This window comes from Nonomuraea fuscirosea (assembly GCF_003001935.1).
GTDB lineage: Bacteria > Actinomycetota > Actinomycetes > Streptosporangiales > Streptosporangiaceae > Nonomuraea > Nonomuraea fuscirosea.
Map to the genome: position 1 here is coordinate 52,266 of NZ_PVNG01000021.1, position 198,131 is coordinate 250,396.

Annotated in this window: 213 protein-coding genes and 4 pseudogenes (1 of these 217 only partly in view); 95 read left to right on the plus strand and 122 right to left on the minus strand. The window is 70.9% G+C overall.

The genetic code is table 11. The features are described from left to right. A protein-coding gene (locus B0I32_RS39645; protein WP_245956318.1) for a hypothetical protein crosses the window boundary here: on the plus strand, window positions 1-407 show its 3' portion. The gene continues 85 nt to the left of window position 1, outside the view; the window shows 407 of its 492 coding nt (coding positions 86-492); the start codon falls outside the window, past its left edge; the stop codon is at window positions 405-407. Between the two features lie 255 nt (window positions 408-662). Here the strand turns inward: B0I32_RS39645 and B0I32_RS39650 are convergent, their stop codons facing one another. Next, on the minus strand, window positions 663-1,376 hold the full coding sequence (locus B0I32_RS39650; protein WP_106248499.1) for an SDR family oxidoreductase: 714 nt from the start codon (window positions 1,374-1,376) through the stop codon (window positions 663-665). Window positions 1,377-1,517: 141 nt separating this feature from the next. Here B0I32_RS39650 and B0I32_RS39655 point away from each other — a divergent pair, with 141 nt between their 5' ends. Continuing rightward, window positions 1,518-2,060, plus strand: coding sequence for a GtrA family protein (locus B0I32_RS39655; protein ID WP_106248501.1), 543 nt, complete (start codon window positions 1,518-1,520; stop codon window positions 2,058-2,060). Window positions 2,061-2,156: 96 nt separating this feature from the next. Here the strand turns inward: B0I32_RS39655 and B0I32_RS39660 are convergent, their stop codons facing one another. Then, a complete protein-coding gene (locus B0I32_RS39660; protein ID WP_106248503.1) occupies window positions 2,157-2,726 on the minus strand; it encodes a TetR/AcrR family transcriptional regulator in 570 nt (189 codons plus the stop codon). Window positions 2,727-2,857: 131 nt separating this feature from the next. Here B0I32_RS39660 and B0I32_RS39665 point away from each other — a divergent pair, with 131 nt between their 5' ends. Beyond that, window positions 2,858-4,063 (plus strand): cytochrome P450, encoded by a 1,206-nt coding sequence (locus B0I32_RS39665; protein ID WP_106248504.1) that lies wholly within the window; start codon window positions 2,858-2,860, stop codon window positions 4,061-4,063. A 38-nt stretch (window positions 4,064-4,101) separates the two neighbouring features. Continuing rightward, a complete protein-coding gene (locus tag B0I32_RS39670) occupies window positions 4,102-4,305 on the plus strand; it encodes a ferredoxin (RefSeq protein ID WP_106248506.1) in 204 nt (67 codons plus the stop codon). A 1-nt stretch (window position 4,306) separates the two neighbouring features. Here the strand turns inward: B0I32_RS39670 and B0I32_RS39675 are convergent, their stop codons facing one another. From B0I32_RS39675 to B0I32_RS39725, 11 genes are all read right to left on the minus strand, one after another. Continuing rightward, the gene (locus B0I32_RS39675; RefSeq protein WP_106248507.1) at window positions 4,307-5,164 is read right to left on the minus strand and encodes an SCO6745 family protein; all 858 of its coding nucleotides are present in this window, start codon (window positions 5,162-5,164) and stop codon (window positions 4,307-4,309) included. Window positions 5,165-5,252: 88 nt separating this feature from the next. Next, window positions 5,253-5,879 (minus strand): nuclear transport factor 2 family protein, encoded by a 627-nt coding sequence (locus B0I32_RS39680; protein WP_219912243.1) that lies wholly within the window; start codon window positions 5,877-5,879, stop codon window positions 5,253-5,255. A gap of 13 nt (window positions 5,880-5,892) precedes the next feature. Next, on the minus strand, window positions 5,893-7,320 hold the full coding sequence (locus B0I32_RS39685; protein WP_106248509.1) for an aldehyde dehydrogenase family protein: 1,428 nt from the start codon (window positions 7,318-7,320) through the stop codon (window positions 5,893-5,895). A gap of 12 nt (window positions 7,321-7,332) precedes the next feature. After that, window positions 7,333-8,016: a 3-oxoacid CoA-transferase subunit B gene (locus B0I32_RS39690; RefSeq protein WP_106248511.1), complete on the minus strand. Its 684-nt coding sequence runs from the start codon at window positions 8,014-8,016 to the stop codon at window positions 7,333-7,335. Next, on the minus strand, window positions 8,013-8,675 hold the full coding sequence (locus B0I32_RS39695) for a 3-oxoacid CoA-transferase subunit A (RefSeq protein WP_106248513.1): 663 nt from the start codon (window positions 8,673-8,675) through the stop codon (window positions 8,013-8,015). The genes B0I32_RS39690 and B0I32_RS39695 overlap by 4 nt, the downstream gene beginning before the upstream one ends. Continuing rightward, window positions 8,672-9,865 carry a thiolase family protein gene (locus B0I32_RS39700; protein ID WP_106248515.1) on the minus strand — a complete coding sequence of 398 codons (1,194 nt, stop codon included), beginning with the start codon at window positions 9,863-9,865 and terminating at the stop codon, window positions 8,672-8,674. The genes B0I32_RS39695 and B0I32_RS39700 overlap by 4 nt, the downstream gene beginning before the upstream one ends. Window positions 9,866-9,893: 28 nt before the next feature. Then, complete coding sequence (locus B0I32_RS39705) at window positions 9,894-10,976, minus strand: ABC transporter substrate-binding protein (RefSeq protein ID WP_219912244.1); 1,083 nt, start codon at window positions 10,974-10,976, stop codon at window positions 9,894-9,896. 6 nt (window positions 10,977-10,982) lie between these two features. After that, entirely contained in the window at window positions 10,983-11,972 is a 990-nt protein-coding gene (locus tag B0I32_RS39710) for an LLM class flavin-dependent oxidoreductase (RefSeq protein ID WP_106248518.1), read from the minus strand. Next, the gene (locus B0I32_RS39715; protein WP_219912245.1) at window positions 11,973-12,935 is read right to left on the minus strand and encodes an ABC transporter substrate-binding protein; all 963 of its coding nucleotides are present in this window, start codon (window positions 12,933-12,935) and stop codon (window positions 11,973-11,975) included. It lies immediately after the preceding gene. A 147-nt stretch (window positions 12,936-13,082) separates the two neighbouring features. Next, window positions 13,083-13,949: a cupin domain-containing protein gene (locus B0I32_RS39720; RefSeq protein WP_106248521.1), complete on the minus strand. Its 867-nt coding sequence runs from the start codon at window positions 13,947-13,949 to the stop codon at window positions 13,083-13,085. Between the two features lie 35 nt (window positions 13,950-13,984). Then, window positions 13,985-14,875 (minus strand): DUF6282 family protein, encoded by an 891-nt coding sequence (locus B0I32_RS39725; protein WP_106248523.1) that lies wholly within the window; start codon window positions 14,873-14,875, stop codon window positions 13,985-13,987. 212 nt (window positions 14,876-15,087) lie between these two features. On the opposite strand from B0I32_RS39725, the gene B0I32_RS39730 reads away from it, so the two are divergent. From B0I32_RS39730 to B0I32_RS39750, 5 genes are all read left to right on the plus strand, one after another. Then, a complete protein-coding gene (locus tag B0I32_RS39730) occupies window positions 15,088-15,867 on the plus strand; it encodes an IclR family transcriptional regulator (protein ID WP_106248525.1) in 780 nt (259 codons plus the stop codon). A 65-nt stretch (window positions 15,868-15,932) separates the two neighbouring features. Then, on the plus strand, window positions 15,933-16,721 hold the full coding sequence (locus B0I32_RS39735; protein ID WP_106248527.1) for an ABC transporter ATP-binding protein: 789 nt from the start codon (window positions 15,933-15,935) through the stop codon (window positions 16,719-16,721). Between the two features lie 8 nt (window positions 16,722-16,729). Continuing rightward, window positions 16,730-17,620, plus strand: a complete 891-nt coding sequence (locus B0I32_RS39740) for an ABC transporter permease (RefSeq protein WP_106248528.1) — start codon at window positions 16,730-16,732, stop codon at window positions 17,618-17,620. Window positions 17,621-17,623: 3 nt separating this feature from the next. Continuing rightward, a complete protein-coding gene (locus B0I32_RS39745; protein WP_106248530.1) occupies window positions 17,624-18,394 on the plus strand; it encodes an HpcH/HpaI aldolase family protein in 771 nt (256 codons plus the stop codon). Continuing rightward, on the plus strand, window positions 18,391-19,149 hold the full coding sequence (locus B0I32_RS39750; protein WP_181308305.1) for an SDR family NAD(P)-dependent oxidoreductase: 759 nt from the start codon (window positions 18,391-18,393) through the stop codon (window positions 19,147-19,149). The genes B0I32_RS39745 and B0I32_RS39750 overlap by 4 nt, the downstream gene beginning before the upstream one ends. 51 nt (window positions 19,150-19,200) lie before the next feature. Here the strand turns inward: B0I32_RS39750 and B0I32_RS39755 are convergent, their stop codons facing one another. From B0I32_RS39755 to B0I32_RS39775, 5 genes are all read right to left on the minus strand, one after another. Further along, window positions 19,201-20,637, minus strand: coding sequence for an MFS transporter (locus tag B0I32_RS39755; RefSeq protein WP_106248531.1), 1,437 nt, complete (start codon window positions 20,635-20,637; stop codon window positions 19,201-19,203). Between the two features lie 115 nt (window positions 20,638-20,752). Continuing rightward, complete coding sequence (locus B0I32_RS39760) at window positions 20,753-22,060, minus strand: MFS transporter (RefSeq protein WP_106248532.1); 1,308 nt, start codon at window positions 22,058-22,060, stop codon at window positions 20,753-20,755. After that, entirely contained in the window at window positions 22,057-23,223 is a 1,167-nt protein-coding gene (locus tag B0I32_RS39765) for a M24 family metallopeptidase (RefSeq protein ID WP_106248533.1), read from the minus strand. Before B0I32_RS39765 ends, B0I32_RS39760 begins: the two co-directional genes overlap by 4 nt. Before the next feature lie 22 nt (window positions 23,224-23,245). Beyond that, the gene (locus tag B0I32_RS39770; protein ID WP_106248534.1) at window positions 23,246-24,262 is read right to left on the minus strand and encodes a glutamate cyclase domain-containing protein; all 1,017 of its coding nucleotides are present in this window, start codon (window positions 24,260-24,262) and stop codon (window positions 23,246-23,248) included. Window positions 24,263-24,287: 25 nt separating this feature from the next. Next, on the minus strand, window positions 24,288-25,616 hold the full coding sequence (locus B0I32_RS39775; protein ID WP_106248535.1) for an MFS transporter: 1,329 nt from the start codon (window positions 25,614-25,616) through the stop codon (window positions 24,288-24,290). A gap of 108 nt (window positions 25,617-25,724) precedes the next feature. Here B0I32_RS39775 and B0I32_RS39780 point away from each other — a divergent pair, with 108 nt between their 5' ends. Next, on the plus strand, window positions 25,725-26,447 hold the full coding sequence (locus B0I32_RS39780; protein ID WP_181308307.1) for a TetR/AcrR family transcriptional regulator: 723 nt from the start codon (window positions 25,725-25,727) through the stop codon (window positions 26,445-26,447). Between the two features lie 33 nt (window positions 26,448-26,480). Here the strand turns inward: B0I32_RS39780 and B0I32_RS39785 are convergent, their stop codons facing one another. Next, a complete protein-coding gene (locus B0I32_RS39785) occupies window positions 26,481-27,122 on the minus strand; it encodes a LysE family translocator (RefSeq protein ID WP_106248538.1) in 642 nt (213 codons plus the stop codon). A gap of 228 nt (window positions 27,123-27,350) precedes the next feature. On the opposite strand from B0I32_RS39785, the gene B0I32_RS39790 reads away from it, so the two are divergent. From B0I32_RS39790 to B0I32_RS59175, 5 genes are all read left to right on the plus strand, one after another. Then, entirely contained in the window at window positions 27,351-28,613 is a 1,263-nt protein-coding gene (locus B0I32_RS39790) for an MFS transporter (protein ID WP_106248539.1), read from the plus strand. 43 nt (window positions 28,614-28,656) lie between these two features. Continuing rightward, entirely contained in the window at window positions 28,657-29,493 is an 837-nt protein-coding gene (locus B0I32_RS39795; protein WP_106248541.1) for a hypothetical protein, read from the plus strand. A gap of 70 nt (window positions 29,494-29,563) precedes the next feature. After that, a complete protein-coding gene (locus tag B0I32_RS39800) occupies window positions 29,564-30,154 on the plus strand; it encodes a DinB family protein (protein WP_106248543.1) in 591 nt (196 codons plus the stop codon). Between the two features lie 158 nt (window positions 30,155-30,312). After that, entirely contained in the window at window positions 30,313-30,744 is a 432-nt protein-coding gene (locus B0I32_RS59170; protein WP_219912246.1) for an alpha/beta fold hydrolase, read from the plus strand. A 27-nt stretch (window positions 30,745-30,771) separates the two neighbouring features. Further along, entirely contained in the window at window positions 30,772-31,248 is a 477-nt protein-coding gene (locus B0I32_RS59175; protein ID WP_219912247.1) for an alpha/beta fold hydrolase, read from the plus strand. Window positions 31,249-31,277: 29 nt separating this feature from the next. Here B0I32_RS59175 and B0I32_RS39810 read toward each other — a convergent pair whose 3' ends face one another. The 7 genes from B0I32_RS39810 to speB form a co-directional block, all read right to left on the minus strand. Then, window positions 31,278-32,435 carry an alpha/beta hydrolase family protein gene (locus tag B0I32_RS39810; protein ID WP_106248544.1) on the minus strand — a complete coding sequence of 386 codons (1,158 nt, stop codon included), beginning with the start codon at window positions 32,433-32,435 and terminating at the stop codon, window positions 31,278-31,280. Window positions 32,436-32,445: 10 nt separating this feature from the next. Next, window positions 32,446-33,864 carry a S41 family peptidase gene (locus B0I32_RS39815; RefSeq protein WP_106248546.1) on the minus strand — a complete coding sequence of 473 codons (1,419 nt, stop codon included), beginning with the start codon at window positions 33,862-33,864 and terminating at the stop codon, window positions 32,446-32,448. Beyond that, entirely contained in the window at window positions 33,861-34,907 is a 1,047-nt protein-coding gene (locus B0I32_RS39820) for an ABC transporter permease (protein WP_106248547.1), read from the minus strand. Before B0I32_RS39820 ends, B0I32_RS39815 begins: the two co-directional genes overlap by 4 nt. Continuing rightward, the gene (locus B0I32_RS39825; protein ID WP_106248549.1) at window positions 34,904-35,791 is read right to left on the minus strand and encodes an ABC transporter ATP-binding protein; all 888 of its coding nucleotides are present in this window, start codon (window positions 35,789-35,791) and stop codon (window positions 34,904-34,906) included. The genes B0I32_RS39820 and B0I32_RS39825 overlap by 4 nt, the downstream gene beginning before the upstream one ends. Further along, window positions 35,788-36,180, minus strand: a complete 393-nt coding sequence (locus B0I32_RS39830; RefSeq protein ID WP_106248550.1) for a GntR family transcriptional regulator — start codon at window positions 36,178-36,180, stop codon at window positions 35,788-35,790. Before B0I32_RS39830 ends, B0I32_RS39825 begins: the two co-directional genes overlap by 4 nt. A gap of 93 nt (window positions 36,181-36,273) precedes the next feature. Beyond that, window positions 36,274-37,848 (minus strand): thiamine pyrophosphate-binding protein, encoded by a 1,575-nt coding sequence (locus B0I32_RS39835; protein WP_106248796.1) that lies wholly within the window; start codon window positions 37,846-37,848, stop codon window positions 36,274-36,276. A 67-nt stretch (window positions 37,849-37,915) separates the two neighbouring features. Next, complete coding sequence (speB, locus tag B0I32_RS39840; protein ID WP_106248552.1) at window positions 37,916-38,851, minus strand: agmatinase; 936 nt, start codon at window positions 38,849-38,851, stop codon at window positions 37,916-37,918. 71 nt (window positions 38,852-38,922) lie between these two features. On the opposite strand from speB, the gene argH reads away from it, so the two are divergent. From argH to B0I32_RS39880, 8 genes are read left to right on the plus strand one after another with little or no spacing between them, the layout of a single operon-like run. Beyond that, on the plus strand, window positions 38,923-40,377 hold the full coding sequence (argH, locus tag B0I32_RS39845; protein ID WP_106248553.1) for an argininosuccinate lyase: 1,455 nt from the start codon (window positions 38,923-38,925) through the stop codon (window positions 40,375-40,377). After that, a complete protein-coding gene (locus B0I32_RS39850) occupies window positions 40,374-40,940 on the plus strand; it encodes a helix-turn-helix domain-containing protein (RefSeq protein WP_106248555.1) in 567 nt (188 codons plus the stop codon). The genes argH and B0I32_RS39850 overlap by 4 nt, the downstream gene beginning before the upstream one ends. A 10-nt stretch (window positions 40,941-40,950) precedes the next feature. Continuing rightward, window positions 40,951-41,772, plus strand: coding sequence for an amino acid ABC transporter permease (locus B0I32_RS39855; RefSeq protein WP_106248557.1), 822 nt, complete (start codon window positions 40,951-40,953; stop codon window positions 41,770-41,772). After that, entirely contained in the window at window positions 41,769-42,521 is a 753-nt protein-coding gene (locus B0I32_RS39860) for an amino acid ABC transporter ATP-binding protein (protein WP_106248558.1), read from the plus strand. Before B0I32_RS39855 ends, B0I32_RS39860 begins: the two co-directional genes overlap by 4 nt. A gap of 8 nt (window positions 42,522-42,529) precedes the next feature. After that, window positions 42,530-43,369, plus strand: coding sequence for an ABC transporter substrate-binding protein (locus tag B0I32_RS39865; protein WP_219912249.1), 840 nt, complete (start codon window positions 42,530-42,532; stop codon window positions 43,367-43,369). A 43-nt stretch (window positions 43,370-43,412) separates the two neighbouring features. Further along, window positions 43,413-44,204, plus strand: coding sequence for a polysaccharide deacetylase family protein (locus tag B0I32_RS39870; protein ID WP_219912250.1), 792 nt, complete (start codon window positions 43,413-43,415; stop codon window positions 44,202-44,204). Next, complete coding sequence (locus B0I32_RS39875; RefSeq protein ID WP_106248560.1) at window positions 44,185-45,027, plus strand: polysaccharide deacetylase family protein; 843 nt, start codon at window positions 44,185-44,187, stop codon at window positions 45,025-45,027. The genes B0I32_RS39870 and B0I32_RS39875 overlap by 20 nt, the downstream gene beginning before the upstream one ends. Beyond that, a complete protein-coding gene (locus B0I32_RS39880; RefSeq protein WP_219912251.1) occupies window positions 45,024-46,466 on the plus strand; it encodes an MmgE/PrpD family protein in 1,443 nt (480 codons plus the stop codon). Before B0I32_RS39875 ends, B0I32_RS39880 begins: the two co-directional genes overlap by 4 nt. 415 nt (window positions 46,467-46,881) lie before the next feature. Here B0I32_RS39880 and B0I32_RS61490 read toward each other — a convergent pair. Beyond that, window positions 46,882-48,074 (minus strand): annotated as a pseudogene (locus B0I32_RS61490) (DUF4158 domain-containing protein); the annotation flags it as partial. Between the two features lie 319 nt (window positions 48,075-48,393). Between B0I32_RS61490 and B0I32_RS39895 the strand changes: the two are divergent. Together B0I32_RS39895 and B0I32_RS39900 are read left to right on the plus strand one after the other, a co-directional pair. Further along, entirely contained in the window at window positions 48,394-49,659 is a 1,266-nt protein-coding gene (locus tag B0I32_RS39895; protein ID WP_106248566.1) for a S1 family peptidase, read from the plus strand. Window positions 49,660-49,816: 157 nt separating this feature from the next. Continuing rightward, window positions 49,817-50,344, plus strand: coding sequence for a LysE family translocator (locus tag B0I32_RS39900; RefSeq protein WP_219912252.1), 528 nt, complete (start codon window positions 49,817-49,819; stop codon window positions 50,342-50,344). 51 nt (window positions 50,345-50,395) lie between these two features. On the opposite strand, the gene B0I32_RS39905 is transcribed toward B0I32_RS39900, so the two are convergent. Further along, the gene (locus B0I32_RS39905; RefSeq protein WP_219912253.1) at window positions 50,396-50,674 is read right to left on the minus strand and encodes a DUF899 family protein; all 279 of its coding nucleotides are present in this window, start codon (window positions 50,672-50,674) and stop codon (window positions 50,396-50,398) included. Between the two features lie 227 nt (window positions 50,675-50,901). Then, on the minus strand, window positions 50,902-51,999 hold the full coding sequence (locus tag B0I32_RS39910) for a GlxA family transcriptional regulator (protein ID WP_106248568.1): 1,098 nt from the start codon (window positions 51,997-51,999) through the stop codon (window positions 50,902-50,904). Between the two features lie 70 nt (window positions 52,000-52,069). Between B0I32_RS39910 and B0I32_RS39915 the strand changes: the two genes are divergently transcribed. Together B0I32_RS39915 and B0I32_RS56845 are read left to right on the plus strand one after the other, a co-directional pair. Continuing rightward, window positions 52,070-53,053 carry an NADP-dependent oxidoreductase gene (locus tag B0I32_RS39915; protein ID WP_106248570.1) on the plus strand — a complete coding sequence of 328 codons (984 nt, stop codon included), beginning with the start codon at window positions 52,070-52,072 and terminating at the stop codon, window positions 53,051-53,053. A 210-nt stretch (window positions 53,054-53,263) separates the two neighbouring features. Then, window positions 53,264-53,731: a hypothetical protein gene (locus tag B0I32_RS56845; protein ID WP_146178484.1), complete on the plus strand. Its 468-nt coding sequence runs from the start codon at window positions 53,264-53,266 to the stop codon at window positions 53,729-53,731. A 307-nt stretch (window positions 53,732-54,038) separates the two neighbouring features. On the opposite strand, the gene B0I32_RS56850 is transcribed toward B0I32_RS56845, so the two are convergent. After that, window positions 54,039-55,067, minus strand: coding sequence for a tyrosine-type recombinase/integrase (locus B0I32_RS56850; protein WP_146178485.1), 1,029 nt, complete (start codon window positions 55,065-55,067; stop codon window positions 54,039-54,041). A 327-nt stretch (window positions 55,068-55,394) separates the two neighbouring features. Between B0I32_RS56850 and B0I32_RS39925 the strand changes: the two genes are divergently transcribed. Next, entirely contained in the window at window positions 55,395-56,429 is a 1,035-nt protein-coding gene (locus B0I32_RS39925) for a coiled-coil domain-containing protein (RefSeq protein WP_106248571.1), read from the plus strand. A gap of 749 nt (window positions 56,430-57,178) precedes the next feature. Here the strand turns inward: B0I32_RS39925 and B0I32_RS59180 are convergent. Together B0I32_RS59180 and B0I32_RS39940 are read right to left on the minus strand one after the other, a co-directional pair. Then, window positions 57,179-57,349, minus strand: coding sequence for a hypothetical protein (locus B0I32_RS59180; RefSeq protein WP_219912254.1), 171 nt, complete (start codon window positions 57,347-57,349; stop codon window positions 57,179-57,181). Between the two features lie 447 nt (window positions 57,350-57,796). Beyond that, window positions 57,797-58,090 (minus strand): hypothetical protein, encoded by a 294-nt coding sequence (locus tag B0I32_RS39940; RefSeq protein WP_146178486.1) that lies wholly within the window; start codon window positions 58,088-58,090, stop codon window positions 57,797-57,799. A gap of 45 nt (window positions 58,091-58,135) precedes the next feature. Here B0I32_RS39940 and B0I32_RS39945 point away from each other — a divergent pair, with 45 nt between their 5' ends. Further along, window positions 58,136-58,492 (plus strand): hypothetical protein, encoded by a 357-nt coding sequence (locus B0I32_RS39945; RefSeq protein WP_106248576.1) that lies wholly within the window; start codon window positions 58,136-58,138, stop codon window positions 58,490-58,492. 486 nt (window positions 58,493-58,978) lie between these two features. Here B0I32_RS39945 and B0I32_RS39955 read toward each other — a convergent pair whose 3' ends face one another. The 3 genes from B0I32_RS39955 to B0I32_RS58200 are packed head-to-tail and all read right to left on the minus strand — an operon-like array spanning window position 58,979 to window position 62,150. Beyond that, window positions 58,979-59,731 carry an ABC transporter permease subunit gene (locus B0I32_RS39955; protein WP_106248577.1) on the minus strand — a complete coding sequence of 251 codons (753 nt, stop codon included), beginning with the start codon at window positions 59,729-59,731 and terminating at the stop codon, window positions 58,979-58,981. Further along, window positions 59,728-60,687 carry an ATP-binding cassette domain-containing protein gene (locus B0I32_RS39960; protein ID WP_106248579.1) on the minus strand — a complete coding sequence of 320 codons (960 nt, stop codon included), beginning with the start codon at window positions 60,685-60,687 and terminating at the stop codon, window positions 59,728-59,730. Before B0I32_RS39960 ends, B0I32_RS39955 begins: the two co-directional genes overlap by 4 nt. Further along, window positions 60,684-62,150, minus strand: coding sequence for an alpha/beta fold hydrolase (locus tag B0I32_RS58200; RefSeq protein WP_181308311.1), 1,467 nt, complete (start codon window positions 62,148-62,150; stop codon window positions 60,684-60,686). Before B0I32_RS58200 ends, B0I32_RS39960 begins: the two co-directional genes overlap by 4 nt. Window positions 62,151-62,315: 165 nt before the next feature. Between B0I32_RS58200 and B0I32_RS58205 the strand changes: the two genes are divergently transcribed. The 3 genes from B0I32_RS58205 (at window position 62,316) to B0I32_RS39975 (ending at window position 64,364) form a co-directional block, all read left to right on the plus strand. Then, on the plus strand, window positions 62,316-63,443 hold the full coding sequence (locus B0I32_RS58205; protein WP_181308313.1) for a sensor histidine kinase: 1,128 nt from the start codon (window positions 62,316-62,318) through the stop codon (window positions 63,441-63,443). Then, a complete protein-coding gene (locus tag B0I32_RS58210; RefSeq protein ID WP_181308315.1) occupies window positions 63,440-63,607 on the plus strand; it encodes a hypothetical protein in 168 nt (55 codons plus the stop codon). Before B0I32_RS58205 ends, B0I32_RS58210 begins: the two co-directional genes overlap by 4 nt. Before the next feature lie 118 nt (window positions 63,608-63,725). Next, entirely contained in the window at window positions 63,726-64,364 is a 639-nt protein-coding gene (locus B0I32_RS39975) for a response regulator (protein WP_106248584.1), read from the plus strand. A gap of 69 nt (window positions 64,365-64,433) precedes the next feature. On the opposite strand, the gene B0I32_RS39980 is transcribed toward B0I32_RS39975, so the two are convergent. Then, complete coding sequence (locus tag B0I32_RS39980; protein ID WP_106248586.1) at window positions 64,434-65,453, minus strand: aldo/keto reductase; 1,020 nt, start codon at window positions 65,451-65,453, stop codon at window positions 64,434-64,436. A gap of 120 nt (window positions 65,454-65,573) precedes the next feature. On the opposite strand from B0I32_RS39980, the gene B0I32_RS39985 reads away from it, so the two are divergent. From B0I32_RS39985 to B0I32_RS59185, 3 genes and pseudogenes are all read left to right on the plus strand, one after another. Further along, a complete protein-coding gene (locus B0I32_RS39985; protein WP_106248587.1) occupies window positions 65,574-66,329 on the plus strand; it encodes a helix-turn-helix domain-containing protein in 756 nt (251 codons plus the stop codon). Window positions 66,330-66,486: 157 nt separating this feature from the next. Continuing rightward, window positions 66,487-66,648: pseudogene (locus tag B0I32_RS61840) on the plus strand (zinc finger domain-containing protein); the annotation flags it as partial. A 100-nt stretch (window positions 66,649-66,748) separates the two neighbouring features. Next, window positions 66,749-67,150 carry a recombinase family protein gene (locus B0I32_RS59185; RefSeq protein WP_219912255.1) on the plus strand — a complete coding sequence of 134 codons (402 nt, stop codon included), beginning with the start codon at window positions 66,749-66,751 and terminating at the stop codon, window positions 67,148-67,150. A 178-nt stretch (window positions 67,151-67,328) separates the two neighbouring features. On the opposite strand, the gene B0I32_RS39995 is transcribed toward B0I32_RS59185, so the two are convergent. The 16 genes and pseudogenes from B0I32_RS39995 to B0I32_RS40075 all read right to left on the minus strand — a co-directional run bounded on the left by B0I32_RS39995 (window position 67,329) and on the right by B0I32_RS40075 (window position 79,403). Beyond that, window positions 67,329-68,006 (minus strand): VC0807 family protein, encoded by a 678-nt coding sequence (locus B0I32_RS39995; protein WP_106248589.1) that lies wholly within the window; start codon window positions 68,004-68,006, stop codon window positions 67,329-67,331. 154 nt (window positions 68,007-68,160) lie between these two features. Next, window positions 68,161-68,382 carry a hypothetical protein gene (locus B0I32_RS40000; protein ID WP_106248590.1) on the minus strand — a complete coding sequence of 74 codons (222 nt, stop codon included), beginning with the start codon at window positions 68,380-68,382 and terminating at the stop codon, window positions 68,161-68,163. Between the two features lie 96 nt (window positions 68,383-68,478). After that, window positions 68,479-69,129: pseudogene (locus tag B0I32_RS61845) on the minus strand (Mu transposase domain-containing protein); the annotation flags it as partial. Window positions 69,130-70,297: 1,168 nt separating this feature from the next. After that, window positions 70,298-71,179: a Vps62-related protein gene (locus B0I32_RS40015; protein ID WP_146178488.1), complete on the minus strand. Its 882-nt coding sequence runs from the start codon at window positions 71,177-71,179 to the stop codon at window positions 70,298-70,300. A gap of 19 nt (window positions 71,180-71,198) precedes the next feature. Next, window positions 71,199-72,032, minus strand: a complete 834-nt coding sequence (locus B0I32_RS40020; RefSeq protein WP_106248593.1) for a DUF1206 domain-containing protein — start codon at window positions 72,030-72,032, stop codon at window positions 71,199-71,201. 38 nt (window positions 72,033-72,070) lie between these two features. Further along, window positions 72,071-72,844, minus strand: coding sequence for a SigB/SigF/SigG family RNA polymerase sigma factor (locus B0I32_RS40025; RefSeq protein ID WP_106248595.1), 774 nt, complete (start codon window positions 72,842-72,844; stop codon window positions 72,071-72,073). Between the two features lie 128 nt (window positions 72,845-72,972). Next, window positions 72,973-73,452: a hypothetical protein gene (locus B0I32_RS40030; RefSeq protein WP_106248597.1), complete on the minus strand. Its 480-nt coding sequence runs from the start codon at window positions 73,450-73,452 to the stop codon at window positions 72,973-72,975. Window positions 73,453-73,458: 6 nt separating this feature from the next. After that, window positions 73,459-74,064 (minus strand): hypothetical protein, encoded by a 606-nt coding sequence (locus tag B0I32_RS40035; protein WP_106248599.1) that lies wholly within the window; start codon window positions 74,062-74,064, stop codon window positions 73,459-73,461. A 254-nt stretch (window positions 74,065-74,318) separates the two neighbouring features. Continuing rightward, window positions 74,319-74,639, minus strand: coding sequence for a hypothetical protein (locus B0I32_RS40040; protein ID WP_106248600.1), 321 nt, complete (start codon window positions 74,637-74,639; stop codon window positions 74,319-74,321). 67 nt (window positions 74,640-74,706) lie between these two features. After that, on the minus strand, window positions 74,707-75,003 hold the full coding sequence (locus tag B0I32_RS40045; RefSeq protein ID WP_106248601.1) for a GlsB/YeaQ/YmgE family stress response membrane protein: 297 nt from the start codon (window positions 75,001-75,003) through the stop codon (window positions 74,707-74,709). Window positions 75,004-75,230: 227 nt separating this feature from the next. Beyond that, window positions 75,231-76,202: a LysR family transcriptional regulator gene (locus tag B0I32_RS40050; protein ID WP_106248603.1), complete on the minus strand. Its 972-nt coding sequence runs from the start codon at window positions 76,200-76,202 to the stop codon at window positions 75,231-75,233. A gap of 88 nt (window positions 76,203-76,290) precedes the next feature. Continuing rightward, window positions 76,291-76,488, minus strand: coding sequence for a hypothetical protein (locus B0I32_RS40055; protein ID WP_106248604.1), 198 nt, complete (start codon window positions 76,486-76,488; stop codon window positions 76,291-76,293). Between the two features lie 156 nt (window positions 76,489-76,644). Further along, window positions 76,645-76,818 carry a CsbD family protein gene (locus tag B0I32_RS40060; RefSeq protein WP_106248606.1) on the minus strand — a complete coding sequence of 58 codons (174 nt, stop codon included), beginning with the start codon at window positions 76,816-76,818 and terminating at the stop codon, window positions 76,645-76,647. A 253-nt stretch (window positions 76,819-77,071) separates the two neighbouring features. Further along, window positions 77,072-78,067 (minus strand): TerC/Alx family metal homeostasis membrane protein, encoded by a 996-nt coding sequence (locus tag B0I32_RS40065; RefSeq protein ID WP_106248608.1) that lies wholly within the window; start codon window positions 78,065-78,067, stop codon window positions 77,072-77,074. A 3-nt stretch (window positions 78,068-78,070) separates the two neighbouring features. Beyond that, the gene (locus B0I32_RS40070; RefSeq protein WP_106248610.1) at window positions 78,071-79,072 is read right to left on the minus strand and encodes an acyl-CoA desaturase; all 1,002 of its coding nucleotides are present in this window, start codon (window positions 79,070-79,072) and stop codon (window positions 78,071-78,073) included. A gap of 19 nt (window positions 79,073-79,091) precedes the next feature. After that, entirely contained in the window at window positions 79,092-79,403 is a 312-nt protein-coding gene (locus B0I32_RS40075; protein WP_245956320.1) for a UBP-type zinc finger domain-containing protein, read from the minus strand. Window positions 79,404-80,125: 722 nt separating this feature from the next. Between B0I32_RS40075 and B0I32_RS40085 the strand changes: the two genes are divergently transcribed. From B0I32_RS40085 to B0I32_RS40120, 9 genes and pseudogenes are all read left to right on the plus strand, one after another. Beyond that, on the plus strand, window positions 80,126-80,419 hold the full coding sequence (locus B0I32_RS40085; RefSeq protein WP_106248613.1) for a hypothetical protein: 294 nt from the start codon (window positions 80,126-80,128) through the stop codon (window positions 80,417-80,419). A 345-nt stretch (window positions 80,420-80,764) separates the two neighbouring features. Beyond that, window positions 80,765-81,100, plus strand: coding sequence for a LapA family protein (locus tag B0I32_RS40090; RefSeq protein WP_181308318.1), 336 nt, complete (start codon window positions 80,765-80,767; stop codon window positions 81,098-81,100). A gap of 159 nt (window positions 81,101-81,259) precedes the next feature. Next, window positions 81,260-82,222 (plus strand): acyl-CoA desaturase, encoded by a 963-nt coding sequence (locus B0I32_RS40095; protein ID WP_106248616.1) that lies wholly within the window; start codon window positions 81,260-81,262, stop codon window positions 82,220-82,222. Continuing rightward, a pseudogene (locus tag B0I32_RS61850) lies at window positions 82,219-82,368 on the plus strand (DUF5994 family protein); the annotation flags it as partial. The gene B0I32_RS40095 and the pseudogene B0I32_RS61850, both read left to right, overlap by 4 nt. Before the next feature lie 22 nt (window positions 82,369-82,390). After that, window positions 82,391-82,762 (plus strand): DUF5994 family protein, encoded by a 372-nt coding sequence (locus B0I32_RS59190; protein ID WP_281262653.1) that lies wholly within the window; start codon window positions 82,391-82,393, stop codon window positions 82,760-82,762. Window positions 82,763-82,843: 81 nt separating this feature from the next. Continuing rightward, on the plus strand, window positions 82,844-83,335 hold the full coding sequence (locus B0I32_RS61145; protein ID WP_281262654.1) for an ATP-binding protein: 492 nt from the start codon (window positions 82,844-82,846) through the stop codon (window positions 83,333-83,335). A gap of 410 nt (window positions 83,336-83,745) precedes the next feature. Further along, window positions 83,746-84,195 (plus strand): STAS domain-containing protein, encoded by a 450-nt coding sequence (locus tag B0I32_RS40110; RefSeq protein ID WP_106248621.1) that lies wholly within the window; start codon window positions 83,746-83,748, stop codon window positions 84,193-84,195. Window positions 84,196-84,348: 153 nt separating this feature from the next. Next, complete coding sequence (locus B0I32_RS40115; RefSeq protein WP_106248623.1) at window positions 84,349-84,744, plus strand: STAS domain-containing protein; 396 nt, start codon at window positions 84,349-84,351, stop codon at window positions 84,742-84,744. 14 nt (window positions 84,745-84,758) lie between these two features. After that, window positions 84,759-85,958 (plus strand): protein kinase domain-containing protein, encoded by a 1,200-nt coding sequence (locus B0I32_RS40120; protein WP_106248625.1) that lies wholly within the window; start codon window positions 84,759-84,761, stop codon window positions 85,956-85,958. An 82-nt stretch (window positions 85,959-86,040) separates the two neighbouring features. On the opposite strand, the gene B0I32_RS40125 is transcribed toward B0I32_RS40120, so the two are convergent. The 3 genes from B0I32_RS40125 to B0I32_RS40135 all read right to left on the minus strand — a co-directional run bounded on the left by B0I32_RS40125 (window position 86,041) and on the right by B0I32_RS40135 (window position 87,601). Beyond that, the gene (locus tag B0I32_RS40125; protein WP_106248807.1) at window positions 86,041-86,259 is read right to left on the minus strand and encodes a three-helix bundle dimerization domain-containing protein; all 219 of its coding nucleotides are present in this window, start codon (window positions 86,257-86,259) and stop codon (window positions 86,041-86,043) included. 68 nt (window positions 86,260-86,327) lie between these two features. Beyond that, complete coding sequence (locus tag B0I32_RS40130; protein ID WP_219912258.1) at window positions 86,328-86,897, minus strand: DUF6328 family protein; 570 nt, start codon at window positions 86,895-86,897, stop codon at window positions 86,328-86,330. 92 nt (window positions 86,898-86,989) lie between these two features. Beyond that, a complete protein-coding gene (locus B0I32_RS40135) occupies window positions 86,990-87,601 on the minus strand; it encodes a hypothetical protein (RefSeq protein WP_219912259.1) in 612 nt (203 codons plus the stop codon). 620 nt (window positions 87,602-88,221) lie between these two features. Here B0I32_RS40135 and B0I32_RS40140 point away from each other — a divergent pair. Beyond that, a complete protein-coding gene (locus B0I32_RS40140) occupies window positions 88,222-88,743 on the plus strand; it encodes a hypothetical protein (RefSeq protein WP_106248627.1) in 522 nt (173 codons plus the stop codon). Between the two features lie 64 nt (window positions 88,744-88,807). Here B0I32_RS40140 and B0I32_RS40145 read toward each other — a convergent pair whose 3' ends face one another. The 7 genes from B0I32_RS40145 to B0I32_RS40175 form a co-directional block, all read right to left on the minus strand. Further along, the gene (locus tag B0I32_RS40145; RefSeq protein ID WP_245956338.1) at window positions 88,808-89,221 is read right to left on the minus strand and encodes a transposase; all 414 of its coding nucleotides are present in this window, start codon (window positions 89,219-89,221) and stop codon (window positions 88,808-88,810) included. Beyond that, window positions 89,131-89,556 (minus strand): transposase, encoded by a 426-nt coding sequence (locus tag B0I32_RS60410; RefSeq protein ID WP_245956322.1) that lies wholly within the window; start codon window positions 89,554-89,556, stop codon window positions 89,131-89,133. Before B0I32_RS60410 ends, B0I32_RS40145 begins: the two co-directional genes overlap by 91 nt. 47 nt (window positions 89,557-89,603) lie before the next feature. Beyond that, window positions 89,604-90,251, minus strand: coding sequence for a helix-turn-helix domain-containing protein (locus B0I32_RS40155; protein ID WP_106248630.1), 648 nt, complete (start codon window positions 90,249-90,251; stop codon window positions 89,604-89,606). 158 nt (window positions 90,252-90,409) lie between these two features. Continuing rightward, window positions 90,410-92,269, minus strand: coding sequence for a tyrosine-type recombinase/integrase (locus tag B0I32_RS40160; RefSeq protein ID WP_219912260.1), 1,860 nt, complete (start codon window positions 92,267-92,269; stop codon window positions 90,410-90,412). A gap of 263 nt (window positions 92,270-92,532) precedes the next feature. Continuing rightward, the gene (locus tag B0I32_RS40165; protein WP_245956339.1) at window positions 92,533-93,615 is read right to left on the minus strand and encodes a tyrosine-type recombinase/integrase; all 1,083 of its coding nucleotides are present in this window, start codon (window positions 93,613-93,615) and stop codon (window positions 92,533-92,535) included. After that, complete coding sequence (locus B0I32_RS60415; RefSeq protein ID WP_245956323.1) at window positions 93,501-94,334, minus strand: transposase; 834 nt, start codon at window positions 94,332-94,334, stop codon at window positions 93,501-93,503. The genes B0I32_RS40165 and B0I32_RS60415 overlap by 115 nt, the downstream gene beginning before the upstream one ends. 64 nt (window positions 94,335-94,398) lie before the next feature. Beyond that, the gene (locus B0I32_RS40175; protein WP_106248638.1) at window positions 94,399-95,139 is read right to left on the minus strand and encodes a hypothetical protein; all 741 of its coding nucleotides are present in this window, start codon (window positions 95,137-95,139) and stop codon (window positions 94,399-94,401) included. Between B0I32_RS40175 and B0I32_RS40180 the strand changes: the two genes are divergently transcribed. After that, on the plus strand, window positions 95,132-95,569 hold the full coding sequence (locus tag B0I32_RS40180) for an alpha/beta fold hydrolase (RefSeq protein WP_106248639.1): 438 nt from the start codon (window positions 95,132-95,134) through the stop codon (window positions 95,567-95,569). The two genes, B0I32_RS40175 and B0I32_RS40180, sit on opposite strands and share 8 nt — an antisense overlap. Before the next feature lie 10 nt (window positions 95,570-95,579). Here the strand turns inward: B0I32_RS40180 and B0I32_RS40185 are convergent, their stop codons facing one another. After that, window positions 95,580-96,482, minus strand: a complete 903-nt coding sequence (locus tag B0I32_RS40185) for a LysR family transcriptional regulator (RefSeq protein ID WP_106248641.1) — start codon at window positions 96,480-96,482, stop codon at window positions 95,580-95,582. Between the two features lie 173 nt (window positions 96,483-96,655). Here B0I32_RS40185 and B0I32_RS40190 point away from each other — a divergent pair, with 173 nt between their 5' ends. After that, window positions 96,656-96,961 (plus strand): DUF1330 domain-containing protein, encoded by a 306-nt coding sequence (locus tag B0I32_RS40190; RefSeq protein ID WP_106248643.1) that lies wholly within the window; start codon window positions 96,656-96,658, stop codon window positions 96,959-96,961. A gap of 46 nt (window positions 96,962-97,007) precedes the next feature. Here the strand turns inward: B0I32_RS40190 and B0I32_RS40195 are convergent, their stop codons facing one another. Further along, on the minus strand, window positions 97,008-97,673 hold the full coding sequence (locus B0I32_RS40195; RefSeq protein WP_106248645.1) for a response regulator: 666 nt from the start codon (window positions 97,671-97,673) through the stop codon (window positions 97,008-97,010). After that, window positions 97,670-98,821 (minus strand): sensor histidine kinase, encoded by a 1,152-nt coding sequence (locus B0I32_RS40200; protein ID WP_106248647.1) that lies wholly within the window; start codon window positions 98,819-98,821, stop codon window positions 97,670-97,672. Before B0I32_RS40200 ends, B0I32_RS40195 begins: the two co-directional genes overlap by 4 nt. Window positions 98,822-98,945: 124 nt before the next feature. Between B0I32_RS40200 and B0I32_RS58215 the strand changes: the two genes are divergently transcribed. Continuing rightward, a complete protein-coding gene (locus B0I32_RS58215) occupies window positions 98,946-99,752 on the plus strand; it encodes a CPBP family intramembrane glutamic endopeptidase (RefSeq protein WP_181308323.1) in 807 nt (268 codons plus the stop codon). A gap of 95 nt (window positions 99,753-99,847) precedes the next feature. Next, window positions 99,848-100,339 carry a nuclear transport factor 2 family protein gene (locus B0I32_RS40210; RefSeq protein ID WP_106248814.1) on the plus strand — a complete coding sequence of 164 codons (492 nt, stop codon included), beginning with the start codon at window positions 99,848-99,850 and terminating at the stop codon, window positions 100,337-100,339. A gap of 64 nt (window positions 100,340-100,403) precedes the next feature. On the opposite strand, the gene B0I32_RS40215 is transcribed toward B0I32_RS40210, so the two are convergent. From B0I32_RS40215 to B0I32_RS40230, 4 genes are all read right to left on the minus strand, one after another. After that, window positions 100,404-100,892 (minus strand): hypothetical protein, encoded by a 489-nt coding sequence (locus B0I32_RS40215; RefSeq protein WP_106248649.1) that lies wholly within the window; start codon window positions 100,890-100,892, stop codon window positions 100,404-100,406. A gap of 70 nt (window positions 100,893-100,962) precedes the next feature. Further along, a complete protein-coding gene (locus tag B0I32_RS40220; protein WP_106248650.1) occupies window positions 100,963-101,862 on the minus strand; it encodes a hypothetical protein in 900 nt (299 codons plus the stop codon). After that, complete coding sequence (locus tag B0I32_RS40225) at window positions 101,863-102,897, minus strand: CU044_5270 family protein (protein ID WP_106248652.1); 1,035 nt, start codon at window positions 102,895-102,897, stop codon at window positions 101,863-101,865. After that, on the minus strand, window positions 102,890-103,507 hold the full coding sequence (locus tag B0I32_RS40230; protein ID WP_245956324.1) for an RNA polymerase sigma factor: 618 nt from the start codon (window positions 103,505-103,507) through the stop codon (window positions 102,890-102,892). Before B0I32_RS40230 ends, B0I32_RS40225 begins: the two co-directional genes overlap by 8 nt. 280 nt (window positions 103,508-103,787) lie before the next feature. On the opposite strand from B0I32_RS40230, the gene B0I32_RS40235 reads away from it, so the two are divergent. Next, entirely contained in the window at window positions 103,788-104,534 is a 747-nt protein-coding gene (locus tag B0I32_RS40235; protein ID WP_106248654.1) for a class I SAM-dependent methyltransferase, read from the plus strand. 227 nt (window positions 104,535-104,761) lie between these two features. Here B0I32_RS40235 and B0I32_RS40240 read toward each other — a convergent pair whose 3' ends face one another. The 3 genes from B0I32_RS40240 to B0I32_RS40250 all read right to left on the minus strand — a co-directional run bounded on the left by B0I32_RS40240 (window position 104,762) and on the right by B0I32_RS40250 (window position 106,601). Beyond that, window positions 104,762-105,481, minus strand: coding sequence for a cation efflux transmembrane domain-containing protein (locus B0I32_RS40240; protein ID WP_106248655.1), 720 nt, complete (start codon window positions 105,479-105,481; stop codon window positions 104,762-104,764). After that, entirely contained in the window at window positions 105,478-105,918 is a 441-nt protein-coding gene (locus B0I32_RS40245) for an ArsR/SmtB family transcription factor (protein WP_106248657.1), read from the minus strand. Before B0I32_RS40245 ends, B0I32_RS40240 begins: the two co-directional genes overlap by 4 nt. Window positions 105,919-106,028: 110 nt before the next feature. Beyond that, window positions 106,029-106,601 (minus strand): TetR/AcrR family transcriptional regulator, encoded by a 573-nt coding sequence (locus B0I32_RS40250; RefSeq protein ID WP_106248658.1) that lies wholly within the window; start codon window positions 106,599-106,601, stop codon window positions 106,029-106,031. 74 nt (window positions 106,602-106,675) lie between these two features. Here B0I32_RS40250 and B0I32_RS40255 point away from each other — a divergent pair, with 74 nt between their 5' ends. Then, complete coding sequence (locus B0I32_RS40255) at window positions 106,676-107,755, plus strand: zinc-binding dehydrogenase (RefSeq protein ID WP_106248660.1); 1,080 nt, start codon at window positions 106,676-106,678, stop codon at window positions 107,753-107,755. Between the two features lie 10 nt (window positions 107,756-107,765). On the opposite strand, the gene B0I32_RS40260 is transcribed toward B0I32_RS40255, so the two are convergent. Further along, complete coding sequence (locus tag B0I32_RS40260; RefSeq protein WP_106248661.1) at window positions 107,766-108,548, minus strand: IclR family transcriptional regulator; 783 nt, start codon at window positions 108,546-108,548, stop codon at window positions 107,766-107,768. Between the two features lie 68 nt (window positions 108,549-108,616). Here B0I32_RS40260 and B0I32_RS40265 point away from each other — a divergent pair, with 68 nt between their 5' ends. The 5 genes from B0I32_RS40265 to B0I32_RS40285 are packed head-to-tail and all read left to right on the plus strand — an operon-like array spanning window position 108,617 to window position 113,335. Then, complete coding sequence (locus B0I32_RS40265) at window positions 108,617-109,759, plus strand: cupin domain-containing protein (protein WP_106248663.1); 1,143 nt, start codon at window positions 108,617-108,619, stop codon at window positions 109,757-109,759. Beyond that, window positions 109,759-110,589 carry a fumarylacetoacetate hydrolase family protein gene (locus B0I32_RS40270; RefSeq protein ID WP_106248665.1) on the plus strand — a complete coding sequence of 277 codons (831 nt, stop codon included), beginning with the start codon at window positions 109,759-109,761 and terminating at the stop codon, window positions 110,587-110,589. The genes B0I32_RS40265 and B0I32_RS40270 overlap by 1 nt, the downstream gene beginning before the upstream one ends. Further along, on the plus strand, window positions 110,586-111,209 hold the full coding sequence (locus B0I32_RS40275) for a maleylpyruvate isomerase family mycothiol-dependent enzyme (RefSeq protein WP_106248666.1): 624 nt from the start codon (window positions 110,586-110,588) through the stop codon (window positions 111,207-111,209). The genes B0I32_RS40270 and B0I32_RS40275 overlap by 4 nt, the downstream gene beginning before the upstream one ends. Continuing rightward, window positions 111,206-112,519: an FAD-dependent oxidoreductase gene (locus tag B0I32_RS40280; protein ID WP_245956325.1), complete on the plus strand. Its 1,314-nt coding sequence runs from the start codon at window positions 111,206-111,208 to the stop codon at window positions 112,517-112,519. Before B0I32_RS40275 ends, B0I32_RS40280 begins: the two co-directional genes overlap by 4 nt. Window positions 112,520-112,564: 45 nt before the next feature. Further along, the gene (locus B0I32_RS40285; RefSeq protein ID WP_106248668.1) at window positions 112,565-113,335 is read left to right on the plus strand and encodes an IclR family transcriptional regulator; all 771 of its coding nucleotides are present in this window, start codon (window positions 112,565-112,567) and stop codon (window positions 113,333-113,335) included. A gap of 69 nt (window positions 113,336-113,404) precedes the next feature. On the opposite strand, the gene B0I32_RS61150 is transcribed toward B0I32_RS40285, so the two are convergent. From B0I32_RS61150 to B0I32_RS40305, 4 genes are all read right to left on the minus strand, one after another. Then, complete coding sequence (locus B0I32_RS61150; RefSeq protein ID WP_106248819.1) at window positions 113,405-113,665, minus strand: zinc-binding dehydrogenase; 261 nt, start codon at window positions 113,663-113,665, stop codon at window positions 113,405-113,407. Next, a complete protein-coding gene (locus tag B0I32_RS40295; RefSeq protein WP_219912262.1) occupies window positions 113,572-114,444 on the minus strand; it encodes an SAM-dependent methyltransferase in 873 nt (290 codons plus the stop codon). The genes B0I32_RS61150 and B0I32_RS40295 overlap by 94 nt, the downstream gene beginning before the upstream one ends. A gap of 34 nt (window positions 114,445-114,478) precedes the next feature. Continuing rightward, window positions 114,479-116,104 (minus strand): FAD-dependent monooxygenase, encoded by a 1,626-nt coding sequence (locus B0I32_RS40300; RefSeq protein ID WP_146178491.1) that lies wholly within the window; start codon window positions 116,102-116,104, stop codon window positions 114,479-114,481. A gap of 79 nt (window positions 116,105-116,183) precedes the next feature. After that, window positions 116,184-116,783, minus strand: a complete 600-nt coding sequence (locus B0I32_RS40305; protein ID WP_219912263.1) for a TetR/AcrR family transcriptional regulator — start codon at window positions 116,781-116,783, stop codon at window positions 116,184-116,186. A 105-nt stretch (window positions 116,784-116,888) separates the two neighbouring features. Here B0I32_RS40305 and B0I32_RS40310 point away from each other — a divergent pair, with 105 nt between their 5' ends. From B0I32_RS40310 to B0I32_RS40335, 6 genes are all read left to right on the plus strand, one after another. Then, complete coding sequence (locus B0I32_RS40310; RefSeq protein ID WP_106248673.1) at window positions 116,889-117,257, plus strand: DoxX family protein; 369 nt, start codon at window positions 116,889-116,891, stop codon at window positions 117,255-117,257. Between the two features lie 335 nt (window positions 117,258-117,592). Beyond that, complete coding sequence (locus B0I32_RS40315) at window positions 117,593-118,975, plus strand: SLC13 family permease (RefSeq protein ID WP_106248675.1); 1,383 nt, start codon at window positions 117,593-117,595, stop codon at window positions 118,973-118,975. A 74-nt stretch (window positions 118,976-119,049) separates the two neighbouring features. Beyond that, window positions 119,050-120,840: a thiamine pyrophosphate-binding protein gene (locus B0I32_RS40320; RefSeq protein WP_106248676.1), complete on the plus strand. Its 1,791-nt coding sequence runs from the start codon at window positions 119,050-119,052 to the stop codon at window positions 120,838-120,840. Further along, window positions 120,837-121,562, plus strand: coding sequence for a class II aldolase/adducin family protein (locus B0I32_RS40325; RefSeq protein WP_106248678.1), 726 nt, complete (start codon window positions 120,837-120,839; stop codon window positions 121,560-121,562). Before B0I32_RS40320 ends, B0I32_RS40325 begins: the two co-directional genes overlap by 4 nt. Continuing rightward, complete coding sequence (locus B0I32_RS40330; RefSeq protein ID WP_106248679.1) at window positions 121,559-123,064, plus strand: aldehyde dehydrogenase family protein; 1,506 nt, start codon at window positions 121,559-121,561, stop codon at window positions 123,062-123,064. Before B0I32_RS40325 ends, B0I32_RS40330 begins: the two co-directional genes overlap by 4 nt. 210 nt (window positions 123,065-123,274) lie before the next feature. Then, complete coding sequence (locus B0I32_RS40335) at window positions 123,275-124,117, plus strand: SDR family oxidoreductase (protein WP_106248681.1); 843 nt, start codon at window positions 123,275-123,277, stop codon at window positions 124,115-124,117. Window positions 124,118-124,168: 51 nt separating this feature from the next. Here B0I32_RS40335 and B0I32_RS40340 read toward each other — a convergent pair whose 3' ends face one another. The 3 genes from B0I32_RS40340 to B0I32_RS40350 form a co-directional block, all read right to left on the minus strand. Then, complete coding sequence (locus B0I32_RS40340; protein ID WP_106248682.1) at window positions 124,169-125,422, minus strand: SGNH/GDSL hydrolase family protein; 1,254 nt, start codon at window positions 125,420-125,422, stop codon at window positions 124,169-124,171. A 90-nt stretch (window positions 125,423-125,512) separates the two neighbouring features. After that, window positions 125,513-125,707: a helix-turn-helix transcriptional regulator gene (locus B0I32_RS40345; protein WP_106248684.1), complete on the minus strand. Its 195-nt coding sequence runs from the start codon at window positions 125,705-125,707 to the stop codon at window positions 125,513-125,515. Beyond that, complete coding sequence (locus tag B0I32_RS40350; RefSeq protein WP_146178492.1) at window positions 125,704-126,063, minus strand: hypothetical protein; 360 nt, start codon at window positions 126,061-126,063, stop codon at window positions 125,704-125,706. The genes B0I32_RS40345 and B0I32_RS40350 overlap by 4 nt, the downstream gene beginning before the upstream one ends. A 323-nt stretch (window positions 126,064-126,386) precedes the next feature. Between B0I32_RS40350 and B0I32_RS40355 the strand changes: the two genes are divergently transcribed. From B0I32_RS40355 to B0I32_RS40365, 4 genes are all read left to right on the plus strand, one after another. After that, entirely contained in the window at window positions 126,387-126,845 is a 459-nt protein-coding gene (locus B0I32_RS40355; protein WP_245956326.1) for a MarR family winged helix-turn-helix transcriptional regulator, read from the plus strand. A gap of 41 nt (window positions 126,846-126,886) precedes the next feature. Further along, the gene (locus B0I32_RS40360; protein WP_219912264.1) at window positions 126,887-128,278 is read left to right on the plus strand and encodes an MFS transporter; all 1,392 of its coding nucleotides are present in this window, start codon (window positions 126,887-126,889) and stop codon (window positions 128,276-128,278) included. Between the two features lie 519 nt (window positions 128,279-128,797). Then, on the plus strand, window positions 128,798-129,070 hold the full coding sequence (locus tag B0I32_RS56855) for a hypothetical protein (protein ID WP_146178493.1): 273 nt from the start codon (window positions 128,798-128,800) through the stop codon (window positions 129,068-129,070). 112 nt (window positions 129,071-129,182) lie between these two features. Continuing rightward, entirely contained in the window at window positions 129,183-129,578 is a 396-nt protein-coding gene (locus B0I32_RS40365) for a hypothetical protein (protein WP_106248691.1), read from the plus strand. A 39-nt stretch (window positions 129,579-129,617) separates the two neighbouring features. On the opposite strand, the gene B0I32_RS40370 is transcribed toward B0I32_RS40365, so the two are convergent. Next, window positions 129,618-130,823, minus strand: a complete 1,206-nt coding sequence (locus B0I32_RS40370; protein WP_106248693.1) for an FAD-dependent monooxygenase — start codon at window positions 130,821-130,823, stop codon at window positions 129,618-129,620. Continuing rightward, window positions 130,820-132,217 carry an MFS transporter gene (locus B0I32_RS40375; RefSeq protein WP_106248695.1) on the minus strand — a complete coding sequence of 466 codons (1,398 nt, stop codon included), beginning with the start codon at window positions 132,215-132,217 and terminating at the stop codon, window positions 130,820-130,822. Before B0I32_RS40375 ends, B0I32_RS40370 begins: the two co-directional genes overlap by 4 nt. Window positions 132,218-132,382: 165 nt before the next feature. On the opposite strand from B0I32_RS40375, the gene B0I32_RS40380 reads away from it, so the two are divergent. Beyond that, the gene (locus B0I32_RS40380) at window positions 132,383-133,018 is read left to right on the plus strand and encodes a TetR/AcrR family transcriptional regulator (protein ID WP_106248697.1); all 636 of its coding nucleotides are present in this window, start codon (window positions 132,383-132,385) and stop codon (window positions 133,016-133,018) included. An 8-nt stretch (window positions 133,019-133,026) separates the two neighbouring features. Here the strand turns inward: B0I32_RS40380 and B0I32_RS40385 are convergent, their stop codons facing one another. The 13 genes from B0I32_RS40385 to B0I32_RS40445 all read right to left on the minus strand — a co-directional run bounded on the left by B0I32_RS40385 (window position 133,027) and on the right by B0I32_RS40445 (window position 146,082). Beyond that, window positions 133,027-134,550 carry an acyl-CoA synthetase gene (locus B0I32_RS40385; protein ID WP_106248699.1) on the minus strand — a complete coding sequence of 508 codons (1,524 nt, stop codon included), beginning with the start codon at window positions 134,548-134,550 and terminating at the stop codon, window positions 133,027-133,029. Between the two features lie 52 nt (window positions 134,551-134,602). Next, entirely contained in the window at window positions 134,603-135,061 is a 459-nt protein-coding gene (locus B0I32_RS40390; protein WP_106248700.1) for a MaoC family dehydratase, read from the minus strand. After that, the gene (locus B0I32_RS40395; RefSeq protein ID WP_106248823.1) at window positions 135,058-135,948 is read right to left on the minus strand and encodes an amidohydrolase family protein; all 891 of its coding nucleotides are present in this window, start codon (window positions 135,946-135,948) and stop codon (window positions 135,058-135,060) included. The genes B0I32_RS40390 and B0I32_RS40395 overlap by 4 nt, the downstream gene beginning before the upstream one ends. 10 nt (window positions 135,949-135,958) lie before the next feature. Then, on the minus strand, window positions 135,959-136,885 hold the full coding sequence (locus B0I32_RS40400) for an SDR family NAD(P)-dependent oxidoreductase (protein ID WP_106248702.1): 927 nt from the start codon (window positions 136,883-136,885) through the stop codon (window positions 135,959-135,961). Window positions 136,886-137,013: 128 nt separating this feature from the next. Further along, window positions 137,014-138,291, minus strand: coding sequence for a 2-hydroxyacyl-CoA dehydratase family protein (locus tag B0I32_RS40405; RefSeq protein ID WP_106248703.1), 1,278 nt, complete (start codon window positions 138,289-138,291; stop codon window positions 137,014-137,016). Next, entirely contained in the window at window positions 138,279-139,367 is a 1,089-nt protein-coding gene (locus tag B0I32_RS40410) for a 2-hydroxyacyl-CoA dehydratase family protein (RefSeq protein ID WP_106248705.1), read from the minus strand. The genes B0I32_RS40405 and B0I32_RS40410 overlap by 13 nt, the downstream gene beginning before the upstream one ends. 1 nt (window position 139,368) lies before the next feature. Then, window positions 139,369-140,607: a CaiB/BaiF CoA transferase family protein gene (locus B0I32_RS40415; RefSeq protein ID WP_106248706.1), complete on the minus strand. Its 1,239-nt coding sequence runs from the start codon at window positions 140,605-140,607 to the stop codon at window positions 139,369-139,371. Continuing rightward, window positions 140,600-141,721, minus strand: a complete 1,122-nt coding sequence (locus B0I32_RS40420; RefSeq protein ID WP_245956327.1) for a CapA family protein — start codon at window positions 141,719-141,721, stop codon at window positions 140,600-140,602. The genes B0I32_RS40415 and B0I32_RS40420 overlap by 8 nt, the downstream gene beginning before the upstream one ends. Next, window positions 141,718-142,524, minus strand: coding sequence for an amino acid ABC transporter ATP-binding protein (locus B0I32_RS40425; RefSeq protein WP_106248708.1), 807 nt, complete (start codon window positions 142,522-142,524; stop codon window positions 141,718-141,720). The genes B0I32_RS40420 and B0I32_RS40425 overlap by 4 nt, the downstream gene beginning before the upstream one ends. After that, window positions 142,521-143,366, minus strand: coding sequence for an amino acid ABC transporter permease (locus B0I32_RS40430; RefSeq protein ID WP_106248710.1), 846 nt, complete (start codon window positions 143,364-143,366; stop codon window positions 142,521-142,523). Before B0I32_RS40430 ends, B0I32_RS40425 begins: the two co-directional genes overlap by 4 nt. Beyond that, entirely contained in the window at window positions 143,363-144,226 is an 864-nt protein-coding gene (locus tag B0I32_RS40435) for a transporter substrate-binding domain-containing protein (RefSeq protein WP_245956328.1), read from the minus strand. Before B0I32_RS40435 ends, B0I32_RS40430 begins: the two co-directional genes overlap by 4 nt. A gap of 152 nt (window positions 144,227-144,378) precedes the next feature. Then, the gene (locus B0I32_RS40440) at window positions 144,379-145,302 is read right to left on the minus strand and encodes a PaaX family transcriptional regulator (RefSeq protein WP_245956329.1); all 924 of its coding nucleotides are present in this window, start codon (window positions 145,300-145,302) and stop codon (window positions 144,379-144,381) included. Window positions 145,303-145,620: 318 nt separating this feature from the next. Then, complete coding sequence (locus tag B0I32_RS40445; RefSeq protein WP_106248713.1) at window positions 145,621-146,082, minus strand: hypothetical protein; 462 nt, start codon at window positions 146,080-146,082, stop codon at window positions 145,621-145,623. A gap of 245 nt (window positions 146,083-146,327) precedes the next feature. On the opposite strand from B0I32_RS40445, the gene dnaE reads away from it, so the two are divergent. Then, the gene (gene dnaE / locus B0I32_RS40450) at window positions 146,328-149,960 is read left to right on the plus strand and encodes a DNA polymerase III subunit alpha (RefSeq protein ID WP_106248715.1); all 3,633 of its coding nucleotides are present in this window, start codon (window positions 146,328-146,330) and stop codon (window positions 149,958-149,960) included. A 42-nt stretch (window positions 149,961-150,002) separates the two neighbouring features. On the opposite strand, the gene B0I32_RS40455 is transcribed toward dnaE, so the two are convergent. After that, window positions 150,003-150,668 (minus strand): nitroreductase, encoded by a 666-nt coding sequence (locus tag B0I32_RS40455; protein WP_106248717.1) that lies wholly within the window; start codon window positions 150,666-150,668, stop codon window positions 150,003-150,005. 225 nt (window positions 150,669-150,893) lie between these two features. Between B0I32_RS40455 and B0I32_RS40460 the strand changes: the two genes are divergently transcribed. Continuing rightward, window positions 150,894-151,298: a MerR family transcriptional regulator gene (locus B0I32_RS40460; protein ID WP_425438136.1), complete on the plus strand. Its 405-nt coding sequence runs from the start codon at window positions 150,894-150,896 to the stop codon at window positions 151,296-151,298. Between the two features lie 106 nt (window positions 151,299-151,404). Here the strand turns inward: B0I32_RS40460 and B0I32_RS40465 are convergent, their stop codons facing one another. Then, window positions 151,405-152,175: an alpha/beta fold hydrolase gene (locus tag B0I32_RS40465; RefSeq protein WP_106248718.1), complete on the minus strand. Its 771-nt coding sequence runs from the start codon at window positions 152,173-152,175 to the stop codon at window positions 151,405-151,407. A 56-nt stretch (window positions 152,176-152,231) separates the two neighbouring features. On the opposite strand from B0I32_RS40465, the gene B0I32_RS40470 reads away from it, so the two are divergent. Next, window positions 152,232-152,906 carry a TetR/AcrR family transcriptional regulator C-terminal domain-containing protein gene (locus tag B0I32_RS40470; RefSeq protein ID WP_106248720.1) on the plus strand — a complete coding sequence of 225 codons (675 nt, stop codon included), beginning with the start codon at window positions 152,232-152,234 and terminating at the stop codon, window positions 152,904-152,906. A gap of 42 nt (window positions 152,907-152,948) precedes the next feature. Here B0I32_RS40470 and B0I32_RS40475 read toward each other — a convergent pair whose 3' ends face one another. The 3 genes from B0I32_RS40475 to B0I32_RS40485 all read right to left on the minus strand — a co-directional run bounded on the left by B0I32_RS40475 (window position 152,949) and on the right by B0I32_RS40485 (window position 155,673). Next, window positions 152,949-154,256 carry a TolB family protein gene (locus B0I32_RS40475; RefSeq protein ID WP_106248721.1) on the minus strand — a complete coding sequence of 436 codons (1,308 nt, stop codon included), beginning with the start codon at window positions 154,254-154,256 and terminating at the stop codon, window positions 152,949-152,951. Then, on the minus strand, window positions 154,253-154,753 hold the full coding sequence (locus B0I32_RS40480; RefSeq protein WP_106248723.1) for a SigE family RNA polymerase sigma factor: 501 nt from the start codon (window positions 154,751-154,753) through the stop codon (window positions 154,253-154,255). Before B0I32_RS40480 ends, B0I32_RS40475 begins: the two co-directional genes overlap by 4 nt. A 212-nt stretch (window positions 154,754-154,965) precedes the next feature. After that, a complete protein-coding gene (locus B0I32_RS40485; protein WP_106248724.1) occupies window positions 154,966-155,673 on the minus strand; it encodes a TetR/AcrR family transcriptional regulator in 708 nt (235 codons plus the stop codon). A 98-nt stretch (window positions 155,674-155,771) separates the two neighbouring features. On the opposite strand from B0I32_RS40485, the gene B0I32_RS40490 reads away from it, so the two are divergent. Next, window positions 155,772-157,400: an ABC-F family ATP-binding cassette domain-containing protein gene (locus B0I32_RS40490; protein WP_245956330.1), complete on the plus strand. Its 1,629-nt coding sequence runs from the start codon at window positions 155,772-155,774 to the stop codon at window positions 157,398-157,400. Between the two features lie 33 nt (window positions 157,401-157,433). On the opposite strand, the gene B0I32_RS40495 is transcribed toward B0I32_RS40490, so the two are convergent. Then, a complete protein-coding gene (locus B0I32_RS40495; RefSeq protein ID WP_181308325.1) occupies window positions 157,434-157,847 on the minus strand; it encodes a DUF6223 family protein in 414 nt (137 codons plus the stop codon). A gap of 253 nt (window positions 157,848-158,100) precedes the next feature. On the opposite strand from B0I32_RS40495, the gene B0I32_RS40500 reads away from it, so the two are divergent. Further along, window positions 158,101-159,306 (plus strand): histidine kinase, encoded by a 1,206-nt coding sequence (locus tag B0I32_RS40500; RefSeq protein ID WP_106248728.1) that lies wholly within the window; start codon window positions 158,101-158,103, stop codon window positions 159,304-159,306. Next, window positions 159,303-159,977 (plus strand): response regulator, encoded by a 675-nt coding sequence (locus B0I32_RS40505; RefSeq protein WP_106248729.1) that lies wholly within the window; start codon window positions 159,303-159,305, stop codon window positions 159,975-159,977. Before B0I32_RS40500 ends, B0I32_RS40505 begins: the two co-directional genes overlap by 4 nt. Here B0I32_RS40505 and B0I32_RS40510 read toward each other — a convergent pair. Next, window positions 159,961-161,202, minus strand: coding sequence for an ROK family protein (locus B0I32_RS40510; protein WP_425438137.1), 1,242 nt, complete (start codon window positions 161,200-161,202; stop codon window positions 159,961-159,963). The two genes, B0I32_RS40505 and B0I32_RS40510, sit on opposite strands and share 17 nt — an antisense overlap. Window positions 161,203-161,392: 190 nt before the next feature. Here B0I32_RS40510 and B0I32_RS40515 point away from each other — a divergent pair, with 190 nt between their 5' ends. Then, window positions 161,393-161,620, plus strand: a complete 228-nt coding sequence (locus B0I32_RS40515; RefSeq protein ID WP_106248731.1) for a tautomerase family protein — start codon at window positions 161,393-161,395, stop codon at window positions 161,618-161,620. A 1-nt stretch (window position 161,621) separates the two neighbouring features. Here B0I32_RS40515 and B0I32_RS40520 read toward each other — a convergent pair whose 3' ends face one another. Further along, window positions 161,622-163,217 (minus strand): MFS transporter, encoded by a 1,596-nt coding sequence (locus B0I32_RS40520; RefSeq protein WP_106248732.1) that lies wholly within the window; start codon window positions 163,215-163,217, stop codon window positions 161,622-161,624. Window positions 163,218-163,323: 106 nt separating this feature from the next. Here B0I32_RS40520 and B0I32_RS40525 point away from each other — a divergent pair, with 106 nt between their 5' ends. The 4 genes from B0I32_RS40525 (at window position 163,324) to B0I32_RS40540 (ending at window position 166,085) form a co-directional block, all read left to right on the plus strand. Further along, window positions 163,324-163,908, plus strand: coding sequence for a helix-turn-helix domain-containing protein (locus tag B0I32_RS40525; RefSeq protein ID WP_219912265.1), 585 nt, complete (start codon window positions 163,324-163,326; stop codon window positions 163,906-163,908). Window positions 163,909-164,005: 97 nt separating this feature from the next. Further along, window positions 164,006-164,866 carry a class I SAM-dependent methyltransferase gene (locus B0I32_RS40530; protein ID WP_106248735.1) on the plus strand — a complete coding sequence of 287 codons (861 nt, stop codon included), beginning with the start codon at window positions 164,006-164,008 and terminating at the stop codon, window positions 164,864-164,866. Continuing rightward, the gene (locus tag B0I32_RS40535) at window positions 164,863-165,681 is read left to right on the plus strand and encodes a DUF1684 domain-containing protein (protein ID WP_106248737.1); all 819 of its coding nucleotides are present in this window, start codon (window positions 164,863-164,865) and stop codon (window positions 165,679-165,681) included. Before B0I32_RS40530 ends, B0I32_RS40535 begins: the two co-directional genes overlap by 4 nt. Further along, window positions 165,678-166,085, plus strand: coding sequence for a nuclear transport factor 2 family protein (locus B0I32_RS40540; protein ID WP_106248738.1), 408 nt, complete (start codon window positions 165,678-165,680; stop codon window positions 166,083-166,085). The genes B0I32_RS40535 and B0I32_RS40540 overlap by 4 nt, the downstream gene beginning before the upstream one ends. A 240-nt stretch (window positions 166,086-166,325) precedes the next feature. Here B0I32_RS40540 and B0I32_RS40545 read toward each other — a convergent pair whose 3' ends face one another. Then, window positions 166,326-166,688: a hypothetical protein gene (locus B0I32_RS40545; protein WP_106248740.1), complete on the minus strand. Its 363-nt coding sequence runs from the start codon at window positions 166,686-166,688 to the stop codon at window positions 166,326-166,328. Window positions 166,689-166,693: 5 nt separating this feature from the next. Continuing rightward, window positions 166,694-167,236, minus strand: a complete 543-nt coding sequence (locus B0I32_RS40550; RefSeq protein WP_106248741.1) for a helix-turn-helix domain-containing protein — start codon at window positions 167,234-167,236, stop codon at window positions 166,694-166,696. 88 nt (window positions 167,237-167,324) lie between these two features. Between B0I32_RS40550 and B0I32_RS40555 the strand changes: the two genes are divergently transcribed. Continuing rightward, window positions 167,325-168,164, plus strand: a complete 840-nt coding sequence (locus B0I32_RS40555; RefSeq protein ID WP_106248743.1) for a prephenate dehydratase — start codon at window positions 167,325-167,327, stop codon at window positions 168,162-168,164. 159 nt (window positions 168,165-168,323) lie between these two features. Next, the gene (locus B0I32_RS40560; RefSeq protein ID WP_245956331.1) at window positions 168,324-169,094 is read left to right on the plus strand and encodes an enoyl-CoA hydratase-related protein; all 771 of its coding nucleotides are present in this window, start codon (window positions 168,324-168,326) and stop codon (window positions 169,092-169,094) included. A gap of 66 nt (window positions 169,095-169,160) precedes the next feature. Here B0I32_RS40560 and B0I32_RS40565 read toward each other — a convergent pair whose 3' ends face one another. Further along, window positions 169,161-170,183, minus strand: a complete 1,023-nt coding sequence (locus B0I32_RS40565; RefSeq protein ID WP_106248745.1) for an LLM class flavin-dependent oxidoreductase — start codon at window positions 170,181-170,183, stop codon at window positions 169,161-169,163. A gap of 99 nt (window positions 170,184-170,282) precedes the next feature. After that, complete coding sequence (locus tag B0I32_RS40570) at window positions 170,283-170,747, minus strand: GNAT family N-acetyltransferase (protein ID WP_106248746.1); 465 nt, start codon at window positions 170,745-170,747, stop codon at window positions 170,283-170,285. A 26-nt stretch (window positions 170,748-170,773) separates the two neighbouring features. Between B0I32_RS40570 and B0I32_RS40575 the strand changes: the two genes are divergently transcribed. Then, window positions 170,774-171,301 (plus strand): CGNR zinc finger domain-containing protein, encoded by a 528-nt coding sequence (locus tag B0I32_RS40575; protein ID WP_106248748.1) that lies wholly within the window; start codon window positions 170,774-170,776, stop codon window positions 171,299-171,301. A 103-nt stretch (window positions 171,302-171,404) separates the two neighbouring features. On the opposite strand, the gene B0I32_RS40580 is transcribed toward B0I32_RS40575, so the two are convergent. After that, a complete protein-coding gene (locus B0I32_RS40580) occupies window positions 171,405-172,328 on the minus strand; it encodes an AraC family transcriptional regulator (protein WP_106248749.1) in 924 nt (307 codons plus the stop codon). 114 nt (window positions 172,329-172,442) lie between these two features. Here B0I32_RS40580 and B0I32_RS40585 point away from each other — a divergent pair, with 114 nt between their 5' ends. Beyond that, window positions 172,443-172,997 (plus strand): NADPH-dependent FMN reductase, encoded by a 555-nt coding sequence (locus B0I32_RS40585; protein WP_106248751.1) that lies wholly within the window; start codon window positions 172,443-172,445, stop codon window positions 172,995-172,997. Window positions 172,998-173,160: 163 nt separating this feature from the next. Here the strand turns inward: B0I32_RS40585 and B0I32_RS40590 are convergent, their stop codons facing one another. Then, window positions 173,161-174,147: an aldo/keto reductase gene (locus tag B0I32_RS40590; RefSeq protein ID WP_106248753.1), complete on the minus strand. Its 987-nt coding sequence runs from the start codon at window positions 174,145-174,147 to the stop codon at window positions 173,161-173,163. Between the two features lie 149 nt (window positions 174,148-174,296). Between B0I32_RS40590 and B0I32_RS40595 the strand changes: the two genes are divergently transcribed. From B0I32_RS40595 to B0I32_RS40610, 4 genes are all read left to right on the plus strand, one after another. Then, complete coding sequence (locus tag B0I32_RS40595; protein ID WP_106248755.1) at window positions 174,297-174,911, plus strand: hypothetical protein; 615 nt, start codon at window positions 174,297-174,299, stop codon at window positions 174,909-174,911. Window positions 174,912-174,936: 25 nt separating this feature from the next. Continuing rightward, on the plus strand, window positions 174,937-175,518 hold the full coding sequence (locus B0I32_RS40600; protein WP_106248757.1) for a TetR/AcrR family transcriptional regulator: 582 nt from the start codon (window positions 174,937-174,939) through the stop codon (window positions 175,516-175,518). 111 nt (window positions 175,519-175,629) lie between these two features. After that, a complete protein-coding gene (locus B0I32_RS40605; RefSeq protein WP_245956332.1) occupies window positions 175,630-176,433 on the plus strand; it encodes a helix-turn-helix domain-containing protein in 804 nt (267 codons plus the stop codon). A 149-nt stretch (window positions 176,434-176,582) separates the two neighbouring features. Next, the gene (locus tag B0I32_RS40610) at window positions 176,583-176,978 is read left to right on the plus strand and encodes a VOC family protein (RefSeq protein ID WP_245956333.1); all 396 of its coding nucleotides are present in this window, start codon (window positions 176,583-176,585) and stop codon (window positions 176,976-176,978) included. A 54-nt stretch (window positions 176,979-177,032) separates the two neighbouring features. On the opposite strand, the gene B0I32_RS40615 is transcribed toward B0I32_RS40610, so the two are convergent. The 6 genes from B0I32_RS40615 to B0I32_RS40640 are packed head-to-tail and all read right to left on the minus strand — an operon-like array spanning window position 177,033 to window position 182,347. Beyond that, entirely contained in the window at window positions 177,033-178,244 is a 1,212-nt protein-coding gene (locus tag B0I32_RS40615) for a cytochrome P450 family protein (RefSeq protein ID WP_106248760.1), read from the minus strand. Continuing rightward, window positions 178,198-179,496 (minus strand): cytochrome P450 family protein, encoded by a 1,299-nt coding sequence (locus B0I32_RS40620; RefSeq protein WP_181308327.1) that lies wholly within the window; start codon window positions 179,494-179,496, stop codon window positions 178,198-178,200. Before B0I32_RS40620 ends, B0I32_RS40615 begins: the two co-directional genes overlap by 47 nt. Further along, window positions 179,493-180,083, minus strand: coding sequence for a GTP-binding protein (locus tag B0I32_RS40625; protein WP_219912266.1), 591 nt, complete (start codon window positions 180,081-180,083; stop codon window positions 179,493-179,495). The genes B0I32_RS40620 and B0I32_RS40625 overlap by 4 nt, the downstream gene beginning before the upstream one ends. Beyond that, on the minus strand, window positions 180,070-180,432 hold the full coding sequence (locus B0I32_RS40630; protein ID WP_219912267.1) for a DUF742 domain-containing protein: 363 nt from the start codon (window positions 180,430-180,432) through the stop codon (window positions 180,070-180,072). The genes B0I32_RS40625 and B0I32_RS40630 overlap by 14 nt, the downstream gene beginning before the upstream one ends. Continuing rightward, window positions 180,429-180,869, minus strand: a complete 441-nt coding sequence (locus B0I32_RS40635; RefSeq protein ID WP_106248765.1) for a roadblock/LC7 domain-containing protein — start codon at window positions 180,867-180,869, stop codon at window positions 180,429-180,431. Before B0I32_RS40635 ends, B0I32_RS40630 begins: the two co-directional genes overlap by 4 nt. Beyond that, window positions 180,866-182,347 carry a histidine kinase gene (locus B0I32_RS40640; protein ID WP_146178494.1) on the minus strand — a complete coding sequence of 494 codons (1,482 nt, stop codon included), beginning with the start codon at window positions 182,345-182,347 and terminating at the stop codon, window positions 180,866-180,868. The genes B0I32_RS40635 and B0I32_RS40640 overlap by 4 nt, the downstream gene beginning before the upstream one ends. Window positions 182,348-182,851: 504 nt before the next feature. Here B0I32_RS40640 and B0I32_RS40645 point away from each other — a divergent pair. Further along, window positions 182,852-183,367 (plus strand): hypothetical protein, encoded by a 516-nt coding sequence (locus B0I32_RS40645; protein WP_106248768.1) that lies wholly within the window; start codon window positions 182,852-182,854, stop codon window positions 183,365-183,367. A 49-nt stretch (window positions 183,368-183,416) separates the two neighbouring features. Here B0I32_RS40645 and B0I32_RS40650 read toward each other — a convergent pair whose 3' ends face one another. Continuing rightward, window positions 183,417-184,439: an aldo/keto reductase gene (locus B0I32_RS40650; protein WP_106248769.1), complete on the minus strand. Its 1,023-nt coding sequence runs from the start codon at window positions 184,437-184,439 to the stop codon at window positions 183,417-183,419. Between the two features lie 171 nt (window positions 184,440-184,610). Here B0I32_RS40650 and B0I32_RS40655 point away from each other — a divergent pair, with 171 nt between their 5' ends. From B0I32_RS40655 to B0I32_RS40680, 6 genes are all read left to right on the plus strand, one after another. Then, window positions 184,611-185,453, plus strand: coding sequence for a helix-turn-helix transcriptional regulator (locus tag B0I32_RS40655; protein WP_106248771.1), 843 nt, complete (start codon window positions 184,611-184,613; stop codon window positions 185,451-185,453). Window positions 185,454-185,613: 160 nt separating this feature from the next. Further along, entirely contained in the window at window positions 185,614-186,798 is a 1,185-nt protein-coding gene (locus B0I32_RS40660; RefSeq protein ID WP_106248773.1) for a L,D-transpeptidase, read from the plus strand. A 204-nt stretch (window positions 186,799-187,002) separates the two neighbouring features. Beyond that, a complete protein-coding gene (locus tag B0I32_RS40665) occupies window positions 187,003-189,636 on the plus strand; it encodes a sensor histidine kinase (protein WP_245956334.1) in 2,634 nt (877 codons plus the stop codon). Continuing rightward, window positions 189,633-190,064, plus strand: coding sequence for a roadblock/LC7 domain-containing protein (locus B0I32_RS40670; RefSeq protein WP_219912268.1), 432 nt, complete (start codon window positions 189,633-189,635; stop codon window positions 190,062-190,064). Before B0I32_RS40665 ends, B0I32_RS40670 begins: the two co-directional genes overlap by 4 nt. After that, window positions 190,061-190,456, plus strand: a complete 396-nt coding sequence (locus B0I32_RS40675; RefSeq protein WP_106248838.1) for a DUF742 domain-containing protein — start codon at window positions 190,061-190,063, stop codon at window positions 190,454-190,456. Before B0I32_RS40670 ends, B0I32_RS40675 begins: the two co-directional genes overlap by 4 nt. Continuing rightward, window positions 190,437-191,036: a GTP-binding protein gene (locus B0I32_RS40680; protein ID WP_106248774.1), complete on the plus strand. Its 600-nt coding sequence runs from the start codon at window positions 190,437-190,439 to the stop codon at window positions 191,034-191,036. Before B0I32_RS40675 ends, B0I32_RS40680 begins: the two co-directional genes overlap by 20 nt. A 37-nt stretch (window positions 191,037-191,073) precedes the next feature. On the opposite strand, the gene B0I32_RS40685 is transcribed toward B0I32_RS40680, so the two are convergent. Together B0I32_RS40685 and B0I32_RS40690 are read right to left on the minus strand one after the other, a co-directional pair. Beyond that, a complete protein-coding gene (locus B0I32_RS40685; protein ID WP_106248776.1) occupies window positions 191,074-192,054 on the minus strand; it encodes a DUF1838 family protein in 981 nt (326 codons plus the stop codon). Window positions 192,055-192,168: 114 nt separating this feature from the next. Beyond that, on the minus strand, window positions 192,169-192,765 hold the full coding sequence (locus B0I32_RS40690; RefSeq protein ID WP_106248778.1) for an NAD(P)-dependent oxidoreductase: 597 nt from the start codon (window positions 192,763-192,765) through the stop codon (window positions 192,169-192,171). A 99-nt stretch (window positions 192,766-192,864) separates the two neighbouring features. Here B0I32_RS40690 and B0I32_RS40695 point away from each other — a divergent pair, with 99 nt between their 5' ends. Beyond that, window positions 192,865-193,467 carry a PadR family transcriptional regulator gene (locus tag B0I32_RS40695; protein WP_106248780.1) on the plus strand — a complete coding sequence of 201 codons (603 nt, stop codon included), beginning with the start codon at window positions 192,865-192,867 and terminating at the stop codon, window positions 193,465-193,467. 35 nt (window positions 193,468-193,502) lie between these two features. Here B0I32_RS40695 and B0I32_RS40700 read toward each other — a convergent pair whose 3' ends face one another. From B0I32_RS40700 to B0I32_RS40715, 4 genes are all read right to left on the minus strand, one after another. Then, window positions 193,503-195,008, minus strand: coding sequence for a sensor histidine kinase (locus B0I32_RS40700; protein WP_219912269.1), 1,506 nt, complete (start codon window positions 195,006-195,008; stop codon window positions 193,503-193,505). Then, entirely contained in the window at window positions 195,005-195,688 is a 684-nt protein-coding gene (locus B0I32_RS40705; RefSeq protein ID WP_106248781.1) for a response regulator transcription factor, read from the minus strand. The genes B0I32_RS40700 and B0I32_RS40705 overlap by 4 nt, the downstream gene beginning before the upstream one ends. Then, window positions 195,685-196,440, minus strand: a complete 756-nt coding sequence (locus B0I32_RS58225) for a GerMN domain-containing protein (protein ID WP_181308330.1) — start codon at window positions 196,438-196,440, stop codon at window positions 195,685-195,687. Before B0I32_RS58225 ends, B0I32_RS40705 begins: the two co-directional genes overlap by 4 nt. A 292-nt stretch (window positions 196,441-196,732) precedes the next feature. Then, the gene (locus tag B0I32_RS40715; RefSeq protein WP_245956335.1) at window positions 196,733-197,914 is read right to left on the minus strand and encodes an acyltransferase family protein; all 1,182 of its coding nucleotides are present in this window, start codon (window positions 197,912-197,914) and stop codon (window positions 196,733-196,735) included. Window positions 197,915-197,928: 14 nt separating this feature from the next. On the opposite strand from B0I32_RS40715, the gene B0I32_RS59195 reads away from it, so the two are divergent. Further along, on the plus strand, window positions 197,929-198,131 hold a 203-nt coding region (locus B0I32_RS59195; protein WP_281262652.1), incomplete at its 3' end, for an IgG-binding virulence factor TspB family protein.

The window sequence follows — 198,131 nt, forward strand, 5'->3', positions numbered from 1 at the left end:
CGACGCTGGGGCCGTACGGTTACGGGGGCGTCAAGCTCGGGATGACCGCCAAGCAGGCCAGGGCAACCGGGGGCGTGGTCCAGAAGATGCCGGGCGGCGGGGGCTGCTCCGGCTGGGACCTGAAGAAGTTCAGGACGCCGAAGGACTCGGTGGGCGTCTACATCTCGCCCCGCGTGGGGCTGGCCGCCATCTTCGCCGCGAAGGGCATGAAGACCCCGCAGGGCATCAAGATCGGGTCCACGCTCAAGCAGGTGAAGGCGGCGTACCCGCGCATCAAGAAGGACTTCGACGGCTTCTACGTGATCACGGTCCCCGGCAACAAGAAGGCGTACTACAACTTCAGCGTCGAGCGCGGCAAGGTCACCGAGTACGGCATCGCGCTGCACAAGCAGGACTGCTTCAACTAGACCGGGCCTGACGGCGGGGGCGGATGAGGAAGCAGGCGGTTGGGACGGCGGGGGCCGGCTCACCCGCCGGCTCACCCGCCGGCCCGGCGGCGATCGGTGCGGGGGCGCGGGTGCCGCTGGTGCGGGTGAGTCCGGTAGGCGCGTCCAGGCGGCCTGCGCCGGCGATCGGATGGCGCTGGCATGTGCGTCCAGGCGGCTTACGCCGAGCGATCAGGTGGCGCTGGCATGTGCGTCCGGGCGGCTTACGCCGAGCGATCAGGCGGTGCCGGCGAGGGCGGCCGCGGCCTTGCGGTACATGACGTCGGAGTCCTCCGCGAGCCAGAGCTTCACCTGACGGCTCCACTCGTCGGCCAGGATCTCGGTCCGGTCCTCCTCGATGCCGTCGAGGGCGGTCTTGACGATCACTTCAGGGGCGGTCTTGTCGCCGGTGTACCAGGCCATCATGTCGGTGTCGGCGGCGCCCAGGTGCAGGCCGGACACCAGGGTGCGCTGGCCGGCCAGTTCCAGGCGGGCGTTGTTGGTGAGCGCCCACTCGGCGGCCTTGCCGGCGTGGTAGGCGCCCGCGCCGTCGACGGCGAGCCACGAGACCGCGGACAGCACGTTGAGGATCGCGCCGTCGGCCAGCTGGGGCGCGAAGGCGCGGATCACGTTGAGAGTGCCGAAGAAGTGGGTGTCCATCTCGCGGTGGATCACGTCCAGATCGCCGGTGATCAGGTTCGCGCCGGTGGAGATGCCGGCGTTGTTGATGACGATCTTGACGTCCGGCGCCGCTGCCGCCGCCTCGGCGATGGACGCCGGGTCGGTGATGTCGAGTCGCAGCGGGACGGCCCCCGGTACGTCGATCTGCTCCGGACGGCGGGCGGTCGCGTACACCTTGCCCGCTCCGCGCTCAAGAAGGGAAAGGGCGAACTGCCAGCCCAGGCCGCGATTGGCTCCGGTGACCAGCACATGTGCTCCGTTGATCTGCATGCTCGCCACGGTAGAACCTGACATTGACGTCAGAGGCAAGCGATGTGACGCAAGTCATGGCCCTGGGACGGTCACCGCCGTTGTGCCCGTCCAGGGCGATCGGCGGGTCATCGGAGTGTTCGACCGGTGAGAAGATCGAGGGTGCTCCGAATCGCGAAGGCCCTGCTCGCCAGATCACCGGAACCGCTGCGCGCGTTCGCGCTGAAGCACCGCGAACTGCTCAAGTTCGCCGTGGTGGGCGGAACGACCTTCTTAGTGGACAACGCGGTCTTCTACGGGCTGAAGCTGACCTTCCTGGAGCCGAAGCCGGTGACCGCGAAGATCATCGCGGTGCTCGTGGCGACGATCGTGTCCTACGTGCTCAACCGCGAATGGTCGTTCCGCACCAGGGGCGGCCGCGAGCGCCGCCACGAGGCGGCGCTGTTCTTCCTGGTCAGCGCCATCGGCCTGGTGCTCAGTTCCGCACCACTCTGGATCTCCCGGTACGTCTTCGGCCTGGACACCCCGCAGGTGAGCCTGCTGACCCAGGAGATCGCCGACTTCATGAGCGCCCAGGTCATCGGCACCCTGATCGCCATGGTCTTCCGCTTCTGGGCGCTGCGCCGGTGGGTCTTCCCCGACGAGCAGGCCCGGCCCGACCTGCGCCTGGCCCCCGTTCGCGACGCCACGCACGAGGCCGCCTGACGAGAGCGGAACCGCGCGAGCCGCCCCGCGCGTGGCGGCCGATCCACCCGTCCAGCCGCTTCCCTCTGGCGCCGACCGCCCAGCCGTCGAGCCTTGTCACCGCGGGCGGCGTAGCCCGTCCAGGACGAGGGTGATGAGGTCGTCGGCCTCGGCTCGCCAATTCGGGCGATCGTGGGCCGCGCCGATGCCGTGCAGGGCCATCATCACGGCGCCGGCGTCCACGTCGTCACGAACGGCGCCGTCCCGCGCGGCGGCGGCCACCAGGTCGGCGACGGCCTGCTCCAGCTCCCGGCTGCCCTCGGCGAGGACGCCCATGTGATCGGCCATGAGTGTGGCCAGCGTCCTGGCCAGGCCCTCGTGAGCATGAATGTGGTCGACCATCACTCGCAGAAAGGTCGCCAGAGCCTCCGCCGCGGGCAGTGTGGCCTCAAGCCGGCGGGCACGGTCGCACATCGCGGCGACCTCTCCGTGGTAGACCGCCTCGGCCAGGGCCTCGCGGGTGGGGAAATGGCGGTACAGCGTGCCGGTGCCCACCCCGGCCAGGCGGGCGAAGTCGTCGAAGCGCAGGTCGAAGAAGTCGCCGGCGTCGAAGATCTCTCGCGCCTTGGCGATCAGGACATCGCGGTTGCGCCGGGCGTCGGCCCGCAGCGGCTTGTCGGCGGTCATGCGCTCCCTCGCGTTGACAAATGGAGATGGTCTCCATATTTTGAAAGTGGAGATGATCTCCAGTTCGATCGTACCTCATGAGGTGCGGCGTGAGGATCCTCGCCTGTCCGTGACGTCGTGGAAGGAAAATCATGACCACCGCCGAGAAGTACGCGTTCCCCATGGCCCGCACGTGCCCGTTCGCGCCGCCGCCGGCGTACGAACAGATCCGTGAGGAAGAGCCGGTCACGCGGGTCAGCCTGCCCGACGGCGGCCGGGCCTGGGTGGTCAGCCGGCACGAAGACGTGCGAACCGTGCTGAACGACCGGCGGTTCAGCGCCGACCGGCAGCATCCGGACTTCCCGCAGCTGACCAAGGGCGAGGCCGCGACCCGGCGGCCGGACGAGGAGCGGGTCCTGATCGCGATGGACGCGCCCGAGCACGGGCCGGCCCGCAAGGCCGTGCTCGGCGAGTTCACGGTGCGCCGGCTGGAGGCGCTGCGGCCGCGGATCCAGGAGATCGTGGACGAACGGATCGACGCGCTGCTGACCGGGCCGCGCCCCGGTGACCTGGTGCGGTCGCTGTCACTGCCGGTCCCGTCACTGGTGATCTGCGAGATGCTGGGCGTGCCGTACGCCGACCATGAGTTCTTCCAGGACCACACGGTGAAGATGGTCAATCAGTCGACGCCGCCCGAGGAGCGGCTGGCGGCCATGGGGGCCATGTGGGGCTACATGGACGGCCTCATCGCGGAGAAGGAGGACAACCCGCCGGACGACCTGCTCGGGCGGCAGATCGTCAAGCTGCGCGCGAACGGCACATACCGGCGGACGGCACTGGCCGGCATGGGCTTCCTGCTGCTGGTGGCGGGCCACGAGACCACGGCGAACATGATCTCGCTGTCGACCGCGGCGTTCCTGCGCAACCCGGAGCAGCTCGCGATGATCAAGGCCGACCCGGGCAAGACGCTCAACGCGGTCGAGGAGATGCTGCGGTACTTCACGATCATCGACGTGGCGACCGCCCGGCTGTGCGTCGAGGACGTCGAGGTCGGCGGGCAGCTCATCAAGGCCGGCGAAGGAGTGCTGGCGCTCGGCCATGCGGCCAACCGGGACCCGCGGGCGTTCGCGAACCCGGACGAGCTCGACATCGAGCGCGGCGCGCGCCACCACGTGGCGTTCGGGTTCGGGCCGCACCAGTGCCTGGGCCAGAACCTGGCCCGGATGGAGCTGCAGATCGTGTTCGACACGCTGTTCCGCCGCGTCCCCACGCTGGAGCCGGCAATGGATCTCGACGAGCTGCCGTTCAAGGACGACGCGAACATCTACGGCCTCTACGAGCTCCCGGTGACCTGGTGACGGACGAGCTGTCATCCCCGCCTCAGGAGGAGAGGACCATGAGGATCGTCGCGGACACCGGCAGGTGCGTCGGCGCCGGACAGTGCGTGCTCACCGAGCCGGCGCTGTTCGACCAGAGCGAGGACGACGGCACGATCGTCGTGCTGAACGAGACACCGCACGGCGAGCTGGTCGAGAAGGCCCGCGAGGCGGTGCACGTGTGCCCTGCCCAGGCCCTCGCCCTGGAGGCCCTGGAGGAGTGAGTCAGCCCGTTCGCGGATGACGGGAGGCGCGGGCCGCGGCCCAGGGCATCAGCTCGGCTGCCAGCTGCATGCTCCAGGGGCGTACCAGGCTGCACAGTTCCTGGCAGCGATCGTCGCCGAGCGCGGCGTAGGGGGCCGTGGCCATCCGGTCGGTCGCCTCCTCGATCGCCTCACGTTCGCTGCGGCCCTGGTCGGTCAGGGAGCCGTCGCGGAGCCGGCCGCGATCCTCCAGCCGGCTCTCGGCGGCCGCCCAGTCGGCCTCGGTCCAGCCGCGGGTGACCCGGAGCGTCTCGGCCGGGACGGCACCGGTGGCGGCGTGGGTGACGAGGGCTTCGATCCCGGTGAGCCCGGCGGCCAGCAGGGCGGCCAGGTGGCCGTCACCGCGAAACTCGCGCAGCAGGGTCGCGGCGTGCCAGAGAACCAGATGCGGAGCGTCAGGCCAGGGCAGTGCGGTGTGCGCGGCATACAGAGGCCGCCCGCTGAGCTCGCCCGAGACCGCTTCGGCCGCCTCCCGGGCCAGCGCGGCGGCCTGCGACATCTCCGGCGAATCAATCGCGTCGCCGAGCACGCGGCGCAACGTCGTGTCGACCGCGTTCAGCCGGGCGTCCAGGATGTCGGCGGGGGAAGCCAGGCTCCATGCGGCCGGGATCGCCTTGCGTACCACCTGCGGATTGAAGTTGTAGAAGGTGGCGACCACCACCTCCGCGCGAACCGCGCCGAGCGCGGCAGCCCGGGACGCGAAATATCCCATCCGTCCGGTCAGTCCGAGCTGCCGGTAAGCGGCGTCCGCCTCCGGGGCAAAGTAGATCATGCCGTGCAACGGCTCCAGCGTCCGCCATGTGCGGCGTACCCACGTCATGCAGGCGAAGATACCGACCGGTTGGTATATCGTCCACTTTCCCGGCGCCCGACTTCACGCCATGGTGGCGGCCCAGGCTTTCGCGCGTTCATCCCGTGCCGGTGAGCCAGGCGGTCTCGCCCTTGTGGAACGCGTCGAGCTCGGCCGGCCGGTCGTCGCCGAGCAGGTCCTGGCTCACCGTCACGCCGCGGGTCGACTGGATCCAGGTGATGAAACGGTAGGACGGCCGCAGCTCAGCGAGCTGAGCCGCGTCCACCGGGAGCACCTCACCCGCGTGGACGGGGCGCAGCTCGTCGCGCTCCATCAGGACCTCGAAGCTCATCAGCTTCCACCGTCCTTCCTCCCGGACGGCACGGGAGAAGAACCGGCAGTAGGCGTGGAAGTCGACCTCCACCCCTTCCACCGTGGTCCGGTTGAAGATCTTCGCCGGGCTCTCGACGGTCGCCCGGTCGCCCTCGACCCGCGCGTAGGCGGGGAAGACCCAGTGCTTGCTGTTCCCGGTCCGCCCCATCCACGTCTTCGTCGCCTCGACGTAGGCCTCGCCGCCGTGTCCGTCGTACCAGGTGGTCCGGACGTAGGCGTCGTCGTGGAAGCAGTCACGCATCACGTCGAAGAGTCGCTGGTCGCGGGCGAAGCGTTCGCGCCGCGCCAGGTCGAAGAGCTCCTCGCGGTCCAGCAGGACCGCGAGCCGCTCGCTGTGGTCAGGGTTCACCATGTCGTCCTCTCGTTCACCGCGGATAACCGAGCACGGCCTTCACCTCGAGGTACTCCTCGAAGCCGAACCGCCCGAACTCTCGTCCGTTCCCGGACTGCTTGTAGCCGCCGAAGGGCAGGCTGCGGTCGAACGGAGCGCCGTTGAGGTAGACGCGGCCCGCACGGATGCGATTGGCGACCCTGCGGGCGTGGTCGGGATCCTTCGACTGCACGAAGCCCGCCAGCCCGAACGGCGTGTCGTTCGCGATCTCGACGGCCTCGTCCTCGCTCTCGTAGAGCAGGATCGACAGCACGGGGCCGAAGATCTCCTCGCGGGCGATCCGCATCCGCGGCGTGACGTCGCCGAACACGGTCGGGCGGACGTAGAACCCCTTGCCGAGCCCGTCGGGGCGCTCCGGGCCGCCGGCCACGAGCGTCGCGCCCTCGTCGATCCCCGACTGCACGAGCGTGGTGACCTTCTCCAGCTGAGCCTGGCTCACCAGGGGCCCCATCGTGGTCGACGGATCGAGCGGCTCGCCGAGACGGACCTCCTTGACCGCCCGTCGCGCGGCGGCGTACGCCTCGTCGCGCTGCGAGCGGTGCACGAGCATCCGCGTGGGCGACTGACAGTTCTGGCCGGCGTTGGTGTAGCACGAGTGCACCCCGGCGACGACCGCGGACTCAAGGTCCGCGTCGGGCAGGATGATGTTGGCCGACTTGCCACCGAGTTCGAGCGCGACGCGCTTCACCGTGTCGGCCGCGAGCTTGGAGACCCTGACGCCGGCGCCGGTCGAGCCGGTGAGCGAGACCATGTCGATGCCGGGGTGCGCCGCGATGGCCTCACCGACCGTGGGACCGTCACCGTTGACGAGGTTGAACACGCCGGGCGGCAGCCCGGCGTCGTGGATGACCTCGGCCAGCACCATGGCGCTGAGCGGCGCGATCTCGCTCGGCTTGAGCACCACGGTGCATCCCGTGGCGAGGGCAGGGGCCACCTTCGACGCGACCTGGTTCAGCGGCCAGTTCCACGGCGTGATGAGACCGCAGACGCCGATCGGCTCGCGCCGCACGATCCCGGCCCCCATCTCCTCCTCGAAGGGGTAGTCCGCGAGCACGCGGGCCGCCTCCTCGAAGTGGAACAGCGCCACCGTGGCCTGGCGTTCCGTCGAGAACGTGATCGGCGACCCCATCTCGCGCGTCATCGTCCTCGCGATCTCGGGCAGCCGAGCCCGGAAGCCGGAGATGATCCGTTCGAGGTACTCCAGCCGCTGCTCCACGCTGACCTGCGCGTACGTGGGGAAGGCCGCGCGCGCCGCCGCCACCGCGCGGTCGACGTCCTCGGCCGTCCCGAGGCTGATCTCCGCGAACGTCTCCTCGGTCGCGGGGTCGAGGACGCCCAAGGTGCGCGGCGTGGCCGGATCGACCCACGCACCCCCGATGTAGAACTGGTGCCTAGCGGACACTGTCCAACCTCCTCATGGTGTCGCCGCGGCGAGCGGGACGTCGAGGCGCGTGCGGAGCTCGTCGAACGAGATCCCCCACGTCTCCCGGACGAGGACCTGATCCCCTCCGGTGATCTCGAACACGGCGACGTCGGTATAGATCCGGTTCACGCAGCGCAGCGCGGTGAGCGGATACGTGCATGCGCTGACGAGCTTCGGCTCGCCCTTCCTGGTGAACAGCGACATCAGCACGAAGACCTGCTTGGCGCCCACGGCGAGGTCCATCGCCCCGCCGACCGCCGGGATCGCGTCGGGCTCGCCGGTGTGCCAGTTGGCGAGATCCCCCGATGCCGAGACCTGGTAGGCGCCGAGGACGCACAGGTCGAGATGGCCGCCTCGCATCATGGCGAACGAGTCGGCGTGGTGGAAGTACGCGGCACCGGGCAGCTCGGTCACCGGGAACTTGCCGGCGTTGATCAGATCGGGATCGATCGCGTCGCCCGTCGCCGCCGGTCCCATGCCGAGCATGCCGTTCTCGGTGTGGAAGATGACCCCCGACTCCGGGGAGAGGTGGTCGCCGACGGTCGTGGGCTGACCGATGCCGAGGTTGACGTACGCCCCGCGGGGGATGTCGCGCGCGAGCACCTGGGCCATCTCGTCCCGCCCGAGCGGGCCGCGGCCGGTGTGCTCGACGACGCTCGGAGACACCGCGCTCATGACGGCACCCGCACGATCCGGTCGACGTAGATGCCCGGGGTGACCACGGCCTCGGGATCCAGCTCTCCCGGCTCGACGACGTGCCGCACCTGCACGACGGTGGTCGTCGCGGCCGTCGCCATGACGGGATTGAAGTTGCGTGCCGTCTTGCGGTAGACGAGGTTTCCGAGGGTGTCCGCGGTGTGGGCGCTGATGAGCGCGACATCGGCGGCGATGGGCGATTCGAGGACGTACGTCCGGCCGTCGATCTCGCGGGTCTCCTTCCCCTCCGCGAGAAGGGTCCCGGCTCCGGTGCGGGTGTAGAACCCGCCGATCCCGGCTCCGGCGGCGCGCATGCGCTCGGCCAGGTTCCCCTGCGGCACGACCTCCAGCTCGATCTTCCCGCCGCGGTACAGCTCGTCGAAGACCCAGGAGTCCGTCTGCCGGGGGAACGAGCACATGATCTTGCGCACCCGCCCGGCGGCGAGCAGCGCCGCGAGCCCGGTGTCCCCGTTGCCCGCGTTGTTCGACACGACGGTGAGGTCCCGCGCTCCTTGCCGGATCAACGCGTAGATCAGCTCGAACGGCATGCCGGTCGTGCCGAAGCCGCCGACCAGCACCGTCGAGCCGTCGGCGATGCCGCTGACCGCGTCGTCGACGGAGGTGCAGAGCAGCGTCATGCGACGTTCTCCAGCACGACCGCCAGGCCTTGACCCACACCGATGCAGATGGCCGCCACGCCCCATCGTTCACCCGACTCCACGAGCCGCGCGGCGAGGGTCCCGAGAACGCGCCCGCCCGAGGCGCCCAGGGGGTGCCCGATGGCGATCGCCCCGCCCTTGGCGTTGACGAGTTCGGCGTCCCGCAGCCCGAGCTCGAGCCAGGCGTCGACGCAGGCGATCGACTGGACGGCGAACGCCTCGTTCAGCTCGACGGCGCCGACGTCGCCCCAGGTGATGCCCGCCCGCTCGAGCGCGTCGTTGGCGGCCTCGACCGGGGCGTAGCCGAACTGCTGCGGCTCCAGCGCCGACCAGCCGCGACCGGCGATCCGCGCGACCGGATCACGACCGATGGTCGCGGCCGCGCTCGCCGAGCCCAGCAGGACCGCGCTCGCGCCGTCGTTCAACGGTGAGCAGTTGCCGGCGGTGATCGTCCCGTCGGGCCGGAACGCCGGCTTCAGCTTGGCCAGCGCCTCGAGCGAGGTGCCGGCCCGGATGCTCTCGTCCTGGACCAGGTCGGCGCCGGGGACGGGCACCACGAGGTCGTCGTAGAAGCCGTCCTTCCACGCCTCCGCCGCGAGGCGGTGCGAGCGGGCACCGAACTCGTCCTGCCGCTCGCGCGAGATCGAGAACTTCTCCTGCAGCTGCTCGTTGCACTCGCCCAGCGAGACCGTCCACTCGGCGGGCATCCGCTCGTTCACCAGCCGCCAGCCCAGCGTGGTGGAGACGGCGGTGACGTCGCCCGCCGGGAACCGGCGCGACGGCTTCGGCAGGACCCACGGCGCCCGCGTCATCGACTCCACGCCGCCGGCGATCGCGACCTCCGCGTCGCCGACCTCGATCATGCGTGCAGCCATCATGGCGGCGTCCAGCGACGAGCCGCAGAGCCGGTTCACCGTGGTGGCGGTCACCGAGACGGGCATGCCCGCCAGCAGCACGGCCATCCGGCCGACGTTGCGGTTGTCCTCGCCCGCGCCGTTGGCGTTGCCCCAGAACACGTCGTCGACCAGGCCGGGATCCAGGCCCGGCGAGCGGTCGAGCAGTCCCTTCAGCGCGGTCGCGGCCAGATCGTCGGTCCTCGTGTCGGCCAGGGCTCCATTGAACCGGCCGAACGGGGTCCGGACCGACGCGTACACGAACGAGCTGCTCATTCGGGTCGTCTCCACTTCCTGCCCCATCTCAGGAGGCGTTCTTCGCTTGCTTGCGGATGTCGTCGTAGGAGAAGTCGTTGATGGCGTCGAGCAGGTCGGGCGTGTAGATCTCCGTGGCGGGGAACGCCTTGTCCACGAGCCCGGCGGACGCCATGAACTCGACCATCCCGGTGGCCGCCTTCGGATCGATCCCGCCCCACTTGCCGTCCTCGACTCCCTGGTCGGCCAGCCGGACCTTGAGGATCTTGACCTGGGACGCCATCGCGTCCTGCTCCGGTCCGTTGCCCCGGGTCTCCGGGTGCAGCTTCCACAGGTCGCGGATCGCGGCCTCGGGGTTGGCCTGGGCGAAGGCGAAGCCCTTCGCGATGGCGCGACCGAACCGCACCAGGACGTCCTTCTTCTCGTCGATCGTCTTCCGCGTCGCCGCGAACCCGCCGCCCCAGATGCTCGCGGTCTGGGGCACCGGCAGCGGGGTGAGCTTGATCCCCGCGTCCTCGACGATCGCGTACTGGGTGTCCCAGAGGGACAGCGCGTCGACCTGGCCGCTCTTGATGGCGTTGATCTGCTGGGCGCCGGCGCCGATCGGCACCAGGCCGGCGGCGTTCTCGCTCATCCCGTTGAGCTCCAACGCGGTCCGGGCGAACGTCCCGCCCGAGCTGGCCACCGCGGTCACCCCGATCTTCTTGCCCTTCAGGTCCGCGATGCTCTTCACGTTCGAGCCCTGGGGCAGTTGCAGGCTGTAGATCCAGTGCGGGTAGTACGACGCGAAGTAGACCAGGCCCAGGTTCTTGGCGTGACCGATCGCCACCGGCTCACCGGTCATCAGTCCGATGTCGGCGCCGCCGGCGGCCAGTTGCTGCGCCGACTGCGTGCCGGAGGGGAACAGCTGGACCTTGACGTCGAGCCCCTCGTCCTTGAAGTAGCCCTCGGCCTCGGGGACCACCAAGGTGGTGTAGCCGGAGTTCCAGCTGGGCGCGCTCAGGGCGAAGGTGACGGTGTCGAGGCCGTCGCCGCCCGCTGATTCGCCCCCCTCCGAACCGCAGGCGCCCAGCGTGGCCAGCACGAGGATGCCCGCGAACAGGCCGGCCACGCTCTTGAGTCGTCTCGTCATCCTCGGTCATTCCCCATCGAAGCTCGTGATCGCGTCTGAAGTCGTCGTGTCGTGCCAGTGCGGGAGGACGTGCCGCCCGACGAGGTCGAGCGTGTGGCGGGCGACCTCCGGCGGCGTGCCGAACGGGGCCACCCGTAACTGGACGGACGTTACCCCTGCTTGGACATATCGGGCGATAGTCGCGTCGATCTCGTCGGGCGTGCCCACCATGGGGAGCTCCAGCTCAGCGGGACCGTCCGCACCCATCCATGCGCCCCGCTCGGTGTAGTAGGCGGTCGCGGCCTTGAAGTGGCGCGCGGCGAGCTCGCGGGCCGTGGCGGCATCCTCGTGGACGACGCAGAACCTGGTGGTGGCGACCACTCCCCCCGCCTCGCCCGGCCGTCCGCCGCGATACGACCAGTAGGCGGCCGACTGCTTGATCAACAGGTCGTCGCAGTAGTTCGTCGCGCCGTAGAATCCGTCGGCGAGCGTCGCGGCACGACGGGCCGAGGCGGCCACCTTGCCGCCCACCAGGACCCGCGGCCCGCCGCGCCGCACCGGGGGCGGGATCGCCACCGGCGCATCGGTGTTCACGTCGGCGGACCAGGCCTCGCGCAGCAGCTTCAGCGTGGCGTCGAAGGCCGCGCCGGCCGGACCGGACGCGGGCAGCCCGGCCCGTCGGGCGACCTCCGGGCTGCCGAGCCCGAGGCCGAGGGTGAGCTTCCCGCCGCACAGCTGGTCGAGCAGCGCGGCCTCGTAGGCCAGCTTCTCCGGACTGTACGCCCGCAGGAGCAGCACCGCCGATCCCAGCGCCAGGGACGTCCGTCCGGCCAGATGTCCCAGGACCATCAGGACGGACGGGAGGTGGAACGGCTGAGCGGCCGCGTGATAGCTCTCGCCCACCCACGCGGAGTCGAAACCCTGCTGCTCCGCGCGGGCGAGCATCGTGACCGTGCGATCCACCTGCGGGCGGACCGGCTCCTGGGAGCTCAGGTCGAGCGCGATCCCCAGCCGCATTCAGCCGGCGCTCTCTGCTTGCTTGACGACGTCCTCGTGATTGAAGTCGTTGAACGCCTTGAACATCGCGTCGGTGTAGATGTCCTTCGCCGGGAACTTCTTGATCAGTCCGGCCGAGGCCATGAAGTCGAGCGAACGGGTGAACGCGGCCTCGTCGATCCGGCCCAGGGTCTTGTCGTCGAAGCCCTGCCCGTCCAGGCGGACCTGGAGGACCTTGACCCCGTCAGCCAGCGCCTTCTCCTCCGGTTCTGACCCGCGGGTCTCCGGGTGGAGTTTCCACAGGTCGCGGATCGCGGCCTCGGGGTTGGCCTTGGAGAAGACGAACGCCTTCGCCACCGCCCGGCCGAACCGTTCGAGGATGTCCTTCTTGGCCTCGAGGTTCTTCTTGGTCGCCGCGAAGCCGCCGCCCCACGCGTCCGCCGTCTCCTTGACCGGGAGCGGTGTCAGGGTGACGCCGGCGTTCTTGACGATCTGGTACTGGATGTCCCAGAGCGCCAGCACGTCGACCTGGCCGCTCTTGATGGCGTTGATCTGCTGGGCGCCGGCGCCGATCGGCACCAGGCTGGCGGCGTTCTCGCTCATGCCGTTGAGCTGGATCGCGGTCCGGGCGAACGTCGCGCCGGAGCTCGCGACCGCGGAGACGCCGATCTTCTTGCCCTTCAGGTCGGCGATGCTCTTCACGGCCGAACCGTCCGGCACCTGCAGGCTGTAGATCCACTTCGCCCAGTAGGAGCTGAAGTAGGACAGGTTCAGGTCCTTGTCGTGCCCGATGGCCACGGGCTCGACCGTCATGAGGCCGAGGTCGGCCCCGCCGCCGGCGACCTGCTGCGCCGCCTGGGTGGCCGACGGGAACAGGTTGGTCGTGACCTTCAGACCCTCCTGCTCGTAGAAGCCCTCGGCCTCCACGACGGCCATGACCGCGTAACCGGCGTTCCAGCTGGGAGACGCCATCGCGAACGTCACCGGCGTCAGCTTGCCGCCGACCTGAGCCGAGTCGCCGGATCCGCTGTCGGAACCGCACGCACTCAGCGTTACGGTCGCGCACAGGACGGCGACCGCACCACTAACGACTTTCACTGCTCGTCCGGTCTTCACGATGGAACCTGCCTCTTACTGGTTGGGGAGTGGGTAGGTGTCTTCGTTGAGCACTCGGCCCGGCTGCAGGGAGAAGTCCAGACGCGGCGGGCAGAAGATGTCGATCAGCTGGTTGGTCCCCGAGCCCACGGCCTCGCTGGTGTGCAGCATGGGCGGAGGGATCACGGCCACCGAAGGACTGCCGCACCGCAGGTGCCGGTCCTCGCGCCACTCGGTGCGGCGCTTGGACCACGGGGTCCGCAGGTGGTGGACGTACTCCCCTTCCACGGCGAGCGAGCACTGCTCGAAGTCGTCGTGGTCGTGCGGCGAGAGGGTGTTCGGGTCACGCGGGCCGATCCTGGGCGCCAGGAAGTTGATCATGAAGGTGCTGCACCGCACGATCTGGCCCGGGCGGATGGCGTCCTGCGTCACCTGCAGGTCGGCCAGCCGGTAGGCCCGGATGCGGTAACCCTCCGGCGGGTCCGGCCACGGCTCGAACGGCTTGGTGTTCGGGTGCGGGTTCGCGTACGCGTCCCGGTTGCGCGCCTTGTCCAGCAGGTCGGTGGACTCGGAGCTGAACAGCCGCACGACGGTGCAGTCGGCGACGCCGGAGATCACGCTGCCGCCCGGCGGGACCATCACCACCGCCTTGCCCGAGACCGGCTCGACCTCCCCCGGCGCGCGGACCTCGACGCTGCACTCCTCGTAGGGGAGGAGCAGGACGTACTCGTCCGGCTGATCACTCCGCTCCAGCACGTCGCCGGCGACCAGCGTCGTGTAGGCGAGCACGAAGTTGTGCCCGCGGAAGTACCACGTCGACGATCCGCCAGGGGTCGTCTCGTCGGGATCCCCCGTACCGAGGTAGGAGAACTCCGCCTCGGGCGGGGTGGCCAGGGTGGTCATCGTCTGTCCTTTCGGGTCGGCGGCAAGATGCCGGTTCAGTCGTCCAGGCCGAGCAGGAAGGCGGGGTTGTCGCAGAAGACCTGCCGCAGCGACCTCTCGTCCAGGCCGAGGTCCAGCAGCGCGGTCGCGACGCGGATGTAGGAGTCCACCGGCAGCGGCCGATCCTTCTGACCGAGGTCGGAGGAGATCACGGTGTGCTCAGGGCCGATCTTCTCGATCCAGTCCAGGAGGATCCTCGGGTCCCACTTCTTGGTCCCCTCGGGGTCGTAGAAGCCGGTCTCGTGCTCGATGAACGCTCCGTAGCCGATGAGCTCACGGCACTTCGCCTCGTCCGCGCCGATGACGTAGTCGGGATGGTTGAGCAGCATCCGGGTGACACCCTTGTCCTTGGCCGCGGCGAACAGCTGGGTGATCGACTCGGTCTCCATGTGGCCGCCGGTCACCATCGCGCCGGTCTCCTTGACCAGGTCGAGCACCTCGTAGACCTCGGGGATGAGCTCACCGTTCTCCTGGTGGACGTCGACCCGGGACGACGGCACCTCGACGCTCGCCGTGGGGAAGCCGACGCCCTCCGGATGGCAGTCGATGTGCCGGCCGGCCGAGAACGTGGGAAACCACACGGCCTTGCCCCCCATGCGCAGGCACATGGCCACCGCCTGGGGGTTGATGCCGCCGATCATGCTGTTCAGCGTGATGCCGCCGAAGACCGGGGTTTTGATCTTCGCCAGCCGGTCGCTCATCGAGAGCAGGTCCATCACAGTGTTGTGGTGGTGGGACTTCACCAGCACGCCCCTCATGCCGAGCCGCTCACCGTCCTTGCCGGCCTCGGCATGGTCGATGCGGCGAGGAAACGGGTTCGGGCCGGAATGGCAGTGCAGGTCAACGCAGCCGTTCAGCAGCTTGATGATGGCGGGCGAGTCAGTCATGAAGTCTCCGGAGTATCGACGGGGTTCACAGCACCGTTCGCATCACAGACTGGGAGTTCACTATCCGGTCTGTCAATAGGGTGCGTTCGGAAACACTTTCGCGAAACACCAGGAAAACCTTGCAGCAAGACACCGGACACGCTTACTCTCTGTCCGTACTGCGAACCGCGATAACTCTTTTTTGGGACATCAACGCGACGGGGTGGGGGCCGATGACGGAGAACCAGGACGAAAAACCGGTGGCTGCTCGCGAGCAGGACATCCAGGCGGTGAGCCGGACCGCGCAGATCCTCGGGCTGTTCGGCCCGGAGACTCCGGAGCTCTCCGTCGCGGAGGCCACCCGCCGGCTCGGCCTGAACCGGACCACGGTGCACCGCTACTTCAGCTCGATGATCAGCTCCGGGCTGCTCGAGCGCGTGGAGGACTCCGCCTTCGTCCGTCCCGGACGGTCGATCCTGCAGCTCGGCAGCTTCATGCTGGGACAGCAGCGCATCATGCAGAAGGCGCCGGCCTACATGCGCGAGCTCACGCTCGAGATCAAGATCAGCACCGTGCTGTCGCTGTGGGGCACCTCCGGCCCGGTGGTCTCGCTGGTGGAGGAGGCCGAGCATCCCACCGTGGTGACGGTGCGGGTGGGCTCGCAGCTCGCCCTGGACTCCTCGCAGGCCAAGGTCTTCCTGGCCTTCCTGCCCGACCAGTTCCACGCCGACCGGCTCACCGGCAGCCTCCCCGAGCCCCAGCGCACCGAGACGCGCCATCGTATCGAGGCGATCCGGCAGGCCGGCATGAGCAGCCACGTCAACCACCGCGGCATCTGCGTCGTCGCGGCGCCGGTGTTCGCGGCGACCGGCATCTGCGCCACGATCGCGGCCGTCGGCACCGAGCGGATGCTGCCGGACGCGCTGGACTCCCGGGAGGCCACGGCGTTGAAGGCCGTCTGCAAGCGACTGACCAAGGAGATGGGCGGCACGTGGCCCGAGGCGACCGCCTGATCGCTGCCAGCACGACAACCGAGGCGCGGGCAGCCTGCGCTTGAACCAGGTGAGGAATGACAGACATGCCGACCAGCACCGACACCGACTGCGCGATCCGCTTGGACTCGCTGTCCATGCTCTACCCGACGAAGTCCGGCGGGACCGTCCAGGCTCTCGACGACGTCTCCCTCAGCGTCCAGGCCGGTGAGTTCATCTCCATCGTCGGCCCCAGCGGCTGCGGCAAGAGCACGCTGCTGCGGATCATCATGGGCCTGTCCCGCCAGACCTCCGGGCAGGTCACCTTCGGGCCGTCGGAGGACACCCACCGCAACCAGCTCGGGATGGTCTTCCAGCAGCCGCTGCTGCTGCCCTGGCGTACGGTGCGGAAGAACCTGCTGACGTCGCCGGACCTGCACCACGCCCGGGACGCCGCGACCCATGAGAAGGCCGACGAGCTGCTGGTGATGCTCGGCCTGGAGGAGTTCGGCGACCGCTATCCGAACGAGCTGTCCGGCGGGATGCAGCAGCGGGTCGGGATCGGCCGCGCCCTGATGCACGACCCGCGCATCCTGCTCATGGACGAGCCGTTCGGCGCCCTCGACGCGATGACCCGCGACCAGATGGGACTGGACCTGCTGAAGATCTGGGACCAGGATCGCAAGACCGTGCTGTTCGTGACGCACAGCATCCCCGAGGCGGTGCTCCTCGCCGACCGCGTCGTGGTCATGACACCGCGCCCCGGCCGGTTGGCGGACGTCGTCGAGGTCGCGCTCCCCAGACCGCGGCGGCTCGAGAACATCAACACGCCGGAGTTCGGCGAGATCGTCCTGAAGATCCGCAAGCTGCTCGACTCCGAGCACAGCGCCCACTAGGAGACCTGATGTCCACCAACACCAAGCGCCAGGCAGCCGGCCGAGAGGAACGCGCCGTCCCGGACGGTGAGACCGTGCCGGTGAAGGCGCCCACGAACTCGGACACCCCGGCCCGACGCCGCCGCCGAGTACCGGAGATCACCTACAGCGTGCTGGTGTTCATCGGGCTGTTGGTGGTCTGGCAGGTCGTGGTGGAGATGTTCGACATCTCCAACATCCTCGTCCCCGCGCCCTCGGCCGTCGCCGTCTCCCTGGTCGACGGCTTCCGGGACGGCAGCCTGGTGAGCCACTCGATCGTCACCATGAAGGAGATCCTGATCGGATTCGGCATCGCGGTCGGCTCGGCGCTGGTCTCCGCGGTGCTCATCACCCAGTTCCGGACGGTGGAGCGTGTGCTCTTCCCGCTGCTCATCCTGACCCAGACCATCCCCAAGGTCGCCATGGCGCCGCTGCTGATCGTCTGGTTCGGCATCGGGATCAGCTCGAAGGTGCTGACCGTGGCGCTGATCGCGTTCTTCCCCCTCCTCATCAACGCCGTCCTGGGATTCAGGTCCGCCGCCCACGAGCAGGTCGAGATGCTCCGTTCCTTCGGCGCGTCCCGCATGCAGGTCATGCGGCACCTGCAGATCCCGTCGGCGCTTCCGCACATCTTCGCGGGACTGGAGGTCGCCGTCATCCTGTCCGTGACCGGCGCCGTGGTCGCGGAGTTCGTGGGCAGCTCGGAAGGTCTGGGCTACCTGATCCAGGCGAGCAACTTCACCCTGGACGTGGCCAGGACCTTCGCGGTGATCGTCGTGCTGTCGGCCGTCGGCATCGTCCTGCACGCGGTCGTCGTGCAGCTCGGCAAGTGGCTGGTCTTCTGGACCGCCACCCCCTCCAACGCCGCCAGCGAGGTCTGATCCATGACACGGGTACGCGACGGAATCAACGGCGGCACGCTCGGGACCTGGATCAAGCTGTCCAGCCCCGAGAGTGTCGAGATCATGGCCTACGCGGGCTTCGACTTCGTGGTCATCGACCTCGAACACACGACACTGGACCTGGCCGCCGCCTCGACCCACATCGCGATGGCCCGCGCCCTCGGGGTGGATCCGCTCGTCAGGGTGCCCGACCACGGCCCCAGCGTGATCCAGCGGGTCCTGGACGCCGGCGCGGCCGGTGTGGTCGTGCCGCACGTCGACACGGTCGAGCAGGCCCGGGCGGTCGTGCGGGCCACCTGCTTCCCGCCGCGCGGCGACCGCGGGTCCGGCGGCACCAGCCGGGCGGGTCGCTGGGGGCTGCTGCCACGGGCGGAGTACCTCGAGTACGGCAACGAGCAGGCCCTGTGCGTCGTCCAGCTCGAGAGCGAGGCGGCGATGAGGAACACGAGGGAGATCCTGGCCGTCGACGGCATCGGCGCGGCGTTCGTAGGGCCGGCCGACCTCTCGATGTCGATGGGCGTCACGGCGGGAAGCGACGAGGTGGACCGGCTCGTCACGTCCGCGCTGGAGGCCGCCGCCGCGGCAGGCGTCCCCATCGGCACCGCGTCCGCCACGAGTGACCAGGCCCGGGCCGCGCTGGCCCGGGGCTACGACTACGTGGTGGTCAGCAACGACACCTCGATCCTCGCCAGCGGAGGCCGGGCGATCGTGAACGCGGTGAAGGCGCCGGTCGCCGAGCGGGTCGCCCGATGAGCGCGCCCCGTGTCGCCATCGTGACGGGCTCGAGCTCCGGGATCGGAGAAGGGATCGCCCGCGCGCTCGCGGCCGACGGCTTCACCGTCGTGGTGAACTCGGCCACCTCGGTCGACGCCGGCGAGCGGCTCGCGGCCGAGCTTCCGGGGGCGAGCTACGTCCAGGCCGACATCGCCGATCCCTCCGACGCCGTGCGCCTGGTGGAGACGGCCGTGGCGCGGCACGGCCGTCTCGACCTGCTGGTGAACAACGCCGGGGTGGCGCGAGCCGTCCCCCACGCCGACCTGGACGCGGTCACCGCCGACGACTGGCACCGGATCCTCGGCGTCAACGTCGTCGGGACGTGGCAGGTCTCCGTCGCCGCCGTGAAGGTCATGGAGCTCGGCGGCCAGATCGTCAACATCAGCTCGGTGGGCGGCTCGCGCCCCCTCGGCAGCTCGATCCCCTACGCCGTCAGCAAGGCCGCGCTCGACCACATGACGAGGCTGCTGGCCAAGGCCGTGGGCCCGGACGTCCGGGTGAACGCGATCGCCCCGGGGCCGCTCCAGACCCGGCTGACCGCGGGCAGCCTCGCCACCCGGATGGCGCGCACCGTGGCGATGACACCGATGGGCCGGCTCGGGCAGCCGTCCGACGTCGCGGCGATGATCCTGGCGCTCGTCAAGGCCCCCTTCGTCACCGGTGAGGTGATCAACGTCGACGGCGGCATCAACCTCGTCACCCACATGGACGCGCCTCGCGAGGCCAACGCGTGATCCGTCCCGGCATCGGCCGGGTCGGCGCGGGTGAACCCGCGGGTAAGCGTCCTACCTGAGCTCAGGGCTCAGGCGGCCGCCCGTGCGGCCCGCCGCACGGGCGGTGAGAGCGCCGATCGAGCAGATGATCGCGAACCCGAACAGGACGTAGCGGGCCGCGTCGAGCATCGAGGAGCCACCCAGGTTGACCAGGGCGCCCGCGGTGGCCGTACCGAACGCGATCGACAGGCTGGTCACGGTGGCGATCGCGGCGGCCGCCCGCCCGCCCTCCTCCGGATCAGGGGTGCCGGCCATCACCGCCACCGCCAGGTGCGGGTAGGCCAGCCCGACGCCGGCCCCGGCGGCGCACAGCACCGGCACCCACAGCAGGACCAGCCAGCCGGGCGCGTCCTGGCGCTGCAGCAGCCCCTGGAGGAGGAAGCCGAATGCCAGCAGCAGCGGCCCGGCGACGCGCAGCCGGCCGATCGTGCGCTCGCCGGCGGCCGAGGAACCGACGAGCTGCGTCGCCGACCAGCCGAGGGAGACGACCGCCCCGAGGAACCCCGCCACGGCCGGCGTCAGCCCGCCCAGCCGCTGGCCGAACAGCGGCAGGAACGACTCCACCGCCACGCCGAAGGCCAGCAGCGCCAGCGTCAGGTACAGCCACTTCAGCGCCGAGCCCGGCCGGTAGGTGGCGGCCGGGAAGACCCGGCGTTCACTGCGCCGTTCATGAGCGACGAAGGCCAGCATCAGCAGCAGCGCCACCGCGATGCCGGCCGCCATGGCGGCGGCGCCGGGCAGCACCCCCGCCACGCTGACCGCGGCGGTGGCCGCCGTGACCAGCAGCAACGACAGCACCGGGACCGGCGCCCCGGCGCCACCGCGGTCGCCGCGCGGCAGCACCCGGGGCACGAGCAGGCCGCACACCCCCGCGATCACCGCCATCGTGACGAACGCCAGTCGCCAGCCGCCGAACTGGGCGAACAGCCCGCCGAGCGCGGGGCCGACGAAGTTGCCGACACCGTACATCGCCGACATGAGCGCGTTGCCCCGTGCCCACAACCGCGGCGGCAGCGCCGATCGGACGGCGGCGAAGCCCAGCCCGGACAGCAGCCCCGCGCCCAGCCCCTGGGCGCCGCGACCGGCCAGTAGTACCGGCATCTCCGGGCTCACCGCGCAGGTCAGCGAGCCCAGCAGGAAGACGCCGAAGCCGAGCAGGTAGGCGCCGACGTCACCCCACCGGGCGAGGAGGCGGCTGACCAGCATCGTCGCGATCACCATCGCGACGAGATAGATCGTCATGTTCCACGCGTAGAAGCCGGCGCCGCCGATGTCGGCCACCGCGGTCGGCAGCAGGCTAGACGCCAGGTAGATGTTGATCGCGCCGACGAGCACGCCGACGGCCGGCACGATCGCCGCCCCGGCGTGCTCAGGGCCCAGCAGCTCCCGCCACGAGCCCGGAGCGGGGTGGTCGCCGGTGGTCACTCCGGCGCTGTCAGAAGCAGTCATGCGTTCAAGCCTGTCGTTGAACGGGCTCCAGAGACTTTCGCCGGCTGCCCTGTCCCCTGCCTGGGCTCGGTGCGCGGAAAGCCTCAACGGCCGGTCGAAGCGCACCCCTGAGGGTTCAGGGCGGGGAGATCGGAGTGACGGGCTCGCGGTGGGAGGCGGACGTCGTCAGCGCGAGCAGGCCGCTCAGGATGAGGCAGACGGCCATCGCGGTGAACGGGGCCTGGTAGCCGCCGCTCAGGTCACGCAGCCAGCCCGTGAAGTAGCCGGCCGCGAAGCCGCCGAGGCTGCCGACGGTGTTGATCAGGGCCAGGCCCGCCGCGGCGGCCGCGCCCGTGAGGGACTCGCCGGCGATGCTCCAGAAGATGGGGATGGCCGCGTAGATGCCGATGGCCGTGATCGAGACGCCGAGCATGAGGAGCGGGAAGGAGTCGCCGGCGTAGGAGCAGATGAGGACGGCCAGGCCCGCGAGCACGGCGGGCGCCGCGAACCGCCAGGGGCGCAGCCCCCTTGTCCGGGAGCGCCGGCTCCACACCCAGCAGGCGATCGCGCCGAGCGTGAACGGCACGAAGGTCACGAGGCTGAGGGCGTTGGCGTTGTCGCCGCGGGGGAGGGCGGCGGTGACGAGGGGCAGGAAGAAGCTGATCGCGAACATCGGGAAGGTGAGCAGGAAGAAGATCCCGGCCAGCCGGATCGTCACCGGGCTGCGCAGGGCCGCCAGGAACGAGCGGTGCTCGCCGGCCTCCCGGGCCGGGCCGGACCGTTCGAGGGCCTCCCGCTCCTGCGGGGTCAGCCACGTCGCCTCGCGCGGTGTCGAAGGCAGGGCCCTGAGCACGACGAGTCCGAGGACGACCGCGGCCAGCCCTTCGACGGCGAACATGAAGCGCCAGCCCTCGATTCCGAACGTGCTGGTCCCGTGGTGGATGAGCCAGTTGGAGACGGGGCCGCCCAGAGCCGTCGAGAGGGGCACCGCGACGTAGTACACGCCGAGCACCGCGACGCGCTGCGGCCCGCTGAACCACAGCGTGAGGTAGAACAGGATCCCGGGCAGCAGGCCCGCCTCGGCGATGCCGAGCAGGACGCGCATCGCGGCGAACGAGCCCGCCCCGGTGACCAGGGCGTGCGCCGCGGCGGCCAGCCCCCACGTGACCGCGATCCTGGCCAGCCACCTGCGCGCGCCCACCCGGTAGAGCAGGTAGTTGCTGGGCACTTCGAGCACGACGTAGCCGACGAAGAACAGGGCGACGCCCAGCCCGTAGGCGGTGGCGGTCATGCCGAGGTCGGGGTTCATGTGGGGGGCCGCGAAGCCGACGTTGACGCGGTCGAGGTAGTTGACGAACAGCAGGGCGATGAGGATCGGCAGGAGGCGTCTGGCCGCCTTGCCGCCGGCTGTGGCGAGCAGGTCCGGGGAGGGGGTCTGGGTCATCGTGCGCTCTCGATCAGTACGCGGGTGCCGGGGGGTGTGGTCAGGTTGACGGTCTCGTCGCGGCCGACGTGGACGAAGTCCTCGATGTGGAAGCCCTGCGCGGGGTCGGTCCAGCCGAGTTCGATCTCGAGGGTCATGCCTTCGACGAGCGGCTCGTCGTACTCGACGGTCAGCTGCGGCTCCTCGTGCAGCACCAGGCCGATGCCGTGCCCGACGATGCTCCAGCGGAACTCCTCGCCCTGGCGCTCGTACGCGCGCCGGGCGAGGTGCACGAGCTCGCGGGCGGCGACACCCGGCCGGGCCGCTTCGACGATGGTGTCGTGGACGGCGCTGATGCGGTCGAAGCGGGTGCGTTGCGCCCGGCTCGCGGTGCCGACGACGGCCGTACGGGCGATGTCGGAGCAGTAGCCGTCGATGCGGACGCCCCAGTCGGTCCGGATCAGCATCCCGGCCTCCAGCGCCTGGTCGCCGGGCCACGGATGCCACTGCCCGGCGCGGCAGCCGCCGCCGAAGATCGAATGGGTCAGTTCCTGCGCTCCTTCGCGCATGAGCGCGTCGGTGACGCGCGCGGCGACGGCCCGTTCGCTCTCGCCCGCGACGATGCTCCGCAGCCCGTTCTCCAGGTGACGGGCCGTCATCCGGTTGACGTGCGTGAGGAGTGCGACCTCGGCCGGCGTCTTCACCTTGCGCATCTCGTTCAGCAGCGGCCAGGCGTCGCCGTACCGCAGCCCGGGCAGCCGGCGCCGAAGACCCTCGACGATCTTGTACGGGGTGGCGCGGTGCTCGACGCCGATCAGGCCGGAGGTGATGCCCAGGCCGGTGAGGGCCTCGGCGACCACGTCGATCATGTGGTCGTGCTCCCCCAGGTAGCCCCGGATGTCCTGGATGCGCGGGCGGCTCTCTTCGCGGGCCCAGGTGCCGGCCCCGTTCCAGGCGTCGGCGCGCGGGGCAGGGACGACGTAGACGGGCGGCGCGCCGTTCGCGGGCCACACGACGATGTGCAGCCGTTCCCAGGTGAGCCGCATGTCCGGGTGGTAGAAGCCGGACAGGTAGTGGGTGTTCTCGGGCCAGGTCGACACGATCGCGTCGAACGGGCCCGCGTCGAGCAGGCGCTGGATTCGGCCGACGTCGGCGTATCCGGTGGCAGGGGGGTTCGTCGTCATCGTGACGGCCTCTCGGGTGTGCTCAGTGCGAGGGGGAGGGCGCCCTGGTCAGGGCCTGGGTGACGGCCGTCCGGATGAGGGTGGCGGCGGCGCGCTGGGCGTCCAGCGGCACGCCGTCGTCGCTCAGCGTGGGACGGGCGTGCCAGCCGCAGACGACCCCGGCGCGCACGGCGGCGCGCAGCAGGTTCTCCACGTAGTCGGCGTCCGCGATCAGGTCGGGCCGTTCGACGAGGTAGGCGATGAGCGCGGTGACGGCGTACCCGCCCCAGTCCGAGATGGCGGCGGTGAGCACGTGATCGGTCGTCACCGCGGCGGCCATCCCGGCGCCGCAGGGGCAGCGGCATGTCCCGCCCGCGGGCTGGATGGCCGCCACCTCCGGGATGGCGCCGAAACCCGCCTCGTTGCCGGCGTCGCCGATGCCGCAGGTGAGCACGCCCTGGGCGTGTGCCCGCTCGAACAGCGCGGCGCTGTCGAAGTGCACGTCGTGCCAGGGGTTGCCGGTGGCGCCGTGGATGACGCCCGCGCGGTTCGGGGCGAGCAGTTCGATGGCCAGGACGAGGCAGGGCCGCAGGTCGTCCAGGATGGCGCGGCTGAAGTCGCGTCCGGCGTCGTCGTCCTGCGGTGAGACGTGCAGCGTGACCGTGCCCGGCCGGTGGTCGTCCTCGCCGAGCCGGACGTTGAGCTCGCCCGCGCGTACGACCTCGGCCAGCGGCCCCAGGAACCGTTCGACGGAGGCGAGGTGGACCTCGGCCCCGAGGCCCAGGGTGAGGATCCGGGCGAGGGCCACCGCGCCGAGGAGGCCGTCGATCTCGCCGGTGGGCAGGCTCGGCGGGCCGCCCGCGCCGCACAGGATGACGACGCGGTCGCCGGGTTCGACCCGGTTCACGATCGCCTGCGCCATGGCGGTGCTGAGCGGCTTGCCGGTGTGCCGGCGTACGGCCTCGTACAGCTGGTGGGCGACGCCTCTGGGCATGTTGCCGAGGGGGCGCAGCTCGGTGGTCATGATCTGGTCGACGTACTGTCCGATGATCTCTGGCAAGGGTTCGGCCTTTCGGGTGAGCGGGCTAGGCGCGCGGCGGGCCGGCGAACTCGGGCCGCCGCCTGAGCAGCAGCGCGACCACGGCTCCGAGCGCCATGACGGCGGCGACGACGAACATGGCCGGCCGGTAGCTGCCGGTCGCCCCGTACAGGCCGCCGGTCATGTACGGGGCGACGAACCCGGCCACGTTCGCCAGCCCGCCCGCCACGCCGATGCCCGCCGCCGCGGCGGCGCCGCGCAGGAAGCGCGGCGGCAACTGCCAGAAGACGGGCAGCACCGCGTAGCTGCCGGCCGCGGCGATGGAGATCGCGATCATCACGAGCGTCGTGCCGGGCAGGTAGAGGGCCACCGACACGGCGACGGCGCCCACGAGCAGCGGGACCGCGGCGTGGTAGTGGCGCTCCTGATGCCGGTCGGAGCTGCGGCCGACCAGCCACATGGCCAGCGCCGCCGCCGCGAACGGCACGGCGGTCAGCAGCGCCGTCTCCCAGATCGAGAACGGCCGGCCGGACGGCGCGGCCAGGCTCGCGATGACCTGGGGCAGGAAGAAGGACAGGGCGTAGCCGCCCATGTTCACCGAGAGCCCGATGAAGGAGACGGCGTAGATGCGCCAGTCCTTCAGCGCCGACCGGACGTCCGACGGGCCGTGCTCGGCGGCGGCGCCGGCTTCACGCTCCAGCGTGGCCCGCAGCGCGCCGCGTTCGTGCTCGCTGAGCCACGGGACGTCCTTCGGCGAGCCGGGCAGGACGAAGAACACGAGCACGCCGACGAGCACGGCGGGAACGGCCTCGGCCACGAACATGAACCGCCAGCCCTCAAGGCCCCACAGGCCGTGACCGTGCTCGATCAGCAGCGCCGACAGGGGCGCGCCCAGCACGACCGCGACGGGGATCGCGATGAGGAAGAGCGCGACCATGCGGGCCCGTACCGGCGCGGGGAACCAGAGCGTGAGCAGGTAGATGACGCCCGGCACGAACCCCGCCTCGGCGATGCCGAGCAGGACGCGCACGGCGTAGAAGCCGACCTCGGACTGCACGAACCCCATGGCCCCCGAGATCAGTCCCCAGGTCACCATGATGCGCGCGAGCCAAATCCGGGCGCCGACCCGGTGCAGGATGACGTTGGAGGGCACCTCGAACGCCACGTAGCCGATGAAGAACAGCCCCGCCCCCAGGCCGTACGCGGTGCTGGACAGCCCGAGATCGGCGTTCATGGTGGCGGCGGCGAAGCCGATGTTGACCCGGTCGAGATAGCTGATGACGTACATCAGCGCGACCAGGGGGATGAGCCGGACGGCGGCCTTACGGGTGGCTGAGCGCAGGGCGGCCGGATCGCCGGTGGTGATGTGGGTCATGACACCTCCTGGCGATACAGCGTATAGATTTCATATACGTTGTAAATAGCTGGATGAAAAGATCTTCATCCCCCGTACGACGTATCCGTCTGCGGTACGGTGGGAGACGTGACCTCCCGACCCGCCCCAGACCAAGGACGTCCCGAGCCCGGCGAGCCCCGGCGAGCCCGCCGCGGGTCACGCACCCAGGCCGTCTCCGTCACCCTGGACGACGTGGCCGACGCGGCGCTGCGGCAGGCCGGCCAGTCCGGGCTCGACGCCGTGACGATCCGCAGCGTCGCCACCGAGCTGGGCATCTCCCCCATGACGATCTACCGGTTCGTCGACTCCAAGGACGAACTGATCGACGCCATGCTCGTCCTCGCGCTCAGCAGGATGGAGGTGCCGCACAGCAGCGCCTCGGACTGGCGGCAGCGGGTCATCGACATCATGGTGGCCTGGCGGGAGCTGCTCCTCGCCCATCCCAGCGTGGTCCAGATGCTGGTGAACAGGCGCGTTCCGGCCCACTCCGAAGGTCTCGGGCGGCTGGCCGAGCACGTCCTGGCGAACCTGGAGGACGGCGGCATCACCGGTGAGGAGGCGGCGCGGACGTTCTGGCGGATCTTCTCCTTCACCTTCGGCCACATCGTGTTCGAGCGGCCGCGGCGCGACATCGACGCCGAGGCGCAGGCGGAGGCCGGGCGCGCGATGGCGGCGACCGCGCGCCTGCGCGGCTTCGAACGGGTGCGGGACCTGGCGGGCGAGCTGACCGACATCGCCGCGCGGGGCACGCTGGAGAGCTCGCTCAAGGTGCTGCTCGACGGGGTGGGCGCGCGACCGTCCGGCACCTGACGGGGCCCGCGGTGTACGCCTGGTGCAGCGCGATCAGTCGCCGAGCGCGAGCCTGATCCCGAACGCGGCGATCACGGTCCCGGCGACCCGGTCCAGCAGCCGCCTGGCCCGGCCCGTGCGGAGCCATCCGCGCAGGCCGCGGGCGAAGGCGACCAGCGCCGCCGACCAGACCAGCCCCAGCGCGACGTGCACCGAGGCGAGCAGGACTCCCATCGCCAGGTGATTGGTCTGCGCCGGGATGAACTGCGGCAGCACGGCGACGTAGAAGACGCCCACCTTGGGGTTGAGCAGGTTCGTCGTCAGACCCTGGCGGAAGCCGCGGACCATCGCGTCGGCTCCGGAGGCAAGCGGGTGCCCGTCCGGCTCCCCGTCCGCCGTCCTGCCGCGGAAGGTGCCGGCCAGCATCCGGACGCCCATCCAGACCAGGTACGCCGCCCCGGCCCAGCGCAGCACCTCGTACGCGATGTGCGAGGCGGTGAGCAGAGCCGTCACCCCGAGCGAGGTGAGCGCACCCCACATCAGGGTGCCGGTCTGGATCCCCAGCACCACACCCCACGCGCTGCGGCGGCGCCCGAGGGCCGCGGTCCGCAGGATCAGGGCGGTGTCCAGACCTGGAGTGAGGGTGAGCACACCCACGACGAGGGCGAATTGCCATAAGGAGGTGGTGACAGCCACAGCAGGCAAGCCTACTCTGCGCCTTCCGCCCTTGTCTGGAGCCGCTGAGCGGACATCCGTCCGTCTGCGCACGTCTTGGGCCCCTCACAAGCCCCAACACCCCCTTGACAGGTGCCGCGGCACGCATCATTCTGAGGCCAACCCATTGCCGACCGCTCTACGGACGATTGTCCGATGAAGTTCTGGCCGGAGGTGGGTTCACCCCCTGCGCCACAGAGGAGCCACTTGATGAGCAGCGCCACCGAGGGCGGAAGCGCCCGAACGAGCTCCGACTCCGGTTCATTGACGAAGACCTCCATCGCGATCGGCTTCGCGGTCCTGTGCACCTCGTACATGCTCAACGCGATGGACCGGCAGATCTTCTATCCCCTCCTGCCCGACATCCGGACCGAGCTCGGCTTCTCCCTCGAACAGGGCGGGCTCCTGGCCACCGGCTTCACCCTCGGCCTCGCCCTCGCCGGACCGCCGGCCGGATACCTGGCCGACCGGCTCTCCCGCAAGGCCATCGTCATCGTCAGCGTGCTCGTCTACTCGCTCGGCACCCTCGCCATACCGCTGGCCGTGGGATTCGTCGACATGAGCATCTACCGGCTGGTCTCCGGCGTCGGCGAGGGCGTCCAGGCAACCGCCCTGTACGCCGTGATCGGCGCGTTCTTCTTCCACCGCCGCGCCCTCGCCGCCGGCGTCGTCGGCGTGGCCTTCGGCCTCGGCGTCTTCCTCGGCCCGCTGTTCGGCAACGACCTCGCCGAGGGCTGGGGGACCTGGCGGGCGCCGTTCTTCCTGTTCGCCGCCGCCGGCCTGGTCATGAGCCTGATCATCGCGGCGACGGTGTCACGCAGGATGACCGAGGCGGTCACCGGCGCCGCCGCGGATCCGGCCGGGGCGTCGTACGACCACGTGCCGGCCTCCCCGTACAACCGCAACACGCTCGGCATCGGCATCGCCTGCGCCGTTTCCGGCCTGGTCTTCTACGGCTACCTCGGCCTCTACCCGACGTTCCTGCGCGAGGCGCTCGGCTTCGGGGCCGACCAGGCCGCGTTCGCCGTGTCCATGGGCGGCCTCGGCGCCATGATGGCCCTGCCGGCCGGCTGGCTCGGCGACCGGTTCAACCAGGCCCGCCTGCTGATGTTCGCCATGGTCGCCACCGGCGTCACCGCGTACCTGATGTACCAGATCGCCACCGCGGCCCCCGCCCAGTACCTGCTGTCGTTCCTGATGGGCACGTTCGCCAGCGGTTTCCTGTTCACCAACTGCAGCACGGCCATGCAGCGGGCCGTCCGCCCGCACCAGGTCGGCCGCGGCGCCGGCCTGTTCATCCTCACCTACTACGTGGCCGCCGCCTTCTCCGGGCTGCTGTTCGCCCGCCTGGTGGGCTCGCTCGGCTGGGACGGCGCCGGCCTCTGGCAGCTCACCCTGCTCCCGATCGTCGGCGTCGCCGGCCTCCTCCTGGTCGACGCGTCCAGAATGGTGCTGCCCAGAGCGGCCAAGTAGCCACGGGCATGAACCCTCCAGGCCGGTAACGCGTCCCAAAGATATGAAGAGATCATGTCTGGCCGTTCTGGCGCTGCTCGCGTCGCTGTGCGCCTGCGGCCAGACCGTAGCCGGCTCGGTACCCGGCGCGGCCGGGACCGAGACGATCGTGTTACCGAGGGCCGATCAGCCGAAACCGCATCGGCCCACCCTGGAGCGGCTCAAGCGAGAGGCGGCGGCGTCGGGCCGGCCTCTGGAGGAGGTCGTCAAACGGTACGCGGCCCGGCTGGCCGCCACCGCGTCGCCCAGGCCGACGGACTTCGACGGGTACGACCCCGCGGCGACCGAACCCGCCGTGGCGATCGACGGCATTCCCTACGCCGAGCTGGTCGACCTCGGGACCTTCGCCAGGTCGGAGGGCATCTCCTACGAGGAGGCCATCGACCGCTTCGGCTCACAGTCGTCCGACAGCCGGGTGATCGACGAACTCCATGCGGAGTTCCCTGACGAGATCTCCGGCGTCGCCTACGTCGACGACCACCAGGGGCTGCGCGTCGGCTTCAAGGGCCCCATTCCGGCTCGCGCGATCGAGCTGGCCAGGACCCTGCCCATGGAGGTCACCCTGATCGGCGGCAAGGGATTCTCGGCCGCGGAGCTCCGGCACGCCCAGGACACCGTCGTCTCCTGGCTCCGCTCCCGTCCTGAGGTGGCCACGGTGACGGCGCACGCGGATGACGAGACCGGCCGGGTCGAGGTCACCGTTCAGCCGAAGGTGATGCCGGACGACGCCGAGGAGTTCAGGCGCGGGCTTGAGCTCCCGCAACCGGACAACCCGCACATCACCCTCCAGGTCACGCTCTCCGCCGACTCGATCGCCGTCCCCCAGCAAGGGCCCCAGTGAGGAGCACGGCGAGGGCCGCGCAGGTGCGGGATTTGGACACGGCGTTCGGCCCATGGCAGGCTCGTGCCGCATGATCGATGATTGCGCGAAGGACACCCTGCACGGGAGGCTCCGGCGCGACCGCGAGGCGCTGCTGTGGAAACTCGACGGCCTGTCCGAGTACGACTCCCGCCGGCCGCTGACCGCGACCGGGACCAACCTCCTCGGCCTGGTCAAGCATGTGGCCATGGTCGAGGCCAGGTACTTCGGCGAGGTCTTCGGCCGGCCTTCACCGGAGCCGCTGCCCCGGTGGCAGGACTCCGACGGCGGCGATCACTGGGCGGCCGAGGACGAGACCCGCGATCAGATCATCGGGTTCTACCGGCGCACGTGGGAGCACTCGGACGCGACGATCGACGCGCTTCCCCTGGACGCCCCCGGCCGCGTGCCGTGGTGGCCGGAGTCGACGCCGGCCCGGCACTCGAACCTGTTCGCCATCATGCTGCACGTCCTCGGCGAGACCGTCCGGCATGCCGGGCACGCCGACATCCTGCGCGAGGGCCTCGACGGCCGGACCGGGCTGCGCCCCGAGCACGAGCAGCGGATCGACGAAGCGGCCCGCGCGGCCTACCGCGCGAAGATCGAGCGGGCCGCCGCGACGGCCGCACGGATCACGGCTTGAGCGGAGGTTGCCGGCACCCCGCTCGCGAGCCCACCTGAGGGTAAGGCGGGCGCTACGGGAAGAGCTCGCGTGCCCGCCCGACGGTAGGGCCGGCACTACCGGGAAGACGGCGGAAGCCCTCATCTTCTGCGTCCGGGTCGTCTGACAGGCTCTGACGCATGTCGATCTTGCATTCGCGCCGCGCCTTCATCGGATTGACCGCCGGCGCCGCCGCCGGTCTGGCAACCGCCGGCATCTCGGGTACGGCACGTGCCGCGGAACTGCCCCGGATCACGCCGTTGCGGATTCGCACGGCCGCCGGCACCTTCGACGCCGTCGCCGCGGGTCCGCGCCACGGCCGGAAGGTGCTCCTGTTACACGGCTTCTCCGAGGCCGGCATCGAGTGGGAGCACCAGCTACGGGCCCTCGCCGCGCGCGGTTACCAAGCGGTGGCTCCCGACCAGCGGGGTTATTCGCCAGGGGTCCGGCCGGCCGGGATCGAGGCCTATCGCCTGGACCACGCGGTTCAGGACGTCCGGGCGATGGCCGACGCCCTGGGCTGGGGCAGGTTCGACCTGGTCGGGCACGACTGGGGCGCCGCGGTCGCCTGAATCGCCGCGGCGAGGCACGCCCGCCGGGTGCGTTCGCTGACCGCCGTCTCAGTGCCGCATCTCGGCGCGTTCGCCGAGGCGCTGCGGACGGACCCCGTGCAGCAGGAGGCGTCCACGTACATGGATGTCTTCCGGCAGCCGGCACCGGGGCCCGAGAACATGATGCTCGCCTCAGGCCCGCCCAAGCTGCCGGGCGTCGATCCGGCGAAGTGCGCGGAGTACTTCCGCCGGCTCTCCCGTCCCGGCGCCTTGACCGGCGTGCTGAACTGGTACCGGGCCAACGACTTCGAGGGCTACGAGCAGCGGGTCGCGGTGCCGACGCTCTTCATCGCGAGCACGAAGGACCCGATGGTCGCGCCGTCGGGAGTGCGGGCGACGAAGAACCGGGTCACCGGACCGTATCGGCTGGAGAACCTCGACGGCCTCGGCCACTTCATCCCGGAAGAGGCCCCTGACCTCACGAGCAGGCTGCTCCTCCGGCACCTCGCCTCCGTGCCCTCGTAGTCCCGGATCACCGGCGGCGTCCTACGGCCTCAACGAGGAGCCGCGCAGGCCGCGGGGCAGAGCTTGACCTCGGGGTGGCGTGGCGACGGCTCGTCCAGGAGGGGTTGCCGCCGCGACTTCAGGTGCAGGTCGAGGAAGGCCGCCACGTACGTGCGGGTGAGCTCGGCGGCGCGCGGCGCGGGCAGGACGCCGGAGGCGAGCCGGACGCCGAGCGTGGCCGCCATCAGCGGGCCGTCGGTGAAGGACTGATGTTCTGCGCCCGTCAGCACCAGCCAGCGTTTCCACCCGGTCAGCAGTTTCCAGTCGCGCTCCCAGGAGGGGTCGCGGCCGCCGGGGACGTGCTGCGGCGTGCCCAGGAACATGAACGGCCGGGAGAACCCCTTCTTGGGGATGCGGGCGTAGGTGGTGCCGTCCATGTCGACGCCGGCTCGCACGCGGGGGTCGCGCACCATGGCCGCCACGGCACTCGCCCCGCCCATCGACTGGCCGACCATGGCGATCCTGGAGCGGTCGATCCGGTGGGAGTCGTCCCACTTCGCGGGCAGTTGGTCGAGGACGAAGGAGACGTCCGCGGCCCGGCCCGCGACCACCCCGGAGCCGAAGCCGGGGTCGGTGTCGCTGTCGCAGGCGAGGCATTCGGCGACCCGCCCGCCGGCCAGGGTCGTGGCGTAACTCTCGTAGGTGTGGTCGACGCCCGCCACGACGTAGCCGCGGCTGGCCAGGTCCTCGGCCAGGGAGGTGAGCGTGCTCACCGGGTTGGTGAAGCCCGGCGACAGCACCACCAGCGGAAGTCTCCGTCCCGCGGGTTCGGCGTCCTTGACAGCGTTCGTGCGCGTCCTGCTGAGGATGTCGTCCGGGACGCCCATGACGCCGTAGCGTCTGACGGCGAGCCGCGATTCCTGCGCCGTCATGTACGGCGCCTTCGGCCCGTCGCGCCGCGCGGCCGGATACCAGAGGGTGACCTTGAGCTCGCGCGCGCCGGCGTCGAGGTTCCAGGGATCGGGGCGGGAGGTGTCCTTCAGATACAGGACGGTGGTGCCGACCGGCCGGGCGCCGGTGGGGGCGGGCAGGGTGGCGGGCCCGGACGGCGTGGCCGAGGGAACGGCCGAGCGGGGCGGCGTGGGCGCGGAGCAGGCGGACGAGGCCAGCACGACCAGTCCCGCGGCGACGGCCAGGAGGTGTCTCATGGAGGCGTCCTCACTTGTGCAGCAGGGTCAGGGCCTTTGCCAGAGCCGGGTCGCGCCCGGCGGCCGCGTCCTCGGGGGTCAGGGGCACGTGGTGGTCGGGCGGCACGCCGATCCGGTCGACCACCTCGCGATCGGGTCCCAGGTGGTGCCTGCTGGGCAGGGCCAGCAGGGTGTTGTCGCGCAGCAGATAGCCCTGCGCAGGCCCGGAGACGGCCCCGGCGGTCCTGGTGCCGACCAGCAGGCCGGCGCGCAGGTCCTTGATCGCGGAGCTGAAGTGTTCGCACGCCGAGGCGCAGCCGCGGTCGATCAGCACCGTCAGCGGCAGGCCGACCAGGGCGACGGTGTCGTCGGTCCGCAGGGTCTCGCACCTGTCGTCCGCCGTGCACAGGTAGGCGGTGGTCCGGCCGTGGGCGAACGCGCTCACCAGCCGGATCGCCTCTCTGGGACTGCCGCCGCCGTTGCCGCGCAGGTCCAGGACGACGCCGGCCGGCGTCCGGCCGGTGCGTAGCCGGGCGATCGCCTGCAACGCCCGGTCGGCGGAGTCGGGGGCGAACCCGCGCACCCGTACGTAGACGATGTCGTCGTCCAGCAGCCGCGACCGCACCATCTGCAGGGCCGTGAGGTCCTGCTGGAACAGGCCGGGTTCGAGGGTCACGCTCCAGCGGCGGCCCGTGCTCTGCCGCAACAGCCGCAGCCGGACCGGGCGCGCCCGCGGGTAGCGCGGATAGAGGGCGGCGATCGCCGGCGTGGGCTTCCCGTCGATGAAGGGGGCCGAGCCGTCGATCGACTCGACGACGTCGCCCGGGCGCAGCCCGGCGGCCCGCGCGGCGCCGCCCTGGACGGTGGTGACGAACAGCGGCGGAACGGCGGCGCCTGGGTCGCCCTCCGCCTGCGCACCGCTGACGTTCGCGAGGAGCCCCAGGCCGTAGCCGTCGCCGTCGTAGTGATTGGGATGCCGGACGATGTCATGCGCCCAGACGGCGTGGTTGTCGCCCAGACCGGCCACCATGGCCTCAAGGGTGACGACACCCAGCCGGTCGCGCAGACCGGGGACCTGATCGGTGATCGCGCGGAAGGCGGCCTCGAACGCGGCCCAGTCGGCTGCGCGGTCCCCGGTCAGCGCCGGCATGGTGGCCCCCGGCACGTCGCGCCCGGCCCGGTTGAGCTCCTGGGTCAGCGCGGCGAAGGCGGCGCGCAGCAGCGGGCGGGTGTCCAGCGTGGCGCCGCCGTAGTAGTTGCCGAGGATGCAGAAGTACGCCTGCTCGACGACGTCGATCGTGGTGGCCGTCTCCGGGCCGGGAGGTTCCTGGGGAGCCGCGCAGACCGTCCCGGCCGCCCTGCTCGCCAGCTCGCGCGGCGGCGTCGGCGCCGTGCAGGCCGCCCCCAGCAGGAGGGCGAGGACGGCGGCCACGGTCCTGACCGCGCTCATGACAGGCGCCCGCGGATCCACCAGAACGACAGCCAGGTGAGGCCGAGGGTGAGCAGGGCGTAGATCCCGGTCTCGATCCACTGGAAGGGCCAGAAGCGCTCCAGCGGCTGGTAGGTCGCCTGCTGCCGGTAGCCGAGCCGGTTGATCTCGGCGACGCAGCCGTCCCCTGAGCCCGCCGTCGGCGCGCAGGGGCCCGAGGTCGTGGAGGTGGCGACGACGGCTCCCTCGCCGCGGTCGGGGATCATCCGTCCTGACGGGTCGAGCAGGTCGTTGGCCAGGACCCAGGCGCCCGCCTGGCCGGGTACGGCCGGCCGCAGGGAGATCCGCGGGTTCGCCCCGCCGTCCCGGGGGATGCTGATGCTGTCCACGCTGGTCTTGCTGAGCTCGAAGGTCGCGGTGATCGGGGGCATCAGGTGCGGCCGGACCAGCAGCGGCATGGCGAGCTGGATGGCGGCGAAGGCGGCCAGGGTGAGGACCATGGCCGGGAGCGTGCGGCGGACCAGCATGCCCACGCTCACGCCCAGGACGAAGGCGAAGGCCGCGTACCCCATCGGGGCGATGCCGCGCGCGCCGAACACCAGCGGGGCCATCAGGGCCAGGTTCTCGGCGGCCGATCGGTCCAGGGGGTCGGCCCACCAGGTCACCATGAGGCCGCACAGACCGGCGAGGGCCATGGCGGTCAGCCCCATGAGCCCGAGCTTGACCGCCAGCCAGCGGGCGCGGGTGATGCTCTGGTTCCACACCAGCAGGTGCGTTCCCGCCTCCAGCTCGCGGGTGATCAACGGTGCTCCCCAGAAGAGCCCGGCGAGGGCCGGCAGCAGCAGCACGACCAGGCTCAGCGCCATGAACGAGGTGTCGTGCCCGCCGAAGAAGTGGTCGTAGAAGCGGTCGCAGGTGTTGTCCTGGACGCAGGCGGCGATGCCGGCGGAGTAGTCGGCGGCCAGGCCGGGGCCGGTCAGCGCCAGGGCGGCGGCGAGGAGCACGAGCAGGGCGGCCATCGTCGCGGCCGAGCCGCGGAACTGGCGCCAGGTCAGCCAGATCACCTCTGCACCTCCAGGGCGACCCGCCGCTCGGCGGTCCGCTGGTCCATGTAGGCCAGGACGAGGTCTTCCAGGCTGAGCCGGCTGACCGTCCAGGCGGGGTCGTGGATCGGGTCGTCGGTGCGGATCACGTACGTGCTCTGCCGGTCGGTGTGCCGCGCGGAGATCACGTGCTGCCCGGCCGGCAGCCGGTCGGGATCGCGGCGCGGGCCGGTGAGCCGGTGGTGGGTGGCGAGCAGGTCGTCGACCTCTCCGGTCACCCGTACGCGGGAGTCGACGAGCACGACCAGGAAGTCGCAGACCCGTTCCAGGTCGTGGACCAGATGGGAGGAGAGCACGACGCTGAAGCGGCGCTCGGCGGTGGCCTCCATCAGGTGCTGCAGGAACTCCCGGCGGGCCAGCGGATCGAGCGAGGAGACGGGTTCGTCCAGGATGAGCAGCTCGGGCCGCTTGGCTAAGCCGAGGGTGAGGGCGAGCTGGGCGCGCTGGCCGCCCGACAGCCGGCCCGCCCGTTGCGCGGGATCGAGGCCGAGCCGCGCGATCCGTTCCCGCGCCGTGGCGGCGTCCCAGCGGGGGTTGAGCTGCTCGCCCAGCCGCAGGTGCTCGGCGACGCTCAGCCCGGCGTAGACGGGGGTGTCCTGGGCGACGAAACCGACCTTGGCCAGCTGTGCCGGGCCGCCGGCCGGCCGCCCGCCGAGCACGGTGATGTCGCCCGCCGTCGGCGTCAGCTGGCCGCCGGCCAGCTTCAGCAGCGTGGTCTTGCCGGCTCCGTTGGGGCCCACCAGCCCGACGACGTGGCCGGCCGGGATGTCAAGGGTGCACTCGCGCAGCGCCCAGCGTCTGCCGTATCTCCGGCCCAGTGCCTGGGCCCGCAGGACAGCGGTCACGCTATGTCCTCCTGAGCTGTGGTGCGAAAGGTGGACATGAACAGGGCCTCGATGCTCTCGTCGTCGAGGCCGGCCCGGCGGGCCTTGGCCAGCCAGCGCCGCAGATCCAGCCGCAGCGGGCCGTGCGCGGCCAGCGAGGCGTCGGTGAGCGTCGCCGTCACGAACGTGCCCACCCCCGGCCTGGCGGCGACCAGGCCCTCGTGCTCCAGCTCCCGATAGGCCTTCAGGACCGTGTTGGCGTTGATCGCCAGCTGCGCCACGACCTCCTTGACCGTGGGCAGCTGGTCGCCCTCGCGCAGCAGGCCGAGCCGTAGCGCGTGCCGTACCTGCTGGACCAGTTGCAGGTAGGGCGAGACGCCCGACCCGCCGTCCAGATAGAACTCGATCACCGGCGCTCCATTTATCTAGTCTCCTAGCACTTTAGAGAACTAGAGAGTAAAGGAAGCGTAAGGAGCGCCGCACCCGCCGGCGATCACCGGTGCTCAGGTCTGGGCGAACATCCGGGGACGAGCGCGCAGGACCACGACGTTCGGGCCGGGTTCGGCCAGGGAGGCGGTGAGCTGCCCGGCCAGGGAGGCGGGCGTGGCGGTCCTGGCGGGGACGCCGAACGAGGCGGCCAGATCGGCGAAGTCCGGCCTGACCAGTTCGGTGCCGGAGGGGGTGCCGAAGGCGTCCGTCATGTACTCGCGCAGGATGCCGTAACCCCCGTCGTCCACGATCAGCCAGGTGACCTCCAGGTCGTGCTGGCGCATGGTGGCGAGCTCGGCCAGGCCGTACATCGCGCCGCCGTCGCCGGAGATCGCGAGCGCGCGCCGTCCCGAGGCGGCCGCGCCCACGGCGGCGGGCAGCGCGTACCCGAGGCCGCCCGCGCCCTGCGCCGACCACATGGGGCCGGGGAAGGCCGACCACGCCCAGTAGGTCAGGATCGTCATGTCCCAGAACGACAGCACGCCGGTGGGGATGGCCTCCAGGAGCGCGAACTCCTGCTCGTGGCCGCCGAGCCGGTCACGCACCCGCCGCAGCACGCCGGCCACGGCCGCCTCCGCGCGCCCGTCGCCCTCCCTCGGCCGCACCGCCGCGGCGAGCGCGCCCAGCGTCGCCTTGGCGTCGGCGTGCACGGCGAGCGAACCGCTCGTGTTGGCCTCCAGCTTGCCGAGGTCGGCCTCGATGTGGATGACGCGGCCTTTCGGGCGCATCGTGTGGTAGTTGCTGGACAGCTCCCCCAGCCCCGTTCCCGCGACCAGCAGCACGTCCGCCTGCTCCAGGAAGTCCGTGACGTACCGGTCCTCCAGCCACGACCGCAGCGACAGCGGGTGCTCGCAGGGGAAGACGCCCTTCGCGGCGAACGTGGTGGCCACTGGCGCACGCAGCCGCTCGGCCAGGGTGAGCAGCTCCGGCCCCGCCCCGGACAGGGACGTCCCGCCGCCCGCCAGGATGACGGGGTTCGCGGCGGAGTCGAGTGCCCGCGCGGCCTGGCGTACCAGCTCGGCACGGGGAAGCGGCGTGCGCGGGCGCACGCTGAGATCGGCCGGAGGCGGGACGTCCGTGGGCGCGAGCAGAACGTCCTGCGGGATCTCCACCCAGGCGGGCCCCTGCGGCACGCTGAGCGCCGCCTCCCACGCCTGGGCCAGCGCGGAGGGGATCTGCGCGGCCGACCGCACGACCTGGACCGAGACGGCCACGCCGCGGAAGGAGGCCGCCTGGTCGGGGAGCTCGTGCAGGTAGCCCTTCCTGCGGCCGCACAGCCCGTCGGACGGGATCTGGCTGGAGATCCCGACCACGGGCGCGCAGGCCAGGCGCGACTCCATCAGGGCGGGCAGGGTGGCCAGCGCGCCGGGTCCCGTGGAGACCATGAACGGGGTCACCGTCCCGGTGGCCCGCGCGTGACCGTCGGCGGCGAAGGCGACGCCCAGTTCGGTACGGCACCCGACGTAGCGCAGCGGCGAGCGGCGCAAGGCGTCGAACAGGGCGAGCGCGTGCTGGCCCGGCTCGCCGAACACGGTCGTGGCGCCGAGCGCGGCCAGGGTCTCGACGACCAGGTCGCCGCCGGTCCTCATGCCCGCCACCCCCACGCGACCAGGCCGCCCACCGCCGTCATGCCCGCCGCTCTCACGCCCGCCGTCCTCACGCCTGTCCCCTCCTCAGTGCGAACAGGCTGATCAGGTCGTACGCGACGTGCGCGGCGGCGACCGCGGTGATCTCGGCGTGGTCGTAGGCGGGCGACACCTCCACCACGTCGGCGCCGACGAGGTTGCAGCCCGACAGCCCGCGCAGGATCTCCAGCAGCTCGCGGCTGGTCAGACCGCCCGCCTCCGGGGTGCCCGTGCCCGGGGCGTGGGCGGGGTCGAGCGCGTCGATGTCGACGGAGATGTAGAGCGGGCGCTCGCCGATCCGCTGTCGCAGGGCCTCAGCGACCTCGTCGGGGCCGCGCCGCATGACGTCGGACGCGGTGACGATGCCGAATCCGAGCCTGCGGTCCTCCTTCAGGTCGGCCTTGCCGTAGAGCGGGCCCCTGATGCCGACGTGGCTCAGCGCCTCGGTGTCGAGGACGCCCTCCTCGACCGCGCGGCGGAAGGGCGTGCCATGGGTGTACTCGGCGCCGAAGTAGGTGTCCCAGGTGTCCAGGTGGGCGTCGAAGTGCAGCAGCGCCAGCGGCCCGTGCTCGCGGGCCGCCGCCCGCAGCAGCGGCAGCGCGATGGTGTGGTCGCCGCCGATGGTGACGAGCCCGGCGTCGAACTCCCCGGCCGCCTGCTCGATCGTCTCGATGGCCTGCCCGATGTCGAACGGGTTGCAGGCGATGTCACCGGCGTCGGCGACCTGGAGATCGGCGAACGGCGAGACGTCCAGAGCGGGGTTGTAGGGCCGGATCAGCTTGCTGCCCTGACGCACCGCGGCCGGGCCGAAGCGGGCGCCCGGACGGTAGGAGACCCCGCTGTCGAACGGCACTCCCACGATCGCGACGTCGGCCCGCTCCACCTGATCGATCCGGGGCAACCGGGCGTAGGTGTCGGGCCCTGCGAAGCGTGGCACCTGCGAGGCGTCGACGGGTCCCTGCGGCATGAATCTCCCCTTGTGAACAGCATATTTCGGCTTAAAAGGCGCTATTGACACCCATGGCAACGCAGACCACTATGTCGGAAAACCTCGTTTACCGGAAGGCAACCGCGTTGTCCGATCAACTCTGGGGTGGACGCTTCCGCTCGCCTGCCGACCCGTCCCTGCTCGCCCTCTCCCGGGCGCCCGACAGCTACTTCCGCATGTCCCCGTACGACCTGGCGGGCTCGCGCTCCCACGTCCGTGAGCTGCGGCGGGCCGGGATCCTCGACGAGGGCGAGGCGGAGCGGCTGCTGGCGGCGATCGACACGCTGGACGAGGACGTCCGCGCCGGCCGCGTCGGCCCGAACGACTCCGACGAGGACGTGCACACCTTCCTGGAACGGGTGCTGGTCGAGCGGCTGGGCGAGGTCGGCGGCAAGCTGCGCGCCGGGCGCTCGCGCAACGACCAGACGGCCAACGACCTGCGGCTCTACCTGCGCGACCACGCCAGGAAGCTGGTGCTGGCGCTGGCCGGGCTGCAGGACGCGCTGGTGGCCCAGGCCCGCGCGCACGTCCGTACGGCCGCGCCCGGCTTCACCCACCTGCAGCCCGCCCAGCCGATCGTGTTCGGGCACCAGCTGCTCGCCCACGCGCAGGCGTTCGCCCGCGACGCCGACCGGCTGCGGGACTGGGACCGGCGCACCGCGCTGTCCCCGCTGGGCTCGGCCGCGCTGGCGGGATCGGCGATCGCCGTCCATCCGGAGTTGTCGGCGGTGGAGCTGGGCTACGACGGCCCGTGCGAGAACTCCATCGACGCCGTCGCCGCCCGCGACCACGTGGCCGAGTTCCTGTTCGCCGCCTCGATGCTCGGCGTCAACCTGTCGCGGCTGGCCGAGGAGGTCTGCCTCTGGGCCGCCCGCCAATTCGGCTGGGTGGAGCTGCACGACTCCTTCGCCACCGGCAGTTCGATCATGCCGCAGAAGAAGAACCCCGACATCGCGGAGCTGACCAGGGGCAAGGCGGGCCGCCTGCTCGGCAACCTCAACGGCCTGATGGCGACGCTGAAGGCGATGCCGCTGGCCTACAACAGGGACCTGGCCGAGGACAAGGCCGCCGTCTTCGACACCGTGGACACCCTGGCCATCGTGCTGCCGGCCATGGCCGGGCTGGTGCGCACGCTGTCGGTGAACGTCGACGAGCTGCGCACGCAGGCGACCGCGGGCTTCACGCTGGCCACCGAGGTGGCGGACTGGCTCTCGCGGCGCGGCGTGCCGTTCAGCCAGGCCCACGAGATCACCGGCGCGCTCGTGCGTACGTGCGAGGACAAGGGTCTGGACCTGCACGAGCTGTCGGACGCGGACCTGGCCGCGGTGGACCCGCGGCTGACACCGGACGTGCGCCCGCACCTCACGGTCGAGGCGGCGCTGGCCGCGCGCACGGGCTACGGCGCCACCGCGCCCGAGCGGGTTCTCGAGCAGATCGACCGCCTCGACGGGCTGCTGGAGCGGCAGCGCGCCTGGGCACGCGACTACGCGGGCCCTGCGACGTGATCTCGATTCCCGACACCCCCGGTCTCGGCCCGCGGGCCCGCGAGCTGCGCCGCCGGCGCCGGCTCAGCCTGACCGAGGTGGCCGAGCGGGCCGGGCTCACCAAGGGCTTCCTGTCCAGGTTCGAGCGCGGCCAGGTGTCCATCTCGGTGGCCTCCCTGCTGCGCCTGTGCTCGGCGCTCGACCTGGACGTGGCCGACCTGTTCGACGGCTCCAGCGGGCGGCTGGTCAGGGCCGGGAACCGGGGCAGGCTCGAGTTCGGCGGCACCGGCATGACCGAGTACCAGCTCACGCCGAAGGACGAGAGCAGGCTGCTGGTCCTGCTCAGCGAGATCGAGCCGGGCGGCGGGTCGGGCCACGAGCCGTACGCGCTGCCCGTCGACATCGAGTTCGTGCACGTCCTCAAGGGGCTGTTCACGATCGACGCCTCGGGCGAGCGGGTCGAGATGCGTGAGGGCGACTCGTTCCTGTTCCCCGGCGACACCCCCCACACCTTCACCAACCCCGGTGACGAGGTCACCCGAGTCCTGTGGGTGCTGGCGCCCGCGCTCACCTCCCGCTCGTGAGGAGATCCCCATGTCCCTAGATGTCGCCCATCTGCCCCGGGTGGCGCGCAAACACTACGGCCGGTACGTGGCCGCGGTCGTCGTGGTGGCCGTGCTCGTGGCGATCGTCGTCTCGTTCGCCGGCGGGCAGATCGAGTGGAGCGTGGTCGGGCAGTATCTGACCGCGCGGGCCATCCTGACCGGCGTGGTCAACACGTTCGTCATGGCGGTCTTCGCGATGATCGTCGGGTTGGCCCTGGGCGTGCTGTTCGCGGTGATGCGCATGTCGCGCAACCCGGTCACCCGCGGCGTCTCCTACCTCTACACCTGGATCTTCCGCGGCACGCCGCAACTGCTGCAGCTCTTCCTCTGGTTCAACCTGGCGCTCGTCTTCCCCTACTTCGTCATCCCCGGCATCGTCGAGGCGCGCACGGTCGACCTGATGACCCCGTTCGTCGCCGCGCTGCTCGGGCTGGGCATCTGCCAGGGCGCCTACACCTCGGAGGTGGTCCGCGGCGGCATCCTCTCGGTCGACCATGGCCAGACCGAGGCCGCGCAGGCGATCGGGATGACGCGCTTCCAGACGCTGCGCAGGATCGTGCTGCCGCAGGCGATGCGGGTCATCCTGCCGCCGATCGGCAACGAGTTCATCAGCATGGTGAAGCTCACCTCGCTGGCCAGCGCGATCCAGTACCAGGAGGTGCTGCACAGCGCCCAGAACATCTACTACGCCAACAACCGCGTCATGGAGCTGCTGTTCGTGGCGACGTTCTGGTACCTGATCGTGGTCAGCCTCCTGAGCCTGGGCCAGCTGGTCGTCGAACGCCGTTTCTCCCGAGGAGTGAAGAGATGATCAAGGCGGTCGACGTGCACAAGCGCTTCGGCGCCCACCACGTGCTCAAGGGCATCTCGCTGGAGGTGGCCGCGGGCGAGGTGCTGTGCGTCATCGGGCCGTCCGGCTCGGGCAAGAGCACGTTCCTGCGCTGCATCAACCAGCTGGAGACGATCGACGAGGGCGCCGTCTGGGTGGACGACGAACTGCTCGGGTACGTCGAGCGCGACGGGAAGCTGCACCAGCTCAGCGACGCCCAGATCGCCCGGCAGCGGCGTCCCATCGGGATGGTGTTCCAGCGGTTCAACCTGTTCCCGCACATGACCGCGCTGGAGAACGTGGTCGAGGGCCCGATCAGGGTGCTGCGCGAATCACGCGACACCGCCCACGCCCGGGGGCTGGAGCTGCTGGAGCGGGTGGGGCTGCAGGACAAGGGCGGCGCCTACCCGTCGACCCTGTCGGGCGGCCAGCAGCAGCGGGTGGCGATCGCCCGCGCCCTGGCGATGCGGCCGCGGCTGATGTTGTTCGACGAGCCCACCTCGGCGCTCGACCCCGAGCTGGTCGGCGAGGTGCTGGCGGTCATGCGCGACCTGGCCGGCTCGGGCATGACCATGATCGTCGTCACCCACGAGCTGGGGTTCGCCAAGGAGGTCGCGAACCAGGTCGTGTTCATGGACGACGGCCGCGTCGTCGAGACGGGACCGCCCGACCAGGTCCTGGTCAACCCCGCGCACGAGCGTACGAAGACCTTTCTCTCAGCAGTCCTCTAGGAGTCGCTTTGTTCCGTCCCATCGTCCTGCTCGCCTGCCTCGCCGTGGCCGCGACCGCGTGCACCGCGAAGGCGCCAGAAACCCTCAAGACCGCCTCGGACGGCGGCCTGCCGCCGAAGATCGCCGAGTCCAAGACCCTGGTGGTCGGCAACGTGCCCAACTACCCGCCGCTGGAGTTCAAGGACCCCAAGACCAACCAGCTCACCGGCTTCGACATCGACCTCGGCGACGCCGTCGGCAAGCAGCTCGGCGTCACGGTCAAGTGGCAGGAGACCTCCTTCGAGCAGTTGCAGAGCGCGGTCACCACCGGGCGGATCGACATGATCCTCTCGGGGATGAGCGACCTGCCGGAACGCCGGGAGACGCTCGACCTGGTCGGCTACATGAGCTCGGGCGCGCAGTTCTTCTCCACCTCCAAGATCGCCGACCCGAAGGACCTGTGCGGCAAGACCGTGGGCGCCAGCCGCCGCACCTCCTTCCCCAGCGAGATCAAGAAGTGGAGCGAGCAGAACTGCTCCGGCAAGCCGATCAAGATCGTCGGCACGGAGGGCTCCGCGGACGCGCGCACCCAGCTCACTCAGGGCCGGCTCGACGCGGCGGTCCAGGGCAGCGAGACCCTCCCGTACATCTCCAAGCAGGACCCCGGCAAGTTCAACGTCATCGGCGAGCCGTTCACCGAGGTCAACCAGGCCATGGGATTCGGCAAGCAGGACCCGCGCCTGCGCGACGCGGTCATCAAGGCGCTGGGCTCGCTGCAGCAGGACGGCACCTACGCGCGGCTGCTCGACAAGTGGGGCCTCAAGGGCAACGCCATCAAGCAGGTCACTCTCAACGGGGCCGCCGCGTGAGAGCCCGCTCGTGAGCCGCTGGCCGCACGGGAAGAGGTCGTGCGTGTCGCTCGCGTTCGACCTCGACGGGCCGACGGGCGGCGCGATGCTGGACGGCAGCATCTGGACCAAGCCGGAGTACTTCACGCTCGGTTCGTACGGGCCGTGGCGGGCGCTGCCCAGGATCCTCGACCTGCTGGACGCCTTCGAGCTGCCCGCCACCTTCTACGCGCCCGCCTGGATCGTGGAGACGTGGCCGGAGCGGTGCCGGGCGATCGTGGAGCGCGGGCACGAGGTGGCCCACCACGGCTACCGGCACGAGCCGTACTTCGGCAGGTCCGAGGCCGAGCAGCGCGACATCCTCACGCGCAGCCAGGCGGTCTTCAAGAACGTGCTCGGCGTCGAGGCGACCGGCTTCCGCACGCCGTCGGGCGACTGGTCGCCGGTGACGGCGCGGATCCTGACCGAGGAGGGGTTCCTCTACTCCAGCTCGATGCGCGGCGACGACCGCCCCTACCTGCACCCCGGCGGGCTGGTGGAGATCCCGGTCCGCTGGGACATGGACGACTACGCCTACCTCGCCTACACCCGCCGCCCCGACTACCCGGCCGGGCTGGACCGCATCGCGGGATACGGCTCGACACTGGACAACTTCAAGCGGGAGTTCGACGGCTACCACGCCGAGGGGTTGTGCCTGAGCACGCTGTGGCATCCCAAGGTGTCCGGCAAGCCGGGCCGGATCCTGCTGCTGGAGCGGCTGTTCGAGCACATGCGCGGGCACGACGACGTCTGGTTCGCCACCGGTCGTGACGTGGCCGCCTGGTGGAAGGAGCACCATGGCACCCTGGCCGGATGAGGCGCGCTGCGCCGTACTGATCACCGTCGACCTCGACGCCGAGCTGGCGATCCTGGCCGCCGACCCGAGCACCCGCGACCGCGTCAAAACTCTGTCCGTCGGCGGGTACGGCGCGACCCGCGGCGTCCAGCGGCTGCTCGGGGCGCTGGACGGGGTGCCGTCGACCTGGTTCGTGCCCGGCAGGAACGCGGGGCTCGTCCGCGAGGCGCACCAGGCCGGCCACGAGATCGCCAACCACGGCCACGCCCACGAGGACTTCGACCCGCTCGACCTCGCCGGGCAGCTCGACGCGGTCAGGCGCGGCCAGGACGCGCTGGCCGCGGCGACCGGCACGCTCCCGCGCGGCTTCCGCACCCCGGCCGGCGAATGGAAGCCGGGGCTCGCGGCCGGGCTGCCCGCGCTGGGCGTCGACTGGTCCTCGTCGTGGCGGGGCGACGACCTGCCCTACTTCCACCCTTCCGGCCTGGTGGAGATCCCGCTCCACCACGAGCTGGAGGACCACCCCGCCTTCATGTTCAACCTCGACCCGCCCTTCCCGGCCGGGCAGTCGCGCATCGCGCCCTACGCCGCCGTGCTGGAGAACTGGATCCAGGAGTTCGACGCCTACCATCGCTTCGGCCTCTGCTACGTGCTGCGCCTGCAGCCCGAGGTGATCGGCACACCGGGGCGCATCGGGCTGCTGCGCTCGCTGCTGGCGGTGATGCGGGAGCGGCCCGGGGTGTGGTTCGCGACCGGCAGCCAGGTGGCCGATCACTGGCGCGCCACCCGTACGGGCAACGAACCCGGCCATCCCGCCGACGTCTTCGCGGAGCTGACCTCGTGACACCCCTTCCCTCCTCCGACTCCCCCGGCCCCCATCGCTTCCCCGACCCCCTTCGTTTCCCCGGCTCCCCCGACCTCCTTGGCTCCTCCGGCTCTCCCGACTCCTCCGGCTCTCCCGACTCCTCCGGCTTTCGCGACTCCTCCGGCTTTCGCGACGCCCTCGGCGAGCTCGCCGGCCTTGTCGCCGCGCCCGTGCCGTTGCCGGCCGAGGTGATCGAGCGGGCCAAGCGGCACCTCCTCGACACCCTGGGCGCCGCCCTGGCCGGGGCCGCCACCCCGGCTCCCGGCCTGGCCGCGCCCGGGAACGCGCCCGTCTGGGGCATCGGGCTCACCGCGGCCCCCCGGGACGCTGCGCTGCTCAACGGTGTCGCGGCACACGCGCTGGAACTGGACGACACCGGCGGCTGTGATCATTCGGGAGCCGTCGTGGTGCCCGCCGCGCTGGCCTGCCTCGATCTCGCCGGCCGCCAGGTCTCCGGCTCCGAGCTGCTGGAGGCGATCGTCCTGGGGTACGAGGTGGCCCGCCGCGTACTGGAGGCGTGTGGCGGCTACGCCGCGCACAACGAGGCCGGCTGGCACTCGACGGGCACCTGCGGCACGTTCGGCGCGGCGGCGGCGAGCGCGCGGCTGCTGGGGCTGGACGGCGCGCGGACCGCCGACGCGCTGGGACTGGCGGCCGGCTTCTCCGGCGGGCTGTGGGCGTTCGTGCACGACGGCGCGCCGAGCAAGCGGCTGCACGCGGGCCGCGCCGCCGAGGGCGGTCTGACCGCCGCGCTGCTGGCGGCCTCCGGCACGAACGGCCCCGGCCGCGTCTTCGACGACGTGTGGGGCGGCTTCCTGCGCACCTACGCGGGCTCCGACGCCGACCCCGGCGCCCTGACCCGCGACCTCGGTACGGAGTGGCGGATCGCCCGCTGCTCGATCAAGCCGTACGCGTCCTGCCGCAGCACCCACTCGTCCATCGACGCGATCGGAGGCCTGGACCTGCTCCCCGACGAGATCGCCCGCATCCACGTGCGCCTGAGCCCGCTCGTGGCCGGCATGTGCGGCGGACGCGACGTCGCCACCCTCCCCCAAGCCCAGCTCAGCCTGCCGTACGCGATCGCCGCCAGAGTCCTGTACGGCGACGCCGACCTGGCCGCCTATTCCCCGGAACGACGCGCCGACCCCCGGGCCGCCGAGCTGATGGACCGCATCGACCTGGAAGTGGATCCGGAGATGGGCGGCATCGACGAGCCGGTCCTGACCGTCACCACGACCTCGGGCGCCCGCCGGCGCGCCAGGGTGCGGCACCCGCTCGGCTCCCCCGCCAACCCTCTCTCCGACGAGCGGCTCCTGGCCAAGTTCCACGGCCTCGCGCCGGGCCGGGAGCCGCTGGCCGAGCACGTCATGACCCTCGACACCCTCCCTGACGCGCGAGACCTGCTCCCTCTTCTGTGACCGCCTTCTGTGACCGCCTTCTGTGACCGCCGCAAGCTGCGGCAGGGCGTCAGGCCTGACGTCTCAGGGGTCTCAGCAGCTATCGAGCAGAATCCAACGAACCCGGCTTCGAGCTGCGTTTCCCCGTCCGCGGGAAATCGCTGACCGGCCGTGACCTGGGGAAGATCACCATGCTGCGGGTGGAGATCCCCGGCGTGACGAACGCCCGTTACCCGCATGCGGGGCCGCGGCTGGCCGGGTCGCTCAGGTTCGGAGAAGCGACCGCGTCCTTGATCGTGGGGAAATGGTCGGCGGCTTCGGGGGTAAGGAACCAGCGGACAACCGTTGGCGCTGAGAAGGATCTTGGTCGCAACGAGTGAGGTCGCTCTTGGTCGTGAAGGTTCTTCAGCGGGTTGCCCGGTCGCGGCGTCGGCGGGGCCGCCTCGGCCGCGCCGTCCTCTTCAGGGATCAGTTCCTCCACCACGTCCAGCGCAGCGCGGACGTGTTCCTTGCTGGTGCCGGCGATCTGGGCCACCGCGGTCCACATCGCTGCCACATCGGGGTCGGCGCCCTGCTGGTCGACCAGGTCGAGGTGGTCGACCAGGACGCGGCCGGCCTTGGCCACCAGCTTGGAGGCCCGCTCCAGCCGGGGCAGCATCCGCAAGCGTTCGTCGGCGGATCTGCGGCGGGCCGGGCTGATCAACCGGGTGGCCATCAGTAGCGCGAACAGATCGAGAGCGTCGTCGATCGCCTCGGCCTCCAGGCTCCGGGTGACCGCCAGCAGCGTCGCGGTCCGGCGCGGCTCGACCAGCCGGTCCAGGGCCGGCGCCTTGGTTCCCGCCCCGTACTTGGCCAGGGTCTTCATCCGCCGCACCGGCACCTTCGACACCGCAACCCGGCCCAGCCCGAAGCCGGCCAGGTTGTCCACCCGCTGCAGCGCCCGCACCATCTCGGTCCCGACGTGCGCTTCGGCGCCTGCCGCAGCTTCTCCAACTCCGAGACGCGCGATCCCTCCGGCACCACCAGCAGACCCGACAACGCGGCGGCAGACCTTGATCGGCACGGCGCACCTGCTTGGCCACCACCGCGTACAGGCGCGCGTCGGCCCGTTCCCGCACGCCGCCCACCAGCCGCTCCAGCACGGTCACCCCGGGCAGCAGCACACGATGCCGCCGCAGCCACGCCACCGGCCCCTCGGCATGCGTCCACGCCCGGCCGTGCAGGAAAGTCCGGAACTGGCGCATCAGCTGCCGGCCGCCCCAGCTGCTGGTGTCATCGAAGGCGTGGAACCATAGGTGTCCCGGATCACCCACGCGTGCTCGTACGTCGTCTTGGGCCGCTCGGCGTACTTCTTGACCTGCGACGCATCACCAATCCTGAGCTGCTCGGCCAGATGGTCCACCACCGGCCACGGCACCGCCAGCGGATCCTCCGGGAACAGCCCCTTGTACCGTACGGTCCCGATCTGGACGGCAACGCCCAGCCGGTGAGAATCGGCCCTCAACTGCGCGATCACATCCGGTCGAAGCTGTCCAGGAAGAAGAACTTCTCCAGGTCTGACAGCGATGGCACCTCGACAAACGAGGCGTAGGCCACCCGGTGCTCGGCAGACAGAAATTCCGCAGGCATAGCCCGCACGGTAGGGCCATATCAGTCGTGATCAACTCATAGTGATTGACGCGTTACAAGTGAGTATCTTTCAGTCCTAAGCGTGTCTTGATCCTTCTCAGCGCCAACGGCTGTCCGCCGGTTCCTCGACCCCGGGCTCCTTCAGCATCACTGCAAAGACAGGCGCCCCCGGCAAAGGGGCTCCGCCCGAAGTCATCTCTCGATGCCGGATAGACCGGGCGTATTCCCGACGTATTCCACGCTGCTGCCGACGCGTGGAACGATCAGCAATCCAGTCCGCCGATGATCACCATGACAGGCGGACGAGGAAGGGACGAAGATGGGGATCAGCAAGCGGGTGCCGGGAGTGCTGGCCGTACTCCTCTTATCCATGGGCGGACTACTGGCGCCGGTCCCGGTGCAGGCGGCGTCCGTCGCCGTGGTCGACGACGACCCCGGGGACCTCGACCCCGAGGCCGGTGAGACCGAGGACGGTCTCGCCGTGGACGCCGAGTCCTACGCCAAGGAGTTCGGGGTCACGACGGAGCAGGCGCGTGCCAGGCTCACGGCGCAGAACGACTTCGGCGCCCTGGTGGAGGAGATCGAAGCGGCCCATCCCGACACGTTCGCCGGATCGACGGTCGAACACGAGGGCGACTTCGGCCTGCGCGTCCGTTTCACCGGTGACACGGTCCCCGAGCAGGCCGCGCAGATCGTGAAGGGCGTGCCGGGGGTCACCCTCCAGGCGGGTGCGCGCTACAGCCTCGCCCAAGCCGAGAAGATCATCGACTCCACGGGGAACACCCTCGACACGCACGGCGCGGTCGACGGCGTCTTCTACGACTCGACCAACGAGCGATTCGTGCTGGACATGGTCGGCGCGGCCACCGGCGACCGCTCGCGGGAGGAGGTGATCACCTCGCTGCGGGCGACGCTGCCCGCCTCCCTGCCCGCGGAGATCCGCTCCGCCGAGATCAGGCTCACGCCGCAGTCCGCCGGCGACGGCCAGCGCGGCGGACTGCGGATGGACACGTGCACCAGCGGATTCTCCGTCAGGAACGGCGCAGGTGAGAAAGGCATCCTCACCGCCGGGCACTGCGGCAACACGCAGCGGTACCGCCTCTACGGTTCCAGCACCTGGGTGACGACCTCCTTCCGGAGGCAGGAACGCAACGCCACCAGCGACGTGCAGTGGCACACCCGTCCCAACATGGTCGCCTACGCGAGGTTCCATGCCGCCAGCACCGAGGCGACGCGGCCGGTCACCGGGCGCGTGGTGCGGAGCGGCCAGAACGGCGACTACGTCTGTCACCGGGGGAAGTCCACCGGCTACAGCTGTGGCCGGGTCAGCACCATCTCCTACCGCCCGACCTGGCGCAACGCCTGCGACGGCCCCACCTGCGCGGCCACCTGGATCCGGGTGTCCGGTGCCAACCTGAAGTGCTACCCGGGTGACAGCGGGGGCCCCTGGTTCAACGCCAACCGGGCCTACGGCATCTACAAGGGCCAGTCGTCCAGCGGAACCGGGACCGCCGGTTGCAACTGGGCCGTCTACATGGCGATCAACTACATCTCCACCATCGACGTCTCTCTGCTGTACGCGTGACACCGCCGGCCCCCGGGTAAGGCGCCTGCCGTGGCAGTTACCACCTCCATATGGCAATTCGCGCTCATTGTCGGGCTTCTCACCCTCACCCCGGGGCTGCACACCACCCTGATCCTCAGGACCGCGGGCCTTCGGACGCCACCACAGCGCGTGGGGCGTGGTCCTGGGGATCCAGACCGGCACCCTGATGTGGGGCGCGCTCACCTCGCTCGGCGTGACGGCCCTGCTCACCGCCTCGCACATCGCGTACGAGGTGCTGCGCTGGGCCGGGGCGGCGTACCTGGTCTGGATGGGCGTCCGGATGCTGGCCGGCACCTTCCGCAGGAAGGCGGCCGACGGAGAGCCGGCCACCCCTATGGACGGGCACCCGGTCACCTCGGGAACGGACACGATGCTCCGCGGCTTCCGGCAGGGCCTGACGACGAACCTGCTCAACCCGAAGGTGGGCGTCTTCTACGTCGCCGTGCTGCCGCAGTTCATCCCGGCACAGACCAGCCATCTGGCGATGGGGATCCTGCTCGCCTCGGTGCACGTCGCGCTGGGGCTGCTCTGGTCGACGGCCCTGGTCGCCTTCGCCCGCGGCCTGCGCGGATGGCTCCGCACGGGCCGGGCCAGGCGGCTGCTGGACCGGGTCGCCGGGACCGTGATCGCCGCCTTCGGAATCCGGCTCGTGCTCGGAGACTAGGGCCCGGGTGCTGTCTACGCGGCCGTCCCCATCTTCGTGGAGAATCCCTCGCTACCAGGTCCCGTCGCTCGCTATCGCCAACCGTGGCTGGTCGGGCCGGGGTCGGTGGCCGAGCCGCGAGCCCATCCGCCGCTTGTAGGCGTTGATCTTCTCCAGTGGCGCGCAGGGGACGCTGATGAGGGTCACGTCGCGGCTGTTGAGATGGGGCATCGCGGCGTCGAAATGGTCGGCGGTCAGTGAGCGGCTGAGGCAGCCGGCATCGGCGCCGGGATGGAACATGAAGGGCTTGACCAGCAGGTGGGACCGTCCGTCGAACAACTCGGCCTTCACGTCACCGGGATTCGAACGGTCCGCGCTTCAGACGCCGTCCTCGTCTGCGACAGCGGCACTGGCGGTGCCGGCCTTGGGCAACTGCCGATGTCCGGGCCTCGACCTCGCCAACCGGGTCGGCAACCCCATCAACGGAAGCGCTACAACCAGTACGAACGGTAGCGGCAAACATCGTCAACCGCCCCGAAGAAGGCGAGTGACCGCAGGTCAGAGGTAGATTCGTTGGATTATCCGCGATTGCCACCGGAACCCCTGCAGGCGTTGTCGGCATCGGCGCGCGGGGAGACACCCCCTTCCGCGGCCGGATCCGAGACGCGGAAGGTACGCCGGTACACCGACGGGACGACTCCCGTCTCCGCCGCCAGGTGCCGCCGCAACGAGGTGGCGGTGGCGAAGCCGACCTCGTGGGCGACCCGATCCACCGGCAGGTCGCTGGACTCCAGCAGATGCCGCGCCCGCCGCAGCCGCTGCTGGGTGAGCCAGCGGCCGGGGCTCATACCGGTCTCCTGCCGGAAGCGCCGGGCGAAGGTGCGGGTGCTCATCGCCGCGTGCGCGGCCATCCGCTCCAGCGGGAGCGGCAGTTCCAGTCGCTGCAGCGCCCAGTCGCGGGTCGGTCCTGTGCCGGTTCCGCTGGCCGGCGGCAGCGGCCGTTCGATGTACTGCGCCTGCCCGCCGTCCCGGTACGGCGGCACGACGCAGCGGCGGGCAACCTGGTTGGCGACCTCGCTGCCGTGGTCCTGGCGCACCAGGTGCAGGCAGATGTCGACACCGCTCGCCGCCCCCGCGGAGGTCAGCACGTCACCGTGGTCGACGAAGAGCACGCCGGCATCGAGCTCGACCCGGGGGAACAGCTCCTGGAAGATGCCGGTGAGCTCCCAGTGGGTGGTGGCCCGGCGTCCGTCCAGGAGACCAGCGGCGGCCAGCAGGAAGGCTCCGGTGCAGATGGACACCAGCCGGGTGCCGGGACGGATCCGGGACAGGGCGGCCAGGGCCCGCGGATCCGGGTCGGCGGCTGATTCCGGCGTGATCCCGTACGGAGGAATGATCACGGTGTCCGCCTCGGCCAGCACCTCGGGACCGTACCCGGGGGTGACGGTCAGGTCCGCGTCGGTGCGTACGGGCTGCCCGTCCACACTCGCGGACAGCACCTCGTAGCGGCCGTCGGCGGATCCCAGGACCCGGTGCGGGATGCCCAGTTCGAACGGGTAGACGCCGTCGAGGGCGAGGACGACGACCTTGTGCGCACCGGGCCGCGGCGGGGCCGGATCCAGCTCGGCCGCGCGATCAGCGAGGTCACGAACGGGTCGGGCGCGGTGGACGGACATGGCAAGAATGTATCGGAGGCTGACCTTCCTGCCATCGCCCCGGGCCTGACCGTACGGCCAGGATCGAGACATGACTCCCACGGACACCCTCGGCTCCCCGGGCCCCGCATCCCCACTCCCTGAGATGCTCGCCCTGCACCAGACGACCCTCGGCGGCCCCGACGTGCTGCGGCTGACCAAGCTCCCGCGCCCCGCGCCCGGCCCCGGGCAGATCCTCGTCGCCGTGCACGCCGCCGGACTCAACCCCACGGACTTCAAGCACCGCGCCCTGAGCATCTTCCTGCCACCCCCGCCGTTGACCCTCGGCTGGGACGTCTCCGGCACTGTGGTCGAGACCGGCCCGGGCGTCACCCTCTTCCAGCCCGGTGACGAGGTGTTCGGCATGCTGCCCTACCCGTCGGGGGCCGGCTCCCACGCCGAGTACGTGACCGGTCCCACCCGCGCCTTCGTCGCCAAGCCCACCGAAATCGACCACATCCAGGCGGCCGCCCTCCCGCTCGCCGCGCTCACCGCCTGGCAAGCCCTCGTCGACACCGCGCGCCTGCGGGCCGGGCAGCGGGTGCTGATCCACGCCGTGGCCGGCGGCGTCGGTCACCTCGCCGTACAGATCGCCAAGGAACGCGGGGCTCACGTCACCGGCACGGCGAGCACCCCCAAGCACGCCTTCCTGCGCGAACTGGGCGCGGACGCCTGCATCGACCACCGCACCGAGGACTTCACCGACACCGAGGAGCGCTACAACGTCGTCCTCGACACCCTCGGCGGGCAGACCGCCACCCGTTCCGTTGGCGTACTCCGCCCCCGCGGCATCCTCATCTCCCTGGTGCCAGGCGCCGACGACACCCCGGCCGCGGCCGAGAAGGCCCAGGTCCGCGCCGCCACCCTGATCGTCGAACACGACCAGGCCGGGATGCGCGCCATCGCCGACCTCGCCGCCCGTGGCCGCCTCCGCCCCCACATCTCCGCCACCTTCCCCCTCGCCGAAGGCGCCCAGGCCCACCGCCTTGGAGAAACGGGCCGCACCACCGGCAAACTGGTCCTCACCGTACGCTGAGCCGACCCGGCTCCCACGCAGACGCTGAACGTGTCCCGCGCCAGGTCGCAAGCGCTGCCGGATGGGTGTTGACGTCGGTCTTTCGGGCGTCAACGAAACACCCTTACCAAGTGACGGCGTCCCGCCGATCCTGGCCTTGGAAGAAAGCGTTCCCGAACCGGGGGCATCGAGAGGTGCGCATTCAGCGAACCGCCAAGGAGAAGGGGAACCATGAGTTCGATCGACAGAGTCCTGTCCCGTACGGCAGCAGCGGGAATCATCACCGCCGGCATGCTCGGAGGCATTGCCGTCGCTCCGGCGCAGGCAACCATTCAGGACTGCACCACCTACAATTTCGTCAGCATCCCTTACAACAAGTCCGGCAGCCAAAAGGACACTGTCGATTTAGGTGGCGGCAGGAGGGTGCAACTGCTGGTCTCGACCGTAAGCGGGGCTAGCGGAGATCACGGGTTCGCCAAGATCTCTGGATCGACCAAGCGAGGTGACCTGGTCTGGATGGACTGGAGCACCACCAGCGGCAATGGCCATATCCAATGCGGGCCTTTCACCGTTCAAGGTGACGGCCTGCCCAACACAAGCGCAGCCAAGAAGGTCAATTACAATGACTCCAGATACGTTTTCCGAGCCTGCGGAAGAATCGTCGGCGGGGAAACAAGGTGCACTTCACCGTGGTGGTGAGAAGTAACCCGCGATGACGCTCGATCGTCCGACCCGACCGGTCGTACAGGCCCAAAGCCGCTGTTGAGGTCGGCGCCACACGGCGGCAAGGCCCTTCTCCGCCACGGCCCCGGCTCGGTCGATCGACGTCAATACATACCTCGACGATCAGCGGGGCCACCAGAGTGGCAATCCCTAACGATCCCGATCAGGCCTAGACACACCAGCCTATATCAGCGATGGAACCGGATCGTGGCCCGCTTCGCTCGTCTTCCGGTCTCACACCGAGGACGTGAGCCACGTCGCGGGTTCCAGCGCGGGACCGCGGTCAGAGCCCGACGTTGCGCATGGCGTTGTCGCGCCAGCGGTCGACGGCGCGGATGTAGCGCAGGACGACGGGTGAGGCGGGGGCCCAGCGGCCGTGCTTGGCGATGACCGCGACGGGGACGCCCGCGGCGTAGGCGACGGTGGCGCCGCCGGCGCGCAGGCTGTGCGCGGTGACGTTCTCCGCCGAGGGAACGCCGGCGCGTACGGCGAGGGCACGGACGATGACGTTGACGGCGTCGGCGCCGAGCGAGGGTCCGATCGTGCCGTGCCGGTCGATGCGGCGCAGCAGCCGACCTGAGGTGTGCCCGGCCTGGTCGAGCACCTGGAGCCAGTCGCGCCAGGCGGCGACGGGGTCGGTCAGCGGATGGGTGCCGCGCGGGATGGCGATGGTCTCGCCGGCGGAGTCCTTGTCGGTCTTGGAGGTGCGGATGGTGACCTCCAGCCCGTCGGCGACCTCGCGTACGTCCTCTCGGGTGAGCGCGACGAGCTCGCTGCGCCGACCCATGAGGGCCAGGCCGAGCACCAGCAGGAGCCGGTCGCGGCGGCCTGCGGGGGTGCCGAGGTTGCAGGCGCTCACCATGGCGCGCAGCGCGTCGATGGTGATGGGCGGTGCCTCGCGCTGGCCGCGCCCGCCGGCTTCGGCGCGGCGGCGCTTGTAGGCGCGCAGCGCCAGGCGGGCCGATTCGGTGGCGGGTTGCCCGGTGTGGCCGGCCAGGCGGTGCATCGTGCGTACGGCGGCGATGGCCTGCTCGATACTGGCCGGGGCTTGGTCGGCCGCGCAGAGGCCGGAGGCGTACTCGGCCAGGGTGTGTGCGGTGGCGGGCAGCGCGATGCGGCCGTTTCGCGCGCACCAGGCGGTGAAGGCGGCCCATTGCCGGGTGTAGGCGCGGCGGGTGTTGGCCGGAACGCCGTCGGCGATCAGGGCCTGGGTGCGGGGGCTGAGGGTGTAGTCGGCGGCGGTGTGCGCGTCCGCGTTCTCGGGAAGCGCGTCACCCGGCCCCCGCTCCCTCGTCGCTGCAGCCGGAAGCATCCACTCACCGTCACCCACGCCTGTCCCCCTGCCTCGCTCCGGGCTCTCGATCTGACCCACGATAAGGAAGGTTATCACGGGTTAGCGTTACTTCAGCTTTCCGTTTGCGAACGTACGAAACAGCTGCGTTCGAACGATGCGAACGCTAACCTGTCTCTCGTGGCAGAAGATCAGCGCACCGCGGCCCCAGAGACCCCTGCAGAGACGACCGGCGAGACAGTTGCCGGCACGACCGGCGACGCAGCCGGTCAAACGACGACCGCCGAAAACACGACCGACCCTCTGGAAGATGCGCCGCGATGCGCCGGGCCGGGTTGCGCCAAGGCGTTGCCCGGTCGCAGCAGCCGCGCCAAGTACTGCAGTGACGCCTGCCGCGCCGCCGCCTACCGGGTGCGCACCACCGCCCACGCGGCCCCCGTCGCCAACGCCCTGCTGCGCGTCCAGGACCTGCTCGGCCCGCTGCTGTCCGCCGGTGAGCAGTGGCAGGCCGCCCAGGACGCGCTGCGTACCCAGTTGACCGAACTCAGCGCCGGTGCGCTTGCCCAGGTCGAGGCCGCCGAGCACGCCGCCGAGGAGGCAAGGGGCGCGGCCGGCGAGGCGCGGGCCGCCGCCGCGGCGGCTGAGCGGCGCGCCGCGGCCGCGATCGACACCGCCGCCAACCGGACCGCCGCCGCCGAACAGGCCAGGTCGCAGGCCGAGACCGCCCGCGACCGTGCCGAGGAACGGGAACAGGACGCCTGGCGCCAGGTCGGCGAGCACCAGAACGCGCGCACCCAGGCCGAGCGACTCGCCACCGAAGCCGCCGACCGGCAGCGTCAGGCCGAGCACGATCGTGACGCCGCCCGCCGGCGAACCGCCGAACTCACCGACCAACACGCCGCGGCGACCGCCCGCATCACCGAACTGGAGCAGCAGGCCGAGAAGGAGCGACGCGAACTCGCCAGCCTTCGCCGCCAGATGCAGGAGCAGGAAGCTCAGACCCGGAAGGCCGAGCAGGAACGCGACCAGGCTCGGGGCACGGCCGGGGCCCACGCCGAGGAGATCGACCGGCTACGCCAGGCACTCACCGCCGAACAGCAGCAGCGCGAACAGGCTGTCACCGCGGCCGCCGTGGCCGACCAGGCCCGCACCCTCGCCGACCAGGCCAGAGCCTCGTCCCTCAGCGAGACAGAACGCCTGCGGGACGAACTCGCCGGCCTCGCGAGCACGCTGAAGAACGCCCAGCGGCAACGCGAAGAGGCCGTCACGGCCGCCGCCGTCGCCCAGGCACTCCTGCACGAACAGCAGTCCCGCCGCCAATCTGATCAGCCCGAGCCCGAGACTCCTGCCGAGGGCCGGACCGAGCAAGAGAAACAAGGCTAGTCGAGCGCTGAACCGCTGGTCAGAGTGTCGGAGCCGAAGCCCTGTGGAGGGATTGTGCAGCGGTCAGCGGGCACAGCGGCGCCGATTGGCGGGGTCGTGCTCGGCGGTGATGCGGGCGAAGATCGCCTCGCCCAGGCGGGTGTGGCGGCCGAGACCGGCCAGATGCTGGTGGCGGGACTTGGAAGCCGTGGGCGGCCTTGAACTGTTCGCCGGCGGAACTGCGGGCGCCTGGGGTCAGAGGACTGGCCGCCGCGCGGGCGCGCATGCGTGGTAACTGAGGCCAGGTGGCGAAGGCGCGCAGGGCCGCAGGTGGGGGTCATCGGCGAGTTCGGCGTAGCGCTGGGCGAGCCAGGTCTCGTGGTGAAGGATCTACGTGCCGACCAAGGGCAGGGCCGCTGGCCATGAGCAGGTCGCGCAGGTGCACGATGGTTCTCCAGTTCGGAAGCAGGTGGAGGGCCAGGGTGCATCCGATGCAGAGACATAAGGCTGACCTTCGTGTCCGCAGCGGGAGCAGGAGAACGACGGGTGATGCCAGCACAATCCCGGTAGATCGCCTCGCCGTTACGCTGCGACCGGGCCGAAGACGGTCAGTCCTGCAGGCGGGGTAGGTACCGTGGGTGTTCTCGGCCTTTGCCGGCAGGTCTGGCAAATCGGCCCATCGGACCAGTTCGCGGCCTTGGCAGCGTGGCGGCCGCAGCGGGCGCAGTCGCGGATGTGATTGCGCTCGTAGCGCTCTGGCGAGAGCGGGCTCATTGGTCGGGGCGGATCCAGGCGCGCTTGGGTCTGATCGGCGCGATCCGGGCCGCCGGGCTGATGTCGCCGGTGGCAGTGCGGCGCGGTGCGGCGTTTTCGGCTTTGGTGGCGATGGGGTCGGCGGGGGTGCCGTCGGAGGTGTCGCAGAGCGCGGCGAGAACCGGCATGGAGAGCCGTCGGGGATGTGGGTGACCAGCCGCCAGATCTGGACCGAGGACAAGGTGATGCCGCGGTCGGCGAGAGGCTGGGGAGGTTGGTTGCGGTGAACATGCCATGGTCTCGTGGAGCCGCCACTGGCAGCTGACCTGGCGTTTCATCGGTGCCTAGCCGTCCTCGATGAGGTGGGTGAGGTAGGAGCGGCGGGAGGAGTGGAAATCCAGGCCTGGGTTGAGGCCAAGCGCGTCACGGTAGGTGGCGAAGCGGGTGTTGATCTAGGAGAACCCGATCCGCGAGCTGCGCTCTGAAGGCCAGAACGCCGGCGAGACGGCCGCCTGGGCGAACCCAGGCCGGACTTCGGTGACCTACTGGTCGAAGATGTCGACGTGCGGTCCATCCCGCCGACACGTCGCGGGGACCAACTGTCAGAACGCTGCGGCGCTTGGGCGGTGAATCCTTCATCGCCTTGCCCCAGCGGGCGAGCAGACGTCGAAGCCTCCGAAGATCGGCGCGTGCGAATTCGGGCTGAAGTCGACCAGGTCCAGCATCCGATCCTCGCGGCGGCGCAGCCCGTAGGCATGGGCGGTCTTGAACAACGTCGCGTCGCGGAATGCCGACAGCCAGCCCTTGCGACCCGTGCCACTGACCCGGTGGTCCTGGTCGTCGGCGTAGTCGAATAACACCCGGAGCTCATCGCGGGTGAACGCCCGCTTGCCGGGTCGGCCTAGTTGTCCTGCGAAGGGATCTTTCATCAGAAGTAATCAACGTGGCATGCGTGCAGGTGAAAGCATGATCCGGTGACCAAGAGCCTGGCCGATACGAGTGAACGTGAGTACTTCGCGAACGTCAGACGCCGGTTACCGATGTTTGTGATCGGTGGCCGACTTGACCGGCTGGAAGCGTTCCTCGACGGCTACGACCAGCACGCCCTGCGCCATGGCGGCCCAGGCCTGCGCGACTGGACGGACTGGCTCATCGCCAAGCGCGGCCAGACCTGCAATCACGGCTGGTCAGGACATGTTCGCCACATCGCCCTTCCTGACGGTTGGGATCACTGGGACCTACCCCAAGAACAAGAACGACTCGTCATCGACGTACTCTTGAACCTGCTCGACGAATATCTTGCCGAACGTGAGGCGGGCTTGGCTCGCTGACCGGCCTTGTGGCTCTGCCCGCGCCCGCGTGTCGAATGATACGAGATCGCATCAGATGCAATAGCGATCAATTGGAACCCAGGGACAACCGTTGGCGCTTAAATGATCTTGAGCGGAGCGTGGCAGCCGGCTTCCGTGTGTGATCTCCCTGCCTGGGAGTCTCTGGCCCGTGGATGACGCGATGGATGCCGAAGCGTCCGACGCTGCACTCGGCGGCCAGGTCGGCCAGAAATACCCACCCCTCTGCGTATCGGCGGCGGCTGGGAGCACCTGGCGGGTTCGGGCGGTTCGGGTTGCTTGCCCCTGAGCGTGCTGTTCTTCTCGGCTGGCGCCATGCCCTCGCGGGTGCGCAGGTTCCCGAGGCCGGCCTCGGACTCGGCCACCATGGCGAGGGGCCGCAGGAACAGCCGCCCGAAAGCGAAGCGGCGGGCGGCCATGTACGTGATAGCCGTCCTTCCACCTACATGGCCACCCATAAGGGTCCGGTCATGCGTCGCGGTGGTTGATCGCCAGGGTTGCCAGCAGCAGGGACACCACGACGTAACCCACCAGGATGACGGCGGCCGTCGAGGGACCGAAGGCTCCTGCGTCGGGTACGGCGGCCAGTTGCCTGGCCAGTGACGGAATCGTCAGGGAGCTGATCCAGTCGTTCCACGGAGCCGGGAGGAAGCGCTCGAGCACGGTCGGGGACAGCGGGAGGACGACCAGCGCGATGAGCGCTCCTGGTGTCGAACGCAGGACCGTGGCCAGACCCAGCCCCAGCACCGCGGCGACAGCGGAGCCGGCGCCGGTGGTCAGCACCTCGGCCAGGGCCGCATGTTCGGCGAACGAGGCGCCGATCGGACGTTCGGCCACCACGGCCTGTGCGGTGAAGTAGGTGGCGAAGGCCAGCACCTGGCCCGCGACAGCGGCCACCGCGGCCACCACGGCGGCCTTGGCCAGAAGGAGCGTCCACCGGCTCCGGATCGTGGTCAGCGTGAGTCTGATCATGCCGGTGGCGTACTCGCCGGAGATGGCGAACACGCCCAGCATGCCGAACAGCACAGGCGGAATGTCGGCGCTGAGGCTGAGACCCGTGCCGACGGGATCGCCTCCGGGGCCGTTGGCGTCGAAGTAGCGCGAGATCGAGTAGGCGGCGAAGCCGGTGAGCGCAAGGGCCGAGAGCGTGGAGGCCAGGACGTAGTAGGTGGCTCGGAGCGAGCGTAGCTTGAGCCATTCCGATGCGACGACGTTGCTCATCGGGTGATCTCCATGAAGGCTTCCTCCAGTGATGTCCGACGCGACACCAACTCGTGAACGCCACAGCCGTTCGCCAGGGCGATGTCGCCGACGGCGGCTGCGGTCAGGCCGGTCACCAGCAATCCCGCTCCAGCGCCGACGTCCCGTATGGGACGCACATCGACTCCAGCTTCTGCGGGCCTACCGGGCACCGGCTCCTCACCGGCGTCGGCGCCCTCAGCCGGGCGTATGGTCGCGCCGGCCGCTTCGAGCGCCCTGGACAGGCGGGCCGCGTGGGGTGATCGGACCAGTACGCCGCTCTGGAAGCGGGCCAGCAGGTCCGCCGTCGTGGTGTCCTCGATCAGTCGGCCCCGGCCGATGATGATGAGCCGGTCGGCGGTGAGGGACATCTCCGTCATCAGATGGCTCGACAGCAGGACGGTGCGCCCCTCGGCGGCCAGGGATCTGAGCAGTGTCCTGAGCCAGCGGATGCCGTCGGGGTCGAGGCCGTTGACCGGCTCGTCGAGGATGAGCACGCCCGGGTCACCGAGTAGTGCCGCCGCGATGCCGAGGCGCTGGCGCATCCCCTGGGAGAATCCGGCGATCCGCTTGCGGGCCGCGCCGGCCAGGCCGACCTCCTCCAGCACCGCCACGACCCTGCGGCGCCCGATCCCGCCCGCGTACGCCAGCGCCTGGAGGTGAGCGAACGCGCTGCGCCCGCCCTGCACCTCGGCCGCGTCGAGCATGGCGCCGACCTCGCGCATGGGGTCGCGCAGCTCCTGTTTGCGGACGCCGTTGATCAACGCCTTCCCCGCCGTGGGAGTGTGGAGGCCGAGGATCAAGCGCATGGTGGTGGATTTGCCGGCGCCGTTGTGCCCGAGGAAGCCGGTGACCTGCCCGGGCTTGACGCGGAAGGTGAGCCCGGACACCGCGCGGGTGGAGCCGTACAGCTTTGTCAGGTCTGTGACCTCGATCATTTCCCCACCTTCTGGATGATCTCGGCCGGGCAGCGCGTGCCCGGGGCAGGCAACTCCCCTATGGTCAGGTAGGCGCGGACGTGCCGCCGCAGGCAGCTGTTTCGCGCCCACGACGCGTGGCCGTCGCCGTGCCACAGGACACGCGCGGACGGGATCTGCCCGGCCACGTGCGCCTGCCCGCGATGGTTGGTGTTGTTGTCGAGCTCCCCGATCGCGAAGAGGATCGGCGGGACGTCCCGCACCCGCAAGGGATGCGGCGGCCAGGACGCGCCCCCGCTGCGCCCCCAGCACCGCCCGAGCTCGAAGCGTCCCTCGAGCCAGCCGAACCTCGGCGCGATCTCACGGAGCCTCGCCTCGATGCCCTGGAACTCCGCGAACGTCGGCAGCTTCGGCATGAAGTCGTTGCACAGGGAGTCTTGGCTCACGGATGCGCCGCCCTCATCCGGGAGCAGTTCTTCCAGGAAGTCGCCGGCGTCGCCATCGAGGGCCTTGCGGATGGCGGTGGCGAACTGGGGCCAGAATGCCGGATTCATGCCTTTGATCGCGCCGGCGTACAGCTGCCCCTCGTGCACCGTCCGTCCGGCCGACGCCGGCAGTGGCGCGCGGCGCACCCTGGCGACGAGCTCGTCCCACGCCTGGCCGGCGTCCGTACCGCGAAGGGCGCAGTCGGTGCGGCGGGCGCACCAGTCGCGAAAGCGGGTGAGATGGCGCTCCTGCGTGAGCGCGTAGTTGCGGATCCAGGGCTCGAACTCCTGCTGGGTGTGATCGGCGGTGCCGTCGAAGTACATCCGGCCGACCCGCCGCGGAAACAGCTCCAGGTATGCCTGGGCGTAGACGGTGCCGTAGGAGTTGCCCGCGTAGATGAGCTTGTCCTGGCCGAGTGCGGCGCGCAGGGCGTCGATGTCGTGCGCCACGTTCCACGCCGTCATCCCGCGCCAGGCCGATCTGGCCATGATGCGGCAGCTCGCCTGATGAGCAGCGTTCTTGGCGGCGTGGGCGTCCCAGTCCTGCTTCGTCCTGGCCAGGAGCAGTCCGTAGACGGAGGCGTCGGGTTCCGCGCAGCTCACCTTGGTGCCGCTCGCGGGCTCCGCGAGGCCGCGCGGATCGATGGCGATGACGTCGAAGCTCCGCTGCAACTCATCGAGCAGGTTGGGCAGCTCCGGCTGAGCGTCGGGCTGGCTCTTCCGCCTGAGCATCGACGTGCTGGTGCCGGGCCCGCCGAGGTTGACGATCAGCGGCCCGATGCTCTTGCCCGTCGCGGGCAGTCTGGCCACGTGCACCGAGGTTCTGGGCCCGCCGGGATCGGCCCAGTCCACGGGAACGACCAGCTCGGCGCAGCGCAGGCCGTCACCACAGTCCTTCCACACGAGGCCGTGGACCTGCGCGGAGGCCAGCGCGATACCGCCGAGCGGCACGGCGAGACAGGCCGCCAGGCACAGGGCGATGAGTCTGCGTCGGTTCATGGCGGCAACGATGCTGTACGGCGGCGGGCCGCGCATCGGAGCGGGATCCGATCTTCGGGGTCGGACCAGGGTCATACGGGACGGGCGTACGTGAGCGGAGTACGACCCTGGTCCGATGGCCCGTGCTCCGATTCGCCCCCGGCCGTTCCTCGATAACGTCGAGCTGTGAATCTGCTCGCCCGGCGGCCTCCGTCCTGGCTGCTCATCCTGACCGACACCGTGGTCGCGGTGCTGCTCGCGCTGGCGTCCACGGCGAGCGCGCCGGAGCTGAGCACGAATGCCGGGACCACCGTGCTCTGCTGGCTGCTCGCGGTGCCCGTGGCGGTGCGGCGGGTCTGGCCGGAGCCCGCCTACTACGGTGCGCTCCTGATCGGTCTTGCCGTGCTGGCGCTGCAGGCCAACCGGCTGCTGCCGACGGCCGTGGCGGCCCTGGCCCTCTACCCGGTGGCGACCGCCCGGCCGGTGCGGCGATCGGCGATCGCCCTGGTGTCGGGCCTGCTCGTCAACGGAAGCTCGCTGCTGGTCTCGATCTCGGGCGCACCACGATATGCGAACGGCTGGCCCGATCCCGTCTTCATCGTCGGCACGGCCTGGCTGGTCATGGGAACGAGCTGGAGTCTCGGCACGGCGGCGCGCACCCGCCGCGAGTTCGCCGCCGGCGAGGCCAGGAGGCGGGCCGAGCAGGCAGCGGCCGACGAGCGCTTGCGGATCGCGCGCGAGCTGCACGACGTCGTCGCCCATTCGATGAGCGTGATCACCGTCAAGGCGGGAGTGGCGGCCAAGGTCCTGGACAAACATCCGGAGGAAGGGCGCAAGGCGTTGCGGGCCATCGAGGAGATCGGGCGCGGCTCACTCGCGGAGATGCGCCACCTTCTCGGCGTGCTGCGCCAACCCGGCAGCACGCCCGGCAGCGCGCCGCTCCCCCGGCTCGCCGACCTGCCGTCCCTGGCCCGCCAGGCGGCGGAGGCCGGCGTACGGGTCGATCTGTCGGTGGACGAAACCGTGCCCGACAGCATGGCGCCGGCCGTTTACCGCATTCTCCAAGAGGCGATCACCAACGTCGTCAAGCACGCCGCTCCCGCTCACTGCCGGGCCAGCGTGGCGGTCGCCGATGGGAGGTTGCGCATCTCCGTGGTCGACGACGGGCCTGGGCAGCGGGTGCTGCCGGGGCGGCCAGGTGGGCACGGGCTGGCGGGGATGCGCGAACGGACCCTCCTGTACGGCGGCACCTTCGAGGCCGGCCCGCTCCCGGGGACGGGGTTCGGCGTGCACGCGTCCTGGGAGATCCCTTGACCTGCCTGGGCTTCGACGAAGGGACGAGGCGCAGCACCGGGGCGCGGGCGTGCACGAACGGCGGGCCGTTCGACACCGTGACGCAGTGGCGCAGGGAGGTACGTACGGCCGGCGTTCCGGGCAGCATCGACGTGGCGGGAGGGCTGGGCGCGGATCGGCCATGATGGACGGGATGACGAGGATCTTGAGCGTGAGCTGGAGAAAGCGGAGCCGGCGGCTTCGGAGAGGACGTCTGCGGACCGGGCCGGGTTCGACCGGGGTGGCTGCGGCAGGGGGAGGCTCGTGATCCGGGTGCTCATCGCCGACGATCAGGCGCTCCTGCGCGGCAGTTTCCGCTTGCTGATCGACTCGGAAGACGATCTCACCGTGGTCGGGGAGGCGGGCGACGGGCGGGAGGCGGTGGCGCTCGCACGTACGGAGTCACCCGACGTGGTGCTCATGGACGTCAGAATGCCCGAGATGGATGGCATCACCGCGACCGGGCAGATCGCCGGGGACACCCGGGTGCTCATCCTGACCACCTTCGATCTCGACGAGTATGTCTATGCGGCGCTGCGGGCGGGTGCCAGCGGGTTCCTGCTCAAGGACGCGCCTCCGGACGACCTGCTGAAGGGGATCCGGGTGGTGGCGTCGGGTGAGACGCTGCTCGCGCCGGCCGTCACCACCAGGCTGATCGCGGAGTTCGTCCGGCGGCCGGTCCAGCAGCCCTTTCACGGGCTCGACACGTTGACGGACCGGGAGCGCGAGGTGCTCACCCTCGTCGCCCACGGACTGTCCAACGCCGAGCTCAGCGCGCGGCTCCAGGTGAGTCCGGGGACCGTGAAGACGCATATCGGCCGTCTGCTGGCCAAGCTCAACGCCCGCGACCGCGCCCAGCTCGTCATCGCCGCCTACGAGGCCCGCCTGGTCACGCCGCGTTAGCCGCCCGCGCGCCGTGACCGCGGGCCGCCTCACCGCATGACCAGGCCGGCCGCCGCCTGGCCTGCGGGCTCAGGCCGCCGAGCGGAGTCCGGCGGGACGACGGCGGAGAGCGGGGTCGAGCAAGGCCGGGGGCTTGTACTCCTGGTCGAGCGCGGTGACGTCGGTGCCCGGCGGGACGATCTTGTCGATCCGGTCGAGGAGGTCGTCGGACAGCTCGACGTCGGCCCCCGCCAGAAGGTCGTCGAGGTGGCCCATGGTGCGCGGGCCGAGGAGCGCGGCGGTGACGCCCGGGTGGGCGATGGTGAAGGCCATGGCGAGGTGCGTCATGGGCAGGCCGGCCTCCTCGGCGAGCGGGACGAGCTGTTCGACGACGTCGATCCGGCGCTCGTCGGACAAATGGCGGGAGAACTGGACGCGTTTGAGGTCGTTCTCGCCGCCTTTGCGCACCCGGCCGGTGAGCAGGCCCTGGCCGAACGGGCCCCACACCATGACGCCCATGCCGTACTCCTGCGCGAGCGGCAGGACCTCCCGTTCGATGCCGCGGTTCAGGATCGAGTACGGCGGCTGCTCGGTGCGGAAGCGCTGCAGCCCGGCGCGTCCGGCTGCCCACTGGGCCTGGACGATCATCGAGGCGGGCGTGGTCGAGGAGCCGATGGCGCGCACCTTGCCGGCCCGGACGAGGTCGGTCAGGACGGAAAGGGTCTCCTCCAGGTCGGTGTCCGGGTCGGGCCGCTGGAGCTGATAGATGTCGATGTGGTCGGTCCCGAGCCGGCGCAGGGAGTTCTCGACGGCGGTGGTGATCCAGCGGCGGGAGGCGCCCTGCTGGTTGACGCCCTCGCCCATGGGCAGGCCGACCTTGGTGGCCAGGACCACCTCGTCGCGGCGGCCCTTGAGAGCTTTTCCGACGATGTCCTCGGAGTCGGCGTAGCGGTCGGCGGTGTCGATGAGGTTGATCCCGGCGTCGATCGCCTTGTGGATGATCCGGACCGATTCGTCCGGGTCGTTGCCCATCTGGCTGGCGAACATCAACGTGCCGAGTCCGTAGGGGCTGACCTTGATCCCGGTCCGCCCGAGGTTGCGATATTTCATGAACGTGCTCCTTCCGGTACGTCCACCTTCCGCGGGCCCGCGGGCATCAACCAGTACCCGCCGTAACCAGTGGAACCGCAGTACCACGACGGGACACGGCCGATTGCCCATACTGGGGTGATGACCGGATCCACGGATCTCGGCAAGGCGTTGCACGCCTGGCGGGATCGCACGAAACCGGCCGAAGCCGGCCTGCCGGACGACGGACGCCGGCGCGCCCCGGGCCTGCGCCGTGAGGAGCTCGCCCTGCTCACCGGCTTGTCCGTCGACTACATCGTGCGGCTCGAACAGAGCAGGTCGACGAATCCGTCCCCCCAGGTGCTGTCCGCGCTGGCCCGGGCGTTGCGGCTGACGACGGCGGAGCGCGAGCACCTCTTCGTGCTCGCCGGTCAGGCGGTGCCGGGCCCCGGGCAGATCTCCGACCATGTGCCGGCGGGCGTCCAGCGCCTGCTCGATCGGCTGACGGGCACACCGCTGAGCGTGTACGACGCCGCCTGGAACCTCATCACGTGGAACCGGTTGTGGGCCGCGCTGTTCGGCGACCCGCCCGCGTCACACGGCTTCGGGAGGAATGCGGTGTGGTGGTCCTTCGTGGCACCGACCGTCGGCTACCCCCAGGCGGTGAGCAGGGAGACGGGCCACCGCGCCGCCTTCGTGTCCGACCTGCGGGCGGCGTCGGCCCGCTATCCGAAGGACACCGGACTGGCCGCACTGATCGATGAGCTCCGTACCCGCAGCGGTGATTTCGCGGCGCTGTGGGACTCCGGCGTGGTGGGTGTGCACGAGTCCCTGACCAAGACGGTCCGGCACGCGAGCGTCAGTGAGCTCACCCTCGACGGCCCTCCACTCGGGTACGCGCGACTGGCCCCAAGGTAGCTCTCTGTAGTCGTGCTCACGGATCGTGTTTCAGGAGTCGTTCTAGGGTGTTTCATAGGCGAACACCTATGAAACGCCGCCACAGCCGGGACTCGTCCAGGGCGAACGCTGTTTCATAGGTCGATGCAAACAGGTAGCCGAGTGAAACACTTCCGTGGTGCGCGACGACGACTACCTCCGTGTGGAGGCCCACGACTGCCCGATGACCTCCTGCGCCGCCCCGGCTGGCTCGCCGTGCCGAACCGGCCGGGGCAAGGTGGCCGTCCAGTACCACACCGCCCGCTTCCGGCTCGTGCCCGCGCTCGCCAAGGCGCTCGCCGTGGCGACCCCGCCCGTCCGGAAGCCGGGCATGGCATGGATCGAGCTGCCCCGCCCGGCTGCGGCCGGCGCCGAGCCGGCGGGCCATGTGCGGATCGGCTATGCCCGCGCTTCCACCGTCCGCCAGTCCCTGGACACCCAGCTCGACGCGCTCAAAGGCCGCCGGCGTCACCTGTGTCTTCTCCGAGAAGATCTCCACCCGCGCCACCACCCGTCCCGAGCTCGACAAGGCCGTCGGCCTGGCCCGCGAGCTACGCTCGGCGGGGGTGGCGGTAACGCTGGTGGTGCACGAGCACAAGCGGCTCGGCCGCGGCCTCGATCTGGCCGCCCTGGCCGAGCAACTGCGCGCCGCCGGCCTGCGCGAGCAGAACCTCAGCCTGCGCGACATCGCCGCACGCCTGGTCATCACCACGGGCAAGCGGAGAGGGCGGCACCCTTCTGCGGCGACCGTCCTGCGCATGTTCCGCGACCACGACGCCGGCATCGGCGCGGCCGGCCGGTGAGTTCGCCCGTCGTCCCGGCCCCAGCAGCGGAAGATGGGACACATGCCGGAGCGAAGCGAGCCGATCCACCCGGCGTATGAGCCGGTGTATGAGGTCGTGAAGGTCGTCCGCCTGCCCGTGCCCAACGAAATCCGCGACCCGGTGTGGTGCATCCACACCGTCACGCGAGGACGCTGGGCTACCTCCAAGGACCAGGCGATCGCCGACCTACTTTACGAGCTCCCTCTTGAGCCCCGCGAATGGGCGCTGGACGGCCTGACGATCTGGGGTGAAGGTCGAGATGGCGGAGCACCCGCAGGAAGAGCGTCACCGAGCAGGTGAAGGCGAGCACACTGATGGTTGCGACGGCGATGGGGCGGACGAGCAGGTAGGTGCCGAGCGTCGCGGACAGCAGCAGCCAGATGCTCACAGTGGCGTTCGCCAGCAGGACCAGCGCCCACAACACGGTGAGGTGGACGAAGCAGCGGCGGATGCGCTCGTGCGCCATGACGGCCTGGGGCAGCCGGACGTATTCGCCGATCAGCTTGCCGACCAGCGGACGGCGCAGCCATATCGAGGCCAGGAACATCATGCTGAAGCAGATGGTGCCCAGCTCGGGTTGCAGGAAGTAGACGATGGCGCTGCCGCTCCAGGCCGCCAGCGCGACGCGGACGGTGATCGCGACCGTGGCCAGGATCATGCTCGCGGACATGGGCCGGCCGAGGAGTCGCCGCCAGGCCAGGCTGCCGTAGGCCCAGGTGAGCACAGCGGCCAAGGCGCCGTTGAGGCCGAAGGCGGCCAGCGCGGTGTAGAACAGGGTGAGCGGGATGATGACCGCCTCCAGCAGGCGGGGTATAGCCTGCCTGGCCAGTGACATCAGGCTGGTGATTTCGTTCGTGAGAAGTGACCGCGAATGTTCGTGAGTTCTGACCGCGCTCTCGGCAGGGAACCATGATCGATGTTCGTGAGAAGTGACCGCACCTGGCGTGGTCGTTCGCCGGCGCGCCGGCGAACGACAGTTGCGGCCGGTGTCAGCGCTGACTGAAGAGGTCCTCACCGTCGCTGCCTCCGAGGAGGAAGGTGAAGCGTTCCAGGTCGGCCCGGAGGGCGTCCAGGTCGTAGGCGGGGTGGCCGACGTAGGCCTGTAATGATGGCGCGAGCCTGGCAGGGTCAGTGGCGAGCCAGTCGGAGATGAACTGCAGGAGTTCGGCAAGTTCGATGGCGTCGGTGGTGTCGAGGCTGGTGACGGGCAAACTGGGCGCGGACGGTAGGCAGCCGGAGCATCCGGCAGGCGGTGTCGATGGCGGCGTCGGCGGCCTGCTCGGTCAGTCCGCGGCGGGGCTTGGAGGTCATGGCCTGGCGTTTCCTTCCTGGATGGTTCGGCTTCGGCGCAGCAGCTGGTCATAGGCGGCGACCGAGGGCAGCGGGCGGTTGTCGGGCGGCAGCTTGTTCAGACGGCGGGCGGCCAGCGACGTAACAGCGGGCGAGGCAGCGCGATCCGCGCTCTGGCCGGGCCAGGCGGATCGGCCGGGCCGGCCGGATGTCTCGTCGGCGGCCTTGTGTGCCTCCAGCGCGACCGCATCAGCGGTCAGTGCTCCGGCCCGCAGTGCGGCGGCGAGCCCGGCGACGACGTGCTCGCTGTCCATGTGCCGGTGCAGCAGCACGACCTCCAGCAGCGCCCGGGTGCCGGCGGTGTCGCCGTGGGCTTTGCGGGCGGCGGCCCACCAGGCGTCGTGGACCGGGGTGAACTTCCCGGCGGCCCGGGCCTGTTCCAGCGCGGTCGCCCCGGGCAGCGCTCCGGGCTTGCGGACCAGTACCTCCAGGTAGTGGTCCAGCTCCAGGCGGGTGCCGGACTTGCCGGGTAGCCGCTCGTGCCGGGCGACCTCGGTGCGGCCGTCGTAGATGACCAGGTCGGAGGCGTGCAGCAGGACGCGGACCCGGCGGCCGATCAGCCGGGCCGGCACCGAGTACTTGTTGGTGCGGACCGTGACCTGGGCGAACCGGTCGACGCTCGGGGGTGAACCAGCGGCCGGTCTCGAACGGCTCGGCCGGCAGCGGTCTCAGCAGCGGCCGCTCGATCGCCCAGAACTCACCGACGGTGCGGGCGCGGCTGCCGATCCGGCGGAACCCGATCACCTGTGCGACCGCGGACTTGAGGTTGTCGTAGCGGATCTTCCCGGCCGGCACTCCGCCCAGGACGCGGAAGGCGTGCTCGTGGCCCTCGAAGAACGCCTCCTGCCCACCCGATAAGGAGACCCGGTGCACCGCCTTGCCGGAGAACGACAGCCGCAGGCAGAACAGGAAGCATCCGACGTCCTGCCCGGCCAGCCGGATCACGACCTCGCCGAAGTCGACTTCGGCCTCGTCGCCGGGGCGGTGCGACTGCCGCACGAACACCTCGGCCGGGCCCCGGCCGGCCTCGGCCCGGATCTGCGGCTTGCGCTCGGCGACATAGGCCCTCACCCACGGGATAGGACACGTTCGTCATCCCGTGCTTGTCCATCAGCCGGTGCCAGATCCTCGTGACGGTGTGCCGTTGCTTGCGCGGCGCGTCCAGATCCGCCTTCAGAATCTCGTCGATCACCGGCTTGAACGGGTCCAGCTTCGACGCCCTGGGCGGCAATTGCTTGCGCGGCTCGGGCCACGCCGACGCCAGGGCCTTGACGATCGTCCGCCGGCCGACCCGGTACTTCTTCTCGATCGCACGGCCTGACATCCCCAGGCGGGCATCCCGGCGGATCGCGGCGTACAGATCGATCTTCGACGAGAGCATGAGGACGCTCCTTCAACACGAAGCGCATCCAGCGTCTCACCGTAAGCCACGCCATGCGGTCAAAACTCACGAACAACGACTTCACCGGAACGGGACCGCGGTCACACCCGACGAACAACCGCGGTCAACTCTCACGAACAAAACCAGGCTGGGGAAGGGCACCAGCGCCGAGCCCGCTGGCACCGGCTCGGCGAGACCGGCTACGGACGGGGATGAGCTGGTGCCGCCGCCGGCCTGGATGGTGGCCACTATGTCCCCCAAAGACCCGAAGAGGCCTTGGCCGGGGTGCTGCGAGCAGCCGGGCGCGCGAGCATCCATCGCGGCTCACCGCCTCAGGCCGGCGGCCGGACACCTCCCAGTCAACGCCCGTCGCCGCCGTGCGGATATGGGCGAACTCAGCAAGGCTCATCGTCGCCGCCGATCACCAACAGCCGCCCATCGGCAGCCACGGGGATTGAGCGCCGGTCAGCGCGAGGGCTGCCGCGGTTGGTCTCCAGCGCCCGCCCGACCTGGGTGCCGCCGGCGCCCGGCAACGCCAGCGGGGGCGGCATGACGGGCCATGGCCCCGGCAGCGGCGGCAACCGCAAGATCTGCGTCTCCCCGTTCATCGCCGGGGAGGGCGTGTGCGGTACGTAGGTGACGAAGCTGCCCGGCGCGATCACCGCTTTGGCCTGGCCGTCGGCGCGCGCCGGGGCGCTGATCTGGGCCATGCTCGCCTGAAACGTGCCGCCGCTGCCTTCGGTATGCCAGACGATCACGCTGGTGGAGCCGGGCGTGGTCAGGTCGGTGCGTACGCACACCACCTGGCTCGGGCCGGGCTTGTCGAAGCCGGCGACACACACGTCGCCCAGCGGTGCGTACCCGCTGGGCGGTACCGGCCGCCAGATGCTGCCGCTGGTCGCCGAACCGGTCTCGGTCGAGTCGTAGATCCACCGGTAGTCGACCGGGCCGGCCCGCGCGGCGGGCCGGTCCGCCGCCTGGCGCACGCACACGGCCACCACCTCGCCGTTGGGGTCGTCGTAGGAGGGGCACCCGAGGCTGCCCAGCGCATGGAAGCCTCGCGGCGGTAGCGGATGCCAGAACCCGCCGTCGCGATGAGCCCCGCTGTTCTCATCGCTCCACCGGAAGGTGAACGTCGTGGTGAACGCCACTTCCACATCGCCCAGCACCATCGCCATCGTGGACCCGCCTTCGCCGAGGTAGCCGAACCCCAACGTCACACCCGAGAAAGATCCTGACAACCCTGCCGGACAACTCTGCCGGCCGGCGTCGGGCATGCCCACGACGTGAGGTCGTCTATCCGGGTTCGGTCTTGCGCCAGCGTGCCTCGAAGCAGGAGTAGACGCCGAAGGTGACCAGGCCGAGCGCGACGGCGACCAGCAGCCAAGGGCCCAGGGGCGTCAGCGTGAACTTGCGAAGCGCCCCGTCCAGACCCTGCGCCTTTTCAGAGTCGAAGGTGGCGGCGGTGATGACGAGGAACACGCCGAGGACGGCGAACACGCTGCCCCGTGCGAAGATGCCGACGAACCCCAAAACCTTGACCGTGGCGCGGGTGCGCGCCCCCATATGGTTCATGTGCAGGTTGTCGGTGAACTTCCGGCGAACGGCTTCCACGATCATGCTGATGCCCACCGCCACGACGCCGAGGCCGATGAGCAGGACCAGCCACCGGCCGCCCGGATAGCTCATCAGCGTGGCGGTGGCGTCTTTGGACTGGTTGTTGCCCGAGCGCCGGCTTCCGACGCCGAGCAGGAAGACAACGATGCCGATGCACAGCGCGAGATAGACGACGGCGCGCCCCAGAGAGGCCAGCCGCTTGACGGCCGTTGCGCCGTTCGGGCTAGCCTGCCCGTAGACCACCTCGGCCAGCCGCCACAACGCCAGCCCGGCGAAACCGATGGCGACCAGCCATAAGGCGATGAATCCGCCGGGGTAGGCGACGACGGCGTGCATCGCTCCCGAGGCGTCGGCCGCCTCACCGCCGGCGCCCATGCCGATCTGTACCGCCAGTACGCCGATGAGCAGGTAATTGACGCCGCAGGCCGCGAACCCGGCCCGGGCCAGCCACTCCAGCCAGCGGCTTGAGGCCGCCTGGCGGCCCGCGGACCTGGCCCCGCTCTTCACCGTCATCACAGCCTCCAGATGCGATCAGTCGATTGGTCGGTCGGTTAGTCGGTCAGTGCGCTTCGCAGCCGGCCCAGGACGTTGCGCAGGATGCGGGAGACGTGCATCTGGGAGATTCCGAACTCGGCGGCAATCTCGGCTTGTGTGTGGTTGCCGTAGAAGCGCAGCAGCAGGATGTTCTTCTCGCGCTCGGGCAAGGCGTCGATGAGCGGCTTGACGGACTGCGTGCCGACGATGGTGTCCAATGCTTCGTCGGTACAGGGCAGGACGTCGGCCAGACTGACGGAGGTGCTGTCGTTGGTATCGAAGGGGGCATCCAGCGACATCGCGGTGTAGGCGGCCGAGGCGTCCATCGTCAGCAGGACGTCCTCCTGCGACAGGCCCATGTCGGCCGCCAGTTCGGCGACGGTCGGCGAGCGGCCCAGGGCCTGGCTGAGGTCGGCGGACAACCGGGTCAGCTGCGAGCGGCGTTCCTGGTGGACGCGGGGAACCCGGATGGCCCACGCGCGGTCCCGGAAATGGCGTTTGACCTCGCCCGCCATGGTGACGGCCGCATAGCGGCGAAAGTCGTGGCCGAGCCGGGCGTCGAACCGGTTGATGGCCTTGATCATGCCGACGTAAGCGGCCTGCAGGAGATCTTCCATGGGTTCGCCCCGGTTGCGGTAGCGGCGCGCGAGGGACTTGGCCATCCAGGCGTGCGTCTCCACCAGCCGCTCACGCAGCCGGACCTTATGTGACTCTGGGGTCTGCGGCCGGGCCATTTCGATCAGGAGCTCTTCGGCGGTCATCTGTTCCAGGGGAATGTCCAGGACGGCCATCTATTCTTTCCCTTTGCTTCCGGTGCCGTGCAGCCGCCCAGCGGCCGGGCGGTGGACGAGGACGCCAAGCCGGCGGGACGTGCAGTACCGCCGGCCTCAGCGTTCCCCCGTCGGCGTGGGTGGGGGGATTAGCGGGTCGTCTGCTCGTCGGTGAGGGGCAGCAGCCGGTGCATGACGTCGCGGTAGGAGCGCAAGGCCAGTCTCAGCTGCTCGGTGTCGTGGTCGCCGGTGTCCTTCCAGAGGTCCTGCAGCTCACGGATGCGGCTTTCCAGCGCCTGGTGGAGCGAGGCCGTCATCTCCTCCAGGAGGGAGTGGGCGCGTTGCACCGCATCGCGGGGGTCGTCGACGAAGCACGACTGAAGGTCGTGCCAGCGGTCCTGGACATCGGCCGGGTCACTGCCGAGCAGAGACACCGCTGGTGCCGGCGATGCGGATGCGGGTGGTAGCTGGGCCGTCTGGTCGAAGACGACTTGGTCAGACGGCGCCGCCGGCTGGACGTCGTCGCTGTGGTCGTCGTGCGTATCGACGGGTCTGGGCCGGGGTGACGGCGCCTCGGCGAATTCGTCGAGGCGCTCATCAAGGCGTTCGGGGTCGTTGCGGAGGTCCATGTCTAGTCACCTTTGCTGGGAGTCGTCGGTGAGTGCCGGTTCCTTCTCGCGGGCTTCAGCCGGTTGAGGGTGGTGCTCGTCGCCGTCGTCGAGAAGTTCCTCGAACAGGACGCGGTAGTGCACCATGGCCTGCCGGAGATCCTCGGTGGAGGTTTCACCCGGAGCGACGCGCTTGCTGATCTCGTGGGCTTGGCGGTAGTGGTGCAGGGTACGGCCGTGCACCACCGACAGGTCCGCCAGCTGCTGCTCGAAGTCTTCGGTGGGATATCCGCGCTCGGCCATGACGGTGATGACCAACTCGTCGGCCTCGGTGACAGCGGGACCCGGCGCGTCGACGAACCGCTCCTGGAGCTTGGCCCACTGCTGGGCATAGGCCTGCCGGGAGGCGGGGGCGAGCGGCGTGATGTCGAGGGTGGCGAAGTGTTTCTCCCGGGCACGCAGCTCCTGCTCGGCCTCGCCGCGGCTGTCTTGTTCGTTCAGGGTGCGTTCGTATTCGGGGCCGAAGCGCCGGCGCAGGCCTTGCCGGCGCCGGCGCAGCAAGACGTAGCCGATGGCCGACGCCAGGACCACCGCCACGGCGACGGCCACCCAGAGGATGGTCACGATGGACATGTCTGCCTCCTGCAGATGTCGATGCCTTCGCACGGGCCGGTGAGCACGGGGCAAAGGCGGCGGGTTGGAACGTAGGTCGGCGTCGGCGCTCGACGGCCGAAGTCGGCCGCGGCACGCCGATACCGATGCCCCGGCCGGTCCGCTGCGGACCTTCGATCGAGACCGCGTGGCGGGCCGCCGCCAGTACGCGGGCGGGCCGTCACGTGCGGCCTCAGACCGGGATGCAGTCACCGTACGGACGTGGCGCTTCCCTTTCAGAGACGACGATCATCCGGAGCCCGGCGGGTACTCTGCCTGCCGTCGTAGCCAGGAAGGTCGACCAGGGTGGGCGGTGGCCGATCGTCGATGCGGCCGTTGACGCGGTCGTCGATGACGTCCTGGCGGCTGCGGACGCTCGACCTGCTCCAGCGTTCCCCGGTGCGCAGCAGCAGGGGCAGCAGCAGCCCGGCGGCGCCGCCGAGCATCAGGATGACGCCCACGATGCGCAGGTCGAAGCCGCCCACCGAGCCGTCCGCCAAGGCAAAAGTGAGGATGGCGCCGACGACGATGACCACGATGGCCACGGCGACGGGCATCACCCATCACCCCCGCCGCGCCAGGCGCGTGAGCTCTGGGATGGGTTGCCGGGCGTGCTGGGCGGGATCATCGGCGGCCGGCCCAGCGGCCGGTTCTACGGCCGGTGCGCCGGCCGGTGATGAGGTTGTAGGCGAGCAGCAGGACGGCCGCGCCGACGATGGCGCAGAGCCAGGTGGACAGGTTGAAGAAGCCCTGGATGCCCGAGACGCCGAACACCTCGGTGGCCACGAAGCCGCCCAGCAGCGCGCCGGCGATGCCGAGTACGAGGGTGATGATCAAACCTTGCGAGTCTTTACCGGGGACCAGCATTCTGGCCAGCAGTCCGGCGACCAGTCCGAGGATGATCCAAGCGATGATGCCCATGGCCTACTCCCTGTGGCGGTGCATCGATGTCTGCGCGGGATCGGTCTTCCGGACCGGTCGAAGCAGGGGGCCGGCCGCCAATCCGATTGCCGGCGCCGACGGTCACACTTGTTCGTCTCCAGCCGACACCCGCGCGTGCCGTACCGAAACAGGCGATCCGGGAAGGATCCATCTCCAGAACCGATCACCAGGTTTTCGCGGTGCGCACAGCGGTCAGAGCGCGTGCATCAGACGGCCTCGTCGCTGTGGCCGGCGGCTGTCGGGACGTCTTCGCCGGGTGCTGGTTCGGTGGGCGGGGCGGCGGGTTCCAGCCAGCCAAGCCGCTCGGCGAGCTGTCGGGCGCTGTTGATGACGGTGGCGATGTGGGGAGAGGGATTGACGTCGTGCCACAACAGTGACCAGGGATAGTGCGTGGCAGGTTCGATCAGGGGCCGCCAGGTGGTGCCCGGCCGGTTGGAGGTGCGGAAGGAGGAGGGGACGCAGTGCACGCAGCGGTGCTGCAGGACCAGGTCGGCGGCGGCCCGGGTGCTCTCCACGGTGCCCTCATAGATGGCGGGCGCGAACCCGGCCGAGCGGCACAGCGCGATAACGAACTGGTTGAGCTCCGGCGTCTGGGATTCCTCGCCGAGCAGCAGGAGTTCGTCGGCAAGGGCGGTCACGGGCACGCCGTCGAGGTCGGCGAAGCGGTGGTCGTCGGGCACCAGCACACCGAGCGGATCGAGCCTGATCAGCTTGGAGGTCACCTCGGCCGGGGTTTGGGAGGCGTGTCCGATGGCGATGTCCAGGCGGCCGTCGGCCAGTTGCCGGTACTGCTCGGGGGTGCCCGCTTCGACCTGATGGATGGTGATGCCGGGATGGGTGTGCTGGAGTTCGCGCAGGATCTGCGGCATGGTGTCGTAGCCGGCGTCGATGATACCGACGCGCAGCGTGGGCACCGACGCGGCAGCGTTACGGGCGGTCTGCACGGCCCTGCTGACGTGGTCGAGGATCTGGCGCGCCTCGATGAGGAAGGCGGCGCCCGCGGGGGTCAGATCGACGTGGTGGGTGCTGCGATCCAGCAGCCGCACCCCCACTTCGCGTTCCAGCCGCTGGACCTGCTGGCTCAGTGCCGACTGCACGATGTGCTCACGGGCCGCAGCCCGGCCGAAATGCAACTCCTCGGCCAGGGTCACGAAATAGCGCAACTGCCGTAACTCCATGCCCGCCAACCCTCCCTAACCGGGCGGCGCCGATATGAACCGTCTTCCTGCACTGTAGACCCTCGCACGGCTTTGACTGCCCCTGCGCTTACTTGCTGGGCTGGGGAGTCTGGCAGGCGATCTTCGGGTTCATGCCGAGGTAGTTGAGCGGGCCTGCCAGGATCGTCACCGCGATGGTGGCCACCTGATTGCAGTTGTCCACCGGTCCTGTGTAGTAGTTGCGCTGGCCCGCGGCGAAGGCGCCGGCGATCAGCCACAGGATCAGCACTACTGATGCGATGCGCATCGGTCCTACCTCCATCTTCGTCATTGCGCGGGAGTGGCGGAGACGATGGGGTCGTCGGGCGGGATCGCCGGGCGGGGTGCATTGTGGAGTTCGCCGGCGTCCGGGCGGGATCCAGCTCGGGACCTGGACCCACCAGGAGGTCTGCCGAAGAGGGGATCAGCGCTTGAAGGCGTCCCTGGCCTTCCGGCCGGCCTGCTTCAGATTGCCTGCGACCCGATCGCTCTTGCCCGCGATCTGCTGGCGCCGGTTGCCGGAGACGCGGCCGAAGCGCTGCCTGGCCCAGCCCTTGAGGACCTGGACCTTGTTGCTGATTTCCCAACGCAGACTCATCGCGATTTCCCTTCACCGCTCCGCATCCCGTACGCCCGACCTGCCGGGCAGACGGTTGATCCGTATTGCCCGTCTGCCATGACTTCGTGCAGCAGGCGGATACTCCGCCGCGGTCAGGCGGCTTGGAGCTCCAGTGTCCGCCCCGGCCTGATCGGGGGAAACGAGCAATGGCGGCGCCGGTTATCACCAGAACCGATGAGCGCGGGCCGTACCAGAGCATCGAGGGGTCGCGATCTTGGAATGTCTTTCTTGCCTACGGCACGGGCTGTGCAGGTGGCTGGATGCCGGATGCCGGGCCGTCCGGGTCTCGCCTTCTCGTGCGCCGGGACGCGGCCAGGCTGGCGATCGTGGTGATGGCCAGAACCGTGACGATCACTGTCAGCGACAGCCACAGCGGGATCTGCGGCACGTTCGGGAAGCTGTCGTGGGCTGCTTGGGCGATGAGTTTGACCCCGATGAAGGCCAGGATGAGCGCCAGCCCGTGGGAGAGGTAGACCAGCCGGTCGAGCAGACCGCCGAGCAGGAAGTACAGCTGCCGCAGCCCCATCAGCGCGAAGGCGTTGGCGGTGAAGACCAGGTAAGGCTCTTGGGTCAGGCCGAAGATGGCCGGAATGGAGTCCAGAGCGAACATCACATCGCACAGCGCGATGGCCACGATGACCATCGCCATCGGGGTGAGCAGCCGCCGACCCGCCACCCGGACCGTCCATGCGCCGCCGTGATAGTCGGGGGTGGTCGGCAGGATCCGCGCGGCCAGGCGCAACACCGGATTGCGGGCGAGGTCGGGCTGAACTCCACGATGGCGGACAAGCTGCACCGCAGTGAAGATCAGAAAAGCGCCGAACACGTAGAAGGTGGCGGAGAAGCGGTCAATGGCGGCGGCTCCGGCCAGGATGAACAACCCGCGCAAGACGAGCGCGGCGGCGATGCCGATGAGCAGCACGCGGGCCTGCTGGGAGGCCGGTACGGCGAAGGATGTCATGACGACCCCGAAGACGAACAGGTTGTCGACCGACAGGCTGTATTCGGTGAGGTAGCCGGCGAAGAACTGCACAGCCAGGTCCATACCGGCGACCAGTCCCAGTCCGATGCCGAAGCCGATGGCCAGGGTGAGGTAGACGCCCACCCACACGCCGGCCTGCAGAGGGCTGGGGCGACGGCCGCGCCCGGCCACCAGGTCGGCGACGATCACCACAGCCACCGCCACACCGGTGAGCAGCCATCCCAGCGGTGACACCGCAAGAGACATCGGTCAGTCTCCGGCAAGGACGCGGGCCTGCTGGGGGTGGTCGGCTCGGCGGCGCTGGATGCGGTCGGCGTCGGGCCAGTGCACGTCGCCGGCCCAGCCCAGCCGCTCGAACAGGCGGATCACGGCGGCGGACGGGTCGAGCTGGCCTCGGTCGAGGCCGTGGCGGGCGCAGCTGGGTTCGCTGTGGTGGCCGTTGTGCCAGCTCTCGCCGAACGACAGCAAGGCCAGCGGCCACACGTTAGTGGAGCGGTCGTGGCGGCGGGTTTTGAACGGCCTGCTGCCGATGACATGGCACAGGGAATTGACGCTCCAGGTGACGTGCTGCAGCAGCGCGACGCGGATTAAGCCGGCCCATAGGAAAGCCGTCAGGCCGCCGTACAGGGTGCCGGTGATCGCCCAACCGGCCAGGAACGGCAACGCCAGCGACAGCGCACACAACGCGGGAAAAGCGCGGGCCACCCGGACCATGGTCGGATCGGCCAGCAGGTCCGGGGCATAGCGCTCGGCCGAGGTCTGGTCGTCGGTGAACAACCAGCCCAGGTGCGCATGGGCAAGCCCCCGAAGCTGCCCGCGCAGGCCGGTGCCATACCGGTAGGGCGAGTGCGGATCGCCCGGCCGATCAGTGAAGGCGTGATGGCGGCGATGCACCGCCACCCAGTCGATCACGTTGCCCTGAAAACCCATCGACCCGGCGATCGCGAGCACCACGCGCAACCATGGCCGCGCGGCGAAGGAGCCATGAGTGAGCAGCCGATGGAACCCGACCGTCACCCCCAGCCCGGTCACCACATACAAGCCCGCAGCCAGCAGCAGATCGGTGAGCGCGACTCCCTGTCCCCACGCCAGGACGATCGCGACACCGAGCGCGAAGAACGGCAGGATCACGATCGCCGCCGTCAGCCCCACCTGAGCTCTGCCGGCCGGAGGGTGCTCCTTTGCCCCGGGAAATGAGGATGCGCCGTCATAGTCCAGCCGATCTTTCACCGGCCGTTCGAAAATGGTCATGATGTCTCTTCTGTCGTGTCTATACGGTTCGCCGGTGCACATAGCACCAGCGCCAGGTCGAGCCTGGGTCCAGGACGGCGACCACCGGGTGGTCGGTCTCCCGGTAGTGGGCGCGGGCATGACTCCCGCGCGAATCGTCGCTGCAGGCCACCCACCCGCAGGTCAGGCACACCAGCAACCGCGTCCAGGTCTGGCCGAGGGCCAGACATTCCTTGCATTCGGGCAACCCGGGCTCCACGGCCGGGAGCAGGTCGATGTGATCGCAACGCGGCGCCTGACCGTTCAGACCGGCACGCGCGGTCACGTTCATTCCTTCTGCGTCCAGGGTCATCACGACCCCCTCACGGTGACAGCGACGCAAGCTGCGCCGGCTGATCAGTCCCCAGTCAAGGTGCTCAGCGAGCCGGTGGAAACGCCCAATCCCAGCAAGTCTCATCACCTGCGGCGATAGCGAGCCTGCGGGCGCGTTGCCGACGCGCCATATCTGGCACGAGCCGGCTCGATCCCGCGTTTCCGCAGACCGCCACCAAGCGATGGACCGGGATCCCGGCGTACTTCGCGGACTTCCTCCCTCTCGCGGTGAGTGAATGCCGATCAGCTGGTGCCCTCTGCCAGGGCCGAGCGCGGAACGCGGGCGAGCTGTCCAGAGCCGGCACTCAGCCGACAACGAGCTCGTAGCCGTCTTCCTCTGGATGCCTGCACACCTTCGCGCCGAGGACCGGCCGACCGTTGATGATCGCCGGCAGTCTTCCGGGGCAAACCGGGGCCCGCGCGAAGTCCTCGGCCGATGCACACGTGTCGGCGACCTTCGCCCCAGACTCGCGCAGGGCCGGCGCCATCTTCCAAGGGGGGGCCACCGGATCGTCTTGACCTGCCGGATCGCGAACTTTGAGGGCCGCCGGCCCGCAAAATCGGCCGAAGATTTCACCGGCGCGAACCTCCCACCACCTTATGCCGAGAGTGGAATTCGCTCGTTTGTGCGAAATTTCCTTGCTATTTATTTCGGATGGGTGTTGAATAAGGAATGCAAGCCAAGGAAAAGGGGAGGCTCTTATGAGCTTCGTGCAGATTCTGGAATTCGACACCAAACGCGCTGCGGAAGTCGAGTCACTCATGAACGAGTGGCGGACGCAGACCGAGGGCACGCGCTATGTAAGACGCGAGGTCGTGGCGAAGCACCGCGATCGCCCCGATCACTACGTGGCCGTCGTGGAGTTCTCCTCCCACGAGGAGGCCCAGCGTAACAGCAAGCTACCGGAAACCGACCGGTTCAACGCGCACATGGCCAAGCTGTGCGAGGGCCCGATCGAGTTCTCCAACTACGATGTGATTCGCGACAAGAGCTGATCACCAGCCGAACGTCGCAAAACTCAGCCTGTGCTGTGGCGTGTGAGAAGATTCTCGCGTCATGGCGTGGGCGCTTTTTTATGCCAGCCTTCATGCAAAGGAGTTGTCGGTGTTGTAGCTGCCCCGCAGCCGCGATTCGCACCGACACCGAGCGCGAACGGCGGCGGCCGGAGAGAATGCGGTGAGACCTTCGCATTGTGACGTAGAGTCGAGGTAACCGGAAACGACGACATCCCGCCGCTTTTGAGGTGCCTGCCGGGCCGGCTCACCGAAAGGGTTGTCATGGACCTCCTGCACCGCTTCCGTACCGGATCCGGGCCATCTGCTGAGACGGCTGAAGCCGATGTGCCCCAAGGCGAGAGCTCACCGGCGCCGGCCGGGCGCCCCGCGGACCCGGGCTCCAGCGCCGAGAACTCCAGGCCGGTGCCCGTCACCCGCACCAGCGTGGCCTGGGCGGGCGTGTGGGCCGCCGCCCTCGTGTCCGTCGCCTTCATCGTGTTCATGCTGCAGAACACCGCCGCCACGCAGGTGTCCTTCCTCGGCCTGCACGGCACGCTGCCGCTCGCGGTCGCGATGCTGATCGCCATGATCAGCGGAATCCTGCTCACCCTGGTGCTCGGCACCGCCCGCATCACCCAGCTCCGCCGACTGGCCAGCCGGCGCCGCCGCCAGAACCGCTGACTGGCGAGCGCTCCCACGCATCAGAACGTTTTCGCCATCAAATCGCCCCGAAAGTCCCAAAAACAGCGCCGGCGGAGTGTGGCCGCCGTGCGCGTGGGCAGGCGGCCTAGTTCCAAAGGGCGAAAGGACGCTGCTGCACGTGTGACGGGGGGAACTGGCATGGCTTCGACGGGTGCAGGCGTCGTCGATCGGGAGCGGGGCGGCTCGGCGCCGGTCATCGATGGGCGTAAGCCGGTCGCGGCGGTGGGCGCGTTGTGGGTGTTCGTGGTGGTGCCGTTCGCGGCGCTGGCCGCCGCCGTGCCGGTGGCCTGGGGGTGGGGGCTGAGCTGGGCCGACGTGGCGATCGCCGGCACGGCTTACGTCCTGACCGGGCTCGGCGTCACGGTGGGCTTCCACCGCTATCTCACCCACGGCGCGTTCAAGGCGGGCCGGTGGCTGCGGATCGGCCTGGCCGTGGCCGGGTCTCTGGCCGTGCAGGGCTCGGTCATCCAGTGGGTGGCCGACCACCGGCGCCATCATGCCTTCGCCGACCGCGACGGCGACCCGCACTCGCCCTGGCGTTACGGGCACAGTGTGCGTGGTCTGGCCAAGGGGCTGCTGTTCGCGCATGTCGGCTGGATGTTCGGGCGTGACGTCACCAACCGGCGGCGTTTCGCCAAGGATCTGCTCGCCGACGCCGGCATCGGCCGGGTGGACCGGCTATTCGGGCCGCTGGTCGCGGTCTCGCTGCTGCTGCCGCCCGCGATCGGACTGGTGGCCACCGGCACCTGGCAGGGCGCGCTGACCGCGTTCTTCTGGGGCTCGCTGGTGCGGATGGCGATGCTGCACCACGTCACCTGGTCGATCAACTCCGTCTGCCACGTCTTCGGTGAGCGGCCGTTGAAAACCCGTGCCGGGGACCGGGCCGCGAACTTCTGGCCGCTGGCGATCCTGTCGTTCGGCGAGAGCTGGCACAACGGCCATCACGCCGACCCCACCTGCGCCCGCCACGGCGTGCTGCCCGGCCAGATCGACATCTCCGCCCGGCTGATCCGGCTGCTGGAAAAGCTCGGCTGGATCCACGACGTACGCTGGCCGACCCCGGCACGCCTGGCCGCACGACGCCGCGAGCCTTCCTCATGACCGGCCCTGAGAAGGTACGGCTCAGCCTGGATCCCGCCCTCACATGCCGAGGCGCCGTGGGCGGGGCGTGGTGGCCCGCCACCTACGACGCCGGCGCGGAACTACCCGCCCTGATCGCCGCCATCGACCAGCGGCTGAACCGACGGGTCCTGCGCGTGGGGCCTGCACATCGACACCTGGGACAACATCCCGCACCACATCGCCGCCCCCGGCCGTCACGTCAAAGTGGGCTGGTTCCGCACCATCGACCCCCACGTGGTCAACCTGATCATCCCGGGTATCGAGCACCTCAACCTGCTCGTCATCCCACCCGACACCACAGCCGCCGCCGCTCACAAGGCGCTGGCCATGACCACCCGATGCCGGGCAGATTCCAGGGGCCCTACCCGCCCCGGCGACATCCTCGCCGCCGCCCAGAACGGTCCCGCCGACGCCACCACCGAGCAGGAGCTGAGCCTGGCCGGCTGGGACAACGAAGGCGGACAGACCCGAACGGGCAATCGCAGCAAGCCTCATCACCAGCCACGATCGCCACGTTGACCAGGCCCCAATGGCCCCGATGGACAGGAGGGCGGGAGGGCTCGCCCCCGACTCGCCCTGGATCTGATGTTTGGCTGGTCAATGCGATCACCGACATGGCAGCGCAAAGACTGGGCAAGAGGTGGGCGGTCCAGTCCTCCCCGGCGAGAGGCAGCGATTCATCATGATCTCCGAGTTTCGGTTACAGTGGCCGATCACCGGCGACCTGGCGGCGCTGCGCGAGTGTGTGCATGCCTTCGGTTTCGGAGCCGGCCTGACTGGACGCGCTTGCAGGATCTGACGTTCGTCACCAACGAGGCTGCCACCAACGTGCTGCAGCACGGCGGAGCGGGCGGCGCCCTGATCGCGTGGAGCGACGACGTTGGGGTGTGCCTGGAGGTGGTCGACGCCGCCGGTGCCCTGAGCGAAGCCGATCTGAGCCTCGAACCCGACCTCGCTGCTGGCCACGGTGTGGGCTACGGTGTCGGCCTGTGGCTGATCCGCCGCCTGTGTGACGAGGTCAGCATTGAAGGGGTCGCGGGGAGCGCTCGGCTACGCCTGCGCCTGCATCGCCAGGCACGGGCCACGGCTTGACCTTCCGGGGCGAGGAATCGTCCATCGGAGCGTGACGAAGGGCATCCTTTTCTGAACCTGAGTGACCCCTTTTCGCGTTTGTACGCGGAGAGGGTGCCTGGCGCGACTCGGTGTGCGCACGACAGTCTGTCCGGTCTGCATTCCGCGGTTCTGAGGCGTGGCGATCCGGGCCGGCGAGGACGGCATTCCTCAGAGCGAGGTTTCCCGCCCTCAGCCCTGCCGGCACCTGTCCGGTGATCGCCGGTGGTGATAAGCCTGGCTGGCATCGGTGGTTTCCGCTCCGGCGAGCCTGCTAGATGATCAGAGCACTGCACGCGCGACACCGCTCCGCTGGCACCCTCGCAACGTGTTCATGCCGCCTCAAGCCCGCGGCCCCTCTTGTCTCCCGTACTCCCCCGTAGGAGCCCGGCATGAACAGCACGCACGCCGCCAGCGCCTCCGCGCTCGTGATCGCCGCCCTGATCGAACGACTCGTGATCGTGCTCACCCCGATCACCACCGCCGACCGGCTCCTGCGCATCACCCCGCTCGCCGACTGCGCGGGCCTGCGGATCGAGGGCGAGCTCGACCACTCCACCCTGCCCACCCTAAGGCGCGCACTGGCCTCCATAAACGTCGACAGCAGCCTCTGCGTCGATCTGAGCGGCCTAACATTCATCGACACCGGCTGCCTGCGCGCCCTGGTCAGCGCCGCCACCGCTCTGCACGACGGCGGCGGCGACCGTGTTCTGACCCTGCGGTCGGTGCCTCCACAGGTGCGACGCCTGCTCGAGCTCACCGGCTGGCACCAGACGCCAGGTCTCCGCCTGCAGGCACCGGCGCGCCCCGGCCGACCCACGCCTGGCCGCCCTCACTCATGAGTCCACCGGCCCCCGGGGATTCCCCCGGTGTGGTGCCGCCGGCCACGTACGCAGCCCGCGACAGCAGCCCAGTCACCGACCACATTCGACCTCATCGCGAAGCCCTATCCCCGCGGTGCCAGCATCCAGCGATGCCCTCGATCGGAGCACCTCATGACCACCCTCCACCCCCGCCTCGGGGCAGGTCCGTGGCCCATCCCTGCCAGCGCCACCATCGTTCACCTACGCGGCGAGCTCGACCTCGCCACCCGCGAGGCTGTACGCGAACGCCTCGTGCGCGCCTTGCAACACAGCACCAGCCTGCTCATCCTCGACCTGTCCGACGTGTCATTCTGCGACGCCGCCGGACTGGGCGTCCTGATCGGCGTCCAACACCAGGCCAGAACCCTGAACATCACCCTCGGCCTGGCCGCCCCCCGCCCACACCTGGCCAAGGTGCTGCACCTCACCGATCTGAACCACAGCTTCCCGATATACGGCACCACCCCCGCCACGGGTGCGGGCAGCGTCGAGGGCAGGGCCGGGTCCGGCCCTGCGGCAGCGCGCTGAGACCCCGTGCGCCCATGTCTGTTCTCCCAGCCAGCAGCGGAACGACCGCTCGGCCTCGCCCCTATCCTCCCGCCGCGGCAACAGCCGAGCTGGACCGGCTGGCAACAGCCACGCTGGACCAGCTGCGCCATCAGGTGCTCCAAGACGCCCAGATCGAGGCCGCCGCGATCCTCGCCCAGGCCCGCTCCGACGCCGAGCAGATCATCACCTCAGCGCAGCTCATCGCCTCGGCCACGCTGCAGCGTGCGCGGAGCCAGCACCTGCCGCAGCGCAGGAGCCAGGCAGGCCAGCGCACGCAGCCAGCGCACGCACTCACCCACAGCGACGGTGACGGCCCTGCGCCGATCATGGTGCTCAACGACCGCTGGCGCATCTACGCCCCCCTGAACGCCGACCCCAGCGCCATGGCCACCCTGTACAAGGCCTACGAACTCGCCGACCCCGCCACCACCGTCGTCGCCAAGGTGTTCCACCAGGCCAACAGCGACCCCCAACGGTTTCGCACCTTCCTGCGGGAAGTACGCGGCATGCGCCTGCACCACCCGCACATCGGGCAGATCATCGACTCCGGCCAGGACCGCAGATCCCAAGCGGTCTACCTCATCTCGCCCCTCTACCAGCCGGGCAGCCTCAACCTCCACCTCCAACAGCAGGCAGGCGCCAGCGTCTCGCTGAAGTGGAGCCTGTGGGTTGTCGACCAGGTGCTGGCCGGGCTGCAGGCCGCCGCTCTGAGCAACATCATCCACCTCGACATCAAGCCGCAGAACATCGTGCTGGACGGCCTCACCAACATCAGGATCATCGACTGGGGCATGTCCCAGCTGCACCAGGCCGGCAAGAGCGTCTCCACGGTGTCCCCCGGCGGCACCAAGTGGTTCGCCAGCCCCGAGCAACTCGGCGTCACCGACGCCGCCCCCAGCGGCCTGTCCGACCTGTACGGCGTCGGCGCCCTGGCCTACTGGCTGCTGACCGGCCTAGCGCCGCTGCGACGCGAGCTCGAAACCGCCGTCGGCACCGACGCCGACCTGCTGCAGGTCTATCACCTGATGCAAGCCGGAACCCGCCCCGAACGCACCGATCATCTCACCCCGGACGTGCCCGAACAGCTGGGCCGGCTCATCGACCAGTGGCTCAGCTACACCCCTGCGGACCGCATCCCGCACGGGATGAATCCCACCTGCGCGCTCGGCTGGGCGCGCACGGCCTTCGGCTGACAACGCCCGTATCCGCATCCCGGTGGGAGGCGTTGACGGGAGGCGCCCGGCCACCCGGCCCTTCCTCGGGCGTGCAGAGACATTAATGCCAGGAGGCGGACCGGCGCAGGTCTTCTTTGGCGATCCGCTCGACGAAGATCGGAACGAAGCCGCGGATCGGCCGCCCATCGAACCGGTGGTGCGCCGCCACCACCGCAGAACGTACCCGTTCAGCCGAATGGCTGAGGGCGAAGGCTCCGGCTAACCGCACCTTCCGTTCATCCACCACCAGGGGTTCACGTCCGGCGACATCGGTATCCATGAACTCTCCCATGAGAGGTTGGACGGCGTATCTCGTCGAGCAGCCGGGGCCTGCTCACCGGCGGCCGGCTAGTCCTCTTTGTGTGTTGTCTGCGGTGGGTTGGCCGTTGCCTGGCGGCGCAGGTCGATGATCGGTTGCAGGAGCCACAGCCAGCAGGTGGCCAGCGCCGCCGCGGCGCCGAACACGATGGCCAGCCAGTTGCCGAGCACGACCTCGGCCACCAGGGCCATCGCGGCGGTGATCGCGACCGCCAAGGCTACGGCGCCGGCCAGGCCCAGCTCGTTGGCGCGATGCACGATCTTCTCCTTCAGCCCGGTACGGAACAGCAGCCGGTGCTGAACAGCGGGCGTGATGAAGCAGAGCGAGGCGGTGGCCGATCCTGTCAACGCGATGAAGAACAGCCAGCGGCCGGAGGTGTCCACCTTGGCGAAGCCGCTCTGGAACGGCATCGCCAGCAGAAAGGCGAACAGCACCTGCACCCCGGTCACCATCACCCGCAGCCCCTGCAGGAGTTCGGACAATTCACGGTCGATGCGCTCCTTGTGGCTTTCGTCGGCGCTGCTCTCCTCGGCCGTCCCTGCCGAGGAGCCGCCATCGGCGGGAAGGCGGCTTTGGCTCTCTTGATGAGGTAACGCCATCGGTCTGATACCTCCGTGAGGTTTCGTGGCACGGCCACGGGGGTGGATCCATCGCTCGTGTTCCGGCTCGCGGCCTCCTGAGCGCCTGTGGCCTACCGGCGGGGACCCGCGCCTCCGTGTGGGAGTGTCAGGGGTGGTCGAGCGGCTGCCCGGACCCGGAGGGGCCGCTGGTCGCCGCCGATGAGGTCGTCGAACAAGGCGTGATAGTGGGTCATGGCCTGCCGCAGTTCCTTGATCGACACCCAACCGCCTGCGGCGCGCCCGCTGATCTCGTGGGCTCCGCGGTAGTGCTCCAGGGTGCGGCTGTGTCGCCGCGACAGGTCGGAGGCCTGCTGCGCGAAGTCCTCAGTGCTGTATCCGCGCTTGGCCATGACGGCTCTTACCAGTAGATCGGCCTCGCTGACCGCAGGACTCGGCTCGTTCACGAAACGCTCCTGCACCGCGGCCCACCTATCGCCATAGCCGCGGCGTGCGTCGGGATCGAGCGGCTGGATGTCGAGTGGGCCTGATCGCATTCGACGGGCCCGCAGCTCACGCTCGGCCGCCCTGCGCTCGCCCGCGGCGGCAACCGTGCGCTTGTAGGCGGGGCCGAACCGCTCGCGCAGGCAACCCCGACGCCTCCGCAACAAGAAGAAACCCACGGTCGGCACCACCACCATCACCCCGACGATGACGGCCACCCACATCACGACCTCGGTAGACACGACCGCCTCCGCCCGATATTGCCAGCGCATCCCCATCCGAAGACAGGTAACCGGATACCGCCAGTCAACGCCGCCTGCCCGCAAGACGGCCAGAGGCGTTCGCAGCAAAGCTCATCGCGGGAACTGATCGCCGCTCACGACCCTCGAGAGGATGAACCACTGCCCGCCTGGTTCATCAACCACACGTTCAGCCGTCGGCGGCGCCGGTCTGCTCGGGCGGTCCAGGCTTGTGCAGGCGCAAGCGGGAGTGGCCGTCGGGATGATCGAGCAGAACCTCATCGCACAACCGGCGGACCACGTACAGGCCGAACCCGCGCGGCCTGCCAGGGGTTCCCGGTTCAGATGGTCGGCGGTCAGGGTGCCGGCGTCGCCAGGTCCTGTTCGGGGGTCAGTGCGATGGAACGGAATCCGGCGTTGACCACGTCCGGAAGACCGCAACGGCAGGGGACCACTGACCTGAGAGAACCCCGCTAACGCCGGATTCCGTTCCAAATCTCTCCAGCCAGTACTGACCCCCGCTCCGAGACCACGACGCCAGCACTGGCGCGCCGGGCGCGGCGGCCCGGTGAGTTCGCCGGTTGTCCCGGCCCGCCCACTCCCAGCAGGGAAAGATGGGACACATGCCGGAGCGAAGCGAGCCGATCCACCCGGCGTATGAGCCGGTGTACGAGGTCGTGAAGGTCGTCCGTCTGCCCGTGCCCAACGAGATCCGCGAACCGGACTGCATGATCGGCCCGAAGGTCTGGGTCAGGCGGCGGATCCGCCGCCTGGTCCCCTGGCTCGTGCCCCGCCAGGCCCCGCGTGCGTGCTGCTGGCACCACCAGGTGGACTGGCGCCAGGCCGCAGAGGCGGCCATTCGTCTGGTCCGCCAGGCCCAAGCCGCCGGCCTGCGCGGCGAACGCATCAGTGACTACGCCATCGAACGCCTTGACGATCAGGGTTTCGGCGACTGGGAACAGGACGCGGTCCTCGCCCTGGCCTGCACCGGGGGAATCGAGCCGAGCACCGAACCAGGCGCCGAATGGCGTTACTTCGAGGGGCAACACCGAGTGGCAGCCCAGCTCGACCAGGGGGTGCGGCAGACCGTTGTGCAACGGTGGGAGCCGTTCGACCCCGTCACCGGCCTGCCGATCCGGCAGTAGCGATCCGGCAGCACACGGCGGGGCTGACAGGGCTGAGCGGCGCCAGCCCTGTCAGCCCCGTGCGTCACGGGGCGCTGGGCCGCCCGAGCGGAACGCCGTCCAGCTCCAGGTGGCGACTCATGTCGAGCTCGAAGCGGCCATACAGGTTCATATGGGACCAGAACAGAGCCGTCAGCCCGCGCCGGTCGGCCGGGCTCAGCCGTTTTCGCCAGGCCGGATCGCGCAGCACGATCTGGATCAGGTGCGTGTTGAGGTAGGTGATGGCCGCGGCGACCAGGTGCAGCGCCAGCGCGGAGACCTCGACGTTCTCCCGGTCGTCGCCGGTCAGGTCACCGGCCTTGCCGTAGAACAGGTCCTTGCTGGCAGAGTTGAAGTTCTCCACCACGTTCAGGCCCTCGTTGATCTCCCTCCTGAGTCCCTCATCCGCCAGATACTCACAGATGAAGATCGTCCGGATGACGCGGCCGAGCTCCTCGATCGCCTGGTAGGTGGGTGCTTGGGGCCGCCGCGGGTGAAGCGGCGCAGCATCTGATGCGACTCGGCGGTACGCAACCGCAGCGCGGTCGCGTACTTGATCATCTGGTCGTAGTGGCGGGCTATCAGGTCCCAGTCGATGGTCTTGTTCGACAGCACCGTCTCCAGACGCGGCCACGCCTCGTCCTCGCCGGTCCCGGGCCGGTACAGCCGCGCCGAGCCGATGTTCTTCAGACGCGGCAGCAGCTTGAAGCCGAGCAGTTCGGAGAAGGCGAACCCGACGATGGAGGTTATGTGGACAAAGTCAAGCGAGGTCCATGTGTCGCATGCAAGAAGCATGCGTCACGAGGTACTGATGTGTGTGCGCCACTGTACGTGACTAACAACTACTGAGAGTCTGGGATCTGGCTGTCCCTGCAATCGCCGTCGAGGCTGGCGATCGCGTGGATATCTGCCTCCGACATGCCCAAGACTTCGGCGATCTCCTTGGCGAGAACAGGATGCGGGTTCAGTCTGCCGTTGCGAAGCATGTGGATGGTGGACATCGACCTGGCGGTTTGCCTTGCCATGTCCCTCACCGGAATCCCGCGCAGGTCCATCAGTCTGCTGAATACCGCTGAGAACGGATGTGGCTCCAGCTGCCCGGCCGGTGTGTCTGCCGGGCTGACGACCATGTGGCCGATCTTGGCTTGGAATCGGATCAGCCGATCGCTGGTAAACCTGACCTTCCCGACGAACGGCAGGCTCTCGCCGGAGCTGGCGCTGGCGGTGCCTGGCACCGACACTTCTGTGAACCTTGTCGTGGAACGGTCGTGATCGCTCTCGATCTCCAAGGGGATGCCCGGCTCAACGTCGCTGACCTTCCAGTCACGGTTCCACCAGGGCAGGTCCTGCAACACCTCGTTGAAAAAAGGAGGCAGGACGGTGAGATCCACTGGGTCCGGTGGATTCTTCTGGCCGCCGTGGATGACGCCCGGCCAGTACCTTAGCGCCGCGATCACATCTGCCGTCAGCGTGCGGTTCGCAGTCTCCATGCCGCCACTTTCCCACCAAACGAATCCGCACGCGGGTTCCCCGCTGACGACCGGAATTCAATGAACTACGCGCCGATGCTATGGATCATCCCCCCTTGGTGGAGCCCGTCTCAGGTCCCGGGCTCTTCCAGGAGAAGATCGCGGGCGTTGGGTGGGGGTCACGCTCCGATCGGGCCGGTGCACGGTCGTTGTCCTGTCGTCTCGGGGGCTTCAGGATCGGACGGTTCGCCAAGCTCGGCGAGGAGGCTTTGGAGTCGCCGGCCGATGGACGTATGCCGTTCGACCTCGCGGGTCCAGCCGCGGTCATCGGCGTCCTGGACGAGCTGCTGTTCGACCTCCAGCCGAGCGCGAAGCCTTGGCGCGTAGTCAGGGGTGGTGACGAACTTGGCGCAGGTCAGGTAGAGGTCGCACTCGCAGGGTCCCTCGGCGGGAAGGCGCAGGCAGTGGCCGAGCTCGAGTTCGGTCTTGAAGAAGTTGCTCTTAAGCCAGTGCACCGCCTCGTCGGGCAGGACGCCGTACTTCAGGTCGAGTGCGGCGGGGCCGGCGATGACGGCGCCAGGGGCCAGGACGGACGTGTAGTCGTGTAGGACCTCTTGGTCGCTAATTTGGGCGTATACGAGTGCCATGGAGACCGAGGAGTGGCCGAGGACCTTCATGATGGTGTGCAGCTTGGCGCCGCGTTCTGCGAGCTGGGTGCCGACGGTGTGCCGGAATCTGTGGGCGGAGATGGTGCCCCGGACTCCGGGACCGTCCTTTTTGCCGCCGGGGACGACGAGCCCGACCTGCATGCATGCCTGCTGGATCGGGGTGTTAAACAGGTAGTGGAGCGACAGTTGCTTGCCGTGGTCCATGAACAGGTAACGGATCTGCTCGCCGGTGCGGGGGTCGGTGAAGGGGCGGTCCGTGCCGGTCTTGCGCAGGTCGATGACCTTCTGCAGGGCGTCGGCGGCGTCCTGGTGGATGGGAACGGCGCGTTCCTTGTAGGTCTTGCGGCCGGGTAGCCGTAGCCGTGGCGTTCCGTCGAGGTAGTGGTCGAGGCAGTCGATCGGCAGGTGCCGGATCTCGTCGCGGCGGGCACCGGACCAGCGGGCGACCAGGAGCGCCGCGCGCTGGAACGGGCAGGTGATCTCGTTGATGATCGGCATTACGAGGTCGAGCTCGTGATCAGGGATGAATCGGGGGATCCGCTGCTGCGTCCGGGGCGCGTCTCGCGGGCTGATCGGCGCGAAGCCGGGGACGTCGTCGTACTCCCATGCGGCAGCGTCCCGGAACATCAGTGCCAGTGCGGAGATCCGCTGGTTGCGGCTGACCGGGCCCAGCGGCTTGCCGGTCTTCTCCGTCGGCGTCTCGGCGAGGGACTCGGCCCAGCCCAGGCAGTGATCGCGGGTGACGTCGGCGAAGGAGACGACTTCGGGGTGGTGTTCGGCGAGCCACTCGCCGAACTTGCGCAGGGCGATCTCCAGCTTCTCCACCGTCAAGGGCGCGTCGGTCAGCCGGTGGGCGGCCAGCCACTTATCGGCGACTGCCTGCATGCGGGGTGGCAGCACCAGCGGCGGCTTCCAGGACGGCATCAGCTTGCGCGGCTGGGAGGCGACCTGCCCGCGGTGGAACAGCACCACCTGCAGTTGATGCAGGTGGGTGATCCACTGCTTGGCCGCGTTGTCGCGGTAATTCTGCGCCGAAGGATAGAAGAGATGCAGGTCGTTGCGTTCGCTGAAGAGCCGGACGGCCTCCAGAGCCTGGGTGATGTGGACTTCGGTGAGCTCGCCGGCGTGCCGGATGCCGGTGTGCAGCGCGATCCGGCCGACCGTCCAACGCATGGCCTGCCGCGCGGAGTTGCCGTTGTAGCCAAGCGCGACCGCTTCCTCGATCAACTCGTCGGTGCCCAGGTCAATACCCATAGCTGCGGCGCAGTCGTCGACCCGGATCTGACCAGCTCCGAACATCCACGCGTAATCGAAGGTGACGTAGCCGCGAAGAGCGAGAAACAGCAGATAGGGCCGGGCGTGGAAGGACACCGGGAAGGAGGGGGCCTTGTGGGTCTCCCCGGGGAGCCGTCCGACCCGCTCAACCAGCGGGGCGGCGAACCAGTCACTCATCCGCGGCCATGCGTCCATGAACGCTCGATACCGGCGGATCTTCTCGTTGCGGTAGTTGGGATTGATGTCCTGGTCGGGTACGTAGGCGAGATACTCCGCCTCGCGGCAGTGCCGCCGCCTCGGCCTGCCCGTCGGGGTGACCGAGGTCGCCGCGAGAGCGGCGGCCGACACATGTCCGGCCATCAGGACCTCCCGTCCTCAAGGCCAGCACCGGCCAGGCCACCGAGCGCCCGGTTGTACTCGCTTACCACCGCCGGATCAGACACCCTGGTGTAGATCCGGGTCGACTCCGGCGAGGCGTGGCCCAGCCGCTTCTGCAGCGCCAGTTCCCGCATGCCGCCCTCCCACATCGCAGTCGCGTGCGTATGCCGGCAGGCGTGCGGTGTCACCCAGGGCGTCCGGATCCCGGCCCTGGTCGTGGCGCGGGTGAACATCTTCACCAGCCCGTCGTAGCTGAAGGCCTCTAGCCGCCTCTTGCCGCGGCCACCGATCAGGAACACCAGCGGGCTGTCGGCGTCGGCCGGGCGCTCGTCCATCACATAGGCGCTGACCGCGGCCAGGGTCTCGGGTTCGTGCAGATCGACGACACGTTCAGTGCGGGACTTGGATCGAGCACCCTTGGGATGGTCGTTGCGGTGGCGGACGACCACGCGCCGGCGGCCGTAGGCGATGTCCTCCAGGTGCAGGCCCAGCACCTCACCCGGCCGTAGTCCGCCCTGCAGCATCAGCAGCACGATCGCCCGGTCCCGCTTGCCGCGCAGCTGCTCCAGCAGCGCCTTGACCTGGGCCTCGCTCAGCGGCCGCGGCAACCGCTGCACCGTCTTGACTTTCACCGCCCGGCGGACAGGACGTTGCCGGCTGGCTCGCCCCATGAACGGCCGATGCCGCTCTGAGACGCGCGCCAGCGCCGGATCCGGCCGCTTTTCGATCGGATTCAGCCGGTCGAACATCCCGGCCAGGATCACGTACTCATAGAAGGAGGCGACGGCCGCCAGGACCCGGTTCACGGTGCTCGGGGCTAGCCTGGTGGCCGGGCCGTCGGCGTCCACCACGACCGTCAGTGCCATGCGCTGGCGAGGCCTGCGCGAGGGCACCGATCGCAGGTACTCCAGCAGCGCGATCGAGTGTCGCGGAGCGAACTCCTGCCAGGTCAGGCCATCACGAGCGAAGAATCGCCACAGGTGGCGAAGGTCGTAGGCGTAGGAGACGAGCGTATTGGGCGAGCAGTCCCGGGCCGCCAGGAATCGCAGGAACCCTGCCACCACCTCGATCGGCTCGCCGTCCTCGCCGAGCAGCTCGACGCGACGCGCGCCGTCCTCGCCGTACTGCTGCCGAACCCGCACAGACACCTCCGGACCGAACTTTCCCGATCTCCCATGAACTCGCCGCATCCTGGTGCCACTTGGGCAGATGGGGCAAGAGGTGTCCATGTAACAACAGCGCCGTGGGTATCGGTGTACTGGCGATCGATCTCCGCGTCGGTCAGGTGCCGCAGCAGGCCCTCGATCATCGAGGCCACCTCGGAGGCGGTCGTGCTGGTCACCTGGCTGTAGATGCACACCAACCGCCGTTCGACGTGCCAGTAGACCATGATCCCCGGACCGTGGTAGCGCTGATGCCACTCGGTCATGAAATTCGCCGACCACGACCCGAACTTGCGCGAATCGGACGCGCACGAGGTGCCCTCGCCCCACAGAGCGACATCGCGCGCCTTCAGGGTGGCGTTGACGATCAGGCGGATCGCCTCGCGCAGGTTGTCCCGGTTGATGAACAACCGGCGGGTCCGCCGCAGCGCCGCCTCGTTGTCGATCTGCCCGGGCGGCAGCGCGGCCGCGGCCACGCCGTCGGCCACCCGCTTGATCCCGACGTTCGTCCCCAGCCCATACAGGCAGAGCAACAGCCGTCGCTGCAGCACCGCCGGGTCGATGACGATCCGCGAGGCCACCGAGGTGAAAGATTCGGTGTAGTCGGTGACGTGGGCCACGTCCTTAGCACGTCCAGCAGGTCGATCACGCCCCACCGGCGGGAGATCTCCGCCTTCAGCGCCGTCAGGCCCGCCGGCTCCTCCTGCTTGCCCAGCGGCGGGACGCTGATCCACGGCTCGCCTTCTTCCGGGTGATCTTCACGCCGCCGGTGGTGCCTTTGCGCATCGCCTTGTCCAGCCGATCGAGGGCGGCGGTGTGGCGGCGCTGCAGGTCGGCGATGAACGCCGCCGGGTCACGGGGCTTCTTCAGTGCCTCGTAATGCACGTCCCGGTTGTCGTCGAAGTCGGCCGGCAGGTCCGCCTCGGGGTTGCGCCAGATCTTGCCGCCCTCGACCCAGATTTCCCGCGGGACCGTCTCGGCGCGGTCGTAGAAGACGGCCTCGGAGTCGGCGTAGCGATCCAGCAGCTTCAGAGCGTCCATCACCGGCTGGAAGGTGGTGTTGTTGCAGCGGAAGTCCAGCGCGCGCAGCAGCTTGGGCAGCCCCCGCCGGTAATGACGCGAGTAAGAGCCGCGCAGCTTGACCCGCACCCGGGCACGGAGCTCCTTCTCATTCGCCTTGACCTCGGCGATGATGTCGGCCAGCGTGGTCGTGCCCACCACCGGGTAGATCGCCTTGCGGACGAGCTCCTCGGGCAGGTCCAGCGCCGCCTGGGCGAGCCTGGCCAAGATGCCGTACTTGCCCTGCACCCGCCGGAACTCGCTGCTCAGCTCGTTCTCGACCTTCTTCTCGGCTCGCACGCTGATCTTGTGCACGAGCTGGATCAGCAACTCCACCAGGCCGTCGATCATCTCCGCCTTGCGCACCCAGCACAGCGCCGCCAGCAGAGTCAACCTGATCGGCTCGGGCTGGTCGTGCCGACCCGAGTGGGGGGCCTGGACGGGTGCGGACTTCGTCGCGAACCGCAAGATCCCGGCACGGTTCGGCCCGAGCGCCGCGGAGGGCTTCGACGAGGTCATGGGTGAGGCGATGCTGAAGCTCTACCGGTCGGCCAAGCAGCCGGCCATGAGCGAGCTCGGCGAACAGCTGGCCCGGGCGCCGCGCCGGCCGGGGCTGATGCTGCACACGCCGGAGGATCCGTACACGAATCCCGAGGACACGTTCGAGATGGCCGGACGTGTCGGCGCCGACGTCGCCACCCTCACCGGAGCGGCCCATTGGTGGATGTTCGGGGCTTCCGACCAGGCGGCCGACGCGCTCGTGTCCTTCTGGGCGGGACACGCGCCCGGTCGCTGATAGGTGCGCGTCAGTCCGGCAGCCAGTGCAGCTCGTGCGCCAATGTTCTGGCGACGGTACGGACGCGTCGGTGCAGCGGCGACTGCTCGCGTGGGAGGACCAGGTGGATGGTCAGGCTGGGCGCGCCCCGCAGCGGCCGCCAGGTGAGACCGGCCGGTTGCGTCGTGACCGCGGCTTCCCCGGCCGGGGCGAGGGTGACCCCGTCGCGCAGGTCGCGCTGAGACATGTCGAAAGAAACCGCGGGCGTACGGAATCGAGCCTCCGGCCGGACGTCTCGGAACAGTGCGGCCAGCTGATCGTGGATCACGGGGTTGGCCGCACGGTCCGGGAGCCGCAGCGGGTACGCGGCCGCGTCGGCGAGCTCGATCTCCGGGTGTCCGGCCAGCGGATGATGCTGCGCCAGCTGGACCCCGACGCGCATCCGCCGCAGCGGGAACCGGCGCACGCCACGGCCCGGCTGTTCACCGCGGGTGATCCCGGCGTCGACGCGGCCGTCGGCGACCGCGGGGGTGATCTCCGGTGTCGCCATCGGGACCGCGCCGACCTCGAGTCCGCTGTGGCCGCGCATCAGCCTGTCCACCAGCGCCGGTACGGTCTCGGCCCCGGCGCTGAGGCTGTAGCCGATGCGCAGCGTGCCCAGTTCGCCGGCCGCCGCGCTCCGGGCGGTGTCCCATGCCCGGTCCAGCGCCGCGAGCGCGGGCGGCGCGGCCTCCGCCAGCGCCGCACCGGCCGCGGTCAACACGACGCTGCGCGTGTTGCGGACCAGCAGGGCCGTACCGAGTTGCGCCTCCAACCGGCGCATCCGGGCGCTGAGTGCGGGCTGCGCGATACCGATCCGTGCGGCCGCGCGGGTGAAGTTCAGCTCCTGCGCCAGCACCAGGAAGTAGCGCAGGCTCACCGTGTCCGGGGCCACGTGCCCTCCCCGCCGATTGATAACGATCCGTTCTGAGTCTAGCCCGAACCGGTCTTTCCCTCGGCCGCACATCACCCTCTAACCTGCGCATATGACGCTATATCCGGCCGCACCACCGGTCGAGCCCGGATCGATCAGCCGGACGTTCGTCCGGCCCAGCACAGGAGGTTTCCATGGCCAAGGGCTACTGGGTCAGTGTCTATCCCGACATCTCCGACCCTGAGCGGCTGACCACCTACGACAAGCTGGCCGGCCTGGCCGTCCAGGCGGGGGGCGGGCGTGTCCTGTCCCGGATCCCGTCCCGTGGCGGTCGGGTGGTCGCCTATGAGGCCGGGATCACGCAACGCGTCGTCCTGATCGAGTTCGACAGCTTCGAACGGGCCGTCGCGGCGTACGAGAGCGAGGAATACCAGAAGGCGCTGGTGGCCCTCCCCGACGGCTACGAGCGCGATTTCCGCATCATCGAAGGCGTCGGCTGACAGTGATGATCGAGAGGCCACTGACGAGCCGGCAGGCCGTGCCCGGCTACGTGATGATCTCTTTGCCGGAGGCGGGCAGGCCGTGCAGGCGCAGGGCGAGGCGGGTCCGGTCGCGGACGCCGAACTTGCGCAGCAGGACGGACACGTGGTTCCGCACCGTGCCCTCACTGATGAGCAGCCGAGCCGCGATCTCCCGGTTCGTGGCACCTGCGGCCACCATCCTGGCCACCTCGTACTCCCTGCTCGACAGACGCCCGGGGTCTCGCTCCGGGCTCGGCGTGGCGGGAGCCCGCCGGAGCTCGGCGACCAGGCGTTCGGCGACGGGAGAGGCCAGCACCGTCTCTCCGCCCCCCGCCCGGTGGATGGCGTCGACCAGCTGCTCCGGGGTGCAGTCCTTGAGCAGGTAGCCGACGGCTCCGCCGCGCAGCGCACCGAAGATGTAGTCGTCCTCGTCGAAGGTGCTGAGCACGATCGCGGCGACCCCGGGGTGAAGGACCGACAGCCGTGCGATGAGCTCGACGCCGTCCATCCTGGGCATCCTCGCGTCCACCAGCGCCACGTCCGGCCGGCACTCCCCCGTCACGCGCAGAGCCTGCTCGCCGTCGGACGCCTCGCCGACCACCTCGATGCCGTCCTCGATCTCCAGCATCCTGCGCAGCCCCTGCCGGATCAGCTCCTGGTCGTCGACCAGCAGGACCCTGACCGTCCTCATGACGCCACCCCCGCCCGTACGGGGAGCTCCGCGCGTACTTCGAAGCCGCCGCCCCGCCGGTCGCCCGCGGTGAGGGTGCCGCCCACGGCGCGGGCGCGTTCGGCCAGTGAGCGCAGCCCGAAGCCGCCTGCCGCGCCGTCGTCGCGGCCCCTGCCGTCGTCGGTGATCACCAGCTGCACGTGTCCGCCGTCGAAGGCCAGCCTGCCGCGTACGTGGCGGGCGCCGGCGTGCCGGACGGCGTTGGTCAGCCCTTCTTGCAGGACGCGGTAGAGCACCAGCTCCACGTCGGGCTCCAGGGGCACCTCGCCGCCCACCACCTCGAACGACACCGCCAGCCCCGTACCGTCGAACGACGCCGCCAGCCGCTCCAGCGCCGCGCTGCCGACCCGGCCCTCCAGCGCGAGCGGGCGCAGCGCGCGGACCCATCGGCGGGCGTCGGCCAGCGCCTCCACGGTCAGCCCCTTCGCCTGTCGCACGTCGTCCCAGGCGGCCTCGGGACTGCGGGTGCGGAAACGTTCGGCGTTCTCCAGGCTCATCTTGATCACCGTCAGGTGGTGGCCGATGGAGTCGTGCATCTCCGCGCCCATCCGCGCCCGCTCCTGGGCCACCGTGAGCTCCCTGACGCGGGCCAGCAGCCGCTGCGCGTCCGCCCGCGCGCTGCGCGCCTCCAGCACCGCCGACGTCATGCCGAGCACGAACGCGGAGAACACGACGAACACGGCCGTCTGCGCGACGGCGTCGGTCACCCCGCGCCCGAACCACATCACGACGGAGACGAACAGGGCGGCGCTCGTCCACCCGATGATGAAGAAGGCGGCCCGCATGCCGTGGACGAAGGCGATGTTGGCGATGGCGATGAGCGTCAGGAGCTGGTGCACCTCCGCCGAGCCCGCGGGCCCCAGCGTGAGCGTCGCGAGCAGGAACACCACCGCCACGTGCCGCCGCCATCCGCCGTCCCGCCGCCACGGCAGCACGAGCCACAACGCGGTCACGACGGCCAGGTCGACGCCGAACGCCACGGCCATGCCGCCCGTCTCGCGGTGGGACACGTGCGCGATCGCCGTGGCCCCGAGCATCGTCCAGAACACGACGCTGAACAGGACAGGCCGGTCGGCGTCGCGCAGCCAGAGCGGGCGTGACAGCAGCATGCCTCCGAGCGTAGTGATCCGCGCCGGCGAAGGGATCCTCCTGGCGACCCATGACCCTGGTCATGCCGGAATCAATCCACGGTCCGATGCGCGGCCACCCTCGGGCTTCCTAGCGTGGGCCACCATGAGAATCACCCACCCCGTCTGGGCCGTCCTGATCGCGGTCGCCGTCATGTTCGGCCAGGTGATCGGCGGCTCCGCACCCGTGACCCTGCTGCTGGACCCCGGCCACCCCCTCTACCGGCCGCTCGGCACGGCCGGCATCACGCTGGCCTCGCTCGGGCTGATCTATCTGGTCCGCCGCTTCCTCCACCGCCGCCCGTGGCGCGATGTGGGACTCGCGCGATCGCGGCAGGCGGTGCCGCACCTTCTGGCGGGCCTCCTGGCGGGCGGGGCCGCGGTGGCCGCCTCCAGCGTGGTGTCGGTGACGCTCGGCGTGGCCACCTGGGTGCCGTGGGATCACATCGGCCCTCAACTGCCCTATCTGCCGCTCGCGATCGCCTTGGCCCTGCTCGGCCAGGCGTTCCCGGAAGAGCTGCTGTGGCGGGGGCACCTGTTCGACACGCTGGCGGACCGGCTGTCGCCGAGGGCCGTGCTGCTGGTGACGTCCGTGGTGTTCGGCGCGTTGCACATCATCTCGCAGAGCGCGGCGGACACTCTCGCCGAACGCCTGCTCTACGTGGTCCAGGCGATCGCGCTCGGCTTCGCCTGCGGGGCGGCGCGGGCACGTACGGGGACGGTGTGGATGGCGGTCGGCGTGCACGTCGGGCTCCACACCGGCAACATGCTGCTGCCCACCCAGGACATCTCCTACGGCCTCCAGCTCCTCACCCTCATCTGCACGCTCTCCGTCACCGGTCTGCTCCTGCTGAGAGGGCGCATGAGGAACGAGGTTCGCGGAGCCGATCACGCCCTCGGGGGGATGCGCTGAGCCTCACGGGGAAGCCGCTGCGCGCTGTGGGAACCCACGTTAGAGGTCTGATCGCCGCGAGTGGAGACCCGTCCCGGTCGGCGATGCTGGGCGTCATGAGCACAGCGGACATGACCGAGGATCAGGCCGGAGCGAGGGCGGATGAGCGGTCGCCGGATGACGCTTGGGCGGTGATGCGGAAGTTCTACCAGGCCGAGGCCGCGTACGTGGCCGCGGGTGGATTCGGTGCGGCGAGCTACGACCAGGTCGCTGCCTACCTGGATCCGGAGGTGGTCTTGCATCAGGCGCCCGGGCTGCCTTTCACCGGCACCGGTACCTGGCGCGGTCACGACGGCATGGAGCGATTTCTGGCCCGGTTCAGTGAGGTCTGGGAGTCGATGGAGTTCCTGGAGCAGCAGCACTGGGGTGATGAGGAGACCGTGGTCGTGCGGAACCGGGTGCGCTTTCGTGCCCGTGCCACCGGGCAGGAGGTCGACACGTTGATCGTGCAACTGATCACCGTCAGGGATGGGCGCATGCGCGAATGCCGCCCCTTCTACTGGGACCCCGGCGCCGTCGCCGACGCCTGCCGGCCACGTGACGCGTGAGCCAGTGCCGGTCGGGCCCACGGCCTCCTGAACCCGGGAAACCGTCGGCTTGTGCGTCCGGCTCTCACAGGCAGCGCGGGTCCAGCCCGCCGTTCAACGTGCCGTCCAGGTCGATGATCAGGGTACCTGGGGCAGAGTCCTCCGTGGTCTCGCCGCCGGGCTCGTCCACCAGGGCCCAGGCCGAGACCTCGTAGTCGTCGCGTTGTCCGTCGGGGTCCTCGATCTTCGCCTGGCGGTAGTGGCTCAGCACCTGCTCCACCGGCACGTCAACGTCGAGGGTGAAGCGGATGGTGTACCAGCAGTCGCCGGAATCGCCACCCCTCACCTTCACCTGCGGATCGAACTCCCCGGAGGTCGTCCCGGGCAGCCGCGGATGCTCCACGACGCGGTCCGCCATGCGGGCGAGCTCGAAGTCGTTGATCCACCCGGGCAGCTTGACCAGCGCCCAGAGCAGCACGAACGGCAGCAGCAGCCAGGCCAGGCAGCCGGCCCTGCGGGCGAGCCGCGATCGTCCGGATGAGGTTGAGGCGGGTGCTTCCGCGGGGGTGGACATGGGGCACATGATCGCCTATCGCGGCGAAGGGCCGCAGCCCCGGCGGAAAGGGCGGGGCTGCGGCGGGGGGTCAGCTCGCGCCTGGTGCGGCGGGCTTGTCGTTCGTCCAGCCGGCCTTGATCGTCTGCACGCCGGACTTGCCGAGCACCGGCTTGCCGCCGTTCCTGAGGTCGGTGTACTCGGCCAGCAGGATCATGGACTTGGTGTCCACGAGGAGCTGCTGTTCGAGCACCGATCCCTTCCTGGAGGAGACGGGCAGGGCGAACTTCTGGCCGGTGCGGCCCAGCGGGTCCTTGCTCCGGCCGAGGGCGCTGACGCCCTTGGTGGTCTTGAGCACCTGGTACGCCGCGCTCCGGACCTTGCCGGGCACCGGGACGGCGTACAGGAGCTCGACCGCCCGCGCGGCGACATAGCGGTCGAAGTTGGCCAGCCAGTCGTTCTTCGTCGCCTTGGGGGCGGTGGTCCTGGCCTCTTCCGCGGCTTCGTCGATCCAGGCGTTCACCTCGGCGGCCAGCTGCCTCCTGAGTGCCTCGGGATCCGTCGGCAGCGCCTGGAGCTGGTCATAGGTGACGTTCTTCTCGCCCAGCCGGAATCCGCGCGGCTCCTCCTGCGCGTGCAGGGAGCCCTTGCCCGGGCGGGTGGACAGGCGGATCTTCATGCCTTCCGTGCGGTAGGCCCAGGTGGACGGGGATCCGTCGGCGCGCCAGGCCGCCTCGTCCTTCCTGGTCGCGGGCCTGGCTCCCAGCTCACGCAGGCCGGAATAGCTCTTGCCCGTGGGCGACAACCAGTCGACGCTCACGTTGCTCTGAGTCAGGTGGTAGCCGCTGCCGACCGCGTGGGGGTGGATCGTGGTGAAGGTCGTCGCGACCCGCCAGTACGCCCCCCTCGGCGCGTCGGCGGACGCCGGAGCCGCGGCCACGCCGGCCAGCAGCAGCCCGGCGGTGACGGTAGCGGTGAGCGTGAGTCTCATTCATTCTCCTTCAAGAGGGTTTGCCTCCGCCCAGCGGCTGTCCTGGAGCGCGGTGTAGGTCAGGAGCAGGCCGTCGGCGGCGGAGCGGACTTCGAGGGAAAGAGGGCTGCCGGAGGCGGGGTCGATGACCAGCCGGGTCCTGGTCGGCCCCCGGTAGGTCGGTGGCGCGAACTCGGTGGAGTCGTACTCGACCGCCTGTCCGGCGCGGCCGAGCACGTCGGTGACCTGCCCGGCGGCGGTGACTCCGGGCATGGAGGCGAGCAGCCGGTACGCGGCGGCCCTGGTCCGGCTCGTCACCGGCGCGAAGAACAGCAGCCGCGCCGCGGTGTCGATGGTCGTCCGGTCGTCGGCGGCGAAGAGCGCCTTCAGCCCCTCGGGGGTGTCGGGCACCTCGTTCATCTTGGTCAGCGGCTTGCCGGCGGTGAGGATGCGGAAGTCCCAGTCCTCGGTCGACCAGGTCAGCCGCTCACGGGGCTCGGACCGTACGACTCCGGAGCGTCCGATCTCCGTGGGCTTGTCGAACGTCCAGGACGCCGGCGAGCCGTCGGCGACCCACGCCGCCTCGTCCTGGGGTGTCGCGGGCTTGATCCCGTGGGGGGTCTGGCGGTACCAGGTGAGCCCTTCGGGGTCCGCGGGGATCCAGGTCTCGACCGACTCGCTCTCCCGCAGGACGTACCGGCCGCCGGGCTCGTGGAACTGCCGGCCCTGGACCTCCGTGCTGCCCCACCACGCGCCCTCGTCGGGCACGGCGGCCACCGAGGCGGCGGCGACCAGCAGGAATCGCTTGCCGTCCGCCTGCGCGACCGCTCCATGGGGGACGGGCACGCCGGCGGGCGCGACGTTCGCGATCACGATCGCCGCGGCGGCGGCCCCGGCCAGGCCGAGCGCCAGCGCACTCCACCTGGCGGACCTGCGGCGGCGCCGTACCCGCTCCTGGGCGAAGGCGGCGGCCAGCCGGTCGCGCCCGGCCCGCTCGACCTCGGGCGGCAGCGACGGCGCGGGCAGCAGGTCCCGCACCGCCGGGTAATCATCCATCAGAGCCTCCATGCAACGGATTGACGCCGCCCAGGGCGGCACGAAGCTTTCTGCGCACCCGGTTCAGGCGGGAGCCGACGGTGCCGTACGGGATGTCGAGCGCCTGCGCCACCTCTTCATGGCTCAGCTCGCCCAGCGCGCTCAGCAGCAGCACGTCCCTGTCGCCGTCGGGCAGCGCACGCAGCCCGGCCGCGAGCCGCCCCTGCGCGCTCCCGGCGTCCACGCGGGTGACCACGCGATCCTCGTGGCCGTGCTCCCGGTCGTCGTCGGTGCCGGCGCTGCGCTGCAGCGCGGCCAGCCGCCGGGCCTCGGCCCGCCGGTGCACGGCGATGACATTGCTCGCGAAGCCGTACAGCCAGGGCCGGACCCGGCCGCGCCCGGGGTCGAACGTCTCGCGTTTCCTGAACGCGGCCAGGAACACCTCGGCGGTGAGATCGTCCGCGGCCTGCCGGTCGAGCCGCCTGCCCAGGTAGGCGTAGATCTCGCTCACGTACCGGTCGTAGATCTCACCGAACCGTTCCGGGGTCCGGCGCGACAGCTCCACCAGAGCCTCGTCGCTGATCGTCTCCCGTGGATCGGCGAGATCCGGAGCCGTCGAATTGGCAGTCACATCCCCTACTCATCCGATATGGCGTTCCTCTTTCACGCTTTTTCGTGAAAAGGGGCGGCTTGTGCGGCGGAGTACAGGTGGTCCGCCGTGAACGGCGGATCTTAGGGATGTCGGCCGGAAGAGGGACAGGAGAAGCCGATTTTTCGCTACCGGGCCCGGTTCTGGAGCAGCGTCGGCGCGTCCTTCACCGCCGAGGACGGTAAAGCTGTTGGCGCGGCCGTGGCGGACGCGCTTCAATCAGCGGACCACCACGGCTGAGTCGCGAAGGAGGTGGCGCTTGATGAGTGAGGTGTTCTACTCGCACGCCAGGCTGTACGACCTGATGTTCCCGGGCGGCGGGCCCGCGGTCGGCTTCTATCGGGCCGAAGCCGACCGGCAGGGCGGGCGCGTGCTGGAGCTCGGGTGCGGCACCGGGAACAAGCTGATCCCCATCGCGTCCGACGGGCATCCGTGCGCCGGGCTGGACCTCTCGCCGGACATGCTGGCCGAGGCCGGGCGCAAGGCGGATGAGCGCGGGGTGGCGGTGGAATGGACGCAAGGCGACATGCGGGCCTTCGATCTGGGCCGCACCTTCGACTTCGTGTTCATCGCCGCCAATTCCCTGCTGCATCTGCACGAGGCCGAGGATCTGGTGAGCTGTTTCCGGTCGGTCCGGCGACATCTGGCGCCTGGAGCGCGGTTCGTCTTCGACGTGTTCAACCCGAGCGTGCGCCTGCTGGCCGCGGCCGATGGCGTGCGGCGCAGGCGGGAGACGTTCACGGATCCCGACCGTGGCGAGGTCAACGTCGACGTCACCGATGTCTACGACGCCTCCGCGCAGGTCACCCGCGGGACGTGGCACCTGTCGACGGCCGCCGAGCCCGACTTCGTCGTCGCGCCGCTCGAGGTCAGGAGCATCTTCCCGCAGGAGCTGCCGCTGCTTTTGTCACTCGGCGGCCTGCGGCTCGTGGAGCGGTTCGGTGACTGGTCGGGGCGGCCGTTCGCGGGGGACGCGCGGCTTCAGCTCTGCGTCTGCGAGCCCGCGTGATCGAAGGCGAGCCAGGGCCTTCGCGGGCCGTGCTCGTGGTGCTGCGCCGTGATGCCGGGATCCCAGGCACCCCGGAGCCCGGCATCACGAGATCGGCGATGATCACTGCTGATCCGCATGGTGATCGTCCTGAGCGTTCGACAAGGAGTTGCGGATTCACGCTAGGAGCTCAAGCAGCGTTGAGGTCGGCTTCGGTGGCGCGTCATGACGCCACACCAGCACGCAGATCAGCTTCCGGACGGTGAGCAGCAGGAACAGCCGGGGGCGCAGGTCCCGCATCCCTCGTCCCGTCCCTCGGCAGCGGCGGAGGGAGCGGTGATCGGGGTGAGGCAGCAGGTGTCACCCCGCCACGCTTCGCGGCCTTCCTTGACCGCGACGGCGGCGATGGCCAGCGCGGCGATCGGGTCGGCCCAGGACCAGCCGAAGAGGCTGTTGAGCGCCAGGCCGGCCAGGAGCACCCCCGACAGGTAGGTGCAGAGCAGGGTCTGCCTGGAGTCGGCCACCGCCGAAGCCGAGCCGAGCTCGCGGCCGGCACGGCGCTGCGCATGCGACAGGAACGGCATGATGACCAGCGACAGCGCGGCCAGGATCAGGCCAGGGGTGGAGTGCTCGGCCTCGCCGGCGCCGAGCAGCGCGCGGACGGCGTCGAAGGTGACGTAGGCGGCCAGGGCGAAGAACGAGATCGCGATGACGCGCAGCGCGGCCCGTTCCCGCTGCTCGTGATCGGCGGCGGCGAACTGCCAGGCCACCGCCGCGGCGGAGGCCACCTCGACGATGGAGTCCAGGCCGAAGCCGATGAGCGCGGCGGAGGAGGCGGCCGTGCCGGCGGTGATGGCGACCGCGGCTTCGAGCACGTTGTAGGTGATGGTGGCCGCGACCAGCAGCCGGATCCGGCGCCGCAGCACGGCGCGCCGGTCCGGGGCGGGCGGGTTCAGCGCGGTCGTCATGTCGCCTCCCCCGCCGCGTTCCTCGTCCCGGCGGAGGCGCCGTCGAGCTGGGCGAGGTCGTGGTCGAGTCCAGGCTGTGGGGTGCGGTGGACGGGGCGCAGCACCGCGGCGTGGCCGGTGGCGGCCAGCAGGTGCTCGGCGGAGGCGAGGAGGTCCATCAGCTCGGGCCGGGTCAGCGAGTAGAAGGACTGGCGGCCCTGCGGGCGGTAGTCGACCAGGCCGCAGTCGCGCAGGCAGGCCAGGTGTTTGGAGATCGTGGACTGGGCCAGGCCCAGTTCGCCGGTCAGGTCCACCACGCGGGCCTCGCCGCGGGCCAGCCGGGCCACGATGCGCAGCCGGGTCTCGTCGGCCAGGGAGTGGAACAGGGCCGCGGCCGGGGAGACGCCGGCGGCGATGTCGGTGCTGACGCACCGGCCGCCATCAGGATCGATCGCCATATGGCGATGATAGCCCGATACGCCCATATCATCGCAAGATGGTCAGGTTGCGCCCCCGTTCACCCGCTGGGATTCCTTCCTCCAGGCCGTCTTCTTCCGTGGTTACGCGCTCAGGCCGAGGTCACGGCGGCTCGTACGAGGGCCCGCGCGAGCTCGGTGGTCTCCGTGAGGGTGTCGAAGGGGAGGGGCTGGGTCGCGAGCGCGCCCTCGTGCAGCACGAGAAGGCGGACGGCGAGCGCGGCCGGGTTCTGGCAGCCCGCCGCGCTGGCGAGTTGCTCGAAGAGGCGCAGCAGCCAGCGTTTCTGGGCCGCGGCGATGCGGTGCGCGGGGTGCTCGGGGTCCGGCAGTTCGGCCAGGGCGTTCATGAACGCGCAGCCGCGGGAATTGGTCTCGCTCCAGCTCCGCAGCGCGGCGAAGGGGGCGGTGACCGCCTCGACGGGATCGGCGCACGCCTCGACGGCCGCGGACACCAGAAAGCGCCAGCGCCGGTCGCGCCCGGCGAGGTAGGCGGCCACGAGGTCGTCCTTCGAGCCGAACTGGTTGTACAGGGTCCGTTTGGTCACGCCGGACCGCTCGGCGATCAGGTCCACCCCGACGGGGGTGATGCCCCGCTCGTAGAAGAGCTCCTCGGCCGCGGCCACGATGCGCCGACCCGCCGGGGTCAAGGTACGCGACTCGGTCATCGGCCTCCTTCACCGTTCTGTGTACTCTAGCAAGAAGTTCACAGAACGGTATATCTGAGGGAGGCGTCAGACCCATGAGCACACCCGAGACCATGCACGCCATACGGATCACCCGGCACGGCGGCCTGGAGGCTCTGGAGCGCGCCGAAGTGGCCGTACCCGTCCCGGCGGAAGGGGAAGTGCTGGTCCATGTGATGGCGGTGGCGCTGAACAACACGGATCTGTGGACCAGGGAAGGCTCCTACGGGCGGCCGGGAGATCCGGACGCCTTGTCGGGCTGGCGCGGGCCGATCGGCTTCCCCAGGATCCAGGGAGCCGACGTCGCCGGCCGGGTCACCGCCGCCGGGGCGCGCAAGGACGAGGCGCTGATCGGCCGGCGCGTCGTGGTCGACCCGGCGATCTACGACGCCGGCGGCCCGGACGCGAACCCCGTGGGCCTGATGGGCAGCGAACGTGACGGCGGCTACGCCGAGTACGTGCTCGCCCCGGTGGAGCGCGTGCACGACGTGACCGGCTCCCCCCTCACCGACGACCAGCTGGCGGCCCTGCCCACCGCGTACGGGACCGCCCTGGGGATGATCGAGCGAGGCCGCCTCGAAGCGGGGCAGACCGTCCTGGTCTCGGGCGCCTCGGGAGGGGTGGGACTGGCCGCGGTGCAGCTCGCCCGGGCCCGGGGCGCGCGGGTGCTCGCCGTCAGCAGCGCCGCCAAGCAGGACGCGGTACGCGAGGCGGGCGCGCACATCGTCCTGGACCGGGCCCGGGACCTGCCCGCCCAGATCCGCGCGGCCGCTCCGGACGGCATCGACGTCGCGCTCGACGTGGTCGCGGGCGACCTGGTGAGCCAGGGCCTGCCGCTGCTGCGCGAGGGCGGCCGGTGGGTGGTCGCCGGCGCGCTGGGCGGGCACGGCGTGCGCTTCGACGTGCGCCGCCTGTACCTGCACAACGCCCAGCTGATCGGCTCCTCGATGCACACGCCCGCGCACTTCGACCTCCTCATGGACCTGGCCCGCCGGGCGGAGATCCAGCCCGTCATCGCGGCGGCGTACCCGCTCGGCCAGGCGGCCGCGGCGCAGCGGGAGCTCGCGCTGCGGCGGCACGTCGGCAAGATCGTCCTGCACCCGCCGGCGCCCGGCTCCCGCGCCCCGGCGGCCTGACGCCCCGGCGTCAGGTGGCCGGGGCCATGGCCAGGTCCGCCTCCAGCCGGCGGGCGGCGGCCTGGAGCGTCGCCACGAGGGCGGGCAGCTCGGTGTGCTGGTAGCGGACGCTCGGCATCGAGACGGACAGGCCCGCCACCGCGACGCCCTGGTCGTCGCGCACGGGTACGCCGACGGCGACGACCCCGTGCTCGGAACGGCCCTGGTTGACCACGAACCCGGCCCGCCTGATCCGGGTCAGCTCGCCCTTGAGCCGGGTCAGGTCGGGGCGGGCGGACGGCTGCTCGGCGTACCGGCCGGGGGCGTGGACGGCCTCGACCTCGTCGGGGGTGAGCTCGGCGAGCAGCAGCAGGCCGGCCGTGGTCTGGTGGGCGGGGAAGACCATGCCCTCGCGGTTGCCGACGCGCAGCGCCTGGTCGCACTCGACGCTGGCGATGAACCGGGCCGTGTCGCCGGTGCGGATGGTGAGGTTGGCCGACTCCTTGACGGCGTCGACCAGGCGGCGCAGGTGCGGCAGGGCGGTCGCGCGCAGTTGCGAGGTGCGCGAGCGCGAGTGCTCGGCCAGCTGGAGCACGGGGCCGGCGTGATAGCGGTGCCGTTCGTCCTGCAGGGCGAAGTCGCGGTAGACGAGCATCTGCAGCAGCCGGTGCGCGGTCGAGCGGGCCACGCCGAGCCGGCCGGCCGCCTCCGAGACCGTCAGCGCCCCTTCGAGCTGCAGCATCGTCGCGATCCGCAGCGCGTGGTCGACGCTGGCGACCGCGTACGCCGGCGGAGTCTTCAGCGGCTTGTCCACCGCACCTCCCGTTCTGCACAGAAGAATGTGTTGTTCTTTGTGGCGGTATGTCCAGCACTCTCTCACACATGAGCACGACACGAACCCCGGTCCGGCTGCAGGCCGTCTCGGCCCCCGACCAGCCCGACGTCACGCCCGCCCTGCACGAGCTCTACCGCGGATTCGAGCAGGAACTGCTGGTCCCGTTGTGGACGGAGATCGGCGACCTGATGCCGGCCCACCCGCGCTCGCGCGCGGTGCCGCACCTGTGGCACTGGGACAGCCTCCTCAAGCTCGCCGCCCGCGCCGGCGAGCTCGTGCCGGTCGGCCGCGGCGGTGAGCGCCGCGCGATCGCGCTGGCCAACCCGTCGCTGGGCGGCCGCCCATTCGCCACGCCGACGTTGTGGGCCGCGATCCAGTACCTGATGCCCGGCGAGGACGCCCCCGAGCACCGCCACACCCAGCACGCCTTCCGGTTCGTGGTCGAGGGCTCGGGCGTGTGGACCGTGGTCGACGGTGACCCCGTGCCGATGAACCGGGGCGACTTCCTGCCGCAGGCGGGCTGGAACTGGCACGCCCACCACAACGCCACCACCGAGCCCATGGCCTGGCTCGACGGCCTGGACATCCCCTTCCAGTACGTCACCGAGGCGCAGTTCTTCGAGTACGGCCGCGACGAGCTGTCCGCCGCCGAACGCACCACGCCGCGGCGCAGCCGTTCCGAACGCCTGTGGGGCCACCCCGGCCTGCGTCCGCTCACGGCGACGCCGGCCCCGGCCGGGGACTCGCCGCTGCTGGCCTACAAGTGGGAGTTCACCGACGCCGCGCTCGCCGACCAGCTCGCCCTCGAGGCCGAGGGGCACGGCGGGACGGTCGAGCCGGGCCACGCCGCGGTCCGCTTCACCAACCCGGCGACGGGCGGCGACGTGCTGTCCACCATCCGCGCCGAGATGCACCGCATCACGCGCGGCGCCGAGACCGCCCCGGTCCGGGAGACCGGCTCCAGCGTCTACCAGGTGTTCAACGGCTCCGGTACGGTCACCGTCGGCGACACGACCTGGTCGGTCACCCGCGGCGACCTGTTCGTGGTGCCGTCATGGGAGTCGTTCTCCGCCAGGTCGGAGGCCGGTGCCACCGACTCGGACTCCGGCGGGCTGGACCTGTTCCGCTTCTGCGACGCGCCCGTCTTCGAGGCGCTGCGGCTCAACCGGACCCGGAGGGGGGACGCCTGATGAGGCTGGCCACCATCCGCACGCCCGGCGGCACCCGCGCCGTGAAGCTGGAGGACGGCACGCTGGTCGACCTCGGCGCGGAGGATCTCGGCGTCTTCCTGGGACACGCCGAGTGGGAGCGGGCCGCCGCCGCGGCGAGCGGCCCGGCGTACGACGCCGAGCGCGCGGACTTCGCGCCCGTGGTCCCGCGCCCGTCGAAGGTGATCTGCGTCGGCCACAACTACACCGGCCACATCAAGGAGATGGGCCGCGAGCTGCCGGCGTACCCGACGCTGTTCCCCAAGTTCGCCGACAGCCTGATCGGCGCGCGCGACGACATCGTCAAGCCGCCCGAGACCGACGCGCTCGACTGGGAGGTCGAGCTGGCCGTGGTGATCGGCCGGCCCGTGCGGCGCGCCGGCGAGCAGGAGGCCGCCGCGGCCATCGCCGGATTCACCGTCATGAACGACGTGTCGGTACGCGACTGGCAGTTCCGCACCGTCGAGTGGACCCAGGGCAAGATCTGGGACTCCTGCACCCCGGTGGGCCCGTACCTGGTGACCCCCGACGAGCTGCCCGGCGGCGTCCGCCCGGCGCTGACCGTGCGCACCACCGTCGACGGCCGTGTCATGCAGCAGGACGACACCGCCACGCTGCTCTTCGACCCCGTGCATCTCGTGCGCTACGTCTCCACCGTCGTGCGGCTCAACCCCGGCGACCTGATCGCCACCGGCACCCCCGCCGGCGTCGGCCACGCCCGCGACCCGAAGGTGTACCTCACCGGCGGGGAGAGCGTCGTGACGGAGGTCGAGGGCATCGGCGCCTGCGTCAACCGGGTGGTGCGGCCGTGAGCCGGAGTTTCGCCGACGCCCGGCGCTGGGCGGACGACGGCACGAAACTGCTGCTCGACGCCGTGGCCGGGCTGGAGCACGCGCAGTACGGGCGGCCCAGCCTGCTGCCGGGCTGGACCCGCGGGCACGTGCTCGCCCACGTCGCCGCCAACGCCGGCGCGCTCGGCAACCTCGTGCACTGGGCGGCCACCGGCGAGCGCACCCCGATGTACGCGAGCCCCGAGGAGCGTGCCGCCGGGATCGAGCGCGGGCTGCGGATGCCGGCCGCCGATCTCGAATCCTGGCTGCGCCGCTCCGCCGCCGCCCTGGCCGAGGCGTCGGCGGCGCTGACCGGGCGGCAGTGGGCGGCCGAGGTCGTCACCGCGCAGGGCCGCACCGTGCCGGCCACCGAGGTGCCGTGGCTGCGTGCCCGCGAGGTCTACGTGCACACCGTCGACCTCGGCCTCGGCGTCACCTTCGCCGACCTGCCGCCCGCCTTCCTCGAAGCGCTGTGCGCCGACGCCGCCGCCAAGCGCGGCAACGTCCCGGACGTCGAGGGCCCCCTGGCCGAACGCGCCGCCTGGCTGACCGGCCGCCCGCACCGGCTGGCCGGCGCGCCCGACCTGGGAGCGTGGCTGTGAGCGCCGGCGTGACCGGCAGCGGGGCCCGCGGCGGGACCGGCGAGGCCGGCGGCGGGGTGGACGTCCTGATCGTCGGCGGCGGCATCGGCGGGCTGTCCACGGCCTACGCCCTGACCCGCAAGGGGCTCAAGGTCCGCGTGCTGGAGCAGGCCAAGGAGTTCGGCGAGGTCGGCGCGGGCATCCAGATCGCGCCCAACTGCACCCGGATCCTGGCCGAGTACGGCCTCCTCGACGAGGCCAAGTCCCTCGGCCTGCTGCCGACGGGCATGGTCATGCGCGACGCCCTGGACGGCAGCGAGCTCACCCGGCTCGACCTGACCGACCTCGAACGCGCCTACGGCTCCCCGTACATGGTGATCCACCGCAGCGACCTGCACGGGCTGTTCCTGCGCGCCTGCCGGCGCGCCGGCGTGGAACTGCTGACCGACCACCGGGTCGCCGGCTACGCCAACACCGCCGCACCCGGCGAGGCGCAGGCCGCGCAGGTGGAGCTGGCCGACGGCCGCGTCATGCGGGCGCCGGTCGTGATCGCCGCCGACGGCCTGCACTCGGTGGCGCGCAAACTGCTCGTGGACGACGAGCCGGTCAGCTCCGCCTACGTCGCCTACCGCGCCACCGTGCCGATGAGCGAGACGCGGGGCCAGGACGTCGACCTGTCCGAGGTCGTGGTGTACGTCGGGCCCGGCTGCCACTTCGTGCGTTACGGGCTGCGCGGCGGCGACATGCTCAACCAGGTCGCCGTCTTCCGCTCCCCGAAGGCGCTGGCCGGAGAGGAGGACTGGGGCACGCCCGACGAACTGGACGCGGCGTTCGCCGCCACCTCCCCCATCGTGCGTTCCGGCATCCCGCTGATGTGGCGGGACCGCTGGTGGCGCATGTACGACCGCGACCCGATCATGACCTGGGTGCACGGCCGCATCGTGCTGCTGGGCGACGCGGCGCACCCGCCGCTGCAGTACATGGCGCAGGGCGCGATCATGGCGATCGAGGACGGCTGGGTGCTCGCCGAGCACGTCGCCCGGCAGCGGGACGGCCGGGGCGGGGTCGGCTGGGCCGCCGCGCTGGCCGCGTACGAGGCCGTACGGCCGGAGCACTGCCGCCGCGTGGTGCTCACCGCGCGCGCCTGGGGCGACCTGTGGCACCTCGACGGCGAACGGCGGCTGCGGCGCAACACGATCCTGCGCGCCCGCGACCCGCGCGACTACACCTTCACCGACTGGATCTACGGGCCGACCGCGCTCGTCCCCGGGGAGGAACCGCCGATGTACCCGGTGATCCCGCTGTCGTCCGTCGCACCCGCCCGGCGCTGAGGCACGTTTGCGCCCCTGTTCGCCGGGCCGGTAGCGTTCGTGCCCATGACGGGAGCGGACAGGGAACGGCCCGCACCGCCGTATCCCATCGCATCGGTGGACCGGACGCTCAGCCTGATCCAGATGCTCGCCGAGAGCCCGGAGGTGAAGCTCTCGGAGGTCAGGGCCCGGCTCGACGTCGGCCAGTCCACCGCCCACCGCCTGCTCGCCATGTTCGTCTACCGCGGGTTCGCGGTGCAGGATCCGCGCACCCGCAGCTACCGGGCCGGCCCGTACCTGCTCGACCTGCGCCGCGACACCGGCGTACGCTTCGACGTCGCCCGGGAGATCCGCCCGACCCTCGCCCGCCTGGCCGGGGAGAGCGGCGAGACGGCGCACTTCGCCGTCCTCGACGGCACCGACGTGCGCTACATCGACGTCGTGGAGAGCACCCGCGCGCTCAGGGTCAGCGGCCGGCGGGGCCGGACCATGCCCGCCCGCGACACCAGCATCGGCCGCGCCATGCTCGCCGCCGAAGGCGACGCGTGGGTGAGCGCCCGCTACGGCGCGCCCGCCCAGCCCGGCGACCAGGACGCCGCCGGTCTCGACACCCTCCTGCGCGAGCTGGCCAGGACGCGCAGCCGCGGCTACGCCCGCAACCGGGGCGAGGTGGAGCTGGGCGTCTGCTCGGTCGGCGTCGCCGTCGTCGACCCCGCCGGCGACCTGCTCGGCGGGCTGAGCATCGCCGCGCCGGACTCCCGGTGGAGCCCGGCCCTGGAGAAGGCCCACGTCCAGCTCCTGCACGCCGCCGCCGCCCGCCTGGCCGGACGCGAATAACGGCCTGCCGGCAAGGAAGCCGTCACCAGGCACACCCGAGTGGAGTCAGCCGGGGAGAGCGGGCCTTGTTCAGCGCTGGACGGTGACGATGATCTTGCCGGTCCGGCCGTTGGCTTCCAGGTAGCGGTGGGCCTCGGCGATGTCGCTCAGATCGAAGGTGCGGCCGATCACCAGAGCGAGCGCACCGGTACGCAGGCGGCAGGCTCGGTCTCGATGGCCGGCACGCCGAGGGCCTGTCAGCGAGGTTTCGGAAAGTGCGCCGTGGCCAGCCAGCCGCGGCCGGCGGCGGCGTGGGCGGGATCGAACGCGGGTGGAATCGGGCGTTCGCAGGCGGCCGCGGCCTCGGCGATGTCCGTCACGGCGGGCTGCCAGCCGCGGCGGGTGAGCCAGGCGTCGAGGTTCTCGGTGGGGCCGCCGCGCCACAGGCCGACGAGCTCGGCGGAGATGTCCGCGCGGGCGCTGCGGAGCAGCTCGGAGTCCTTCATGTGATCCAGGGCGAGCATGCTTGCCGGGGCGGAGAGGGTGGTGATCCGGTCGAGGAGCAGGTCGGCGGCTTCGGGCGGAAGCGCGTACAGGATGCCCTCGGCCAGCCAGGCCGCCGGCCGCCCCGGGTTGAAGCCGGCCTCCGTCAGCGCGCGCGGCCAGTCGCGGCGCAGGTCGGTGGCGACCTCGACGCGGTGGCACGCGGCGGTCGCGCCGCGGCCGCCGAGCACGGCCGCCTTGAATGCGAGCACGTCGGCGAAGTCCAGCTCGAAGACCTTGGTGCCGGGCGGCCAGGCGAGTCTGAACGCGCGCGCATCCATGCCGCACGCCAGCAGGACCACCTGCTCGCATCCTCCTTCGGCGGCATCCAGTAGCGCGCGATCGAGGAACTGGGTGCGGACGGCGACCTGCTCGGCCATGAGCTGCAGGAAACGTGCGGTCGCCGGAGAGGCCACGGCGGCCCAAGGGCTGAACACCGGATCGACGGCCTGCAGGAAGTGCCGTGCGTAAGAGTCGTCGAACAGCCGGTCCGGTCGGCTGCTCTCCTGGGCGCGCAGGAGAGCCACGCCCAAGGCGGTCGCGCCGATTCCGGCCAAGCTTGTGGGGACGGTCGGTTCTTGCGTCACGGGGTTGTCCAGCTCCTCTTCTTGACGGGCGGTGTCACGGGCGGGCGCCCAGGGCGCGGAAGTAGTCGCTCACGGGTGCGAAGTCGACGCTGTCGCCGCGGAAGCCCACGTACTTGTCCGGGCGGATCAGGTACAGGCTGGGGCGGCGCACGCCGTAACGGTTGTGCGCCTCGCTGCGCAGGTCGGCGAAGACTCCGTCCATGGGGTCGTGCGGCAGATGGCCGCGGGTGATGACATGGACCTCGCCGTGCCCGGCCATCGCCTGGTGTGCGGAGGACTGCCAGGCGGCCAGGGTGGCGGAGTCCGTCGTGTCCGCCGCGAACAGGACGAGGTGGTGGCCCGGCGTCCGGAGGATGTGACGGAGCGCCACCGGCCCTTCACGGTTCTCCACGTAGACGTCGCGGACCAGCTCGCCGGCTTCCGGTCCGGTACGGGCGACGTCGCTCCATGCCCTGGCCGGTGACCCGTGCCAGCGTTCGAAGACGAGGTCACTGTCGCGATAGTGGACGAGGTGCTCGCCGAAGGCGTTCGACAGCCGCTGCTGCACCGGATTGAGCCGGCCGAACAGGTGTAGAGCGTGCCGCCTGGCTCTGCGGGCGACCAGTGTGCTGCCGGTGGCGACCTTCGTGGTGGCCGAGGTCGCGTCGACCACGGCCTTGACGATGGGCCGGCGTTCGGCCTGGTAGCTGTCCAGGAGAGACTCCTCGGCGCGGCCGGTGACGACGAGCGCGAGTTTCCAGCCCAGGTTGTAGGCGTCCTGCATGCCCGTGTTCATGCCCTGGCCGCCCACCGGGCTGTGGCTGTGCGCGGCGTCACCGGCCAGGAGGATCCGGCCCTGGCGAAGCCGGGCGGCCAGGCTCTCGCGGGCCACGAACGACGAACTCCACTGCAGATCGCGTACGCCGGAGTCCAGGGGCGTGCGTTCGGCGACGTAGGCGGCGAAGTCGTCCAGCCCTGGCATCTGCGGCGGCCGGTCGTCCGGCGTACTGGCCAGGATGCGCCAGTAGCCCCCGACCATGGGGAAGACCGCCACGAGGCCGGACTTGCCGAAGTAGACGTGGAAGCGGTCGCGCGTGAGCGGCCAGTCCACGGCGACGTCGCCCAGGATGAATCCCCGCTTCAGGTCGGCTCTCTCCCGGGTGATGCCCGCCGTCTCACGCACGGCGCTGTGGGCGCCGTCAGCGCCGATCAGCCACCCGGTCTCGCACCGTTCGCCGCGGCCGTCCTCGTGACCGAGCTCCACGCTGACGCTGTGCTGGCCGGCCTGCTGCCCGACCAGGCGGGTGCCCCATTCGATGGAGACTCCGAGTTCCTCGGCGCGCTCGCGCAGCAACGCGACCGTCTGCCATTGCGGGATGCACAGATCCAGCGGAAACGGGGAGTCCACGGCCGTCACGTCCATCTCGGCCAGGACCGTCGTGCCCTGGTAGAAGTTCAGCGTGTGCAGCGGGACGCCTCGTTCGATGGCGGCTTGGGCCAATCCGAGATCGTCCAGCATTTCCAGCGATCTCGCCACGATCGACACCGCTCGACTCTCCCGGTGGTCCGCACGCCCGGCGTCGATGACGCGCGGGATCACCCCCCGCCGGGCGAGGTCGATGGCCAGGACCAGGCCGGTCGGGCCCGCGCCGACGATGAGAACGTCCGCTTTCGCCGTCATGAACACACCTTCTTAGAACGAATGATCGTTCTTTTTAGAAGAGCATGAACCGCCGAGCTCCGTCAAGAGCTCACGATCTCTACCGGGCGGCTTGCGCGGGTGCCGACATCAGGGCGCGCATGCCGTTCCTGAAGGCCGCCGAATCCGCGTGACCGTATACCGCGCGGCGCACCAGGAACCCGTCGACCAGGGCCATCAGGACATCGGCCACATGCTCGGCGGGGATGTCGGCGGGTAGCAGCCCGCGCTGCTGATGCCGCGCCACGAGCCCGCCGACCACGCCGCGCGCCTCTGCCATGACCTCTTTCAGCGCCGTGCACAACGACGGCGATCGCAACGCCTCCGACCAGACCTGGACCAGCAACTGAGCCGACTCCTGCGAGCCGGACAGCGGTGGGCGCTCAACTCCCAGGACGAGATCGACGATGTTGTCCAGATCTGGCGGCCGCGTGCCGTCGTCCGCCTCGAACGCGGACGCGACCTCGGCCAGAGCCTCGGCGGCGGTCGCCGCGATGATGTCGTCCTTGCTCTTGAAGTAGCGATAGACCGCCCCGGCCGACAACTCGGCCTCGGCCAGCACGTCCTGCATGGACGTGGCGTGGAAACCATTGCGAAGGAAGCAGCGCCGCGCGGCGTCCAGGATCTGGCGGCGGCGGGCTTCGAGATGCTCCTTGGGCATGCGTGCCATGGCATCACAACGTAGAACGAACATTCGTACTTGACAACTTCGCCGCCTGTCCCATACAAAACGAATGTTCGTTCTCTTTCTGCGAAAGGGCACACCATGTCGTTTGCCGCCAGCACGCTGAGCGCTCTGGTCGCTCTCGTCTTCCTGCTCGCCGGCGCCCAGAAGGTCCTGTTACGGAATCCCGTGACGGCCAACCTGCTCAGACTCGGCGTCGGCTCGACGATGACCCGATCGATCGGCACCCTGGAGATCGTCGGCGCCTTCGGGCTCGCGGCCGGCCTCCGGCTCAGGCCGCTCGCCATCACGGCCGCGGCGGGTCTCACGCTGCTGCTGATCGGCGCAGTGGGATTCCACCTCCGCGCCCGCGACTTCACGCACCGGCGCCACCGCTCCCACGCCGTGGCACCCGTGGTGCTGGCCGTGGTCACCGGAACGACCATGGCCTTGTTGCTCGCGACTTCCTGAACCAAGAGCGCGGTGACAGCACCGCTTCATCGCTTGAGGTCGCATGGAACGGCGGCTCGATCGCGGGATGTCAGCGCGGTCATCCTCGCCGGTTCGCCGCCCCGCCATCTCCTCATCACGGTGCCGCGCCCGAAATACCGCGGAAACTTTCTGCTGTGCAGAACACACAGTATCGACAGCAGACTGCACCGGCGCCTACAGTCCAGTGACCGGGCCGGACGACCGCTGGACGCGAGACATCCGCCGAGCTCACGCCGCGGGAGCGGCCCGGCCGTCGGGGGGCGAAGTCCCGAAGGCTGGAGTCCTCAACCAGCCGTGATGAACGGATTCACGTCATGCAAGTCCATCTGCTCGCCATCGCGGTGCTCGCACTCGCGTTCCTCCTCGGCGCACTGCGCGGCATCAACCTCGGCGCCGTCGCCCTCGTCGGCGGCGGGGCCATGGTCCTGCTCGTCACCGGAAAAGGCGTCGACGAGCTGTACGCCGCGTTCCCCGCCGACCTGTTCGTGCTGCTGATCGGGGTCACGTTCCTGTTCGGCATCGCGGCCGTCAACGGCACCATCGAATGGGTCGTCGACGTCCTCAGCCGCTCCGTACGCGGCCGCGCATCGGTGATGCCGTGGCTGCTGTTCCTCATCGCCGGAGTCGTCACCAGCCTGGGCGCGCTCGCCCCCGTCGTCGTCGGGCTGGTCGCCCCGATCGGCATGCGGCTGGCCAAGAAACACGGGATCAGCCCCAGGCTGGCGGGCCTGATGATCCTGCACGGCGCCTGCTGCGGCAACTTCTCACCCGTCAACCTGCTCGGCGCCACCGTCAACTCCACTCTCGAACGGGGCGGCCTCGACCCGTCCCCCATCGCGCTGTTCCTGGCCAACATCGGCTACAACGTGCTGCTCGGCGTCGTCATCTACTGCTTGTTCGGCGGCCTGAAGCTGTGGCGCGCCGAACGCGACACCCCCGCCCTCGCCTTCCCGGCCGTCGGGCAGCCGGCCGTCGCCACCGTCGGCGCGGCCGCGATCGCGACCGAGCCGGGCGGGACCCCGTCCGGGACTTCGGGCGGGCCGGCACGGACGTCCGCGGCGGGATCCGAGGCGGCCGGCCCGCCCGGCCCGCAACCTCTGGGTTTCGACCGGATCAAGGGCCTGACCCTCGCCGTCATCGTGGTCGTCGGCGTGATCGCCATGGTCGGCAAGGTCGACCTCGGCATCCTGGCCCTGTCCGCGGCGGTGATCCTCATGGTGGTCGCGCCGAAGAGCTCGGCCGGCGCCGCCAAACGCATCGCCTGGGACGTCGTCCTGCTCATCTGCGGCGTCGTCACCTACGTCGGGTTGCTGAACGAGATCGGCACCATCAAATTCGTCGGCGACGCCGCCAACAGCCTCGGCTCACCGCTCGCCACCGCGTTCCTCATCTGCCTGATCGGCGCGGTCGTCTCGGCCTTCGCCTCCAGCGCCGGCATCATCGCCGTCCTCATCCCGCTCGCGATGCCGTTCCTGCTCAGCGGCCAGATCTCGGTGACCGGGATGGCGATCGCGGTGGCGATCAGCGCCACGGTCGTCGACTCCACCCCGTTCTCGACGATCGGCGCGGTCGTGCTGTCCAACGCCGACGCCGAGGACCGCGACTACACCTACCGCGGCTTCCTGTCATGGGGCGCCCTCATGGTGGTGACCGCGCCGGTCCTGACCATGGCCTTCGTCCTTCCCGGCCTGCTCTGAAAGCTTCCCGGCCTGCTCCGAAAAGCTTCCAGGACCGCTGCGCAAGCCTCCCGGACCGATCTGAAAGGCGATCGATGACCACCACCGACGACGTACCCGCGCACCCCGCCCCACCGACCGGCCGCACCCCCCGATGGGGCAGCGACGCCGTCGTCGACCTGCTCCAGCACGCCGGCATCCCCTACATCGCCCTCAATCCGGGCGCCAGCTTCCGCGGCCTGCACGACAGCCTCGTCAACTACGCCGGCGACGCCGGCCCGCACCTGCTGCTCTGCCTGCACGAGGAGCACGCCGTCGCCATCGCCCACGGCTGGGCCAAGGTGACCGGCGAGCCGATGGCCGTGGCGCTGCACAGCAACGTCGGCCTCATGCACGCCACCATGGCGCTCTACAACGCCTGGTGCGACCGCGTCCCCATGCTCGTCATCGGCGCCACCGGCCCGCTCGACGCCGCCGAACGCCGGCCGTGGATCGACTGGATCCACACCGCCGCCGACCAGCCCGCGCTCGTCCGCAACTTCGTCAAATGGGACGACACCCCGACCTCGGTCCCCGCGTCGCTGGAATCCCTCGCCCGCGCCTGGGACATCACCCGCACCGCGCCGACCGCGCCCACGTACGTCGTCCTGGACAGCGCCGTCCAGGAGCAGCAGCTCACCCACCTGCCCGCACCACCCAGAATCACCCGCGGCCGCGCCGCCGACCAGCCGACCGCCTCGGCGGACTCGATCGCCAGAGCCGCGGCCGCCCTGGCCCGGGCCACCTCACCCGTCGTCCTCCTCGGCCCCGGCCGGCGCGACGACACCGCCTGGACAAACCGGATCAAGCTGGCGGAAGCACTCGGCGCCCGCGTCATCACCGACCTGAAAGCCGGCTCCACCTTCCCCACCCGCCACCCCGCCCACGTCCCCGGCCCCGGCTTCTTCCTCGGCGAACCCGCCCGGCAGGCCCTGCACGACGCCGACGCCATCCTGGCCCTCGGCTGGATCGACCTCGCCGGCACACTGGCGCAGGCCGAAGCGCCCGGCTCGGCCGCCGTCGTCTCCGCGACCCTGGAACCGCTGCTGGCCAACGGCTGGAGCAAGGACCACCAGGGCCGCGCCCCCACCGACGTCTGGCTCCCCGCCGAACCCGACACGGCCGTGGCCGACCTGCTCACCCACCTGCCGCCCGGCCCCCGTACCCCATGGACCCCACGTCCGGCACCCGTACCGGCCACGAAAACCGGACCCATAGACCTGCCCCGCCTCGCCGCCACCCTGCGCTCGGCACTGACCGGCGTCGACACCACCCTCATCCGCCTCCCCCTCGGATGGGACGGAGACAGCTGGGACTTCGAGCACCCGCTCGACTACCTCGGCTACGACGGCGGCGGCGGAATCGGCTCAGGACCCGGCATGACCGTCGGCGCCGCCCTCGCCCTGCGCGGCACCGGACGGCTGCCCGTCGCCGTGCTCGGCGACGGCGACTACCTCATGGGCGTCCAAGCCATCTGGACCGCCGTCAACCAGCACGTGCCCGCCCTCATCGTCGTCGCCAACAACCGCTCGTACTTCAACGACGAAGTCCACCAGGAGAAAGTGGCCCTCGTCCGCGACCGCGACGTCAGCCGCAAATGGGTCGGCCAGCGCATCGCCGACCCCGCCCCCGACCTGGCCGGGCTCGCCCGCGCCCAGGGCGCCGCCGGCTACGGCCCCATCACCGGCCAGGAACAACTCGCCGACACGCTGCGCACCGCCGTCCACGACGCCCGCGCCGGCGCCACCGTCGTCGTCGACGTGGTCGTCGAAACCGGCTACGCCCCCGCGATGGCCGCCGCACTCACCCGCGAAGACCAAGCCGACAAGGCTGAAAGGAACCGATGACCCACCCGCACCCGGCCGGCGCCGACCTGCGCGACGCACTCGCCGCCGCCAACCGCATCCTGGTCCGCGAAGGAGTCCTCGACGCCTTCGGCCACGTCAGCGCCAGAACCGCGCCCGGCGCCGGCACCTTCCTGCTGTCCCGCAACCTCGCACCGGGCTCCGTCACCCCGTCCGACCTGCTCGTCCACCACCTCGACGGGCAGATCGACGACCCCCGCCCGCCCTACCTCGAACGGTTCATCCACGCCGAGATCTACCGGCGCCGGCCGGACGTGCTCGCCGTCGTGCACAGCCACTCACCGTCGGTCATCCCGTTCGGCGTCAGCGACACCCCGCTACGGCCGGTCGTCCACATGGCCGGGTTCCTCACCGCCGAACGCACACCCGTCTACGAGATCAGCGACCACGCCGGCGACGCCACCGACCTCCTCATCACCTCACCCGAACTCGGCGCCTCCCTCGCCACCACCCTCGCCGGCGGCTCCGTCGCCCTGATGCGCGGCCACGGCTCGGTCACCGCCGGCGCCTCCCTCATGGAAGTGGTCTACCGCGCCGTCTACACCGAGGTGAACGCCCGCATCCAACTCCAGGCCCTGACCCTGGGCACCCCGCGCTACCTCAGCGCCGGCGAAGCCAAGGCCGCCGACCAGTCCGTCGGCGCGCAGGCCCGCCGCGCCTGGGACGTCTGGCGCAACCAGGTCACCCAGGACGGCGCCCGATGACCACACAACACCTCACCACAGCCCGCCAGGAACGCCGCCACGAGATCGACGACGTACTCCGGCGCCCCTTCCACCTGCTGATCGGCGGCCGCCTGACCCCCGCCTCGGGCGGAGCCACGTTCACCACCACCGACCCCTGCACCGGCGACACGCTCGCCACCGTCCCCGACGCCCGACCAGCCGACGTGGACGCCGCGACCGAAGCCGCCGAACACGCCCGCGCCGGCTGGCGCGCCACCCCGATCGCCGAACGCGCCCGCCACATCCTCGCCCTCGCCGACACCGTCGAGCACCACGCCGAGGAACTCGCCCTCCTGGACACCCTCGACGTCGGCTCCCCCATCGTCAACGCCCGCACCGACGTCCGGATCGCCGTCGAGCAGATGCGCATGTACGCCGGACTCGCCCTGGAACTGAAAGGCCAGACCATCCCGGGCTCGGGCGCCCTCCACCTGACCCTGCGCGAACCGGTCGGCGTGGTGGCGAAGATCTTCCCGTTCAACCACCCACTGATGTTCGCCTGCCGCGTCGCCGCACCCCTCATCGCCGGAAACCCGTGCGTCATCAAACCACCCGAGGCGGGACCGCTGTCGACCCTGCGGCTCGGCGAACTGGCCCGCGACCTCCTCCCACCGGGCGTGCTCAACATCGTCACCGGCGACGGGCCCGCGGTCCCCGACCGGCTCGTCCGCCACCCCGCCGTCCGCCGCATCGGATTCATCGGCTCCGAACCCACCGGCCGCGCCATCCAGCGCGCCGCCGCCGAATCCGGCGTCAAACACGTCACCCTGGAACTCGGCGGCAAGAACGCGATGATCGTCTTCGACGACGCCCCCGTCACCGAAGCCGCGCGCAGCGCCGTCGCCGGCATGAACTTCATGTGGGCCGGCCAGTCCTGCGGCTCCACCTCACGACTGCTGATCCACGACAGCGTGTACGACGAAGTCCTCGCCGAGGTCGCCCGGGCGGTCGACGAAATCCGCGTCGGCGACCCGCTCGACCCCGCCACCACCCAGGGCACCATGGTCGACCGCCGCGCCCAGGCCAAGGCCTTCGACTACATCAAGATCGCCGTCGACGACGGCGCACGTCTCGTCCGCGGCGGCACCCCACCACAACCCACCGGCCCGGCCGCGTTCGTGGCCCCGACCGTCCTGGCCGACGTCACCCCCACCTCCCGCGTCGCCCAGGAGGAGATCTTCGGACCCGTCCTGTCCGTCCTGCGCTTCCACACCGAGGAGGAGGCGATCCGGATCGCCAACGGCGTCCGCTACGGCCTCACCGGAGCCGTCTGGACCAACGACCTCGACCGCGCCTTCCGCGTCGCCGAGGCGATGGAAGCCGGCTACACCTGGGTCAACGGCTCCGGCGCCCACTTCCCCAACGTCCCGTACGGCGGCGTCAAAGCCTCCGGCGTCGGCGCCAAGGAGGAATGCCTCGAAGAACTGCTCTCCTACACCTCGGAGAAGGTCGTCAACGTCATGATCCGCCGCAACGGATGACAGCCCGCCGCTCGACGATGCTGAAGATCTCCCTCATCGGCGACAACCTCCCGGAGCCGTGACCCCCGCGCTCTTTGAACCGTTCCGCTTGAACCGTTCCGCAGCCTGTTTTCGCAGCTCAGGGCTGGTTCAGCGGAAGCCGGGCAGGAGACGGAAAGCACCGGGCCGCGACCGTCCCGGCCCGCCCGCCAGCGCGAAGGAGCTCCGCACATGTCCACCTGGTTCATCACCGGCGCCTCCCGAGGCCTCGGCCTGCACATCGCCCGCACCGCCGTCGCACACGGCGACACCGTGGTGGCGGCGATCCGCGACCCCGCCCGCCTGCCCGACGACCTCCAGCAATCCAGCCAGGTCCTCGGCGTCCGGCTCGACGTCACCCGCGACGAGCAGATCACCCAAGCCGTCCAAACCGCCGTCCAGCACTTCGGCACCATCGACGTCCTCGTCAACAACGCCGGCCGCGGCCTGCTCGGCGCCCTGGAAGAGATCACCGACACCGAGACGCGCTCCCTGTTCGACCTCAACGTCTTCGCCCTCACCAACCTCATCCGCGCCGTCCTGCCAGGCATGCGCGCCGCCGGCCACGGGAAGATCGTCAACATCGGCTCCCGGGCCGGCTTCGAGGGCGAACCAGGCGTGAGCATGTACGCCGCCTCCAAATTCGCCGTCGCCGGCCTCAGCGAAGCACTGTCGGCCGAACTGGCACCGTTCGGCATCCAATGCATGGTCGTCGAACCCGGCGTACTGCGCACCGACTTCCTCGACACCAGCTCCCTGTCCACCGCCGAACACCGCATCGACGCCTACGACGGCACCCCCGCCCACATCACCCTGGACTGGGCCGGCACCGCCAACCACACCCAGCTCGGCGACCCGGCCAAAAGCGCCGCCCTCATCTACGAGGTCACCTGCCAGGACGAACTGCCCGGACACCTCTACCTCGGACCCGACACGCTCGAACGGCTACAGGTCAAACTCGACCGGATCCACCAGGATGTGACCCCTTGGCGGGCCAAATCCGCCGCCACCGCGTACGACGACACCACCGCCTGATACCCGCGACGCGCCCGGCCCCGGACAGCCGGACGCGCAGCCGAGGAGACCTCAGGAGACGGTGAGCGAGCCGTTCGCGTTACGGGCACACGTCACGACCGACCGCGGCGCCGCCGCCACAGCGCCCGCAAGGCACTGCCCGAGCACCGAGTGACCCGCCGCATTGGGATGCCACGACTCCTGGCAGGTCTGGAAATAGGTGACACACGTGTTCGCCGCCCGCTGGATACCGATCTTGTCCCAGCCGGACAAACTCGTGATGAACGTACCGGACGGACCGTCCTGCACCCGGACCGGCGTCGCCAGCGCACCACCCGGACTGCCGGGATTCTCACACAACCTGGCCCCGTCGAAAGCCCGCTGAACATCCAGCACCCGCACGTCCGCCGCCGGACGCTCGGCCGCCAGCGTCGCCCGCGCATTCTTGACCAACGAGCCGAGACTCTCCGAGAACACCTGCCCAGGCGCCAGACTAGCCCGGTGAATCGGGCACCCCGCCGCATACCGCTCAGCGCCCAGAGCACGGAACTTGTCACGAGTGTCGGAACGGTTGTCCTCTTCGTGATACTGCGAGGCGAGTTCAGACGGCAACGGATTGGTGTACGTCTGCAGAATCACCTGATGACTGCCATCGGCGTCAACCTGGTCGAGAGTGTCCAGAATCTGCCGCAATGCCGCCGTCGTCTCAACAGTGGCGGCGGCGACCTCGGCCCCGGTGGCCAGATCCGACGCGGTGCAGGGCCGCTGCGGCACCTCACCCTTCAGATAAGCCCAGAACTCCCACCAACCCGTCCAGGCGTCCGCGATGAACCGGTTGGCACACAACGTGGCCACATCACCGAACGTGAACTGCGTGTTGTTCGAGCCGAGACCGACCAGCACGACATCGATGTCGTACGACTGCGCGACCGCCCGCAACTGATCGAGCTGCGAAGCGACGGTACGGCCCTCGGGCCGGGCACTCGCGGGAGCGGCGATGTCGGCGGGCTGAGCACCGGAACACGCCAGATTGAAACGCTGCTGAATACCCGGAAGCGACGCCGCGAACACCGAGGCGTTCGCGGAACGGTGACAGAAGTAGGCGTTGCTGTTGGCCGCCGACCAGCCGGGGAAACCCTGCGCCGTACCGGCGGCGTCGACGACGGGCTGGTAATTCCCCGCGCCCTCGCCGCTGACGAAACTGTCGCCGAGCGCGACGGCGGCGGTGGGCAGAGCCGCCTGCGCCGGCCCGCCCTGCACCACCTGGACACCCGTCGCGCTCACCAGAAGCGCGACAACCGCGGTGGCACGCTGAAATAACCGCATAACCACCTCATTTCCTACTAAATGAGTACGAAATACGCATGTGTGGATCACAACACGCCGCACCCACCCCGTCAACACACCGCCCCCGCCTCACTGATCATCGACAAAAACCTCCTCGATCCTCAGCGCGAACACCCGGGCAAGACGGAAAGCGACAGGAAGACTCGGATCGAACTTCCCCGTCTCGATGGCATTGATCGTCTGCCTCGACACACTGACCCGCTGAGCCAGCTCAGCCTGCGTCCAGCCACGCTCGGCCCGCAGCTCCGTAATGCGATTCTTCATCGATACCTGATCTTGCCCGCGACGAAGGAGACCATGTAGACGGCCCCCAGAAGCGCGGGGAACACCGCGATATCCACGTCATAGGCGACAAGCCCGGCGGCGTCCGCGACGACGTACGAGAACCCGCCGACCCACCCCACCCCCAGAGTGATCACCAGCGCATCCTGCACGATCTTCCGCTGCAGCTCATCGATCCCCCGGAAGAACCGCGCGAACGCGACGATCCATCCGACGCCGACGACCAGATTGACGGCGACCGCGGCCCAGCTCGCCACCGGCTGCCCCGAGCCCCACGCGAGCCCGGGCCCGAACTTCGACAAGGCCAGGGTCGCCGCCCAGGCGAACGTCCAGAGCACGAGCCGAACGGACACCCCGGCCGACTCCCGATAGCCCCCGGTCGCGTTGTGTGCTTGCACGAATGGCCCTCCCACCAGCGAGATGTCAAGTACACTTGACACGGTAGGAGGCGCTCGTCCCGATGTCAAGCGTGCTTTACATGGATCGAGCCGGCCCGGCATTTTGCTTGTGGTGAGCGTATGGGCGTAGCCCATGCCTTGTGGGGTGTAAGTGAGGTTTATTGCCTCGACCCAGCGCCTTTACAATGTAGATTTCTAAGCTGAGACAGAGGCCGCAGAAGGACTTCCATAAACTATAAATATAAAGATGCTATGCTTCTGGCATGAGCCGACAAGACGCCGCTCCTGGCGCGTCCGCCGCCATCGGGGCAGCCCTCTACGGCCTGGCCACCAGGGCTGTGAGACGTCTACCCCGGGACATGAGCCTGACCTCCGCCGCCACCCTGGCCACCCTGGACCGGACCGGCCCGCGCCGCATCACCGATCTGGCCGCGGCCGAGGGCGTCACCCAGCCCGCGATGACCGTCCTGGTCCGGGTGATGGAGGAGTCCGGCCTGGTCGAGCGGCGGGGCGACGCGTCCGACAAGCGGGTCACGCTGGTGTGCCTGACCGAGGCCGGCGCCTCCTATGTCCGGACGCGGCGCCAGGCGGGCGTCCAGGCGTTCGAGCGGTTGATCGGTAAGCTGAGCGGCGACGAGATCGAGGCGCTGGTGGCGGCCCTTCCGGCACTGCGGCATCTGGCGGAGCTCGAAGGCCAGGACCGCGAAGGGCCGAAGCAGTGACCGGCAGCCGGTCGGCGGAGTCGCGGGGGAAGGCGCTCCCGGTGGCGCGTTCCGAGGCGCGGCTGCTGGTCCCCGCCCTGGTGTTCATCGCTCTGGTCGTGGCGGCGGTCGCCAGCCTCGGGACGCCGCTCATCACCAGCGTGGCGACCTCGCTGCACGTCTCGCTCGGGAGCGCGCAGTGGACGCTGACCATCGCGCTGCTCAGCGGCGCCGTCGCCACGCCGGTCCTGGGCCGGCTCGGAGCAGGACCGCACCGGCGCGCCACGATCCTCATCACGCTGGCCGTCGTCGTCGCCGGCAGCGCGCTCACCGTGCTGCCGCTGCCGTTCGCGTGGCTGCTGGCGGGCAGGGCGGCCCAGGGTGTCGGGCTCGGGCTGACGGCGCTGATGATGGGCGTGGCCCGGGACCACCTCCCCGAGGAGCGCGGCTCGTCCGTGATCGCCCTGATCTCGGTGGTCTCGATCATCGGGGCCGGCGTCGGCTACCCGCTGGCCGCGCTGCTCGCCGAGCTCGGCGGGCTACGGGCCGCCTACGGGCTCGGCCTGGTCGTCACCGCCGCCGCCCTCCTGACCGCGTGGCGCTCCGTACCCGACGCTCCCGAGGGCCGTTCCGCCCGCGTGGACGTGACGGGCGCGGTCGTCCTGGCCGCTGCGCTGCTCCTGGTGTTGCTTCTCGCCGGCGAACGGGATCTGTGGAGCCGGCATCCCGCCGTGGCGGCCGGCCTCGCCGTCGTCGCGGTGGCGCTGCTCTGCGTCTGGTGCGTCATCGAGCTGCGTAGTACGGCGCCTCTGGTCGATGTGCGGGCGGTGCGGCACCCGGCGGTCGCCGGGGCGAACCTCGCCATGTTCGTCGGCGGGATCGGCATGTACCTCCTGCTCACGCTCATCACCCGGTACGCGCAGACACCGCACGGGGCCGGCTACGGCTTCGGCCTGACGACCTTCGTCGCCGGGCTGGTCCTCATCCCGTTCTCGGTGCTGGGTTTCGTCGCCGGCAAGCTCACGCCGCGGGCCAGGACGCGGATCTCCGACCCCCTGCTGCTGGCCGGCAGTGCCGTCGTGGTCGGCGGCGGATTCGCCCTGTTCGCGGTAGCCCGGTCGGACCTGGCCGAACTGTTCGCGGCGATGGGTGTGCTCGGCTTCGGCGTCGGCGGCTTCTCGGCCGCGATGCCCGGCGTCATCCTGGCCGTCACCCCCAAGAGCGAGACGTCTAGCGCCATGAGCTTCAACTACGTGGTCCGCAGCGTCGGGTACTCCCTGGGCAGCGCCTTCGGCGGCCTGATCCTCACCACGGGCACCGGCCCCGGCCACCTCTTCCCCGACGACAGCGCCTACACCACCGCGGCGCTGGCCGGCATCGGCGCGATGGCGATCACCACCCTGACAAGCCTCACTCTCGCCCGCCGACGCGACCGTCGAGACCGGGGGCGGTAGGGTCCTCGTCCGTCGCGGCGGCGAGCCCGGCGCCGAGACCTTCGAGCTGGTCACCACCGCGCTACCTGCCCTGGCCGAGAGCCAGGTGCTGGTCCGAAACACTTCCTGATCACCGAGACGTCCGGCAGCGTCGGCCGCTTCGGTGATCAGCTCTCCGCCCGCGCGGGAGCAGAGGTCGTCGCCTCCGCCGGCAGCCCCGCCTGCGCGCAGAGACTACGGGAGCTGGGCACCGCGGAGATGCCATCGGCCCGGAGAACCCGGCGGGCCGGGCGTACGGCGTGCTGGACACCGTAGGCGGGCGTCAGCTCGCGCAGGCGTTCTGTCAGTTGGAAGACGACGGCGTGGTGATGGCCATCGGACGGGCGGCCCGCGGGCCTGCGGTCATCGACTTCGAGTTGGCGGTCACACGATCGGCGCCTGGTTCGCGGAGAACACCGAGCAAGGACACACCCAGATCCGTCCTTTCCTCACCTGGGCCATTCGAAGCCGTCGCAGCTCAAGAGCACTATCCTGCCCCCGATGAAGGCCTCACGCCGCGCCACGCTGACGGAGGACGAACGCCTGGCAACCCTGCGACGCCTCCTGATCGACACCGACGCTCCCCAGCGCCTTCGGGTCGCCGGCATCATCGTGCTGCTCTACGCCCAACCCCTCACCCGGGTCGTCCGGCTCACCGTCGACGAGGTGCTCCGCGACGGAGAAGCGGTACTCCTGCGCCTCGGGGAGCCGCCGTCACCCTGTCGTCGCGGACGCCCTCGGCTACGACAAGACCACTGCCCGACTCCTCAATGAGCGTGGGAAGCATGAAGCAGATACGCCACTGGAGATCACGGCCGGCCCAACACTAGGGTGACGCCGTGATCAGTAAGCCACCAGGACCTTCCTAGGCTGGCTCCCATTACCCATGATCGTCTTGGGATTGTGGGTCGCCGTCGATGCTGATCTGCCCTTCAAGACGCGTTTCGCGCTCTCCCAAGCGAGCATGGAGCGCTTCTCCCAGAACCTCCTGGACGGCGGCGTGCAGGACGCTCCCGACTGCGCGTGGACAGGACTTTTCCCGGTATGCGGCCACATCCTCGACGAGGACGAAGGCGACCTCATTGGCGTTGAACTGCAAATCAGCGACTGGCCCATCGCGAGTTCGAGATGCTTCGTGTGGTCGCCTCCTCGTGGTCAACCCCACGCCGACGACTACGAATACAGGCTTAGGCACCTGACTGGGCCCCCGGTGGGGCTGTCGAGGCTGGGACGGTTGGTAGCCGTCTCTGGCGCAACACAGCCGACACACGTAGCCAGGTGACGGGACGGACTGCTCCGCCGCCCGTAGGCGGGCCGGTGCTCAGGTCAGGGACATGAAGTCCGGCAGCGTGAGGGCCGAGTGGGCCGACACGGCCTCCGCGCCCCGCAGGGTGGTGAGCCCGCGCAGCCGGTCGTTGCGCTGCTCCAGCGCCTCGGCGGTGGTCGGGAAGAGGGTGGCGCCGCCCTCGTCGACCAGGTCCTGGTTCTGGGTGACGAACGCGCGCGTGTCGCGTTCGTACGCGGCGAAGCCCGCGGCGTGGTCCTGGTTCGCCAGCGAACCGGCCAGCATGTACGCGCCGACGAGCGCGAGGCTGGTGCCCTGCCCGGTGAGGAACGAGGGCGCGTACGCGGCGTCGCCCACCAGCGCGACCCGCCCGCTGGACCAGCGGGGCAGCCGGATCTGGGCGACCGTGTCGAAGAACAGGTCGTCCGCCTCGCGCATGGCGGCCAGCATGCCGGGCACCTCCCAGCCGGCGTCGGCGAACACCGACGCGACCAGGTCCCGCTGCGCCTCGGGGGTGGGGAACTCGTCGAACGGCCGCCGCGGACGGGCGAAGTTCAGGAAGGCGTGCACCTGCTCGTCGTCGTCCCCGGTGGCGTAGAGCGCCGCGGCCCGGCCGGGGGTGTTCCACATGACGAGCTCGCGGGAGAGCCCGAACGTGTTGCGCATGGTGAACACGGCGAAGCAGTAGCCGAGGTACCGGTCGAACAGGTGCTCGGGGCCGAACAGCCGCTCCCGGGTGCGCGAGTGCATCCCGTCCGCGCCGAAGACCAGGTCGAACGTGCGCCGGGCGCCGCCGCGGAAGGTGACGTCGACCCCGTCGCCGGACTGGTCGAGAACGTCGATGGAGTCGCCGAACAGGAACTCCGCGTCGTGGCGGACCGTCGCGTGCAGGGCCTCGCTCAGGTCGCCGCGCCGCACTTCGAGGTCTCGTCCCTCGGTGTCGCCGGTGACGGTGCCGGGGCGGACCGAGGCCACCTGGCCGCCGCCCTCGTCCAGGAAGGTCATCCGGCGCAGGTCGACGTGCGCGTCGCGCAGGCGCGGCAGGATGCCCATGCGCTCGACCACGTCGAGCGCGGTGCCGCGCACGTCGATGGGATAGCCGCCGTTGCGGACGGTGGCCGCCTTCTCCACCACCGTGACGGCGAATCCGTGGCGGTTCAGCCAGTACGCGAGGGCGAGCCCCGCGACGCTGGCCCCCGACACCAGGACCTCGCGCTTCCGCGTGCTGTGGATGTTCGTCATTGTTCTTCTCCTCTGTTCAGGGTGCGGACGGCGAGCAGCGCCAGCGCCGTGACGGCGCTCGCGATGCCGAAGCCGATGATGAAAGCCGATTCGTCCGGGATGTTCGCCCCGGAGGGGGTCATGGCGGTGAGCAGGATGCCGCCGAGCTGCGCGCCCGCGGTGAAGCCGATCACGCGGGTCACCAGGATCAGGCTGGTGGCGGTGCCGGTGTCGCCGCCGTCGCCGGTGGTGGCGGTCTTGACGACCACCGCCGTGACGCAGATGCCGCTGGCCAGGGAGATCAGCACCTTGCCGATGACGAGGTGCCAGACCTCGCCGTGCAGCAACGCCAGGGCCGCCAGCGTGGCCACGGCGCCGGCGATGCCGGCGGCGACCGCCGTGCGCGCGCCGAACCGCCGCGCCGCGAACCCGGCGATCGGACCGCTGACCGCCGCCGCGACGGCGCTGGGCAGCAGGTAGAGGCCCATGTCGCTGGCGCTGGCGCCGAATCCGTAGGCGTCGGCGGGCACCGCGAACAGTTGCGGGACGAGGTACATGGACGCCGCGGTGCCGAGGCAGACGGCGAACGTGATCGCGTACGAGCTCCACATGCCCGGCCGCGCGAGCAGGCGCAGGTCGACCATCGGCGCGGCCGAGCGGCGTTCGACCCGGATCCAGCCGATCACGAGGCCGGCCAGGAGCAGGACGAGGGCGCCGAACTCGAGCGGCCGGCTGCCGGCCTCGGGCACCATCGGGAGCACCAGCATGAGCGTCAGCAGGGCGCCGCTCATGAGCACCAGGCCGGGCCAGTCGATCCTGGCGTCCGACCGGGCGGGCGGGTCGTCCGGGATCAGCCGGTGCACGAGCACGGTGCCCACGGCGATGACGAGCGTCGGTATCGCGAACATCCAGTGCCGCGACAGGCCTTCCGCGATGGGCCCGGCGATCATCGAGCCCACCAGGTTGCCGCCCACGAACATGCCGCTGACCACCCCGATCGCCGTGTGGGCCGATCCGGGTGGGAGGTGCTTGCGTACGAGGATGAACGAGAGCGGCAGCGCGCCCACCATCGCGCCCTGCAGGATTTGCCCGGCCAGCAGCACCGGCAGGTTGGGCGCCAGCGACGACACCAGGCCGCCGGCCAGCACCACGATCATCAGCCGGGTCATGACCCGCCTTCCGCCGTAGCGGTCGCCGAGGGTGCCCGAGACGGGCAGCAGGAGGGCGCCGCTGATGAGCAGCGCGGTGCTGAGCAGCGCCCCTTGGGCCGGGCTCAACGCCAGCTCGCGTTGCAGCAGCGGGAGCGTCGGCGTCAGCACCGACTCCAGGGCGCCGGTGGCGATGGCCAGCAGGCACAGGGCGCCGACGGCGGCCTTCCCGATGCCGACCGGTGGAGGAGCCAGAGTGGTGGTCATGGACGTCCTTTCCTGCTGACCGGGCGGCGCTCGCGGCCCAGACCTGCTGGTGGGGGACGTGCTCGGAACAGGGTGCGGCGTGGTCCGTGCCACCGCGAAAATTACACTACAACATGTACTGTAGTTAATTACAACGATCAGTGTAGTTCCGCTAGGATTCTGTCCATGCCGCCTACGAAGACGCTGCGTGAGGGATCCGCGAAGAAACGGGCCGCCATCCTCGCCGCGGCCCAGGAGCTGTTCCTCGCCAACGGCTTCGACCGGTCGAGCATCGACGCGATCGCCGCCCGGGCGAAGGTGTCGACCCGGACGGTCTACGACTACTTCGGCGACAAGCGGACCCTGCTGCGCACCGTCGTCGAGAACATCGGCCAGTCGCTGATCGCCACGATCCAGCGCACCCTCGACGAGACGCTCACCGACCTCACCGAGGCCGGCGAACTGGAGGACGCGCTCGTCACGTTCTCCATGAGGATCGCCACCGACATGCTCAACTCAGCCGACTACGCCATGCTGCAACGGCTGGGCCAGACGGAGTCCGACCACCTGCCACCCAGGGACGACCGCGCGATGGCCAACGCCCCCGACGAGGCCGTCGGGGAGCGGCTCGCCGCCCTGGCCAGGGCCGGGCTGCTCGACATCGCCGACCCGAGGCTCGCCGCCGACCACTTCATCGCGCTGACCTTCGGAGTCGCCATCAGCCGGCTCGGCTCCGCGAACGCGGCGGGGGACGCCCGGGTCCGGCCGCTCATCGTCGAGGGAGTGCGGGCGTTCCTCCGGGCGTACGGGAAGGAGCGATGAGAGGCGGCTCAGCCGGCGTCGGGGAGCGGGAGGCGGCGCAGCCGGGGTTTCTGGATCTTGCCTGAGCCCGTCTTCGGCAGGTCGTCCGTGATGTCGACGTACCTCGGGATCTTGTACGTGGCCAGGCGGGGGCGGAGGAAGGCGCGCAACTCCTCGGCGGTGAGGCTCGCGCCGGGGCGCGCGACCACGAACGCGCGGCCGGCCTCGCCCCAGGTGGCGTCGGGCACCCCGAGTACGGCGGCCTCGGCGACGGCCGGATGCTCGAAGATCACGGCCTCGACCTCGGCCGGGTAGACGTTCTCCCCGCCCGAGATGTACATGTCCTTGAGCCGGTCGATGACGTGCAGATGGCCGTCCTCGTCCAGGGCGGCGACGTCGCCGGAGCGGAACCAGCCGCCCTCGGCGAACGCGGCGGCGCTCGCCTCGGGGTCGCGCCAGTAGCCGGGGGTCACGTTCGGTCCCTGGATGAGGACCTCGCCCGGCTGTCCCGCCGCCGCTTCCGTGCCGTCGGGCCGGACGACCCGGACATCGGCGAAGAACACCGGCACACCCGCTGAGCCCGCCTTGCGCGCGCTCTGGCCGGCGTCGAGAAAGGTGGCGCCGGGAGCGGTCTCGGTGAGCCCGTACCCCTGGCAGAACACCAGGCCCCGCTCCTGGTACGCGCGGATCAGCGCGACGGGGACCGCCGCGCCCCCGGCCATGAGATGGCGCAGCGACGACAGGTCCGCCTCGGCCCAGCGGGGCGAGCGGGCGAAGGCGGCGAACATCGTGGTGACCCCGAACATCCAGGTGACCCGGTGCTCACCGATGAGGTCGTAGCACTCGTCCACGTCCCACGACGGCATGATCACCGAGCGGCCGCCCTTGAGGAAGGTCGGCAGCAGGGTCTGGTTCAGAGCCGCGACGTGGAACAGCGGCGCGCTGATCAGCGTCACCTCCTCGCTGGTGACGTCGACGCCGAGGAGCAGGTTGAAGCAGTTCCACACGAGGTTGGCGTGGGTGAGCAGCGCGCCCTTGGGCCGCCCGGTCGTTCCGGAGGTGTAGAGGATGAGCGCCGGGTCGTCCGGCCGCACGGGCGTGTCGATCGGGGTGGGGTCGCCCGCCGCGAGCCAGGTCTCGTAGTGGCTCTCCCCCGGAGCCGGGGCGCCGACGGCGACGAGGTGCGGCGGAGGGACCGGCAGGGCCCGGACCGTCTCGGCGCACTCGGGCGCGTAGATCAGCACCGTGGCGCCCGAGTGGTCCAGCATGTAGCCGATCTCGGGCGCGGCCAGGCGGAAGTTCAGCGGCACGAAGATCGCCCCGAGCAGGTGCGCGGCGAACATCGTCTCGACGAAGGCGACGTGGTTGCGGCCGAGGTAGGCGACCCGGTCACCGGCCCGCACCCCCGAAGCGCGCAGCCGCGACGCCAGCCGGGTGGTCCGCTCGTGGACCTCCGCGTAGGTGACGGACCGGTCCGCGAGAACGAACGCGGTCCGGTCCGGGGTCATCCGTGCCCGGCGGGCGGGCCAGCCGCCCAGTCCGGCGTTGCGCATCGGTGTTCGCTCTCCTGTCGGCGGGGGGACCCGGGACTCCGTACGGGCGGCGTCAGGCGTAGTGCCGCAGGAGGGCCCGGGCCACGCAGGCCGGCTTGCCCGACCCTTCGATCTCGACGGTGAAGTCGAGGTGCATCTGGACGCCGTCGCCGGGGACGTCCTCGACCGAGGCGACGACGCCGGCCAGGCGGATCCTGGCGCCCACCTTGACCGGGGCGGGGAAGCGCACCTTGTCCAGGCCGTAGTTGATGCTCATCTTCACGTCCTGGATGTCCAGCAGCTCGTTGAACAGCGGGATGACCAGGGCCAGGGTCAGGTAGCCGTGCGCGATCGTGCCGCCGAACGGCCCGGCCGCGGCTCTGCCAGGGTCGACGTGGATCCACTGGTGGTCGTCGGTGGCGTCGGCGAAGGTGTTCACCCGGTCCTGGGTGATCTCGTGCCAGCCGGTGTGGCCGAGGTCCTTGCCGCTCAGCGCCCTGATCTCATCGAGCCCTCGCGCGGTGGTGGTCATGCCGGTGCCGTCCTCTCCTGGGTGCCGAGCCCGAGCAGGCGTACGGCGTTGTCCTTCAGAATCTTCGGGCGGACCTCGGGCTTGATGTCGAGCTTGGCGAAGTCGCCGAGCCAGCGGTCCGGGGTGATCACGGGGTAGTCGGAGCCGAAGAGCACCTTGTCCTTGAGCAGCGTGTTGGCGTAGCGCACGAGCTGCGGCGGGAAGTACTTCGGCGACCAGCCCGACAGGTCGATGTACACGTACGGCTTGTGGGTGGCCACCGCGAGCGCCTCGTCCTGCCACGGGAACGACGGATGGGCCAGGATGATCCGCAGTTCGGGGAAGTCCACGGCCACGTCGTCCACCAGCATCGGGTTGCCGTACTTGAGCCGGATGCCGCCCCCACCGGGAACGCCGGCGCCGATGCCGGTCTGCCCGGTGTGGAACAGCGCCGGGACGCCCAGCTCCTCGATCGCCTCGTACAGCGGGTAGGCCACCGGGTCGTTGGGGGCGATGCCCTGGATGCTCGGGTGGAACTTGAAGCCGCGCACGCCGTGCTCGGCGACCAGCCGCCGCGCCTCGCGCGCACCAGCCCGGCCCTTCCACGGGTCGACGCTGGCGAACGGGATCAGCACGTCGGCGTGCTCGGCGCAGCTCTGCGCGACCTCCTCGTTGGAGATGCGCGGGTGCCCGGTGGCGTGCTCGGCGTCCACGGTGAACACCACCGCGGCCATGTTCCGCTCCCGGTAGTACGCGGCCATCTCCGGAATGGCCGGCTGCCGGTGCCCGTGGGCCTTGAAGTAGTTCTCGGAGGCGCCGAACAGCTCCGGGCTGAGCGAGCCGTGGCCGTCCTTGGAGATCTCGGCGTGGGTGTGCACGTCGATCGCGACCAGGCCGGCGACGTTCATGGCCGTCACGTCAGGCTCCCTGGCCGTTCTGGGCGGGGACCTGGGGGGCGGGGATGCCGTACGTCTCCGGTTCGGCGCCGACGCCCGACCGCCAGGAGGCGGCGACGGCGTCGGCCGACCATCCGCCGTCGGCGAAGGCGACGGCCTTCTCGGCGGGGTGCGACCACAGGGCGAGGCGGTCGCCGCCGATCCCGATCGCCTGGCCGCTCACCCCGGCGGAGGCGTCCGAGGCGAGGAAGACGACGAGCCCCGCCACGTCCTCGACGGTGCCCAGCCCCTCGTCCCTGCGCAGCCAGGCGGGGAACGGCCGGCCGGTGCGCTCGGACTCCTCGATGATCGGCGCGAACGCGGGGATGGTCCTGGTCATCTCCGTGGCCGCCACCGGCACGACGGCGTTCACGGTGATGTCCGCCCTGGCCAGTTCCATCGCCCAGGTCCTGGCCATCGCCACGATGCCGGCCTTGGCGGCGGCGTAGTTGGTCTGGCCGAAGTTCCCGCGCTGGCCCGCCGGTGAGGAGATCAGGATCAGCCGGCCGCCGCTCCCCTGCTCGCGCATCCGGATCGCCGCGGCCCGCGCGCAGGTGAACGTGCCGCGCAGGTGCACGTCGATCACCGCGTCGAAGTCGTCGTCCGTCATCTTCCACAGGACCCGGTCGCGCAGGATGCCGGCGTTGGTGACCATCACGTCCAGCCGGCCGTACTCCTCGACCGCGGCGGCGACCAGCCGGTCGGCCACCTCGGCCGATCCGACCGGGCCGGCGACGCCGTGTGCCCGGCCGCCGGCGCCGGTGATGGCCGCGGCGGCCCGCGAGGCCGCTTCGGCGTCCACGTCGTTGACGATCACCGCCGCTCCGGCCGCGGCCAGCGCCTCGGCGTACGCGCGGCCGAGCCCGCGGCCCGCACCGGTGACCACGGCGACTTTGCCGGACAGATCCATGTGATTCCCCCTGAGATTTATGGCGGATGACGCGAACATAAGGCAGTTTTGTGACGACCGTCAATGATGTGCCCAACATGCCGGGTTTTCGGGGTTCGGGCTGTGACGTGCCCCGCGGGCGACGCCGGTCAGGTCAGGACCACGTCCTCCAGCCACCGGCCGACCTGTGCGGCCACGTCGTCGCCGAAGGTGCGGGTGTCCACGTTGTCGGCGTGGATCTCGATCACCGGGAACCCGGCCGCCTCCAGCGCCCTGGCGGTGAAGTAGCTGCCCCGGGGGTCGTCGGAGACCAGGTGGACCACGCCGTCGATGCCGTGCAGGCGGGCCTCCTTGACGTACCACTCGCTCGACCACGGCGGGGTGTAGAGCTGGTCGCTGAAGGCGGCGAACCGCGCCGCCAGCGCCCTCATGGGGTCGTCGCCGTAGCGGAGGTATCCGTCGGCGGCGACGGCGAGGTACATCGACCAGACGAACACCGCGCCGTACTCCTCCTGGAAACGCTGGTAGAAGCCCATGTCGTACCAGAGGCCGCGGCCGATCCACATCAGCCGGGCCCGCTCCCCCGGGCACGCGGCGTGACCCGAGTCGACGCGTTCGCGCACCTCCTCGTAGAAGCGCCTGGCGATGTCCCTGGCCCACTCGGTGCCGCGGTGCCACTGCGGGAGCATGACGCTGGGGATGCTGTCGACCACGCCGAGCGGCGCGGGCCGGGCGCGGGCGATGAGGTCGCGCGCCTTCCTGTTCCACTCCTCCTGCTCGTTGACCAGGGCCAGCACCTCGCGGAAGCGGGTCTCGCTGAAGCGCCTGCCGGTGGTGGTCTCCAGGAATCTGACCAGGTTCTCCAGCTCGGCGGTGAGCAGGTCCAGCCGGGCCGGGCCGACGGCCTGCTCCCACCGGTGCGGCATGAGCTCCCACCAGTTGACGGGGACCTCGTTCTCGGCCGCGCTCTCCAGGGGGTAGAAGATGACGCCGGGCTCACGACCCCAGAGGTCGAAGATCTTGCGGGTGACGTCGCCGGAGGCGTCGCCGACGATGATGTCCGGCCTGGGCAGGCCGCCCCACGGGCCGGCCTCCGGCTCCGGGTCGAACGCCGCGCCGAGGGTGACCGCGTTGTACTGCTCGGAGTAGTCGGGGTAGCCGCGCCGCCGGACCAGCTCCAGGTAGTGCCCTGAGCGCTGCTTGGCGGCCACCAGCGACGCCCACCACTGGCCGACCGCGTACGGGATGTCCATCGTGCGGAAGATCTCGTGCGGGACGTCCGCGTTGAGCAGGGCGAACGGCTCGCCGGCGGCGACCCGGCGGCGCAGGTCGGCGAACCACTCCCGCTGGTGGGCGCCCGCCTCGGCCGCCGTGGCCAGCGACTTCACTCCCCGGGAGGTGCTGCCGGGCGTTCTCACATCGGACATGGGTGTTCCTTCCGCAGAGCGGCCAGGTCGACGCGGCCGTACTCCTGGCGTTCCAGCAGCACGGCGGGGATGTCCAGCGCCGCGCGCTGCGCGGGGAAGTCCCAGGCCGGCGCCTCGTCCCCGGCCCGGCAGTAGGCGACGAAGAGCTCGGCCCGGCACCGCCGCACGGCCGCCGCCGCGTACGCGGCGCGCTCGCCCGCCGTGGCCCGGTGCGCGGCCGGGCCGCCGCGGTGGTGGTGCTCGGCCAGCGCGTCGAGGCCGCCCGCGCCGACCGGCCCCTCCACGGCGAGGTCGCCGAATGAGTGGTCCTCGCCGACGATCACCTGGCCCTCGGACTCGACGGCCTCGTACACGTGCGGCGTGTCGTGGTCGCTACCGCTCAGGAAGACCCGCCGCCCGGGGTGCTCCTCCAGCCGTCCCGCCTCGGCCAGCAGCCGGCGCAGCAGCGCGACGTGCTCGGCCACGGGCAGGGCCGCGTTGACGACCGCGAGGAACTGCCGCCCGGTGAGGCGGGCGGGCACGGTCCTGCGCAGCTCGGCGGCGGCGGCCAGCAGCCGGCGCCGCTCGTCGTGCGCCGCCACCGCGCCGGCCAGGTCGAGGGCGCGGCCGGTCCAGGTCTCCAGCCTGGCGGCGAACTCGCCGAGCCGGCGGCGGTTGTACCGGGTGGTCGTGCGGTGCGGCAGGTGCCGGAGGTCCACCAGGTACGCCTCGGGCAGTCCCGCGCCCGGCTCCACCCGGCCCAGTTCGCGCAGCGCGTAGAACAGGCGCAGGGACGCCTCGCAGTCGTGCGAGACCACGACACGATCCAGCTCGCCGAAGGACCCGTCGAGCAGCCGGGTGAGCACCGATCGGGCCGCCGGGTCCACCCCGCGGCCCAGGTACCGGTCGCCGGGCGCGGAGCCGGATCCTGGGTCGCCCGTCAGGCGGAGGGCGTGCACCCCGGCGGCGGTGAGCAGCTCGACCGGCAGGTCGCTCCCGACGTAGCCGACGACCGGAGCCCGGCCGTCCGGCCGGTTCCCCGCGGGTGCGCCGCTCCGGGCGTAGGCCTCCTCCAGCGCGGCCAGTGCCGTGGGCACGTCAGATCACTCCTTCCCCGGCCAGCGCCTTGAGCTCGTCGTCGGAGTAGCCGAGCAGCCCGCCGTAGACCTCGGTGTTGTGCTCGCCGAGGCCGGGCGCGGGCCGGTCGAACGCCGTCTCCGAGGCGGAGAAGCGGAGCGGCACCCCGCTCCCGTACAGGTCCGCGCGGTGGCCGTGGCGCGGATGCGCCAGCGGCACGACCTCCTCGCGCTCCAGCACGAGCGGGTCGCGTACGGCGTCGCCGGGCTCGCGCACCTCGGCGGCGGGCACGCCGTGCCGGGTCAGCAGGCCGAGGACCGACGCGAGCGGGAGGTCCGCCGCCCACGAGCCCACGAGCTCGTGCAGCTCCCCCGCGTTGGCCACGCGCGCGTCCCGGGAGGCGAAGCGGGGGTCCTCGGCCAGGTCGTCGCGTCCCATCGCGGCGAACAGGCCGCGGGCAAAGGCGTCGGTGGGGCCGCACAGCGCGAACCAGCCGTCCGCGGCCGGGAACGTGCCGAACGGCGCCAGCCGGGGCACGGTCGTCCCCGTGCGCATGGGCAGGCCCAGCTTCTCGTAGGCGTCGAACGGCTCGCACGCCACCAGCGAGGTGAGCGCCCCCAGCATGGACACGTCCACGTGCTGGCCCCGGCCGGTCGCGTCGGCCCGCAGGACCGCGGCGAGCGTGCCGATCACCGCGTACAGCGGCGCGACCAGGTCGCCCACCGGCAGCCCGAAGCGGACCGGCGGCTCGCCTGGCGCGCCCGCGGTCATCATCACGCCGCTGAGCGCCTGGATGATGGTGTCCATCGCCTTGCCGGAGCCGGGGCCGCCCTGCGCGCCGAAACCGCTGATCGAGGTGCACACGATGCGCGGGTTGATCGCGCCGGCCCAGTCGTGGCCGATGCCGAGCCGCTCCATGACCCCCGCGCTGTAGTTGTCGATCATGATGTCCGACACCCGGACCAGCCCGGCCAGGACGTCGCGGGCCTTGGGGTGCTTCAGGTTGAGGGTGACGCTCTGCTTGCCGCGGCCGCGCAGGAGCATCGACACGGACATGTCGTCGTCCTCGCGGCGGGCCGGTGTCAGCCCGCCGGCGCCGAGGTAAGGGGCGTTGTTGCGGGAGCTGTCGCCGCCGGTCAGCGGGTTCTCCACCTTGATCACGCGGGCGCCGAGCCCGGCGAGCAGCAGGGTCGCGTACGGTCCCGACAGCGCGGTGGTCAGGTCGATCACCGTGCGGCCGGCGAGCGGGCGCTCAGCCACCCAGCACCACCTCCTCCCCCTCCCAGCGGAACTCCGTCCGCAGCCCGGCCCGCCGGGTGATCTGCTCGATGTAGGACACGACCCGCCGTCCCTCCTCGTCGTTACCGAGCGGCACCGGGCGGCCGGCGTCGTCGATCCAGCAGGGCACGAGCCCGGCCGTGACCAGGCCGTCGCGGTCGAAGCGGCACAGCGCGATGGCGGTGTTGCGGCTCTCGGGGTGGAAGGGGTAGTACGGCATGTCCGGGTCCGGGGCGAAGCCGTACAGTTCCACCCTGCGGCGCGCCCACGCGGCCCGTTCGTCCTCGTCGCCCGCCGCGGGCGTCAGCGCGTGGGTGACGGTGACGAAGTTGCCCAGCCCGTGGTAGATCGGCCGGCCGCGGTACATCTCGACGCCTCGCATGATGTGGGCGTGGTGGGCGAACACGGCGTGCGCGCCGGCGTCCACGGCGGCGTGGGCCACGGGCCGCTCGTACATCGCCAGGACGGCGGGCGTGTGCCCGACGCCCTTGTGCAGCGACACCAGCACGACGTCGGCCTCGGCGGCCAGGGCCGCCACGTCCGCGGCCATCCGCTCCAGGGACTCGGGGTCGGCGAAGGTGTAGACGGCGGGCGGCCCGCCGGGGCTGGCGTGGTCGAGTTCGTAGTGGGTGAGCACCTTGACGTACGCGCAGCCCGGTTTGCGGCTGGTCGCCCACGACTCGCGGGGACCGACGCAGTTGTAGCTCAGCACGCCGACGCGCAGCCCGTCGCGCTCCACGACGGCGGGGCGGCGGGCCTGGTCGAGGGTCGGTCCGGCGCCGGCGGTGGCCAGCCCGGCCTCGGCCGCGTACGTGATCGTGTCGGCCACGCCCTGGTCGCCGGCGTCGTAGACGTGGTTGCCCGCGAGCGTCACCACGTGGAAGCCGGCGTCGGCGACCGCGCGGAGCGCGGCGGGGTCGGCGGGCGGCGCGGGGACGTCGGTGCTGACCTGGGCGGCGGACGTGCTGTGCGGCACCTCCACGTGGCCGATCACCACGCCGCCCCGGCCCAGCGTCTCCCGGGTGGGGTCGAAGAAGGACGCGGGATCGGGCTCGTCGACGACCAGGTCGCCGACGGCCATCACCGTGAGGCTCACGACGTGCTCTCCTCTACAGGGGTCTTTCCGGCCTGGCCGGAGAAGCGCGACAGGAAGGCGCGCAGGCGGGGCGAGGCGGGGTCGTCGAAGATCTCCTCGGGGGTGCCGGTCGCGGCCACCCGGCCCTCCTCCATGAAGACGCAGCGATCGGCCACCTCGCGGGCGAAGCTCATCTCGTGCGTCACGATGATCATGGTCATGCCGCCGCGGGCCAGGTCGAGCACCACGCTCAGCACCTCGTCCACCAGCTCGGGGTCCAGGGCGCTGGTGGGCTCGTCGAACAGCATGATCCGCGGATTGGTGGCCAGGGCCCTGGCGATGGCGACGCGCTGCTGCTGGCCGCCGGAGAGCATCCGGGGGTGGGCGTCCGCCTTGCCGGCCAGCCCCACCCGTTCCAGCAGCCGCAGCGCCTCCTCGCGCGCCTCCGCCGGCGAGCGGCCGTGCACCGCGACCTGCGCCTCGACCACGTTGCGCAGCACGCTCCAGTGCGCGAACAGGTTGAACTGCTGGAAGACCATGCCCATGCGGCCGCGCTGGGCGGCCACCCGGCGGTCCGGCAGGGGACGCAGGTGGCCCCGCTGCAGTTCGTAGCCGAGCAGCTCCCCGTCGAGGTACATGGCCCCGCCGTCGATGCTCTCCAGCTGGTGGACGCAGCGGACCAGGGTGGACTTGCCCGATCCGGACGGGCCGATGACGGTGACCACCTCGCCCTCGTGCACGTCCAGGTCCACGCCGTCGAGGGCCTGGTGGTCACCGAACCGCTTGCGCACGCCACGGACGCGCAGGACGGGCGTGCCGCTCACCGCTGCCCCCTTCCGAAGTGCCGCTCCAGGCGCCGCTGGCCGAGCGACAGCACGGTGACCACCGCCAGGTACCAGGCGCAGGCCACGATCAGCAGCGGCACGATCTCGTAGGTCCTGTTGTAGATCACCTGCACCGCGTACAGCAGGTCGGCCATCGCGATCACGCTGACCAGGGAGGTGCCCTTGAGCAGGCTGATGAACTGGCTGCCGGTGGGCGGGACGATCACCCGCATCGCCTGCGGGAGCACGACCTTGACGAAGCTCTGCCCGGCGGTGAAGCCCATCGCGCGGGCCGCGTCGCGCTGCCCGCCGTCCACGGCCAGGATGCCGGCCCTGACGATCTCGGCCATGTACGCGGCCTCGTGCAGGGTGAGCCCGATGACGGCGGCGGTCAGCGAGCTGATCACGGAGTTGGTCGGCCACGAGACGAAGGTCGGGCCGAACGGCACGCCCAGCGAGACGCGCGGCAGCAGGTAGCCGAGGTTGAACCAGAAGATGAGCTGGACCAGGGGCGGGACGCCGCGGAAGACCGCGATGTAAACGCCGCAGGCCCAGGCCATCGGCGCGAAGCCGCTCAGCCTGCCCGCCGCGAGGAGCACCCCGAGCGCGCTGCCCAGCACCATCCCGATGACGGTGAGCAGCAGCGACATGCCGAGGCCGCGCAGGATGTTCGGGTCGAACAGGTATCTGCCGGCCACCGGCCATTCGAACCGCGGGTTGGTGAGGAGGAACCAGGCGAACTGCGCGGCGAGCACGAGCAGCAGGGCTCCGGCGGCCCAGCGCAGCGGGCGGACGCGGGGGCGGGCCGAGGCGACGTCCACGACGTGGGGCGGGGCGCTCACGGCGTCGCCGCGGTGTTCATCCTGGGCTCCTCCACCGCCACGTTCTGGAGCCCGTACTTGTCCATGATCTTCTTGTACTCGCCGCTGGCGAAGATCTCCTTGAACGCGTCGAGCATGACCGGGCCGAGACCGCCGGACTTGGGCACGAGCATGGCCAGCTGGTCGACGCCGGCGCCCTGCTCGTCGGTCTGCGTGACGTAGGTGAAGGCGTCCTTCTCCTTGCCCAGCACGTCGAGGGCCGCGCTCTCGGTCATGCCGGCCGCGTCGGCGCGGCCGGACTTGGCGGCGAGGATGGTGCCGTTCGTGTCGGCCAGGCCGACGAAGTCGATGCCCGCCTTCCCCTGCTTGGCGCACCACTCGGTGAGGCGCTTGACCTGGTCCTCCACGATGCTGCCCGCGGTGCCGGCGACGCGCTTGCCGCACAGGTCGGCCGAGCTCTTGACGGCCGCGGAGCCGGCCTTGGGGATCAGGTAGGAGGTGCGGGTGACCATCCACACGATCGCGTCGAACTGCTTCTCGCGCTCGGCGGTGTCCTTGACCGGCCCGTTGAAGGCGTCGTACCGGGAGGCGAGCATGCCGGACAGCGCCGCGGGCAGGCCGTTGACGATCGAGATCTCGGTGCGGACTCCGAGCGCCTTGCCGAGGGCGTCCTGCAGCTCCTTGTCGATGCCGGTGACGGTCTTGCCGTCGTTGCCGACGATCCGGTAGGGCGGGTGGGAATCCCCGGCAAATCGGATGACGCCCGTTTCCTTGATGCCGTCCGGCAGGGCGTCGTACAGAGCCGTCGCGCCGGCCGGCCGCTGGCTTCCTCCGGTGTCTCCGCCGCACGCCGCGGCGCCGGCGAGAGTCGAAACCGCCACACCCGCGAGAATGGTCCTGGGGAATCTCATGGTGGTCCTTCCGCGACCGACTAACGATGCAGTTGTTCTTGCGGTCGTTGAGGCAAGTGTCACACCTTAGGGTGCACACCTGTCAAGGGCCGGTGGTGCGGCGCAGACGCGGGGGGCGGCGGTCAGGTGAGCGTGAGGGTGGAGCCGGTGCGGTGGTGGGCGACCAGCCCGGCCAGCGCCGGCTCGAACTCCGCGACGATCTGCTTGACCCGGAACTCGGCGAGCGGCCCGAGGGTGTCGTAGATCTCCACGAACAGGTCCCTGGCCGCGGCGCGCGGCCAGTCGGCGGGCAGCAGCTCCGCAGGCAGGTCGGGGTCGTGGTTGGGGAAGGTCCGCCAGGTGTCCATGATCCCCGAGCGCGCGACCAGCGCCTCGGACGCGCCGACCGTGCCCCTGCGGACGCGGTCCAGGAGCGGCGCGTACCGGGTCACGAACTCCTCGTAGGTACGCCGGAGCCGGTCGAAGTCCCAGGCCTCCTGCGGGGCGCGCATGCCCGGAAGGTCCAGGGCCTCGGCGCGGAAGACCGTGGCCATGGGGACCTCGAGCTCGGTGAGCACCGCCGCCGCGCTGCCGGCGTCGGCCGTGGGCGAGACCCAGAGCCCGTCGTAGAGCGGGGCGAAGCCGAGCCAGCGCAGCCGCGCGCGCAGCGCGTGACGCAGGTCGCGCTGCTCCTCGGAGACGGAGAACGCCGCCATCACCCAGGTGCGGTCCCACGCGCCGCGCTCCAGGCCGAAGGACATGATCCGCTGCCTGCCCTCCAGCATCACCGCGGCGGCGCGGTCCGTCAGCCGGTAGGAGGTGCGCCGCCCGGTCTTCGACGACTCCAGCAGGTTCCGTTTGGTCAGGCGGCTGAGCGCGGCCCGCGCCGCGACGGCGGAGACCCCGAACTCCTCGGTCAGCCGCACCAGGGCCGCGGACGGCAGCCGCTCGGGGCGGCTGATCCAGTAGTCGCCGAGTAGCGTGGTGATCAGGTGCTGCGGGGGCGCGCCCACCTGGAAGCGCGGAAAGTCGACGTCCCCTGCCTCGGACAGCTCACGGTCATTCACCAGACGAGTATATTGACCACAGTTGAGGAAGTGTTCGTCACCGCACTGTCATAGTTCTGCGCTGAGCCGACCACCTGGACCGGTGACTCACGCGTGTCCTGCACACCCTCCCAGATGGCCAGGAGGCGATCAGAGGGTTGACATTGATGACAGAAAGCTGAACGATCGTTGCCCATATCGAGCTTTTGGACGAGATCGAGGCGTTCGGCAAGCGGCTGAACCGCTCCCTGAACGGCTGGAGCGTTCGAGCCGCAGGGGCGGCCGCCGCCGCGGCGGCTCCGGTGTTCACCGCGGCGGCACGGCCGTCGTGCCTCGCGATCAGGGGTAGAGCGTGTAGGTCTTGGTGTTGTTGCACACGATCGTGCCGGGGAGGCAGCGCTTGGCCCTGATCGTGATCCGGTCGAGGTTGGTGCGGGTCGTGGACCACTTGAAGCTCTTGTGGCCCTTCTTCCGGCCGGCCTCCTTGTACCCGCCGTAGATCTCGTCGCCGTTCTTCTTCTTGAACGAGACCTCGACCACGGCCGTCCAGGTGTCGCTCTTGGTGTCCGTCACGCTGCCACGCGCCTCACCGTAGCCGTTGGTGCAGAGCTGGAGGACGTAACTGACGAAGCCGTCCTTCGTGTTGAGCTTGCTCCACTTCTCCTTGCAGCCGGCCGAGGAGACGCTCCACGAGCCGGTGGTGGTGGCGGCCGTGGCGGCGGTGGCCGGCGCCAGTACGGCGAAGACGGCAGAGACCCCGACGACGGTGGCGAGCGCCTTCGAGGATGAGAACTTCCGCATGATTCGATCCTTGTCAGTCAACGGGAACGTCGCGGCGCTCCGGCCGTGACCGGAGCGCCGCGAAGAACGCTAAAGACCGGCGGTATACCGCGGGTATGTCCGCGCCCAGTGGCGGTGAGCGCCGTACGCCGATCCGAGCCCGTCCGAGGTGAGGATCCCCGGTCCAACGGAGCCCGCAGGACAACTTCTGGTTGTGGATTGCCGGTGTGTCGATTGTTGGACAGCCACGTCTGATCTCGGGTCGAATGCTCGGGTTCGCGGCCGGCCTACAACCGAGGGCGTGGTTTCCGGTGGGATCCTTCGTGCACCTCCACGTGCACACCGAATACAGCATGCTCGACGGCGCCGCCAAGGTCGGCCCGCTGATGGCGGAGGTGGCGCGGCAGGGCATGCCGGCCGTGGCGATGAGCGACCACGGCAACGTGTACGGGGCGTACGAGTTCCACCAGACGGCGCGCAAGGCGGGGATCAAGCCGATCATCGGCATCGAGGCGTACGTCGCCCCCGCCTCCAGGCGCCATCGCAAGCCGGTGTACTACAGCGACGACCTCTCGTTGCGCCGCTCCGACGACGGCACCGGCGCGGGCGGGGACGTCTCCGGGCGTGGCCTGTACACGCACATGACGATGTGGGCGGCCGGCGAGCAGGGGCTGCGCAATCTCTTCCGGCTGCAGTCCCGGGCGTGGCTCGAAGGCCATGTCCAGAAATATCCGCGCATGGATGATGAATTGCTCGCCGAGCACCACCAGGGCATCATCGCCACCACCGGCTGCCCGTCCGGCGAGGTGCAGACCAGGCTCCGCCTCGGCCAGTACGACGAGGCCGTCGCGGCCGCCGCCCGCTACCGCGACATCTTCGGCCCGGGCAACTACTTCCTGGAGCTGATGGACCACGGCCTGGCCATCGAGCGCCGGGTCCGCGACGACCTGCTCAGGCTGGCCAAGGAGCTCGACCTGCCGCCGCTGGCCACCAACGACTCCCACTACGTGACGAAGAGCCAGGCCCAGGCCCACGACGCGTTGCTGTGCGTCGGCACCGGCAAACGGCTGGCCGACGCCGACCGCTTCCGGTTCGGCGGCAGCGGCTACTACGTCAAGTCCGCCGCGGAGATGCGCGCGTCGTGGGACGCCGAGGTGCCGGGCGCCTGCGACAACACCCTGCTGGTCGCCGAGCGGGTCGGCGACTACGGGGCGGTGTTCGCGCACCGCGACCTGACGCCGCGCTTCCCCGTACCGGAAGGGGAGAGCGAGTCGAGCTGGCTGCGGAAGGAGACCCTGGAAGGGGCCCGCCGCCGCTACGGCGGCCGGCCGGCGCAGGAGGTGCTGGACCGCATCGACTACGAGCTGTCGGTGATCGACATGATGGGCTTCCCCGGCTACTTCCTGGTGGTCGCCGACATCTGCCGGTACGCCCGCGAGCAGGGCATCGGCCTCGGGCCGGGCCGCGGCTCGGCGACGGGGTCGATCGTCGCCTACTGCACCGGCATCACCCAGCTCGACCCGATCGAGCACCAGCTCATCTTCGAACGCTTCCTCAACCCCGAGCGCATCTCCATGCCGGACGTCGACCTCGACTTCGACGACCGCCGCCGGGACGAGATGATCGACTACGTCACCCGCAGGTACGGCGACGACCGGGTCTGCCAGATCGTCACGTTCGGCACCATCAAGGCCAAGGCCGCCGTCAAGGACTCCTGCCGGGTGCTCGGCCTGCCGTACGCGCTGGGCGACCGCATCACCAAGGCCTTTCCAGCGGCGGACGGAGGCAAGGAGATCCCGCTGGCCGCCATCCACGACACCGGCCATCCCCGCCACGGCGAGGCCACCGAGCTGCGCCAGATGTACGAGCAGGACCCGGACGTCAAGACGGTGATCGACACCGCCACCGGCATCGAGGGCCTCACCCGGGGCACCGGCATCCACGCCGCCGGCGTGATCCTGTCCCGCGAGCCGCTCATCGACGTGATCCCCCTGGCCAAGCCCAAGGCGGACGGACCCGTCATCACCGGCTTCCCCTTCACCCAGGCCGAGGACATGGGCCTGCTGAAGATGGACTTCCTCGGCCTGCGCAACCTCACCGTCATCGGCGACGCCGTCGCGAACGTCCGCGCCAACAAGGGCATCGCCATCGACGTCCTGGAGATCCCGCTCGACGACGCGGCGACGTACGAGCTGCTGGCGCGCGGCGACACGCTCGGCGTCTTCCAGCTGGACAGCGGCGGCATGCGGGTGCTGCTGAAGCTGATGCGGCCGACCACGTTCACCGACATCGCCGCGGTGAACGCGCTGTACCGGCCCGGCCCGATGGAGATGAACGCGCACACCAACTACGCGCTGCGCAAGACCGGCAGGCAACCGGTCGAGCCGATCCACCCCGAGCTGGCGGAGGCGCTGGAGCCCATCCTCGGCGACACCTACCACCTGGTGGTCTTCCAGGAGCAGGTGATGGCCATCGCCCAGCAACTGGCCGGCTACTCCCTCGGCGCCGCCGACATGCTGCGAAGGGCCATGGGCAAGAAGAAGAAGGAGGTCCTGGACGCCGAATGGGACCGCTTCGCGGCGGGCATGCGCGGGCGCGGCTTCTCGGCGGAGGCCGTCAAGGCGGTCTGGGACGTCCTGGTCCCGTTCAGCGGCTACGGCTTCAACAAGTCGCACACCGCCGGGTACGGCCTGGTCTCCTACTGGACGGCCTACCTCAAGGCCAACCATCCGTGCGAGTACCTGGCCGCGCTGCTCACCTCCGTCGGCGACGACAAGGACAAGATGGCCGTCTACCTGTCGGACTGCCGGCGCCTGGGCATCAAGGTGCTGCCTCCCGACGTCAACGCCAGCCGGCTGGACTTCACCGCCGTCGGGTCGGAGATCCGCTTCGGCCTGGGCGCGGTGCGGAACGTGGGCGCGGGTGTCGTGGAGGCGATCGTCGCCACCCGCGAGGCCCGCGGCGCGTACACCGGCTTCAACGACTTCCTGGCCAAGGTGCCGGCGGTCGTCTGCAACAAGCGGGTGGTCGAGTCGCTGGCCAAGGCGGGCGCCTTCGACAGCCTGGGCCACCACAGGAAGGCCCTGGTCGCCGTGCACGAAACCGCCGTGGACGCGGTCATCGACGTCAAGCGGAACGAGGCGCACGGCCAGGACTCGCTGTTCGGCGAGCCCGGTCAGCGCGGCGCCTTCGCGGTCGCGATCCCTCAGGGCGAGTGGGACAAGGCCGTCCTGCTCGCCTTCGAACGCGAGATGCTCGGCCTCTACGTCTCCAGCCACCCGCTCGACGGCGCGGAAGGCGTCCTGTCCGCCCACCGCGACACCACCATCGCCGACCTGCTCGCCTCGGGACGTCAGGACGGCGCGACCCGGATCAGCGGCATCGTCTCCGGCCTGCAGCGCAAGGTCACCAAGCAGGGCAGCCCATGGGCGATCGTCACCCTCGAGGACCACGACGCCTCCGTGGAGTGCCTCGTCTTCCCCAAGACCTACGCCCTCTACGGCGAGGCGCTGGCCGAGGACCGCGTCATCTCCGTCCGCGGCCGGGTCAACGTCCGCGAGGAGACGATGAGCGTCTATGGGGAGGAGATCGCGATCCTGGACGTCTCCCAGGGGGACGCCCCTCCACCCGTGGTGCTCTCGGTCCAGGAGGCGCAGCTGAACCCGCGGGTCGTGCGGGAGCTGAAGCAGATCCTGCTCGCCCATCCCGGCCGGGCGCCCGTCCACGTCTGCCTGCACCGTCAGGGGGCCGGGAGCGTGCTGCTGAACCTCGTGCCCTTCCAGGTCACTCCGCGGCCCGCGTTCTACGGCGATCTCAAAGCGCTGCTCGGGGCCGGCGTGACAAGCGGCGGCGTGACAAGCGGCGGCGTGACCGGCTCCGGCGTGAACGGCGGCACGTGACCGGCTCCGGCGTGAGGGGGGCGCGTGAGCGGCGGTCCGGCGTCACGTGCCGATGAAACGCACCGTTTCCGTCATCTCCGCCCGGCCGGTGCGCAGGCGTACCGCGCCTTCCCGCTCGTACCCCACCGCGACGCCGCAGAGCAGGACGAGGTCCTCATCGGCGCCGGTGATCTCGCTGACGGTCCTGCGGAACATGGTCCACATCACCTGCGGGCAGCTGTGCACCCCTTCCGCCCGCAGCAGCAGCATGACGGTCTGCAGGTACATGCCCGCGTCCGCCCACTGCCCGGGGCCCATCGTCCGGTCCAGGTAGCAGAACAGGACGACGGGCGCTCCGAACGCCTCCGAGTTCAGCGCGGCGATCCTGACGGGCCGGTCGGGGGCGTCGCGCCGGATCCCCAGCGCCTGGTACCGCTGGGCGGCCGCGGCGGAGAAACGGTCCCGGTAAGGCGAGATCAGTTCGGCCGGATACATCGGATATTCCCGCTCATCACCCGGGTCTCCCGCCAGCGCCCTGGCCGTCGCCCGCCGTTTCAGCTCCGCCAGCGGCTCGCCGGTCACGACGTACAGGTGCCAGGGCTGGAGGTTCCCGCTCGACGGGGCCCGCGTCGCGGCGGCGAGCACCCGTTCGAGCACGTCCCTGGGGACCGGCTCGTCGCTGAACGCCCGCACCGCCCGGCGGCTGTCCACGGCTTCGTACACGTCCATGTCGGCTCGTTCTCCCCTTCGACGGCGATCACCTTTCCCCCGCCATCCTGCGCGATCAAGGGGTACGGACGACAGCGGGGCCCCTCACGGGCAGCACGCCGGGCCCCCTGCTTGGTCAGGGTGTCCTCGCCCTCCCGAGCCGATGATCGGCGCGGGTGCTCCGCCGGCCCGCCCGCCGGATACCGTTGGGAGCTGACGCCAGGAGCGGGTGTGGTGACGGAGGTCATGGTGCGTATCGGAGAGCTGGCCGAGAGATCGGGCGTCAGCGTCCGGTCCCTGCGCTACTACGAGGAACAGGGGCTGCTGGAGGCGCACCGGAGCGGCTCAGGGCAGCGCCACTATCGCGAGTCCGCGATCGACCGGGTGCGGCTGATCCGGATGTTGCACGCGGCCGGCCTGTCCAGCCGGACCATCGCCGAGCTGCTGCCCTACGTCGAGGCCAGGGCCACCACCCCGGAGTCGCGGGCCCGGCTGAGGGCCGAGCGTGATCGCATCGACGCCGAGATCACCGCGCTGACCCTAAGCCGTGACCGCCTCGACGCGCTCATCCTGACCTCCGCGCATCCGGCCAGCGGCTGTACGTGGATCGCCGAGCCCTCCGCGAAGGCGGGCGCCGGCGCGGCGATGTGATCACGCCAGCCGCCGCTTCAAGGGTGTGATCACGCCGGCCGGCGCGCTCCAAGGCGTCCGCGTGAGCGTGGGCGGACCTGGAGAAGAACGTTCCGGCCACATCGTCTCAGCCGGCGAACACCTTCTCGGCCAGCTCCCGGATGACGCGCGCGACCTCGGCGGGCCGCTTGAGGTCGGCCCCGTGGTCGGCTCCCGGCAGCACCACCCGCTCGGCGTGCGGCAGCACGCGCTGGAGCGCGTCCAGCCGCTCGGCCAGGTGCGCCGGGCTGTGCTCGCCGCCGAGCAGGACCGTCGGGAGCTTGATCGTGGCGTAGGCGTCGAGGCGCACCCCGAGCCGGTCCAGCGCCTCCAGGTCGTCGAGCTGCCTGGGGATGAGGCGGCGGTAGCGCGGGATGAGAGCGGTGATCGCGCCGGCGAGCCTCGCCTGCGGGTCCGGCAGTTCCACGGTGTCACGCATGAAGATCGCCAACCCCTTGCCCGGGCTGCCCGACGCCACCGCCGCGCGGGCCCGCCGCAGCACCTCGCCGCCCTCTCCCGACAGCGGCGGCCCGATCACCGCGGGCGGCTCGAAGATCACGGCGCCGGCGAACGACGCCGGTGAGGCCGCCAACGCCTCCAGCGCGACCACCCCGCCGGAGGAGTGACCGTAGAGCACCACCGGCTCTCCGGCCGAGCGGGCGAGCCGCAGCACCTCTTCGGCCTCCAGCTCCACCCGCACGGGCGCGCCGCGATCCGGCCGGTACTGCAGGCGGTCCAGGCGCAGCACCCGGTAGCGGGAGGCGAGGATCGCGGCCACCTTCCCGCATCGCCTCCCGTCGGACAGGCCTGGATGGACCAGCACGATCGGCCGCCCCCGCCCCTCGTCGTAGGTCCGCATCACGCCTCCCGCTTAGCATTGCTAAGGACTGACCTTAGCAATGCTAAGCTGCCCGCATGCCCACGGACAAGAGGCCAGGCCTGACCAAGCGGGTGCTGATCGACACCGCGCTCCGCCTGCTGGACGAGGTGGGGCTGGAGGGGCTCACGGTGCGCCGGCTGGCCGCGGAGCTCGGCGTGCGCTCCCCCGCGCTGTACTGGCACATCCGTACCAAACAGGAGCTTCTCGACGGGATGGCCGACGCGATCTGCCGCGCTCCGGGGATGGGCCCGCCCCGCGACGACGAGACCTGGCAGGACTGGCTCCTGCGCCGCGCCCGGGCCTACCGCGCCGCGCTGCTGGCCCGGCGAGACGGCGCGCGCGTGGTCGCCCACGCGCGCTCGCTGAGCCACGAGACCGTGGTCCTGTTCGAGCGGGAGCTGGCGGCCATGGTCGAGCGGGGCTTCACCCCGGCGCTGGCGCTGCACACCATCGCGGCCCTGACCTCCTACGTGAACGGATTTGTGCTGCGGGAGCAGGCGGCGGCCGCGCCGGAGTCCCTCGACGGGGCTCCGGCCGCGCCGCAGTCCGTGGACGAGGCGCCGGCCGTGCTGGCGGCCGCCGTGCGCGAGGGCGGCGGGACGATCGGCGGCGAGGCCTTCGAACACGGCCTGCGGGTGTTCATCGCCGGCACGTCGGCCGTGCTGTCCCAGGAGCGGGACGGACCGGCCACCGCGAGCGCCGCCCGATGAGCCCGGCCCATCATCGAGGCCGGGCTCAGGGCCGGGGCGCCGCTACTTGATCGTGGCCAGGTCCAGGACGTACATCTCGTTCCCGACCTTGTAGGCCAGCAGCCGGTCGGAGCCGCTGTCGGGCATCGCCATGCCCCCCGTCGCGTCCGGACGCATGCCGAGATCGGCGGTTCTGCCGGTGACGGCGTCGTAGAGCGCCACGAAGAGCTGGTCTCCCGGTCCCAGCAACGAGGTCTGGAAGAAGCGCTCCAGGCCGGCTTCGCTGCTCTCCTGGAAGTCCTTGGGCAGGTCGCGCTCATGGGAGCCGTCCCGATCGCGGACAAACCCCCGCAACACGGTACGGGACCGCACCGTCTTCGGGCACGGGCGATCACCGCACGTGATCTTCTTGCCGGAGGAGTCACGGTTGTCGACCTTGACGGTCTTGTACCGTACGTCGATCCCCCAGCACCGTTCGACGCCGCACCTGACCTCCTCCCCCGCCTTGACCGCGGCCTCGTTCCGCTCGCCGGTCTCGACGTTGAGCACCTCACGGAAGATCGCCTTCCCGCGGTGAACGCCCACCCACGGCCAGCTCAGGATGTGGTGCCGCTCGGCGCCTTGCACCGGCCGCGGCGAACCTCCGCTCAGGGGAACCCGGTACACGCCGCCCTTCTCGTAGGCGAACACCACGTCCGAGCCCGTCACCGCCAGCTCGCGGATGTGCCCTTCCTTCATGACGTTCCCGAGAGGCACGTCGGTCACCCGCCGGGGCCGGCCCCCGGCCACCGGCACCGTCCAGATCCGGGCGACCCGCGGGCCGCCCTTCTCCTTGTACGACGCCCACCAGACGATGTGGCCACCACCGGCGGCGACGCCGTCCGCGAAGATCGCCGAGCCCTTCGTCGGGGGGATCTCGGCGATTCGCCTGGGCCGGCCGGTACCCAGGTCGTAGCTCCACAGGTACTGGCGCTTCCCGTCACCGACGCCCGTCATGACCAGCAGCGTGCGATCGTCGAGGAGCAACTGCGGATAGTACGCGCGGCCGTCGGGCAGCCTGGCCGGGATCTTGTGCACGGCCTGCGGCCACACCTTCCAGACCGGCGGCGGCACCTTCCTCACCGGCGGCCCGGCCTCCCCGGTCGCGCTCACCGCGGGATGCGGCTCGCCCGCCACGCCCAGACCGTTCACCACCACGCCGACCCCGCCCGCCACCAGGACCACGGCCGCGGCCGCGGTCACCGCGGTGCTCCTGGCCCGCCGCCGGCGATGGCGCGTCTTGACCGTCGCCAGCAGCCCGTCCGGCGCCTGCGGCGCGCCGTGCGCCGCTCCGGACAGGACCCGGCTCAGCTTCTCTTCAAGATCGGTCATCGCATGCTCCCGTGGGTCTCCATCGAGGACAAGAGGGAGGAACGCAGCTTGTCCAGGCCACGGAAGGCCTGGCTGCGCACGGTTCCGGTGGAGATGCCGAGCACCTTGGCGATCTCGGCGTCGCTGAGCTGCTCGTAATAGCGCAGCACCAGCACGGCCCGCTGCCTGCGCGGCAGGGCGGCCAGTTCCCGCCACAGGCCCTGCTCCTCCTCGGAGGGAAAGACCTCGCGATGAACCCGGTCCGGCGGCGCCCCGGTGAGATGTTCACGCCGGCGCCGCCGCCAGACGCTGATGTGCAACCGCGCCATCGTGGTCCGGACGTAGCTGTGCGGGCTGTCCTTGCGCCTCACCCTCGGCCAGGCGCCGCACAGCCGGATCAGAGCCTCCTGGACCAGGTCGGCGGCGTCATGCGGGTTTCCGGTCAGGACGTATCCGTAGCGGAGCAGCGCTTCGGTCTGCTCTGCGACGAAGTCGTCGAAGCCGGGCTCGTCGTCCACTTGTCGTCCCTTCAGTCGTCACGTCCCAGACGGCCGAAGGGGCGAAGACGTTGCATCGTCCGGCGGACGATCTCCCGGAATCTCGCGGGACGCACCCCGGAGATCGTCCGGCGGCCCCGGCGAACCGCAGGCCCGCCGGACGAGGCGACCCCGGCAGTCCAGCGGCAACGCCTCCACCGCGGCGTCCTCGGCCGCATGCGGGCGGGCCTGAGCTACGACTCCGTGGACGCCTCCTCGGCTGCGCCGGCCTGGATGCCGTCGAGGAGCCAGGTGAGGCCGATGGTGAAGCTGGTTTGCCAGTCGCCGTCCTTCGCGAGCGGGCCGTGGGTGGCGAGGGCGGGATAGCGGTCCTGGTCGGCGCGGAAGTGCTCCCGGGCGGCTTGTCGCGCGCCCTGCTCCCGGGCTGTCCAGGTCGCCTGCATGAGCGCGGAACCGATGACGTAGTTGGACAATCCGTACGCCGCGGCGGTCAGGTGCGGTTCGGTGACGCCGGCCGCCAAGAGGGTGCCGTACAGGAACTCGCTGCGGGCGAGCACGTTGGGGCCCAGCATCGGACGGCCGAGCAGCGCCGCCGACCAGGGATGCGCCAGCAGGACGGCGTGCCATCCGCTGATCAGCGCGGTGATGTCGGCACGCCAGTCGCCGCCTTCGCCCGGGATCTGCACCGCTGCGAAGATCGCGTCCAAGGCGAGGTCGAGGACGTCGTCCTTGGTCTTCACGTGCCAGTAGAGGGTCGTGGAGCCGGTGCCGAGGCGCTCGGCGAGCCGTCGCATGGTCAGCCGGTCGGCGCCCTCCTCGTCCAGGAGGGCGATGGCCTCGGCCACGATCCGGTCGCGGCTGAGCGGCGGCGCCGCACGCGCCTCCCGCGCGGGCGCTCGCAACCACACGTCTCCGGCCGACCCTGAACGTCTCCCCGCCAATTCGTCCTCCTCGTCGTCGCCCCGCCCAGTCTAGTATGGTGATCGAGCACCGGATCAATGGTCCAGTCGATAGAACAACGGTCCAGACGAGGAGCGCTGTGGCGGGACATGTCGAGGTCGACCGGCTCACCTACGTGCTGCCGGACGGGCGCCTGCTGCTGCACGAGGTCTCGTTCCGCATCGGCGACGGCGTCAAGGCCGGGCTGGTGGGGCCGAACGGCGCGGGCAAGACGACCCTGCTGCGGCTGATCGCCGGGGATCTGCGACCGGACGACGGCCGCGTGGCCTGCTCCGGCGGGCTGGGAGTGATGCGGCAGTTCATCGGCAGCGTACGGGACGACCGGACCCTGCACGATCTGCTGCTGTCCGTCGCCCCCGGCCCGGTCCGCGCCGCCGCCGCGCACCTCCGACGGGCGGAGTCGGCGCTCGCCGCACACGACGACGAGGCGAGGCAACTGGCCTACGCGCAGGCGATCAGCGACTACGCCGACGCCGGCGGCTACGACATGGAGGTGGTGTGGGACACCTGCGCGACAGCCGCCCTGGGCCTGCCGTACGACGCGGCCAGGCAACGACCGGTCGGCACCCTGTCAGGCGGCGAGCAGAAGCGCGTCGTCCTGGAGGCCCTGCTGCGCGGACCTGACCAGGTCCTCCTGCTGGACGAACCGGACAACTACCTCGACGTGCCCGCCAAGCAATGGCTGGAAGAGCAGCTGAGCGCCACCTCCAAGACCGTGCTGCTCGTCTCCCACGACCGGCAACTGCTGGCCGACGCCACCGACCGCATCGTGACCGTCGAAGCCCGCGGCGCCTGGGTCCACGGCGCCGGCTTCGCCACCTACGCCCAGGGCCGCCAGAACCGCATCGACCGGCTGGAGGAACTCCGCCGCCGCTGGAACGAGGAACACGCCAAGCTCAGACGCCTGGTGCAGACCCTCCGGCAGACGGCGGCCGGCAACGACGCCCTCTCCTCCGCCTACCGCGCCGCCCGTACCCGGCTGGCACGCTTCGAGGAGGCGGGCCCGCCGGAACGCCCGCCCCGACGGCAGAACGTCCGGATGCGGCTGCGCGGCGGCCGCACCGGCAAACGCGCCGTCATCTGCCGAGCACTCGGCCTCACCGGCCTGATGCGGCCGTTCGACACCGAGATCTGGTACGGCGAACGCGTGGGCGTCCTCGGCTCCAACGGCTCGGGCAAATCCCACTTCCTCCGGCTGCTGGCCGAAGCGGCGGACGGCGCGCTCCCCTCCGTCCCGCACACCGGTTCCGTCCGGCTGGGCGCCCGGGTCGCCCCCGGCCACTTCGTGCAGACCCACACCAGACCCGACCTGCACGGCCACACCCCCGCCGAACTGGTGACGACCGGCCACGCCCGCACCCTGAACGAAGCCATGGCCGCGCTCGCCCGCTACGAACTCGCCCCAGCCGCTCAGCAGCGGTTCGAGACCCTGTCCGGCGGGCAGCAGGCGCGGCTGCAGATCCTGCTGCTGGAACTGTCGGGCGCCACGCTGCTGCTGCTCGACGAACCCACCGACAACCTCGACCTGGCCAGCGCCGAAGCCCTGCAACAGGGCCTCACGTCCTTCGCCGGCACCGTGCTGGCCGTCACCCACGATCGCTGGTTCGCCGCCGACTTCGACCGCTTCCTCATCTTCGGCGCCGACGGAACCGTCTACGAGAGCGACGAACCGGTCTGGGACGAAGCCCGCGTCGAACGGGCCCGCTGAACACGCCCGGATCGAGACACCGCGGCGTACGGGTCAGGCGGTGCGGCGGGAGCGCGCCACCACCAGCCCGCCGAGCACCATGGCGACCAGCCCGACCGCCAGCGCCACGTAACCCCCGACGATCCCGTAACCCGTGCCGGGACCCCCGTCCGCGGCCGCCACGACCAGCCCGCCGACGCCCGCCCCGGCCAGCCCCGCCACCAACGCCGCGACGGCACCCCTCCTCCCGCCGTCACCGGCCCGGCGGGCGGAACGGGCCAGAGCCAGCCCGCCGATCACGACGCCGGCCAGCCCCACCAGCGCACCCACCACGGACCACAACCGCCCGGCGGTCAGGGCGTAGGCCCCGACGGGCTCCGCCGGCGCATGAGCCGCCACCTGCCCGGCGACCCCCGCCATCCCGGACAGGTCGGCCACAGCGGACAGCAGCAGAACACGGACAGACATGATGATCCTCTCAGGAGAACGACAGGCGCCCACGACCAGCACGGCCACGACCCCGCCGACGGGCGCCGGCAGACCGGCGAGGGCCGCACACCACCGATCGTCGCGCCGCCGACGCCACCGCGCCTCCACCGGCCGACGGCGGCCTCTACGCAGTTCCACGTAGACGACCCACCCCTCGCTACACCCCCCGTCGTACGCCCGTCACGCCTCCGGACGCAGGATGCCCACCTGCGGGAAACCGTAGGATCGACGCATGAAAGACCGCGCCGTCACGTGGCGCCTGCCGGTGCCGGCGCAGGAGACCCTGCTCGCGCTCTTCATCACCGTGATGCAGGTCCAGGGCACGATCGTGCGCAACAGCGGCGAACAGATCGAGCGCCCCCTCACCGACCTCGGCAACCTCGGCTACCTCCTGCTGATCGCGAGCGGAGCGGTCATCGCCGTCCGCCGCCGCTGGCCGGTGCCGGTCTTCGCCGTCACCGCACTCGTCAGCCTGGCGTACTACACCCTCGGCTTCCCGGACGGCCCGGGCTGGCTCGGGCTCTTCGTCGCCCTCTACACCGTCGCCGCCTACGGTGACGGACGCCGCTCCCTCGTCATCGCCGGCGCCGGCACCCTCATCCTCGCCGCCGCCTGGCTGACCGCCGCGGCCGACATCGAGCCACGCGCCGCCATCGGCTGGGTCTACTTCCGCATCGGCGCCTCCGTCATGAGCGCGGCCCTGGGCGAATCCATCCGCTCCCGGCACGTCATCGCGGCCGAAGCACAGCGACGCGCCGAACTCGCCGAACGCACGCGCGAGGAGGAGGCACGAGCACGCGTCGACGCCGAACGGCTGCGCATCGCCCGCGAGGTCCACGACACCGTCGCCCACGCCATAGCGATCATCAACGTCCAGTCCGGCGTCACCGCACACGTCCTCGGCAAACGCCCGGACCTGGCCCGCGAAGCACTCCGCGCCATCGAACAGACCAGCTCCCGCGCCCTGCGGGAGATGCGCGCCATCCTCGGCGTCCTCCGCGACGACGACACCGGCGACGACGACCCGCGCGCGCCGTACCCCAGACTGGAACAGATCGACGAACTGGCCACCAAAGCCCGCGAGGCCGGACTCGACTGCACCATCGACATCACCCCACCCCCGGCGCCGCTGCCCAGCACGGTCAGCAACGCCGCCTACCGCATCGTGCAGGAATCCATCACCAACGTGGTCCGCCACGCCGGCCCCACCCGCGTCACCGTGACCCTGAACCCCGGCGCCGACGCCGTCGAGATCAGCATCACCGACGAGGGCCGCACCACCCCGGCCCCGCAACCCGGCACCACACCCTCCGGCCGCGGCATCCTCGGCATGCGCGAACGCTGCCGGCTCCTGGGCGGCGAACTCGACGCCGGACCGCTGCCGGACGGCGGATTCCAGGTCAGAGCACGACTCCCCCTCACCGGGAGCCACCGATGACCGGCTCTCCGATCAAGGTGCTGCTCGCCGACGACGAAGGCCTCGTACGCTCAGGATTCAAGGTCCTGCTCGACCTCGAGGACGACATCACCGTCGTGGGAGAGGCCGTCAACGGCGCCCAAGCCGTCGAACTGGCCCGCGCCACCCGCCCCGACCTCGTCCTCATGGACATCCGCATGCCCAAGCTGGACGGCATCCAGGCCACCGCCCAGATCGCCGCCATTCCCGGGCTGGAGCAGGTCCGGGTCCTCATCCTCACCACCTACGACACCGACGAGTACGTCTTCGACGCCCTGCAGGCCGGCGCCAGCGGATTCCTCCTCAAGGACGCAGGGCCGGCCGAACTCCTGCACGCCGTCAGAGTGATCGCCGCCGGAGAAGCACTGCTCGCCCCCCGGATCACCCGGCGCCTCATCAGCCAGTTCGCCACCCAGCGCAGAATCGCCCAAGCGGCACAGCACCAGCTCGCCGTGCTCACCGAACGCGAACGCGAAGTACTCGCCCTCGTCGGCCACGGACTCAGCAACCAGGAGATCGGCGCCGAACTGTTCCTCAGCCCGGCCACCGCCCGCACGCACGTCAGCCGCGCCATGGCCAAACTGGGCGCACGCGACCGCGCCCAGCTCGTCGTCATCGCCTACCGGACCGGACTCGTCACCCCCGCACCCTAGAGGGCACCGGTCTGCGCAGAGCCGCCAACGTCCTGAGGGGATCGTCCAGCAAACGGGCGAAGGCGAGCTCCGCGGCCCCCGCGAGCGTCGTGTCGTCGCCCAGAGCCGTCACCGCCAGCCGCACCGGCTCCCGCGACACCGGCAGCACATGCGCATCGATCCGCGCCCGCACACACGCCGCCACCCCGGGATACACATCACGCAACATGCCCCCGAACACCACCAGCGCCGGGTTGAACAGGTTGATGAGATTCACCACCCCGACACCCAGCCAGTCACCCACCCGGTCCACGGCGTCCCGCGCCCGATCGTCACCCGCCCCGGCGAGACCGACGACGGCCCGGATGCCCTCCCGGCCCACCAGCTCACCGGACCGCCCCGCGTACTCCAGCAACGCCTCCTCCCCCACCTCCGCCTCCAGGCACCCACGCGAGCCGCACAGACAGGGCCGCCCGTCGAACGGATTCACCAGCATGTGCCCGAGCTCGCAGCCGTAGCCGCCGTCACCGTCCAGCAGCTCACCGCCGACGATGATCCCCCCGCCCACTCCGACGTCCCCGTGCAGGTAGATCAGATCGCCGACGCCGGAACCCACTCCGCGTACGTGCTCCGCGATCGCCCCCAGATGCGCCTCGTTGCCCACCTCGACCGCGAGCCCCAGGCCGAGCCCGGCCGCCAGCTCCGCGCCGAACGCCTGATCCACCCACCCCAGCTGCGGCCCGTACCGGACCATGCCGTCGGCCCGCCTGATCATCCCGCAGTACGACGCCCCCACACCCACGCACAACGCGTCAGGACCGGCCCCGGCCACCAGTTCCCGGCCGAACGCGGCCAGCACACCGACGACGTCCCCCAGATCCACGCCGGCGCGGGCCCGCACCGCCTCACGCCGCTCCAGCACCCGGCCGCCCAACCCGACCCGCGCCGCCACCAGCCGATCCACCGCGACGTCGAACGCGAGCCCGTACAGCGTGCCCTGCTCGGGCATCACCACGATGGACGGCCGGCCCGCCTGCCCCCGCCCGACCGGCACACCCTCCCGGACCAGCCCGGCCGCCGCCAGCTCGGCGGTCAGGTCCATGATGGTGCTGCGGTTGAGCCCCGTCGAACGGCCGAGCGCGGCCCTCGACACCATGCCGTCGCGATGGACGCGCCGCAGCACCTCGCTCAGGTTCCGCTGCCGCACCTGCTCCTGCGTCCGCGCGCCCGCCGACGATGCCGTCACCTCCGTCAGCTTAGAACCAATCCGAGGTGCGGTCTCGATGAGGAAAGTTATGGTTTTGAGCTGTTGAGAAGGATCTGCCACAACCAGACGCCTTTACGTTGTAGATTTCTATTAAGCGGCGTTTGTCCAGTTCAGGCAGGGGCAGGTCCGCTGAGCGGCGGTGCGCCGCACCCACGGGGAGGGGGACCCCATGCCACTCGTCAACGTGAAGGTCATCGAGGGCGTGTTCAGCGACGCGCAGAAGGCCGAGATGGTGGAGAAGCTGACCGACGCGATGGTCGCCGTCGAGGGCGAGAACCTGCGCTCCCTCACTCTGGTCATCGTCGAGGAGGTCAAGAGCGGCGACTGGGGCATCGGGGGCCGGCCGATGACGGCCGCGGACGTCAAGGCGCTGATCGCGGGCGAACGATCCGGATGACCTACGCGGACAACTGGGGGTGCCGGTCGTCGCCGGAGGTCCTCTCCTGGCCCGCCGACGCGGAGGGCCTGTTCGACGGTCCGCGGACGACGGCGTAGACGAACAGGACGCCCATGACCACGACGCCGGCCCACATGGCCTGCTGCCAGCCGTCCACGAACGATTGCCGGGCGGCCTCGGCCAGCGCCCGCGCGTGGGGCCCGGCGGTGCCCGCGACCTCGACGGCGTTGGCGACGCCCTGGCGGGCGATGTCCGCCACGCCCTGGGGGATGCCGGTCAGCCGGTCGTCGACGGCGGCGCGGTAGCCGTTCGCCAGGAGCGCCCCGAGCAGGGCGACGCCGAGCGCGGTGCCGAACTCGCGGGTGATGTCGTTGAGCGCGGAGGCGACCCCCTGCTTCTCCCTCGGCAGGGAACCGGTGATGGCCTCGGTGGAGGGAGTCATCGACAGCCCCATGCCGATGCCCATGGCGAGCATGCCGGGCAGGATGGACAGGTAGCCGCCCTCGACCGAGACGATGCCGGCCATGAGGGCCAGTCCGGCGCCGAACAGGGCGACCCCCGCCGCCATGGTGGCGCGGGCGCCGACACGCGCGGCCAGGTGGGGCGCCAGGCCGGAGGTCAGCATCATCAGCACGGCCATGGGCATCATCGCCAGCGTGGACAGCAGCCCCGACCAGCCGAGCACGGCCTGCAGGAACGGGAAGAGGACCACGAAGACGCCCGCCTGGACGCCGAAGACCACCAGCAGGGTGAGGGAGCCGCCGCTCAGGCCGCGCTCGCGGAAGAGACGTACGTCCAGGAGGGCCACGTCCGCGCGGCGCAGTTCCCAGGCCACGAAGAAGATCAGCGCCGCCAGACCGGCGACGAGGGCGGCCAGGGTGACCGGGTCGCTCCAGCCGCGCTCCGGGCCTTCCTGGAGTACGAAGATGAGGCCCACCACGGCGACGACGGAGGCCAGCGCGCCGACGGTGTCGAAGGGGTGCCCCGGGTGCTCGCGGGAGTCGGGCACGGATCGCATCATGCCGAGCGAGACGACGACGAGGACGACCGGCAGCAGGAACAGCCACCGCCAGTGCGCCACGTCCACGAGCAGGGCGGACAGGAACATGCCGATGATGCCGCCGCCTCCGGCGACGCCGGTCCACACGCCGATCGCCTTGCCGCGCCGCTCGGCGGGGAACGTCGAGGTGATGACGGCGAGGGTGATCGGCATGATCATCGCGGCGCCCGCCCCGCTGAGCACGCGAGCGGCGATCATGACTCCGGCGGACGGGGCCAGGCCCGCCAGCACGCCGGCGACCCCGAAGACGATCAGACCGATGATCAGCATGGGCTTGCGGCCCAGCCGGTCGCCGATCGCGCCGAGCGGAAGCAGCAGGGCGGCCAGGGTGAGGGTGTAGACGTTGATGATCCACAGGATGGTGGTCTGGGACGCGCCGAACTCGACGGCCATGTCCGGCTGGGCGACGTTCAGGCCGGTCACCGAGGCGATGACCGCCATCAACGCGACACAGACGGCGATCAGGACCGTGCGCAGCTGACGCGCGTCCGGCGCTCCCCCGTCGTTCTCCCCCGGTAGGGGTTGGTCGGTGCTCATGAAGTCCTCTCGGAAAGGGCGGTTCGGAAGGCGAGGGCCCAGCGGATCGGGGCCGTCTGCGGAAGACGGTAACCCCGGCTTGCGGCACGGGCATAGGATGTTGCCTATGAAGCAAGAAGATGAAGATCTGGACAGCCTCGTGCGCAAACGCATCCGCGCCCTGCGGGTCGCGCAGGGCTGGTCGCTGGAGGAGCTGGCCAACCGGGCCAGGCTCAGCCAGTCCTCACTGAGCCGCATCGAGAACGGCCGGCGCCGCCTCGCGCTGGATCAGCTCGTCACCCTCGCCCGCGCCCTGGACACCTCCCTCGACCAGCTGGTCGAGACGGCCACCGACGACGTGGTCACCAGCCCGATGATCGACGGCGCCCACGGTCAGATGCGCTGGCCGATCAAGGCCGATCCCGGCATGACCGTGATGCGCCAGCGCATCACCGACCCGCCGCCCGACAATCCGGCCCGCATGCGCGCCCATCCGGGCCGCGAATGGCTCGTCGTCCTGTCCGGCACGGCCGTCCTCATGCTGGGCCACCGCCGCTTCCGGCTGGAGGCGAACCAGGCCGCCGAGTTCCCGACGATGATGCCGCACGCCCTCGGCGCCGAGCGCGGCCCGTGCGAGGTCCTGGGCATCTTCGACCGCGACGCGCGCCGCGGCCACCAGCGCGACGACGACGACTCCGGCACCTCGGACTGACGACACGGCTTGCGCGTCCGGCAAAGGCGGCGGTCATCGTCTTGCGTAAACCGAAAGGAATCATGCTTTACGCGCATGGCCTCCGTACTGTGGCGTCATGACGCACACGCATTCGCACCCCACCCACGACCACGGCGGCCACAGCCAGGAGGAGATCCTCGACCTGGACGCGGACATCCTCGCCGAGCACCTCGCCGCCATCACCGGGTGGCTGCCCCTGACCACCGATCCACGTCACATCGTGGACGTGGGCTGCGGCACAGGAGCAGGCACCTTCGCCCTGCTCGACCGCTTCCCCGAAGCGCGCCTCACCGCCGTCGACACCTCGGCCGAGCACCTGCGGCGCCTGCGCGAGAAGGCGTGCGCCCGCAAGGTGGACGACCGCCTGGACATCGTGCGGGCCGACCTCGACGACCCCGACTGGCCGGAGCTCGGCACACCCGATCTGGTCTGGGCGTCGGCCTCGATGCACCACATGGCCGACCCCGCCCGTGTCCTGCGCCGGGTCCACGACCTGCTCGCGCCCGGCGGCCTGTTCGCCGTCGTCGAACTGGCCCGCTTCCCCCGCTTCCTGCCCGCCGACGCCCCAGAAGAGCGGCCCGGCCTGGAGGAGCGCTGTCACGCCGCGGCCGAACACGTCCACTCCGGGCGTCTGCCCCACCGCGGCGCCGACTGGGGGCCGATGCTGACCGCCGCCGGGTTCGCCCTCGACGGCGAACGCACCGTCACGGTGCACCTCGACGGCTCCGGCGACGAGGCGATCGGCCGCTACGCGCTCAGCGCGCTGCGCCGGATTCGCGGCGCCGCCGCACAGGCGCTTCCTGCCGACGACCTCGCCGCGCTCGACGGGCTGCTCGACACCGGCGGCCCGCACAGCATCCTGCGCCGTGACGACTTCGCGCTCCGCACCGAACGCACCGTCTGGGCCGCCCGCCGAGTCCTGCGGAGCGCTCCGTGAGCGGGGTGCCCGCCGCCCACTACGCCTGGCGAGAGCGCCGCTGGGAGGAGATCGCCGGCACGCACGGAAAGGCCAAGGTCGTCGCCAACGGGAAGATCGTCGGCCGTGACGGCCACACCCTCCCCGGCGTCCCCGGCGTGTGGAGCACCGACGAAGCCGGGGCCCTGACCGTGACGGCCGCAGCCGCGGACGGCGTGCGGATCGACGGCAGGACGGTCGACGGCACGGCCGAAGTGCCCGCCGACGCCAGGCTGCAGTTCCCCGGCGGGCGTGTCGGGTTCGCCGGGGGTGGTGACGGCGCGTACGGCATGGTGGTCCTGGATCAGGCGGCCGTCGAACGCTCCGGCCTGCGCGGCGTCGACGCCTACCCGTACGACCCGGCGTGGGTGTTCGAAGGCCGTTACCGCCAGGCGGCCCCGGGCCGGCGCATCGAGGTGGAACGGCTGACCTCGCCGCGCAGCACCGAGGCCATCCCGTCCCCGGTCGACCTGGTCGTGACCATCGGCGGCACCGAGTACGCGCTGGCCGTCCTCGAAGACTTCCCCGGCCAGCGCCTGGTGGTCTTCACCGACGAGACCAACGGCGCCGGCACGCCCGCGATCGGCCGCTGGCTCGTGCTGCCGCTCCTGCCGCCGGGCAGCACGCTGAGCGTCGACTTCAACCAGGCGACGCTCTCGCATCACCACTTCAATCCGTCCGTCTTCGTCTGCCCCCTCTCACCTCCCGGCAACCACCTGCCGATGCGCGTGGCGGCGGGCGAGCGCGCGCTCGTCCACGACACGCCCGGCCACCAGCAGAAGGAGACCTCATCTTGAGCCACCATCTGAAGGAGCAGGCCATCGGCTACCTGCGCAGCCTGGAGAAGGCCGACTGGGTCAGCGCCCGGAGCAGGTGCGCCGGGACGGCCACCGTCTGGCACAACGACGGCACCGCCGAGCAGGGCATCGAGGAGAACATCCGGCACATGGCGGCACAGGCGGACGCCATCGAGTCGATGCGCTACGACGTCATCCGCCAGTTCGCCCAGCCGGGCGAGGTCCTCCAGCAGCACGTGGTGCACGTGGCCATGCGGAACGGCATGCGCGGCGAGGTGCACGCCGCGGTGTACTTCCGCTTCGACGACGCCGGGCTGATCACCCGCATCGAGGAGTACGCCGGCTTCGTCCCGGCCGGCGGGGACAGCAGCGGGGACGACGGCGGGGACGACGGCGGCGCCTGAGCGGCATCAGCCGGCCACGGAGGACCGGGCCCCCAGCAGGGCGAGCGCGCGCCGCTCCCCCACATCTCGTGAGCACGTGACTGGAGACCAGGACGGTGCGCCTCTCGTCGGCGAGCGCGCACGCCGGCGCCGTTGAACCGGGGAAGGCGGTCACGGTGCCGGGCGGGGCGGTGGAGCTCAGCTGGTCGACGGCGGTGATCCGGCTGTAGGTCATGGTCAGGTCACGTACCTCGATGCCGGTCACCCGGCCGCCTGCCGGATGGCGGCGACTAGCCGGTCGGCGTCCGGCACCGAGAGGACGATCTCGTCGAACTCGCCGCCTGAGCGCGCGCGATCCAGGATCAGGTGCACGCCGGGCTGGTCGCGGGTGGCCGCCACCAGCTGGCGAGGGCCGCCGAACAGCCCCCAGACGCCGATCTTGGCGTGCCCCGACACCGCGAGACCCTTTCTCGCGCCGCGGGCGACGCTCAGGGGCCGGGGGGTGACGAGCGCCTGCCGTACCGCGTGCGCGGGAACGACGTGCCGGGACCGGCCGGCGAACATCCGCTCCCACGGGCCGAACTCGATGGCGATCAGACTGTCGTTGATCATGACCGTGGCCATGGCTGTCATCCTTTCCTCAGCGGGAGGAGGACCGTCGCCAGCAGACGGGGCGTCCGCTGCCCTCCCGGTTCGTTCGCCAGCAGGGGGCGCACCAGCTCGGCGAAGCCCTGCGCGAAGCGCAGGAACTCCTCCTCGTCCAGGTGCAGCACCAGCTGCTGGTAGCCGGCTCCGTCGGCCGCCAGATCGACGTGCTCTCCGGCCAGGTAGCGCGAGAACTCCGACAGCAGGGTGGAGACGAACGCGGTGAAGTAACGCGCGTGCTCCTCCCTCGACGCGGCGGCCAGCGCCTGGGGGCTCGGGGTCAGCCCTTCTTCGGGCAGCGCGTAGACGCGCTCCTTCGCACCGCCGACCTTCCGCTCCTCCACCACGACCAGCAGCCCGGCCTTGGCCAGGGTGGAGATCTGCCGGTAGAGCGTGGCCTGCGGCACGTCGGGCAGCAGGCCCGCCAGGTCCGACGCCGTACGGCGGGCGCCCGCCGTGGCGGACAGGATCCGGATGCGCACGGGGTGAAGCGCCAGCTCCGCCCACTGCTCGATGGAAAAACTCACATATCGAACGTTATCATTCTCGATAATGAGAAGGCAACCGAGCGAGCGATGGCCGGTTCAGGCGCGGGTGCATGGGAAACTTGCTGAGGTGACCGCACGACGTATCGCCTACCAGGGTGAGCCCGGCTCCAACTCCCACATGGTGTGCAAGCGCCACTACCCCGACTGGCACGCGGTGCCGTGCGCGTCCTTCGAGGACGTGTTCGCCGTGGTGGAGAGCGGGCGGGCCGAGCTGGCGATGATCCCGATCGACAACTCGATCGCCGGCCGGGTCGCCGACATCCACCACTTCCTGCCGACCTCGGACCTGCACATCATCGGCGAGCACTTCCTGCGCATCCAGTTCCACCTGATGGCGCCGCCGGGCGCGACCCTGGACACGATCAAGGCCGTGCACAGCCACGTCCACGCCCTCGGCCAGTGCCGCCGGATCATCCGCGAGCACGACCTGGTGCCCGTGATCGCCGGCGACACCGCCGGGGCCGCGCGGGAGGTGGCCGAGGCGGACGACCCGACCCAGGCGGCGATCGCGCCGCCGCTCGCGGCGGAGATCTACGGCCTGCGCACCCTGGCCCGCGACGTCGAGGACGAGGAGCACAACACCACCCGGTTCGTGGTGCTCAGCAGGGACTTCGTCCAGGCCCCTCGCGGGCACGGCCCGGTGGTCACCTCGTTCGTCTTCAACGTCCGCAACCTGCCGGCCGCGCTCTACAAGGCGCTCGGCGGGTTCGCGACCAACGGCATCAACATGACCAAGCTGGAGAGCTACATGGTGGGCGGCCACTTCACCGCCACCCAGTTCCTCGCCGAGGTGGACGGGCACCCGGACGATCCCGGGCTGAAGAACGCGCTGGAGGAGCTGGCCTTCTTCACCACGGACGTGAAGATCCTCGGCGTCTATCCGGCCGATCCGTCCCGCACCGGCTGATCCTCCGGGGATTCCGGGCGAACGCCGGGTGCCCGGCGCGGCGCCGACGGCGAAGGGAAAACCCCGGGCCGCGGGCTGACAGGGGTGGCGTCCAGGCGGGAAGAATGCCTCCGTGGCCGATCGCGGTCACGTGTCTGCGCGATCTTCGGGAGCCCGACCGTGAACCTGGAACATGTACTGCTCACCCGCGACGCCGACTTCGTGACGATCACGATGAACCGGCCGCAGCGGCGCAACGCCCTGTCGCTGGCCCACCTGCGGGAGCTGATCGAGGCGTTCGGCGCCGCCGGCGACAGCGACGCCTCAGGGATCATCCTGGCGGGGGCGGGCCCGGTCTTCAGCGCCGGCCACGACTTCGCCGACGTCGCCGAGGCCGACCTGGACGGAGTGAGCGCCATCCTGGACACCTGTCTCCAGCTCATGGAGCTGATCGAGTCGGTGCCGCAGCCCGTCGTGGCGCGGGTGCACGGCCTGGCCACCGCGGCGGGCTGCCAGCTGGTCGCCACCTGCGATCTCGCCGTCGCCGCCGACTCGGCCGGGTTCGCCGCGCCCGGCGGCAAGGGGGGCTGGTTCTGCCACACCCCCATGGTCGCCATCGCGCGCGACATCGGCCGCAAGCGGGCGGCCGAGATGGCGTACACCGGCGACACCATCACCGCCGCGCAGGCCCTCGACTGGGGGCTGGTCAACCGGGTCGTGCCCGCCGCGGAGCTCGACGACGCCGTCGCCGACCTGCTCGGGCGGGCCACCAGGGGCAGCCGCGCCTCGAAGGCGCTCGGCAAGCGCACCCTGCACCAGCAGCTGCCGCTGCCGCGGGCGGACGCGTACCGGCTGGCCACCAAGGTCATGGCCGAGTCGTCGCAGTCCGCCGCGGCGCGCGAGGGCATGGCGGCGTTCCTGGGCAAGCGCCCGCCCAAGTGGACCGACTGACGCACGCGACCGCCGGGCCGGCGCGGCCGGCACGCGGACGGCGCGAACTCGTTCCGGCGGGCGGCGTCAGCGCCAGCCGAGCGCGGGGGCGACGTGGGTCAGGACCGAGGAGAGCAGGTGGGCGTTGTAGTCCACGCCGAGCTGGCTGGGCACCGTCAGCAGCAGCGTGTCGGCCGCGGCGATCGCCTCGTCGGCGGCCAGCTCCTTGACCAGCACGTCGGGCTCGGCGGCGTACGTACGCCCGAAGACGGCCCTGGTGGTGGCGTCGATGAAGCCGACCTGGTCCGTGCTGGCACGCTCGTGCCCGAAGTACGCGCGGTCGGTCTCGTTGACGATCGGCATGATCGAGCGGCTCACCGACACGCGCGGCTCGTCCTCGTGGCCGGCCTCCTTCCACGCCTCCCGGTAGGCCGCGATCTGCTCGGCCTGCTGCACGTGGAACGGCTTGCCGTTCTCGTCGTCCTTGAGCGTGGAACTCATCAGGTGCATGCCCAGCCCGGCGGCCCACTTCGCGGTGGCGTTCGAGCTGGAACCCCACCAGATGCGCCGGCGCAGCCCCTCCGAGTGGGGTTCGAGGCGCAGCAGCCCGGGCGGGTTGGGGAACATCGGCCGCGGGTTCGGCTGGGCGAAGCCCTCGCCGTCGAGCACCTTGAGGAAGACCTCCGCGTGCTTGCGCGCCATGTCCGCCTCGGTCTCCCCCTCCGCGGGCTCGTAGCCGAAGTAGCGCCAGCCGTCGATCACCTGCTCGGGTGATCCGCGGCTGATGCCGAGCTGCAGCCGCCCGCCCGCGATGAGGTCAGCCGCGCCGGCGTCCTCGGCCATGTAGAGGGGGTTCTCGTAGCGCATGTCGATGACGCCGGTGCCGATCTCGATCCTGCTGGTCCGCGCGCCGACGGCGGCGAGCAGCGGGAACGGGCTCGCCAGCTGCTGGGCGAAGTGGTGCACGCGGAAGTAGGCGCCGTCGGCCCCGAGCTCCTCGGCCGCGACCGCGAGCTCGATCGACTGCAACAGGGTGTCGGACGCGCTGCGGGCCTTCGAGTACGGCGACGACGACCAATGCCCGAAGCTCAGGAAACCGATCTTCTTCATAGAGAGTTGAACCTTCCTCGCGTCAAGGACATTCCGCGAGGTCCATCGTCTCCGACTGCCGGACCCGGCGCGACGACGTCACGGCGACCAGCGGCGTCGTCACGGCTTCCAGCAGAGCAGGGGGTCGGGGTGGCCGGTGAAGCCGAGGCTCCGGTAGAGCGGTTCGGCCTCGCGTGAGGCGGTGAGGTCGACGCGTACGGCGTCGCGTTCCCTGAACCAGTCGAGCAGGCCGAGCATGATCGCCCGCCCGTGCCCGCGCCGCCGGTGCGACGGGTCGGTGACCATGCCGATGACGTGGCCGATCCGGCCGTTACGTGAGTGGGGGCCGGGGAACCACTGCTCGATCGTGCCGATGCCGCAGGCGGCCAGGCCGGGCCCGCCGTCCACGACCAGGATCCGGCACTCGGGTTCGGCCAGTTTCCGCTCGAACACCCCGGCGAGCGTGTCGCGCCAGTCGTCACCGGCGTTCGCGGGATTGAAGAAGTCGCCGCCGAGGTCGTCGAAGAGCAGGGCCCGGAGGCGAACAAGTTCCGGGATGTCGTGTTCTGTTGCGGTTCGTGGCATGACGTACAGGCTGTTGTAATGAGCTTGTGCAGCTCAACCCTTACGGCGCGGACGTGGTGAACTTCGCCGCCGAACTGGCGAACCGGCCACCGGCGAGCGCCGCCGAACTGGCCGCTCGCTGCCGCGCGGCCGGTCTGGTGCTGGAACGTCCTGTCGAAGCGGCGGATCTCGACCGGACCCTCGACGTCATCGCCGCCTGGACGAAGGTCGTCGACGCCGCCGACGAGCACGAGCGGGCCGGGCTGGTCAACGAGATGCTGGCCCGGTCGGCCGCCTATCCGCGGCTGACCGACCACGCGCACGGCTGGCACCTGCACTACCGCGACCACTCCCAGCCGCTCGGCGCGGCGCTGTTCGCGCTGATCGCCGTGGGCACGGCGCTGCACCTCACCGGCCGGGGCATGGACCGGCTCGGGCGGTGCGCCGCCGACGGCTGCGCGGCGATCTTCGCGGACACCTCGCGCACCGCGCGGCAGCGGTACTGCTCCCACCCCTGCGCCAACCGGGACGCGGTACGCCGCCACCGCGCCCGCCGCTCCGCGTCGACCACCTGACCGGCCGGCTGCCCGCAGCACCGGCTCATGCGGGCCGGCCTGGCGGGGCCGCAGCGCCGGCTCACGCGCGGGCCGTGGCGTCGGCCGATGCGGACGGGACGGCTCAGGCCACCGCGGGCCGGCGGCGGTAGCGGCCGGGTGGTACGCCGAACTGCCGTTTGAAGGCGTTGCCGAAGGCGAACTCCGACGCGTAGCCCATCCGCTCGGCCACCTCCGCCACCGACGCGTCCGAGTCGCGCAGCAGGCGGGCCCCGTTCATCAGCCGCCACCAGGTCAGGTAGGTCAGCGGCGGCTGCCCGACCAGCGCCGCGAAGCGGCGGGCGAAGCCGGCCCGCGACATGCCCGCGCGGACGCCGAGCTCCTCGACCGTCCAGTGGCGGGCCGGGTCGCGGTGGACGGCGTCGAGCGCGCGGCCGATCCCGGGGTCGGCCAGCGCGGCGGCCCAGCCGGACAGCGTGCACGGCTCGTCCTGGGTCTCGAAGTAGGCCCGCAGCACGTACAGCTGCAACATCTCCAGCAGCGACGACACCACCACGTCGGCGCCGGAACGGGGGTTGTCGATCTCGGCGGCCAGCAACTCGACGGCGGCCCGCAGCCCGGAATGGCTGCCGAGCGTCGCGGGCAGGTGGATCACGCCGGGCAGCGAGCTCAGGATGGGGTGGGTCCGGTCGGGGTCGAGCCGGTAGCCGCCGGCCAGGACGACCGTCTCGGGCCCGGCGCCGTCCGTCCCGGCCGAGCCGTACAGCTCGTGATGGGCCCCGCAGTCCGCTTCGGCCAGCGTTCTGGCAGGATCGTCGGTCAGCCCGAACGAGTCGCTGTGCGGCAGGAACACCACGTCGCCGACGCTCAGCGGAACGGGCTCGCCGTCCGGCGGGACGAACCAGCAGGATCCGCGTAGCACCAGCATGAAACTCGCGGACCCGTCTGCCGTGCGGAACCACGTCCCCCAGGGCGCCCGCCAGGAGAAGCGGGTGGAGGTGGGCCGCCCGCCCCGCATGAAGGCCACCACGTCGCTGAGCACATCCATACGGGGAGTCTAACCACAGAGACGATCGCGTATGAAAGTTGGACAGCAGCGCATTCAGTATCTCAGCACTTCTCCGTACGGTGGTTTCCGCACAGCCGAATGAGGAGTATTGACATGCTGAGAATAGGCATCATCCTGGGCAGCACCCGTCCCGGCCGCAACGGCGAGGCGGTGGCGCGCTGGGTCCACGAGCTGGCCGTCAAGCGCGGCGACGCCGAGTACGAGATCGTCGATCTGAAGGACTTCGACCTGGGCAACCTGGACGAGCCCGAGCACCCCGCCACGGGCAACTACCAGTACGAGCGCACCAAGCGCTGGTCGGCCAAGGTGGCGTCGCTGGACGCGTTCGTCATCGTGACGCCGGAGTACAACAACTCCTACCCCGGAGCGCTCAAGAACGCGCTCGACTTCCTGTACTCGGAGTGGACCAACAAGGCGGCCGGGTTCGTCGGCTACGGCGTGGACGGCGCGCCCCGGGCGATCTCGCACCTGCGGCACGTCCTCGGCCTGCTCAGCGTGGCCACCGTGTCGAACCAGGTCGGGCTGTCGATCCACACCGACTTCGCGGACGGCTTCCAGCCCGCCGCCGCCCACGAGGACCGGCTGAACGTGGTCCTCGACCAGGTCCTGTCCTGGGGCTCGGCCCTGCGCCCGCTCAGGGCGGCCTGAGCCGCGGGCACCGGCGGATCCGGCGGCCGGGCCCAGCCCCGGCCGCCGTGAGCGGACCTGGGCGGGGGCCGGGTCCAGGCGGATTGGACCTGGGCCGGGGTCGGTCCAGGCGGGCGAAACCTGGACCGGCTCTGGTCCGGCCGGGCGCGGACCTGCGCCGGGGTCAGGTCCAGCTGGGCAGGACCTGGGCCACGTAGCGGGCGCCGAATCCACCGGTGGGCAGGATCCCGGCGATCGCGTCCAGGTCGGCGGGGCCGAGGGTGAGCTCGGCGGCGCCGGCGTTCTCCTCCATCCGCCGCGGGCTGCGGGTGCCGGGGATCGGCACGATGTCCTCACCCTGCGCCAGGACCCAGGCCAGGGCGAGCTGGGCGACGGTCGCGCCCTTCGACGCGGCCAGCTCGCTCAGCCGCTCCACGGCCGCCAGGTTCTGCTCGAAGTTGCCCGGCTGCCAGCGGGGGTCGGTGTTGCGCATGTCAGTGGCGTCGTAGGAGCCGGCGGGCTTGGCCGTGCCGGTGATGAAACCGCGGCCCAGCGGCGAGTAGGCGACGAACCCGATCCCCAGCTCGCGCAGCACCGGGAACAGCTCCTCGACCTCCCGCTCGAACAGGGAGTACTCGGTCTGCAGGACGGAGACCGGCTGGACGGCGTGCGCCCTGCGGATCGTCTGGGGACCGGCCTCCGACAGGCCGAAGTACTTCACCTTGCCCGCCTCGATCAGCTCCTTGACGGAGCCCGCGACGTCCTCGATCGGCACGTCGGGGTCGACCCGGTGCTGGTAGAGCACGTCGATGTGGTCGACGCCCAGGTAGCGCAGGCTGTTGTCGGTGACCTCGCGGATGTGCTCGGGGCGGCTGTCGAGCCCGAAGCCGATCCGCGCGGGGTCGGACAGGTCGAAGCCGAACTTCGTGGCCAGGACGACCTCGTCGCGGAAGTCCTTGACCGCCTTGCCGACCAGGGTCTCGTTGGAGCCGGTGCCGAGGCCGTACAGCTCGGCGGTGTCGAAGAAGGTGACGCCCAGGTCGTACGCGCGCCGGATGGCCGCGATGCCGGCCTGCTCGTCACCGGGGCCGTAGGCCATCGTCAGGCCCATGGATCCGTAGCCGATCGCCGAGACGGCCAGACCCTGACGGCCGAGAGTGCGCTGTCGCATGCTGAGTTCCTCCAGAGCAAACCAAACGGTTCGGTATGGACTTCTCCACCCTACTCCCCTTCGCCCGGCGTCCGTCCCTGGCACCCGGCGGCGATAAGATCGTTCCGCCGGGCAGGCCCGGCTTTCCGGCGCGGTGGAGCAAGGGCCAGATGAGCGACGAACCGATACGACGACTTCGCGCCGCCGCCCGGCGGACCCGTGAGCTGGCCGGGCAGCGGGCGGGCACCGGCCTCGGCCACGAGGACGCCGACGACGACGTCGGCACGATCGGCACGGACGGCGCCGTCGGCTTCGACCCGTTCCCCCTGCTCGGAGCCCTCCAGCGGCACGGCGTCCGCGCCGTGGTGATCGGGCAGGTGGCCGGCATCATGCACGGATCCGCCGAGCTGACCGGCGACCTCGATCTGCTCTGGGACGGTGTCCCCGAGCACGCCCCGGCCCTGGCGGCCGCCTTCGCCTCCGTCGGCGCGCGGCTGAGCGACGAGCGGGGCGAGCCCGTGGCGACCCGGCCGGAGTCCTTCCTCAGGCCCAAGGTGCAGTTCACCGCGACCGGAGCCGGCGGCGACTGCTGCACCCCGGACCTCCCGTGGGGCGGGCTGCGCGTGCGGGAGGTCCTCGACCGCGCGGTCACCGCGGCCGGGCCGGACGGCCTGGAGGTCGGTTACGCCGGTCTCGACGACCTGATCCTGATGCGCCGCGCCCTCGGCCGGCCGAAGGACCTGCGCCGGGCGGCGGAGCTCGAGTCCCTGCGCTCCGGGCGCTGACGCGCCGGATCACTAAGGTTGGGGCATGGCCAGAACCGACTCCACCCGCGACCGCGTCGTCACCGCCGCGCGAGCGGAGTTCGCCCAGTTCGGGATCGCCGGCGCCCGGGTGGACCGGATCGCCAAGGCCGCCCGTACCAGCAAGGAACGCGTCTACGCCTACTTCCGCAACAAGGAGGCCCTGTACGCGCACGTGGCCTCGGCCGAGCTGGCGGCGGCGGCCGACGCGATCCACCTGGATCCGGCCGACCTGCCCTCCTACGCCGGCCAGCTGTTCGACTACTTCACCGCCAACCCCGGCCGGCACCGGTTCATCGCCTGGGGCCGCCTCGAACTGCCTCCCGCCGATCGCTCCCCCGCCGAGCCGGACGCCTACCGCGACGCCCTCGCCGTCAAGGTGGACCGGATCCGGCGCGCGCAGCAGGACGGCCTCCTCGACGCCTCCTGGGCCCCGGCCGACATCATGGCCCTGGTCTGCCAGATCGCCGAGACCTGGAGCGACCAGGTCGTCATCGCCGCCCTCGCCGACCCCTCCCCGGCCGCCCGCCGCGCCGCCGTCGTCCGCGCCGTCACCGCCCTCTTCCCACCCTCCGGCCCCACCACCTGAGCACCCGGGCCGGCGTCGATCGCGTCGCCGAGCGGACGTCGGTCGCATCACCGGACGTCGCGTCACCGGACGGGCGTTGGTCGCGCCGCCGGGCCGCCGTAGGGTGGAGAGGTGACCGTCGTGCCCGCTCATCGCAGGTCCGCGGCCCTGGCCCCGTTCGTGGCGGCACTGAGCTCCTACGACCTCGGCCCGGGCGGCGTCCATCGCGGGCTGCCCTCCACCACGATCTCGATCACGATCCCCGAGGCCGACTCCCTGGAGATCGGCTGGCTCGGGCGGCAGGGCTCGGCGCAACGGTTCCAGGCCGTGGTCGCCGGGCTGCACCTCGACCCGGCCGAGCTGACGCAGCGGGGCGGCACGCGCGGCGTGTGGCTGACGCTCAGCCCGCCGGCCGCGGCCATGCTGCTGGGGGTCCCGGCGTCGGCGCTGTCCGGGCAGCTCGCCGAGCTCGCCGACGTGGCCCCGGCGATGGCGGACCTGCCGGAGCGGCTGGCGGGCTGCCGGTCCTGGCCGCGGCGCCGGGCCCTGGTCGAAGAGGCCCTGCTCGCCGGGCTGGACCGGCACGAGAGCGACACCGGCGGCCGGGAGTTGCCGGCCACGCTGGCCGCGTTGTCGGGGACCGCCCGGGTGCAGGAGGCGGCCCGGCTGCTCGGGTGCTCCAGGCGGCACCTGAGCGGCACGGTCCGCTGCGCGCTGGGGGTGACGCCGAAGGAGTACCAGCGGCTGCTCCGGTTCGAGGCGGTGCGTGGCCAGCTCGTGGCCGCCGCCCGTGACGGGACGGCCGGCCTGGCGGATGTGGCCGCGGCGGCGGGCTTCGCCGACCAGGCGCATCTCACTCGCGAATGGCGGGCGATGGCCGGGTGCACGCCGGCCGAGTGGCTACGCACGGAGGGCCTGACCGGCCCCACCGCCTGAGAGGGTCATGCGCAAAAGACCCGAGCGATCCCGCTCCGAAGCGAGCGGTCATGCGCGGAAGACCCGGGCGGTCCCGCTCCGAGGCGGGCCTTCAGGTCCCGTTCCCAAATCTTCAATACGCCCGCTCGCGTCCGGCCGACGATGGACTCATGACTTCTGACATGCGGCTCTCTCCCCGTCTCATCGTGCCCGACCCCGAGCGCGCGTCGGCGTTCTACCAGGCCGCCCTCGGTGCCGAGCGGGTGTTCAGCGCTCCCCCGGGCGACGACGGCCGGCCCAGCATGATCGATCACCGCGTCGGCGGGGCGTCCTTCCAGGTCTCACCCGCCGTCTCCGCCTGGGGATGGCTGTCGCCCGACGATCTCGGCGGCTCAGCGGTCCTGCTGGAGGTCGAGGTCGAGGATCCGGACGCGGTCGGCGAACGCATGACCGCCCACGGCGCCGAGGTGCTCGTGCCGATCGAGAACCGGCCGTACGGCAAGCGTTCCGGCCGCGTCCGTGATCCGTTCGGCCATCTGTGGATCATCACGGGCGAGCTCCGCTGAGCCCGCTCGCCGGCCGCCACCGGCCGCGGGACACCGCGGCCGGTGGCGAGCCCGTCAGGCGGGTTGGAGCAGGACGGGCAGTTCGCGGTAGTCGTTGGCGATGAACGAGGGCTGCGGACGCAGCGCTCCCGCGGGCGTGGCCAGGCGCAGGCCGGGGAAGCGGTCGAAGAGGGCGGGCAGGGCGACGGCGGCCTCCAGCCGGGCCAGGGGCGCGCCGAGGCAGAAGTGGATGCCGTGGCCGAAGGCCAGGTGCTGGCGGTCGGCGCGGTCGATGTCGAACCGGCCGGGGTCGGGGTTGGCGAGCGGGTCGCGGCCGTGGGCGCCGAAGGCGATCAGGATGAGCTCGCCCTTGCCGATGGTCACACCGTCGCCGAGGTCGAGGTCGGCGGTGGCGTAGCGCAGCGGCAGGTGCATGAGCGGCGGGTTGTGGCGCAGGGTCTCCTCGATGACGTCGTCCCAGCGGCCGGGGGCGGCCTGGACGGCGGCGAGCTGGCCGGGGTGGGTGAGCATGGCGACGACGGCGTGGTCGATGAGGGAGACGGCGGTCTCGCTGCCGGCGCCGATCATGAGGATCAGGGTGCTGACGAGTTCGTCGGGGCTGAGCCGGTCGGCGCCGGTCTCGTGGGCGGCCAGCAGGATGCTGGTCAGGTCGGCGCCGGGGGTGGCGCGCTTGTGCTCGATCAGCCGGTGCATGGCCGCGTACATGCCGCGCTGCACGGCGGTCGCCTCATCGGCGGACAGGGTGGTGTCGAGGACGGCGTCGATCGTGCGCAGCATCTCGGGGCGCTGGCCGGCGGGCACGCCCATGAAGTCGCAGATGACCTGGGTGGGGACCCGGTAGCTGAAGCGGGAGCGCAGGTCGACCGGCCGGCCGGGTGGTTCGCGGTCGAGGTCGTCGAGCAGTCCGGTGACGACCGCCTCGACCGCGGGCCGCATCTCCTGGATGCGGCGGGGGGTGAACGCCTTGCCGACCAGGTCCTTCAGGCGTTTGTGGTCGTCGCCGTCGACGGTGAACATGCTGGTCACGTCCACCCAGGCGGTCAGCCAGCCGATGGCGTAGGGCCGGTAGTCGGGCCAGGAGGTGCGGGCGTTCTTGGAGACGTCGGGATGGGTCAGGAGCGTTCTGACCACCTCGCCGCGGCTCACCGACCAGGCGACGAGGTCTCCGGGCAGTCGGACGCGCACGGCGGGGCCGCCGGCGCGCAGGTGGTCGACCTGTTCAAACAGGTGACCGCCGGTGGTGTCGAGGGTCATCGGTTGGCTCATCGCGCGTACCTCCTGTGGGGGCGGTGGGGGCGGCGAAGGCATGGGCCGGCTGCGGCCGGAAGTGGACGGCGAGCCGGGCGGGACACTGGTGGAAGGGACCTGGGCGGTTGACGACCTCCGCGTCGGCGAGCTGGACGTCCCAGAGCCGGTCGAGCAGGGTCTCGATGGCGCTCTGGGCGATGATGGCGGCCTGGCTGTCGGCCGGGCACCGGTGCGGCCCGGCCGACCAGGCCAGATGGGAGCGGTTGTCGTAGCCGAGATCGGGCGGCAGCGCCGGGTCGGCGCCGGTGGCGGCGTGGCTGATCAGGATGGGCACGCCGGCCGGGATGGGCACGCCGTGCAGGGTGGTGGCCGTGCGGGCGTAGTGGACGGAGAAGTTCGCCATGGGCGAGCGCACCCACAGGACCTGTTCCAGGGCGCGGCGCACGGTGATCGCGCCGCCGGTCAGGTCGCCGGCGTAGTCGTCGTCCGACAGCAGCAGCCGCAGCCCGGAGGCGATCCACGCGGCGGTGGGGATGGTGCCGGCGCCGACCAGGACGACGAGCTGGTGCAGGATCTCCTCGTGCGAGAGCCGCGCCGGGTGGGCCAGCATCCAGGAGGTGCAGTCGCGGCCGGGGCTCCGGTTCTTCATCGCGATGATCTCGGCCAGGGCCTGCGCCAGATCGGCCGCGGCCTGCCCGGCCGCCGGGCCGGCGCTGATCATGCCCTGGCAGGCGGTGACCATGCGGCCGGTCAGCTCCGGCGGGCAGCCGAGCAGGTCGGTGAAGACGAGCAGCGGCAGCATGTCGGCGTACTGGCCCATCAGCTCGGCGTGGCCCTGCTGGGCGAAGCCGGCGATGAGGCGCAGCGCGTGGGCGCGGGTGAGGTCGTGCAGTCCGGGCTGGCTGACGCGGGCCAGGCAGTCGTCCATGGCCTGCCGGAGCCGGGCGTGGCGCTCTCCGTCGGCGTACAGCAGGCTGGGGCGGAAGGCCATCAGCGCCAGCACCGGGCTGTCCTGCGGGACCCGGCCGGCCGCCAGGTCCTCCCACAGCCGGCTGTCCTTGCTGTAGGTCTCGGTGTCGGTGAGCAGGTCGATGGCGGCGCGGTGGCCGGTGACGACCAGGGCGTGCACCCCTTCGGCGATCTCCGCCCACGCGACGGGACCGGCGGCCCGCAGCGCCTGGTAGACGTCCTGCGGGCGGGCGGCGAACTCCGGCCCGAACATCCGGGGCGGGGCCACCCGCGCGGCGGGCGGGGTCACGTACGAGGTCATGGGGTGTGCTCCAGGTGACGGGGACGGTAGAGGATGTGGCGGACGAGCGCGATCAGGCCGTGCTTGGCCGATCCGATCTCGCGGGCGTCGAGGCTCACCAGCGGCTGCTCGTCGTCCATGCTGAGGCTGTCGCGCAGGTGCGCGTCGCTGTAGCGGGGCGAGCCGGAGAAGTGGTTGACGGCCACGGTGTACGGCAGCCGCGCCTCTTCGAGCAGGTCGATCGCGTCGAAGCTGTCGGCGATGCGGCGGGTGTCGACCAGGACCAGCCCGCCCAGGGCGCCCTGCATGAGGGAGCGGACCATGCCGTGGAAGCGCGGCTGGCCGGGGGCGCCGAACAGGTAGAGGACGATCTCCTCGCTCAGGGTCAGCCGGCCGAAGTCCATCGCGACCGTGGTGGTGTCCTTTTCGGACAGCTCGTCGAGCTCGTCCACGAGCTCGCCCGCCCTGGTCATCCGCTCCTCGGTGGACAGCGGCCTGATCTCGGAGACGGTCCTGACGAACGTGGTCTTGCCGACGGCGAACGGGCCGAGCACCAGGACCTTGACGGACTGGGCCCGGGCCGGCACGTAGCGGTCAGAGCTTTTCAAGGGCCACCAGCACTTTCCGCAGCACCTCCGCGCTGTGCGGGGACGAGGCCGTCGGGACGAAGGGGGCGCGGGCCGACAGGTGGCCGCTGTCGAGCAGCCGGGAGACGATGACGCGCACGACGGGGCCCGGCAGGTGCAGGTGCGCGGCGACCTCCGAGACCGACAGCACTCCCGGCAGGCAGAGCTCCATCACCCGGCGCGGCTGGGCCGCCAGCCCGGTCACCGGCTGCCCGGCGTCGGCGAGCAGGAGCGTGGCGGCGTCCAGGCCCTGCCGCGCCGGGGTGAGGTCGCCGCCGGTGGCGGTGTGGGAGCGCACCATGCCCGCACGCCGGTGCCGGGATTGGGTCATGTCGTGTCGCCACGTTCGCGTGCGCCGAGGACGGGCCGCAGCCCGTTGATCATCTTCAGCGTGGCCTGGATGGCCACCGAGACTTCGTGGCTCGCCGACTCGCCCCGGACGGACACGCCGACGCCGGTGCGTTCCGTGGCGACGAACAGCAGCAGCGTGACCGTCTTGAGGTCGCTGACCATGAAGCGCAGCGGGCCGGGCGCGTGCTGCCGCCCCTGGGTGCGGCAGAAGCCGCCCAGGTCGCGCTGCAGCGAGTTGAGCCCGGCCAGGGTCGCCGCCGTACGGTCGGCGTCGTCGCGGTCGAGCCCGTGCGAATGGGCCATCACCAGCCCGTCGGAGGTGAACAGCAGCGCGTTGAGCACCCCCGGCTCCTCGCACAGCCGGTTGAGGGCCCAGCTCATGTCGGTGCTGTCGGCGGTGGGCTGTTGCATGATCATGCCTGTGCGTTTCCTTCAGGATCGGCGGCCTCGGCGGTCAGGCCCGTGGTGAACGCCCGGCGGAGCGTCTCCAGGCCGGCCGCCGCCTCTTCGGGAGAGCGGGTGTCGGTGAGGGCTTCCTGGGTGGCGACGGCGGGCCGGGGTGTGGCGGGCTCCTGGCGTCGTTCGCGTTTGGGCAGTCCCTGCGGCGTGGTGGCCATGACGGGCGCGGGGGCGGGGACGGCCGTGGCGAGGGCCGGCGGCTGCGGCGCGGTGGGGGTCTCGTCCCCGCGGCGTTCGCCGGCCGCCGGTCTCTGCCCGGCCGGGGCGGGGTTGATGACGCTGCTCGGGATCAGGCACACCGCCTTCACCCCGCCGCTGCCCGAGGGGGCGCTGACGTCGACCCGGAAGCCGTAGTCGTGCGCCAGGCGGCCGATGACGGCGAAGCCGAGCTTGCGCTCGTCGGCCAGCCCGGCCACGTCGAGGTCCGCCCGCGCCGACAGCCGCCGCTCGGCCTCGGCCAGCTGGAAGGCGTTCATGCCGTAGCCGGCGTCCTCCACCACGATCCGCAGCCCGGCGGGGACCGCGGTGACGTAGACGCTGACGCGGTCGCTGGAGTAGGTGGCGGCGTTGCTGAGCAGTTCGGTCAGCGCGATGGTGATGGGCTCGACGACGCGGCCCTCGACGTACTGCTCGCCGACGTCGGGCAGATAGGTGTGGTCGACCCGGTTGTAGGCGCTGATCCGCCCGCGGGCCCCCTCGACGATCTCGCGCAGCGTGCAGTCCGCGCGCTGCATGCCGGGCCAGGACCCGGTCAGCACGCGCAGCCGCTGCACGGCGTGCAGGCTCCAGGTGGTCAGCGCGTCGAGGTCGACCAGCGTCTGATGGAACGGGGTCTGGGTGGGGAAGTCCTGGAACGCCTCGTCGATCTTCATCTGCAGCCGGGCGAGGTACATCTGCACCTCGTCGGCCATGCCGCGCACGCCGGTGCGGGCCGAGCGGTCGATGTCGTCGCGGGTGGCCCTGATGGTCTCGCCGAGCAGGTCGATGGCGCTCTGGTGGTGCTTGGCCAGCAGGCTGTCCTTGAAGCCCGGGTGGAGCAGCGCCGGGACGCTCACGCCGGCGTAACCGCGGGCCTGCTCGTCGGCCACCGCCTGGAGGCGCTGGAGCAGGTGACCGGACTCCTCGATCGCGGCGGCGTACCACTGCCGGTTCGTCTCGGCCTGCCGGCGCGCCTCCTGCAGCGACTTCTGCAGCGCCGCGCGTTCGGCCTGCTGGCCGCCGGTCTTGACCGGCGCCTGGACCGCTTTCACCGGCCCAGTGTCCGGGCCGGTGTCCGGGCCGGTGCCGGAGGTCCTTTCCGAGGGTCTCGCGGGGGCGGGGGCGGGGGTCCGTGGCGCGCGGGCGCGTACCGCGAGCGCGACGACGGCGCCCAGGACGACGGAGAGGGCGAGGACGGCTCCTAAGAGGGTCGCCACCGCGAAATCAGTTGTGATCACGACAGTCCTTGTTCGGCGCCGCGGGCCAGGCCGGGCGCGGCGAGATGGCGGTGGGGGCCGCGTGCGGAATGGTGTCCCGCCGTCCGCGCGTGTCTTTCGCGGCACAGCAATATGAAAAATATTCAGAATTCGCTTGCTGGGGCCCCCGGAAAGGAGCCGGCCGAGGCCGGAGCGACGGCAACGCTGTGCCTGGTTTCCCTGACGACACGACTATCTCCGCAGCCACATATAGGAACACTCGCAAACCTTACGCACCCGCCTCGCCGGATGTCATGCCCACTTCGTTATCACACCTCTTGGGGCGCTTGTCTTCAATAGAAATCCCATCTCGCCCATTTCCGAAATATCCCCACGAAACTCTTATGGGCGCGCCTCTAAGCACCTGAAACGGAGACCGATTCGACGGCCGGCCGGGGGCGGGCGCCCTGCTCGCGGGCATACCGGCGGCATACCGGCCGTCACTAGCGTGCGTCCCGCAACCCTTCACGGCAGAGAGGAACGCGCATGACCCGCATCCGACGATGGGCGGTTCCGATCGCCGGCGCCCTGCTTCCCCTGGTCGCCGGAGTCTGCGCCGCACCGGCCGCCTCCGCGGACCCGATCGGCCCGACCTACACCTACGTCTACAGCCTCAAGGTGACCAGCACCCACACGGCCGCGGTCAAACGCAGCCCGGTGCTGGCCACCTGTTCGCCAGGAAAGGGAGGCACCTGCTCGATCTCGAAGTCCCGCTCGGTCACCCGCTCCATCGACCTCGGCCTCGGCGCTTCGCGCGGATTCGTCGCCGGCCAGCTGGGCTGGAGCAAGAGCGCCTCGGTCACGGTCACGGCGCAATGCACCTCCCCGCCGGCCACCAAGAGCAGCCAGGTCTACCGGGCTTACGCGCAGGGAATCAAGAAACGCTACACGATCACCAAGAAGACGTATTCACATTTCTCCAGCAAACCGAAGCTGGAGAAAATCCAGACGACCGGCGGTGAGGCGTTCAATCCCAAGGGCGTGTCCTGCTCCCTGTCCTGATCGCCTTCCCGGACGGGGGCCGGACGGCTCCGCGCCCGGACGGGAGGCGTCAGGCCGCGGAGCGCTCGGTGACGGGGCGGCGGCGCTGATCCGTCCGCTCGATCGCCGGCGGCACGTACGCCTGGTCGAGCGCGCCGACGTCGGCGCCGGGCGGCACGATCTCGTCGATCCGGTCGAGGAGGTCGTCGCCCAGCGTCACGTCGAGGCCGGCGAGCAGGTCGTCGAGGTGGCTCATCGTGCGCGCCCCGACGAGCGCGGCGGTCACGCCGGGGTGGGCGATGGTGAACGCCAGGGCGAGGCGGGGCAGCGGCAGGCCGGCCTCCCCGGCCAGCGAGACGAGCCGCTCGACGGCGTCGATCCTGCGCTCGTCGTTGAGGTGGCTGAACAGGCCGGCGCGGCGCAGCTCGTTCGGACCGCCCTTGCGGACGCGTCCCGAGAGGAGCCCTTGCGCGAGTGGGCCCCATACCAGCGTGCCCATGCCGTAGCGCTGGGCGACCGGCAGGATCTCGCGTTCGACGCCGCGGTTGAGCAGCGAGTACGGCGGCTGCTCGGTGTGGATACGGGCCAGGCCGCGTCGCTCGGCCGTCCACTGGGCCTCGACGATGCCGGACGCCGGCATGTTGGACGTCCCGATCGCCCGGACCTTCCCGCCGCGGATCAGGTCGGACAGCGCGGAGAGCGTCTCCTCCATGTCGGTGTCGGGGTCGGGCCGGTGGATCTGGTAGAGGTCGAGGTGGTCGGTCCGCAGGCGGCGCAGCGAGTTCTCGACCGCGGTGACGATCCAGCGCCGCGAGGCGCCCTGGTGGTTGGGGCCGTCGCCCATCGGGCGGCTCACCTTGGTCGCCAGCACGACGTCGTCCCGCCGCCCCTCGATCGCCCTGCCGACGACCTCCTCCGAGCCGTGGTAGGCGTCGGCGGTGTCGATGAGGTTGATGCCCGCGTCGAGCGCCTTGTTGATGATGCGGGCCGAGTCCTCGGGATCGGGATTGCCGATCGACGGGGCGAACATGAGCGCGCCGAGCCCGTAGGGGCTGACCTTGATGCCGGTGCGGCCGAGTGTGCGGTAACGCATGGAAGATCGTCCTGTTCTGAGAGGGTCGCGAAGGACCGATGCGGCGCTTCGCCGGTGGCCGGCCGGGCCGTCTCCCAGCCTGCGGAGGTACGGGCGGCGGCGGTAGAGACGTCCTTATCCGGGGACGGGCCGTCCCTGGTTACGCCCGGCGTCAGGAGGCAGGGTAGGAGTGTGGACAGAACGGAACTGGCCGACTTCCTGCGCCGTTGCCGGGCCCGGATCACGCCCGCCGACGTCGGGCTGTCGCAGGGCGCGCGGCGCCGTACGCCCGGCCTGCGCCGCGAGGAGGTGGCACAGCTGGCGGGCATGTCCGCCGACCACTACACGCGGCTGGAGCAGGCCAGGGGCTCGCGCCCCTCCCGCCAGATGCTCGCCGCCGTCGCCCGCGCGCTGCGGCTGACCGGTGACGAACGGGACCATCTCTTCCACCTGGCCGGCGAGGAGCCCCCGCGCGACCGGCCGACCACGGAGCACGTCCGCCCCGGGCTGCTGCTCGTCCTCGACCGGCTGACCGACGTTCCCGCCCAGGTGGTCAACGACCGCGGCGACGTGCTCGCGCGCAACGCGATGGCCAGGGCGCTGCACGGTGACGTGTCCGCACTCCCCGAGGCGGAGCGCAACATCACCTGGCGCTACTTCACCGACCCCTCCGCCAGGGAGCTCTACCCGCCCGAGGAGCACGACCACGCCGCCCAGGTGGCGGTGGCGGATCTGCGGGCCGCGCTGGCCCGCCGCCCTGACGACGCGCGGCTGGCGGGGCTCGTACGCCGGCTCCGCGCCCGCAGCGAGGAGTTCTCGGCGCTGTGGGACGCCCATCGCGTCGCCGTCCGCCGCAGCGACATCAAGCGCTTCCTGCACCCGGTCGTCGGCCTGCTCGAGCTGGACTGCGAGGTGCTGCTGAACCCGGAGCACGACCAGCGGCTGATCGTCTACACCGCCCGTCCGGGCAGCGGGTCGTACGAGCGGCTCGAACTGCTGCGCGTGGTCGGCCTGCAGGATCTGACCCGCGGCTGAACCCGCGACGGTTCGACACGCCCGGGCGCCCGCCGCCATGCGAACCGGCCGAATTTCTCCGCATGATTACTCACAGTGACGGGCATAACGCTCTTCGTCTCCCCAATGGACCACCTAGTCCGAAATATGCCTATCTATCGGGGAAATGGAGCTAGCGGTGATGCGGAGCAGCGGCACCCTACTCGTCAGTGCGTTCACGGCGGCGGTGGTGCTGACCGCCGGATGCGCGCCGGGGATGCCCGGCGGCGCGCAGCAGGAGGGCCCGCCCGCGCCGGCGCCGCCGCCGGTCCTGTCGATCACGCCGGTCGACGGCACGAAGCAGGTCCCGCCGGACACCGGGATCGCCATCAAGGTCATCGGCGGCAGAGTCACCAGCCTCACCCTGGCCGACGCCGCCGGGCACCAGATCGAGGGCAGCATGGGCATGGACGGCACCTGGCGTCCCCGATGGCCGCTGAAGCCGGCCACGGCGTACACGGTGAGCGCGCAGGCCACCAGCCCCGACGGCCGGCAGGTGGCGGCGAAGCGGGCCGCGTTCACCACGCTGAAGCCCAAGCGGGTGCTGAAGAGCGGCATGTCGCCGCTCGAAGGCGAGAAGGTCGGCGTCGGCATGCCGATCCAGCTGCTGCTGTCGGACCCGGTCACCACGCAGAAGGACCGGGCCGCGGTCGAGCGGTCGCTGACCGTGCGGATGTCGCAGCCGGTCGAGGGCGGGTGGAGCTGGGTGAGCGACACCGAGGTCCAGTTCCGGCCGCGCGAGTACTGGCCGGCGGGCGAGCGGGTCACCGTGGTCGCCCACCTGGCCGGGCTGCGGATCGGGCGGAACATGTGGGGGACCAGGGACCGTACGGTGAACTTCAGCGTCGGCCCCGAGCACATCACCACGATCCGCAACAAAGCACACCGGGCGGTCGTCCGCAAGAACGGCGAGGTCGTCAAGACCATCCCGGTCAGCCTGGGCAAACCGGGCTACGAGAGCTGGTCCGGCACCATGATCGCGCAGGAGAAGGCGGCCGACTTCCTCATGGACTCGGCCACCGTCGGCATCCCCGGCGAATATCTCCACCACACCAAGTGGAACGTGCGGATGACGTACAGCGGCATGTTCTTCCACGCCGCGCCCTGGTCCGTCGCCTCGCAGGGGCATAGCAACGTCAGCCACGGATGCGTGAACGCCGGCTCCGACAACGCCCGCTGGTTCTACAACTTCACCCAGCGTGGCGACATCATCAAGGTCAAGGGGACCTCGCGCAGGCTCCGCTTCGGCAACGGGCCGACGCCGTGGGCCAAGACGTGGCAGGAGTGGCAGGCCGGCAGCGCTCTCACCGGCTCCTCCGACGCCTGACGGCGCGGGGTCTCGTCCGCGCGGCGTGGACGGCGGAACCGCAGCTCAGCGCGATGGCGACAGAAATCGCCGAACGGGACAGACGTGCACTTGTGTGGCGGGACTTTCGGCTCTACTGCGGGATGGCTACGATCGGGCACCAATCGCCAGTACGGCGATCTTGGGATCTTGGATCAACCGACCGGCGAGGAGAGTACCCGGCACATGGCTGGATGGGGCAGGGGCGGACGGCGGCGGTCGAAGGCGCCCGGTGACGGGAGCACGCCTCCCGGATCCGCCGGCGGCGGGCCGAAGCGCCCGGCCGTCCGCAGGCTGCGATTACGTACGGTGCTGCTCACCGTCGTGATCGTGCCGAGCGTGACTTTCACGCCGCTGCTGGCGTCCGGCATGAACCAGCTGTTCACGCAGTGGCAGGCGGAGAAGGCGCAGCTGGCGCTGGCCGACACGACGGTCGGCCGGCCCGTGGCCGAGCTGTTCTTCGCGCTCGACCAGGAGCGGCGGTTCACCGCGCAGGCGCAGGCCGCCCCGCGCGCCGCCGCCCGTGACAGGCTCGCCGTCCAGCGCCGGGCCACCGACCGGGCCGTACGGGCGTTCCGTCCCCTGGCCGGCGCCGACCTCACCGATGGGCAGCGCGGGCTGGCCGACGCGATCTCCCGCACCGTCGGCTCCCTCAGCCTGCTCGACCAGCAGCGCAAGGCGGTGGACGCCGGGACGGCCGGCGCCACGCAGACGTTCAACTACTACAGCGGCGTCCTGGTGTCCGGCCTCGGCGTGCTGACCGCGCTCAGCAACACCGACGAGGGCCGGCTGAACACCGAGGCGCAGGCCCTCGTCGACCTGTTCTGGATCATCGACATGGTGGGGCGCGAGGACGCCGTCCTGGCCCGCGGCTGGGAGAGCGGGCGGCTGACGAGGATCGAGTACGGCTTCGTCACCGAGGCCGCCGGCACCAGGAACCACCTGCTGCGCGCCCGGGTGCTGCCCGCGCTCACCGGCGGCGAGACCCGGCACGCGAAGATCGCCGAAGGCCAGGCGTGGCAGACCATGACCGCCGTGGAGGGGCGGCTGTCCACCGCCGCCGGCGCGGCGAGCGACCAGGTCAGGTTCCGCGAGGACGCCGCCGCCTGGCGTTCGTCCGTGCAGACCGTGACCGCGCAGCTGCGCGAGCTCGTCGAGCTGCGCAGGCGGCACGTCTCCGCGGTCGGCCACGCCCACGCCGACATGATCTTCACGGTCTTCGTCAGCGTCTCCACCGTCGGCCTGCTCGCCCTCGGCCTGGTCGTCTTCGCGAGCTGGCGGCTGACCTCCGTGCTCCGGCGGCGCATCCTGCACCTGCGCCAGGACGCCCAGGAGCTGCGCGAGCGGCTGCCGGACGTGGTCGCCAGGCTCGAACGCGGCGAGGACGTCGACGTGGACGCCGAAGTCCGCAAGATCGAGCCCACCGGCGACGAACTCGGCGAACTCGGGCAGGCGCTCAACCTGGCCCGCCGCAGCGCCGTCCGTACCGCGATCAGGCAGGCCGAACAGCACCGCGGCTTCCAGCGCATGCTCCAGCGCATCGCCCGCCGCACCCAGATCCTCATCGGCCTGCAGCTGAAGAAGCTGGACGAGCTGGAGCGCAGGCACGAGGACCCCGAGGTGCTGGAGGGGCTGTTCGACCTCGACCACCTCACCGCCCGGCTGCGCCGCTACGAGGAGAACCTGGTCATCCTCGGCGGCGGGCAGCCGCAGCGCCGCTGGCGCAGGCCCGTACGGCTGCTCGACGTGCTGCGCGCCGCGCAGAGCGAGGTCCAGGACTACCGCCGCGTCTCGATCGACGTCGAGGGCGAGTCCTGGATCGCCGAGCGCGCGGTGGGGCCGGTGATCCACGTGCTGGCGGAGCTGATGGAGAACGCCACCACGTTCTCCAAACCGCTGACTCCGGTGGAGGTGCGGGCCGCGCCGGTCAGCCGGGGCATCGCCGTCGAGATCGAGGACCGCGGACTGGGCATGGAGCCCGAGCGGTACGCCTCCTTCAACGCCCTGCTCCAGGCGCCGCCGCGGCTCGACGTCATGACCCACGCCGACGACGTGCGCCTCGGGCTGTACGTGGTCGCGCGGCTGGCCGCGAACCTGGATCTCCAGGTGGAGCTGCGGCCGTCGGCCTTCGGTGGCACCCGGGTCATCGTGCTCGTGCCCGAATCGCTGGTGGTACGCCGGCCGCCCGCCGCCGTACCGGAGGAGGAGGGCCGGGAGGCGGGTGGCTCGCGGGCGCGGTCCCAGGCGGGCACGGCCGACGCCCGCCGGTCGGACGGCTCTTCGGACGGCCGTTCGGACGGCTCTACGGTTGCCTCTTCGGGGGGCCGTTCGGACGGACGGCTGCCGACCCGTGGCGGCGCACGCACACCGGCGTCCGGCACCGTCACCCCCACCAGGAGGGGCGCTCACGCGGGCACCGCCGCCGAAGCCGACACCGGCGTCATCGAGCTCAACGGAGCCGGCGCCGGTGAGGGGGCTGGTGCCGGCACCGGTGCCGCGGACCCTGTCGGGGGCGCCGGCTCCCCCGCCCCTGCCTCCGCCCCCGCGGCGGCTCCCGCGGGCCGTCCGCCGCTCCCCCAGCGGGTACGCCAGGCCAGCCTGGCCGCCGAGCTCAGGCCCCCGGAGGGCGCGACCCAGAACGGCCGGGCCGCCCGCGAACAGCCCAGCCGCGACCAGCCCGATCGACCCGTCCGGTCCGGCGCCACGATCGGCGCCTTCCAGCGGCAGTCCCGCAAGCGCCGTACCGGTGACGACGCCGCCGGGGACCGGCCGAGCGAGTCCCCCGACCCCAGTCCGCCCACGACGAAAGACCGATCATGATGCAGCGCACCACCGCCACCAACGTAGACCTGGACTGGCTGCTGGACGGCCTGGTCGATCGGGTCGCGGGCACGCGGCACGCCATCGTGCTGTCCGACGACGGCCTCGTGATCAGCCGGTCGCGGGGCCTCGAACGCGCCAACGCCGAACGCCTGGCCGCCATCGCCACCGGCCAGCAGAGCCTGGCGCACGGCGTCGGGCAGCTCTTCGGCGGCGGACCGGTCCACCAGGTCATCATCGAGATGGCCGATCTGTGGCTGTTCATCATCGCCGCGGGCCAGGGGTCGCATCTGGCCGTGCTCGCCTCCCAGGAGGTGGACGCCGAGCTCATGAGCGTCGCGATGCACACCCTGATCCAGCAGGTCGGCCAGAAGCTGGGCACCGACCCGCGCACCCGGCACGGCCGCGAAGCCAGGGGTCACGGATGAAACACTGGACGGACGGGTTCGCCGAAGACGACGCGGACGAACCCCTTGTCCGTCCTTACACGATCACCGGCGGCCGGACCACGTCCGAGCGGGGCGACCTGACGCTGATCACCGTGATGTCGGCGGTGCCCGAGGCCGCCGTGGAGCAGGGGCCCGGCCGGCGCAAGCTGCAGCCGGAGCATCGCACGATCCTGACGCTGTGCGCGCGTCCCCAGGCGGTGGCGGAGATCGCCTCCGCGCTGGACCTTCCGGTGTCGGTGGCCAAGATCCTCATCGGTGACCTGATCGACTCGGGTCAGTTATGGGCCAGGCAGCCAGCGTACGCGTGGGCGGGCACCGGGCCCGACATGGCGATCCTCAAGGCAGTAAGGGATGGGCTACGTGAACTCTGACCAGGAGGACGACGCTCCCCTGGCGGTGAAGATCCTGATCGCCGGCGGGTTCGGCGTCGGGAAGACGACCATGGTGGGCGCGGTGAGCGAGGTCGCCCCGCTGCGTACGGAGGAGTACCTGACCCATGCCAGCGTCGGCGTCGACGACCTGGAGGACCTGAGCGGCAAGTCGACCACCACCGTGGCGCTCGACTTCGGCCGCATCTCGATCGGCAGCGGGCTCGTGCTCTACCTGTTCGGCACGCCGGGCCAGGAACGGTTCTGGTTCATGTGGAACGATCTCGTCAACGGCGCGCTGGGGGCGGTGGTGGTGGTCGACACCCGGCGGCTGGAGGTCAGCTTCGCCTCCATCGACTTCTTCGAGGGCCGCGGGATCCCGTTCGTCGTCGGCGTCAACTGCTTCCACGGCGTCCGCGACCGGACGCCGGAGGAGATCAGGGCGGCGCTCGACCTCGATCCGCAGGTGCCGCTGCTGCTCTTCGACGCCCGGGAGCGGAGGCAGGGGCGCGACGTGCTGCTGGCCCTCATCGACCAGCTGATGGCCGCCCGGCCGCACAGCACACCGCACCCCGTACCCTGACCGCCCCTCAGCCGGTCGCCGGGCCGTTCAGCCGCGCTCAGGCCCGGCCATGGCCGGCGCACCACTGCGTCCAGGTGGTGGCCCCCTTGCCGAGCTGCTTGTTGTAGAACGACGTCCAGGAGTTCTCGCTCGGCCCCGGCTCGGCGGGGGCCGCCTTGTAGAGCGGGTGGTTCGCCTCGACCTCGGTCCGCAGCCACGGCTCGACCTGCTTGTACGAATCCAGCGACCAGCTGCGCGCGTGGTAGGTCAGCTGGCCGCGTACGTCGCTCTCGGCCAGGCACATGAACGGCGCCCACGGGCTGGTCCTGGCCCAGCTGATCTTCGTCTTCATGGCGCCGGGCGGGACGCCGGGCCCGGTGCGGGCCGCGACCTCGCGTTCGTCGACGGAGAAGTCGAACATCTCCTGCGCCGCGTACACGCCGCCGGTCAGTCCGAACCGCTCGCCGAGCGTGGCGCCCAGGTCGGCGCGCACGGGGATGTCGCTCGTCCAGACCGTCTCGTCGTGCAACTGCTGCAGCGGCGGGCCCGCGTACGAGGAGCTGATCGGGAACGGCCCGAAGTTGACCAGGTCGTTGTTGATCGGCACGACCGGGTACGTCCTGCCGTCGATCGGGTTTCTCCACTCCCGCAGCACCCGCCGCGGATCGGCCGGGTCGGTGTAGAAGACGATCTCCCTGGAGAGCTGGTAGAGCTGGTTGGTGTCGGGGACCCGGTAGAGGCGCCGGATGTTGTACCCCTCGATGTTGAACAGCTTCTGGCCGTGGCGCAGCGCCGGGTCCAGGGCGTTGCCCTCGACGTTGGCGTACACCGAGCCGGAGATCCGGAACACCATGTCCTTGCCGTCGGGACGCCCGAACGTCTGCAGGGACAACTTCCCGCTCTTGTCGGTCACCGTCGCGTAGACCGGCCCGGGATGCGTGGGCCCGCCGGCCCCGTCGTGCGCCGCCACGCCCGGGACGCCGGTGCTGAGGAAGATCGCGAGCGGAGCCAGCAGCCCGGTGATACGTCGTCTGATCACGTCCGGCCTTTCCTGCCGAGAGGGGTTCCTGCCGAGGGGATTCCCACGGAGGGGGGAGCGAGGAGCGCCATATTGTGATCATGCCGGGCAAAGGATTGTCCACCACAAATGCAACTATTTCGGGCCGCAGATGCCCAGGGCCTGGCCGATCAGGGCGGGGTTCTCGACGGTGTCGAGCAGGGCCATGGCGTAGTCGGCACGGGAGAGTTGCATCGCCCCGCCCGTGGCGTCGGCCTCGAAGTCGATGTGCACGCGCCCGGCCGGTGGCTTGTCGTTGAGCATGGTGCCGCGGGCGATGCTCCAGTCGAGCAGGCTGGCCTGGAGCATGCCCTCGGCGCGGGCGAGGTCCACGTACGCGGCCCGGAAGAAGAGCCAGGCGAGGGTGACCGCGAGGCGGGGGCGGGTGGCGGGCACCGAGCGACTGCTGGTCATCACCACCCGCCGTACGCCGCTCTCCCGCATGGCGGTGATGAGGGTGCTCGCTATCCGGCTGCCGCCGACCGCGGCGAGGACGGCGTCCTGTCCCTGGACGGCCTCGCGTACGGCGTCGAGGTCGTGCGCGTCTCCCCGGCGCACGTCCGCCAGGCCGGTGTGGCCGGTGAGCAGTTCGGGGCGGCGGGCGAAGGCGGTGATCTCGTGCCCGCGCTCGACGCCCTGGGTGAGGACGTGTTTGCCGGTTCTGCCGGTCGCGCCGATGACCAGGAGCTTCATGTAGTGCCTCCTTCTATATGGCAAGTTGCACTATAGCGTACGGCTTGATGGGCGCGGTCGCTATAGTGCGTGGTGCAATACGAAGAGGCAGGGGGAAACGTGGCGCGGCGTCCTGATCTGGTCGGCCTGACGGTGCTGGCCATGCTCTCCGTACGGAACAGCCACCCCTACGAGCTGCACCGCTTCATCGTCGACACGCACAAGGACTACGTGACCGGGCTGCCCAGGAGCCTCTACCACGCGGTCGAGAAGCTGGCCGGCGAGGACCTCATCGCGCCCGTCGAGACCACCAGGGAAGGCCGCCGGCCGGAGCGCACGGTCTACGAGATCACCGACGAAGGCCGCCGCGAGCTGTCCACCAGGCTCCGGACGTTGCTGCAGGACCCGGGGCCTGAGCGCCGTACGTTCACCGCGGCCATCTCCCTCATCGGCGTCCTGCCGGTGGCCGACGCGCTGAAGGCGCTACGCGGCCGCGCGGCGGCGCTCGAAGGGACGCTCGCCGGTCTGAACGGTCATCTCAAGGCCCTGGAGGAGGAGGGGCTGCCCGAGGTGCTGGTGATCGAGCTCGACTACCAGCGGACGCTGAGCGAGACCGAGCTGGCCTGGGTCAGGCGGCTGGTCGAACGCCTGGAGAAGGGCGAGCTCACCTGGACCGGCACCGTCAACAGGGAACTGCTGGCCCAGGTGCTCGACGAGTCATGAGGGAGCGTTCCTGGGCAGGGTGAGGACGGCTCCGCTCATGAGGGCGGGTTGCGGGGCAGCACGAGGGTGAGGACGGCTCCGCCGCCTGGCGCGTTGGCGGCGGTGAGGGTGCCGCCGTGCAGGCGGGCGTTCTCGGCGGCGATGGCCAGCCCCAGGCCGCTGCCTTCGCTCCTGGTACGGGCCGCGTCGCCCTTGGTGAACCGGTCGAAGACGTGTGGCAGCAGGGCGGCGGGGATGCCGGGCCCGTCGTCGGAGACGATGACGGCGACCCGATCGGCGTCGGCCGTGACCCGGACGAGCACCGACGCCTGGGTGGCTTCGTGCCGCGGCGCATTCGCCTGGGTGCCGCCGTGTCGTAGCGCGTTGCCGACCAGGTTGGCGAGGATGACGTCGACCCGGCGCGGGTCGAGGCGGGCCCGCAGCCCTGCCGGGACCTCGGCGCGTACCCGGTCCTGCCAGTGCCGTACCGCGAGCGTCTTGACGACCAGCTCGCGCAGGTCGACCTCGTCGAGGTTCAGCACGGCCGCGCCGGCGTCGAAGCGGGACACCTCGATCAGGTCCTCGACCAGCCGCGTGAGCGACCGCGTCTCGTCGGCCACCAGCCGCAGCGCCTCGGCGGTCAGCGGGTCGAGGCGGCCGGAGCCGGCGTCGGCGTCGAGCACCCCGGTCACGGCGGCCATGGCCGCGAGCGGCGTACGCAACTCGTGGGAGACGTCGGCGGCGAAGCGGCGCGCCCGCGCCTCCATGTCCCGCAGCGCGGCGGCGTCCGCCTGGAGCGTCGCCGACATGACGTTGAACGTACGGCCGAGGTCGGCCAGCTCGTCATCGCCCGAGACGGTAACCCGGGTGTCCAGCGCGCCGCCCGCCACCTGCTCGGCGGCCGTCCGCAGCCGCCGGACCGGCCGCAACAGCCTGCCGGCGGCCAGCAGCGCCGCGACGACGGAGACCAGCGCGACGGGCAGGGCTCCCGCGCGGACGGCGGTGGCCAGGGCCTCCACGTCCCGCTGCTGGGAGGCCAGCGAGAACGAGGCGTAGACGACCAGCGGCGGCAGGTCGTTCGGGCGGGCGGTGCCGCCGTCGTCAGCGTCGGTGGCGGCGGGACTGTCAGCGTTGGTGGCGGTGACCGGGAGGGCCACGGCCAGCCAGGGCGTCCCGTCCCGGTGGAACCGCTGGGCGAGCGCGGTGGTCGCCGTGGCGGCGCGGGCGCGTAGCGACGCGGGCAGTGGCGGCGCCTGCGGCCCCGCTGTGACGAGGGAGCCGCCGCGGTAGGACAGCGCGGTACGCCAGCCCCGCCCGGAGCCGGCGAGGTCGAGCTGAACCGCCAGCGTACGCAGATCGGCCCGCGCGGGGTCGGCGGGCAGGTCGGGCGCCCTGAAGGCGAGGTGGCCGCGCAGCTCACGCAGGGCGTCCGCCTGTACGCCGTCCACGATCGCGTCGCGGCCCTGGCGGAAGGTGAACATGGCGCCCGTCAGCGCGCTCAGCACCGAGACCAGCAGGAACACCAGCACCAGCTGGGCCCGCAGACCGCGCAGCCGCTTCACAGCGGGCCGAACCGGTAGCCGAAGCCCCGCACCGTCTGCACGTAGCGGGGGTTGCGCGGATCGTCCTCGATCTTGGCCCGCAACCGCATCACACACGCGTCGACCAGCCGGTAGTCGCCGTGGAAGCTGTGCTCCCAGACCTGTTCGAGCAGTTGCTGGCGGCTGAAGGTCTGCTCGGGGGCGGCCGACAGGAACAGCAGCAGCTTCAGCTCGGTCGGCGCCATGGCCACCTGTTCGCCGTGCTTGAGCACGCGCAGGGCGATCCGGTCCACGAGCAGGTCACCGTACTGGCCGCGCGGCTGCCCCGTGGGGCCCGCGTGGCCGGTCCTGCGCAGCACCGCGCGCATCCGCGCCTCGATGACCTCGGCACTGGCCGGCTTGACCACGTAGTCGTCGGCACCCGCCTCCAGCCCGACGACGACGTCCACGTCGTCGTCACGCGCGGACAGGATCACGATGGGCACCTGACTGAACGCGCGGATGCGGCGGCACGTCTCCAGGCCGCTCATGCCGGGCAGCATCAGATCGAGCAGCACCACCTCCGGGGCGCTGGCGACCAACTCGGCCAGCCCCTCCTCACCGGTCGCCACGAGCACGGTCTCATGCCCGCGGTGCCGCAGCCCCACACTCACTCCACGGCGCACGGCCGGATCGTCCTCAATGACCAGTACGCGCGTCACAGAACACCTCCCCGGCCCAACGAACCCACCACCCTGCCCACCGATCCCGCCATCCCGCCCGCCCGACTGACCGAATTCGCCACCTTGCCGGCTAGGCTCCCCGACCCGTCCGCCTGCCCGAACGGACCCGCTATCCTGCCCGCCGAGCCCACCGCCCTGTCTGCCTGACCGGCTGGACCTGCTGGCCCGTCCGCCGGGCCCACAGAACCGCTTCCTTCACCGGTCGGTCTGTTCGTGCTGCCTTTTTGGGCGGAGGGTATGGCGGATCCGTTGCCGTCGCACTCGACCAGCCAAGGGGTGTTGCCCATGCCGGGCTCGAACACCCTGACGACCGCGTCTTCGCCCACGCCGGGGACGGCGGCGGCGGTGCACACCAGTTGGCTGACGGCCACGTGCGGCAGGTCCCGTACCAGCCAGGGCAGGTGCAGCTCGACCCCGTCCCGGCGCGCTGTGGCGCGGAGCTTGCGGTCCGCCGTGGGGAGCTTGGTGCCCAGCCCGCGGGCCCGTTCCTCCGCCGTGGGGCCGGACAGCAGCGCGTCCATCGCCTGCTGCAGCCGATCGCCCGCCGCCGCCGGTCTGGACACCGGCCACGTGCCCTGCGGCGTCACGAAGTACACCCGCAGCAGGCTGCCGCTGTCAGCGGTCAGGCCACCACGGACGGGCTGACCGGCGGGCAGCGCCTCAGTGTCGCTGATCCCGCACCCGGCCGACACCGCCACCGCGACGAGGGCGGTGTTCACGACGGCGATCACGCGCCTGGCACCTTCTCGACGGTGACGCCGGCCTGCCGCCGCAGCCCCCGCGATCACGGCGGCGATCACCCGTCCGACGCCTCCCCGACAGCGCCGCCGACCTGTCACCTGTCCAGGCGCCCTCACCGTCCTCGACACCGCCGACGCTCCTACCGGCCCTCGCGCGTCCGACGTACCCGACGCACCCGGCACCCCTGCCGTGCTCGGCACGTCCAACGGTTCCCCTGCTTCCTGCGCTCCCGATGTGGACGGGGTGGGGGTGAGTCTTCTGTTCGGCATGCCCTCTCTCCGGCTACAGGTGGTCGAGCCTGCTCACGTCAACCGTTCCCGCGCCGGGATCCGGGCGCGGCAGGGCCGCCCACACTCCCACCGCGAGTGCTCCCGCGAGCGCCAGCGCCGCCCATCCGCGACGCCCGGTGGCCCAGCGGGCGCGCAGTCGTACCGGGTCCTCCACGGCGGCCTTCGACACTACCGCAGCCAGCAGCGACAGCCCGGCCGCGACCGACGTCCAGGCCCAGCCGTCGAGACCGGCCAGCGGCCGGGGCAGGAGCAGGTAGACGGGCCAGTGCCACAGGTAGAGGCCGTAGGACACTTCCCCCAGGCGGCGCGGCACCGCACTGCCGATCACCCGGCCGGCCAGGCGGTCCGGTGTACGGGCCAGCAGGGCGATCAGTACGGCGCCGGCCAGGGCGTGGGCGAACATCCCGCCCTGGAACAGGCCGGGAGCCTTCTCCCCCGCCGCCAGCAGCCACGACGCCGACAGCCCGCCCAGGAGCAGGGCGCAGAGCAGGTTCACGACCGGGCGCGACAGGCCCGCGAGGGTGGCCTTGACGGGTGCGGTGGCGGCTGCGGCGCCGAGGAGCAGGGAGAAGGCGCGGGTGTCGGTGCCCTCGTAGGCGCGGGTCGTGTCCACCGCGGTCCCCAGCCAGGCCATGAGTGTCACCGAGACGAGCGCGCCGGCGAACGCGACCACGGCCACCCGCCGGTGCCCGCCGGGCCCCCGGCCGGCCAGCGCCACGACCAGGGGCCAGAGCAGGTAGAACTGCCACTCGACGCCGATGCTCCACAGATGGGCGAAGAGGTGCGTGCCGGCGGCGTTCCAGTATCCGACCTGCTCGCCGATGTAGTGCCAGTTCACCAGCTGCGCCGCGACCCAGGGCGCGTCCGTCAGGGCCGAGCGCAGCATGCCGGACGTGGCGAACGCCCAGGCCAGCAGCAATGTGGCCGGAACGAGGACAGCCAGAGCGGGCAGCAGCCGCCGGGCCCTGCGCCCCCAGAAGGCCGCCAGGTCGAGGCGTCCGCGCCGGTCGAGCTCTGCCAGCAGCAGCCCCGTGATCAGGAACCCCGAGAGGACGAAGAACAGGTCGACACCGAGGAAGCCGCCGCTCAGGTGCCCGGCATGGAAGAGCAGGACGGCCGTGACGGCGAGCCCACGCAGCCCGTCGAGCGCCCCGATGTGCGCACGCGGAGCCACCGGGGAGTGCGGGAGTGAAGCTTGAGGTGGAGGTGGGATTTCTGGGGCTGGAGATGGGATCGAGGCCGGAGGTGGAGCCGGGGTCGAGGCCGGAGGTGGAGCCGAGGCCGGAGGTGGAGCCGGGGTCGAGGCCGGAGGTGGAGCCGAGGCCGGAGGTGGAGCCGGGGTCGAGGCCGGAGGTGGAGCCGGGGTCGGGGACGGGGACGGGGACGGGGAC

Bases quoted from the DNA above. Each gene is read 5' to 3' on its own strand.
- B0I32_RS39650 (WP_106248499.1), bottom strand. From the start codon at position 1,376: ATGCAGATCAACGGAGCACATGTGCTGGTCACCGGAGCCAATCGCGGC.
- B0I32_RS39660 (WP_106248503.1), bottom strand. From the start codon at position 2,726: ATGACCGCCGACAAGCCGCTGCGGGCCGACGCCCGGCGCAACCGCGAT.
- B0I32_RS39665 (WP_106248504.1), top strand. From the start codon at position 2,858: ATGACCACCGCCGAGAAGTACGCGTTCCCCATGGCCCGCACGTGCCCG.
- B0I32_RS39670 (WP_106248506.1), top strand. From the start codon at position 4,102: ATGAGGATCGTCGCGGACACCGGCAGGTGCGTCGGCGCCGGACAGTGC.
- B0I32_RS39675 (WP_106248507.1), bottom strand. From the start codon at position 5,164: ATGACGTGGGTACGCCGCACATGGCGGACGCTGGAGCCGTTGCACGGC.
- B0I32_RS39680 (WP_219912243.1), bottom strand. From the start codon at position 5,879: ATGGTGAACCCTGACCACAGCGAGCGGCTCGCGGTCCTGCTGGACCGC.
- B0I32_RS39690 (WP_106248511.1), bottom strand. From the start codon at position 8,016: ATGAGCGCGGTGTCTCCGAGCGTCGTCGAGCACACCGGCCGCGGCCCG.
- B0I32_RS39695 (WP_106248513.1), bottom strand. From the start codon at position 8,675: ATGACGCTGCTCTGCACCTCCGTCGACGACGCGGTCAGCGGCATCGCC.
- B0I32_RS39700 (WP_106248515.1), bottom strand. From the start codon at position 9,865: ATGAGCAGCTCGTTCGTGTACGCGTCGGTCCGGACCCCGTTCGGCCGG.
- B0I32_RS39705 (WP_219912244.1), bottom strand. From the start codon at position 10,976: ATGACGAGACGACTCAAGAGCGTGGCCGGCCTGTTCGCGGGCATCCTC.
- B0I32_RS39710 (WP_106248518.1), bottom strand. From the start codon at position 11,972: ATGCGGCTGGGGATCGCGCTCGACCTGAGCTCCCAGGAGCCGGTCCGC.
- B0I32_RS39720 (WP_106248521.1), bottom strand. From the start codon at position 13,949: ATGACCACCCTGGCCACCCCGCCCGAGGCGGAGTTCTCCTACCTCGGT.
- B0I32_RS39725 (WP_106248523.1), bottom strand. From the start codon at position 14,875: ATGACTGACTCGCCCGCCATCATCAAGCTGCTGAACGGCTGCGTTGAC.
- B0I32_RS39730 (WP_106248525.1), top strand. From the start codon at position 15,088: ATGACGGAGAACCAGGACGAAAAACCGGTGGCTGCTCGCGAGCAGGAC.
- B0I32_RS39735 (WP_106248527.1), top strand. From the start codon at position 15,933: ATGCCGACCAGCACCGACACCGACTGCGCGATCCGCTTGGACTCGCTG.
- B0I32_RS39740 (WP_106248528.1), top strand. From the start codon at position 16,730: ATGTCCACCAACACCAAGCGCCAGGCAGCCGGCCGAGAGGAACGCGCC.
- B0I32_RS39745 (WP_106248530.1), top strand. From the start codon at position 17,624: ATGACACGGGTACGCGACGGAATCAACGGCGGCACGCTCGGGACCTGG.
- B0I32_RS39750 (WP_181308305.1), top strand. From the start codon at position 18,391: ATGAGCGCGCCCCGTGTCGCCATCGTGACGGGCTCGAGCTCCGGGATC.
- B0I32_RS39755 (WP_106248531.1), bottom strand. From the start codon at position 20,637: ATGACTGCTTCTGACAGCGCCGGAGTGACCACCGGCGACCACCCCGCT.
- B0I32_RS39760 (WP_106248532.1), bottom strand. From the start codon at position 22,060: ATGACCCAGACCCCCTCCCCGGACCTGCTCGCCACAGCCGGCGGCAAG.
- B0I32_RS39765 (WP_106248533.1), bottom strand. From the start codon at position 23,223: ATGACGACGAACCCCCCTGCCACCGGATACGCCGACGTCGGCCGAATC.
- B0I32_RS39775 (WP_106248535.1), bottom strand. From the start codon at position 25,616: ATGACCCACATCACCACCGGCGATCCGGCCGCCCTGCGCTCAGCCACC.
- B0I32_RS39790 (WP_106248539.1), top strand. From the start codon at position 27,351: ATGAGCAGCGCCACCGAGGGCGGAAGCGCCCGAACGAGCTCCGACTCC.
- B0I32_RS39795 (WP_106248541.1), top strand. From the start codon at position 28,657: ATGAAGAGATCATGTCTGGCCGTTCTGGCGCTGCTCGCGTCGCTGTGC.
- B0I32_RS39800 (WP_106248543.1), top strand. From the start codon at position 29,564: ATGATCGATGATTGCGCGAAGGACACCCTGCACGGGAGGCTCCGGCGC.
- B0I32_RS59170 (WP_219912246.1), top strand. From the start codon at position 30,313: ATGTCGATCTTGCATTCGCGCCGCGCCTTCATCGGATTGACCGCCGGC.
- B0I32_RS39810 (WP_106248544.1), bottom strand. From the start codon at position 32,435: ATGAGACACCTCCTGGCCGTCGCCGCGGGACTGGTCGTGCTGGCCTCG.
- B0I32_RS39815 (WP_106248546.1), bottom strand. From the start codon at position 33,864: ATGAGCGCGGTCAGGACCGTGGCCGCCGTCCTCGCCCTCCTGCTGGGG.
- B0I32_RS39835 (WP_106248796.1), bottom strand. From the start codon at position 37,848: ATGAGGACCGGCGGCGACCTGGTCGTCGAGACCCTGGCCGCGCTCGGC.
- speB (WP_106248552.1), bottom strand. From the start codon at position 38,851: ATGCCGCAGGGACCCGTCGACGCCTCGCAGGTGCCACGCTTCGCAGGG.
- argH (WP_106248553.1), top strand. From the start codon at position 38,923: ATGTCGGAAAACCTCGTTTACCGGAAGGCAACCGCGTTGTCCGATCAA.
- B0I32_RS39855 (WP_106248557.1), top strand. From the start codon at position 40,951: ATGTCCCTAGATGTCGCCCATCTGCCCCGGGTGGCGCGCAAACACTAC.
- B0I32_RS39860 (WP_106248558.1), top strand. From the start codon at position 41,769: ATGATCAAGGCGGTCGACGTGCACAAGCGCTTCGGCGCCCACCACGTG.
- B0I32_RS39875 (WP_106248560.1), top strand. From the start codon at position 44,185: ATGGCACCCTGGCCGGATGAGGCGCGCTGCGCCGTACTGATCACCGTC.
- B0I32_RS39895 (WP_106248566.1), top strand. From the start codon at position 48,394: ATGGGGATCAGCAAGCGGGTGCCGGGAGTGCTGGCCGTACTCCTCTTA.
- B0I32_RS39910 (WP_106248568.1), bottom strand. From the start codon at position 51,999: ATGTCCGTCCACCGCGCCCGACCCGTTCGTGACCTCGCTGATCGCGCG.
- B0I32_RS39915 (WP_106248570.1), top strand. From the start codon at position 52,070: ATGACTCCCACGGACACCCTCGGCTCCCCGGGCCCCGCATCCCCACTC.
- B0I32_RS56845 (WP_146178484.1), top strand. From the start codon at position 53,264: ATGAGTTCGATCGACAGAGTCCTGTCCCGTACGGCAGCAGCGGGAATC.
- B0I32_RS56850 (WP_146178485.1), bottom strand. From the start codon at position 55,067: ATGCTTCCGGCTGCAGCGACGAGGGAGCGGGGGCCGGGTGACGCGCTT.
- B0I32_RS59180 (WP_219912254.1), bottom strand. From the start codon at position 57,349: ATGCCGGTTCTCGCCGCGCTCTGCGACACCTCCGACGGCACCCCCGCC.
- B0I32_RS39940 (WP_146178486.1), bottom strand. From the start codon at position 58,090: ATGAAAGATCCCTTCGCAGGACAACTAGGCCGACCCGGCAAGCGGGCG.
- B0I32_RS39955 (WP_106248577.1), bottom strand. From the start codon at position 59,731: ATGAGCAACGTCGTCGCATCGGAATGGCTCAAGCTACGCTCGCTCCGA.
- B0I32_RS39960 (WP_106248579.1), bottom strand. From the start codon at position 60,687: ATGATCGAGGTCACAGACCTGACAAAGCTGTACGGCTCCACCCGCGCG.
- B0I32_RS58200 (WP_181308311.1), bottom strand. From the start codon at position 62,150: ATGAACCGACGCAGACTCATCGCCCTGTGCCTGGCGGCCTGTCTCGCC.
- B0I32_RS39980 (WP_106248586.1), bottom strand. From the start codon at position 65,453: ATGAAATATCGCAACCTCGGGCGGACCGGGATCAAGGTCAGCCCCTAC.
- B0I32_RS39985 (WP_106248587.1), top strand. From the start codon at position 65,574: ATGACCGGATCCACGGATCTCGGCAAGGCGTTGCACGCCTGGCGGGAT.
- B0I32_RS59185 (WP_219912255.1), top strand. From the start codon at position 66,749: ATGCCCGCGCTTCCACCGTCCGCCAGTCCCTGGACACCCAGCTCGACG.
- B0I32_RS39995 (WP_106248589.1), bottom strand. From the start codon at position 68,006: ATGTCACTGGCCAGGCAGGCTATACCCCGCCTGCTGGAGGCGGTCATC.
- B0I32_RS40015 (WP_146178488.1), bottom strand. From the start codon at position 71,179: ATGCCCGACGCCGGCCGGCAGAGTTGTCCGGCAGGGTTGTCAGGATCT.
- B0I32_RS40020 (WP_106248593.1), bottom strand. From the start codon at position 72,032: ATGACGGTGAAGAGCGGGGCCAGGTCCGCGGGCCGCCAGGCGGCCTCA.
- B0I32_RS40025 (WP_106248595.1), bottom strand. From the start codon at position 72,844: ATGGCCGTCCTGGACATTCCCCTGGAACAGATGACCGCCGAAGAGCTC.
- B0I32_RS40030 (WP_106248597.1), bottom strand. From the start codon at position 73,452: ATGGACCTCCGCAACGACCCCGAACGCCTTGATGAGCGCCTCGACGAA.
- B0I32_RS40035 (WP_106248599.1), bottom strand. From the start codon at position 74,064: ATGTCCATCGTGACCATCCTCTGGGTGGCCGTCGCCGTGGCGGTGGTC.
- B0I32_RS40040 (WP_106248600.1), bottom strand. From the start codon at position 74,639: ATGCCCGTCGCCGTGGCCATCGTGGTCATCGTCGTCGGCGCCATCCTC.
- B0I32_RS40045 (WP_106248601.1), bottom strand. From the start codon at position 75,003: ATGGGCATCATCGCTTGGATCATCCTCGGACTGGTCGCCGGACTGCTG.
- B0I32_RS40050 (WP_106248603.1), bottom strand. From the start codon at position 76,202: ATGGAGTTACGGCAGTTGCGCTATTTCGTGACCCTGGCCGAGGAGTTG.
- B0I32_RS40055 (WP_106248604.1), bottom strand. From the start codon at position 76,488: ATGCGCATCGCATCAGTAGTGCTGATCCTGTGGCTGATCGCCGGCGCC.
- B0I32_RS40060 (WP_106248606.1), bottom strand. From the start codon at position 76,818: ATGAGTCTGCGTTGGGAAATCAGCAACAAGGTCCAGGTCCTCAAGGGC.
- B0I32_RS40065 (WP_106248608.1), bottom strand. From the start codon at position 78,067: ATGTCTCTTGCGGTGTCACCGCTGGGATGGCTGCTCACCGGTGTGGCG.
- B0I32_RS40070 (WP_106248610.1), bottom strand. From the start codon at position 79,072: ATGACCATTTTCGAACGGCCGGTGAAAGATCGGCTGGACTATGACGGC.
- B0I32_RS40075 (WP_245956320.1), bottom strand. From the start codon at position 79,403: ATGACCCTGGACGCAGAAGGAATGAACGTGACCGCGCGTGCCGGTCTG.
- B0I32_RS40085 (WP_106248613.1), top strand. From the start codon at position 80,126: ATGAGCTTCGTGCAGATTCTGGAATTCGACACCAAACGCGCTGCGGAA.
- B0I32_RS40095 (WP_106248616.1), top strand. From the start codon at position 81,260: ATGGCTTCGACGGGTGCAGGCGTCGTCGATCGGGAGCGGGGCGGCTCG.
- B0I32_RS61145 (WP_281262654.1), top strand. From the start codon at position 82,844: ATGCGATCACCGACATGGCAGCGCAAAGACTGGGCAAGAGGTGGGCGG.
- B0I32_RS40110 (WP_106248621.1), top strand. From the start codon at position 83,746: ATGAACAGCACGCACGCCGCCAGCGCCTCCGCGCTCGTGATCGCCGCC.
- B0I32_RS40115 (WP_106248623.1), top strand. From the start codon at position 84,349: ATGACCACCCTCCACCCCCGCCTCGGGGCAGGTCCGTGGCCCATCCCT.
- B0I32_RS40120 (WP_106248625.1), top strand. From the start codon at position 84,759: ATGTCTGTTCTCCCAGCCAGCAGCGGAACGACCGCTCGGCCTCGCCCC.
- B0I32_RS40125 (WP_106248807.1), bottom strand. From the start codon at position 86,259: ATGGATACCGATGTCGCCGGACGTGAACCCCTGGTGGTGGATGAACGG.
- B0I32_RS40130 (WP_219912258.1), bottom strand. From the start codon at position 86,897: ATGGCGTTACCTCATCAAGAGAGCCAAAGCCGCCTTCCCGCCGATGGC.
- B0I32_RS40140 (WP_106248627.1), top strand. From the start codon at position 88,222: ATGCCGGAGCGAAGCGAGCCGATCCACCCGGCGTATGAGCCGGTGTAC.
- B0I32_RS60410 (WP_245956322.1), bottom strand. From the start codon at position 89,556: ATGCTTCTTGCATGCGACACATGGACCTCGCTTGACTTTGTCCACATA.
- B0I32_RS40155 (WP_106248630.1), bottom strand. From the start codon at position 90,251: ATGGAGACTGCGAACCGCACGCTGACGGCAGATGTGATCGCGGCGCTA.
- B0I32_RS40190 (WP_106248643.1), top strand. From the start codon at position 96,656: ATGGCCAAGGGCTACTGGGTCAGTGTCTATCCCGACATCTCCGACCCT.
- B0I32_RS40195 (WP_106248645.1), bottom strand. From the start codon at position 97,673: ATGAGGACGGTCAGGGTCCTGCTGGTCGACGACCAGGAGCTGATCCGG.
- B0I32_RS40200 (WP_106248647.1), bottom strand. From the start codon at position 98,821: ATGCTGCTGTCACGCCCGCTCTGGCTGCGCGACGCCGACCGGCCTGTC.
- B0I32_RS58215 (WP_181308323.1), top strand. From the start codon at position 98,946: ATGAGAATCACCCACCCCGTCTGGGCCGTCCTGATCGCGGTCGCCGTC.
- B0I32_RS40210 (WP_106248814.1), top strand. From the start codon at position 99,848: ATGAGCACAGCGGACATGACCGAGGATCAGGCCGGAGCGAGGGCGGAT.
- B0I32_RS40215 (WP_106248649.1), bottom strand. From the start codon at position 100,892: ATGTCCACCCCCGCGGAAGCACCCGCCTCAACCTCATCCGGACGATCG.
- B0I32_RS40220 (WP_106248650.1), bottom strand. From the start codon at position 101,862: ATGAGACTCACGCTCACCGCTACCGTCACCGCCGGGCTGCTGCTGGCC.
- B0I32_RS40225 (WP_106248652.1), bottom strand. From the start codon at position 102,897: ATGGATGATTACCCGGCGGTGCGGGACCTGCTGCCCGCGCCGTCGCTG.
- B0I32_RS40235 (WP_106248654.1), top strand. From the start codon at position 103,788: ATGAGTGAGGTGTTCTACTCGCACGCCAGGCTGTACGACCTGATGTTC.
- B0I32_RS40240 (WP_106248655.1), bottom strand. From the start codon at position 105,481: ATGACGACCGCGCTGAACCCGCCCGCCCCGGACCGGCGCGCCGTGCTG.
- B0I32_RS40245 (WP_106248657.1), bottom strand. From the start codon at position 105,918: ATGGCGATCGATCCTGATGGCGGCCGGTGCGTCAGCACCGACATCGCC.
- B0I32_RS40250 (WP_106248658.1), bottom strand. From the start codon at position 106,601: ATGACCGAGTCGCGTACCTTGACCCCGGCGGGTCGGCGCATCGTGGCC.
- B0I32_RS40255 (WP_106248660.1), top strand. From the start codon at position 106,676: ATGAGCACACCCGAGACCATGCACGCCATACGGATCACCCGGCACGGC.
- B0I32_RS40265 (WP_106248663.1), top strand. From the start codon at position 108,617: ATGAGCACGACACGAACCCCGGTCCGGCTGCAGGCCGTCTCGGCCCCC.
- B0I32_RS40270 (WP_106248665.1), top strand. From the start codon at position 109,759: ATGAGGCTGGCCACCATCCGCACGCCCGGCGGCACCCGCGCCGTGAAG.
- B0I32_RS40285 (WP_106248668.1), top strand. From the start codon at position 112,565: ATGACGGGAGCGGACAGGGAACGGCCCGCACCGCCGTATCCCATCGCA.
- B0I32_RS40300 (WP_146178491.1), bottom strand. From the start codon at position 116,104: ATGACGGCGAAAGCGGACGTTCTCATCGTCGGCGCGGGCCCGACCGGC.
- B0I32_RS40305 (WP_219912263.1), bottom strand. From the start codon at position 116,783: ATGCCCAAGGAGCATCTCGAAGCCCGCCGCCGCCAGATCCTGGACGCC.
- B0I32_RS40310 (WP_106248673.1), top strand. From the start codon at position 116,889: ATGTCGTTTGCCGCCAGCACGCTGAGCGCTCTGGTCGCTCTCGTCTTC.
- B0I32_RS40315 (WP_106248675.1), top strand. From the start codon at position 117,593: ATGCAAGTCCATCTGCTCGCCATCGCGGTGCTCGCACTCGCGTTCCTC.
- B0I32_RS40320 (WP_106248676.1), top strand. From the start codon at position 119,050: ATGACCACCACCGACGACGTACCCGCGCACCCCGCCCCACCGACCGGC.
- B0I32_RS40325 (WP_106248678.1), top strand. From the start codon at position 120,837: ATGACCCACCCGCACCCGGCCGGCGCCGACCTGCGCGACGCACTCGCC.
- B0I32_RS40330 (WP_106248679.1), top strand. From the start codon at position 121,559: ATGACCACACAACACCTCACCACAGCCCGCCAGGAACGCCGCCACGAG.
- B0I32_RS40335 (WP_106248681.1), top strand. From the start codon at position 123,275: ATGTCCACCTGGTTCATCACCGGCGCCTCCCGAGGCCTCGGCCTGCAC.
- B0I32_RS40340 (WP_106248682.1), bottom strand. From the start codon at position 125,422: ATGCGGTTATTTCAGCGTGCCACCGCGGTTGTCGCGCTTCTGGTGAGC.
- B0I32_RS40345 (WP_106248684.1), bottom strand. From the start codon at position 125,707: ATGAAGAATCGCATTACGGAGCTGCGGGCCGAGCGTGGCTGGACGCAG.
- B0I32_RS40355 (WP_245956326.1), top strand. From the start codon at position 126,387: ATGAGCCGACAAGACGCCGCTCCTGGCGCGTCCGCCGCCATCGGGGCA.
- B0I32_RS56855 (WP_146178493.1), top strand. From the start codon at position 128,798: ATGAAGGCCTCACGCCGCGCCACGCTGACGGAGGACGAACGCCTGGCA.
- B0I32_RS40365 (WP_106248691.1), top strand. From the start codon at position 129,183: ATGATCGTCTTGGGATTGTGGGTCGCCGTCGATGCTGATCTGCCCTTC.
- B0I32_RS40370 (WP_106248693.1), bottom strand. From the start codon at position 130,823: ATGACGAACATCCACAGCACGCGGAAGCGCGAGGTCCTGGTGTCGGGG.
- B0I32_RS40375 (WP_106248695.1), bottom strand. From the start codon at position 132,217: ATGACCACCACTCTGGCTCCTCCACCGGTCGGCATCGGGAAGGCCGCC.
- B0I32_RS40380 (WP_106248697.1), top strand. From the start codon at position 132,383: ATGCCGCCTACGAAGACGCTGCGTGAGGGATCCGCGAAGAAACGGGCC.
- B0I32_RS40385 (WP_106248699.1), bottom strand. From the start codon at position 134,550: ATGCGCAACGCCGGACTGGGCGGCTGGCCCGCCCGCCGGGCACGGATG.
- B0I32_RS40390 (WP_106248700.1), bottom strand. From the start codon at position 135,061: ATGACCACCACCGCGCGAGGGCTCGATGAGATCAGGGCGCTGAGCGGC.
- B0I32_RS40395 (WP_106248823.1), bottom strand. From the start codon at position 135,948: ATGAACGTCGCCGGCCTGGTCGCGATCGACGTGCACACCCACGCCGAG.
- B0I32_RS40400 (WP_106248702.1), bottom strand. From the start codon at position 136,885: ATGGATCTGTCCGGCAAAGTCGCCGTGGTCACCGGTGCGGGCCGCGGG.
- B0I32_RS40405 (WP_106248703.1), bottom strand. From the start codon at position 138,291: ATGTCCGATGTGAGAACGCCCGGCAGCACCTCCCGGGGAGTGAAGTCG.
- B0I32_RS40445 (WP_106248713.1), bottom strand. From the start codon at position 146,082: ATGCGGAAGTTCTCATCCTCGAAGGCGCTCGCCACCGTCGTCGGGGTC.
- dnaE (WP_106248715.1), top strand. From the start codon at position 146,328: ATGCTCGGGTTCGCGGCCGGCCTACAACCGAGGGCGTGGTTTCCGGTG.
- B0I32_RS40455 (WP_106248717.1), bottom strand. From the start codon at position 150,668: ATGGACGTGTACGAAGCCGTGGACAGCCGCCGGGCGGTGCGGGCGTTC.
- B0I32_RS40460 (WP_425438136.1), top strand. From the start codon at position 150,894: ATGGTGCGTATCGGAGAGCTGGCCGAGAGATCGGGCGTCAGCGTCCGG.
- B0I32_RS40465 (WP_106248718.1), bottom strand. From the start codon at position 152,175: ATGCGGACCTACGACGAGGGGCGGGGGCGGCCGATCGTGCTGGTCCAT.
- B0I32_RS40470 (WP_106248720.1), top strand. From the start codon at position 152,232: ATGCCCACGGACAAGAGGCCAGGCCTGACCAAGCGGGTGCTGATCGAC.
- B0I32_RS40475 (WP_106248721.1), bottom strand. From the start codon at position 154,256: ATGACCGATCTTGAAGAGAAGCTGAGCCGGGTCCTGTCCGGAGCGGCG.
- B0I32_RS40495 (WP_181308325.1), bottom strand. From the start codon at position 157,847: ATGTCTGTCCGTGTTCTGCTGCTGTCCGCTGTGGCCGACCTGTCCGGG.
- B0I32_RS40500 (WP_106248728.1), top strand. From the start codon at position 158,101: ATGAAAGACCGCGCCGTCACGTGGCGCCTGCCGGTGCCGGCGCAGGAG.
- B0I32_RS40505 (WP_106248729.1), top strand. From the start codon at position 159,303: ATGACCGGCTCTCCGATCAAGGTGCTGCTCGCCGACGACGAAGGCCTC.
- B0I32_RS40515 (WP_106248731.1), top strand. From the start codon at position 161,393: ATGCCACTCGTCAACGTGAAGGTCATCGAGGGCGTGTTCAGCGACGCG.
- B0I32_RS40520 (WP_106248732.1), bottom strand. From the start codon at position 163,217: ATGAGCACCGACCAACCCCTACCGGGGGAGAACGACGGGGGAGCGCCG.
- B0I32_RS40525 (WP_219912265.1), top strand. From the start codon at position 163,324: ATGAAGCAAGAAGATGAAGATCTGGACAGCCTCGTGCGCAAACGCATC.
- B0I32_RS40530 (WP_106248735.1), top strand. From the start codon at position 164,006: ATGACGCACACGCATTCGCACCCCACCCACGACCACGGCGGCCACAGC.
- B0I32_RS40545 (WP_106248740.1), bottom strand. From the start codon at position 166,688: ATGGCCACGGTCATGATCAACGACAGTCTGATCGCCATCGAGTTCGGC.
- B0I32_RS40565 (WP_106248745.1), bottom strand. From the start codon at position 170,183: ATGAAGAAGATCGGTTTCCTGAGCTTCGGGCATTGGTCGTCGTCGCCG.
- B0I32_RS40570 (WP_106248746.1), bottom strand. From the start codon at position 170,747: ATGCCACGAACCGCAACAGAACACGACATCCCGGAACTTGTTCGCCTC.
- B0I32_RS40580 (WP_106248749.1), bottom strand. From the start codon at position 172,328: ATGGATGTGCTCAGCGACGTGGTGGCCTTCATGCGGGGCGGGCGGCCC.
- B0I32_RS40585 (WP_106248751.1), top strand. From the start codon at position 172,443: ATGCTGAGAATAGGCATCATCCTGGGCAGCACCCGTCCCGGCCGCAAC.
- B0I32_RS40590 (WP_106248753.1), bottom strand. From the start codon at position 174,147: ATGCGACAGCGCACTCTCGGCCGTCAGGGTCTGGCCGTCTCGGCGATC.
- B0I32_RS40595 (WP_106248755.1), top strand. From the start codon at position 174,297: ATGAGCGACGAACCGATACGACGACTTCGCGCCGCCGCCCGGCGGACC.
- B0I32_RS40600 (WP_106248757.1), top strand. From the start codon at position 174,937: ATGGCCAGAACCGACTCCACCCGCGACCGCGTCGTCACCGCCGCGCGA.
- B0I32_RS40610 (WP_245956333.1), top strand. From the start codon at position 176,583: ATGACTTCTGACATGCGGCTCTCTCCCCGTCTCATCGTGCCCGACCCC.
- B0I32_RS40615 (WP_106248760.1), bottom strand. From the start codon at position 178,244: ATGAGCCAACCGATGACCCTCGACACCACCGGCGGTCACCTGTTTGAA.
- B0I32_RS40620 (WP_181308327.1), bottom strand. From the start codon at position 179,496: ATGACCTCGTACGTGACCCCGCCCGCCGCGCGGGTGGCCCCGCCCCGG.
- B0I32_RS40630 (WP_219912267.1), bottom strand. From the start codon at position 180,432: ATGACCCAATCCCGGCACCGGCGTGCGGGCATGGTGCGCTCCCACACC.
- B0I32_RS40635 (WP_106248765.1), bottom strand. From the start codon at position 180,869: ATGATCATGCAACAGCCCACCGCCGACAGCACCGACATGAGCTGGGCC.
- B0I32_RS40645 (WP_106248768.1), top strand. From the start codon at position 182,852: ATGACCCGCATCCGACGATGGGCGGTTCCGATCGCCGGCGCCCTGCTT.
- B0I32_RS40650 (WP_106248769.1), bottom strand. From the start codon at position 184,439: ATGCGTTACCGCACACTCGGCCGCACCGGCATCAAGGTCAGCCCCTAC.
- B0I32_RS40660 (WP_106248773.1), top strand. From the start codon at position 185,614: ATGCGGAGCAGCGGCACCCTACTCGTCAGTGCGTTCACGGCGGCGGTG.
- B0I32_RS40665 (WP_245956334.1), top strand. From the start codon at position 187,003: ATGGCTGGATGGGGCAGGGGCGGACGGCGGCGGTCGAAGGCGCCCGGT.
- B0I32_RS40670 (WP_219912268.1), top strand. From the start codon at position 189,633: ATGATGCAGCGCACCACCGCCACCAACGTAGACCTGGACTGGCTGCTG.
- B0I32_RS40675 (WP_106248838.1), top strand. From the start codon at position 190,061: ATGAAACACTGGACGGACGGGTTCGCCGAAGACGACGCGGACGAACCC.
- B0I32_RS40680 (WP_106248774.1), top strand. From the start codon at position 190,437: ATGGGCTACGTGAACTCTGACCAGGAGGACGACGCTCCCCTGGCGGTG.
- B0I32_RS40690 (WP_106248778.1), bottom strand. From the start codon at position 192,765: ATGAAGCTCCTGGTCATCGGCGCGACCGGCAGAACCGGCAAACACGTC.